At 31.7% G+C, this 230,686-nt stretch carries 107 protein-coding genes, 7 tRNA genes and 3 pseudogenes (1 of these 117 only partly in view); 73 read left to right on the forward strand and 44 right to left on the reverse strand.

What is annotated here, in order from left to right:
• Positions 1-851: 851 nt before the first annotated feature.
• The 5 genes from KTT71_RS00275 (at position 852) to KTT71_RS00295 (ending at position 7,884) form a co-directional block, all read left to right on the forward strand.
• Positions 852-1,898, forward strand: a complete 1,047-nt coding sequence (locus KTT71_RS00275) for a rod shape-determining protein (protein ID WP_216782504.1) — start codon at positions 852-854, stop codon at positions 1,896-1,898.
• Between the two features lie 147 nt (positions 1,899-2,045).
• Complete coding sequence (gene mreC / locus KTT71_RS00280; protein ID WP_216782716.1) at positions 2,046-3,050, forward strand: rod shape-determining protein MreC; 1,005 nt, start codon at positions 2,046-2,048, stop codon at positions 3,048-3,050.
• A 33-nt stretch (positions 3,051-3,083) separates the two neighbouring features.
• Positions 3,084-3,578, forward strand: coding sequence for a rod shape-determining protein MreD (gene mreD, locus KTT71_RS00285; RefSeq protein WP_216782505.1), 495 nt, complete (start codon positions 3,084-3,086; stop codon positions 3,576-3,578).
• Positions 3,579-5,222: 1,644 nt separating this feature from the next.
• Complete coding sequence (cadB, locus tag KTT71_RS00290; RefSeq protein WP_216782506.1) at positions 5,223-6,551, forward strand: cadaverine/lysine antiporter; 1,329 nt, start codon at positions 5,223-5,225, stop codon at positions 6,549-6,551.
• Between the two features lie 1,257 nt (positions 6,552-7,808).
• Positions 7,809-7,884: transfer RNA gene (locus tag KTT71_RS00295), tRNA-Ala, on the forward strand.
• Positions 7,885-8,817: 933 nt separating this feature from the next.
• Here the strand turns inward: KTT71_RS00295 and cysS are convergent.
• Complete coding sequence (gene cysS, locus KTT71_RS00300; RefSeq protein WP_216782507.1) at positions 8,818-10,203, reverse strand: cysteine--tRNA ligase; 1,386 nt, start codon at positions 10,201-10,203, stop codon at positions 8,818-8,820.
• Between the two features lie 4,234 nt (positions 10,204-14,437).
• On the opposite strand from cysS, the gene prfB reads away from it, so the two are divergent.
• A protein-coding gene (gene prfB / locus KTT71_RS00305; protein ID WP_216782508.1) for a peptide chain release factor 2 occupies positions 14,438-15,539 on the forward strand; the annotation gives its coding sequence in 2 pieces (ribosomal slippage) (positions 14,438-14,512 and positions 14,514-15,539; 1,101 coding nt in all).
• Between the two features lie 10 nt (positions 15,540-15,549).
• Complete coding sequence (gene lysS, locus KTT71_RS00310) at positions 15,550-17,067, forward strand: lysine--tRNA ligase (RefSeq protein WP_216782509.1); 1,518 nt, start codon at positions 15,550-15,552, stop codon at positions 17,065-17,067.
• A 1,638-nt stretch (positions 17,068-18,705) separates the two neighbouring features.
• On the opposite strand, the gene epmA is transcribed toward lysS, so the two are convergent.
• The 3 genes from epmA to dsbC form a co-directional block, all read right to left on the reverse strand.
• Positions 18,706-19,683 (reverse strand): elongation factor P--(R)-beta-lysine ligase, encoded by a 978-nt coding sequence (gene epmA / locus KTT71_RS00315; RefSeq protein ID WP_216782510.1) that lies wholly within the window; start codon positions 19,681-19,683, stop codon positions 18,706-18,708.
• Between the two features lie 783 nt (positions 19,684-20,466).
• A complete protein-coding gene (locus KTT71_RS00320) occupies positions 20,467-22,185 on the reverse strand; it encodes a proline--tRNA ligase (RefSeq protein WP_216782717.1) in 1,719 nt (572 codons plus the stop codon).
• 1,226 nt (positions 22,186-23,411) lie between these two features.
• Entirely contained in the window at positions 23,412-24,116 is a 705-nt protein-coding gene (gene dsbC / locus KTT71_RS00325; protein ID WP_216782718.1) for a bifunctional protein-disulfide isomerase/oxidoreductase DsbC, read from the reverse strand.
• Between the two features lie 953 nt (positions 24,117-25,069).
• Here dsbC and mutM point away from each other — a divergent pair.
• Positions 25,070-25,885, forward strand: a complete 816-nt coding sequence (mutM, locus tag KTT71_RS00330) for a bifunctional DNA-formamidopyrimidine glycosylase/DNA-(apurinic or apyrimidinic site) lyase (protein ID WP_216782511.1) — start codon at positions 25,070-25,072, stop codon at positions 25,883-25,885.
• A gap of 640 nt (positions 25,886-26,525) precedes the next feature.
• Here the strand turns inward: mutM and gyrA are convergent.
• Complete coding sequence (gene gyrA / locus KTT71_RS00335) at positions 26,526-29,063, reverse strand: DNA topoisomerase (ATP-hydrolyzing) subunit A (protein WP_216782512.1); 2,538 nt, start codon at positions 29,061-29,063, stop codon at positions 26,526-26,528.
• Between the two features lie 1,356 nt (positions 29,064-30,419).
• Here gyrA and ubiG point away from each other — a divergent pair.
• From ubiG to birA, 3 genes and pseudogenes are all read left to right on the forward strand, one after another.
• The gene (gene ubiG / locus KTT71_RS00340) at positions 30,420-31,100 is read left to right on the forward strand and encodes a bifunctional 2-polyprenyl-6-hydroxyphenol methylase/3-demethylubiquinol 3-O-methyltransferase UbiG (RefSeq protein ID WP_216782719.1); all 681 of its coding nucleotides are present in this window, start codon (positions 30,420-30,422) and stop codon (positions 31,098-31,100) included.
• A gap of 255 nt (positions 31,101-31,355) precedes the next feature.
• The gene (gene murB, locus KTT71_RS00345) at positions 31,356-32,393 is read left to right on the forward strand and encodes a UDP-N-acetylmuramate dehydrogenase (RefSeq protein WP_216782513.1); all 1,038 of its coding nucleotides are present in this window, start codon (positions 31,356-31,358) and stop codon (positions 32,391-32,393) included.
• Positions 32,390-33,347, forward strand: a pseudogene (gene birA, locus KTT71_RS00350) (bifunctional biotin--[acetyl-CoA-carboxylase] ligase/biotin operon repressor BirA). Before murB ends, birA begins: the two are co-directional and overlap by 4 nt.
• Before the next feature lie 925 nt (positions 33,348-34,272).
• On the opposite strand, the gene coaA reads toward birA, so the two are convergent.
• The 3 genes from coaA to guaB form a co-directional block, all read right to left on the reverse strand.
• Entirely contained in the window at positions 34,273-35,220 is a 948-nt protein-coding gene (gene coaA, locus KTT71_RS00355) for a type I pantothenate kinase (protein ID WP_216782514.1), read from the reverse strand.
• 968 nt (positions 35,221-36,188) lie between these two features.
• Positions 36,189-37,766, reverse strand: a complete 1,578-nt coding sequence (guaA, locus tag KTT71_RS00360) for a glutamine-hydrolyzing GMP synthase (RefSeq protein WP_216782515.1) — start codon at positions 37,764-37,766, stop codon at positions 36,189-36,191.
• A 100-nt stretch (positions 37,767-37,866) separates the two neighbouring features.
• Entirely contained in the window at positions 37,867-39,318 is a 1,452-nt protein-coding gene (gene guaB, locus KTT71_RS00365) for an IMP dehydrogenase (protein WP_216782516.1), read from the reverse strand.
• A gap of 777 nt (positions 39,319-40,095) precedes the next feature.
• On the opposite strand from guaB, the gene yjgA reads away from it, so the two are divergent.
• Entirely contained in the window at positions 40,096-40,629 is a 534-nt protein-coding gene (gene yjgA / locus KTT71_RS00370; RefSeq protein WP_216782517.1) for a ribosome biogenesis factor YjgA, read from the forward strand.
• A gap of 1,723 nt (positions 40,630-42,352) precedes the next feature.
• Here the strand turns inward: yjgA and queE are convergent.
• Entirely contained in the window at positions 42,353-43,024 is a 672-nt protein-coding gene (queE, locus tag KTT71_RS00375; protein WP_216782518.1) for a 7-carboxy-7-deazaguanine synthase QueE, read from the reverse strand.
• A 2,393-nt stretch (positions 43,025-45,417) separates the two neighbouring features.
• On the opposite strand from queE, the gene grxD reads away from it, so the two are divergent.
• Both grxD and pdxY read left to right on the forward strand, forming a co-directional pair.
• Positions 45,418-45,768, forward strand: coding sequence for a Grx4 family monothiol glutaredoxin (grxD, locus tag KTT71_RS00380; RefSeq protein ID WP_216782519.1), 351 nt, complete (start codon positions 45,418-45,420; stop codon positions 45,766-45,768).
• A 1,118-nt stretch (positions 45,769-46,886) separates the two neighbouring features.
• The gene (pdxY, locus tag KTT71_RS00385; RefSeq protein WP_216782520.1) at positions 46,887-47,747 is read left to right on the forward strand and encodes a pyridoxal kinase PdxY; all 861 of its coding nucleotides are present in this window, start codon (positions 46,887-46,889) and stop codon (positions 47,745-47,747) included.
• A gap of 1,011 nt (positions 47,748-48,758) precedes the next feature.
• Here the strand turns inward: pdxY and lnt are convergent.
• From lnt to ydiK, 5 genes are all read right to left on the reverse strand, one after another.
• Positions 48,759-50,297, reverse strand: coding sequence for an apolipoprotein N-acyltransferase (lnt, locus tag KTT71_RS00390; protein ID WP_216782521.1), 1,539 nt, complete (start codon positions 50,295-50,297; stop codon positions 48,759-48,761).
• A gap of 5 nt (positions 50,298-50,302) precedes the next feature.
• On the reverse strand, positions 50,303-51,190 hold the full coding sequence (gene corC, locus KTT71_RS00395) for a CNNM family magnesium/cobalt transport protein CorC (protein WP_216782522.1): 888 nt from the start codon (positions 51,188-51,190) through the stop codon (positions 50,303-50,305).
• Positions 51,191-51,285: 95 nt separating this feature from the next.
• Positions 51,286-51,744: an rRNA maturation RNase YbeY gene (ybeY, locus tag KTT71_RS00400; RefSeq protein WP_216782523.1), complete on the reverse strand. Its 459-nt coding sequence runs from the start codon at positions 51,742-51,744 to the stop codon at positions 51,286-51,288.
• 1,345 nt (positions 51,745-53,089) lie between these two features.
• Positions 53,090-53,434, reverse strand: a complete 345-nt coding sequence (gene erpA / locus KTT71_RS00405) for an iron-sulfur cluster insertion protein ErpA (protein ID WP_216782524.1) — start codon at positions 53,432-53,434, stop codon at positions 53,090-53,092.
• Positions 53,435-54,422: 988 nt separating this feature from the next.
• A complete protein-coding gene (ydiK, locus tag KTT71_RS00410; protein ID WP_216782525.1) occupies positions 54,423-55,526 on the reverse strand; it encodes an AI-2E family transporter YdiK in 1,104 nt (367 codons plus the stop codon).
• A 1,921-nt stretch (positions 55,527-57,447) separates the two neighbouring features.
• Here ydiK and zwf point away from each other — a divergent pair.
• The 4 genes from zwf (at position 57,448) to kdsA (ending at position 67,957) form a co-directional block, all read left to right on the forward strand.
• Positions 57,448-58,899 carry a glucose-6-phosphate dehydrogenase gene (gene zwf / locus KTT71_RS00415; RefSeq protein ID WP_216782526.1) on the forward strand — a complete coding sequence of 484 codons (1,452 nt, stop codon included), beginning with the start codon at positions 57,448-57,450 and terminating at the stop codon, positions 58,897-58,899.
• A gap of 91 nt (positions 58,900-58,990) precedes the next feature.
• Positions 58,991-59,686, forward strand: a complete 696-nt coding sequence (gene pgl, locus KTT71_RS00420) for a 6-phosphogluconolactonase (protein ID WP_216782527.1) — start codon at positions 58,991-58,993, stop codon at positions 59,684-59,686.
• Between the two features lie 2,727 nt (positions 59,687-62,413).
• The gene (gene metK / locus KTT71_RS00425) at positions 62,414-63,559 is read left to right on the forward strand and encodes a methionine adenosyltransferase (RefSeq protein ID WP_216782528.1); all 1,146 of its coding nucleotides are present in this window, start codon (positions 62,414-62,416) and stop codon (positions 63,557-63,559) included.
• 3,546 nt (positions 63,560-67,105) lie between these two features.
• Positions 67,106-67,957, forward strand: a complete 852-nt coding sequence (gene kdsA / locus KTT71_RS00430) for a 3-deoxy-8-phosphooctulonate synthase (protein WP_216782529.1) — start codon at positions 67,106-67,108, stop codon at positions 67,955-67,957.
• A 688-nt stretch (positions 67,958-68,645) separates the two neighbouring features.
• Here kdsA and lapB read toward each other — a convergent pair.
• Complete coding sequence (lapB, locus tag KTT71_RS00435; RefSeq protein WP_216782530.1) at positions 68,646-69,815, reverse strand: lipopolysaccharide assembly protein LapB; 1,170 nt, start codon at positions 69,813-69,815, stop codon at positions 68,646-68,648.
• A 5-nt stretch (positions 69,816-69,820) separates the two neighbouring features.
• Positions 69,821-70,126 carry a LapA family protein gene (locus KTT71_RS00440; protein WP_216782531.1) on the reverse strand — a complete coding sequence of 102 codons (306 nt, stop codon included), beginning with the start codon at positions 70,124-70,126 and terminating at the stop codon, positions 69,821-69,823.
• A 1,364-nt stretch (positions 70,127-71,490) separates the two neighbouring features.
• Between KTT71_RS00440 and KTT71_RS00445 the strand changes: the two genes are divergently transcribed.
• From KTT71_RS00445 to typA, 14 genes are all read left to right on the forward strand, one after another.
• Positions 71,491-71,566, forward strand: a tRNA-Thr gene (locus KTT71_RS00445).
• Between the two features lie 5 nt (positions 71,567-71,571).
• Positions 71,572-71,652, forward strand: a tRNA-Tyr gene (locus KTT71_RS00450).
• Between the two features lie 112 nt (positions 71,653-71,764).
• Positions 71,765-71,839: transfer RNA gene (locus KTT71_RS00455), tRNA-Gly, on the forward strand.
• 7 nt (positions 71,840-71,846) lie between these two features.
• A tRNA-Thr gene (locus tag KTT71_RS00460) sits at positions 71,847-71,922 on the forward strand.
• A gap of 1,541 nt (positions 71,923-73,463) precedes the next feature.
• Entirely contained in the window at positions 73,464-73,847 is a 384-nt protein-coding gene (gene secE, locus KTT71_RS00465; RefSeq protein WP_216782532.1) for a preprotein translocase subunit SecE, read from the forward strand.
• Between the two features lies 1 nt (position 73,848).
• Positions 73,849-74,397: a transcription termination/antitermination protein NusG gene (nusG, locus tag KTT71_RS00470; RefSeq protein WP_216782533.1), complete on the forward strand. Its 549-nt coding sequence runs from the start codon at positions 73,849-73,851 to the stop codon at positions 74,395-74,397.
• A 169-nt stretch (positions 74,398-74,566) separates the two neighbouring features.
• Entirely contained in the window at positions 74,567-74,995 is a 429-nt protein-coding gene (gene rplK, locus KTT71_RS00475; RefSeq protein ID WP_216782534.1) for a 50S ribosomal protein L11, read from the forward strand.
• 3 nt (positions 74,996-74,998) lie between these two features.
• Complete coding sequence (gene rplA / locus KTT71_RS00480) at positions 74,999-75,691, forward strand: 50S ribosomal protein L1 (RefSeq protein WP_216782535.1); 693 nt, start codon at positions 74,999-75,001, stop codon at positions 75,689-75,691.
• A gap of 311 nt (positions 75,692-76,002) precedes the next feature.
• The gene (gene rplJ / locus KTT71_RS00485) at positions 76,003-76,500 is read left to right on the forward strand and encodes a 50S ribosomal protein L10 (protein WP_216782536.1); all 498 of its coding nucleotides are present in this window, start codon (positions 76,003-76,005) and stop codon (positions 76,498-76,500) included.
• A 66-nt stretch (positions 76,501-76,566) separates the two neighbouring features.
• On the forward strand, positions 76,567-76,932 hold the full coding sequence (rplL, locus tag KTT71_RS00490; protein WP_216782537.1) for a 50S ribosomal protein L7/L12: 366 nt from the start codon (positions 76,567-76,569) through the stop codon (positions 76,930-76,932).
• Between the two features lie 333 nt (positions 76,933-77,265).
• Entirely contained in the window at positions 77,266-81,300 is a 4,035-nt protein-coding gene (gene rpoB / locus KTT71_RS00495) for a DNA-directed RNA polymerase subunit beta (protein WP_216782538.1), read from the forward strand.
• 195 nt (positions 81,301-81,495) lie between these two features.
• The gene (gene rpoC, locus KTT71_RS00500) at positions 81,496-85,716 is read left to right on the forward strand and encodes a DNA-directed RNA polymerase subunit beta' (RefSeq protein WP_216782539.1); all 4,221 of its coding nucleotides are present in this window, start codon (positions 81,496-81,498) and stop codon (positions 85,714-85,716) included.
• A 2,290-nt stretch (positions 85,717-88,006) separates the two neighbouring features.
• Complete coding sequence (pfkA, locus tag KTT71_RS00505; protein WP_216782540.1) at positions 88,007-88,969, forward strand: 6-phosphofructokinase; 963 nt, start codon at positions 88,007-88,009, stop codon at positions 88,967-88,969.
• 1,105 nt (positions 88,970-90,074) lie between these two features.
• Complete coding sequence (gene typA / locus KTT71_RS00510; protein ID WP_216782541.1) at positions 90,075-91,892, forward strand: translational GTPase TypA; 1,818 nt, start codon at positions 90,075-90,077, stop codon at positions 91,890-91,892.
• Between the two features lie 2,590 nt (positions 91,893-94,482).
• On the opposite strand, the gene KTT71_RS00515 is transcribed toward typA, so the two are convergent.
• From KTT71_RS00515 to hldE, 15 genes and pseudogenes are all read right to left on the reverse strand, one after another.
• Positions 94,483-95,253 (reverse strand): ABC transporter permease, encoded by a 771-nt coding sequence (locus tag KTT71_RS00515; protein ID WP_216782542.1) that lies wholly within the window; start codon positions 95,251-95,253, stop codon positions 94,483-94,485.
• 15 nt (positions 95,254-95,268) lie between these two features.
• Positions 95,269-96,192, reverse strand: coding sequence for an ABC transporter ATP-binding protein (locus KTT71_RS00520; protein WP_216782543.1), 924 nt, complete (start codon positions 96,190-96,192; stop codon positions 95,269-95,271).
• Positions 96,193-97,761: 1,569 nt separating this feature from the next.
• A complete protein-coding gene (gene eno, locus KTT71_RS00525) occupies positions 97,762-99,075 on the reverse strand; it encodes a phosphopyruvate hydratase (protein ID WP_216782544.1) in 1,314 nt (437 codons plus the stop codon).
• A gap of 81 nt (positions 99,076-99,156) precedes the next feature.
• On the reverse strand, positions 99,157-100,797 hold the full coding sequence (locus KTT71_RS00530; RefSeq protein ID WP_216782545.1) for a CTP synthase: 1,641 nt from the start codon (positions 100,795-100,797) through the stop codon (positions 99,157-99,159).
• A gap of 332 nt (positions 100,798-101,129) precedes the next feature.
• A pseudogene (trhO, locus tag KTT71_RS00535) lies at positions 101,130-102,083 on the reverse strand (oxygen-dependent tRNA uridine(34) hydroxylase TrhO); the annotation flags it as partial.
• A gap of 1,266 nt (positions 102,084-103,349) precedes the next feature.
• Complete coding sequence (locus KTT71_RS00540; RefSeq protein ID WP_216782720.1) at positions 103,350-104,546, reverse strand: aromatic amino acid transporter; 1,197 nt, start codon at positions 104,544-104,546, stop codon at positions 103,350-103,352.
• Between the two features lie 1,173 nt (positions 104,547-105,719).
• Entirely contained in the window at positions 105,720-106,925 is a 1,206-nt protein-coding gene (locus KTT71_RS00545; protein WP_216782547.1) for an amino acid aminotransferase, read from the reverse strand.
• Between the two features lie 310 nt (positions 106,926-107,235).
• Complete coding sequence (locus KTT71_RS00550; RefSeq protein ID WP_216782548.1) at positions 107,236-108,390, reverse strand: porin; 1,155 nt, start codon at positions 108,388-108,390, stop codon at positions 107,236-107,238.
• Positions 108,391-108,671: 281 nt separating this feature from the next.
• On the reverse strand, positions 108,672-110,072 hold the full coding sequence (asnS, locus tag KTT71_RS00555; RefSeq protein ID WP_216782549.1) for an asparagine--tRNA ligase: 1,401 nt from the start codon (positions 110,070-110,072) through the stop codon (positions 108,672-108,674).
• Positions 110,073-110,785: 713 nt separating this feature from the next.
• Positions 110,786-111,514 (reverse strand): LPS export ABC transporter ATP-binding protein, encoded by a 729-nt coding sequence (gene lptB, locus KTT71_RS00560; protein ID WP_216782550.1) that lies wholly within the window; start codon positions 111,512-111,514, stop codon positions 110,786-110,788.
• 6 nt (positions 111,515-111,520) lie between these two features.
• A complete protein-coding gene (lptA, locus tag KTT71_RS00565) occupies positions 111,521-112,147 on the reverse strand; it encodes a lipopolysaccharide ABC transporter substrate-binding protein LptA (RefSeq protein ID WP_216782551.1) in 627 nt (208 codons plus the stop codon).
• The gene (gene lptC / locus KTT71_RS00570) at positions 112,116-112,694 is read right to left on the reverse strand and encodes an LPS export ABC transporter periplasmic protein LptC (protein ID WP_216782552.1); all 579 of its coding nucleotides are present in this window, start codon (positions 112,692-112,694) and stop codon (positions 112,116-112,118) included. Before lptC ends, lptA begins: the two co-directional genes overlap by 32 nt.
• A gap of 577 nt (positions 112,695-113,271) precedes the next feature.
• Positions 113,272-114,258 carry an arabinose-5-phosphate isomerase KdsD gene (gene kdsD, locus KTT71_RS00575; RefSeq protein WP_216782553.1) on the reverse strand — a complete coding sequence of 329 codons (987 nt, stop codon included), beginning with the start codon at positions 114,256-114,258 and terminating at the stop codon, positions 113,272-113,274.
• 782 nt (positions 114,259-115,040) lie between these two features.
• Positions 115,041-115,619: a D-sedoheptulose 7-phosphate isomerase gene (lpcA, locus tag KTT71_RS00580; protein WP_216782554.1), complete on the reverse strand. Its 579-nt coding sequence runs from the start codon at positions 115,617-115,619 to the stop codon at positions 115,041-115,043.
• 476 nt (positions 115,620-116,095) lie between these two features.
• Entirely contained in the window at positions 116,096-117,526 is a 1,431-nt protein-coding gene (gene hldE, locus KTT71_RS00585; protein ID WP_216782555.1) for a bifunctional D-glycero-beta-D-manno-heptose-7-phosphate kinase/D-glycero-beta-D-manno-heptose 1-phosphate adenylyltransferase HldE, read from the reverse strand.
• Between the two features lie 105 nt (positions 117,527-117,631).
• Here hldE and KTT71_RS00590 point away from each other — a divergent pair, with 105 nt between their 5' ends.
• Entirely contained in the window at positions 117,632-118,561 is a 930-nt protein-coding gene (locus KTT71_RS00590; RefSeq protein ID WP_216782721.1) for a Kdo(2)-lipid IV(A) acyltransferase, read from the forward strand.
• 1,170 nt (positions 118,562-119,731) lie between these two features.
• The gene (gene pncB / locus KTT71_RS00595; protein WP_420885580.1) at positions 119,732-120,940 is read left to right on the forward strand and encodes a nicotinate phosphoribosyltransferase; all 1,209 of its coding nucleotides are present in this window, start codon (positions 119,732-119,734) and stop codon (positions 120,938-120,940) included.
• Positions 120,941-121,716: 776 nt separating this feature from the next.
• Here pncB and surA read toward each other — a convergent pair.
• A complete protein-coding gene (surA, locus tag KTT71_RS00600; RefSeq protein ID WP_216782556.1) occupies positions 121,717-123,018 on the reverse strand; it encodes a peptidylprolyl isomerase SurA in 1,302 nt (433 codons plus the stop codon).
• 101 nt (positions 123,019-123,119) lie between these two features.
• Positions 123,120-125,525, reverse strand: a complete 2,406-nt coding sequence (gene lptD / locus KTT71_RS00605) for an LPS assembly protein LptD (RefSeq protein ID WP_216782557.1) — start codon at positions 125,523-125,525, stop codon at positions 123,120-123,122.
• Between the two features lie 1,113 nt (positions 125,526-126,638).
• Here lptD and djlA point away from each other — a divergent pair.
• On the forward strand, positions 126,639-127,451 hold the full coding sequence (djlA, locus tag KTT71_RS00610; RefSeq protein WP_216782558.1) for a co-chaperone DjlA: 813 nt from the start codon (positions 126,639-126,641) through the stop codon (positions 127,449-127,451).
• 1,609 nt (positions 127,452-129,060) lie between these two features.
• Here djlA and prlC read toward each other — a convergent pair.
• Positions 129,061-131,100 (reverse strand): oligopeptidase A, encoded by a 2,040-nt coding sequence (prlC, locus tag KTT71_RS00615; protein WP_216782559.1) that lies wholly within the window; start codon positions 131,098-131,100, stop codon positions 129,061-129,063.
• Positions 131,101-131,638: 538 nt separating this feature from the next.
• Between prlC and waaA the strand changes: the two genes are divergently transcribed.
• Positions 131,639-132,913 carry a lipid IV(A) 3-deoxy-D-manno-octulosonic acid transferase gene (waaA, locus tag KTT71_RS00620; protein WP_216782723.1) on the forward strand — a complete coding sequence of 425 codons (1,275 nt, stop codon included), beginning with the start codon at positions 131,639-131,641 and terminating at the stop codon, positions 132,911-132,913.
• A gap of 11 nt (positions 132,914-132,924) precedes the next feature.
• Positions 132,925-133,416, forward strand: a complete 492-nt coding sequence (coaD, locus tag KTT71_RS00625) for a pantetheine-phosphate adenylyltransferase (protein WP_216782560.1) — start codon at positions 132,925-132,927, stop codon at positions 133,414-133,416.
• A 690-nt stretch (positions 133,417-134,106) separates the two neighbouring features.
• Here coaD and nrdB read toward each other — a convergent pair.
• The gene (gene nrdB / locus KTT71_RS00630; protein WP_216782724.1) at positions 134,107-135,237 is read right to left on the reverse strand and encodes a class Ia ribonucleoside-diphosphate reductase subunit beta; all 1,131 of its coding nucleotides are present in this window, start codon (positions 135,235-135,237) and stop codon (positions 134,107-134,109) included.
• An 89-nt stretch (positions 135,238-135,326) separates the two neighbouring features.
• Positions 135,327-137,612: a class 1a ribonucleoside-diphosphate reductase subunit alpha gene (gene nrdA, locus KTT71_RS00635; protein ID WP_216782561.1), complete on the reverse strand. Its 2,286-nt coding sequence runs from the start codon at positions 137,610-137,612 to the stop codon at positions 135,327-135,329.
• Positions 137,613-139,679: 2,067 nt separating this feature from the next.
• On the opposite strand from nrdA, the gene dnaQ reads away from it, so the two are divergent.
• The 4 genes from dnaQ to sbcB all read left to right on the forward strand — a co-directional run bounded on the left by dnaQ (position 139,680) and on the right by sbcB (position 149,169).
• Complete coding sequence (gene dnaQ / locus KTT71_RS00640; protein WP_216782725.1) at positions 139,680-140,405, forward strand: DNA polymerase III subunit epsilon; 726 nt, start codon at positions 139,680-139,682, stop codon at positions 140,403-140,405.
• A 976-nt stretch (positions 140,406-141,381) separates the two neighbouring features.
• Entirely contained in the window at positions 141,382-142,005 is a 624-nt protein-coding gene (gmk, locus tag KTT71_RS00645; protein WP_216782562.1) for a guanylate kinase, read from the forward strand.
• Positions 142,006-142,051: 46 nt separating this feature from the next.
• On the forward strand, positions 142,052-142,294 hold the full coding sequence (rpoZ, locus tag KTT71_RS00650) for a DNA-directed RNA polymerase subunit omega (protein ID WP_216782563.1): 243 nt from the start codon (positions 142,052-142,054) through the stop codon (positions 142,292-142,294).
• 5,441 nt (positions 142,295-147,735) lie between these two features.
• Positions 147,736-149,169, forward strand: a complete 1,434-nt coding sequence (gene sbcB / locus KTT71_RS00655; RefSeq protein WP_216782564.1) for an exodeoxyribonuclease I — start codon at positions 147,736-147,738, stop codon at positions 149,167-149,169.
• 837 nt (positions 149,170-150,006) lie between these two features.
• Here sbcB and KTT71_RS03475 read toward each other — a convergent pair.
• On the reverse strand, positions 150,007-150,159 hold the full coding sequence (locus tag KTT71_RS03475) for a hypothetical protein (protein ID WP_420885581.1): 153 nt from the start codon (positions 150,157-150,159) through the stop codon (positions 150,007-150,009).
• A 1,275-nt stretch (positions 150,160-151,434) separates the two neighbouring features.
• On the opposite strand from KTT71_RS03475, the gene folA reads away from it, so the two are divergent.
• Complete coding sequence (folA, locus tag KTT71_RS00660) at positions 151,435-151,917, forward strand: type 3 dihydrofolate reductase (RefSeq protein ID WP_216782565.1); 483 nt, start codon at positions 151,435-151,437, stop codon at positions 151,915-151,917.
• A 2,369-nt stretch (positions 151,918-154,286) separates the two neighbouring features.
• Here the strand turns inward: folA and apaH are convergent.
• From apaH to KTT71_RS00685, 5 genes and pseudogenes are all read right to left on the reverse strand, one after another.
• Positions 154,287-155,117, reverse strand: coding sequence for a bis(5'-nucleosyl)-tetraphosphatase (symmetrical) ApaH (apaH, locus tag KTT71_RS00665; RefSeq protein WP_216782566.1), 831 nt, complete (start codon positions 155,115-155,117; stop codon positions 154,287-154,289).
• A 672-nt stretch (positions 155,118-155,789) separates the two neighbouring features.
• Positions 155,790-156,596 (reverse strand): 16S rRNA (adenine(1518)-N(6)/adenine(1519)-N(6))-dimethyltransferase RsmA, encoded by an 807-nt coding sequence (gene rsmA / locus KTT71_RS00670; protein ID WP_216782567.1) that lies wholly within the window; start codon positions 156,594-156,596, stop codon positions 155,790-155,792.
• A gap of 430 nt (positions 156,597-157,026) precedes the next feature.
• A pseudogene (gene uvrD, locus KTT71_RS00675) lies at positions 157,027-158,970 on the reverse strand (DNA helicase II); the annotation flags it as partial.
• A 1,332-nt stretch (positions 158,971-160,302) separates the two neighbouring features.
• Positions 160,303-161,058: a 3-deoxy-manno-octulosonate cytidylyltransferase gene (kdsB, locus tag KTT71_RS00680; RefSeq protein WP_216782569.1), complete on the reverse strand. Its 756-nt coding sequence runs from the start codon at positions 161,056-161,058 to the stop codon at positions 160,303-160,305.
• Positions 161,059-161,238, reverse strand: a complete 180-nt coding sequence (locus KTT71_RS00685) for a Trm112 family protein (protein ID WP_216782726.1) — start codon at positions 161,236-161,238, stop codon at positions 161,059-161,061. It lies immediately after the preceding gene.
• A 2,761-nt stretch (positions 161,239-163,999) separates the two neighbouring features.
• On the opposite strand from KTT71_RS00685, the gene aroK reads away from it, so the two are divergent.
• The 21 genes from aroK to hemE all read left to right on the forward strand — a co-directional run bounded on the left by aroK (position 164,000) and on the right by hemE (position 203,796).
• Positions 164,000-164,518 carry a shikimate kinase AroK gene (gene aroK, locus KTT71_RS00690; protein ID WP_216782570.1) on the forward strand — a complete coding sequence of 173 codons (519 nt, stop codon included), beginning with the start codon at positions 164,000-164,002 and terminating at the stop codon, positions 164,516-164,518.
• A gap of 38 nt (positions 164,519-164,556) precedes the next feature.
• Complete coding sequence (gene aroB / locus KTT71_RS00695; RefSeq protein ID WP_216782571.1) at positions 164,557-165,642, forward strand: 3-dehydroquinate synthase; 1,086 nt, start codon at positions 164,557-164,559, stop codon at positions 165,640-165,642.
• 2,013 nt (positions 165,643-167,655) lie between these two features.
• The gene (gene rpe / locus KTT71_RS00700) at positions 167,656-168,333 is read left to right on the forward strand and encodes a ribulose-phosphate 3-epimerase (RefSeq protein ID WP_216782572.1); all 678 of its coding nucleotides are present in this window, start codon (positions 167,656-167,658) and stop codon (positions 168,331-168,333) included.
• Positions 168,334-169,437: 1,104 nt separating this feature from the next.
• Positions 169,438-170,436: a tryptophan--tRNA ligase gene (gene trpS, locus KTT71_RS00705; RefSeq protein WP_216782573.1), complete on the forward strand. Its 999-nt coding sequence runs from the start codon at positions 169,438-169,440 to the stop codon at positions 170,434-170,436.
• A 2,101-nt stretch (positions 170,437-172,537) separates the two neighbouring features.
• Positions 172,538-173,260, forward strand: a complete 723-nt coding sequence (gene ompR, locus KTT71_RS00710; RefSeq protein WP_216782574.1) for an osmolarity response regulator transcription factor OmpR — start codon at positions 172,538-172,540, stop codon at positions 173,258-173,260.
• Positions 173,257-174,597 carry a two-component system sensor histidine kinase EnvZ gene (gene envZ, locus KTT71_RS00715; RefSeq protein ID WP_216782575.1) on the forward strand — a complete coding sequence of 447 codons (1,341 nt, stop codon included), beginning with the start codon at positions 173,257-173,259 and terminating at the stop codon, positions 174,595-174,597. The genes ompR and envZ overlap by 4 nt, the downstream gene beginning before the upstream one ends.
• A gap of 4,435 nt (positions 174,598-179,032) precedes the next feature.
• Complete coding sequence (zapB, locus tag KTT71_RS00720) at positions 179,033-179,263, forward strand: cell division protein ZapB (RefSeq protein WP_216782576.1); 231 nt, start codon at positions 179,033-179,035, stop codon at positions 179,261-179,263.
• A 377-nt stretch (positions 179,264-179,640) separates the two neighbouring features.
• Positions 179,641-179,735: transfer RNA gene (locus KTT71_RS00725), tRNA-Ser, on the forward strand.
• A 3-nt stretch (positions 179,736-179,738) separates the two neighbouring features.
• Positions 179,739-179,815: transfer RNA gene (locus KTT71_RS00730), tRNA-Arg, on the forward strand.
• A gap of 1,609 nt (positions 179,816-181,424) precedes the next feature.
• Positions 181,425-183,005: a glutamate--cysteine ligase gene (gshA, locus tag KTT71_RS00735; protein WP_216782577.1), complete on the forward strand. Its 1,581-nt coding sequence runs from the start codon at positions 181,425-181,427 to the stop codon at positions 183,003-183,005.
• A 2,109-nt stretch (positions 183,006-185,114) separates the two neighbouring features.
• Positions 185,115-185,501, forward strand: a complete 387-nt coding sequence (gene rpsF / locus KTT71_RS00740; protein WP_216782578.1) for a 30S ribosomal protein S6 — start codon at positions 185,115-185,117, stop codon at positions 185,499-185,501.
• Positions 185,502-185,859: 358 nt separating this feature from the next.
• Positions 185,860-186,087 (forward strand): 30S ribosomal protein S18, encoded by a 228-nt coding sequence (gene rpsR / locus KTT71_RS00745; RefSeq protein ID WP_216782579.1) that lies wholly within the window; start codon positions 185,860-185,862, stop codon positions 186,085-186,087.
• A 47-nt stretch (positions 186,088-186,134) separates the two neighbouring features.
• On the forward strand, positions 186,135-186,584 hold the full coding sequence (rplI, locus tag KTT71_RS00750) for a 50S ribosomal protein L9 (protein WP_216782580.1): 450 nt from the start codon (positions 186,135-186,137) through the stop codon (positions 186,582-186,584).
• 1,251 nt (positions 186,585-187,835) lie between these two features.
• The gene (gene alaS / locus KTT71_RS00755) at positions 187,836-190,490 is read left to right on the forward strand and encodes an alanine--tRNA ligase (RefSeq protein WP_216782581.1); all 2,655 of its coding nucleotides are present in this window, start codon (positions 187,836-187,838) and stop codon (positions 190,488-190,490) included.
• 960 nt (positions 190,491-191,450) lie between these two features.
• Positions 191,451-191,624, forward strand: a complete 174-nt coding sequence (gene csrA, locus KTT71_RS00760) for a carbon storage regulator CsrA (protein ID WP_216782582.1) — start codon at positions 191,451-191,453, stop codon at positions 191,622-191,624.
• A 1,366-nt stretch (positions 191,625-192,990) separates the two neighbouring features.
• Positions 192,991-194,322, forward strand: coding sequence for a threonine/serine transporter TdcC (gene tdcC / locus KTT71_RS00765; RefSeq protein WP_216782583.1), 1,332 nt, complete (start codon positions 192,991-192,993; stop codon positions 194,320-194,322).
• A 1,235-nt stretch (positions 194,323-195,557) separates the two neighbouring features.
• The gene (gene aceE, locus KTT71_RS00770) at positions 195,558-198,221 is read left to right on the forward strand and encodes a pyruvate dehydrogenase (acetyl-transferring), homodimeric type (RefSeq protein WP_216782584.1); all 2,664 of its coding nucleotides are present in this window, start codon (positions 195,558-195,560) and stop codon (positions 198,219-198,221) included.
• A gap of 13 nt (positions 198,222-198,234) precedes the next feature.
• Positions 198,235-198,399, forward strand: coding sequence for a hypothetical protein (locus tag KTT71_RS00775; RefSeq protein WP_216782585.1), 165 nt, complete (start codon positions 198,235-198,237; stop codon positions 198,397-198,399).
• A gap of 48 nt (positions 198,400-198,447) precedes the next feature.
• On the forward strand, positions 198,448-199,947 hold the full coding sequence (locus KTT71_RS00780; protein WP_216782586.1) for a 2-oxo acid dehydrogenase subunit E2: 1,500 nt from the start codon (positions 198,448-198,450) through the stop codon (positions 199,945-199,947).
• 296 nt (positions 199,948-200,243) lie between these two features.
• The gene (lpdA, locus tag KTT71_RS00785; protein ID WP_216782587.1) at positions 200,244-201,668 is read left to right on the forward strand and encodes a dihydrolipoyl dehydrogenase; all 1,425 of its coding nucleotides are present in this window, start codon (positions 200,244-200,246) and stop codon (positions 201,666-201,668) included.
• A gap of 1,063 nt (positions 201,669-202,731) precedes the next feature.
• Entirely contained in the window at positions 202,732-203,796 is a 1,065-nt protein-coding gene (gene hemE / locus KTT71_RS00790) for a uroporphyrinogen decarboxylase (protein WP_216782588.1), read from the forward strand.
• A gap of 466 nt (positions 203,797-204,262) precedes the next feature.
• On the opposite strand, the gene KTT71_RS00795 is transcribed toward hemE, so the two are convergent.
• Positions 204,263-205,426, reverse strand: coding sequence for a serine hydrolase (locus KTT71_RS00795; protein WP_246543844.1), 1,164 nt, complete (start codon positions 205,424-205,426; stop codon positions 204,263-204,265).
• 1,441 nt (positions 205,427-206,867) lie between these two features.
• Between KTT71_RS00795 and glmU the strand changes: the two genes are divergently transcribed.
• Both glmU and glmS read left to right on the forward strand, forming a co-directional pair.
• On the forward strand, positions 206,868-208,235 hold the full coding sequence (glmU, locus tag KTT71_RS00800) for a bifunctional UDP-N-acetylglucosamine diphosphorylase/glucosamine-1-phosphate N-acetyltransferase GlmU (RefSeq protein ID WP_216782590.1): 1,368 nt from the start codon (positions 206,868-206,870) through the stop codon (positions 208,233-208,235).
• A 274-nt stretch (positions 208,236-208,509) separates the two neighbouring features.
• On the forward strand, positions 208,510-210,342 hold the full coding sequence (glmS, locus tag KTT71_RS00805; protein ID WP_216782591.1) for a glutamine--fructose-6-phosphate transaminase (isomerizing): 1,833 nt from the start codon (positions 208,510-208,512) through the stop codon (positions 210,340-210,342).
• A gap of 107 nt (positions 210,343-210,449) precedes the next feature.
• Here the strand turns inward: glmS and efp are convergent, their stop codons facing one another.
• The gene (efp, locus tag KTT71_RS00810) at positions 210,450-211,016 is read right to left on the reverse strand and encodes an elongation factor P (protein ID WP_216782592.1); all 567 of its coding nucleotides are present in this window, start codon (positions 211,014-211,016) and stop codon (positions 210,450-210,452) included.
• A gap of 41 nt (positions 211,017-211,057) precedes the next feature.
• Here efp and epmB point away from each other — a divergent pair, with 41 nt between their 5' ends.
• From epmB to rsmH, 8 genes are all read left to right on the forward strand, one after another.
• Positions 211,058-212,092 carry an EF-P beta-lysylation protein EpmB gene (gene epmB / locus KTT71_RS00815; protein WP_216782593.1) on the forward strand — a complete coding sequence of 345 codons (1,035 nt, stop codon included), beginning with the start codon at positions 211,058-211,060 and terminating at the stop codon, positions 212,090-212,092.
• 1,523 nt (positions 212,093-213,615) lie between these two features.
• Positions 213,616-215,511, forward strand: a complete 1,896-nt coding sequence (gene parE, locus KTT71_RS00820) for a DNA topoisomerase IV subunit B (protein WP_216782594.1) — start codon at positions 213,616-213,618, stop codon at positions 215,509-215,511.
• Positions 215,512-215,713: 202 nt separating this feature from the next.
• Entirely contained in the window at positions 215,714-217,987 is a 2,274-nt protein-coding gene (gene parC, locus KTT71_RS00825; RefSeq protein ID WP_216782595.1) for a DNA topoisomerase IV subunit A, read from the forward strand.
• Between the two features lie 637 nt (positions 217,988-218,624).
• Positions 218,625-219,362: a 1-acylglycerol-3-phosphate O-acyltransferase gene (locus tag KTT71_RS00830; RefSeq protein WP_216782596.1), complete on the forward strand. Its 738-nt coding sequence runs from the start codon at positions 218,625-218,627 to the stop codon at positions 219,360-219,362.
• Between the two features lie 1,571 nt (positions 219,363-220,933).
• Complete coding sequence (locus tag KTT71_RS00835) at positions 220,934-221,488, forward strand: phospholipase D family nuclease (RefSeq protein ID WP_246543832.1); 555 nt, start codon at positions 220,934-220,936, stop codon at positions 221,486-221,488.
• Between the two features lie 1,903 nt (positions 221,489-223,391).
• Positions 223,392-224,609, forward strand: coding sequence for an acetate kinase (locus KTT71_RS00840; RefSeq protein ID WP_216782597.1), 1,218 nt, complete (start codon positions 223,392-223,394; stop codon positions 224,607-224,609).
• A 162-nt stretch (positions 224,610-224,771) separates the two neighbouring features.
• The gene (pta, locus tag KTT71_RS00845) at positions 224,772-226,925 is read left to right on the forward strand and encodes a phosphate acetyltransferase (RefSeq protein WP_216782598.1); all 2,154 of its coding nucleotides are present in this window, start codon (positions 224,772-224,774) and stop codon (positions 226,923-226,925) included.
• Positions 226,926-230,306: 3,381 nt separating this feature from the next.
• A protein-coding gene (gene rsmH, locus KTT71_RS00850) for a 16S rRNA (cytosine(1402)-N(4))-methyltransferase RsmH (protein WP_216782599.1) crosses the window boundary here: on the forward strand, positions 230,307-230,686 show its beginning. 559 nt of this gene lie beyond the right edge of the window; the window shows 380 of its 939 coding nt (coding positions 1-380); the start codon lies at positions 230,307-230,309; its stop codon lies beyond the right edge, outside the window.

A 230,686-nucleotide genomic window follows, 5' to 3' on the forward strand; every position in this document is an offset into this window, starting at 1 on the left:
ATATCTTATCTAAAATCATATTATCACTAGATTTTTTTTATAAAAAAATGATATAAAATAATTACATTACTATGAGATCTCTCTTTAGAGAATAATTTTCTTGTGTTACTAGATCTTCTGATCCAGGATATTTCTTGATAATCTTTAGATTCTTTAGTATTAATTGAGTGATATAGATTTATGCCAGATCACTTACTCTAATTTAGCAAGTAATATATCATGATTAAATAAATTTTTAAGAGGATCGTTTAATTTTCATAATTATTTATAAGGAATATATAAAGTAATGATTAATATAGATCAAAGTAAATGTAAATCTTTAGATAAACTAGTAGGTTTAGTCTAATTATATAGGTATTAGTTGTTTATTAGTGGTATTTATTTTTATTTTACTAAAGACTATACTAAAATCATTATAACAGAAATATTCTCATAAGAGATATATTTAGTCAATACAGCTAATCCTACGTAATAGTGTTTGGTGGACTACACATGACACTAATTGTATAAGATTTTATCTATCGCTGTTTAGTAGAAAAATCAAAAATTGTTCTTAAATATATTTAAAATAATCACGTTTCCCTGTGAATAGCTATCTTGTCTAGTTAGATGCTAAAGGTTACTTATATTTGTTATACTATTCTGCAAATAATTACTCTATTTTTATTTTGATATCTATTAAATTGAGATTATTTTGTTCTTCTCCTGATATTTATACTGAATTTTTGAATATCAAAATATATCAACTTCAGCGAAGTAGGAGTGCTTTGTGTACCTTATAGCTGCTTTTCATAGTTATTAAAGTTTATTAATTTTATTGTTAGACCAGATTTCAGGATTATCTTTTATTTATGTTTAAGAAATTTCGTGGTATTTTTTCAAATGATTTATCCATCGATTTGGGTACAGCTAATACTCTGATTTATGTGAAAGGACAAGGCATTGTATTAAATGAACCATCAGTAGTAGCTATTCGTCAGGATCGTGCTGGTTCTCCGCAAAAAAGTGTAGCTGCAGTAGGATATGAAGCTAAGCAAATGCTAGGTCGTACGCCTGGTAATATTGCTGCAATTCGTCCTATGAAAGATGGTGTAATAGCTGATTTCTTCGTTACTGAAAAGATGTTGCAGTACTTTATTAGACAAGTTCACAGTAATAGTTTAATACGACCAAGTCCGCGCGTTCTAGTCTGTGTTCCCGTTGGTGCAACTCAGGTTGAACGTCGTGCAATTCGTGAATCTGCGCAAGGAGCCGGTGCTAGAGAAGTATTTTTGATTGAAGAACCAATGGCTGCAGCAATAGGCGCGGGATTGCCTGTTTCTGAAGCAACAGGATCAATGGTTGTAGATATTGGTGGCGGCACAACAGAAGTAGCGGTGATTTCTTTGAACGGAGTAGTTTACTCTTCTTCTGTTCGTATTGGGGGTGATCGTTTTGATGAATCTATAATTAATTATGTGCGCCGCAACTACGGCTCACTGATTGGTGAAGCAACTGCTGAGCGAATTAAGCATGGTATTGGTTCTGCCTACCCAGGTGATGCTCTGAGCGAGATTGAAGTTCGTGGGCGTAACCTAGCTGAAGGTGTGCCGCGTGCCTTTACCTTAAACTCTAAAGAAATTCTTGAAGCACTGCAAGAGCCTTTGACTGGGATCGTCAGTGCAGTTATGGTGGCTTTAGAACAGTGTCCACCAGAGCTGGCTTCTGACATATCTGAGCGTGGCATGGTTCTGACCGGCGGTGGTGCACTCTTACGTAATTTTGAATGTTTGCTGATGGAAGAGACAGGGATTCCAGTTGTGGTTGCAGAAGACCCCTTAACTTGCGTAGCACATGGTGGCGGTAAAGCACTAGAAATGATAGATATGCATGGCGGAGATCTATTTAGTGAGGACTAAAATTGTTGTGATTTATATTTCGCATGCTTTCCGGTAATTCTAGCTGTTGTTATGTGATTTTTAATTTTTAATTAGGCTATAATAACCTGAATGCTTAATATTATTCTCTAAATTGCTTGCCTTCTGCGATCCATGATAGTTTATTTTATGAACCCACTTTTTTCTAGAGGTCCTGCTGTGCATTTGCGATTTTTTATAGCCATCATTTTTTCTATACTATTAGTTATTGCAGATAGTAGCTTTAGCATGTTCACAAGCATTAGAAGCTATCTGGATACCTTTGTTAGCCCATTGTACTATCTATCTAATGGACCTCGTAAAATTATAGAAAATGTAGCTAATTCCTTAGCCACTCGAGAGCAGTTGAAGTTAGAAAACAAAGCATTACGTCAAGAACTCTTATTTAAAAATAGTGATATTTTGTTACTGGGTCATTTTAAACAAGAGAATGCTCGCTTACGTGCACTATTAGATTCATCATTACGTTCGGATGAGCATAAAATGCTTACACAGGTTATTGCAAAGTTACCCGATCCTTATAGCGATCAGGTGATCATAGATAAAGGTAGTAACAGTGGGGTATATTTAGGGCAGCCAATTATCAGTGACAAAGGAGTTGTTGGTCAGGTAGTTTCAGTTGCTAAGATGACCAGTAGAGTGCTGCTTATTTGTAATGCATCGCATGCCCTGCCTATTCAGGTCTTACGTAATGAGATCCGTCTCCTAGCTATGGGCAGAAGTTGTATGGATGATCTCGAGCTTGAACATATGCCGCTCGATACGGATATCCTCGTCGGTGATGTTCTGGTAACCTCCGGATTAGGAGGACGATTTCCAGAAGGTTATCCTGTTGCCATTGTTTCTTCAGTAAAAGTTGATAATCAGCGTGCTTATACTATTATAAAAGCGCGTCCAACTGCGGGATTACATCGTTTGCGTTATGTGCTATTGCTATGGGCATGTAAGCATAAAGATACTATGTCTCCAAATGAAGTACATCATGTTGCTAATGAACGTATAATGCAGCAATCCTTAAATAAAGATCGTATACAAGCATCATTTTTTATGGAATATAATAGTGATGAGAACCGACTGGCTATTTTAAATACAGCACAAACAAGCAATTTAAGCAGTTCAATGCTTGTAGTATAGATTTCTCCAAGCATATGAAAGGAGATGTTATTCATGTGCAGATATAATGATCACAGTTGCTGGGGTATTTGGTTATTTTTTGTTTTAGCTTTTGTTTTACAGATTATGCCATGGCCTGATAAATTGATGATGTTACGTCCAAATTGGTTAGCTTTATTTCTTATTTATTGGGTTATGGCAGCACCTAAACAGGTTAACATTGGTACTGGTTTTATTCTGGGTATAATATGGGATGTGATTGTAGGTTCAACGCTTGGTATTCGTGGATTGGCGTTAAGTCTACTATCCTATTTTGTTGCATTCGAGTGTCATCGTTTTCGCAATATGCAACTTTGGAAACACGGATGTATGGTTGTCTTACTTACGGCTGCAATGGACATTATTATTTCTTGGGGAGAATTTATTATTGGAAATGCTTCTTTTCATCCTGAACTATTTTGGAGTAGCTTTGTTAATGGTATGCTATGGCCGTGGTTATTCTTGCTAATAAGTAAGCTGAGGCAGCGCTACTTATTTAACAGACAATAGGGTGCATATAGCAAGAATTTTTAAAACTATATGTTAAAAACATCTTTTGGTGATTTGCAATTATACATCAGCTTTAATATCATGATTAGTAATTAAAACAATAAGATTAGATCTTATTGTTTTAAAATGATGTATAGACGATTTATTCAAGTATCCTGCACTTACAAATTGATATTTGAAGCGTTATTGAATAACCTTTAATATTCAGGGAATACCTGTTTTTTTATTATAGCACTTTTAGATATCATAAATGAATAAAATATTCACATTTGAACTAGCAGTTCGCATAATAGCTCTTTTCTGCATAATATTATTTCTTTAATAAATCTGATTCTAAAAATAAAGATTAATATATTATTCTAAGTATTTAATAATATATCCTGCTATGATCTATGTCTAATAAAGTATCGATTAATTGATACTGTTTGAAAATATTATTGAATATTTTTAAATATTTTATCAACCCAGCCTATTTATACTTCTAGTTACTGTATCGCAGCTGCATAACAAAGATATACCCGATAGACATATCTATCATGGTATATATTTTTTAATTTTTTCTTGTGAAAATTTATATGTTTTTTGCTTTCTGAATTCTTTGTTAGAAATTAGTAGCTCAGGAAATTAGCATAAATTTAAACACTACTTCATTTAATAACGTTGCAAATATATAGATTGATTCATAATGCTACTTAAAAGTTATGATAAGTATCGAATAGCCAAGGAAATCTACATGATATAAAATAGTAACAAGATTTTCTACACACAATATCTAGCATATGTACAGTGCTATAAATGGAATGCTCTTGCATTGCGATATCATCCTTTCTGATTAGATCTAATGTATGATGCTTATTCGATCAAAATTTAAATGTACTATAGCGTACAAATAAAATATACTTTTTATCAAAATTTATTTATTTTATAATTTTCATAATAACTCAATTAGTAAAAGTAAAATGCTATAACCTTATTAATAAATTGCGCAATTGATTAGTAATAACTAAGAAATTATAAATAATAACTACTTTACAGAGATTAAGGTTGAGGTTGAGGTTGAGATTAAGTAAAGTCATTAAGTATCGATATATAACATGAGTATATCATTGCATATGATAATAATTTATATATAGTAAAATACTTTTTTACTACCTGCATCTACATTATTAATAATCATAGTTCCATGTGATATAGCTCAATTGCAGTCATCATCTGGTGATTTATTAACTTAATTTATGCTGTAACCTGCTCTTTTATAGAGTTGTGATCAAGAGAATATAGCCATTTAAAAATGGAGGCTTCTAAAGCTGCATTTTTATTCAATTATAAATATTGTATATCAAATGATAATGCAAATATTGATTGATTTGATCAAGATAATAGACTTATAAAATATTTTATTAATATCTAAATAAATATTAATGATTTAGATATTTATATTTATGAATATAGCTCTATAATTAATCATCTTTTAATTATATACACCATGTTTTATGAATTAAGAAATAAATTATTTTTTACAATCACCGCTTTAAAAATATTTTAAATACCTATGTTAATCTCTCTATATACATCAGGATTAGCGCAATAATTGTATATCTATCTAGCGGTCGCACTAAAAATGATTACTGGAGTGTTAAGCTTATGGGATCTGTAAAAAAAATTGGACTCATTGCTTGTACTGGTCTTGTTGCTGGTAATATGATGGGGAGCGGAATCGCGTTGTTACCAACTAATCTTGCTAAATTAGGTTCTATCGCTATTATTGGTTGGATAGTTGCACTGGTAGGTGCAATTTCATGGGCTTATGTCTATTCTAGATTATCGACCATAAATCCTCAACAAGGTGGTCCTATTGCCTATGCCGGCGAAATTAGCCCCGTTTTAGGCTTCCAAACCGGGGTGCTATATTATCATGCAAACTGGATAGGTAATCTCGCGATCTGTATTACTTCTGTATCTTATCTCTCGACCTTCTATACAATTTTTCATAACCCGATTACTTCAGGTATTATCTGTATCTCTATTATCTGGATGTTGACCCTTTTTAACATTCTCGGTGGTACATGGATAAGCTATTTAACAACTTTTGGCCTTAGTTTAGTACTAATTCCTGTGATAGGTACTGGTATTTTTGGATGGTATTGGTTTAATATGGAGACCTATAAAACAAATTGGAATATTTCTGGATATACTGATTATCATACCATCATAAAAAGTATTTTATTATGTTTATGGGCTTTTATTGGCGTTGAGTCTGCCTCAGTAACAAGTAACATGGTAGAAAATCCTAATCGTAATGTTCCTATAGCTACTATGTTAGGTACTTTTCTTGTAGGCATAATCTATATAGCTGCTACGCAAGTTATTGCTGGCATGTACCCAGCTGCTCAAATGTCTTCATGCAGCGCTCCATTTGCTATGAGTGCTTCTACGATAGTAGGTAATAACTGGGCTGGTCCAGTCGTGTCTGCATCTATTATTTTTGCCTGTTTAACCTCACTAGGTTCTTGGATGATGTTAGTCGGTCAAGCCGGAGCTCGTGCTGCATACGATGGTTACTTCCCGAAAGTATATGGTGAAACAGATAAAAATGGCATTCCACGTAAGGGTCTTATTTTATCTGCCATAAAAATGACATTTCTGATGCTTGTGATTCTTTTTATAAACGTTAGCGGAGTTAAATTATCAGATCTTTTTGGTCATTTAATTGGGATTGCCGTGCTATTATTGATGTTGCCGTACTTCTACTCTTGTATAAATTTGATATACTTTGAAGGTCCTTATTTTAAAAATATTCAAAGCTTTATTGCTTCGATATTAGGCTGTATTTTTTGCTTTATCGCTCTGATAGGGGCAAATAGATTTGAATTAGCATTTACCTTTATAATTAGCCTCGTAATCTTAATTTTTTATTCAATGAAACCTGGTCGTTGCCAGGTACAAAACGAGACTAATAGTGGAGATTTCTGATGTATTGTACATATAATTTTTTGCATAAATAATGTTAAAAATCTCACGGTATTTCTTTATACAAAAACATGATCTGGTAGTTATTTTTATCGTATTGATTACTTAAGCAAATACTATTTAAAACTTATTTAAAGTAAAGATCTCTGTAAATGTGTATGATAGTGCGGGCATATTAATATTCCATACATATCTTGCTACTCAATAGTATCTTTTAATGAAAAATAATTTTATTTTTTTCTTTATACCTGAAGAAGTTTGATAGTTATCGTATCTTATGTATATTTCGGCTAAGTACACTGCCATAACATGCAAGATTTTTATCGTGAATGTTTATGGCAGATTATAACGCGTTGTTCTTATCTGTATTTGTTATCTCGCTAATGAGCTAATGCACACGAAAAGTGGTAATTAGAATATTCGCTCGGATAAGGATGCTCATTAGTAGCTCACATGTCTATAAAATTACAAATTAGCATTTATTAGCTTAGGAGTGAACTTTAGAATATTTAATGATTGATATATGTTTTAGCACAGCAAGTATGATGAGAATGAATCTTTTGTTTTGAATCCAAAATACATAGCGTTATATAATATTTAGGTAAAATAAATAAATTATGACCTACTAGGTAGGTTTTAATTTTTAGCTATAATTTTTATAAATATTTAAGTAGGCACTGCCTTGTCGTTAAATAATATACTAAGTGTACTATATTTATCACTGCATTTAGCGTTGATTGAGATTTCTAATGATGATTTTATTTCATATTTGACATATGACTATCCTGTGATTATTTATCATGCCTATATTAACTGATTTATACGAAAAGATAGTATGAGTATCATAGATAACTTATATTTGCCTGTTTGATATTAAAACGAGCATGCATACTAGCCTTATGCATAGTTTTTAGAAAATCTTGATACAATATTTGCACAAGTGCTACCGAGAGCACTTATCTTCTTTATATAATAATTCTAATAATTAAGACAATTGTCTTATAAGGTTAGCTACTATATATTAAATAATTATTTTTACTGATATATCTTAAAGCTAGTGCTCATTAATGCAATAGTATTAATTCTCTTTATTTGTTAAATGGCGCTTATTTACTAGATCTACTACTTTTCTTTATTGAAATGAAGAGTAAAATTATTGTTATATATTTCATATTTATCCCAAGAAAATAGTTTTTTAGTATTTTATGTTACTATCTTATCATTAAGGATATCTTAAATAAGTACTAAAAACCTGATCAAGGGGCTATAGCTCAGCCGGAAGAGCACTTGCATGGCATGCAAGAGGTCAGCGGTTCGATCCCGCTTAGCTCCACCAAAATTATAGCTGTTTCATCAGAATATTGTAGTCATTATCAACGGTATTACCTCATTTACCCTTCATGAATATGGCATGTATCCCTGAACTTATCTGAAATATTCATTCAGTGAATGTAGATTTATTCTCAGTGCATAATTTATTCGTATAGCACACTTTACCCGTATTATGTATTCTATCTCAGATAGTTATGTTCTATATCGGATTTTATTTTAGTTGTATTTCCGCGGCTAACTGTTTTATTTTCTAAGCATGCAGGATGGGTTGCTATATTTTACTGTTTATTTGGTAAATATATGCGTGAATAAATTTTATAAACGGAAAAAATAGGATGCTTAGATCTGAGTTTATAAGGCTTGATAAACGGATCTAATAGAAGTATATTTAGTACTTTTATCTCTTAAAAAGAGATATATTATGTTATATCTCCTAGAGCAGTAATATTCCATTTTGATGTTTGACACTATCTTATTTATAAACTCAGTAAAATAAAAATAGACTGTCCTTATAATTTTTTGGTTCATTTCAATGCTGGTATTATAAAGAATAAATAATAAATTTAATACCATATCTCTATCTTAAAATACTTTTCGCTACCGTAAAATGAACTAAAATGATGGAATCATATGAAGTACTTTTAGCTATAGATTCTTCATGGGCTTTAAAAAAAAGCAATAAGAATCTTTTAGTGTATTGTTTATCTAGACTATAAAAATTATGCTCTTTATGAGTTATGGCATTAAACATAAGCTATATTCATATATTCAATATGAGATCATAATAGATATATGAACTTAGATCGATTCAATATTCATCGCATATTAGATAAATTGTCATAAAATCAAGAGACAGTTATAATTCTTAGTTAGTATTACAATATATTATATAATCTTCTTATTTTCATTTGTTGTGATTTTGAGTTAACATTAAGCGTTATCTGAGACGCCAGATCGTTTCTTGAGGAGCATCCTCGAGTACTACGCCCAATCTATTTAGTTGATCTCGTATAGAATCGGCCATTGCCCAATTTTTGCTTGTACGTGCATCTTGACGCTTTTTAATAAGCGATTCTATACGATATATTCGCTTGTGATCAGCTCGAAGAATTTTTTTTAAGAAATCTTCTGGTTCTTGTTCCAATAATCCCAAGATCTTTGCCAGTCTACGCAATTCAGCCGCCATCGCATTTGCATGAGCCATATCTTTCAACTTCAATCTGTTTACTTCTCGAGCTAAATCAAATAGCGTAGAATAAGCTATTGGTGTATTAAAGTCATCATCCATGGCTTTGATAAAACGTTTGGTAAAAGAACTATTTTTTTGTGGATCCGTACTAGGGTCTGTGTTTCTTAGTGTTGTATACAGACGTTCTAGCGCTGCACGAGCTTGCTGCAAATTTTTTTCGCTGTAGTTTAATTGGCTACGGTAGTGACTAGACATCAGAAAATAACGAACTGTTTCTCCATCGTATTGCTCTAACACTTTCCGGATAGTCAAGAAGTTTCCTATTGATTTAGACATCTTCTCACGATCTATTAGCATCATGCCGGTGTGCATCCAGTATTTTACATGTGGACCATTTTGGCTGCACTTAGATTGAGTAATTTCATTGTCATGATGCGGAAAAATTAAATCTGAACCACCTCCATGAATATCGATATTTGCCCCAAATTGTTTGTTGCTCATAGCTGAACATTCAATATGCCAACCAGGACGTCCTGAGCCCCATGGAGATCCCCAACTAGGCTCATCTGGCATCGCAATTTTCCATAGTGCGAAATCCATTGGATTTCGTTTGAGACTACTAATCTCTACGCGCGCGCCTGCCTGTAACTTCCTAAGATTCTGACGAGAGAGAATCCCGTAATTAGGATCAGTATCTACGGCAAAAAACACGTCTCCAATTCTTGTAACGTATGCGTGCCCTCGTTCAAGCAGTCTTTCTATCATTCTAATTATTTCAGGAATATGTTCTGTTGCACGTGGCTCGATATCTAGGCGTAAAATATTTAAAGAATCAAAGTCTGTATGCATTTCATGCAGCATGCGTTTTGTTAGCTGATCACAGCTTTCGTTATTCTCTATTGCACGTTTGATGACTTTATTATCTATATCAGTGATGTTGCGCACATATTTTAAATTATACCCTAAAAAGTGCAAGTAACGTGCAACCATGTCAAAAGCAACAAATGTACGCCCGTGTCCTATATGACACAAATCGTAAACAGTAACTCCGCACACATACATGCCTACTTCACTGGAAAGTATGGGTTTGAATTCCTCTTTCTTGCGACTTAGTGTATTAAAAATTTCTAACATCCGGCACATCCAAGGTTTTAAATAAAATTAATTATAATAGATTGTGAATAAAAATAGTTTACAATAATAAATTCTTTGTAATACTTTAAATATAGTGACTATTATTCATTAATATATTTAAAGATTGTAATATCTTTTCTTGTATTGAGGGATAATTTGAGAGTCATGCATAATATAATTTACTTATTTAATGATTTATTTGGTAAGATGCTATCTTAATCTTACAGGGAGATATTATATATGACAGATAATTTTATCCGCAGTGATTAGATCAAATAATCTGCCGGAAAGATATGGCTATATGTTAATGATCATGGCTTGCAATACTGAATAACGTTTATAATATATTGTTACTATTATTAATAATCTCTTAGCGGCTCAATTACTGCTTTATTTTTTCTTTTGTAGGGCTCTTTTGTAAACTTTGTCATATCCTTGTCTCCATCTCAATAATTTTACCTTTGAAAGATCTATCAAGAATCCTGCTAGTTAAGAGCTAGAAGTTAGTTGCATAATAAATAAAATAACATATTTAATATTTTATATTAAGACCTTCAGGAAGCTATGATGATTAATTCGATCGATTCATGCCTGACTTCCTTCTATAGATAGATAAAATGATTTTTGAACGGTATAAAAGTCTAATATACCCATGTTCTTAACTAAAATTCGGATTGAATAGATCATATTAAAGATTGCATAATAATAGTTCTACAATTTTAGCTAGTTTCTGTATTACTGATCTAATCATCATTACACTAGCATATTCAGTTATCAAGTATTTCTCTTATATGAAAAAATTAAATATGTACTCTTAGTATTTGGAATTTTATGCTCCTAGTGTTTATTCATAACATAATATTATGCAGAACTCAAAGAGAGTATCCCTATTATATTAACCTACTGGATTAAGAATAATATTCTGAAATAATCTTTAAATTGTTATGATTGAAAGAGAAGATTTATTATGATTCTATTTCAATAGTCATTGATCTTCTTTCTTACATAAAAGACATCTATATTATTTTTTATAATATTATAGCGGATAAAATATTTCCTATATAGCGTGGGTTTCTTATGTAGTGTGATCATAAGAGTAGAGAGGTAGATAAATGAATGGATATGCTACATAAATTTTTCAGTTGCATGATAAGTACATATAGGTTTTTAGTTTAGCCCGTGAATGTTTAACTATGTATTTCTTACGAGCTTATTCTTATAGGTTGTACTAATTTCCGCAAGATTCTTAGGATACTTCAGGATTTAGCAGTATTAATACATTATATGTATGATTTCTTTTGTTGTACATTATCTATTAACGTAATTTATTGATAAAACTTTTTATTCTATTGATCTTCTTTAAAGAAGATGTAACAAAATAACATATCTAACTGTAAATTATAGCAAATTGTATGTATGAACCGGAGAGTTAATAAATTGGATTAGTGCAACCTATTATTATATTCTCCTGTATTATCCTATTGATCGTTTTGTGTACTCTCTTGCTGAGAATCTCAAGATATAAAAATATTGAACAATAATAAACCTTTTCTGGGTTAGAAAAGTGTGATCAATAGTGCTCAAAATCAAAGTATTTTATATGTTCTAAGAATATAATTTACATAGTTATAATTTTATTACTGATAAGTAATAGCAGCATTTTATATGTTAAATATTTTTAAGTACTAGCCTCTTTGCATAAAATTTGCGCCCATTTTGCATTTCCTTCATGCTTGCATTTTAATATAAAAGAAAGTATGTCTCTGCTGAGATTATAGTGGTGAATTTTATTGAGCTGAGAAAGTTATATTCTAATTTAGGTATGGTTGTATTATTGGATTTTTAGCTATTGTAATATTTTTATGAATTATTTTTGATACAAATCAAGTTTTGCATTGTTGCAACACACCTCGTTTAATATGTAAGTAGAGAGCATTCTCTCCTGCATCATTACTCAGATCCTTAAGTATTTATGACTATATTTTATGATTAGATATTATACCAAGATATTCATATAAATTTTAATTGATTTAAACAGTCTGTACAAATAACTTTTTTTCTAAAAAATGCAGTAATGCTATCTTATGTAAAGATTTTGATATTTCTTCTTTTAATTAGTTCCATATCTTCCTGAAATATCTTAAACCATAGATCGTGCAATAAATAGTTTAAATGATGCGGTTGCGTGATGAGAGGTCTTGGTATTTCTTATCTCACTTAAAATATCGTATAATACAATTATAATATAGGGGGTAATTTTATGATATTAATATTTCTTGATCTTTTAATATAGCGTGCTAATTGATGCATCTTTTATTATATTCTATTAATCAGTATTATAGCGATTTTTTAGTTAAATAATTTCATTGTTCTTTTATGTTAGGCATTGCACCTATAAATGTTTTTAGATGAAGTATCTTTTATTTATTTTTGTATTTTTACATTTTGTTTAGGCTCTTGTCACTAAGTTCACTTGCACTTTTTATTTAAGATTTTCTAAGTTTTACCTATAGCAAAATGCTATATCAGATCTTTGATTACTAATTTCATTACTATATATCAATTATTTTTTAAATTTATGATATTAAGTAACTATCAGCAAGACTTAATTATTTCTATCTAGTCTAAAAACAGTGCAGATATGATAGCTGTTGAGTAGCATTTATTTAAAAATTTATAACTTGTCATTAACTCTTTACTTCTCTTAAAATGGAGTGCATCTTCCGCTATTCTTGATCACACAAAGACTTTTCTAAAATACCTAAATGATCAATAATAATATCGTGTATTGAGAAATATACCTTAATCTTATCTAAGATATGCTTGTTCTAATTGTGATATACTTATAATTAGCAATAATATTCTTTATCTAATTTAAGAAATTATAAAATTATAATTGAATTTTTATACTAAAATTGCATCTATATTTTAGATGTGCATTTATAGATCTTAAAAGGTTTTATGGTGGAAGATATACATATAAAACAGTAAGAACTGAGTTCTAGATCAATAATAAAAAAGTTTAAACATGCTTCAAGGTTGATGCAGCTAGCTTTGTTATATTTGTATCAAATACAAAACCTATAGATAATATTATAAAGATAGTATGAGCCATAACACGACTAAAAAAGCATACTTTTTAAAGCTAGCAAATCTCCTGGGTAAATAAATTAAGTTTTATCAAATGTTCGCTATCATTTTAAAAGATTTTTGTTAAAACTAAAATCATCAGATTGCTATATATTTAAAGTCGCTAGGAAATTATATTGGATTTTAGTTATGCCTTGATTATTCATGCATAATGCTATTCTCTAAAAAATTTGTAAGTAGTGTACTGTTGTTTATGATACTGATATACTCAATCAGTCATATTTATGATATATACTTTATTATATTTTTAGAACTCAACATATATTTTCTGTAGTTCTATTTATTTTGCAAGGTTTAACCTCATCCCTGTCTAACAAAACAAAACAAAACAAAACATAGTTAATATAAGAATACAAAAATGATAGCATGAATAAATCACTAATTAGATGAACTGTTATGCATTGATTTATAGTATTTTGCTAATGGTACGATATATGATATCTGTCATGATTCTTAATATAGTAGCAGTATTAAGGCAGATATTATGCACGAAAGATGATCGATTAACATGACAATCCAATCAAGATAACCTAGTTGCAATACTTGATATATATCTTTATGTTGACTAAAGTGCACTCATTATCATCCTAGTATATGCATGGTGTATAAATATATTATGTTAAATAATAAAGTTAGCAGAATACACTAAGTTTATTATTAATTTGCTGATTAATAATATTAGGATTATAACCAACTAAGATGAATAACTAACTCTCTATATTATAATTTTAAGTATATAATTATAACATAAAATAGATTCATTTGCTGAATGATGTTTTGTAGAATGCTGATAGAGCATAAGGATGATATGAGGACATTATTACTGGAGCATCCTACAACAGATTACTAAGGAATATTTATACATAATAGCACAAAAAACTTTTTAAGATAAATACAACTAATTTTTTGATATATAAGTTGCTATCTTATACAAAGATCTCTCGCTATAATACAATATAACCCAATCAATTATCTTAATTTAGTTTTTATATCGCTTCTATAGGTCTTTTATGAAAGATCTCTACTTGCTTAAAGGTAATTTATTGAGTTCCTTGATTCACACTTAAAAAACGATATAAATAATATGTTTGAAATTCATCCATTAAAAAAACGCATGCACGATTTGTTTAAACGGGCACTAGCACTTAGAGACTATCTTTGACTATGATACTAACAAAGAACGTCTAGAAGAAGTGCAAACTAAGCTAAAACAGCCAAATATCTGGAGTATATCCCAATACGCCCAAGGTCTAAGCAGAGAGTGCTGTTCGCTACAAGAAATTGTTGATAATATTAGTCAAATTGATCAGTCTATGGCTGATGTCTCTGGTTTGATGGAACTTGCTAACGAATCTGAAGATAAAGAGACTATTGATGAAGCTGTATTTGAACTAGAACAATTAGAGGAAGTAATTATTCAGTTAGAATTGCGTCGTATGTTCTCTGGAGATAATGATGCTGATGATTGCTATATTGATATTCAAGCAGGATCTGGTGGGATAGACGCCCAAGATTGGGCTAGCATGTTATTGCGTATGTTCTTACGTTGGGCAGAAAATAAAGGATGTAAAACTGAAATTATTGAAGAGACGGAAGGTGAAGTTGCTGGTCTTAGATCTGTTAGTTTTAAAGTATCTGGAAAATATGCATATGGTTGGTTTCGCACTGAAACTGGTGTACACCGTTTAGTACGTAAAAGTCCTTTTGATTCTTGTGGTCGCCGTCATACGTCATTTAGCTCCGCCTTTGTCTACCCAGCAACAGCAACCGAAGATATTGAAATTCATATTCATCCATCTGATTTACGTATTGATGTATACCGCGCATCAGGAGCTGGGGGACAGCATGTTAATCGCACTGAATCAGCTGTACGTATCACCCATATACCAAGCAATACTGTAACTCAGTGTCAGAATAATCGTTCTCAGCACAAGAATAAAGATCAAGCAATGCGTCAACTGAAAGCTAAGCTATACCAATACTCAATGCAGAAGAGAAATTCTGAAAAAGAAGTTATAGAAAATAACAAATCTAATATCGGATGGGGAAGCCAAATTCGTTCTTATATACTCGACGATTCCCGCATAAAAGATTTACGTACTGGCGTTGAAACACGAAATACACAGTCCATTTTAGATGGTAATTTAGATATATTCATTGAGTCCAGCTTGAAATCTGGGTTTTGAGGTAACAAGTATGTCTGAACACCAAGAAAAAGATGCTATAAAAACTCTTGACATAAAAAACGAAATGCAATCACGCCGTAACAAGCTATCAGCTCTACGTAAAGCAGGATCAGTATTTCCTAATGATTTCCGCCGTGATGCTATTTCAGATAATTTGCATCGTCTATACAATGACAAAGATAAAAAAAAACTAGAAGAACTTAAGATCAATGTATCAGTTGCTGGTCGTATGATGACGCGCCGTATTATGGGACAAGCTTCTTTTGTGACTTTGCAAGATATGGGTGGGCGTATTCAGCTTTATGTTTCTTCTGATAACCTGCAAGAAGATCTGTATAACAACCAATTTAAAATATGGGATTTGGGTGATATCATTGGTGCACGTGGTCAAGTTTTCCGTACTCATACTGGAGAGTTATCTATCCGCTGCACCGAAATACGTTTATTGACTAAGGCCTTGAGACCGCTGCCGGATAAATTTCACGGTTTGGTAGACCAAGAGACGCGTTACCGCCAACGCTACCTAGATCTAATTGCTAATGAGGAATCTCGCAAGATCTTTCGTACTCGTTCTAAAACTTTAGCTGCAATCCGCAGTTTTATGTTTCATAAAGGTTTCATGGAAGTAGAAACTCCCATGATGCAAGTAATACCTGGAGGTGCTTCTGCACGTCCATTCATCACTCATCATAATGCACTAAATATTGATATGTACTTGCGCATTGCACCAGAACTATATCTAAAGCGTCTTGTTGTCGGTGGTTTTGAGCGTATCTTCGAAATTAATCGTAATTTTCGTAATGAAGGAGTGTCTTCGCGACATAACCCAGAGTTTACAATGATGGAAATCTATAAAGCTTACGGAGATCACCAAGACCTCATGATTCTTACTGAAGAGATGTTTCGCACTATCAGCGAGGAAGTACTAGGTAGCAGCATTATTAAGTATGGTGATCAAAAATTTGATTTTAGCAAACCTTTTATCAAAATGACCATGAAAGAGTCAATTCATCACTATTGTCCTAGCATTTCGATTAAATATTTAGATGATTTTATTAAAATCAATGAAATAGCAAAATATCTTAACATCAAGATAGAAAACACCTGGGGTCTGGGACGTATTCAATGTGAAATATTTGATAATATTGCAGAAAAAAAATTGGTTCAACCAACTTTTATCACTGAATATCCGTTAGAAGTATCTCCTCTGGCGCGCCGTAATGATAATAATCCGCTAATAACAGATCGCTTTGAATTATTTATTGGCGGACGTGAAATAGGTAATGGGTTTTCCGAGCTAAACGATGCAGAAGATCAAGCTGAACGATTTAAAAATCAGGTGTATGCAAAAGATAGAGGTGATGATGAAGCGATGTTCTATGATGAAGATTATGTTATTTCTCTGGAGCATGGCTTACCGCCAACTGCTGGTCTAGGAATCGGCATAGACCGTATGGTTATGTTATTTACTGATAGTCATACGATTCGTGATGTTATTCTATTCCCTACTATGAGTACAGTTAAATAAATATAAGATATTTAACTGCATATGAACTCTTCTCTAAAATATAAATATAGACTTTAAGTAATATTCTTTCTGGATTCAATTTACTAAGATAAGTACTAATATTCTTACGCTGTAATAATGAAATAAATATTTCAATTTGATATGATTAACTTTTATGACTAATGTTTAAAGGTTTATTTAAAATATCATATGATGATAGCAATTTAATATTAAACATGCGTTATCTCTATAATAGATAACCACGACTTAATCTTGAATCAGTAGCTCCAAGATTGTATTTTAGTGTGTGCTTTTATTGTAAAAATACTGCCTGATAAAAAGCTAATATATTAGCAAGTGATTTTTTAAAATTAAAAATAATTTTGATCTGAATGAACATATCAATTTTAAGATGCTTGGTCATAGAGAATTACTATTCTACTAAATAAGAATAAATTAATTGCTTGATTTTAAAGGTATGAGTCGCAGTAATCCTACACAAATTATTTTATATTAATATAGTACACAAAAAATTATTTGACAAAAATATTTCATAAATTAAATACAAATATTGTGATTATACAACTGTTCTGTTTACTAACATATGATTCTTGTTCAAGTAATAAACTGATATATGGAGTCTTGAAATTTTTACAGAAAACACGCTTTAAATAAGTATTGGTTTTATATTAATATTACCTCCTTAAACGTCATTAAGTTACTTGAACATTAATTACATTATAAATATATTCTTTTATATGTACTAAAGTTTTAAAATTTTTTGTATTCTGCTGACAACATAGTAATTATTATATCAGATATATGTGCGATTATTGATCTAGAATAGATAAGCCTTACCATCTTAATAATTTCACTCTATTTATGCTTAGGATAATAAATATCAATAAATATTTCAGAAAATATCATTTCAAGCCTTTTCAATAAAATTATGTTGCAAAAAAAAGACATTGATTTTATATGTGATAAGATCACACATGCACAGAACTTCTTATCACGAAGTGTGATTACAACTTGAAATACTTTAACACTATCTTAATTAGATATACGATATAATAGTTATACTAATTATAGAACGTATCTTTTATTTAAAAATAGATGATTTATGCTGCAAAATATTATTTAATTGCGATTAACGATGACCCTTCACTTTGATTGAATTTGCTTGATCCTGACTCAAAGATAAATTAATGTTTATATTGTTTAACGTAAATAATGTTAAGATTGTGCATAAAAAACGATTTTTCTGAACATTATATATTTTAGTAGTCATAAGAATTACTATAACTAAATTATATCAAATTGCTGCTAATTTTTATATAAAATAATCTCAGATAAAACTTATTTAATACTGGACAACATTAAATTTGCAGATTATTTCATGTTATTTAATAAATTGATACTGCGGCAAACTACTCCTTGGAATTCCAGAAGTTATCTTATATAGGTGTAAGCTCTGGTTTTACTGAATATATATTTATTTTTAATATCTTAGCACTAAAATATTAGACTATGAACAATTAGCATTTTTCTCCTCTTCATCTAAGGGAATAAAACATTTATCCTGCTGCGGAAACCTGATATCCTTGAGATATAAGTATTGCAAAATTTCTGATTTATTAACTATAATATATACAACAATTATGCACGATCTATAGGAAATGTCATTACAGCGCTTAACCGCTCTTCCCCAAGCCCTAACATAACTAAGCGATCTACTCCTAGAGCTACTCCTGAGCAGTCTGGTAAACCGTGCTCTAATGCCGCTAGTAACTTTTCGTCTATAGCATGTTGTGGTAATCCTAACACAGCACGTTTATAATTATCCTGTTGAAATCTTACGCGCTGCTCGCACGCGCAATTTAGCTCATGAAAACCGTTAGCAAGCTCAACATTTTTGTAGTAAACCTCAAAACGTTCTGCGACACGATGATCTTTATTGCTGATCTGTGCTAAAGATGCCTGAGAGGCCGGATAATTGTATATAAATATAGGTTTATCATGGCCTATATGGGGTTCTACCCCGAATGTGAATAATAGTTGTATTAAGCTCTCCCGATCTTCTGGATCATTGACTAGATTTTTTAGATCTAATGCAGCCGCTACTGCATATAGCTGTGTGTGCTCGGCAGCAAGAGGGTCTATATTTAAATGGTGCATAAAAGCTTGCTGATAAGAAAGTATTTCAGCACGATCACAATCAATTACTTCCTGTATAAAATTATCTACTTCATTCATTAAACTATACATATTATAGTGTGGGCGATACCACTCCAGTATGCTAAATTCAGGGTTATGGTATCTTCCATATTCTGCATTACGGAAACTTTTTCCTATCTGATAAATGGGACCACTCCCTGCAGCTAACAGGCGCTTCATATGATATTCTGGGCTTGTTATCATATATAGTTTTACGTCCTGTTGAGGTCTGACTCCCTGAAAATCTGTTTGGAATGGTACAAGATAAATATCAGTTACGGTTGTTTGGCTCATCGATGGAGTATCAACTTCTAAAATACCTCGGTCTGAAAAGAATGTGCGGATCTTAGATATGATTGCAGCACGTTTCAATAAATTAGTGATTGGAGCACTAGGTTGCCACTTTTCTGTGTCGCTCATAAAATAACTCCGTTATAAATATGATTTCTAGCTATCATAATATGACTTATACTCAATAAAGTAATGTGTCGTTTTACCGTGACTGATCTTCCTATAAAATATTACAATAAGAAGATCTCTCAACATGAGATAGTGGTAAGGAAGTGTCTAATTTATGTGTATTTCTACCAACTTTGCTTACTCAATAAAGGTAATATCCTGATTTATAGTAAATATGAAATCATGTTTTTAAGTTGGTGTCTTATTGATACATATACTGAAAAATGATGTGATCTAGGATATTTATAATCCATATCTTTGCAAGATCTAATGATATAGTATACAGATCAATATATCTTGCTAACTAATTTGCATGATATATTCCAGCCAATTAATATGAAGAAATTTGCCGCTATATATAATGAATTGATCAAATTATTATGCTACGTTTTTCGAGCTATAAGATATACATGCATAAAATTTAAATATTTTAAGAAGGAGGTATATTATATTCTTTTAAGAAAAGAGCTTTTTTAAAAAATTACTCATGATAGCTGATTTCTTGACAGTATTATCCGTTTCATCGCAGCAAACTTGTTATGAAATATTATTGTCTTTGCATCTACAGACTATTATTAGCTCTTGCTCTAAAGCAAGCTGGACGAAGATTAATGCATACAAGAGCTACTTCAATTAGATCTGTTATCTTATTGCTTTTTGTTTTTCTAGATACCAGAATCATTTCCTAATTTTTGTTTATTTAATAAATGCTCATGTAATTATCAGAATAATATATCATATAACTTATCGCTTAAGTTGTGAGCTTAAAAAGTTTTCTATTGCGTTAATTTTAATCATTCTCTTATCTTTGCTGAGACGATGCTTGTATTCTATTTCATCGTTATCAAGGTGCTCGTTGCTAATAATGATGCTATGCGGTACACCTATTACATCCATATCTGCAAACATAACGCCAGGGCGCTCTTTGCGATCATCTATAATAACGTCAATTCCTTGGGAATCAAGCCTTTTGTAAAGCGACTCAGCTAAATTATTGACACGAAGATATTTATGCATATTTATTGGTATAATAGCGACTTGGAATGGTGCAATATTACAAGGCCAGATAATACCGCGTTCGTCATGATTCTGCTCAATATAAGCAGCAACAAGACGACTAACACCTATTCCATAGCAGCCCATAGTTATAATTTGGTGATAATCATTTCGGCTCTGTACTGTAGCTTTTAGTGCTTTAGTGTATTTTGTGCCTAACTGAAATGTGTGCCCAACTTCTATACCTCTTTTAAATAATAAAGTTCCCTTACCATCCGGGCTTGGATCTCCTGCAACGACATAACGAATATCTGCCACTATTGGAAGAGGTAGATCCCGTACCCAATTAATACCAAAATAGTGTTTACCATCGATATTAGCACCAGCAATAAAATCACTCATCATAGCAACGGTACGATCAATAATAATAGGTACTATCATTTTGATAGGCCCTAAAAAGTTTGGTCCTGCATTGATCACTGTGCGAATCTCATTTTTGGTTGCAAAAGTTAGAGGACTTTTAATAATTGATAGTTTTTCAGCTTTTGTTTTTGCAATTTCGTGATCGCCACGCACTATCAGAGCAACTAGTTTATGGCTGCTTTTTTTGTTAGCATGAACTAATATAGTTTTAACGGTTTTCTCGACCGGTATATCAAACTGCTCACCCAGTTCTTTGAGAGTTCTTGTATTTGGGGTATTGATAATGCGTAACTCTTCAGTTGGGGAAAAGCGGTTATTTATATGTGGAACAGACTCTGCTCGCTCAAGATTTGCTGCGTAGTTAGATCCGCTAGATAAAACAATGATATCTTCCCCGCTATTTGCGAGAACTTGGAATTCATGAGAAATATTACCACCAATAGAACCGTTATCTGCTTGTACTGGACGGACATCTAAATGAATGCGTTGAAATATTTTATTATATGTATGAAACATCTGATCGTAGGTCTCTTGGAGAGATGCTTGTGAAGCATGGAACGAGTAAGCGTCTTTCATTATGAATTCTCGTGAACGCATAATACCAGAGCGTGGTCGAAGTTCATCACGGAATTTTGTTTGTATCTGAAAAAAGTTTAAAGGTAGCTGCTTGTATGAGTGAATCTCATGACGCACTATGTAAGTTATTACTTCTTCGTGAGTTGGTCCCAAGACAAATACGCGTTTGCCTCGATCGAGAAAGCGCAGTAGTTCTGGACCATACTGTTCCAAGCGACCACTTGCTTGCCATAGATCAGCTGGCTGAACTAAAGGCATTAAAACTTCTAGTGCGCCCGTGTTTTCCATTTCTTCACGTATGATATTTTCAATTTTTTTTAAAACACGTAGGCCAGTAGGCATCCAAGTATATAGACCTGATGCTAGTTTGCGTATCATACCAGCACGTAACATCAGTTTATGGCTGATTGATTCGGCTTCGCATGGTGTCTCCTTCATAGTAGAGAGCACATATTTGCTTGTAAGCATTTGTATTTTTCCATGATAACACAATTTTGTTAAGACTATCATTGTACATGAAGCCGCTAAATAAAGAAAAATAGATTAGTCGCTATTCATAATTAGCAAATCTTAATAATTCGCAAATAAATCTTATAATATAAAGATTTGCAGATTTTATTGCATCCCATGCTTACATGTTATATTTATTTTATAAAATATAATTTCTTTAAAAATAAAGATATTTTTTAGTACCACGATAAATAAAGGAGATTATCTTAATAGAAATAATAGTGTGAATCCTTACTTAATTTAAGTATTATGCAGTCTTATTTTAGATGATTTTTCTATTAATCAGGTTAGTAGTTTTTAAATTTATTGATGAATAGTAAAGTCTGGCTTATTCTTATCATCTCTCTAAACTAGTAAGTAAGTTTAAATAATTAATTATATGTAATGAATCATAATTTTGGGTATGAACTGTTTCCAAGCCTGATAAGTCTGATCAGTTTATTAGTGTAGAAAAAATTTTTTTAGACATTTGAGAAATTGCATTATCAGAAAATAAGAAATTATTAGAAGTAGATGTTTGTAAGGAATGTAAGGATTTAAAATGCTATATGATATTAATTTCTAATGCATGCATATTTAGATAAAATTTAGTATCCATTTAACACCTATGGAATAGGTATTTATAATTAATTTTCTAGGTTTTGGGTTAATATTTTACATGATAAAAAGTATGCGGATGTTAATTAAGGCTTTTATGCCCAGAAAAAATCTTAGATATATCTGATATTAGACGTTATATACAGGAATTAAAGTATAAATAAGTAATTATTTTTCAGACAAAATATCGTCTTACTTGCAGTCTATCTTTTTTAATTGAGACATTTTATAATTACTATTACATTTAAGAAATTCTTAAATTACTCAATAATTTATTGAGAATATTGGCTTGGTGATCCTACTATTTTAGTATCTAGTATAACCTTAAAGATGCAACTTAATTTTAAGTGATCAATATCTCATAGAAATCAAATTACTAGTGATTATGATAAAAAATCATATTTTGTAGCCCAAAATTATTAATATAACACTGTGTATAGCAAAACATTATATCTTATTCAAGTATGCTTTTAAGATGTAAGAGTTAAGAAAATATTATGTTAATGGATGACGTTTTTCCTAGATACTTTGACATCAATCATTTTTTAGCCGATTTATTATTAAGTATATAAAATTAATTAATATTTTTATTTTGCATTATCATCTTCTAGTATTGCTAACATCTCGGTGGGTCTACGATAACCAGGAATAACAGTTCCATTATTTAGTATTATAGCCGGTGTGCCCTGTACTCCAAATTGCACTCCTAGCTCGTAGTGTTTCTTAATGTTAATATTACAGGTTACCGGATTTATTCTATTGCCACTTTGGGCTTTATGAGGAGTTCTCCTACAATCTTTTATACACCATATTGACTGTATATCTTTTTCTGTCTGAGAACTTAATCCCTCACGCGGAAAAGCTAGATAACGCACAGTAATTCCTAGATCGTTGTATTTTTTTATCTGTGAATGCAACTTACGACAATATTTGCAATTGATATCCATAAATACAGTAATGATATATTTTTCTTGCGAAGCCTTGTATATAAGCATTTCAGGTACGAGCTGCTGCAAGCGGTTAATTACTAACATTTGGTTAGTTACATTAATCGGCACCTTATTGCTTAAATCATATATTGGTCCTTGCATAATATATTTACCATCTCTAGTAATATACATTATACCTTTTTCTGTGAACACTGTTTGCAATTCTGCTATCGGAGATGACTGTGTTTCTGCTTGTTGTACACCTATTGCTTTAAGTGATCTTTGAATTTTTCTATCATTTGCTTGCGCAGTATTAGCTACTAGAGCTGCTAGCAGCCCTAGATACATTAAGTAGTGCTGCATTACATTTTCCTTATAACTCTCCATATTTTTAGGTGCTATGGATTATGTATGGATATAATTTATTCAGTTATTAAAGTTGCGAGATTTAATCATTTGATTGTGATATAGATAATTGTACTGCTATATCTCTCCGTTCATATAAAAATTAGTCCATGTTTGAGCAGATATCCAGCGAAATATCATGCACTTTTAATAAATTAACTTTATAAGGAATAGCTCATACTTATAGCAGGATTTATTTATTTTAACGTATACTAAAATTTAGTAATATTTTTAAGGAAATTCCGTTGAAATAGTGCATTCTATAGTTTATAGCTTAGGTGAGCATAGAGATGATTACTACATATAATAATTAATATATTACAACAGACTCCTAACTAATAATCCTGACGTATGAGATAATAGAATATCTTATTCTCAAGATAATTTTGTTATGATAGATTTTAATCTATATACATTCTGTGTATAACCTTGATATATAAATTTAATAAAATTCAGATATCTTATTGCTATTATAACTATAATTTTTCATCTTATTTCTTGTTATTATCCGGATAATATATCCTATATAAAAAATACCTATACGGTATAAAGAAAAATTTATAGGGTTTGAAGATCTAGTGATAAATTAAATTGAGCGGGAAAATGGGGTTGGGATAAATAGTAAATTTGCTGCTTTAAAATCCCCTCATGTTTAGCATCAATATTATAGATTGTAAATGATAAGATAGTTAAGTGACAACTTTGATAATATTAAGTTCTTTCGTGAATATATACTAATACTTTTATAGATAAGATGTATAGTACTATCAGTATAATATTATAAAGATGAATTTATCCTAACATGATTAATATACTATAAAAGATGAAGAATTATGCCTAATAAGAAGCCAGTCCTCACCAAGGAGTACGTGATGGATCAAGCAAAATTAATTTAATGTTTAGGGTATAAAATGCCAGAATTACCAGAAGTAGAAACTATTTGTCGTGGAATTACACCCTTTTTAGTTGGTAATGTCATTGAATATTTGATAGTTCGTCAATTCAAGCTGCGGTGGCCAGTCTCTGATGAGTTAGTTATAATAAGAGAGAAATTAGTGCTGAGCGTAAGGCGATGCGCTAAGTATCTTTTAATTGAATTAACAGATGGATGGATCATTGTCCATTTTGGTATGTCTGGCAGCATACGTATTTTGCCATTTCAAAAATCTGCTCAGAAGCATGATCATATTGATGTGATCTTGTCTAACGGTACTGTGCTGCGCTATACAGATCCTCGCCGCTTTGGAGCTTGGATTTGGTGTAAAGAACTAAATTCATTAAAGATAATTGCTGCTCTAGGACCTGATCCTCTTACTGATCAGTTTGATGGTGACTATATATTTCGTAAGTCTCGTAACAAGAAGACTCTTATTAAGTCTTGGCTGATGGATCATAAAGTTGTTGTTGGAATAGGTAATATCTATGCTAGTGAGTCGTTATTTACCGCTCGTATCAGCCCAATTAGAGCAGTTGGATTGCTGACTGAAGCAGATGCAGAATTGTTGGTTATATCAATTAAATCTGTACTAATGCGTTCAATTGAGCTCGGAGGCACAACTCTAAGAAATTTCTCTCAGGTAGATGGCAAGCCAGGATCTTTCGTAAAAGAACTACAAGTATATGGCCGAGCAGGAAAAAATTGTCTTGTGTGTGGTCAAAAAATATTAAGCCGGAAGCAGGGTCATCAGCGTACGACATTTTTTTGCCCTGTTTGCCAGAAATATTAGCTATAATATTTCTAGTTCTGAAAATAAAATCAATATCCGTTTATCATGCAAGTCCATATCTGCGCTTTTAAAAACGATTGAATAATAAAAGAGCATAATTTCATTTAAAAGCTGTAAATGTTTTTATGAATTATAATAATATTATTAAATATTTTCTTTTACATAACATGGCAAGTGATAGCACTTGCCAGTATAATTTATCATGTCTTAATTAAATTAAGATATTTCTGTATATCAGGTATCTTGTTGACATTTCTTTTAATTTTATAAGATCTTTCTTTCTCATAAGAACGCAATCTGAGATTTCTAAAATTAATAGATAAGCGAAAGTTTTAACAAAATAATCAGCAGCATATAATTAATAAGCAAATAAATAGTTTTTGATTTTTAATATTTTGCAAATGGGCTATTTGAAGAATTTAGCATATTATTTGTATAATTTATCTTAGTTGCATTTATAGAGATTTAAAAAACTACAAAAGAATATATAAAGCTAAGTTTTTATATTTCCCTGTTTAACACTATGTTAAGGTTATTTAGTTGTCTACTTAATTATTTTTGGGTGTATTTTTACAGATATCTATTTTGGGGCAAGTATTGCACTTATTTTTTAACTGCGCTCTATTAATACGAAAACTTATTAATCTTCTTCAGGGTCTGCAATTCGCTGAAGACCAACGAGGTGTTCGTTAGCTGCAGTACGTATAAGCGTCACACCCTGAGTATTACGGCCAACTAAGCTTACCTCGGAAACACGTGTACGCACTAGTGTACCAGCATCGGTGATCATCATTATTTGATCGCAGGTATCAACTTGGACTGCACCAATTACATGGCCGTTACGTTCGTTGACTTTAATAGATATTACCCCTTTGGTTGCACGTGACTTAGTTGGGTATTCTTCTATTATCGTACGTTTTCCATAGCCGTTTTTTGTAACAGTGAGAATGTTTGTGTCATTGCATGGTATAATCAGGGATACCACTCTATCCTGAGCATTTAGTTGTATTCCACGAATGCCCCTTGCCGTGCGTCCCATAGAACGTACCTGGCTTTCAGGGAAGCGAATAACTTTGCCTGCCGCAGAGAATAACATGACTTCATTATAGCCATCGGTTAGATCTACGCCAATAAGCTCATCTCCGTCGTTTAGTTTAACTGCAATAATTCCAGTGCTGCGTGGGCGACTGAGATTGATCAGTGAAATTTTTTTTACAATACCCTGCGCGGTGGCCATGAAGACATTCTGGCCCTCTTTATATGATCTAATAGGCAGAATTGCTGTGATGCGTTCACTGAATTCTAGCGGTAGTAGATTGATGATTGGCCTACCACGTGCAGTACTGCTTGCTTCAGGTAACTGATAGACTTTAATCCAGTAGAGACGACCACGACTAGAGAAACATAGAATAGTATCATGTGTGTGAGTTACCAGTAGTCGATCAATAAAATCTTCTTCTTTAATGCGTGCAGCTGATTTACCTTTGCCACCGCGGCGCTGTGCATGGTAGTCAGTAAGGGGCTGATATTTGATATATCCCTGATGTGACAAGGTCACAACAACGTCTTCTTTGGAAATCAAATCTTCTATCTTTATATCAGCAGTATTTTCAGTAATTCTTGTACGGCGCGCATCTCCAAACTGGTTTCGAACTGCAACTAATTCTTCTCTTATAACTTCCATGAGTCGAGCAGGTTTTTGTACAATTAAGTTTAAGGCAGTAATTTGTTCTGATAGAACTTTGTATTCATTGAGTAGTTTTGAATGTTCAAGGGCATTTAATTTCTGTAAACGTAGATCTAGAATAGCTTGGGCTTGTTTTTGAGTTAAGTAGTAATGATTATTAAGAATGCCGCATTTTACCCCTGGCAACTCTCGATAATTTGCTTGATCATCTGTACGGCACAACATAGATTGCACTATACCCAATCTCCAGGCACCTGCAACTAGTTGTGCCTTAGCTTCGACAGCGTTTGGTGCATGACGAATAAGCTGAATAATAGGCTCAATATTAGATAGTGCAATGGCTAGACCTTCTAAAATATGCACGCGTTCTCGAGCATTACGCATCTCAAATATTGTGCGTCTTGTAACTATTTCACGACGGTGACGAATAAAAGATTGCAGCAAATCCTTCAGAGTAAGCAGCTTAGGTTGGCCATGATGTAGAGCTACCATGTTTATACCAAACGTTATTTGCATTTGTGTTAATGTATACAACTGGTTTAGCACTACTTCACCAACGGCGTCTCGTTTTATTTCAATTACAATACGCATACCTTCTTTGTCAGATTCATCCCGCAGAGCAGTAATTCCTTCAAGACGTTTTTCTTTGACTAATTCAGCAATTTTTTCTATCAGGCGAGCTTTATTGACCTGATAAGGAATTTGATGCACGATGATCGTTTCGCGCCCTGACTTTTTATTTGTTTCTACCTCTGCTTTAGCACGTATATAAATCTTGCCACGTCCAGTGCGGTAAGCTTCTTCAATGCCAGATCTACCATTAATAATTGCTGCAGTTGGGAAGTCTGGACCGGGAATATACTGTATTAATCCCTCAATAGAAATATTTTCATTCTCAATAATGGCTATGCAGCCATTTATTACTTCATTGAGGTTGTGCGGAGGAATATTAGTAGCCATTCCCACAGCAATACCGGAAGAACCGTTTACCAGTATATTTGGAATTTTAGTTGGTAATACTGTCGGTATGTTTTCAGTGCCGTCGTAGTTAGGCACGAAGTCTACTGTCTCTTTTCCAAGATCTGCTAAAAGTTCATGCGCAATCTTGGACATACGAATTTCTGTATAACGCATTGCCGCTGCTGAGTCACCATCTACAGAACCAAAGTTGCCTTGTCCATCTATTAACATGTAACGCATTGAAAATGTCTGAGCCATGCGAACGATAGTATCGTATACCGCACTATCACCATGTGGGTGATATTTACCGATGACGTCACCAACTATGCGGGCTGATTTTTTATATGATTTATTCCAATCGTTACCTAGTATATTCATCGCGAATAATACACGACGGTGCACTGGTTTTAGTCCATCACGAACATCTGGTAGCGCACGTCCTATGATAACAGACATGGCATAATCTAGATATGAAGTTTTTAACTCTTCTTCAATATTTATTTGTGTAATATTTGTAGCAAGATTGTTCATGGAGCTATTTTCCCTCTACGAACTTTTAATAACAAGCATCCTGCCTCTGTTACAACAGAGGCACTCTTTCTAGTATATCTATAACATCAATAAACATACTATATTATAGAAGTACATACATAATGAGCAATCTTATCATAAATATTAATTTATTACGAGATGTTGTGTCCTAAAATAATTGATAGAATTAATACATATAATATATTATAGAATATACTTAATCTGAATGAAGTATTTTAGGTAAGAGTTATAAATAAAATTTTAATAAATAATATAAAGCTAGCGCACTACTAATAATAGATTAAAATTTTACAGACATTTATCTCTCATAGAGATGTGGACGCATTCCACTAGAAACCAATGATGGTATGAAGTAACCAGATAATGAATTTATATCTGATCAAGTGGCTTATTGTCTCTTATATTAAATATATTAATTATCCTATAATTAGCAATCCTGAATATTTATTAAGAGTGAATTTTAATTTTGTATTATCCTTATATATTTAGTTCTATATTTTAAAATTATAGTAATAGTATCTTTAAGCTATCTGGAATACTAATGTGATCATGAAGATTTAGCTACTCATAGAAATATGAGTAAATTAAGATTAACAATCCATTAGAAATGATTGATCATCTTATGATCATTTAATATCCTTAAAATTTTTATGATAGTCTTTCCTCAGTTCTGACAAATGAGAAATATAATATATCTTATTCATTCTTGTTAAAAGGCATCCTGATTTATTTAATAATATTAATATTACTTTGTTGTTTAAAAATCATGGTAAAATAAATTTTACTTAGCTAAGAATTAAAATTAACTCAAGAATTAAGAATAAGAAAGAGCTATTTTCATTACTTTAATATGATTTTATAGCATAATATTTTAAAAATATAATTGCCTTCACATATAGTAAGTAATACTTATTAATAACAATATTTCGTTAGAAAAGCCCAATTTCATGAACTAATAATAACTTGCTTAATATCTAAATAGTTGATCACTGTATATATCAAGATTGACTACGCTATGATTATTTATACCTTAAAATATCATTTGTATTATAGAAATATGTCTTTTGTATTATAATCCAATGTAATGTCTATAGACATATGATTCTTGCAAGGTTAGTAGGTGTAAGATAAATCCTGCATATAGTACATACTAAATGATATTTAATGACATATTAATCACATAATAGCAGGTGATAGAAGTATTTTAATTACTGCGTAATTAATTATCACAATTATATTTTATTGAAAAATATTTCAAATTAGTCATGAATTCAGCTGGTAATAATCTGAAAGAGGAGCTTGATATTGTCTGGAAAAAATGTAGATCCAGAGGAGATGGCTAAGTTTAAAGATATGGCTTCACGTTGGTGGGACTTGGAAGGTGATTGTCGAGCATTACACCGCATTAATCCTTTACGTTTAACCTATATTCAGGATCGTTCTGAGGGAATTTTTGGTAAGAAGATCCTTGACGTTGGTGTTGGGGGTGGCATATTAGCTGAAAGTATGGCACTTGAAGGTGCTGACGTGACAGGTTTAGATATGTGTGAGGAGCCATTGCGAGTTGCATATTTGCACTCTCTGGAAACTGGTGTCAAAGTGAATTACCTTCAATCCACTGTTGAACAGCATGCAAAAGAAACAGAACATCTTTACGATGTAGTAACTTGTATGGAAATGTTGGAGCATGTCCCTGATCCACGTTCTATTGTGTTGGCGTGCGCTAAACTAGTTAAGCCAAGTGGACACGTATTTTTTTCAACCATTAATCGCAAAAAATTTTCCTGGCTTCTTGTTGTTCTTGGCGGGGAATATATACTCAAATTGGTGCCAAAAGGTACTCATAATATCAAAAAATTGATACGTCCTTCTGAATTGATAAACTGGATTGATGAGACTTCATTGCGTGAATGCAATGTCATTGGCGTGTGCTACAATCCATTTACTGATCATTTTCAATTGGGGTTAAATTTAGATGTAAATTACATGATGCATACGGTTAGGCATGTGACCTAAAAAGTAATGTTCATAATATGATATTGAGTTATTTAAAAATTCTATTTTGTATAAGTAAATTCGTAAAAAATATAATTTATAATCCACTTTATTGAACACATATTATTTTGTTAAACCTTCATATTAAGTGTCAATACTAAGAGTATATACGTATTTACTAAGTTTCTGAATAATAAATGCTTTTCTTGATTCAAGAATCTAATATAGCATAAGTTAGAAAAGGATTATTTTATTTATGATAAGATATTATTTTTCATGTCTACGAAATTGAAGTCTCTTGATAGGTTAACAACATTTAGGATTCATGCAAAAGCAAAAAATATTATCACTGTTACTTCGTCTAATACTTTAGCAAAAGAATGGCGCCAGGCTGTTGATCGCAAAGAACCTGTAGTGATCTTAGGTGAAGGTAGTAATGTTTTATTTCTAGAAGATTTTAATGGAACTATAATCCTTAACAGAATAAAGGGAATATCAGTAACAGAAGATAGCAGCACTTGGAAGCTTCATGTGGGTGCAGGTGAGAAATGGCACGAGTTAGTACAATATTCACTAGCAAATGGGATGTCAGGTCTCGAGAATCTTGCGCTAATTTTTGGGTGTGTAGGGTCTGCACCGATTCAAAATATTGGCGCTTATGGCATAGAATTTGCAAGAGTTTGCGAATACGTAGATGTATTAAATTTGCATAAAAATGAACAATTTCGCTTAACGGCGGATCAGTGTCAATTTGGTTATCGAGAGAGTATATTCACACATGATTATCGACATGGTTACGCGGTTGTTTCTGTTGGGATATGCCTAGATAAGCATTGGCAACCCGTTCTTGAATATGGTGATTTAAAGAAACTTTCTTTGCATAACGTAACTCCTAAACAGGTTTTTGACTCCGTTTGTCATATGCGAACGACCAACCTTCCCAATCCTTGGCATCATGGTAATGCAGGTAGTTTCTTTAAAAATCCCATTGTAAAAACAGTCCTTGCATCTCAGATTAAAGAAAAATATCCTGAAGTTCCTATGTATCTACAAGTTTCAGGTGATGTAAAATTAGCCGCAGCTTGGTTGATTGAACGTTGTGAGCTAAAAGGATTCCAGATAGGTGGTGCAGCGGTTGATAAAACACATGCCTTGGTGCTCATCAACATAGATCATGCTACGAGCAGTGATGTAGTCAAGTTAGCAAGAAATGTTAGAACATGCGTTGCCAGGAAATTTGGTATATGGCTTGAACCTGAAGTTCGTTTTATATCTTCGGTTAGCGAAGTCAATTTTATTGAGGTGTTAGAATGAAAGATATTCGTGTCTCCCTGCATCTAATTAATATCCTCGCTGACGGAGAGTATTACTCAGATGCAGTGCTTAGCAGAGAACTGGGAATAAAAGGTACAGCCATTAAGAATCATATGCAGACAATACGTGACTGGGGAATAGATATTCTGATCTTTCCCTGCAGGATGTAGGTTATTTAAGCCTATAAAACTTTTGCATGAAAATGAGATCACCGCGGAGTTAACGCAAAGTAGAGTCAAAGTGCTGCCAGTAGTACATTCTACAAACCAGTATTTACTTGATTTAATACATACTCTGCATTCTGGAGATACTTGCGTAGCAGAGTATCAAAAAGCAGGGCGTGGCCGTCGCGGTAGTAATTGGGTTTCTCCGTTCGGTGTTAATATTTGCCTCTCCATGTTTTGGAGATTGAATAGCAGCTCTGTTAAAATCATTGGGATCAGTTTAGTTATTGGGATCGCGATTGCTGAATTATTGCGTGATCTTGGTGCAGTTAACGTTAAATTAAAATGGCCAAATGACATTTATCTTAATAATAAAAAGCTTGCAGGGATTCTCATTGAAATAAGAAGTGGCAAGGGTCATGCTACTAATATTGTGATTGGCGTAGGTATCAACATGTCTATGCGTACTTCAGGTGATTTTGCTTTAAATCATCCGTGGATTAACCTGCAAGAAGCAGGAGTGACAATTAATAGAAATCAATTAGTTGCTTATTTGCTTAATCGCCTTCATCATACTTTAGTTGATTTTGAGGAAAATGGTTTAGCACCTTTTATTGAGCGATGGAATAAGCTAGATCATTTTATGCATAAGCCTGTTAGTCTAATGATCGGGAATAATATAATTTATGGTATTGCTTGTGGCATTGATTCTAATGGCGCATTATTGCTATACAGAGAAGGTATAATCGTGCCATTTTTGGGCTATGATATTTCACTACGTAGAACATAATCATAATAATAAGAGCACAGGATACATATCCTTTGATATATTCAGACTCTGATCCTTTATGATTTGTGCAGCATTTATTAATAATCAGTACTTCAGTTTTTAAATTGTCATAGATTTTATAAGTAAACAATTAATATATCGTTTTAACTAAATACTCGTTTTAGGTATACTAATTTTAGATCAATAAACCTCTATGATAGAGTGTTTATTAGTTCGATATATTATGATAGTTAATAATTGTCTTGATACCATTATTTTAGCTTATTACGCACGATACTAATAAGTTTCTCCTTGTAAATAAATGACGCTTTATTTTTGCGTTTTTCTTATCTATTGAGCATATGTTACATATGTAGATGATTTATGAAGAAAAACAGTAAATTTTATAAATTTTCTCTCTGCTATTAGATAAAATTTTGTAGATATAACTATGCATTTTACTTACAAAATTTGGCTGTGGTTTTTTATATGCTGCTTGAGTAAAGATTTGCAGTACTGCTATTCATAATCAATACTTCATTTAATGATATATTGCTTTTTATATAGATATTTTAGTCATCTCTTTCCAAAGATTTATAACCCCCTTCACTTTCTGCGCAACAGAGCTATACTGCTATAATTGATAATAATAACAGCGAATTAGAAATGGCCGCTAATACATCTAGTCAAATATTATAAGATATTTTTAGGATTAAAATAATATGATTTAATATGAATGCATAGTAATATATAAAATAATTTTTAATAGGTTATACCTCTTGTTGAGCATATTCAAAGTGAGATCCACTTGCTACTGCAGAAATTTATTATGAATAATATAGATGATAATTCTATTATCATGTCCCTAGTTCCTATACTTTAAAAATATTATATACTTTTTATGGATCAATTATCTGAATTCCTGGTGAAGGATTTATAATATCTATCATCTACGTAAACGCACTTGCTCAATAACATGATTTTTACCTTTAGTAATAATTAAGCTTGCTCTTTTACGAGTTGGCAAAATATTTTGTTTTAGGTTTAATCCGTTAATTTTTTTCCATATATTTATTGCTATTTCAATGGCTTTAGCTTCTGGAATCTGAGAGTAGTAATTAAAATAAGAATTAGGATGAGAAAATTCCCTTGCTCTAAATTTTAAAAAACGTTTTATATACCAGCCTTGTAATAGCTCTTCAGATGCATCTATATATATAGAAAAATCTAGAAAGTCAGAAGCGAATACAGGATATGAAGTATGCAGATCATGAATGCTGCTTTGTAAGATATTTAATCCTTCTAGAATGAGAATATCTGGTTTCTGAATAATCTTATAACTATTTGGCACTATATCATAAATAAAATGTGAATATAGAGGCGCTATTACTTCTGGAGTACCTGATTTAATCTCTGATAAAAATCTAATCATATTATGGGTATCGTAAGATTGTGGAAAACCTTTCTTGTGCATTAGTCCACGATGTTGTAATACTTTATTCGTATGTAAAAAACAATCAGTAGTTAAAATTTGCACTTTACTATGCTCAGTCCAATGACTTAAGAGTACTTGCAATACTTGCGCAGCTGTACTTTTACCTACCGCTACGCTACCGGCGATACCGATAATATAAGGTACATGAGAATTATGAATTCCTAAAAAATTTTGTACTACAACTTGACGTTTTACGTCAGAGTTAAAATAGATATTTAACAAAAGTGAAATAGGTATATATATTTTCGCTACTTCTTCTAGGGAAAAATCTTTATTCATACTCTTGAGATTAGCAATCTGTTCTTCTGTTAAGGTAAAGGGTATAGAGTGACTTAATTCATACCATTGTTGGCGATTAAACTGTACATACTGTTCAGTAAATAATTTATCTTGCTTCATATGTCCCATGCTGCCTATGAGAAATAGTTTATAACGGCGGGAGACGCCAAAACTCGAGATGGATTAACGCACTACATATTATCATTGGATGAGTCTTAATTTCATAGTTTGTAGAAATGACTTAATACATACTATGAATATTCTTCTCTTGACAAACAACAGAAATAAAAACTATCGCTAGTATCGATTAACAAATTTTATACCATTTGGCTAGATTCAGGAGAATTATATAAATATTTTACTGAATATTATTACGTATCAGTGTTAGAGGAGTGTATTAAATAAAACAAAATTTTCGCGGATAGGTTGTCATTAGACCTGATTGAATTCTTTTTAAATATTATCTTTTTAGTAAATAACATTTTGAATTATAAAATAACTAATATGACAAATACTTAATGAAAATAAGATGCATAAGATATTAATCAATTAGTTATTTTATAGGTGCATGGATAGATATATTCCTCTTAATACCTTACTCAACTATTTAAAGATAATAATATAAGCTATAATGATTACAATATTTATTGTTTTACTAGTATAAAGCTATATTTAAATATATCTTTATAAATCGATACAATAATATTAAGTATGAGTGCAACGTGGTTAAATTTCATCATTTAAATTACAGGTTTTATTATTAAGATGAATATTTTCATATTTTATAGTACTCTAATACTATAGTGCTCCTCAATCCTATTTTAGCAAGACATTTTTATTTATTTTCGTTTATCTTTATATGTTTAAAGGGCATTATAAGATTTACTAAAGCAAGATTTTTAAGTATATATCAGTATGATAATAGGATTAAATATGATCAGGATGATAATCAGGCAGAACATTTACTTATTGATTAATAAAGACATAAAGTTGTATTTTACATCATAAAATATGAAATATCATATTAATAAATATAAAATTTAAAAATCAGGTGTTATTAGTTATGTAACAATCGTTTGAAGAGTATATTACTCCCACTCAATGGTCGCTGGTGGTTTACTGGAGATGTCATACACTACACGTGAAATGCCCGTTACTTCGTTGATTATGCGGTTGGATACGCATCCGAGGAAATCATATGGGAGGCGTGCCCAATGAGCAGTCATAAAATCTGTAGTTTCTACTGCACGCAAAGAAACGACCCAATCATATGTACGATTATCACCCATCACACCGACAGAGCGAATTGGAAGGAAGACGGTAAATGCCTGACTTACTGTATTATATAAGTTAGCTTTATGCAATTCTTCTATAAAGATAGCATCTGCATGACGCAGAATATTGCAGTATTCTTCCTTGATTTCACCAAGTATGCGTACTCCCAATCCTGGTCCTGGAAACGGGTGGAGATTTTGCATATTATATGGCTGACCTAGTTCTATATCTAGCTTGCGTACTTCATCTTTAAACAGGTTTTTTAGAGGCTCTATTAGACCCAATTTCATTTTTTTAGGTAATCCACCTACGTTGTGGTGCGATTTTATTACCCTTGCTTTCCCGGTTTTTGATGTAGCAGACTCAATGACATCTGAATATATAGTGCCTTGTGCCAACCATTTCACTTGTGGTATTTTAGAAGCTTCCTCATTAAATATTTCAATAAATACTCGCCCAATAGTTTGACGTTTATCTTCAGGATTTGTAATGCCTGCTAGCGCTTTTAGAAAACGTTTCGCAGCTTTAACATGTATTATGTTAAGACCTAGTTTTTCCCCAAACATTTCTGTCACTTGTTGGCCTTCATTTAGGCGAAGCAGGCCGTTATCAACGAATACACAAATTAGGCGTTTTCCTATAGCTAGATCAAGCAATAATGCAGTAACAGCAGAATCTATGCCGCCAGATAAGCCTAGTATTACTGAGTCTGTGCCGACTTGTTTGCGAAGGCTCCAGATAGCATCATCTATGATATTAGCAGGATTCCACAGTGCTTTACATCCGCAGATTTCTAAAATAAAACGTTTTAATATGCGCTGTCCCTGCCTGGTATGTGTGACTTCTGGGTGAAATTGAATACCATAAAATTTTTTTTCTTCGTTAGCTATGATTGCATAAGGACAATTGTCTGTGCTAGCTATAACAATAAAATCAGAAGGTATCTCAGTAACTATATCGTTGTGACTCATCCAGACATCTAAGACTGGAGTTCCGTCTTTTTTTTCAGAATCTCTTATGTCATGAAACATCTTGCTTTTTGCAATGATATTGACTTGTGCGTATCCAAATTCACTTTTTTCAGACTTCTTAACATAACCACCTAATTGCATCGCCATAGTTTGCATGCCATAACAGACTCCTAATACAGGCACCCCGGCGGTAAAGACATATTCTGGCGCGCGTGGGCTTTTTTTCTGTATTGTGCTTTCTGGGCCACCAGAAAGAATAATACCGTTTGGATTAAATTCTTGGATCTGTTCTACAGTAATATTCCAATCCCATAGTTTGCAGTATACTCCTATTTCACGTATGCGACGAGCGAGGAGTTGACTGTATTGAGAGCCGAAATCTAAAATCAGAATGCGATAATTATCAATATTTCTATTCATTTTACTCCTTATTATAAGATATTGCAGACAGGATAAGCAATTAGATATTGAGATTAGATACCAAGGTGAGTTCCCTATTTGATTGCTAGAAGTATGTATATCAACCCATAGGATAGTTGGGTGATTCTTTTGTTATTATTACATCATGAACATGGCTTTCCCTAATACCTGCGCTACTAATGCGTACGAATTCTGCTCTAGTACGTAACTGATCAATTGTAGGGCAACCAGTTAGCCCCATACATGCACGGAGACCACCCATTTGTTGTTGTATAATTGTTTTCAGATAACCTTTATATGCTACGCGGCCTTCTATACCCTCAGGAACTAGTTTATCTGCTGCATTATTATTCTGGAAGTAACGCTCGCAAGAACCTTTAGACATTGCTCCCATTGAGCCCATGCCTCGGTAAGATTTGAATGAACGGCCTTGATATAACTCTATTTCACCAGGAGATTCTTCAGTTCCTGCTAGCATACTGCCGACCATAACGCAGCTCGCACCAGCCGCTAAAGCTTTCGCAATATCTCCAGAAAATCTAATACCACCGTCGGCGATCACGGGAATACCTGTACCTTCTAGTGCATCAACTGCATCAGAAATAGCAGTGAGCTGTGGTACACCCACACCAGTTACAATGCGAGTTGTACATATAGAGCCAGGTCCAATACCAACTTTAACTGAATTTACTCCAGCTTTGACAAGAGCCTTTGCACCGTCCGCGGTTGCAATATTTCCTCCAATTATTTGTAAATAAGGGAATTTGGCGCGAGTTTCACGGATACGCTGCAGTACTCCTTCGGAGTGACCGTGCGAGGAGTCTATCAGCAGAACATCAATATCTGCCTCTACTAGAGCAGATATACGCTCTTCGTCGCTGGCACCAGCACCAACACGTAGACGACCATGCTCATCTTTGCATGCATTTGGTTTTCGCTCAGCTTTTTGGAAATCTTTAACTGTGATCATGCCACATAAGTGAAAACAATCATCTACTACTAGTGCTTTCTCAACTCTCTTTTCATGCATGCGCTCCAAAACTGCTGCACGTGACTCGCCAGCTTTAACAGTAACTAGACGTTCTTTGGGTGTCATAACTGCAGTTACTGGCTGTTCTAAATTGGTAACAAAGCGAACGTCACGTCCAGTAATTATACCAACAAGTTCTAGCGTGTTAGTGACTACAGGGTAACCAGCAAAACCATTGCTTTCAGTCATGCTTTTTACTTCACGTAAAGTAGTAGTTGGAGTCACAGTTTTAGGATCTTTTACAACTCCACTTTCATATTTCTTCACACGACGAACTTCATCAACCTGACGTTCGATCGACATGTTTTTGTGTATGAACCCAATTCCACCTTCTTGTGCTATAGCTATTGCTAGACGAGCTTCAGTAACCGTATCCATAGCTGCAGAGAGGATTGGAATATTCATGCGAATAGACGAAGTAAGATGAGTGCTTAAATCTGCAGTATTTGGCAGAACGGTAGAGTGTGCCGGAACCAAGAGGACTTCGTCAAATGTTAGCGCTTCTTTAATCATACGTATCATGGGCAATATCTCAGCATAGTAGTCAATCAGATAGATTTAATATTGCCGCGGCAATATACAGGCCGAAAAATAATTGCATCTACTACTTTTACATAAAATCGTAAATACAATTAAATCATATTAGTTATATTCTATTAATAATTTTGTTGGTAATAAATCTATCCTACATATTACTTTTCTTTTCCTAAAAATTTTACCGTTAGGTTATGACAGATCATCAGGAGATAAATATGATTGAATATCATATAGAAAAGAATTTGATTATTATGTGTAATAACCATTCACCTCATGCTTTTTTCTATAGAGAATATCATTGAACTCTGCAAAATAAGAATATATGCTCAAGTGCTCAACTTAATATTACCTAAAGTAGTAGTTAGTCTAGTATACCCCGCAAATATATTATGAATATAAGATATTGATTGGTTCGATCATCATATTATACTATTTCTATTAGTATTAGTGAATGATAGAAAGTATTTTAACCTACTTTAGATATATTACTGCTTACAGAATGAATTCGCATTAATCAATGATAATCTTATAGTATTATAATAATGTTATTTAAGGTGTAGATCCTATTAATTTTTAGAATTGTTATGTGATGACCTTCTTGAAAGATTAGATCAGGTTAATATGCATGCTATACAGTGCATTTATATGAAAAATATAAATTTATTACCCTTCTTGAATATATAAAAATCCATACACCATAAATCACTTAATTGAAAAATTATTTGAAATTAATCTTATATTCATAAGATTCAAGGAAAAGATATGTTAAAAGAAGTGTTAAAAAAAGATACAGACCAAGAGAAAGATAAAGATATTATATGGGTTAGCAAAAGCGAAATGAAACGTGATGCAGAATCACTGAAGTATTTTGGTGCAGAACTAGTAAGCATAGGGACAAAGATGCTAGATAAACTCCCTTTAGATGATGACCTTCGTTCCGCTGTTGAATTTGCTAAAGGTATTAAAAAAGAAGGGCGTCGTCGTCAACTGCAGCTCATTGGCAAGATGCTCCGTAAGAATTATGAGCTAGAACTAATCAAAACGGCATTGCATAAACTTAAAAAACAGAATAAACAAGATAATCCTATCGTTCATAAATTAGAACATATTCGTGATAGTTTAATTAATGAAGGGGATTCGGCTATTGCTAGTGCTTTGTTAATATACCCCCAATTAGATCGTCAGAAAATGCGCACGCTGATTCGTAATTTTAAAAAAGAGAAGACTACCAATAAAATATCTAAATCATCAAGACAAATTTTCCAGTATTTATGTCAACTGTCTGAAGATAAGTAAGATTACTATTATCTTTTTATTTAATCTGCTCTACAGCAAATAATTCTTATATTTTTATACTGAATGTAGTCAGATACATCCTAGGAACACCCTAGGCAATAAAATTTGCTATATATTAAATCTTCTGATGATAACTGTATAGTTCTCTTGAAACTAAGGAGTCTTTATAAGGAGTCTTTATGTAATAAAATATACTTATTAACTGATCTGAATATGAAAAATATTTGATTAAGCAGGAGTTACTAGCGTTATATTTTTATAAGGAAGCTATAAAACTATCTTCTACCAGAAGAATTATTATTCTTCCTTACTCTCTGCTATTATAGCAGAAGATAATCATGCAGGAATTATTCACGAATACTGTTGATTAAAAATAGATTATGTTTACTTTCATTTTTCTGTCGAGAACAGAGTATGGGAAAGGCATTAAAGTAAATATTCTTAATCCATATAAATACAACAATATTATGACAATAATGTAAACATTCTATTCGGTATGCGCTGATAAATGATATTTTTATTGCATATAGTGCTAAAATACCATCATAGTTGAAATAATATACTCCAAGTATGCACTATATCACTGATATTTGTCTTCCACAAGATGTATCAAAATAATCTTTATACGAATTTGTCTATTAACATTACTACTTACATTTTTTTACTAAATTTAATCTAATATACTAGCGTATCCTAAGGTAGAGTAAAAAAGCCTCTGCTCTATATAATGATATCTATGTTATTACTAGACTTATTTGCTATGATTGATAAGATATCATATTAAACATTTGAATAATCTTTACTCTAAGAACATCTCTAATATAATCACTATAACCTAAATTAGTATTTTAAAAGCATACAGGTTTTGCGAGAATCATAAGAAGATTGGATAAACAGATTAATATTTTGTTATAGATTAACATTATGTCCGAAAACTAAGATGTTATATAAATTAGTGTTTATTATGCTAGCATACGCAAGTATAAAAAAATTTTTATTAAGAATTATATTATATGGTATGATTCTATTCAGTTAAGATCTCAGGTATATTATCTATCTAAGCCATATTCTCTATATTGTATTACAGCAAGGCTTATAATACTGGTTCTGCTATCTAATCTTTTTAATCAACCCTGGTAATTTAGGCTATCATAGAAGTTATTAAATATCGTGTTACTTTTAGCTATTTTTAGAGTGTGCATACTTATCAATTTTTAGTAGGATATAAAAAAATTAAGTATTTTATAGCTATAATAAGCAAGAAATAATCTGTTTATTTTATCTGTGCCTTATATAGCATATAGATAATTACTGTTTTATATGAAAATTGTAAATTTTTGAGTTATTTTGAATATGATACTATAATTATAATCAACTTTTGATACAAAAATCTAATACTCATATAAGTTTAATAAAAGCAATTAGAGATAAGATAATCTGATTTAATTTTACTAGAACCTGTAAAAAATAAAAGTTCCTTATTGACTTAAATATGCTTTCCTGCATAGTCTTCAGTTATTACCATCTATAGTAATAAAGATATTATTCTTAATATAAGTGTACTTTAGCAAGTATCTAATTGCTATATCTGTATACAGATACAAATAGTAACTAAGGAAGATAAGCAGTAAATTACGTATTTTATTAAGTTTTTTAATTATAAAAAGGTATTAATTTCTTCTTGTTAGAAGATAAAATTTTAATTAAAAATTAAGGTTTTATATTATGCAATGTTTAAATATTTATGCATCTGGATCGATAAACGCCAATTTCTAGCAATGCATGTTTTTATACAAAGTTTGGTAGAGGTTTCCTTTTGGCTAATCGGCTGAAGTGATATTAATCTTTGCTTTTTGTCATTTAGTAGACCTAGCAATTTATCTAAATTTTCTATATCACTATTGCGGGATACCGGGTGCTTTAACTCATCAGAACGCATAAGTGAAGATTCTAGTACATTCATTTTACCCTTCATATTAATTTTGGGAGATACTGTAACCCAAGTTTCCTCAGAGCAAAGAATTTCATGAGTTCCGCTAGTTTCAATTTGGCAAGATAAACTCTCCGTACTCATTAATTTTGTGAGGGGTCTTAAATCATGTATGCAGGGCTCACCTCCAGTAATAACCACATGGCGAGCTGTATAGTTACTATTACGCATAATTGTTAATATTTGTTCGGAAGCTGCCCAGCACCATTCATCGTTTTCTTCGCTTTTCATCATAATGTCGTTTATGCTGACTTCATATTTAGGTGAGTGTTCCCATGTATATTTAGTATCGCACCAGCTACACCCTACCGGACAGCCCTGCAATCTAATAAAAATAGCTGGGACACCGGCGTATACGCCTTCTCCTTGAATGGTTTCTACAAATTGATTAACAGGATAAAACATTAGATACTCATAATTATAGTTTAAGAATTTGATGTTCATTACAACATTTAGAGTAAGAACACGTATTCTATGCTTTATAGCATACTTTTTTACTCTTTCTTTTGTCAATTTTATATCAAGGTAATTTTTGATGATAAATATCTAGTTCAATGTATCTGCTAGATACATTCTATAAATAATATGCATATATTAATCATTCCTTTCTAGTAACAGTTTTATATTATTATCATAATACTGTAATATCTTCTTATTATGATAACAGTATTTTTCTATTATAGAATATAATATTGATATTATTGAAGTAGAAGAATGCTAGGATAGTTTTTATCTGACAAACTCTATAAATGCTCTTAATTATATTCCTATCATTAATCTTTTACAATTATACGAATAACATATTAACTATTATTTAGTAATAGCAGTTAGTTATATAAGCGTATCTTTTAGAAAAACAGGCCCATAATAATAATATTACTGCATTTATAATTGACTGACTCTATAATGCATTGTACATGTTTCATTGAGTTGCTGCATTGTAATTGTCTTTTAAGATCATAAAAGAATGATTTTATATCTTGTATGATTTTATTAATTTATTTTAACTCTATCATGATTAAATAGTGATGCCTAAACTTATATGTTATATTGATTTTTCTTTTAGTATAAAACAAGATGACCTAAGATATACTTGAATTGATAAAAGAGTCAAATTGATTTTAACGTATTGTAGTAGGTTTATTTTGTTAAATACTATGATTAATATGAGCAAGAAGATCTAAATTATATAATTGGTTTACGGCAATGATGAGAGTCATTCCGTACTTCATTTATTTTAATGCTTATTAGTTAAGCATTAATCCTGTTCAACAGTAAATACAATATTTTAACATACATAATTTGCTTTAATTATGATCTTCTAAGAGCATATATGAAAGTAGCATTACTTGTCCTAGTATCAGTATAAAAATACTGATACTAAATTTATTGAGCCTAAAACAATAACTTACGCAAATCTTTTGATTTATACACTTTCTATTAACATTGGTTTCTGATTTTAAAAAATAAATTCTATCATCTTTTAATCAATTAGAAGTACTTGAATAATTTTATCTAATGTTAAGTTTAATAGCCCATTACAATATTTCTAATCCTCTTGCATGAGCTGCTTGCAGTATGGAGTACTCTATATTTATTAGATAATAACATTGAGGATGTCTCAAAATATTTTCCGAAAATGATTAATTATTTTGCAAAACTCAAGTGATTGTTTTCCCTTAAATTAAAGAACAATATATCTACATATTGCTTAAGTATGAGTAGTTTTATAAATTCATCTATCAATTTAATTTTATTATATATTTGTATTGTATATTAATAATATAATCTAAATGAAGAGCACTTATCTATATCACATGTATCAATTCTTTGTTAGATATATTATGCATTCCATAACTTGTTTGTATTTATTGTATGTTGATGCAATTATGGTCTTCTTTATTTATAAAGTGATGATCTCACTAAGTATCTGATTATTTATCGCAGTTTGCCCAATCTGCTTTATACTATCGTGCAAGAAAACTTCTAATAGCCTATTTTAAGTTTTTGCTCAAGAAATTTTTATATAAATTGGTAATCAAATATAAAAAATTTCTTTTGATCCAAAGTAATAATTTAGTACTTTCCTGATCAAGCATTCTGTTATCTAGTAAAAGTAGATATTTTATATATCATCCATAAAGATTTAAAGCTAATAGTATTAACAATTGATGTATGAATTAAACTTCTGAGGAATAAACTAGTATAGATAACTTACATGATATCCTTTGTACTCTAACGTAATGCATAACGATATTATGCTGTATCTGATATATTGTATGAATAATAAACCTTAAGGTATAGTTCAATTCATGAACTATACCTTAATCTTGCTGCCTGACAAATAAAGTGCATATTAGTATTGCTATATGTTATATTTAATACTTTCTGTATAATATAGGAATAATAGGGTTAATCCAAAAGTATTATTTTGGACAAATTTTATTTTTTCAAATGAGGAGGTAATAATGAGAAGGATCTTAAAGAAAATTCGGCTATTTGATAAATTATCTATCATATTTTATAGCATAAAGTTCTGATTATGTTTATGGATAATCAGCGGATAAATTTAATTGGTTTTATGCAAAATTTAACGCAGAAATATTGCTTATTAAAAATATATATCTTAATATTCGTTGTGTTTATTCTAATAGATTTTTATGATTATTATATTTATCCCTCTATTTACATGGATCTTCTGAGTCTGCCTCTTTACTCAAAAGAGTAGAGTTTAATCATTAAAGATGCAACTTGCATGATATATTAAGCCATAATTTTGGCAGAGGAAAGAAAGCGCTATGACTACTCTTGAAAAAATTACACAACAACTTTCGCAAAACCCTATTATTTTATACATGAAAGGCTCCCCACAATCACCTCTCTGTGGTTTTTCTGCTCGAGCCGTCAAGGTATTATCTGCTTGTGCTTGCGGGCAAAATTTTTCTTATATAGACATACTACAGCATCCTGATATTCGCACCGAGTTACCAAATTATTCTAATTGGCCAACTTTTCCCCAGTTATGGATTGAAAATGAGCTTATTGGTGGTTGTGATATAATGGTAGAAATGTATCGTTCTGGAGAGATCCAGCAGCTAATTAAAGAAATTTCAGCTAAATATTATATTAATCATATAGAAGCGCAATGATCAAAAAATTGCTATCACATTAAAATATAGTAAATATATTGGGGCCAGAGCACCCATTAAATAACGTACTATGCTTATCATAATATTTATATTGAAGTGACAATATAAATATTATGATATATTTTGTTTATTGCGTATAAAAATGATTAGGTCATACTAAGTATTTTAAGAATTTATCTTTTAGGTCAATGCAGTTTAAGCGATAGCTTAATAATATGCAAAATAAATTAATTCAATATTATTAGCATATGCAGTGTGAGTTTTATAAAAGTTCACTTAATTGTATTAACTGATCTATTCAAATAGATGTTATTAGCATAATTACTTCCTCGTTTGAAAATATGAACATTTTTCTAAAATAATATTTTTTGGATTAATCCTGCTATTTCCATTTATATAGAAAGAATCAGATATAAGGATCAATCAATAATTACAATGATTCTTATTAATGATCTTCTGAAAGAATTATCAAAATAATTTTAAGAACCTTTAAAGTTAAAATATTTTTATTCTGCATTATCTTTACAATTTCTTTTAAAGAAAAACTATATTTTGTCATTTGGTAGAAAGTCCAAAAATAATGTGCAAAATAAGAACAAACGCAAAATAAGATCAAATATCTTTTGATAAACGATCATGGTCCTTGTGAATCTCTCCACCAGTTCTTATGCTTTATAATCGAAGAGTAATCTTATTATGAGATAAATATTACCCAATACAGATAAGGTAGAATTATTTATTTCTGTAACGTTACAATTAAGTAGATATTAAAATGTTTATTATGTGATACAGTTTAACTACTATCTTTTCAGATATAATCTGATTGAAAAAATAATTTTTTATTCTATAGTAAATAATTAAAATATTATTTTTCCCATTTATTCTGAGTCACATACATTATCTGAACATAGTCCAGCTAGATAATTTATTAATAATTAAATATCTTATTTTTAAGATATAAAGCATATGATTATGCGCACTTACTACGCTTAAGACATAGAGAGCGAGTAATCAACAGAAATATTTAATATATTTATATAAATTTAGACTGATAATATTTTGTTTTAAGTACTCATAAAAAGAGCAAGTGTATAGTGTAAGTGATGCAGGTCTCATCTATGAAAAATATCCTATCTATACAATCTCATGTAGTTTTTGGTCACGCAGGAAATAGCTCTGCTGTGTTCCCTATGCGTCGCATGGGTGTTAATGTTTGGCCACTGAATACTGTTCAATTTTCAAATCATACTCAGTATGGCAGGTGGACTGGGTGTTTGATGCCTGATAATCATTTAAATGAAATTGTTCAAGGAATTATAAATATTGAGCAGCTTAAAAATTGCGATGCTGTATTGAGTGGATATATTGGTTCACCAGAACAGGGCAGACATATTCTCGATATTGTGCGCAAAGTAAAATCTGCAAATCCTAATGCTTGGTATTTCTGTGATCCGGTCATGGGTCATCCAGAAAAAGGTTGTATAGTTGCTCCCGGAGTCGCTGATTTTTTAGCTTGTGATGCTATAAAAAACAGCGATATTATAGCTCCTAATTTGCTGGAGTTAGTGAAACTTACTGGACATAATATCAAGTGCGTAGAAGACGCACTTACTGCTGCTCGTAGTATTATAAATCATAGTAATAGAATAGTTTTAGTTAAGCATTTATCTTATGCTGGTTATTATAAAAATTGTTTTGAAATGATTTTAGTAACAGCTGATGAAGCATGGCATATCAGTCGTCCTTTAATAGATTTTGGTGATCGTCAGCCCGTTGGTGTTGGCGATTTAACTAGTGGTTTACTATTAGTAGGAATGCTTCAAGGTAAATCACTAAAAAAAGCATTTGAACATATGACTGCAGCAGTTTACGAAGTTATTTTAACCACTAAAGAGATGGGTTCTTATGAACTACAGCTAGTAGCTGTGCAAGATCGTATAGTTCAACCAGTTCATCAGTTTTTCGCAGTAGCACTGTAATTACCTATCTTATAAATTAATTTATGTAATAATTAATTAACAATAACTCAATCATATAATCAGATATTGTTTTACATAATATCTATAAGTAAATATTACTTGATTTAATAGAATAAATTCTGGTGTATTCTATGATATAATTATGCAATCTTTTATGCAATTGCTATTTAATGGCTTTATATAGTTTTAATAATTTTTTAAAAAATTTTGGAGATATATACTAAAATATAATAATTATTATTCTCTAACTCAGGAGGAAGCATATTGAATAGTAATCTACTATAAAAAGGAAGCCATGCATCCATGACTATTATTTTATTTTATCTTTTACGCACGAAATTTTGTGCAGTAACAAATTTATCGCATCACTTGATAATTTAATGACAATATGAATAAATATGAGCAAATTTGTATTTGGCGTCTAAAGGCGCGCTCTATCATATGTAATATTCTTATTTATTGCTTTTGCTATAATTCCTGATATTTAAGCCCTGAATCTTTTGAAAGACAAAGACAACTAATTGTAAAATCAACAGTAGGTTACTATCTCATAAGATTTCCAGATGTGTATTGATTCTATGCTCTTACATAAATAAGAAAGCAAACTTGCTACTCAATTATCTCATATATTTTGAATAACGCTAGTTATATGCATGCTATAAGCTCGTAATCTTACTCTTAATGCAGAACATCTACGATATCATATTAACGTATGCCGAAAAAGGTATGATAATCGGAGAAGATAATACTATTGATATAATGCAATTTCTTAATGCAAAAGTATTAATCTTAAAATTGAGGATAAGTCTCCAGATAAGATAGGATATTAAATGATAATTATTCTGATGATTAATATGAAATTAAAGTCCTCACATGATTTAAGATATAATATGTATAGCATATAGATTAAATCATAGTTTTTTTCTCATCTTCAGTATTATATAACTCTTAAAATCCTAAGTATTATAGAAATATGATTTTATTCAATATGAATTATGTAAAATAATATATTTATTTAAAGAAAAAATTAATATTTTTTCGCCCTACAAATAGTGCTATGATAGACATCATAAAGGTCAATAGCCATAATGGAACATAACCAAATCGAGAATAAGGTGTTAAGCAAGTGGTTGGAACCATAGTAACATCTAAAATTTGACGTTCAAATTGAGGTATTTTAGAAATAATGTTTCCTGAAGCATCTACAGCTGCTGTAATACCGTTATTAGTGCTATTTAATAACGGTCGACCTAGTTCTAAGGCGCGCATGCGCGCCATCTGGAAATGTTGCCACGGACCTATGGAATGACCAAACCAAGCATCATTAGATACCGTTAGGAGTAAATCAGTGTTAGATAAGAAATTAGCACGAACCTGTTCTCCAAACACTATTTCATAGCAAATAGCAGCCGTTATTTTATAGCCTTGTACACTAAGTTGTGGTTGAATATAATCACCGCGACTCAAGGACGACATAGGTAAGTTGAACAATGGAGCAAGATATCGTAGTAGATGTTTGCATGGCAAGAACTCACCAAATGGTACTAGATGGTGTTTATTGTAGCGATTTTTATTTTCATATAAATAATCTTCTTGATCTCCTAGAACAATCACAGTGTTGTAATATTTTGTTCCAAATGCAGATTCGCGATCATGAATAATTCCTGTAATCAGACTGCTATGATGTGAGCGAAATAATCTATCAAGTATTACAAGAAAATTATTCTGATTCCTCTCAGTATCTGAGATACTGGACTCAGGCCAGATAATTATAGTATTCTGATTTAGACAAGAAAATGATTTCTCAAGATAAGACTGTAGCGTAGTCATCAAGAATTTCGGATCCCACTTAATTGATTGATCAATATTTCCCTGTACCATTCTAACATTAACAGATTTATAATCCTGATTCTGATACCATTGAATTTTGCGTAGCGGTAAAGAGAATAGCAATAAAGAGATAGCTGTAATGGCTGGTATTACTTTGCGGTTTGATGCTGAAAGAAGCAATAAGCCGCTGATTGTGATCAAGAGATAGGTGACTGTCTCTACACCTAAGATTGGTGCTAGACCTTTAAGAGGACCATCTATTTGGCTGTAACCAAATTGCAGCCAAGGAAATCCTGTAAAAATGTAACTTCGGAAGTATTCAGTAAGATGCCACACCGCCGGAGCTGCAACTACTAAACGCCAAACGTTAGAATGGGGCCAAAAATAATTCAGTAACCCACTAAATAACATAGGATAAATTGAAAGATATGATACAAGGATTATTACTAGTAATATATTAATAGTAGTTGGCATACCGCCAAATTTCTCTATACTAAGATAAACCCATTGAATTCCAGTACCAAAGAACCCCATACCCCATAAAAATCCTAATATCATAGTATTTTTGGTATCTCGATTTAGCGTGATTGCAAGTAACCCAAATACCGAAACAATTGCTGCCGGCCAAAAATCATATGGAGAAAAAGAAAGAGTGCCAACTGCACCTAATATTAAAGCTAGGCAACTAATCACCCAATTATATTGAAATAATAATAACATTTGTTCTATGAATCTTCTAAATTTAAGATAGGATCAGGAGATTCATCGGGGATTTTTATATGAACCTGTATAATACGACGGCTATCAACTATAGCTGCTTTAAATTGATAGTTTTCTATTACAATGCTTTCACCACGTGCTGGCAAGTGTCCAAATGCCTGCATTATCAAACCACCTAGGGTATCTACTTCATCATATCTGAAATGAGTTCCAAAGGACGCGTTAAAATCTTTAATCTGAATAAGAGCGCGTACTGTATATATTTTACGACTTATCTGGCGTATATCGCGATCTTCTACTTCATCATATTCATCGTCTATTTCACCTACTATTAACTCGAGAATATCTTCAATAGTTACTAAGCCTGAAACTCCACCAAACTCATCTATAACAATAGCCATATGATAACGTTGTGATCGAAATTCTTTGAGCATTCTGTCAACACGTTTACTTTCTGGAACAACTACAGCAGCGCGCAATACTTTATTTATGCTAAATGGTTCCGCAGAACTTTGCATAAACTGAAGAAGATCTTTTGCCATCAAAATCCCTTCAATGTGATCTTTATCTTCGCTAATCACTGGAAAACGAGAGTGAGCAGATTCTACTATGACATCTAAACATTTTTCTAGCTTTTGATGACTTTTCAGCGTGATCATTTGGCTGCGTGGGATCATAATATCTCGAACACGCTGCTCGGCAATATCCATAACGCCTTCTAGCATATCACGAGTATCAGGATCGATCAGTGAATTCTGTTCAGAATCACGGATCAGTTCAACTAAATCTCTACGATTTTTAGGTTCGCTATGAAAAAGTAGATTGAGAATAAGAGAAAAAAAACCTTTTCTGGGACTAGGGGTATCGTTGTTTTGCGAATGATCGTCGCTCATATTATTAGTTTGTATTTACCTATAATTCGTGCTTCATTGATAATGGTCATCTAGTTTTTGCGGGCAGTTAAAACAAATATGTTAACGTGACTATTTTAATATGCGTAAGGATTAGGATATCCCAATGCCTGCATTATTTCAGCTTCTAAAGATTCCATCTCTTCTGCTTCTTTATTTAGTATGTGGTCATATCCTAGTAGATGTAGAGCGCCATGGACTACCATGTGTGCCCAATGTGATATGGGTGTAATGTTTTGCTCTTTTGCTTCTCTTTCAACTATTTGACGACAGATGATGATATCTCCTAATAGATCAAGGTTAACGTCTTCAGGACCTTTAAATGAAAATGATAACACGTTCGTTGGTTTATTCTCGCCGCGGTAGGTCATATTCAGTGCATGGCTTTCATGGCAGTCAACCAAGCGCACAGTGACTTCTATTTTTTTCTGACACTGCCTGAGGCTAGCTTCTAGCCAGTGATGAAAATAATCTTTATTAGGTAACCCATCATTATTTTTGCAGGCGACTTGTAGATCTAGTGTTATATTACTCATCTTAATCTTTTAAAATAAAATCATGTCAGAAAATTTGATGATATTATATTCTTTGTTGTTATAACTGCTATTTATTCAGAACTTCAGAATTTTATGAATTAAAATTTTTCTGATATTTATCATATAACTTTGTGAAGATTAGTATTATGTAGAATAAGGCACGAACTAAGAAGATCCCAATCCGGAATTTCTGTTTCAGAGAAAACTCGAGGGGATTTTTTTATATTTTATAGAATAATCTTTGCTCATATTATGTCTAATAAAAGCTCAATGATAGGCTTGCAGTAATTCTGAAAAGTATTACGATCTAGTTTAATTAAAAGAATACTCATATGCCTCTTATTAAGGCATAATATCGATGTCAAACGATATTGTAAATATTAGATCGCAACAGAAGAGGATTTATTTGATCATAGGCATCTAGTTTATCTCTATGTTCTATAAATTTTTTATAGTTTGATTTATAATTTACATAAGTGTAAATAAGTTCATTTTTACAATCTTAGTCGTTATAAATACTTTATGCAATATACTACATTTACTTAGTATAACATAATGTTTCTTTTAAATATCCCTAATACTATAAACCTTTTAAGATTGGTATTATACATAATTTATTAACTGAGTATCTTCTTTAATGGGTTTTAATGTTTAAGTATATCATTGATTACTTCTTCAATAAAATTCTAGATGATATCATGACGGTGCAGCATAGATATTGCAATAAATTTTAAATTTATATCGGCAGACTTTTATGGAGTGCTCAGAGAAGGGTAAAAATAATAAATTTATTCATTTAATAGATCCATTATCATTTTTGAATATTGCTTAAAAGTACTATTAAGATGGATAATGCTCATTTTCTATCGATAGACTAACGTCTAAATAATCACGAATAATATTGTCAGCAGATGTATTTGCCTAGATGTTCTCCTATTGTCAATAGATTAATAGTTACGTGAAATTTAATGATAGAAACTAAATTCTAAAAAATATTTGTTTATAATATTATTAGTCAACCTAATATATTGATCTATTTAATAAATTTTTAGATATATTATTATCAATAACGAGCACTTACTTGCTTAATAGTATTTAGATAGTTAAATCCGTAATAAGATTCTAAAAAATTTATTATTTTCCAATTTATTTGATGATCCATGTATGCCAATGAATATTATGCTTTTTCTTATAAAACAGAGAATAATTTTCTAGAAAAATAATCGTACTTTATATAATAATAACCCATAAAATTTCTATAATTTAAGCTATATACTTAAGTATATAGATATTGCTGAAGTTCGTTCTCATAAAAACTTTGATCTAATAAAAATACTCTTAAATGTTAGACGCTAAAGGATAATCCACAGCTGCATGTAGTCTTGGCATTAGGGTTTGTAACAATAAATTGTGATCCTTCTAGTGTTTCAATATAGTCAACAGATCCATCAAATAGATATTGTACACTAATCGGATCAATAATCATCATAACACCATATTGCTCAATAACTATATCTTCCTCATGAACTTTATCGTCTAACGTAAAACAGTACTTGAATCCACTACATCCACCACCGTTAATGTAGACTCGCAGCTTAATATTAGATCTTTCTTTGTCTGGAATGAGTACCTTTAATTTATTAGCTGCAGCTTCAGTGCAATGTAATGGCAAAGTAATATCTTTATTCATTTGTTACTCCAAGAACTGTTGGTAAAGAAAGTATTCTATATTTAATAGTTATTCAAATGTAGAGAAATATATTGAAATAATGCTGATTCTCATAGTTATTATTTAGTGATCGATAATATGTCTGTAAAAGTCTATCTTGTCAGTAATGGTGTCTTTTGAAGTTGTTAATGATCATCATATTAATGATCCATTGTTAATACTAAAGCATCTTTTATGATCTCTACAATAAATAATTTTTTTAATTATAATGGTAATTTGTCTGATCCTATCTGTATCTAAAGTTATATATAACAAAAAATAATTATATTAATTGCTCATATCATTGTATTTGCATTTTTACTGTTTATAACACGCAGAGTATAGGATCTAGATCAAATAAGACAGATACTTAAATTTATTTTTGTTATTTTGTTAGATTGTTGCATTAATTTCTCTTGTTATTCTAAGGAATATTTTTAATTATAATATTTTGTATTAGCAGCATAGCTTAGAAATAGATCTCATAAACATATATAATGCATTGCAATATACAAAATATGGAGTTAGAATAAATATTGCAGTTTATATAGTCCAGACCATAGAGTAATTTTGTTCACTTATTATCATTTCTATAGAGAGGTTAACTCTCTAGATTTGATGCTCTTGATATTTTTGTTAAAATTTTATCACTATGGTTGATTAGACAAATACAGGATATGATGGTATTTAACCTATGGTAGACTAGCTTTGTATTAGTGTTTTTATATATACTCCTGATGATTGCATCAGATATTTATGGCTATTTATTTTATGATTTTTATTTGTAAAATAAAAATATATTTTAAGAGAATGATCTATATTCATCAATAAATGATGAATAGGATTTTTATTTTATAAAAAATTATATCTTACATTAAAGTTATACATATTAGTCTGACCATCACATGCAAGATATGTTACATGTTCATATAATTATGATGGTCCTCACTTCATAAAAAGATGTATGATATTACTTATTATTTAGTTTTTGAACAACTGGCTTTTCCTCTAAGTCTAGCTTGGGAATTTCATACATCCATGAAGATATTAAAAGATAAGAAACTGCAAGTACAACAGGGCCTATAAAAAGTCCTATCATACCGAACGCCAGTAAACCACCTATCACTCCTGATAGGATAAGGATCGTCGGTAAAGTTGCACCCATTCGGATCATCAATGCTGGCCGTACAAAATTGTCCAATGTACCAACTATACAACTCCATACTATAAGGAGAGAGCCTCGGGTGCTCTCTCCAATCCAGTAAAGCCATAAGATAGCAGGAATTAGTACTAATAACGGACCAAGTTGTGCAAGACAGCAAATAAACATGAATACTGTCAGTAGCATTGCGTAGTCGATACCGCTGATAGTGAGTCCAATACCGCCTAGAATTGACTGTACTAGGGCTGTCACGACAACGCCTAGTGCAACTGCACGAATAGCTTTCGTTGCTAGAGTGACAGCATCTGCTCCACTTTGAGCAGCTAAACGTATTGCAAATTTACGGACACCTAATGCTACTTCTTCTCCTCTACTGTATAACAAGGCGCTAAATAATAGCATTAGCGAGCAATGCAGTAAAAAAGATCCAACGTGAGCCACTTGTGCCACAAACCAGGTAATTGTTTGGCCAATGTATGGCTGAATCTTAGATATAATGATACTACTTCCACTCGTTAAAATAGAATGCCAACTCTTATATATTCTATGACCAATGGCAGGAATTTTTTCAAGAAAAAGTAGATCGGGCATCGACCAGTGTTTAGCTGAGGATGCCCATACTAAAATAGGATGACTATTATCGATTAAGCTACAAATAATTAAAGCAATGGGGAGAATTAAAAACAGAAGCAGTAAGATCGTCATAATGCAGACTGCTATCCAGCGCTTACCGCAAAATATATTTTGTAGCTTTATCAGTATAGGCCAAGTCGCAATGACTATCATGCTAGCCCATGTAAATTCAAAAATAAACGGCCTGACCACCCATAAACAGGAAAATATCATGAGCGATATAAATAAAACCCCAAAGATTATTCGGGGTAAATCGTATTGTTTAATATTGTTATGCATTTTCGATTCATTCCTACAAAAATTTTTAGTCCTTCATTCTTATAATAATCTATCGTATATCAAAACTTGATTATATCATGTATAATCATTGCTAATATTTTTTGGAATATACATTTAAAGATCAGGCATAAATTATAAGAAATATAAATAGGTTATCTTCTATTTACATGCATAGGAATTGGCAATTCCTATCTAATATTAGGGAATATAAATACTATTTTCTGTTTAACTTGATATAGGTGGGTTGTATACTTTAATCTTATAGAAAATTTGCACCTGCATTCTATTTCTAACACTTATTCAAAAACCTTTCAAAAATATTGCGAGGTAGGATGTAGAATGAATAATATTATGATCTGAGAGATAAGAATTTTTTAGAGATCTGATAATCACCGAAGGCTCTTATAATAAAAGATATAAGCTAATAACTGTAAAGAATATTAATTATAAGATATGATCATATTTCTATATTTATATCATCAAGCTTTACCAAACATCTTGCTGTGACTCTGTAATTAATATTTTCATAGTGTTTATAAATAACCTGCTGTATGTTCTTATACGCAAGGTTAATATTGAAATATTTTAATACATATTGCTACAACATTCTTTTCGGTTCCTTTAAATGTTACACAAAGAAATAGCATACTCTTGTTTGAGAAATAGCAATACTATTTTAGAGTATACTCTGCAACAGTTAAGTAACAAAATTTATTATATAGAGATGGTACATGGTGACAACAACCTGATTGGATTGATCTCATCCCATGAATTATTGGGATGTTTTATGTATACATGTGGAAAACAATTAATAGTTTCTGTATATTAATGTATGCTATAAAAATCCTATGTAGAGGATCTCAAGACTTAGAATTTGCGATTACTCTATATATCAAGAATCCTTTAAGAAATATATTGATATTGAAAAATAAGTTAGTGCCAAGTAGATAAAAATTGTATAGTGCCATTAAGTATATAGTTGAATGATCTATTTTATCTGTGTGCTTTGACTAATTTATATACAAATTTAATTTATTATTGGGTTTATCTCGTTATAATAAGCACCCTCAATTTTTCTTTATATTCCTTGTATTAAACTGAGATATTCTCTTAATTATAATATTATTTAGCACATTATAGTTTTTATATTTATTCCTATAAATATGGGTTGTATTCATGAAATCATATACCTTAGTTTTGTCGAAAGGAGATTCAATATTTTATCTAAAAGACTATTTCTTCTATTTTTGTACTATAAAATTTAAGCAGTCTATCCGCTATAATAAGACATCATGCATTCAGACAGATAGCTAGAAATATCAGATTCGATTGATTTATTTTATTTTGGTCTCATTTATTTTGCGTGCAGATAGATATTAATTGGCCAATAATGCAAAGAGATGAAATAACAGAGATCCATTGCGTTTATCCCTTTTATCTTATCAAGATCATTTTATGGATATCATCTATTTGTTTTTAATTTTTATTAAAAATATTCTATTTCGATAAATTATATAAATCTATTAATTAAATGAACAAAATACTCATCGATTAATAATCTTTTAAATATTTTTAGTATTATCATACTAATATTAGTATATATCTCTATATGATAGTAGTTATTAATTGCATTAATAAAACGTTTTCTCTGCTTGGTAAGCTATGATTTTATTAATTATTATAATCCAGTAAATTATAAGTGCTGAGAATAAATATAATATTTCATTAGATTAAAAGAGACAGTTATTTTAATTACTTTATTATAGGTAAATACCATATGTTCTTCGGTTCCAGATATACTATTTTGATTAGAGAATATCTGATATAAGATTGATTTAATAAGCCAATTTTATTGATATAAATATTTCATTATATAAGAGAAGCAATAATATTGCGAGTATCCTGCAATAAGGAGATTAATATGGAACTGACGTTAACAGCGCATGCCTGTGACGTAGTCATTTTCGGCGCAAAGGGCGATCTATCCTGCCGTAAACTATTACCTGCCCTCTACAAATTAGAAAAAGCTGGTCACATCCATTTGGATACTCGTATTATTGGCGTTGGTAGAGCAGCATGGGATAAAGATATATATAAAACTGTTGTTCGTAAATCCCTGGATACTTTTCTTGAAGAAAAAGTTGATGACATCCTTTGGCTTAGGTTAAGTACACGCCTGTATTTTTGTGACCTTGATGTGCATGATACTCATAATTTCATAAATCTAGCTAAAATAATAGATCAGAAAAAAAATATTAATATTTATTATTTAGCAATGCCACCAACCACTTTCGGTGCGATTTTCAAAGGTTTATATACATCAGGATTAAATAAAAAAACAAGTCGTATTGTCATGGAAAAACCTCTTGGTACAGATTTACAATCTTCACGACTCATAAATAATGAGCTGGCTAAATTTTTCGATGAATCTCAAGTGTACCGCATTGATCACTACCTTGGTAAAGAAACAGTTCTAAATTTAATGGCATTGCGTTTTGCTAATTCCTTATTTGCTAATAACTGGGACAACAGCATTATTGATTACGTGCAGATCACCGTAGCTGAAGAGGTGGGAATAGAAGGACGTTGGGGATACTTTGATTCAGTTGGTCAGATGCGTGACATGGTCCAAAATCATCTACTACAGATCCTTACTATTATTGCTATGTCACCACCCTCTGATCTCTCTAGTGATCGTATTCGTGACGAAAAAGTAAAAGTATTACGTGCTATGCGTCGTATCGATTCTTCTAACGTTCGTGATACTACAGTGCGTGGTCAGTACACTTCGGGAATTATTCAAGGCAAGAAAGTGCCGGGCTATCTAGAAGAAAAAGGTGCTAACAAAAACAGTCATACCGAAACCTTTGTATCTATTCGAGTAGATATTGATAATTGTCGGTGGACCGGTGTTCCCTTTTATTTGTGTACCGGTAAGCGTATGTCATACAAATATTCTGAAGTAGTTCTTTTTTTTAAGAACCCACTGATCAATTTGTTCACTGAGTCTTGTAAAAATCTGCCGCGTAATAAACTGAGGATCCGTTTGCATTCTGATGCAGGTATTCAAATTGAAATCCTGCATAAAATGCCAGGTATAGAAAACAAGTACCGGTTGCAAACAACCACATTAGATCTTAAGATTTTAGATATCTGTCATCAAGCAAATTTACCGGATGCTTATGAGCGTTTATTGCTAGAAATAATGCGCGGTATCCAAGTACTATTCGTTCGTCGTGACGAAGTTGAAGAAGCATGGAAATGGGTTGATTCTATTGAGGAAGCTTGGTCTACCGATAATGAATATCCCCAGCCATACGAAGCGGGAACTTGGGGGCCACGAGCTTCTTACAGAATGATCCCAAAAGAGTAAATCATAAAAATATAACATAAGTTAAGAATTTTAGAGTATACTATAATAGTACGCTTATATTGAATGAGTATTTCAAGTTAGGAGTATATACATGATTAGTTTTCAGGAATTTCCTAACGTAGATAAAATCAACAAATATTTTTCTGAAAAAATTGCTGTAGCCTTGAGCAACATGGTGTCACGTCATGGAAAAGCTAGCTTAGTAGTTTCTGGTGGCAGTACGCCATTGGAATTGTTTAAATCTTTAGCTAAAATAAACATTCAGTGGTCTAAAGTTATAATAACTTTAGCAGATGAGCGTTGGGTCGATCCAATTGATGATTCTAGCAACGAAAAGCTAGTGCGCGAATACTTACTAAAAGATTATGCGTCAGATGCTGAATTTATTAGTTTAAAAAATAATTGCGCGAATCCTTTTACTGGATCCTTATATACTGAACATGCGCTAGATGCTATTGCGCGTCCGTTCGATATTGTAGTTCTAGGTATGGGTGATGATGGACATACTGCGTCTTTATTTCCTGGTGTAGATAATTTAGATACGGCTCTTTCGATGAATTCTGGGAGAATTTGCATTGGGATAAGACCAATTACTGCAAGGTTCGATCGTATTACCTTAACACTGCCAGCGCTACTTAATAGCCGCAATATTTACCTATATTTTACAGGAAATACTAAGCTTGATATTTATCAGCGTGCGACCCAAGGAACAGATCTGAGTGAGCTGCCAATCCGTGCTATTTTACAACAAAATACAACACCGGTGCACGTATATTGGACATCATAAATCAGCAGGGATGAATATTGCTAGCATGTACGTAAGTCTTCACATTTTTATTTATTGCTATTTTATTTTTTATATAAAGAAGTTTATCATGCTCAAAATATAATATATTTTTAGATATCCCACATATCAACTATGGATGATATTTTTCTTATTTTAAAGAAACAATAAAAATATTTTTGCCTTTATAGTCAAATTTAACATAGATGCATTGATTCAATAACATATATAATTTAGCAGGTATCTAAAAAATAATAATTATCTGACTTTAGTCGATAATGCAATAAGTTATCTCACGTTAGTTATCGCAAGCGCTTAAATGGCAGTGCTTTAGAGTGATGAATGGCATGGGAATATATTAATAAAATGTTAACTATGCTATTTTATATATTATATCTAAAAGATAGATATTTTTTGCTGCAGTCTTATGCAGTGACTACATTTGATAATTATCATTTTCTGAATTGACTCTAATCAAGTTCCTAAATGGTAATTAGTCTGATTAAGTTTTCAACTTAATATTACTTATCTATTATTATTTATTAGAAATAGATCTAATAGAATTTTTGCGTTTCTTAGAACTGTTTTAAATTTAGTGTTATTTAGCATGAGCTAGCTCTAGGTTATGTTATTGATATTAGTTACATCAAGGCAGCGGCATTCATATGCAATCTCCTCGGTACTGCTTAATGATAGCTATTACCAGCCCAAGGAATTAATATAGAATAAATTTATTACATAAATATAAAATAGTTTACAGTATAATGGAAGAGTAAGCGTATATTACAAGATCTTTCCTTTTATGGAAGCGTATCTTATTCTTAATATGTCGCCTGTAGTTAAAAATAAATATTAATAGCAAGAAACTTCATTGTAATTTGATTTACCACTTGATATTGATATCTTATTATATTTTTGAGCTTTAATCTATATTATTGATCTATAATGCAAAGAAATATATGGATATAACAAAGCTTATTTTATCAATTATTAAAAAAGTTCTGTTTCAGAATGCTAGTGTTTTAATGTGCTCTTGAATCACTACATAAAATAAATTAAGAAATTAGATAAAATTTATATCTTTTTAAAAGAAACAAAGAACTTCTTTAATGGACTAGCTAACATGCATTACTGCAGTATCTTATAAGTATCAGATACATTAAAATCTAATAAGGATCTCTTGATATTATTCGTTACTATAAAGCTGTCGTACTGATAATATCTTCCAGGTATTTGCCTATTATAACATGCATTGACTTATTAAGTATATGCTAACTTATTAGAAGTTTGATTTGTTATCATCGCATATCCTTAAATTTATATTTTTATTTATCAGTATTTTGTGAACTAGTGCTACTTAGGAGTTAAATTTAAATATAAATAGTTTAAATATAAAAGATACAACCTCTCTAGACTCCATAATAACTCAGTTTTACTGTTGTCAACAGGTAATACCTGTAATCTTATTTTATAATGTCTGATACATTCAAAACATAGATATATCTATATAATATTCCATGAATATCATGAAAAGTATGAACTGATATGTACTAGCTTGCATGTTCAGTGGTACCATAAAGATAAAATCTGATATAGCAGATAAACTGAAGTTATTAAAAGGAAAGATTTTATGTATCCGCTTTTAAGTTGGGATATAAGTAATATATATGATATTAATATTCTCTAGGAGCAGAATTAATCAAATTTATACAAGATAATATTATCCCTAAATAAAGGAGGTATTTATCAGTCATAGTTATCAATTTAGATATTATAGAGGATCTAGGAATTATTATATTATTATTTGATATTATTTCAGATATAATAGTATTTGATAAATACCATATATCCAAAGATGTTTTATGGAGTAATGAATTATATAAATGTATTTATAGATATATATAGTCTTATACATGCAAGATGCAGAATATAATTTGTATAATTTATAATACAGGATATTATGAATATTCATTAATACAATCAACCTATCTAAACATTAATTATTTTTAATGTGACGAATGAAACAAAGATATGCTGAGTTGTGCAGATAAAGATATCTTTTCAAGAGTTCTCTTAAAATAGGAGCTTTACTATTATAAGTATATGTATCATATCATGATACTAGTATCATCAAATATATTTTCTGCTGATCTGAAATATGTTGATGTATCAAGTTTAATTAATAATAAATAGAATGATATTTTTAAGAGATACAAACTACAATAATAAGCATAATACTTGACTAAAGAATTAAGTTTATTAAAGATCTTTGCCTCATTATAGCTGAGCTATTAGATATTTTTCGTAACTTAATAGATCTTATCATTGTAAATATTAATATCGTCTTTTGCATGAATATTGATAAATATCAATCTTTTCTACGCGTTTTAAATACTATTTTACATATCTCTCGCTAAGGGTTATCCATCTTTTTATAAGTTTTGATGCTATTACTAAATATTCATAGTGCTTAATTAGGTAGGTGTAGATATCAGTTAATGCTGATAGAGGTTATAAATAAAATTGATTAAAATAATAAAAGCATTTGTAGCAATCTAAATAAGATTAAGAAGAATATTTTCTTAATCAAATACCTGCTTTATTTAAATAATTATTTCTCCTATGATTAGGATCATCATATTTTGATTAATATATAAATCTTTAGAAAATCATTTATATATTAATCATTATATATTCATAAGAACCTTATTATATGAAGGTAATAACATAATGGGTAAGTATCTTTTTACTTCCGAATCAGTTTCTGAAGGGCATCCTGATAAGATTGCTGACCAAATTTCTGATACTGTACTTGATGCAATTCTAGAACAGGATCCTAAGGCGCGTGTAGCATGTGAAACTTACGTAAAAACGGGCATGGTACTTGTCGGTGGTGAAATCACAACTAATGCATGGGTAGATATTGAGGAATTAACGCGTAAGACAGTTGCTGAAATTGGTTATATCAGCTCTGATATGGGATTTGACGCCAATTCTTGTGCTGTACTAAGCGCTATCGGTAAGCAGTCTCTAGACATTAATCAAGGGGTTGATCGCATCGATCCATGGGAACAGGGAGCTGGTGACCAAGGAATTGTATTTGGTTATGCAACTAATGAAACTGAAGTCCTGATGCCCGCACCAATAATATATGCCCATCGTTTAATGGAACGTCAGGCTACAGTACGTAAGAATGGCACTCTGCCGTGGTTACGCCCAGATGCTAAAAGCCAAGTTACTTGCTTGTATGACAATGGTAAAATTTTAGGTATTGATGCAGTAGTTTTTTCAACTCAACATTCTGCTTATATTAGCTTATCAAAGTTAAAAGAAGCGGTAATGGAAGAGATTATTAAGCCAGTATTACCAGCAGAATTATTATCTGATAAGACTAAATATTTTATAAACCCTACTGGTCGTTTCGTTATAGGTGGTCCAATGGGCGACTGTGGGCTTACTGGTCGCAAAATAATAGTTGATACATACGGTGGAGCAGCTCGCCATGGTGGTGGAGCATTTTCTGGGAAAGATCCTTCTAAAATTGATCGTTCAGCCGCTTATGCAGCACGTTACGTTGCGAAAAACATAGTTGCTGCAGGTTTGGCAGATCGTTGTGAAATTCAGTTTTCTTATGCCATAGGTATTGCAGAACCTACATCAATCATGGTAGAAACTTTTGGTACAGAAAAAATACCTGCTAGGCGTCTAATTTTTTTGATTCGCGAATTCTTCGATCTACGTCCATATGGTCTGATTCAAATGTTAGACCTGATTCAGCCTATCTATCGCAAAACTGCAGTTTACGGTCATTTTGGTCGTGCATCTTTCCCTTGGGAAAGAACTGATAAATCTATCTTATTAAGTCAAGGATCCTAATGTGTCATAGGATTTCATATTTTATTTAAAATAATTATTATTTTAAATAAAATATAGCACGATATTAATAATGCATGATCTTGAAATAAAGTTTATAATAAAATAATAAATCAAGAATTATTGAATATCTGCTATCTTTCGTAAAAGAATTATATCTTTTCTATTTGCTAATATGATGCAGTAGGATAAATAATATTTTTAATTTTAAAATATTTTAATCGAAAAATATACTAGATTAGTAGTCAATTACTACTAAGAGTTTTATTAAATAAAAATCTCAGCAAGAGATAAGATATTATATTATCTAGAATAGATACACTAATATCTCTATAAGAGTACTTATTATACAAAGCTATTGTTCATTCAAATCTTGATTGGTAAAATAAATGAGATTAATAATCTACTATAGATTATTTATTCGCAGCATTTATTTTGTTAATAAATAATCTTCTTATAATTAAATTTCTTAGTCTTTGCAGTTAATATCTTCAAGTTATAATCAATGCAGTAAAGATATTATTAATGCATAATAATAATAGATTCAAGATTCTATTATTTAACTGTCGTTATCTTGTAAGATGATATTTATATCTAGGATGTTCATGACTGATGCAGTTCGAGAAAGATAATCTCAGGAGTCTTATATCAATTTAATCGTGCACCTGTCTACGTAATTAAACATGCATGTTTAATATCAACTTCTGTTTCGTCTTGCATGATAAACGGTACGCTAATAGCATAATTTATAGAAAAAATGCTTGGACAGAGAAGGTTTTTTAGAATTGAGCATGATGTCTATCATATCCAATTCATAAATAGTTTGTACATTTTTCAGGTACCTACTATTGCAATACTAGAGAATATACTTGAATCAAGCATTTTGGAAGACAATAAAATATTGCATCACTGTAATTATTAAATATCCATGCTGTCAGATTATTCTAGTATTTTCATAATGTTTCATTGTCCTCTGTATAGTTTATCTAGATTATTGTATAAGACTATATTATTATCAGTTCTTATAATAACAGTCTGAGTAGTTTATTGAATGTATGCATGTTATCTTAACACAGGATTTCTCTACCTACGACATACAAGATCTGCCATATCTTATATTTTTATGTTTTGTTGCCCCCTTATCTTAAATTGATTTATTCATTGAATACAAAATTTTAAATAAAATTTATTATATTAGCATGTGTATTTAGTTTTGCCGGTTTTAGAGATGTATATTGACGACTACAGATAAAATACATGTGTAGCAAGTAGTGAGATGTTAAGTGGAGTATACATACATACTCTATATGTATCTTAATTATATCAGATGATGGTTCTCTTATTTTGTTATCTACTTAAATAATTTGATAGTGTTTTCATCATAGATGCAATTAATTATGTGCTTGATATTTGTTCATTATCTGAAATATCAGTCTTTTCAGGAGCTACGAATGAGTTATTAGATTATGTGAACATTTACGTAATAATAAGCTTATAAAAAGACTTCTTGCTAATCTTTTAAGGTTAACAGCTTTACCTGTATCAGAAGTGCTCAGTACCTAGTTTATAAAATTTGTTCATCAAAATGTACTGAATTATTCAATAATCTTAAGTTTCATCAAAAAACATAATAGATATATTTACTAAATTAACGCCATATATTAGTTCTAGACAATATTTTGACACTCTAATAATTATGATATAAGAAATTATTACTATTTTACATAGTAGAAATACTTCTGAGCTTAATAAGTTATGCAATATATTAAAACTCTTTGTTTTTAACGCAAGCAGAAAGTATCTTGTTAAAACAAGATATAAAATGATATCTACTAATGATATCATTTGAATTAAGCATGTAGAATTAATTTTTAGAATAACTCTAGCATATAGAAGGTCTATTATTTTATTTATAATTAGGATTATAAAGTGAATTCTGCAGCTTAATCTACTACGTATGGAGAGATCTAAGATAGATTATATAATCCTTATATTTAATTATTTATATCATTTTGACTCATCATATGATAGTAATATTTATTGTATCTATATAGCCAATGGCTCCCTCAGATATCTCTTAAATAGGTAGTAATTATAATTTACCAAAGATATATATGTATTATTAAGCGGAATAATATTACGTCTGCTAGATTGATGAATCTTTAACCATGTTGTTATAATACATAATTATTTTTATATATAGCATTTATTAATATTAATGATTACTCCAAACCTAAACTTATTTTAGTTTATTATATATATTACAATAAACAATGTTATTGTTTATTGTATCAATAGACGCTTCTCAATTGAAGTTATAAGGCTGCTCATGCAAGAGTGCACTGCTGCTATATTGATGTATTTTGAATACTATCTTGTTACGAGTAGTTAGAAATATAAAAATTATTGCTATTAAAATTAAGTTTTATTTATCTTAAGTTGATTCTGTTATCTAGTTTATTCTATCTTGAATATGTTCCGTCAACAAGAAATTAATTATTATATAATATGGCTTAAGGTTTGTATTTAATAAATAAAACTTGTATGAAATATTTAATGATTTTACTGAGCTATTTTATCATTTGTCTGCTAGTAGAGTAACTGGAAAAGGCTATCATGCATATTATAGATCTGATAACAAATAATTCAGGAAAAAATCTATTTTGCTAAATAATTTTAATTAGCTGAGAGATCTTTAGAGTATGCAATATGACTCTATTCTATCCTTATTATCCTTTGTCTTAATCTAAAGAATCATATCGATATGTTTAAGAACTTCTATGATAATAGAAATGCTGTATATCAGATCTTCTAGTCTATTATTAACAGCAGTTCGCAAACCTATGTTATTTCAATAATTAAACTTATATGGGCTCTGGATGTTCTATGCTTATCATCAATGAGTCTTAAAAAGACTCTAAGCAGATAGGGTATAATAATTAGGATAAAGGACTATAATATTGATTATGAACAATGCTTAATTTATACTACCACCTTCAAAATAAGTACAATGCATTAGAGATCATTAAGTAATATAGTATTGCAATAATATAAAATTACATAATATTCTGTAGATTTAGAGCATTCTGTGTCTGCACTTATATCTATATTTCTTGTGATTTAATAATACTAATGCATAACAATTTTTTATTTATGGAGGTTCTAAGTAAACTTTAGTGTATTTTTAAATTAACAAACTGGCCTGCTAATGCTAGTAACAGTTTCTACGTGTGATGAACCATAAGAAATATAATATCTAATACTATTAATTAATTAGAATTAAACCATTTTTGCATAAATTCCTACGGCCTAATTATAATTATACAAGTTATACTATAAAAGAGATACCAAGTCTAAAAATTCTAATTTTACTAATCAAAATAATGATATTTAGCATTTTAATCTTTTATTAGTTCTTAAGTTATATTATATCTTTATTATAGAGAAAGATTATGAATCTATAACATCAGAACTATAATACGCTAATTACTCTTTATTATTTTAACTTTTAAGTAATTCTACAATTTATTCAAAGATTGAGGTATACACATGAAACAAAAAGTTGTCAGTATTGGCAGTATCAAAGTTTCGAATGATTTGCCGTTTGTTCTTTTCGGTGGCATGAACGTCTTGGAATCTCGTGATTTAGCAATGCGCATCTGTGAAAAGTACGTGACCGTTACTAAAAAACTTAATATACCTTACGTTTTTAAAGCTTCTTTTGACAAAGCTAACCGTTCCTCTATTCATTCATATCGTGGCCCAGGTCTAGAAAAAGGTCTGAGTATTTTCCAGGATATTAAGCGGCAATTTGGCGTGAATATTATTACAGATGTGCATACTCCAGAACAAGCGCAGTCTGTATCTGATGTAGTTGATGTTATACAACTGCCAGCATTTTTGGCTCGTCAGACTGATTTAATTAAAGCAATTGCTAAAACTGGCTCCGTTATTAATGTAAAAAAACCACAGTTCTTGAGCCCAAATCAGATCGTTCACATAGTCGATAAGTTTAGAGAATTAGGCAACAGTAAAATTATTTTATGTGAGCGAGGTGCTAACTTTGGTTATGATAACTTAGTTGTTGATATGTTGGGTTTCGAAATCATGAAAAAGGTATCTAAAGGTAGTCCAGTTATTTTTGATGTTACGCATTCTTTGCAGTGTCGTGATCCTTTTAGCTTAATATCTTGTGGTCGCCGAGCACAAGTCACTGAATTAGCTCGTTCAGGAATTGCAGTAGGATTGGCCGGGCTTTTTGTTGAAGCTCATCCGGAGCCTATAAATGCTTATTGTGATGGTTCATCAGCATTACCTCTGGATAAGTTAGAACCTTTCTTGTGTCAAATAAAAATAATCGACGATTTAGTCAAAAGTTTTCCAGAATTAAATACTTATTAGCATAGTATTCATATAGTGATATCTAAGTGGTTCTTCGTAAAATATTGCGATGAGATCTTGCTATTTATTATTCAATAGCAATGTAATTACATATTAATAAATATAAATATATCTGCCTGATTTGTCAATGATTATTATTAATGCTTAAGGCATGCAGTGAGAGTTAAAGGCAATCTACTTTTGCTTTTATTTTTTTACCTTTATAAAACAGTGAAATTTTTAGAGATGATAATATTAGCAAATTATTTCATCAAATTATTTAATTTATTTTAATTTTCTTGTTCAGTTCATTGAAAATATTACAATATATCTCTACATACTACATCAATTGAATTGCTGTTTATAAATAAGTGTGTAATACATGCAAAAATTATGTACTTTTATATGCAAGAGATATTTGATGACATCATTATATATAGCAGTAATGCTGCTTTTATAAGAGCAATAGATCTTACTAAAAATTATTTTTATAGGAAGATAGGTTAATTTTAAAACCTTTTTGTCATTTATAATGAACTAAGTATATTTAAGCTATCTTAAGTATTCCTTATGACTAATTAGGCAAGAGTATAGTAAAAGATATTTTTATTAAGTAAAATCAATCTTTTCTGAATATATTGCTCATAAAACTCAGCATCTTGCTTATAACAAAGAGATGCTTGTTATATATAAAAGGATATTATTACAATTATTGTCCATCCAGTCCACGGATTGGTTTTATAGTTGACCATACACGGCATGATGGACAGTGCCAGTATATTGCATGCGCGGTAAAACCGCATTTCATGCAGCGATAACTAGGTTTGGTACGAATTTGCTCGCTTACCATATCTCGCAGTAGTTGCAAACTTTCTTTGGCTCTGCCGTCCTCGGCTTCAGTAAGATGGTAATCCATTAAACGATGAAAGGTACGCATGGTTGGGTGTCGCTGTAATTGTCGTGCGACATATACCTGAGCAGCTTCGATACCTTCATTTTTTTCCATGAATTCAGCTAGCATAAGTTCAGCTGTTGCACCGGTGTTTTCTTCAACACAAAGCCGCAAAAACGAAATCCATTGATCTGGCTTATTTATTTTATTATAGCAATCATGCATCATCGGTAATACTTCGCTGACTAAATCTTTATCTTGCTCTAATACCTTAGCTAGCGACTCTACAGCCTTATCTAGTTGATTTTTTAAAATATAAATTCTAGCTAGCATTACAGATACGCGCGCACAGTTTTTATCTGCTAAAGCTGCTTTTCTTAGCAAGGCCATACCTTGATCTAGGTCATCTCTTTCTATTGCCTGCAACGAAAGTTCGCAATAAAAATGTGCAATTTCATTGCGTTGCTGATTTTTCCCTAAATTTATTAGTTTTTCGGCTACATCTATTGCTTTTTGCCAGTCACTAGTGGCTTGATAAATAATTAGTAATTGCTGCAGCGCAGACACTTTGAAATCTTGTTCATCAACTAATTGATTAAACATCTCCTCAGCACGATCATATAAACCAGCTGCCATATAATCGCGACCTAGTTGCTGAATGGCTAAGAGACGTTGATCAAAATTTAAGGATGAATTTTCCATCAAAGATTGATGTATTCTAATAGCTCGGTCAACTTCTCCGCGCGAACGAAATAAGTTACCCAATGTAAGATGTGCTTCGACTGTATTGCTGTCCTCTTTAATCATTTCAAAGAACAAGTCTACCACCTTATCCTTTTGGTTAGAAAGAAGGAAATTCACCCCAGCGACATATTCACGCGATAGGCGACTAGCTTCCCGCTGCCTATCCTGCTTATTGCTTCTGCGTCCCATATACCATCCATATACAGCAGCAACTGGAAGCAGTAGGAACAGCAGTTCTAACATATTATCTATTTTTTCGACCTTAAGGAGTTTTTCTCTTCTCCTGGAGCTATAGGTTTCGGTTTCTGCTCTAGAAGACGAATTTTACGCTCAGCACGAGACAATCTTAAATGAACGCGTAAATAAAATAAGCCACAGATAATCCAACATAAAAGAAAACCACTTGCAAAGAGTGTAGCAAGCAATGTGGATAGACAGTATTCACCTTTAGCTATTAAATAGTTAAAGGAAACTAGTTGGTCGTTATGTGCACCTAATGTAACGGAAAGAACAAAAAATGCTAAAACAATTAAAAAAATCAAGAGATATTTCATATTTCCCCCCTATAAATGAAATTAATCTGAGCAAGTACAAGCAAGTCAAGTTCATATTTAATTGTTATTTAGTTATAGCACAATAGGGGGAACCATACATCACTAAACTTATTTTATTATTGTCTTGATATGATCATATATCATGTAGCTTATTTCTAAGGTCTTAGAATATCTAAGTAGCACTAATAATATATAGATATCAAAAAAATTATATACAGATTAGTTATTAATGGAAATTGCAAACTTCTTACAATTATACTGCATTTTGTATATTTAATTAATTTTCGATATTTAGGGCCGTATATTTTCTATACAGTCACTTCATCAGGATTTACTGAATAAGAATTAAGTTCTTTTATTTTATCTCTATATTTTGCTTTTGTTTAATGAGGATAATAGATGACGAATATGCAATGAATTAGATACCATATATATCATACATAGTTTATTTGGTTTGATTGACCTTATGAAAGGCTTTATGTTTCTATTCTTTATAGAAAGGCATGACAGGGAGTTCGTGAATTAATAATAAAAAATATCTTTTTACATTGATAATGTATAATACTAAATATTATAATGTGCATTAATAATTTTTTATTATACTTTTGTACTGTGTATATGTCCTGTTTAGGGTAATAAGATATTATCTTTTATGTTTTTCTAGCATTGAGTTTTTTCGATCTTTCATTCAGAATGACGTACATTTAAAAATATTTTCTTAAAGTTCGTTATAGCTTAATAAAGATCACCTAGATATATCACCCCCTAGTGGCGCACTGCTTATTTTATGAGAGAGTTAGGAAAAATTTACATATCTTAGATTATTAGCCAACAAATTTTAATAAATTAAAGTAAACATAATAACATTATATATTATTAATGTAGAGGTGCATAGTATATTAAATGAATTTAATAGATAATTGTGATTCTCTGTTTATATTTAATAAAATTTCTGGAGCTTTTCTGTCGTCATGAAATAACGTACTAATATATTTTAATTGTTAATACCTACTTCCTAAAATAATTCCTTTCTAATACACGTTAGTATGAAAAAGGAATGAAATTATTTTTGCTAATTTATTACATATTATTCTTATTTTATGATATTTATCTATTTAGAGGCCATTTAAACGCAGTAAGTCTAATAAGATTTAGGCCTGGAAAGTTATATATAATAGATAAACTTAAACTAATCAAGTCCTGTCAGGAAATTTTGCATAAAGTATCTAATAAACAAGCAATAAGCAGTCTTCTATTCTCGGACTCAGTTTACGAGTAAACAATCAGGTTGACCTTTCCTGTAAAATTTATTAAATTTTTATTGCATAGAGCACATTCACTGATTAAAATAAAAGATACTTGATGCCGGCTTAGCTCAGTTGGTAGAGCAACTGACTTGTAATCAGTAGGTCACCAGTTCAATTCCGGTAGCCGGCACCATCAAGGGTGGGGTTCCCGAGCGGTCAAAGGGAGCAGACTGTAAATCTGCCGTTTATACTTCGAAGGTTCGAATCCTTCCCCCACCACAATTAAAACACCTCAGGTCAGGCTATAAGCATAGCCTGATTTCAACATTGCACTATTGCACAATTTTATTAATCGATATAAATGTAAAAATAATAAGACTCTTTATACAATGCGGGCATTGTATAATGGTTATTACCTTAGCCTTCCAAGCTAATGATGCGGGTTCGATTCCCGCTGCCCGCTCCAATGATGTGCTGATATAGCTCAGTCGGTAGAGCACACCCTTGGTAAGGGTGAGGTCCCCAGTTCAACCCTGGGTATCAGCACCATTTTCGATATGTTTTTATCTTATCAAGAATTTCAAAAAGATACATAGTTACAGCAAGTCCACGAAATAAATCATACAGTTATTATTATTCTTAGATTTATAACTGTTTTATAACGTTTATTATATAGATAATTATTTTATTCTAATTTATGTATCAAATTTATACCTGATATGCTATCAACAGAAATACTAATCATTTATGACTGTTTCATGCCCCAGCAAAAACTAAAATAATCATTAAGCTAATCCACAATATTCATTACTGATCTTAATCATTTTGGATTTTATTTTGAACAATTATATTTGAAAAAATATAATATGAAAAATATTAATATATTTTATTTAAAAATTACCACTAACAGTTTAAAGCTAATAAAATTATTTACTTATTTAATTCTTTCATGCTTTAATTTGCTGTATTTGATCTGTTTTTTATAATATTATTCTGTCTCAGATTTTGTAGTAGTAATATAAACTGACTAGCTTTTATAACAGCATACTAGTTTATAGAAAATTATCTTCTAGATAAATGAAATGCAAATTAAAATACTTATACCTCTGCGATATATCAAGTAAGGATGCTTAATGAGAATCCTACCTGACAAAATTTTGCTAAAAGTAAAATCTATAAAAAGACTCTTTATAAATATTTTAGTGATCTAGTGTATTATGATAGTCATTATAATTTTCCTAGTATCATTTTATAATACAATATATTTACTTGGCGGTTATATAGATTAATTTATAATCTTTATGCAGAATTAAAAGATTTTTTATTTTAAAAAATAGAGTTCAACGAATGTTTACTTATGTGTCCATGTTTTATAATATTAATGATAAGCAAAGTCTATCTAGGTGATAATATCGTGGATATCTCAGCAGTATTCAGCAGAAAAAGATTCAAGATTTCCGGCTCTATTTAATCATATATGTTATTAAATTACATAATAATTTTGGTCTACAATTATTAAAATTTAAGAAAAACACAAATACAAAGAATAATATGATGAATCTATTTGCTCAAGGTAATAAATACATATTTACATCTCATAATAGTATATACTTATTTAGTACTCTTTAATAGTATACTGTGATCGTAAGTTCGAGGAAGCATATTTTGATAAACTGTATCCCTATCTACTTTCTTAATCGAAGATTATATTTATTTTAGTATAGATGTAGTTGCAATTATGCTTATCCAAATTGCTATTTTTGATAAATTTGTCAATAATATTTGACGTGATAGGCACTAAAAGTGCATTATTTGATTCTCTTATAAACTACCGATACAAGAATTTAGCAAATTCAGTGTTTTAGCATGAATGACATCTGATATTAGCTGCTGTATATGATTGACAGTCAAATATATTGAATTAGTAATTAGTAAATTACTTAATCAATATATTTATATTGTTCTTTAACTGTGACATTTAACCCCCGCTAATTGCGTTATTTTCTTGCACGATAATGACTTCTGTTGATTTTTCCACGCATTGCGGACTTAGTTGTTTCTTACAATCTATTGAAACAGAGGTTTAGTATATGAGTAGAAATATAGATGCTAAAAGTAGTCGGTGTGCTTTACAAGCTATTAAATGGCTAGTTGTCATCATGCTTTTGTTTATTGCCATCGTAGGTAATTTCATTTATCGTGACTTGAGTATCCCACTGCGCGCTATAGCTGTAGTTTTGATTATTGCAATTGCGGGTATAGTAGCATTATTGACTAATCAGGGTAAAGATGCGATAACATTTGCGAGCGGGGCGCGTACTGAAATGCGCAAAGTCATCTGGCCAACGCTTCAAGAAACGTTTCACACAACATTAATCGTAGCTGTATTCACCGCTATTATGTCGCTAATTCTGTGGGGTCTGGATGGTATTCTTGTCTATCTAGTTTCGTTTATTACTGACCTAAGGTTTTAAAATGTCTGAAGTTCCTAAAAAACGTTGGTACGTTATTCAGGTCTTTTCTGGTTTTGAAAGCCGTGTAGTGCAATCTCTGTCTGAACACATTAAATTACATAGAATGGAAGAGTTATTCGGTAAAATTATGGTGCCAACCGAAGAAGTAGTTGAAATGCGTGGTGGTCAACGCCGAAAAAGTGAGCGCAAATTTTTTCCTAGTTATGTCTTAATTCAGATGGTTATGGAAGATATTAGTTGGCACTTAGTGCGTAGTGTACCACGCGTGATGGGTTTTATTGGTGGCACTTCTGACCGACCAGCTCCAATAAGTGATAAAGAGGTTAATGCAATCACCAACCGTCTTCAACAAGCCGGAGACAAGCCTCGCCCAAAAACTATGTTTGAACCAGGAGAAATGGTGCGTGTTAGTGATGGTCCATTTGCAGACTTCAATGGGGTAGTTGAGGAAGCTGATTATGAAAAAAGCCGCCTAAAGGTTTCTGTGTCTATTTTTGGTCGTGGCACTCCATTAGAACTGGACTTTAGCCAAGTAGAAAAAGTTAATTAAAAAATTAGAAAACTCGATGATCTATTATTGCCGAATAGGAGAAAGTAAAATATAATTACTAGCATTTTGTTTTTATGGATTCTAGATTTGCATTTAATAGATTTCATATGATTACAAATAACTGGGGAGCCTATTAACAGGCGATATTACCCGATCGAGGATATTTAGAATGGCGAAAAAAATACAAGCTTACGTTAAGCTTCAAGTTGCAGCCGGCATGGCTAATCCAAGCCCACCAGTTGGTCCTGCGTTAGGTCAGAAAGGTGTGAATATCATGGAATTCTGTAAGGCTTTTAATGCTAAGACTGATACCCTGGAAAAGGGTATACCAATTCCTGTTATTATTACTGTTTATTCAGATCGTTCTTTCACATTTATAACTAAAAGTCCTCCAGCAGCAGTATTATTGAAGAAAGCTGCTGGTATTAAGTCCGGTTCTAGCAATGCGAATAAAAATAAAGTAGGCCAAGTTACTGGTTCTCAAGTTCGTGAAATAGCAGAAACTAAAGCTATGGATATGACTGGTTCTGATATAGAAGCCATGATGCGTTCTATAGAAGGTACTGCTCGTTCCATTGGACTAGTGTTGGAGAACTAATCAATGCCTAAACTGACTAAGCGCATGCGTATAATTAGAGAAAAAATTAATGTTACCAAACAATATGACATCATAGAAGCCATCAATTTGTTAAAATATTTGGCCAATGTTAAATTTATTGAAAGCTTTGATGTTGCTATAAATCTTGGAATAGATGCGCGTAAATCTGATCAAAATATACGCGGAGCAATAGTATTACCAAACGGCACTGGTAGGTCAGTACGAATTGCTGTATTCGCGCAAGGCTCTAACGCTGAAGCCGCTAAGTCTGCTGGCGCGGAGTTAGTAGGAATGGAAGATCTAGCAGAGCACATTAGAAAAGGTCCAATTAATTTCGATGTAGTTATAGCATCTCCTGATGCGATGCGTGTAGTTGGTCAGTTAGGTCAGGTGCTTGGTCCTCGTGGTTTAATGCCTAATCCTAAAGTTGGTACAGTAACTTATAATATTACTGAAGCTATTCAAAATATTAAGTCTGGTCAAGTTTGTTATCGCAATGATAAAAATGGCATCATTCATAGCACTATCGGTAAAGTTAACTTTGATGCTAACAAGTTAAAAGAAAATTTAGAAGCTCTGCTAACTGCTCTAAAAAAGGCTAAACCAACTAATGCCAAAGGTATTTTTATTCAGAAAATTAGTCTATCTACTACCATGGGTGCCGGATTATCAATTGAACAGAATAGCCTACTCTAGTGGCTCACTAGTTTGATTAGAGAATCATAGCTTATTACGTTTTGACCATAAGCAGGATTATATTTCTATAAAATAAAAATTGAGCACATAGATAACATATTATAGTTTAGACTATAACTTAATTTAGGAACCTGTCCAGACCCTAATTTGATAACATGAAATATGCTCTCTTATGTCTTAATAGATTAATAAAACTTAAAAATATTTTATAACGTATATTCATCACTTTATTTAACATTTATAAATATTGTTGTTAGTCAATTTTAGTTTCGGTAAATTATAAACAGCTTACAATCCAGGAGCTAAAGCTAATGGCATTAAATATTCAGGACAAAAAGGCAATTATTTCTGACGTCATAGCATTAACCAAAAGATCTTGCTCTATTGTTATTGCTGACTATCGTGGTATTACTGTAGATAAAATGACTCACTTGCGTAAAGCAGGACGTGAATCTGGTGTGTATATGCGTATCGTTCGCAATACTTTAATGCGTCGTATCGTGGAAGGCACTTCTTTTGAATGTCTAAAAGATAGCTTCATCGGTCCAACTCTGGTTGCATTTTCTGTGGAGCATCCGGGATCTGCGGCTCGTCTGTTCAAAAATTTTATGAAAGTCAATGCAAAATTTCAGGTTAAAGCTGCAGTCTTTGAAGACGAGTTTATTCCAGGGGAGCATATCGATAGATTAGCAACTTTGCCAACTCACAAAGAAGCAATTGCACACCTGATTGCAGTAATACAGGAAGCTTCTGCAGGGAAATTAGTTCGCACTATCGCTGCTCTGCGCGATGAGAAAAAAGCTGCTTAATCAGCTCTTCTTTTCTAACGCATTTGCTTATTTATAATATATTTCTGAATTTTAGGAACAATTATTATGTCTATCTCGAAAGAGGATATCTTGAATGCGGTTTCCGAAATGTCTGTAATAGACGTTGTTGAATTGGTAGCCATGATGGAAAAAAAATTTGGTGTTGTTGCTGCTGTTTCTGCTGTTGCTGCTGTAACTACACCTGAAGATGTTGAGGAAAAAACTGAGTTTGATGTTCTTTTGAAGTCTATTGGAGCAAATAAAATTTCTGTAATTAAAGCAGTGCGTAGTGCAACTGGTTTGGGTTTAAAAGAAGCAAAAGATTTAGTTGAATCTGCCCCGGCTTCTGTAAAAGAAGGTATTAGTAAAGAAGATGCTGAAAATATGAAAAAATCTCTAGAAGAAGCGGGGGCTGAAGTTGAAATTAAATAATATAGCTATTCTAGCTGCATCTTAAACAACTAACTGATGGCTGGTGATTAAAAGTCACCAGCCATTTATGCTGTACAGAATACCCATGTAATTTCACACTGTGTCGCCACTGGTATTGTCCCTCAATGCTTCTTTCTATTTTCGACTTAATATATTAGCCTATTTTGCTTTAAAGGATTCAAACCAAAAGAGCGAAGAAATGTTTTAACAGTAAGATAGACAAATATTGCTAAAAAAATTATTTCTACCTTTCGGTCATATAATAGTGTTGTATGATATGAACTACCCTTACTAAGACAGAGCGGATCACTGATCAGCGAGCTGAGGAAACTTATGGTTGTTTACTCCTATACTGAAAAAAAACGTATTCGTAAGGATTTCGGTAAGCGTCCACAAGTACTGGACATACCTTATTTACTTTCTATCCAACTTGACTCATTCCGAAAATTTATTAAGCAAGACCCAGATGGTCAACATGGATTAGAGGCAGCATTTCGCTCTGTATTCCCGATTCAGAGTTACAGTGGTAATGCAGAATTGCAGTATGTTAGTTACCGTATTGGTGATCCTGGATTTGATGTTAAAGAATGCCAGATCCGAGGAATCACTTACTCTGCTGCTCTTCGTGTTAAATTACGCATGGTGATTTATGAGCGTGATACCCTGGATGGAACTATTAAAGATATTAAGGAACAAGAAGTATACATGGGTGAAATTCCACTGATGACTAGCAATGGTACTTTTATTATTAATGGTACTGAGCGAGTCATAGTGTCTCAATTACATCGTAGCCCAGGAGTATTTTTTGATAGTGATAAAGGAAAAACGCATTCATCGGGTAAAGTATTATATAACGCACGCATTATACCTTACCGTGGTTCATGGTTAGACTTTGAATTCGATCCTAAAGATCATCTGTTTGTGCGTATTGATCGTCGTCGTAAATTACCAGCAACTATTATTCTCCGAGCATTAAATTTTACTACTGAACAAATACTTGATTTGTTCTTCGATAAAGTTACATGTGATATGCAGGATAATAATAAAGTGCAGATAGATCTTGTTCCAGAACGTCTGCGCGGAGAAACTACTTCTTTTGATATAGTGGTTAATGGAAAAATATATGTCGAAAAAGGACGTCGTATCACAGCACGCCATATTCGTCAATTAGAAAAAGACTGTATTACCTCGATAAAAGTTCCAGTAGAGCATCTTTCTGGTAAAATAGTTGCTAAAGACTATATCGACAAAAAGACAGGTGATTTAATTTGTAGCGCAAACACGGAGCTGTCAATAGATTTAATCTCTAAACTTATCCAAGTGGGGCATAATCGTATCCAGATACTCTTTACGAACGATCTGGACCATGGTTCTTATATCTCTGAGACACTTAGGATTGATCCAACTAGTGATCGCTTGAGCGCGTTAGTTGAAATTTATCGCATGATGCGTCCCGGAGAGCCACCAACACGTGAAGCAGCTGAACATTTATTCGGAAATCTTATGTTCTCCGAAGATCGGTACGATCTTTCAGCAGTAGGTCGCATGAAGTTTAATCGTTCACTGCTTCGCAAAGATATTGAGGGATCCGGTATCCTTAGCAAAGAAGATATCATTGATGTTATGCGTAAATTAATTGATATTCGTAACGGTAGAGGAGAAGTAGACGATATTGACCATTTAGGTAACCGCCGCATTCGTTCTGTGGGGGAAATGGCTGAAAACCAGTTTCGTGTAGGGTTGGTACGTGTAGAACGTGCAGTAAAAGAGCGTCTCTCCCTAGGTGATTTAGATATGCTGATGCCTCAAGATATGATTAATGCCAAACCAATTTCAGCAGCAGTTAAAGAGTTCTTTGGCTCTAGTCAGCTATCTCAATTTATGGATCAGAACAATCCACTTTCAGAAATTACACATAAGCGCCGCATCTCTGCTTTAGGTCCGGGTGGTTTAACTCGTGAGCGCGCAGGATTCGAAGTGCGAGATGTTCACCCCACTCACTACGGTCGTGTATGTCCAATAGAAACTCCCGAAGGACCAAATATAGGTCTGATTAACTCCCTTTCTGTCTATGCACAGACTAACGAATATGGTTTTTTAGAAACTCCGTACCGTCAAGTGCGTGATGGAATTGTAACTGATAAAATTCATTACCTATCCGCCATTGAAGAGGGTAACTACGTCATCGCTCAGGCGAACTCCAATTTGAACGATAAAGGCAGATTCATTGAAGATCTGGTAACCTGCCGTAACAAAGGAGAATCAAGCTTGTTCCATAGCTATCAGGTTGACTACATGGATGTTTCTACCCAACAGATAGTTTCTGTCGGAGCTTCTCTCATTCCATTTCTGGAACATGATGACGCTAACCGTGCATTAATGGGTGCTAATATGCAACGTCAGGCTGTTCCAACTTTGCGCGCTGATAAGCCTCTAGTTGGTACTGGCATGGAAGGTGCGGTAGCTGTTGATTCCGGAGTTACTGTTGTTGCTAAACGTGGTGGTGTCATACAGTACGTTGATGCTTCTAGAATTGTCATTAAAGTTAACGAAGATGAAATGTATTCTGGCGAAGCAGGAATTGATATTTACAACTTAACTAAATATACAAGATCTAACCAGAACACCTGTATTACCCAGACACCATGTGTCAATCTAGGTGAACTTATCAAGAGTGGCGATGTTCTTGCTGATGGTCCATCCACCGATCTAGGTGAATTGGCTTTAGGTCAAAATATGCGCGTTGCATTTATGCCATGGAACGGTTACAACTTTGAAGATTCTATATTAGTATCTGAGCGTGTAGTCCATGAAGATCGTTTTACTTCTATACACATTCAGGAGCTAGCTTGCATATCTCGTGATACTAAATTAGGCCCTGAGGAGATCACGGCTGATATTCCTAACGTGGGTGAAGCTGCTCTATCTAAATTAGATCAATCTGGTATTGCTTATATTGGGGCTGAAGTAAAAGGAGGTGATATTCTAGTCGGTAAGGTTACACCAAAGGGTGAAACCCAGCTGACTCCAGAGGAGAAATTGTTGCGTGCTATCTTCGGTGAGAAAGCATCAGATGTTAAAGATTCTTCTCTACGCGTACCAAATAGTGTTTCTGGCACCGTCATCGATGTACAGGTCTTTACTCGTGATGGCTTAGAAAAAGATAAGCGTGCACTTGAAATAGAGGAAATGCAACTCAAACAGGCCAAAAAAGACTTAACTGAAGAATTGCAAATCTTGGAATCAGGTTTATTTGCTCGTATCTATGATGTACTGCTATCTGCTGGTATTGAAACTAATAAGATTAGTCAGATGCCAAGACATCGCTGGCTAGAAATAAGTCTAGTTAATGAAGATAAGCAGAATCAGTTGGAGCAATTAGGTGAACAGTACGACGAGTTAAAATCTGATTTTGAAAAGAAACTAGACTCTAAGCGTCGAAAGATAACTCAGGGTGATGATTTAGCACCAGGAGTATTAAAAGTTGTTAAGGTATATCTAGCCGTTAAACGTCATATCCAGCCCGGTGATAAGATGGCAGGACGGCATGGTAACAAAGGCGTGATTTCTAAGATTAATCCAGTAGAAGATATGCCTTATGATAAACACGGTATTCCTGTAGATATTGTATTGAACCCGCTTGGGGTGCCGTCACGCATGAATATTGGTCAGATTTTAGAAACCCACTTAGGTATGGCTGCAAAAGGTATTGGTGATAAAATCAATGCTATGCTTAAGCAGAAAGAAAAAGTAAATAATTTGCGTGAATTTATCCAGAAAGCCTACAATCTAGGAGATAATACGCGTCAGACTGTTGACCTGAATACATTCACTGATGAAGAAGTGCTTTGTTTGGCTGAACATCTTAAGAAAGGCTTGCCCATTGCAACACCAGTATTTGATGGTGCGCAAGAGAAAGAAATTAAAGAAATGCTAACATTAGCTGGTATACCTACTTCTGGTCAGATTACACTCTTTGATGGGTGCACCGGTGAGCAGTTTGAGCGACCAGTCACTATTGGTTATATGTATATGTTAAAATTAAACCATTTAGTTGATGATAAAATGCATGCGCGATCTACTGGATCTTACAGTTTAGTTACCCAGCAACCCCTTGGTGGTAAAGCACAATTCGGTGGTCAGAGATTTGGCGAGATGGAGGTATGGGCATTGCAGGCTTATGGGGCGGCCTACACGCTGCAAGAAATGCTTACCGTCAAGTCCGATGATGTAAATGGACGCACAAAGATGTATAAGAATATTGTGGATGGTGATCACCGTATGGAACCAAGTATGCCAGAATCATTTAATGTATTATTAAAAGAAATATGCTCTCTCGGTATTAACATTGAGCTTGAAGACAACTAATTCCTTTTATTTAAATGACTTAAAAAACCAAGTTACTTTGGAGTTACTGTAAGTATTAATGGTGATCAAACTAGCCGTTGAGTATCCTATTATAGTTTGTATGGGGTTTGTAATTAGTGTTTACGCTGCTTCCCTCAAGGATATTTTATGGTATCCGAATACCTAATAGGTCTTAACTCCGACAGGAGCCAATCTGTGAAAGACTTACTGAAGTTTCTGAAAGTTCAAACTATGCCCGAAGAGTTTGATGCAATAAAGATCGCTCTAGCCTCGCCAGAGATGATCCGTGCTTGGTCTTTCGGTGAAGTGAAAAAGCCGGAAACCATTAACTACCGTACGTTCAAACCAGAGCGTGACGGCCTTTTTTGTGCTCGTATCTTTGGTCCAGTCAAAGATTATGAATGTCTGTGTGGTAAGTATAAGCGTTTAAAGCATCGTGGTGTTATCTGCGAAAAATGTGGCGTTGAAGTAACGCAGACCAAAGTACGTCGTGAGCGCATGGGTCATATAGAACTAGCTTCTCCTACTGCACATATTTGGTTTTTAAAATCACTGCCATCCCGTATTGGCCTTCTGTTAGATATGCCGCTTCGTGATATTGAGCGAGTACTCTACTTCGAATCATATGTTGTAGTAGAAGCTGGTATGACCAATTTAGAACGGCGTCAGATTTTGACTGAAGAACAGTATCTGGATGCTTTGGAAGAGTTTGGCGACGAATTTGATGCAAAGATGGGAGCTGAAGCTATTCAATATTTGCTGAAAACCATGGTTATGGCATCTGACTGCGAAGAATTATATGAGGAATTAAATGTAACTCATTCTGAAACTAAACGCAAAAAAATGACTAAGCGCATCAAATTACTTGAAGCATTTATTCATTCTGGTAACAATCCAGAGTGGATGATATTAACTGTTCTACCGGTGCTGCCACCAGATCTACGCCCATTGGTACCACTAGATGGTGGTCGTTTTGCAACTTCTGACCTTAACGATCTATATCGTCGTGTTATTAATCGTAATAACCGCCTAAAAAGGCTGCTCGATTTAGCTGCTCCTGATATTATCGTGCGCAATGAGAAACGCATGCTTCAGGAGGCAGTTGATGCTCTCTTAGATAATGGCCGCCGAGGTCGGGCAATTACTGGTGCAAATAAACGTCCTCTAAAATCTTTAGCCGATATGATAAAAGGTAAACAAGGTCGTTTTCGCCAAAACCTATTGGGTAAACGTGTTGACTACTCCGGTAGATCCGTGATTACCGTAGGTCCATATCTGCGATTACACCAGTGCGGATTGCCTAAAAAAATGGCGTTAGAGTTATTCAAACCTTTTATCTACGGTAAATTAGAATTGCATGGTTTAGCAACTACGATTAAAGCTGCAAAAAAAATGGTTGAGCGAGAAGAAGCTGTTGTTTGGGACATTTTAGACGAAGTTATCCGCGAACATCCGGTGATGCTAAACCGAGCACCAACATTGCATCGTTTAGGTATTCAAGCCTTTGAACCGTTATTAATTGAAGGTAAAGCTATTCAGCTGCACCCTTTAGTCTGTGCAGCTTATAATGCTGACTTCGATGGTGACCAAATGGCTGTCCATGTACCTTTGACCTTGGAAGCCCAGTTAGAAGCTCGTGCGCTGATGATGTCAACCAATAATATTCTATCTCCTGCTAATGGTGAACCAATTATTGTTCCTTCTCAGGACGTTGTGCTAGGTCTGTACTATATGACTCGTGATTGTGTTAACGCCAAAGGCGAAGGAATGGTCTTAAGCAGCCCTAAAGAAGCAGAGCGTATTTATCGTGCGGGTTTGGCCTCTTTGCATGCTCGTGTTAAAGTGCGTATAACTCAAACAGAAAAAAATACAGAAGAGCAATTTATTACAACTACTAATGTGGTAGATACTACTATCGGTCGTGCTATCTTATGGATGATTGTGCCTCAGGGTTTGCCATATACCATTGTTAATCAACTGTTAGGTAAAAAAGAAATTTCCAAGATGCTTAATACTTGTTATCGTATATTGGGATTAAAACCTACTGTTATCTTTGCTGATCAGATCATGTATACTGGTTTTGCCTATGCTGCGCGTTCAGGTGCTTCTGTTGGTATTGATGATATGGTTATTCCGGAGAAAAAAGTAGAGATAATTTCTGAAGCTGAGACAGAAGTAGCAGAAATTCAAGAACAGTTCCAATCTGGTCTTGTTACAGCAGGAGAGCGTTATAATAAAGTGATTGACATTTGGGCCGCCGCTAACGAACGTGTCGCCAAAGCAATGATGGAAAACTTTTCCACCGAGTTGGTTCTTAATAGCAAAGGAGAAGAAGAACGCCAGGTATCCTTTAATAGTATATTTATGATGGCTGACTCTGGCGCGCGTGGTTCTGCTGCGCAGATTCGTCAGTTGGCTGGTATGCGCGGTCTTATGGCTAAGCCTGATGGCTCGATTATTGAAACTCCCATTACTGCAAATTTTCGTGAAGGTTTAAATGTACTACAATACTTTATCTCTACACATGGTGCTCGTAAAGGATTAGCAGATACTGCGCTTAAAACTGCTAATTCAGGCTATCTGACTCGTCGTTTAGTGGATGTAGCTCAAGATCTAGTTGTTATTGAAGATGACTGTGGAACTCATAATGGTATCGTTATGACTCCTGTAATTGAAGGTGGTGATGTTAAAGAACCTCTACGAGATCGCGTATTGGGTCGTATAACTGCAGAAGAAGTTATAAAACCAGGAACTGAAGATATTCTTGTTGCACGTAATACTTTATTGAATGAAAAATGGTGCGATACCTTAGAAGAGCATTCTGTTGATATCATAAAAGTACGTTCAGTTGTAACCTGCGAAACAGATTTTGGTGTTTGCGCGCACTGTTATGGACGTGATTTAGCTCGTGGGCACCTCATTAATAAAGGAGAAGCAATAGGTGTAATCGCAGCACAGTCTATTGGAGAGCCTGGTACACAGTTAACAATGCGTACATTCCATATTGGTGGTGCTGCATCTCGCGCTGCTGCAGAGTCTAGCATTCAGGTAAAAAACCAAGGTCACTTAAGGTTGAACAACGCTAAATTTGTTTTAAACACTGAGAACAAATTGGTAATTACTTCTAGAAATACTGAGTTAAGACTAATAGATAAATTTGGCCGCACTAAAGAAAGTTATAAAATTCCCTACGGATCTGTTATGGCTAAAGGCAATGGAGCAGAAGTTGATGCTGGAGATATCGTAGCTAACTGGGACCCGCATACTATGCCCGTTGTCTCAGAAGTTAGTGGTTTTATCCGTTTTATTGATATTATTGATACTCAGACCATAACGCGTCAGACAGATGAACTGACTGGTTTATCGTCTCTAGTAGTTCTAGATTCTGCAGAGCGTACTGGTAGTGGTAAAGATCTACGTCCAGCACTAAAAATAGTTGATAGCAAAGGTATAGATGTATTGATTCCGGGCACTGATATGGCAGCTCAATATTTTTTGCCCGGCAAAGCAATTGTTCAACTTGAAGATTATGCGCAGATTTATACAGGTGATACTTTGGCTCGTATTCCTCAGGAGTCGGGTGGTACAAAAGATATTACAGGTGGTTTACCACGTGTTGCTGACTTATTCGAAGCACGTCGTCCGAAAGAACCAGCTATCTTAGCAGAAATTACGGGTATTATTTCTTTTGGTAAGGAGACCAAAGGTAAACGCCGTCTGTTAATTACTCCAATAGATGGTAGTGAACCTTACGAAGAAATGATTCCTAAATGGCGCCAGCTAAACGTATTTGAAGGTGAACGTGTAGAACGTGGTGATGTAGTATCTGATGGTCCAGAGTCTCCTCATGATATCTTACGGCTTCGTGGTGTTCATGCTGTAACCAGCTATATTACAAATGAAGTACAGGATGTTTACCGATTGCAAGGAGTTAAGATTAATGATAAGCATATAGAAGTAATTGTGCGTCAGATGCTACGAAAAGCCACGATTAAAACTGCTGGTAGCTGCCCATTTCTAGAAGGCGAGCAGGTCGAGTTTTCTCGCGTGAAAATAGCTAATCGTGAGCTGAAAGATGAGAACGATACTCTTGCAACCTATAGTCGTGATCTGCTTGGTATTACTAAAGCCTCACTAGCTACTGAGTCCTTTATATCGGCAGCTTCTTTCCAGGAAACTACTCGTGTTCTTACTGAAGCCGCCGTTGGAGGCAAGGAAGATGAATTGCGTGGTCTAAAAGAAAATGTAATTGTAGGGCGCCTGATACCGGCTGGAACTGGTTACGCTTATCATACAGCTCGTGCACTGCGTAAAGCTGCAGGAGAAACGTCTGCACTTCCACAAGTAAGCGCTGAAGAAGCAACTGCTAATCTAGCAGAATTGCTAAATGCAAGTATAAACAGTGATGAACAGTAATACAGTTTGCTTCCAAGGAATAGAAGAAGCCTTTAAAGGCTTCTTCTATTCCTTGGATTCTATCATTAAGCGATATTTCATACCATGTTATAAGATTTCTTAGCTTTCATGATTTAATATGGTCTTATTAAATGCAGGAAGTAATTAAAGCGGTATTTATATGATTTCTATATTTATTCAATAAGTATTATCTGTTTAGATATTGTTATTGTCTCTATTTTATTACCTGTATTATTTACTCATCTTGATACTGATACTATCTTCGATTGAAATCATAGCGTATTTTATGAGTTAAAACACTACGATAATACTTGGTATTATATAATATGATGATCTTTATAAAAAATCGCATTATATTTATTATATTTAGATAAATTTATCTATTTATGAAGAGATAAGTCTATTAAGTCATACATGTGATCATATATCAATTTTTAACATAAATATTTTTTACCTTAAATATTAGAAGCTTCCACTACCGCAATTCCTAATTGATATATCAGAATATTACAGGAATAAAAAATATCTTATACACATATAACTTCTAAATTTTTTATTATTTCATAGCATTATTTAGTATATATTATAAGGCACATTCAAGCATCAATGTTCTATGCTCACGCCTAACGCTACCAGCAATGCATTATGAATGCATTCAGATATTGTGAATTGAAAACCATAGATACTAATAATAAATATTATCTCTTTAAGATTCTATTAATTTAAAAATACAAAAGCAGCTAAGAAAAATTTTATTAAGCTCTTTTATTATCAGAAAATGATAATGAGTTCTCAAGCAATATCTGTCGGTGTTAGAAATATAAAATATCTAGAATAATTTTACTTAAAATAATATATTTAAATGATACAAAGATTGTATAGAAGAATTTTACATGGTGTATTATTAATACAGACGTATTATTCTATACTAGTATTAATTTATAGCTTTACCCTAGCTTGATATGAGATCAAATACGATAAGATTCATTTAATTTTTGTATTTTTCTAAAAACTAATTGTGTTATGGGTAAGAGTGATTATGCAGCATGATATGTATAATAGTATTTATTTACTTAATTCTAGAAAAAAGTTCTATAAAAGTATTTTGTGTCAAACTCGTAACCACTAATGCTTCTTATTTAAAGCAAACAAATTTCTTTAAAAGTATTATATTGATATTATTCCTTTAGTGGCTATTCCACATGAACAACATTAATCTTACTAACTGATTATCTGATAACTACTGTATCTCATATCTTCTGCTTATGTTATCCCCTTTTTATTGCTTATATTATTTAAATAAGGTATCGATCCTGATAGTGTAAATAGAAAGATAAAAAACTTCTAAATACTTTAATTATCATATTAATATATTATGATATTACTTCTTTATTCTAGTATGTTTTTAACATGTTTCACACTTCATCTGGTTTTGTCTTTTAACTCTATGCATCACTCTTTTTTTGCAGTCACTAGGGAAGATGGTTAATATGATATTAATAAACCAAGAATACAGGAGGAAATAAAAATGTTAGTTTTACATTGCATAATCGCGCTATTTTTTAATAGTACACTTTATAGAAGTGTAGAAAAGCACTGCTAATTGTACCGATTGATACATAAATAATCTCTAGTATTTTATGTATTTCTTAGTAGGATAATACTAATTTATTCTAAAATAATAAATTTAGATCCATGCAAAAATTGCAGGGATTTATCTTCTTATTTTTCAATAATAGCTTTATGATTTTGATATCTTGAAAATATATTTAGTAGTGTCTCGAATTTTATGACGCATTATACGTAGAAATAATTGCTAAACAAAATTTAAGCTTTTCATCAAGAACCCTCACAGAAGAAATAAAAGATGGCAAATAACACTCAAAAGATAAACTATAGTATGATTGATTATGTGCGATAAATATGAGAAACATTGAGGATGAAAACTTTGAAATGGAATTGAATAGATTTATGTGGTAATGTGTATAAATATCTTATTTAAAACAGATGATTATACGGGGTATTCCTTTTTTATACGTCGATATAAGATACTATGTTTAAATGTCGTCTTCAATATATTTTACTGTATTAAATAAACCTATCAGATATAGTCATATTCTCAGTATTGTTTAAAAATAAAAGTAATCTAGCAAAAAGTAAGATATCTGTTGCGATACAGATACTATATTCTCAGTCTATATTTTGTGATCAAGATTAATCCTAGTAGGCTTTACACCTAATTTAAAGGTGAAAAATATTAATAATATCAGCTACACGCTGAGAGGTAGTCATGATAAAAAAAATAGGTGTATTAACTAGCGGTGGCGATGCTCCTGGCATGAATGCTGCGATCCGTGGTGTTGTGCGAGCATCCTTGGCCAAAGGTTTAGAAGTATATGGCATTGAAGAGGGCTATCTAGGGTTGTACGAAGGTCGTATAAAGAAGCTAGATCGCTCAAGTGTTTCAGATATGATCAATCGTGGTGGCACTTTTTTGGGTTCTGCACGTTTCCCAGAATTTCGGAACGATAAAATTCGTGAGCAAGCGGTGAAAAACATGCGTAAAATTGAGCTTAATGCACTAGTAGTGATCGGCGGTGATGGTTCCTATATGGGTGCAAAGAGTATAACTGAAATGGGCTTTCCTTGTATTGGGTTGCCCGGTACTATCGATAATGACGTTGCGGGCACCGATTATACCATTGGTTACTTCACTGCTCTAGAAACTGTGGTTGAAGCAATTGATCGCTTGCGTGACACATCTTCTTCTCATCAGCGTATTTCTATCGTTGAAGTAATGGGCCGCTATTGTGGTGATTTAACTTTAGCTGCTGCAATTGCTGGGGGTTGCGAATTTATCGTACTGCCAGAAGTAAAATTTAAACGTGAAGATTTAGTCAATGAAATTAAGGAAGGTATCATAAAGGGGAAAAAACATGCTATTGTTGCAATTACTGAGCATATTTGTAATATTAATCAATTAGCAAAATGTATAGAGCAAGAAACAGGTCGTGAGACCCGTGCAACTGTTTTAGGTCATATACAGCGTGGAGGTGCTCCGGTGGCTTATGATCGTATTCTGGCTTCTCGTATGGGTGCGTATTCTATCGAATTACTATTGTTCGGATACGGTGGCCGTTGTGTTGGCATACAAAATCAGAAACTAGTTCATCATGACTTTATCGATGCAGTAGAAAATATGAAGCGTCCATTTAAAAGAGATTGGTTGCAGACAGCTAAAATGCTGTACTAGTATATTAATCTTGCAACTATACGCCGCGGTATATAATCTAGAATAGATTATAAATATTTTTCTTTTGAATGATTTTTCTATAAAATCATCTCAATATATGCCCTACATTGTGTTAATAAATGGTTAAAGTTTAAACCCTATTTGTTTAGCAAGATAGTCTTTAGATCAAAAACAAGCATCTTAAGATATTTGTCTTTAATTTTAGTAATATTAAAAATTAGCTAGTTTTTATTCGTATATTTTTATTTTATACTGGTTCAGAAATAGTATTCTATTAATTTTGCATGTTTAGATATGGTTTAAACAAAAATTATCTTAGAAATAATGGGTAATAACACTTCATCAACTAAGGTTTTGTAAGCGCTTCTCTCGTATTTATTTAATTTAACTTTTTAAGTGTTATCGTTCTTTTAAATCAGAAATGTTATGAAGTCACTATAATTATATAGATATCGCTATTAACATAATTTATTAGAATTTATATGAAGATAAACCTAGAAATATTATTTTAGCCATTATTTCTGAATATTATGAAAATGATAAATAACAAGGATATTTTAAAGATTATTAAACACTGTATTATCTAATTGATTCATATAATAGAGATTATGAACGCTTTCCTCGATTTAATAAATAATTATTCATTCTTGAAGAGAATTGTGATTGCTTATGCACAGCAATTGTATTTTGCTTTTCTTTGTTATTTATATTATTACATATTGTATTTATAAAATTAATCTGATGTAAGATGTAAGATATTAATAAGATATCTTGATTTTATTTTTTGCAATTGTGTAAGTAATGAATTTAGTTATTATAATGCCTTTATCTCTTGCAAAGAGATAAAGGTAAAGATTTAAGAAAATTATAAATTACAGGATTTTATTTAATTGAGTTTTTATATGAGAAATGCGCATAAATAATACAATAATTCATGATAAAAATATTTTTAGTATAGATTCTATGCACGCTGTTCCTATTCATATGTTATTTTAAATAAAATTATAAAATTTTGCGGTCTTTTTATAAGATATTTTAGTATCTTATTATCCTTTTCGAAAGTAAGTGTAAAATATTTTTACTTTTATAATTCTGAGGCAAAGTTGTGATCGAAAATCTACGTAACATCGCTATAATCGCGCATGTTGACCATGGGAAAACTACTCTGGTTGATAAGTTACTACAACAATCCGGAACATTGGATAAACATACAGAATTTATTGAGAGAGTCATGGATTCCAATGATTTAGAAAAAGAGCGTGGTATTACCATACTTGCAAAAAATACTGCTATTAATTGGAAAGAATACCGCATCAACATTGTGGATACCCCAGGGCATGCTGACTTTGGTGGTGAAGTTGAACGCGTTATGTCTATGGTTGATTCAGTTGTTTTAGTTGTTGACTCAATAGATGGGCCTATGCCGCAAACCCGTTTTGTCACTCAAAAGGCATTTGCTAATGGTCTTAATCCAATTGTAGTTATCAATAAAGTAGATCGTCTAGGGGCTCGTCCTGATTGGGTAGTAGATCAGATATTCGATCTTTTTGTGAATTTAGAGGCAACTGATGAACAGTTGGACTTCCCAATTATCTATACTTCTGCTTTGAAGGGTATCGCTGGTTTAGACTATAAAGATATGGCTGAAGATATGACTCCCATGTATCAAGCGATCATTGATTACGTATCTCCACCACATGTTGAATCCGAGGCGCCTTTTCAGATGCAGATATCTCAGTTAGATTATAATAACTATTTAGGTGTTATCGGTATCGGTCGTATTAAACGAGGTAGAATTAGTCCTAATCAGCAAGTAATACTGATTGATGTTACGGGTAAAACCCGTAACGTCAAAGTAGGTAAAGTGCTCACCCATATGGGTCTAGAACGTATAGAAACTAATTTTGCTGAAGCAGGAGATATTATCGCAATTACTGGCTTGGGAGAGCTAAATATTTCTGATACTATCTGTGCAGTAGGTCATCCTGAAGCTTTGCCTGCGCTAAGAGTAGATAAACCAACCGTTACTATGTGCTTTTGTGTTAACACTTCTCCTTTCTGCGGCAAAGAAGGAAAATATGTGACATCCCGTCAGATACTAGAGCGTTTGCAGAAAGAACTGGCTCATAATGTTGCTTTATGCGTTGAAGAAACGCAAGATGCGGATGTATTCCGGGTTTCAGGACGTGGTGAACTGCATTTGTCGGTTCTTATAGAAAATATGCGTCGTGAAGGATTTGAACTAGCAGTCTCTCGTCCTAAAGTTATCAATTGTAATATTGATGGTCGCATACAAGAACCATTTGAAAATGTTACTATAGATATCGAGGAACAGCACCAGGGTTTAGTCATGCAATCTATGGGTGAACGTAAAGGCGACGTAAAAAACATGGTGCCTGATGGAAAAGGCCGTATTCGTTTAGATTATATAATTCCTGCAAGAGGGCTAATCGGATTTAGAGCTCAATTTATGACGATGACATCTGGGACAGGTCTTCTATACTCTACTTTTAGCCATTACAATGATGTTATTCCTGGCTATATAGGGCAGCGCCAGAATGGCGTACTGATCTCTAACGGTCAGGGTAAAGCTGTTTCTTTTGCTCTGTTTAATTTACAGGATCGAGGTAAGTTATTCCTGGGCCATGGCGCTGAAGTTTATGAAGGGCAAATTATTGGTATGCATAAACGTTCTAATGATCTGACAGTAAACTGTTTAACTGGCAAAAAATTGACTAATATGCGCGCTTCTGGTACTGATGAGGCAACTACTTTAGTTCCTACGGTCAAATTGTCTCTAGAGCAAGCTCTAGAGTTTATTGATGATGACGAACTTGTAGAAGTTACTCCATTTTCACTACGCATTCGCAAACGTTATCTTATCGAAAATGATCGCCGCCGAGCAGCTCGTGCCTGTAAGTAATGACAATATTTTTATCAAAACTACAAGTTTCTTATAATAATATTGAGTCTGAAGTTATTAGTTTACTACATTTTATATATTTGCAACATTTCTAGAAATGTTCATCAGACTTATCTTTTGAAGATGAGTATTCATGTGTTTGTTATATTTTATAGAGTCAGGGCATTTGACATTGCTAAAATGAGCGATCTTATATTTTCTGGTTATGTTTATTTATGATATTATAATATTGTAAGAATATGAGGTGTATCCAAATCTTACTTTTCAACTGATTATAGAAATAGTAAAATTGATATCTCAGGAGATGATTCTGCTTCAAATATATTACCATAATAAGAATGTATTTTATTTCTTGCATTAATTGACAAGTAATAGCAATCTGTTATTGCAGATCATATATATTGTTATTTTTAATATAAAGATCATATCATATAAGTAGAGTCATGTATTACATTATGCTAATAAAAAATTTTTAGCACGCTTGTTATATTTGTCCAGAGAATAGAAAAAAGTGTTTCATCATATGCCATGAGTAATGTTTTATGCAAAATGCAGAGTTTTCTAATAATATTTTTTGCTTTTTGCTGATCGGAGAAATCTCCATGGTCTCTGATATTAATTACCGGAAATAATTATAAGAGATTTATAGTGCTGAATAATATAAGAATATTGTTTATTTAGGTTATTTTTTGAGTTGTGAATATTGTGCTATAGTGAGATGAACATATTTATTTTCTAGTTAATACTGAACTATAGTGCAGATATAAAAAATAACTTCTTATAGTTAAAAATTTTTTTAGAGTTACTAGGAAACAATATTCTAATAAGTTAGTACATATATTTGCTATAATTAACAGCATTTTTATGCTTTTAACATAAAAGGCATATATAGAAATATTAGTAGATAAGTATAAATAACATAATAGCGTGCATCAGAGTACCACTATACTAATAGTAATATCATTATTAAAAAACTTTAATACTACGATTGTTAATAGGTATTATTAATAATAATTATCTTAATATAGATTGATAAATATATTATTTTATCATTCAATAAGTTTTATAGTAAATTGTTTTATAGATATAGAGAATCTATAAAAAGATTGAAGAGCAACGCAGCATGCTGTTTGATAAGAATAATGTTTTGAATATAAAAGATAAAATAGATGAAAGCTTAAAGATATTTTTAAAAATATCTTTAATAAAATCAAGTAGTAAGATTATATCTAGGTAAAAGATTTAGTTATTAAGGATTATTTAGTACATCACGTTATTACATTAGGTCTGATGTAAAAATTATTATAGATTTATGAAGAATAATAAATAATATTTAGCATCATAATATTAGTATATTACTATGCTATATTTCTTGCTGTTCTTACTAGAGAGAAGAAACTTGATTTTAATAGTGAAAATAATCATTAGTAATAGATAATAATAAAAATATATTTATCTTCTGCTTGAGACTAATGCATTAGTCTTATAATGCATGGATAATTGCTATAGATTAGTTCTTATAGAATTTTAGTATTCTATAAATCTTAGTTTTTTAAATGATTTAATACTAGAACTCTCTTGTTTTATGAGAAAAATATATAATAATCTCTTGTTTTATTTCATAAATCTATATGTATTTTTTTAAAATATCAATTAGCTGCACAGTTAATATTTCCTAGGACATCTTTAGGATGTATAAATCAATAAATAAATCCCTAATTTCTTATTTATTAGTATATCATTGCAATATTAAGATATATTTGAGTAATCTTATAATATATTAATTCAATTTATGATGGCTATTTTGGTAGATCTTTTAAAAAATTGTGTGTCAGCAGTACTATCCTATGAATATTAAGGTGCATGTAATTTTATATCTGTATCAGGATACATCTATGAATATATATTTTTTAGATATTTTTATATAATGTTCAGAGGTAATATTTATATGCTGACAGCATATATCTTATCACTTTTTAAACACAAAATTTTAAGAGATTCAGGTAATATAATTATTTTTAAATAAATATTTTTTCTTTTATAATTTAATATGCCACTCGCATTCTATTTTGCTTTCTTGTTTGATATTTAGTGAGTTCAAGTAAAAATTTATTGATGGTCTCTCACGATGCACATACTAAACTTTAAGAACTTTATTAATCGCTCATTAATTAGCTTTTCAAAAAATTTTTTAGCATATTACGTAAAACTTATGAAATATTCATTTAATAGTATAGTGGTATTCTTATGTAAGAGATTGATATACTTTTGGATGTCTTGTTTAGATAGCAAGATATATTTTATGGAGATTAAAACTATTTATTCAAAATCAAGTATCAATTAAATATATTAAAGAAATTTAATCTTGTACTAAATTAAATATATAAATAGTTAAGATAGCTAAATAATGAATGAAATGATAAATCGCAGATTCACTATAGTTAAACTCCAGTGAGATATCTAGAAGTAAACGCTTGAAATATAAAATAAATCTGTTATTGTTTATGTTGCTATCTACTTATTTAGATTAGTTTTTGATAAAATATTATATTTATATAATATTACTGTAAATTATCTCGATAGATAATCATCAAGTGCGTAAACCGTATCCGTGTTCTATTAAATGCCAAAGAATAAGGTAGAACAGCATAATAAAAGCCAGCAGCACTATAAATGTAAATACCAGTGGAACATCTTGAATGCCAAGGAAACCAAAGCGGAATCCGCTAATCATATAAATGATAGGATTTATCTTTGATACGTCTTGCCAGAAAGTAGGTAAAACTGTTAGCGTGTAGAACACACCTCCTAAGTATATTAGTGGAGTTAAAACGAAGGTTGGGGCAAGACTGATATCATCGAAGGTCCTAGCAAATACTGCATTCAGCAGTCCTCCAAGTGAGAATAAAATAGCTGTACATAGTAGAGTTGTAGCTATAATTATCCAATTATGTACATGTAACGGGACAAAGAGTAAAGATACCAGAGTCACTAAGATACCCACGCATAAACCTCGAGCAGTACCTCCCCCAACAAAACCAGCAATAATAATATGTGTTGGTACAGGGGCTACGAGCAGTTCTTCAATATTGCGCTGAAATTTAGCACTGAAAAATGATGAAGCCACATTAGCGTAGGAGTTCGTCATAACAGACATCATTATTAAGCCGGGGACAATAAACTGCATATAATGAAAGCCCTGTATCTCTCCAACACGAGGACCAATAAGGTTACCGAAAATAATGAAATATAGTGTCATAGTCATCACTGGCGGCATGAGTGTTTGTATCCAAATGCGGGCAAAACGATTAATTTCTTTGCTCCAGATGCTTTTTAGCGCAATCCAATATATTGCAGTCATTTGTTATCTCCATATTTATAAGCATTTTTCATTCTGGTTGTTTACCATGCTAAAAAACAACTCTTCTAGACGATTCCTTTTATTGCGCATACTTAATACCTGCACACCCTGTGCGCTAAGTTGGCTAAAAACACCGTTTAGTCCTTGATTTCGTCGTACTTCAACTTCTAGAGTTGAAGTATTTATGGTGTTTTTATAACCTTCTAGTTTTATTGCAGGCTTTGTAGGAGCAAGATCTAGAATAAATGTTTCTGCTGTTATTCTTGAAAGAAACTCCTTTATTGAAGTGTTTTCTACCATTCTACCATTCTGGATAATCCCTATATTTCTGCATAGCATTTCTGCTTCTTCCAAATAATGGGTTGTGAGAATAATAGTCATGCCCTGTGCATTGAGTGCTTCTAATAATTTCCACATGGAGTGGCGCAGTTCTATATCAACTCCTGAGGTAGGTTCATCTAAGATTAGTAGTTTTGGCTCGTGCATTAACGCCCGAGCAATCATTAACCGACGCTTCATGCCACCTGACAGCATACGGGCAGGTTCATTACGCTTCTCCCAGATATACAGAAGTTCAAGGTATTTCCTTGCACGCAACATGGCTTCTGAATAAGGCACTCCATAGTATCCTGCTTGATGAACTAGAATCTGCATAACAGTTTCAAATTGATTAAAGTTAAATTCCTGGGGTACCAAGCCCAATTGTCGTTTAGCATTTACAGTATCACGATCTATGTCATAATTAAACACTTTTACTTTACCAGAAGATTTATTTACTAATGAGCTGATAATGCCAATAATACTTGATTTTCCTGCCCCATTAGGTCCCAGGAGAGCATAAAAATCCCCCGTTCTTATTTTAAGATCAATGCCTTGTAATACCTTGATACAACCATCATAAGTTTTTGTAATTTGCGAGAGCTGCAATGCGTATCTCATTATTTTCACGTGCCTTTATATTCATATAGCCAGAATTGAAGATATTTATAGATGTTACATTCTGGTTAATAATATCGATGCTGTGTAAATTTCTCTAAGTCATGCTATTTTAGCATGTAAATAAAAAAATATTGATCATATTTATCTAGTACTCGTATAAGTTCTTCACTAAGAACGAACTAATTATTTTCTTTCTTGGCATGATCAGAGGTATTCTATTTTTATTAAAGAAATAGATATTTTAGCAGGATTTTAATATTAATTATTTCTAATAACTTCTTTGTTTTAGAGTAACATGAAACTTACTCAGTTTTCTCATTTAAAATATAAGAGGATATCTAGGTTTATTAAGAATCTATATTTATAAATGAAGTAATTATTTTATGAATCTAATAATATTACTGTGTATTACTTATTTTCTTGTCTTAAGATTCTTACTTTAAAATTAATTGCAATGAAGAAAGAATAGTTTTCAATTAGGGCTAGGTCTTGTATTATTAAAATTAATATACTAAATTCATATATTTGTTGTTCTGTTATTGTCTTGATATCTTATTATAGATTCATTATGGTATACTTGCAAAATGAGGATTAGAAAACAACTGCTGCAGGTTATGATACGTCTGAGTCTTAAAAAGACCTGAGATCTATAGATTATAGTATTTTAGTCTTGCGTTATTTTCTCCTATAAATATAGATTCATATCATTATACTCTCAACATAGCATTCTAGAAATCTTATTTATTTGATTATATGTAATTATAGTCTTTAATACTACAAGAAAAATAATTATTTGCTTTATCAGGTTAATAAAATAGAGAAATTTATATCATAATAAAATTAATCATATACTAAGATTAAAGTATCTGATGTTAATATTAACTATTAACAATATATTCTCTATAGAAAAACATAAGAAGTGTAATAACAAGTTAATAATCAGCATGTTAATATAATAGATACATCTTGAGTTAAAATTTTATAATCTATTATCAATGTTAAAATTGTAGCAGTAAAAGATATACTAAAAAGCTCTATATATTACCCCTCTAATCGACTGTGCTTGATTATTCTAAGAATATTAAAATTATATATGTATAATACATACCAATTAATCATTGTTCTTAAGAAAATTTTTATTTAAGAAATACTTATCCCATTTCTTCTGATTTTTAATGCCTTGTCATTATTGTCTGCTATATTAAATACAATGTACTTTATTTAACAAGATCTTTAGTACGTGGAATACGCAGTCAAATTAACCTTAACATCAAGGGTATTGCATTAATCTTATATATTTTTAAAGGATATTACTAATAGTTAAAAATAGAATCACTATCTTGCCAATATCGATTTACTAGCTATTGGCATATCCTTTTTTAAAATTTTAAATAGGATATGCCTACTCTAGGAGAATAATCAATCAATAATACCAATATTATCATGGCATGAAAAATAATAATAATCTGATAAGTGCCTCTCTTATTAAATTATAAAATAGTCTAAAATTCATCAACATATTGGTGTTGCCCGTACTTTGCATGTTAAAATTTTTAGACTGATACTGTATTACACATTTGATATCTTAATGCTTTTATTAGAACCTGATAAAGGAGCTGGCCAGCCATGTGCAGTTAAAGCTTCTTCTATCCGAATAAGCTGATTGTATTTAGCAACACGCTCAGAACGGCTCATGGAGCCAGTCTTGATTTGTCCTGCAGCAGTACCAACAGCCAAATCAGCTATGGTTGCATCTTCAGTTTCACCTGAACGATGGGAAATAATTGTGCCATAACCAGCTGTTTGAGCTATTTTTATTGCATTTAAAGTTTCACTCAGAGAACCAATCTGGTTAAATTTAATAAGTATGCAGTTAGCAATTCCTTGTTTGATTCCTTCCTTGAGGATCCCGCTATTTGTTACAAATAGGTCATCTCCAACCAGTTGAATTTTATCTCCCAATACTTTTGTCTGATATTTGAATCCACTCCAATCAGATTCATCTAAACCATCTTCGATGGAAACGATCGGATATTTTTTGGTCAAGTCTTCTAAGAAGTGTGTAAATTCTTCAGACGTGAAAACTTTATTACCTTCGCTAGATAGGACATATTGACCTTTTTTATAGAATTCAGAGGCAGCACAGTCTATAGCAAGAGTAACGTCTTGACCCAGCTTATAACCTGCAGCTTCAACTGCTTCAGAAATAACAGCTAAAGCTTCTGCATTAGAACTTAAGTTTGGAGCATAACCGCCTTCGTCACCAACTGCAGTATGCATGCCTTTAGATTTAAGCACTTTGCCTAAAGTATGAAACACTTCAGAACCTATGCGAACTGCTTCTCTAAAGGTTTTAGCTATAATAGGTTGAATCATAAACTCCTGTATATCAACGTTGTTGTCCGCATGGGCACCACCGTTTATGATGTTCATCATAGGCATAGGCATAGAATATTTTCCCAAAATACCATGCAGTTCAGAAATATGTGCGTACAGTGGTAATCCTTTAGCAGCAGCTGCTGCTTTAGCCGCAGCCAGAGATACAGCTAAAATAGCGTTAGCGCCGAAATTACATTTGTTTTCTGTACCATCAGCATCAATCATAATTTGATCTATATATGATTGATTTTTAGCATCTCTACCTAGAATGGCTTGCGCTATTGGGCCGTTTACAGCGTCCACAGCTTTCAGGACACCTCTACCCATAAAACGAGATTTGTCATTATCACGTAGTTCTAGTGCTTCACGCGAACCAGTGGAAGCACCAGATGGAGCGGCAGCCATACCTAAAAAACCACCTTCTAGATGCACTTCAGCTTCTACAGTCGGGTTTCCTCTTGAGTCTATTATTTCACGGCCAAGCACTTTAATAATTTTGGACATTAGATATCTCCCTAATATAAGTTAAATCAAAATGACTAGGATAGATTACGTATCCTTAAGTTCTATACATATATAATTTATTTATTTGTTTTGTTTATGTTTTTGATGCTCGAGAGCTGCTTTAATAAAGCCTTTGAACAATGGATGTCCATCACGGGGTGTAGATGTAAATTCTGGATGGAATTGAGATGCAAGAAACCATGGATGATTTGGTAGCTCAATAATTTCCACAAGCTTATTATCAGCAGAGCGGCCAGTTATAGACAAGCCTGCATCCTGAATTTTTTTTAATAGCATATTATTTACTTCATATCGATGACGATGACGTTCGAATATTTTCGATGCACCGTAAAGTTGATGAGCTAAACTGCCCTCAATAAGATTGCACTCTTGTACACCTAAGCGCATCGTACCGCCTAAGTCATGTTCTTTTGTGTACATTTTTATGCTGCCTTTTTTATCACTCCATTCTGATATGCGCGCAATAATTGGATATTTGCAATTTGGAACAAACTCTGTAGAGTTTGCGTCAGGAATTCCCGCTACGTTACGGGCAAACTCTATTATAGCAATTTGCATGCCCAAACAAATTCCTAAGTACGGAATTTTATTTTCACGTGCATATTGTGCAGTAGCAATTTTACCTGCTATGCCGCGATAGCCAAAACCTCCAGGTACTAAAATAGCATCAAGACCTTTCAGTATTGAAGCTCCTTTGGTTTCAATATCCTGCGAATCAATTAACTGAATGTTAACAGTTACGCTATTTTTAAAGCCACCGTGCTTTAAAGCTTCAATGATAGATTTATAGGCATCTGGCAATTTGATGTATTTTCCTACTATAACAATGCTAACTTTGCCAACAATATTATTCTCTTCATAATTTACTCTATCCCATTCTATCATATTTGCTTCAGGACAATTTAAATTGAACTGTTTACAAATGTAAGTATCCAGCTTCTGGTATTTTAATAATCCTGGTATTTTATAAATAGAATCAACATTCTCTAAAGAAATAACTGCTTTCTCGGGAACATTACAGAATAAAGCAATTTTTGCTCGCTCATCTGCAGGAACAGTAAGATTTGAACGACAAATAAGTACATCCGGCTGAATACCGATTGATAGCAGTTCTTTTACTGAATGTTGTGTAGGTTTGGTTTTCATTTCTCCAGCAGCAGTCATATAGGGCACGAGGGTTAGATGAACATACATCGTGTGTTTGCGACCTAGTTGTATCGCCATTTGACGAATAGCTTCTAGAAATGGCAAGGATTCTATATCACCCACAGTACCTCCGATCTCAACCAGAACCACATCTTTACCTTCTCCTCCTTCAAGGATTCGTTCTTTTATTGCATTAGTAATATGAGGAACAACCTGAACGGTAGCGCCTAGATAGTCACCACGACGTTCTTTTAGAATTACATCGGAATATATGCGACCAGTGGTAAAATTATTTTTGCGGGACATTTTAGTTCGGACAAATCGTTCATAATGCCCTAAGTCTAAGTCGGTTTCTGCGCCATCTTCGGTAACGAAAACTTCTCCGTGTTGAGTTGGATTGATAGTACCTGGATCAACATTTATATAAGGGTCTAGCTTCATTATGCTGACGTTTAGTCTGCGAGCCTCAAGAATAGCTCCAAGAGATGCTGTAGCAATACCTTTACCCAGAGATGATACGACTCCTCCGGTCACAAAAATATAATTAGTTATCATGCTAAACCTGAATTTTAGGTGTAAAGACGATCGACGCAATATAAGGGCACGCCAATATAATCTAGTCCTTGATTTTATACAAAATATCTATGCTCTGATTAAAGGTTATTTGCTAAAAATTAAATTGATTCTTTAAGCGAAGAGTTTAATAGCAGTACTCTTGCTATAAACTGAAGATATCTTGCGAATTATAACTATTTTTGGAAATCATTATTAAAAATTAGTGTCAGAATATAACATTATTATTGCTTATTATGCTCTTATGCGAGCAGCCTATTTTAGCTGATCTCACTAGATATTATCTTGCTATTTTGTGTCTTTTGTATCTACTATTGTTGCCTGTTAATAGTATTTAATTTTTCCCTACACTCTGAATTACAGCAGCCTTTATATTTCTCAGAACAGGATGAGCACTGTATAAATAGTAAATGACAACTATTATGCAGGCAGTTAGTATGTCTGTCACAAGATATACCACATTGATGACATTTAGATATTACGTCATTGGTAACAGGTTCACCCATACGTTCATCAAAAACAAAATTCTTGCCAATAAACATTAAAGGCAATCCATGCTCACGCGCATAACGAGTATACTCAATAATTCCACCTTCTAAATGGTAAACATTTTTAAAGCCGTGATAAAGCATATATGCGCTGGCTTTTTCACAGCGTATACCGCCTGTGCAATACATAACAATTTTCTTCTCTTTATATTTCTGTAGAATATCTACCGCCATAGGAAGCTGATCACGGAAAGTATGAGATGGCACTTCGATGGCATTATTAAAGTGCCCAACTTCATATTCATAGTAATTCCTCATATCCACAAATACTACATCTGGATCTTGCAGCATGCTGTTTACTTCTTTTGCTTGTAGGTAGTGCCCTACATTAGACGGATTAAAATTACGATCTTTAATACCATCAGCCACAATACGATTACGCACTTTTATACGGAGTACCCAGAATGATTGTCTGGTATTATCAAGCGCTATATTCATACGCAAACCATAAAAATCTGTACGAGCTTGATATAATAATTGTGTCATTGTTTTATATAGTCTGGTCGGCACAGAGATCTGCGCGTTTATCCCTTCTGGAGCTATATAAATTCGTCCCAAAACTTTCAGTTTACTAAATGCGATATATAAATGATCACGAAAGGTTTGTGGATTATTTATTAAGCAATATTTATAAAATGAAACTGTGGTACGTGGTTCGGTTGATTTTCGCATGAGTGTTTTCAGTTGCTGATTTGAGGTCTTATTGTGTAACACGAGCATAGGTCATATCTCTTATATTAATCTGTGAAATATTTGAAGGTAAATCTAAGTAATGAATATGAAGCAGGAACAACATAGGCAGATATTATGGTTACTTATTAATCATTTCTCGATTAATAAGTAATATTATGAAAATTCAGATAATGCAGTCTAATAACAGTAAAATAGGCTGATTATCTAAATATCACTATATTTATAGCATACTACAACCTGATTTCGCAAAGTTGATCTAAGCAGAGTGTTATGCTATAGAAATGATTGATACATTAAAATAAGTAAGATGTAATAATCCTGATTGTTATTCTCATATCTTGTCATTTGTCCAAATATGATAATTTATAATAATATGGCACGTGATGGGATGTCTTTGGCTAAAATATATTTTTTATCCTCTTTGTTTGTAAGAAGTGTAAAGATTTTTTATTGTTTATCAATATACTAGAATAAAACTGTGACTAACCTTACATTAAAGAGTTAATTTTAGTTGCTGTATAGGCCTGATGTATTCTATATTTTTGTATTTCTTCTTTTACCATGTGTAATCTTTAGAATAAGATTTGATGCAAAACATCCTATTTCTTATATGGTTGTCATATCAGAGACGTTTAGGAAATCCTGTGAGTTGATTTTTTATGATGTCTCTTATAGAGATTCTGTATTTCAGTAAATTTGAAAGGTAGTGAGTTTTTGTATTGCTCAATATATGATATAATTTATATTGTATGTTTATTATTCTTTTGAATCTTTCCGTATGAAAAAGGAAGTGGTGTATTATGAATACAAATGATTCTATCAATGATAGAATAGGGTTATAAAGAGGGTTTTTAGTATAGAATAAAGCACGCTAATAAATATACTTATGTTATAAAGAATTAGTATTAATTAAAAATATAATTATATTATATATCATACTTTTTCAAATTGGCTAGGCATTACTTCCTCTCTAGTTGCTTGGATGGATATATCTGAAATATATGAACTCATTAAATTATAGAGCATTATTACCTTGTGTAATTAATATATAAAGTCATTAAAAATTTCTTATTTCAGAGAAACCATTCTTGATCTCTCTTAGTTTGTATTGCACTAATAGATAAATTTATTATAGCATTTTAAATAGATCTGACTGGGCATTAAAATTTATTCATAAGTTTATTAATACATCATTTAGCTAGTAGATAATATGCACTAAAAATACATATTTTATCGTAATATCTAGCTACAGTATAAAGTTAACTAAAATTAGCAGGTAATATCTTTGATTAATTATTGATAAACAGGCAAGAAATGAAGTAGCGATAAAATATAAGCAGCAGCATTAATCAGACCAAAAGAAATAATAAATATGATCATTACCGATCCTCCTGGTGCTCGGTAATTAGCTTCAGGGAATTTCTTGCGGCTAGCACGCGCCATCATTGCCGGCATAATAACAGCCCAAATTGTTGCGGCTAAACCCGCAAATCCAATAGCATATAGAAAACTATTTGGAAAGAACAAAGCTCCTATTGTCGGCGGTACAAAGGTAACTAAAATTGCTTTAGTTCGACCAGAGATATTATCATTGAAACGAAAGACGTCAGATATAAAATGAAACAGGCCAAGTGAAACTCCGAGAAAGGAGCTAGCGAGAGCCATGTAAGAAAAGGAGGTTAGCAATTTATTAACAATGCTATTGCTGGACATATTATTGACCCGCTTGAGCAAGCTGCTTATATTTCCTCCTTCAGCAATTATTGCTTTAAATGTTTGACGGCTAATGTTCCCTTGGATTACATACTGCCAAAATATGTAAATCGTCAATGCAATTAATGTTCCTATAAAAAGACTCAAAACCACAGATTTAGCATCTTTGTTATAGTACTTAACTAGACTAGGAACATTACCATGATAGCCGAATGATGTTAATAGATAAGGTAATGAAGCCATTGCGTAAGGTAGGTAGTTAGCATGACTATCACTGCAATTAAAAAGTACCGATGCATGTACATGGGTAAACATATCGGCAGTAGACAATAAAAATGTAATGATCATACCACTAATAAGAATCGTGTTTAAACGGTCAACAGCTTGCGTTGAAAGCCAAACGGCAAGAGCAACTAGTATAGTGCAAGATAGACTTGTAGCAGTTTGTCCTATATTTAAATAGGACGAACCTGTATTTTCTATTATAATAGACTTTCCTGCAGAAATAATATAAGCGTAGTTGAGTGCATAAAGTACGAATGCGATAGAAATACCATTCAGCGAGTTCCATGCTGATCCCATTAAATCTCCTACTATAGTGTAAAAACTCGCTCCACTTGGATAGTTTAGGCTAGCTTCTAGAATCATTAGTCCAGACATGTACATGCAAATCCATGTATATAGCATTAACAAGACAGAGCCAGTAAACCAGACTCCTGCAGTGACTATCGGAATAGAAAACATGCCAGCTCCTACTGCTGTTCCAGCAATAATCATGGCTCCTCCGAGGACTGAGGAGCGGTTTATTATTTGCGTCAAGTTATGCTCCTTTATGTTCTTTTTGTCTATTAAATAATAGAATAATAATTCTTATATATTATTATCTTTTGAGCATCTTTCCAAAAGGTTTTATGTATTAATCTTCTTTTAGCATGTGTTGTATCTACAAGATAATCCTAAGCTTATACTACAAAATAGTGGATAAGAACTCATTAAACTATTCTTTATTGTAAGTATTGATAATATAAAATTGCAAATTTTAATGTTTTTAGATTATTTATGATAATCTGCAAGATGAAATGAGAAAATGAGATGATATTGTTATTAAATCTGACCAGTAAATAAATTAGTACAGAATAAAAGGAAGTATCATTTTTAAGTATTCTATTAAAAATAGAAGATTCTTTTTCTAGAAAAAGATTATTGTGTTTAATTTTTAAACATCGTAATCAGTAAGTGTTTTTATGTTGTTATCTTAGTGCAAATCTCCTTATCAAGTTCGTATAAGAATAGGGATATATATCTCAAGTAATGTATGTATTTCTTGGTCTTATTCTCAGGATATTTCATTGTGTGGCTATAATTTATTACACTAATTTAGTGGTATTATTAAAAAGCAGCAATACTGCTTTACTTTATTTATATGGTAATCAAAGATTACCTGCATACCTAAGATAATCTAATTTTAAAATACTTTCACTAACTTAATCATTACAGCATTAAGTTAGTGAAAGTATTTTAAAAACAGGATCTCAAGTATAATTAATACTTGATCATTGCAATTAATTAGAGGGGAATAGAAAACTTTATTGTCTAGATTTTATTTTACTCTTCCCTATTACTAATATATTCTTGCTATTAACTATTTAGAACTTAACTTTCAATCATTCTGTATCTCTATCTTAAAAGTTATTGAGTGCTTATCTATAGATCAAGAGATAATTTAATATAGCTTTGTTATTGTAATCAGGTTGCCTATATTTACCAGTAACATCATATTAAAACGCATATTTTGAATATTTATTTCATTACTTTTGATATTTCAAACACCTTAACTTAGAAAGTTATTTATAAATATAGTTTATATTTACTATTATAAATCATGAATTTGATTAATACGATGGGTATTTATGGTCGTAGAATTTTAATGGCATTTCTATATTTTTACCATTATGTGCTACTATTTAGTATAGCAATAATAGCTTCACATATTGAATCCATATTATCTATCGTCATTCCTGCCATATTAACTCGGCCAGAATTCAACGCATATATACCAAAATCATCACGAAGACGGATCACTTGTTCATTGCTTAATCTGCTTAGTGAAAACATACCTTTTTGTTCTCTGATGAAACCGAATTCTTGTGCTGCACCTTTATCTTGTATAGTCTTTATAAACAGCTCACGCATACTTTGAATGCGCCGACGCATATCGGCAAGTTCTTCTTCCCAAATAGTCCGCAGTTTTTTATTGCACAGGATTCTAGCCACTACTGCGCCTCCGTGCGCTGGTGGGTTAGAGTAGTTAGCACGAATAGCCGCTTTGATCTGGCTAAATGTGTTGTCTGTAGTTTTTCTGTCAGATGCTACTAATGTGCAAACTCCTACGCGCTCATTATATAAACTAAAGTTTTTAGAATAAGAGCTAGCAATAAGAAGTTCATTATGTTTAGCAGCGAAGATGCGCAGACCCTTTGCATCTTCTTCTAAACTTTCAGCGAATCCCTGATAGGCAAAGTCAAATAGTTGTAGCCAACCTTTTGCTAGTGACATTTCAGCCATTATTTCCCATTGTTCTGGCGTGGGATCAATACCAGTTGGGTTGTGACAGCATCCTTGGAATAACACAACATCACCTGGTTCAGCCTGTTCTAGGCTTCTTTGAAGAGCTGAAAAGTCTAGTCTATGATTTATGTCTTCATAGTAGTCATATTCACGAACTTCAAGTCCTGCAGCGTTGAATAAGCTTTTATGGTTAGGCCAGCTTGGATTACTTATCCAAATACGTTTGTTAGCTGAAGTTTGCTTAGCAATAAAATCAGCAGCTACACGGAGGGCTGCAGTTCCACCTGGAGTTTGGGCAGCATGAGCGCGTTTTTCCTTAATTATTGAGCTATCCCGGCCAAAGAGCAATTCTAGTGTACAGGCTGCTAAAGCAGGAATTCCATCTATGCTGAGATAATTTTTTGTGGTTTCGTTTTCTAGTAGATACTCCTCAGCTTTTTTAACGCTGTTTAGTATTGGTGTTTTACCTGACTCATTTTTATAGACACCGATGCCTAAGTTAATTTTATTAATACGAGTATCAGCAAGGAATAGCTCGGTAAGACTTAAAATTGAATCCTCTGGAGCAGCTGGAATATTTTCAAACATTTGAGCGTTTGTTTTCCTTTCTATATATAGAGTGAGATATAAAATTCTAATCATTACTCATTAGAGACTGAATGCCTAAACTTTGATCATAGAAATAGCATTAGTTCATCCGTATAGCGCATGCCATCAATAAAGTGCGAGAAGAATACTTTAAAATAAAGGATAACTATAATACTGTATTATCTGTTAATTAAATAAATAAACTAAAATTTTTTAATATCAATATCTATGTGATGACAAATAGAAGAAGGCAGAACCGAAGCTCTGCCTTTTATTTCTTTTTTTACAACTTAAAGACTGCAGTCAGATATTAGAATCGGTATACTAGACCAACTGCTACAACATCGTCAGTGCTGATATTGTTAGATTTGGTGAAGTTATTATTATGCAGTAGATTTATTTTGTAATCTACATATGTAGATAGGTTTTGCTTGAAATCGTAAGTTGCGCCCACATCAACGAATTTAACTAAATCGTTGTAGTTTGAATAAGAATTATTGAATTTTGGGGCTTTACTTTTAGAGTGCATATAAGACAGGGATGGACGCAGACCAAAATCTAACTGGTATTGTGCAACAACCTCTAAGTTCTGCGTTTTTTCTGCAATGCTCTCGTGATATGGAGTCATGTTGCGAGTTTCTGCATATGTACTTGCCAGATAAACGTTATTAGCGTTGTATTTCACACCAGCTGTCCATGACTCAGCTGTGTTACCATTAGCTATGTTACTATTATTCATCGAGCCACGGGACCTTTGTTCTTCAGTACGATCAGAAGACGCATATGCTGCACCAGCGCTTACACCAGTACCGAAGTCATAAGTGCTTGCAAGCCCCCAACCACTGCCGTTCTGGTTTTGTAATGCACGAGAGTTTTTAGGAGAACCACTGCTTTCCCATCTGTTGTTATTCTTGTTGAAGAAGTTATGACCATTATTTTTTGCCTGATGTTGAACAGCAAAGTTCCAGCCATCCACCAGGCCAAAGAAGTTTTTATTACGATAGGTTGCAACGCCGTCAGCAGTTCCGGTCATGTAGTTATCAGTGATAGTATATGTATTACCACCGAATTCTGGCATAATATCAGTCCATCCTTCTACATCACGCATGATTCCGTAGTTACGACCGTAGTCGAGAGAACCAGCATCACCGAATTTTAAGCCAGCAAAAATTAGAGAAGTTGGTTTTGTAGAAACCCCTTCTTCTTGAGGATTATTAACCTTGATTTTATACTCCCATTGACCATAACCAGATAATTGCTCAGATATCTGACTTTCTCCTTTAAGCCCTAGACGTGCATAAGATTGATCTCCATCTATAAGTTTAGCATCAGAAAAATAATGTAAACCATCAACTTTACCGTATAGATCGAGTTTTTTACCCTCTTTATTATATACTTCAGCAGCGTTTGCTGCACCAGCTGCTAATAGCGCTGGGACTACTACTGCAAGAATATCGCGTTTCATAATTGTTATCCCTCTAAAGAGTTATTTTTGACATTTAGTACTATCTCAATTAATTCTGCATGGAGATAATACATTATTTACAGAGTTAAAAAGAAAGTATGATACCTTTCCGTATCTATATGACAGTGTTTCATTCACTAGACAGATAATCCACATCGAAAATGATACAAAAGTATAATTCACGTAACAAAACGCAAGTATATATTACAACTTGTAAAGTTACACCTATGTTGCAAGAGTTAAGTTTACAAAAAGAATCTAAATTTATTTTATTCCTCAATTTATATTTTTGCATTTCGTGGAGTACGCGGGAATGGAATGATATCCCGGACGTTTTGAACGCCAGTTACATAGGTCATTAAACGTTCAAATCCAAGACCGAAACCAGAATGTGGTACAGTTCCATAACGACGCAAATCACAATACCACCAGTAGTTTTCTTTTTTTAAGTTCATCTCCTCTAAACGCGCATCTAACATGTCAATTCTTTCTTCACGCTGAGAACCACCAATAATTTCACCAATACCTGGCACTAATACGTCTATTGCAGCTACGGTTTTCCCATCCGTGTTCATGCGCATATAAAAAGCTTTTGTATCTTTCGGGTAGTTTTGCACAATTACTTGTGTTTCAAAGTGCTGTTCTGTTAGATAGCGCTCATGCTCGGAAGCAAGATCTATACCCCAGTATACAGGGTTTTTAAAGATCTTGCCGCAGTTTAGCAAAATATCAATAGCTTCTGTATACTCTATTTTTATAAAATCGGAGTGTAAAAATATTTTTAGTCGATTTATCACATCCTTATCAATTTTCTGAGCAAAGAATGCCATATCGTTGGAACGTTCATCAAGTACTACCCCAATAACATATTTAAGCATATCTTCAGCAATATATGAAATATCGTTGATATCGGCAAATGCAACTTCAGGTTCAACCATCCAGAATTCAGCAAGATGTCGGCTGGTATTAGAATTTTCAGCACGAAAAGTTGGGCCAAAAGTATATACCTTAGATAATGCACATGCGTAAGTTTCACCATTCAATTGTCCGGATACTGTTAAGAATGCTTCTCGCCCAAAAAAATCTTCTCGAAAATCTATCCCCCCTTCTCTGGTGCGCGGCAAGTTTTCCATGTCTAATGTTGAAACGCGGAACATTTTACCTGTACCTTCCGTGTTTGAAGTTGTAATAATTGGGGTAGAAACCCATAAGTATCCATTTTTATGAAAGTAGTTATGGATTGCCTGTGCTAGTGTGTGACGAACACGAGCTACAGCACCTATCAAGTTCGTACGAGGACGCAGGTGAGAAACTTCACGCAGGTACTCGATGGTATGAGATTTTGCTGCTACAGGATAAGTATCAGGATCTTCTACCCAACCTATGATTTTAAATTCTATTGCTTGTAGCTCTAATTTTTGCCTTTTACCTAAAGATTCAGCTACTTTTCCAGTGACTGTAAGAGAGCATCCAGTAGTTAATCGCAAAATATCATTTTCATAATTAAAAAGAGAATGGTGCGCTACAACTTGTAGCGCATCGAAACAGGATCCATCATAAACTAATAGAAATGAGACTCCAGCTTTAGAATCTCTCCTAGTACGCACCCACCCGCGTACAGTAACTTCAGTATCGATCTCTATGCGACCCTTTAGTAGATCGACTACGGGAACTATAGTCATAACAGATTCTCTCTTTTCTGAATCTTAATCATAAATAACTGAGACATACTCTAATAATACAATTATCTTGCTATGTTACTTGTCATATCAATGGATATAAGAAAATAGTGATTAAACTTTAAGATATCATTAGAAGACAAGGTCTTATTCAATCAATTACAAATTTAACAGATTTTTTAATAAATTCTTGTGCTTACTGTAGAACATAAGTGCTCTTCGAAAAAATAATTAATATTTAATCACGAACGAGAATATCTATAATAACTCATATGACACAAAAAACTAATTATTTTATTATATAAAAGATAATTGATGTAAATATAGAACGATAGTTGCTTCTAGATAACGTTATTCTGACCTAATATAAATTTAATAGGATGCTTATGACTAGTGGGATACAACATATTATAGCTATTAAGTATGTTGCAGTTGTCTAGGTTTATTGGGTGTTTTAGTTCAGGTGTTCAACTATTATATCGATTGCGTATCATTTGATGAATGTTTGTTGTTGAATACTCTTGGTTATCTTGATTTAATTTTTTAAGATAGATTATTATAGACAATGTTATTGTACTTATTACTTCATTAGTAATTACTAATTCGTCTGCTCTATTAACCTTACTTAATAATCGCGTTATTTTTTGTATAAGTGTAGGGAATATAGTCTACTAAAATATAAATAGATTCTAGGATATAGGCTAAGACAAGATTCATCACAGGCGAAATGCTTGACCCAGATAGACTCGTTTAACCTGCTCATCACATAAGATTTGAGATGGTGTTCCATGGGCAATTATAGTACCCTCGCTAACAATATAAGCACGTTCACAAACATCTAGTGTTTCTCGTACGTTATGGTCAGTAATTAATATGCCTAAACCACGATCTCTCAAGTGTTCAATAATTTTTTTAATATCTATTACTGAGATCGGATCAACGCCGGCAAAAGGCTCATCTAATAGAATGAACTTAGGTTGTGCAGCTAGTGCTCGTGCAATTTCTACACGTCTACGTTCACCACCGGATAGTGATCGGCCTAATTTAACGCGCAGATGAGCAACATGAAATTCTTCCATAAGCTTGTTAGCGCGATCTGATCGTTGTTCTCTAGTGATGAGATCATCACGAATTTCTAGTACGGCCATGAGATTATTATAGACACTAAGACGGCGAAATATTGAAGATTCTTGTGGTAAGTAACCTATTCCACGGCGTGCGCGAGCGTGCAATGGCAAAAGACTTATGTCTTCATCGTCTATAGCTATATGTCCAGAGTCACGCTGTATAATGCCAACAACCATATAAAATGTAGTGGTTTTACCAGCACCATTTGGCCCAAGAAGGCCAACAATCTCACCAGAGTTGACAATCAGGCTAACGCTCTTAACTACTAGACGTCCTTTGTAGGCTTTCGCTAGATTTGTAGCAATTAAACTTGCCATAACAAATTAGTAACCCAGCATCTTTGAAGATGCGCTAAATGAATTATTAACTTTTTTCTTTTCTTTACCCACCGAGAGCTGTTCTTGCGATTTCTGAATTTCATCTGAGGGTATGTTTTTATCTTTCCATTTAGTGGGAAATAAAATAGCAGTTACGTGTTTTCCTTTATCGCTTAATGCTTCCATTCTCTGCTGTTTAATCAGATAAGTAATTTTATCTCCCTGGATGCTACTATCAACCTGTTTTAGGAAGGCATTTCCCGTAAGAATAACTAAATCTTTATCTAGCTCATAGCGTAATCTATTTCCATGACAACTGATAGGTTTGCCATTTTCTTGTATTTGGTAGAAGGTCACAGGGCGGCCATATCCATCAACTATTTCTTTCCCTTGTCTGCCACTAGGGCGTGTCACAATAATTTTATCTGCATGTATCTTGATAGTACCCTGCTTAACTAATACATCACCGATAAAGGTAACAGAATTTCCTTGTATATTTAAAAACTGCTGCACTGATTCGATATGAATTGGCTGCTGTATATCTAAAAGCACCGCTATTACTGAAAAGCTTGCTGTTATCAGTGGGATCGTTAATATCAATCTAATTATTTTTTGTTTTATTTTGAATCTCATAATAGGTTTTCACGTTATTCATCAGCCGTGCGGTTTTCTCTTGCATATTTCCGCGCATTTTTAGACCACTAGATGTAAAATTTGATCCATAAACAGTTACTGCATGATCAGCACTAATATCCTGAGTGACCAGATTTAGGTGCACATTATCGGCAGTAATTTTTTTTAATTGAGATATCTGGAGTAAACTATTCGCTTCTACACTTCCATGTAGATAAAGCATATGATTATCAATAATCTTTGCCTTATCTGCTCGAATAGACCAAGTTGGCTGTGTGTCTTGATCATAGGTTATTAGGATCGGTTGACTGAACCAGCTGGTTTTATCATCTGAATAATGATACATATTTTTTGCTATTATCTTATAACTTATTTTTCCAGTAGGATCGTAAACTATAGTTATGATATTTTGACTACGATATGTAGGTGCCTTGTTTTTTACATAAGACTCAGTGATATCAGAATGATTTTCCGTAAGATTCCAAGCGATTATTATTGATGAAAGTACTGTTAATAGCAAAACAAACCCGGTCTTAGTTTGACACATACCTATAGTCCCATGGCTTAAATATAGTTGATCTTACGACTTGTAGTGTAAGGTGACGCAATTTACCCACTTATACTAATTTCACCTGCAATAGTTGTCACATATTTAAGTGCTTCATAAGAAATTTGGAGGAGTGTAAACTGCTATTAAAAATTCTATTTTTCCTATTGTTTACCAATTGAGATATTTTAGCCTTATGAAAGCAATCTAATAAAAAAGTTTAGATTGCGAATATTTTAAGCTGGATGAATTTATAATATTTTAAAAGTATCTAAATATTCCATGAAGTTTTTGCTACTTTTGTGTATTAACATAAGTTTATATTCGCATCTCAGTGACAAATACTTTGCACTAGTAATCTATAATTTTTATGCATTCAAGCATTTGTTTTTAGTTATACTAAAATAGCTGAACTTATCGCTAAAATACTGCATATATCAATAGTTTATGTCTGCTGAGTTATTTTGCATCTTAGTTAGTTTATGATACTTATCTCATGCTTTATGAGTAAGATCAGATGAATCGATACCAAATTAAAAGCTTGTTTATATATTGAATTTTGTTTAAGACATAACTATTAAACTACACCAGCTCGCAGCATATCATGCATATGAACTACTCCAATCAGTTGATCATCATTAGCAACTAGAAGCGAAGTGATATGACGAACCTGCATTAGGTTTAATGCATCTACTGCTAAAGCATTTGGGTGAATTCTTATACCGCCGTATGTCATTACATCAGCAATTTTCGCATTATTTAAGTCAATGCCTAGATCAAAAATTCGTCTCAGATCTCCATCAGTAAATATACCTTCTATTTTCATTAGGTCATCACATATTACCGTTAATCCCAGTTTTTTCCTAGTAATCTCTAGAAGAGCATCACGTAATGAAGCATTGCGGCTAACATTTGGTAGTTCATTTCCGGTGTGCATAATATCTCTTACGTGTAACAGCAGTTTTCTGCCTAATGCACCACCCGGATGAGATAGAGCAAAATCTTTTGCAGTAAAACCACGAGCCTTTAGAAGTGCAACGGCTAGTGCATCCCCCATGGCCAGTATTGCCGTTGTGCTTGCTGTTGGGGCTAGTCCTAATGGACATGCTTCATGTGATACTTTGACACACAAATGAATATCGGTAACTTTGCCAATAGAACTATCCGCTTTATTAGTCATACAGATCATTTTTATTGCTTGACGTTTTAGTACAGGTATCAATGTTTTAATTTCGTGTGATTCTCCAGAGTTAGAAATTGCTAAAACAATATCATGTGAAGTAACCATGCCGAGGTCACCATGATTTGCTTCAGCGGGATGCACAAAGAACGCAGGAGTCCCTGTGCTAGCAAATGTTGCGGCAATTTTGCGACCGATATGACCAGATTTTCCCATCCCCATAACTACTACTTTACCCATACAGTTCAAGATTGCTTCGCAAGATTTACTAAAGTCTTCATTAATGTACTGTTCTAGTTGCGCGAGTCCTTCACGTTCAGTTTTAATAACTTGCTTACCTATTCTCCGGAAGTCAAATCTTTTATTTAAGCCTAAATATGACATAATTTTCTCACTTGATTCAGTGTTGTTTTATTGGTTGTGCACGCAATTTAACTCTAGGTACTCTTTTATATTCATTTAATATGCTTATGGACTCATAAAATGCATTTTAAATATATAAATATAGCAAAGCGACTCGCTGTTTATTGAACTACTCGCATATAAACCATAAATTTTATTTCTGGATTAATATGAATTATTACTCAAACTCACTCGTATGAAGTTACTTGAATACAGTAAAGAGCAGTTATTATTATAAAATTACAATGATTTTTCCTAAATATTCCCGATCTTATAGAGTACTAGTCATCACTTTAAATTAAGCGCTATAAATTGTAAAAGCTGATACTGTTATTTTATATTACAATTTTAATCAGATTGATATCGATCATCATAATCTATAAATAGATAATGCTATTACTTCAACAAGTAGTGAATCACTATTACATAGTTCACTAGAGAGTGATAAAATATTTTTATGAATAGGTGGTTTGACTTGGATGACTTTTCTTGCGTTAATTTTCGCCATATCAAGTAAGAGTTTTATTGAAATATCAATATAAGAAATATTCAATGTGCTACCTTTAGAGTTTTTACAATCAAGGTAATACTTTTGGTATCAAAATAAATTAGAATATAACCTTACTTATAAAATAATATTTATGTAATGCTTTTATGCATATAATATACTTGATTTGATAGCATCAAATGATTAAATATCCATCACATATCTGTTATGTATAATAGATATTATCGTTTATCAGAAACTATTTTAGTGAAATAACTTATTTAGCCATCTCTTGTTCTATTAATTGAATCAGTATATGTATGACTTTGATGTGGATCTCCTGGATACGGTCAATATAACCGAAGTGTGATACACGTATTTCAACATCTGTTATACTTGCAATCTTACCTCCGTCTTTACCGCTCAATACAATCACTTTTATGTCTTTATTGCGAGCCATTTCAATGGCTTTTATGATATTGTTCGAGTTTCCTGAAGTAGAAATCCCAAGAAGCACATCTCCTGCACATCCTACAGCTTGAACGTATCGAGAAAAAATGTAGTCGTATCCCAGATCGTTGCTAACACAGGATATATAGCTTGGATCTGAAATTGCAATGGCTGCATATCCAGGCCGATTTTCACGATAACGACCTGTCAATTCTTCAGCAAAATGCATTGCGTCGCAATGTGAACCACCGTTGCCGCATGATAAAACTTTACCACCTTTTTTCAAAGAATCCACTATTAGTAATGCAGCACGTTGAATAGAATAAATATTTGAATCATCACTAATAAAATCTTGCAGTTTGATTACTGCTTCGCCCAGTTCACTCCGAATGAGATCAATATACATAGTATCCTCTGATGACATAGAAAATGGTCTTTGAATAATTACATTATCATAATGTAAAATACATACTTGATTAGAACAACGTCTTAGTTTTAAATGATTCTATATCTTTTGTTGCATAATAAACCTATGAAAGCATCTTTATCTTAAACATAGTTTAAAGCATGAGAAATCGTACAAAGAGATAAAATATATATCAAAATATACTTATATATTATTTTTTAATATTTCTATAAATCAGTATCTCGGGTTATACTGGTTACGGCTAATATAAATGAGGAAAAGTATCCAGCGCACAATTAGTAATAATCGCACTATCAAAAGTAAATATTGGGTAGATAAACAGTGAAATTCAATGAGAGTCGTAGTAGATATATTTATGATTTATAAATAATTTAGTATAATAACTCTTATAACATGCTAAGACTGTGCTTGTTTATGCTATCTCTAAATTGTGCTGTATTTTGTATTTAATTATTTTACTGGCAACTTTGAAGAATATTTTTAATTATATTGCTGCTTGAGCAACCTTCTTCAAAGTTTATTGTGCAAACTTTACCACCTGCTGCAATAACTTCTTTGCTACCAACAATGTCTTCCGTATGATAATCTCCCCCTTTTACCAGGAAGTCAGGAAGAATTTCAGAGATGATGAGTTGTGGTGTATCCTCTTCAAACGATATAACCCAATCTACCGCTTTTAATGCAGATAGCATAATCATGCGATGTGCAAGCTTATTTACAGGGCGCCCTGGACCTTTGAGACGCCTGGCTGATGCATCGCTATTTACAGCTACTATCAGTCGATCTCCTAACTTTCGTGCTTTAGCAAGATAAGAAACGTGGCCTGCATGCAGAATATCAAAAACTCCATTAGTCATAACTACTTTTTCACCTCTTTTCTTCGCATTGACAACTGAATCTTTTAGTGCACATTCTCTCATGACACCAGAATCTTGTTCTCTGAACTTATGAATAGAGTTTCCAAGTTCCAACGGAGAAATCGTAGAAGTACCTAGCTTACCTATTACTAAACTAGCCCCAGAGTTAGCTAATAAACAGGCTTCTTCTAGAGATGATCCAGCAGCAATACAAGATGAGAGCACTCCGATAACAGTATCTCCTGCACCGGTAACATCATAAACTTCCTTTGCTTGCGTTGCCATATGCAATGGAGGTCTTTTGTGTTGCAGTAAGGTCATTCCCTGCTCGGCTCGTGTCACCAAAAGTGCTGTCAATTCTAATCTGCGCATCATTTGCAAACCACGCGTAATCAACTCGTTATCGTTTTTACACTGTCCAACAACTGCTTCAAATTCACATAAATTGGGCGTTATCAGAGTAGCTCCACGGTAACGTTCAAAATTTATACCTTTAGGATCAATTAGCACAGGCACTTTTGCTGTTCGAGCTAATTGAATAATATTTTGAACTGATCCTAAAGCACCTTTAGCATAATCAGATAGAATTAATGCTCCTAATTCTGGTAATGCTTTTTGAATTTTTTTGAAGATTGATTGAGCTGTCATACCATCAAAAACTTTCTCAAAATCTAGACGGATTAACTGTTGGTTGCGTGATAAAACACGCAGTTTTGTAATAGTTGGATATTCTGGTACAGATATCAAATCATATTTAATGTTAACTTCACTTAGCTTTGATTTCAGTATTCTCGCCGCATCATCAATACCGCTTAAACCGACCAAGTGTACGTTTGCACCAAGATAGGCAGCGTTTAACGCCACGTTAGCAGCACCTCCAGGGCGATCTTCAATAGCATGTACCGTCACTATAGGAACTGGTGCTTCTGGAGAGATCCGATTGGTAGTTCCATGCCAGTAACGATCTAGCATGACGTCACCTGCAACCAATATTTTAGCTTTACGGAAATCAGGTAGGTTTAATTTCATGCTCAGACTCCAAATAGACTAAGATAAAGTAATATTATCACATGAGCTGTTATTTCTATTACAATATGGTATTGCTTAATTAAGTGAGGTCCTAGTTTTTCTGTGATTACTGACAATAATATTTACCCAAAATTCGATTGTGCACTACTATATCCAAAATACTGGTTAACCTGGTTAGGGCTATTAATTTTATATATTGTAGTTCTTATACCATACCCTGCTCTTTTTAAATTGGGAACAAATTTTGGTAGAATTATCATGAAGTTTATGCAATACCGAGTAAAAATTTCTTTACGTAATCTAGAACTCTGTTTTCCTGAAATGTCATTGGCTGAGCGTCAAGATATAGTTGATAGAAATTTTGAGTCTGTTGGTATGGGTCTTATTGAAACCGGGATGGCTTGGTTTTGGCCTACATGGAGAATTAAGCGTTGGTGTCGCACTAAAGGTTTAGAGCACATAATTCACGCAAAACAGGAAGCGCGAGGAGTGATGCTAATAGGTTTGCATTTTTTAACACTAGAGTTAGGTGCACGTATTTTCGGAGTTCATAATCCCGGCGTGGGCGTTTATCGACCTAACAATAATAAAGTGATTAACTGGATTCAAACTTGGGGGCGTTTGCGTTCCAATAAATACATGTTAGATCGCAAAAATCTGAAGGGTATGATTCGGGCATTAAAAGAAAGTGAAATTGTCTGGTATGCTCCAGACCATGATTATGGCCCACGTAATAGCGTATTTGTTCCCTTGTTTGCGGTGGAACAGACAGCTACTACCATTGGTACCTATATTTTAGCGCGCATGAGCAAACCAGTAATGATACCGTTTAATACTGTTAGATCTGCAGATGGCAGTGGCTATACCATGCTGATTCAGCCGCGTGTGGAGAATTTTCCGCTAGATAATGAAACAGTAGCAGCTGCAGCTATGAATAAAGTAATCGAGCAAGAAATTTTGCGATCTGCGGATCAGTATATGTGGATGCATCGTCGTTTTAAGACACGCCCAAAAGGAAGCCCTGCGCTCTATTAAGATATTTTGATTATTTATTTTGCTAAAAGATTCATAGAAAAAAGCATGAATATTAAATATTCATAAATGTATATTTTGAATACAATATAATATGTCAGAATTATAACACACCATGCTTTCCTGTACTGAGTAATATGTTCTTATCTACTACCATTGTTTTATTTATTAAATAGCTGCATGCTTTTATGTTAATATCAATCACAGTATAGTATTTTTATGAAAAGATACTATACTGTGATTGTACTCTCCAAGAGGAGAATATTCTGTATTTAGAGATTACAGCGCACATGGTTTTATCTTGCTCATTCTCATATCTCTAATTCATGAATTAATAATAAAGATATTATATATTTTATGCCTTAAAAGATCATTTTGGTTATGCCTTAAGTTTAGATAATAATATTTCTGCTATTTTATGGATATCTCTGTATAAGTACTAATAGATATTCTTAAGAGGGATAATTACGTATAAAAACTCTATTATTGTCTATTGTCTTCTCTGAATATACTACTTGAATATATGATCTAATTTACTCGTTGAGTGCTTACTCAAGATAATATCTTTTGATATCCTAAAACTTTTTTAAAAATATTTTTTACTAGATCTTGTAATAAAAATATTTAAAGATTTTAAATGCTATCTATTAAAAATCAAATAAAATAAGATTAAAAATATATGGTTTCACAAGAAAATATTGAGTAGCTATATTTACTGCAATGATAACTTTATGCCGAATCAATGAAGTAGATATAATATGAGCAATATTTCTTAACAGTTATATTGACGGCTATTTAAATCATAGATATTCAATTATATTGCTATCATGTGTTTTATGACCGATAGCATAACTTATCTATCACTAATACATGACTGAGATATTTATTAAGTGTATATTTAGATTTATTATATATTTCATATGTATATCGCTATATTTATGCACTTTATAAATGCATATATTAGTTATTAAACAGATAAAAATAAATTGTTTATAGATTGATTAATATCAATATATTTATTTACTAGTAAATCCTTAATTTTATAAAATTATTTTTATTAAAATTAATCTACTGTAATTAAGATTCATTATCAGAATATATTCATTATAATTTATAAATTTATTTAATAATATAGAGTGTGAAATATACCTAACTAGAATATAAGAACACATAATGATTCAAAAATATCACTCCCCAATATTAACTTCATTATTGGATACAGATGCTTACAAATTGTATATGCAGCAAGCTGTCTATCATAATTATCCTAACCTTGCGGTAGTAGCAGAATTTCAGTGCCGTAACCAGGACCTACTAGGTATTTATGCTGATGATATTTTCCAGCAGATTCTTTTTATGAGTAATATTGTTCTGAGTAAAGCAGAATATACTTACCTAAGTTCTTTGTCTTTTTTTAGGAAAGATTATCTAGATTGGCTATATAACTTTCGCTTTAACTCAGAGCATATTGATCTTTGTAATGCAGATGGTCATTTAAGTATACGTATTGCCGGTCCTTGGAGTGAAGTGATTATGTGGGAAGTACCACTGCTAGCTGTGATTAGCGAATTGGTTCATCATAATCGCACTCCATCAGCAACTCCTGAAATGGCAGTAGTTCAACTTCGCAAAAAACTTGTAGATTTAAAAAAACTCAGTAGTGATATTGATCTTTCGGGATTTAATCTTATTGATTTTGGTACACGTCGTCGTTTCTCTTATAATGTACAACGCGCTATTATTGAAACTTTGAAGATAGATTGTCCACATTTAGTCGGGACCAGCAACTACAAATTTGCCAGGGAGCTGCATCTTACACCGATGGGCACTCAAGCTCATGAATGGTTCCAAGCTCATCAACAAATTTGCCCAGTGTTAGCGAATAGTCAATGTGCTGCTCTTGAAGCATGGCTGGTTGAATATCCAGATCAACTTAGTATTGCTTTAACAGATTGCATTACAATGGATGCATTCCTGCGTGATTTTAACTTTCATTTTGCAAATACTTACCAAGGATTACGACACGACTCTGGCGACCCAGTAGCATGGGGTGAGAAAGCGATAGCTCATTATCAGAAACTAGGTATTGATCCAATTACTAAGACTCTAGTCTTCTCTGATAATCTTAACCTAAAGAAGGCTTTGGAGTTGTACTGTTATTTTCACAATCGCATTAATCTATCTTTTGGCATCGGTACATGTTTGACCTGTGATATTCCTAATGTACAACCTTTAAATATTGTAATAAAACTCGTTGAGTGTAATGGCAAACCTGTAGCTAAGATATCTGATAGCCCAGGAAAAACTATTTGCTACGATAAAGATTTTGCAAAAGAACTATGTAAAGCTTATGATATAATTCTCTTCGAGAAATACATGTAGTATTCCAAAAATTTTTATAATATAATTGATCATAAGTAAAGTTATTACATAATGATCTTTTAAAAAAATTGTCAAGATCTGTCTATCTTTGCCATATTTCATTTAGAATAAAATTCTAAGTTCTTTTTAAGAAAAAGTATAAAATTATTTACCAGAAAGTTATTTCAGTCTTTTTTATAATGTATCCGCTCATACACTATTCTTTAACCTGTGTTGTTAATATCTTTGAAAGATATATTCAAAATCCTGCTGTAATAAATAAAAAATTTTCATAAGATACACAGAAAATATTATATATTTGGTATATTACGAATTTATTATTTAAATATTTAGAGTATGATTTATTAAATAAGATATACATAATATAGAAAGCATACAATTCGATCTAAGATTTAATATAATAAAGATATTTAATAATACTAAATATCTAACAAATGTTTATTCAATTTTAGTGATAAAATTAAGTAAGTTAATAAATAAATGATACTACATTTGCATCAAAAATATTGTATAATACAAGTTTTTGGTATTTATTGTAATTATTTATAGACTAGGAGCATAATCAGAATATGAGAGATGCTGTTTTGTTGAGTCACTGAGTAACTAACCTACGCTCTATTCTATATATAATTTTGGTAGCATTACAATAGTTGTTGCATTGCGAGCAATATTTAAATAAAAAATCAATCATAATCTATCAAATTATCATGAAATAAACCTATCATCACTTTTTCTATAAAACATGCTTTTAAAGATTAGAAAGAGATATTAATATTTTAATTAAGTATATTATAATTATCCATAATTTTTACGTAAGAACTAGCTCTATTTTCCTGCAACCAAGATTGCTCTTCTTGATTAAATTTACGGTTAAACAATATGCGGTATGCTTGATCTTTTTCAGCATCTTCGGTGCGCTTAACTGTTCTAGTATCTAGTACTTGAATTAAATGCCATCCAGAAAAAGCGGTATAGATCGGTACGCTGATTTCGCCTTTTTTAAGTTTTATTAAAGCATCACGGAAGACTGGATTGTAAGAAGTTGGTATTACCCAGCCTAAGTTCCCACCTTTGAACGCGGAAAAGGAGTCCTCAGAGATCTCTTTTGCAGCTTTATCAAAAGTAATTGTCTTATTTTTAATTTGTTGAGCAAGTTTTTCTAATCTAAGTCGTGCTTGATCATTAGTCATAACCGGAGATGGACACAATAGAATATGGCGTGCATTGACTTCTGTGATATATACATCTTTTGGTTTGCTGCGTATATCATTAATTTTAAAAATATATAAACTAACACCTAAACGTATTGGACCAATGATATCATTTTTTTCAGCTGTTCTTAATGCATTTGCTAAGACTAATGGTAATCTCTGGATTTTAATCCATCCTATTTGACCTATTTTGGTATTATAAGATTCTGCTGAATATTTAAGTACCATTTTACCGAATTCTTCACCTTTTCTAAGTTTACTAACTAAGCAAACAGCATCTTGGTAAGGATTATTCAAGGAGCTATAAGTTGGGCTTGTAGCTGGCAAAATAATTTGACTAAGATTTAGCTCGATATTATCCTTATTCTCTGCGCTTATCTGTTTTGCTAAGTCTTCCACTTCTTGCGGAAGGATGATGAATCGACGACTAACTTCTTTATTGCGTACTGTAGAAATCAACATTTCTTCACGGATCTGATCACTATATTTTTTATAGCTAATGCCACGGGCAGCTAAACGACTGCTCATTTGATGCACTGACATATTATTTTGCTGAGTAATATTTATAATAGTCTGCTTAATATCGGAATCAGTGATATCAATACCCATCTTTTGTGCTATTTGTAGTTGGATCTTATTCATAATAAGATGTTCTAGAATCTGGTATCGTAAGATTTTATCATCATATAATCTACTTTTATTTTGAGATAGGTTTATTTTTACTGAGTGCAATAGACCACTAACGTCACTTTCTAGCACAATACCATTGTTAATGATGGCTACTATTTTATCAACGACTTGAGGGGTTGCAGAAGCAGTATGACCAAATAATGTCATACTTAGTATCAGAATGCTCCATTTTTTCATGACTTTCCTATTTTTAATATGAATTGATTCCAGTAAATACAGCTCTGGTTTACTCAATTATTTTCAACTGAGCAATTTTTAGAACGCAAAATTTCATAATATTAGAAAAATCTTTGATAAGGAAGAATACCTCTTTCCAGTATTTTATTAGCATCTATGTCATATTTATTTCCAAATCCATTTAGTCTAAAATTAAAGGATAATTTATTATCAAACTTACTGGTTGGCTCAGATATACCACAGTCCCACGAGGTAATTTTACGTTCATAGTTCATGCTAGCAGACCAGCAGCAGGTATTATACTGCAGACCAACTAAAGTATTAACTGTCTGCTTAGCTTTTGTATCGTAGTAGCACCCTCCAAACAATGCAAGTTTTTTAGTAGCTGGAAAACTGCCTACAGCACCAACTTGACTAATACCTTGATTATATAGATCGTTAGATCGATACTGTGGGATTATTGCTATTAAGTATTCAGGACTAGCATAACGATAGTTCAATTGAATCATAGTTTTAGCATCGTTTCTACATTCAATTGATACATCCCCCAGCGCTATATTATTGAAATGAGTATCATATTGCAGGCTATCACGTATATCCCATAAGTCACTGATTTTCCAGTATGCATCACTTGCCCATACTAAGTTACCAGTCTTCTTATCTTTATCCGTAAATATAGAATCACCGCCTCCATGTGGTCCGTGTTTGAAAGAGTAAATCTGCCCAAGAGATGCATTAAAGCGTTCAATTAGCTTATCATCATAAATCCTAGTTGTAAGCCCAGTAGATATTTGATTAGCAGACGCTATGCGATCAAGACCGCTATATATACGATCTCTGAATAGGCCCGTATAATCCATTTGTAGCAGCGTGGAATCGTAAATTCCGATATTGCTTTGATCTCGATAAGGAATGTACAAGTATTGAACATGTGGCTCCAGGGTTTGAATACAACTAGAATTCCAATCTGTATTTCGGTTTAAGATAATTTTACTATCTATTTTAAATTCAGGTATTACCCTGTTAATAGAACTACTGAGATGAACGGCTCTTGGGTGATTTATATAATAATTTTTGGGTATAATTTGTTCATATCGTGTTACCATGAACTTAGTTTCAGTATTTAAATCAATCCAACTTTTATGCCAATTTATATCTACAGTTGGTTCAAAATGATAACGATTAGCCTCTATTTGATTAATGCTTTTATTTTTAAATTTAACTGTTTGAGCGTATAAATTTATTTGAAAGGGACCGAGATTATTTGTTTGGTAATTAAGATCTACCTGAGGCTCTACCAGATATGAATTAGAATGACCCGCATCAGTAAAAATTTGAAATTGTTTAGTCGACAAGCTAGCGCTCCAATTTTGATTCGCGTATCCCAGGAAAAATTTTTGTGTAGAATAGCCATCGGCGCTAGATCCATGGGTAGAATATACATCATTAAAGTAATGAGGATCGCTAACTTTAGTATAGTCGACATTGAAATGCCATACATGATCCATGACACCTTTATGATTCCAGTAGAATAGCCAACGTTTTTTATTATCCTCTTTATGGGTATTTATGTTATTTTTTTCTAACTTATTGTTTGTGTACTGCTTATCATTGTTTAACCAATCAAACTCTATTAAACCTGCACCAACAAAGCTCAAGTAACGTAATTCATTCTGCACTTGTAAACCACGTTCTACTATGTAGCGAGGTGTGATTGTTGCATCTATATATGATCCTATACTCCAGTACCACGGTAGGCTAACCTCAAGCCCACCAGTACTAGAGTATTTGCTACTGGGTATCAGAAAACCTGAGCGACGTTTATTGCCAACAGGCAACCGAAGATATGGGCTATAAAATATTGGTACTGGGCCAATCTTAAATTGTGCATCCCAAATTTCAGCTACTTCTTCTTTATGATCCTGAATAATTTTAGCACCAGATACGCTCCAACTATTATCACCTGGCAAACATGAGGTAAAAGTCCCATTTTCCAGAATAGCATATCGGTTTCTAGGGCAGGTTTGTATGATATCAGTTGTTCCACGACCTTGACGCCCTAAAAACTGATAAGTACTTTCCCATACCTTGGTGTTTTTATTATTTAAATTAGACCAAGAATGAGAACCTTTTATTTGCACATTATTATCTGAGTAATTCACGCTACCAGTAGCGGTTAGCGTGCGTACTGGATTGTATTTATCTTCGAGAAATTCCTGTTCGAGCTTGACCTGATCTGCTGTAAGAGTAAGACTGCCCTGATCTATGCGCACATTACCGCTAAAAACGATATTATCAGGGTAGTTGATATTAATTTTATCAGCCTGTACATATATTGGTAAATGACTTGGATTGTCTGACACCAGCGGTTTGTCATGGATAGGTAGTTCATTTAAGCATTGTTCAGAAAGATCCGCTAGAACGCTTGTATTGTACAGTAGCAAAAAAAATAGCGCCGCGACCAATTTTGGAATATTCTTTTTATATATAGTTTTATTAATTTCCATTATTAGCAGAATCATGTAGTAAATATTTTATTATATCATTCTTTAAATAGCTTTGTTTAATAAATAAACTTTATCAGACTCCATAACTAGATTGAAATATAATTTTTTAATATATTATCTCAATTTTACTCATAAACAGAATTAATTTTCTTATAAAGTAGTATGTAGGCAATAAAAAATTATTGAGTTTATATCTCCTGAATTCGTCTTTATAAGAATATGAGAGTATAATATTTTTCTGCAGAATATATTTTCTTACCATTGAAGATAACTATGTAATAAATTAATATAATATTAATTATGAATATGATTGTAATTCTTTTTTAATCGTTTAGTAATAACTTTAATCTTTTAAAGATTTTAAAAGTTTTAATATTAAATTTCTGCACTGTTTTAATAAACTGTTTTTGGTAGTAATTCAAATATCGCAAATATGAGAATAAAATCACAACATATTTCGACAAAAAATATTTGGCAGTTATGTGCAGATAATACAGTTTTTTACAAAGATAATTAAACATTAATTAGTATGATTCTAACGAAAAGATACTATAGTAACATTAATTACATATTAAACTTAATAGTGATATGTATAAAATTATCTGAATCGGTAAAATTACCGAGCTTGTATTAAGAATAATATACGTACTGAATTAGTAGGATATTAATTTATAATTCAAGGGTCATGGTGTTCTAAGTTTATCTGTAAGTTTATGGCTATAATCCTTTATGAAAAAATCTTGTTGCTCATTTATTATGAAACATATTATAAGTCTAGAAAGATAAATGTCTCATGATGTAATATCTTACTAGTACATTAATATCTGGAGATAACTATAATATTTTGAAGAATACATAAAGGCTGTGTTGCACTTATAATGCAACAATATTTTATATCATACTTATCCTAGTGATACTGCTAGGATTCGGCATCACTAAATAAGAATTGTTGTGATTATTTTGCGTATTTGAATGATAAGATAAGTGAGGATCATCTGTATGAAATTGAAATCCTACCCATATGTCATTCAATTTTTATCTCTTCAAAAATTCCTCATTTTATTGTATTATGAATAAAAATTCTGTCCCACGGCATGATCAATTGAGGACAATATGCATTGTTGGGGTAAATTCATCGGAGTAGTTATTAGTATGATATTAGGCACTGGTTTTTGGGGTGCTTTATTAGGTTTTATTATTGGAAATATAATTGATGAATCTCGTCAAGCGAAAAATAGAGATTTCTTCTCTACGAGGGATCATAGACAAGCTCTTTTCTTTGACACCACATTTCAGGTTATGGGACACCTTACCAAGTCCAAAGGGCGAGTGACTGAAGCTGATATTCACGTTGCTAGTGATCTAATGGAACAGATGCATCTGCATGGCGCCGCTAGAACATCTGCGCAGCAAGCGTTTCGTGAAGGTAAGCAATCTGATTTTATACTTCGTAAAAAAATTCAAGAATTACGTAGTATATGTTTTAATAGTATAGATTTGATTAGTATATTTTTAGAAATTCAGCTACAAGCAGCATTTGCTGATGGATCACTACATCCTAATGAACGAGCAGTTTTATATGTGATTGCTGAAGAGCTCGGGTTTTCACGTATTAAGTTCGATCAGTTCATCAGTATGATGGAAGGTGGAAAACAGTTTAGTAGCCGGCAAAAGAGGTATGGATACGGCGGCGCTCAAGATCGGGGAACTCCTACGGTATTAGATGCCTATAAAGTTCTAGGTTTAAATCCTGATGACAACGTTATGACGATAAAAAAGGCATATCGTAAGCTGATGAATGAGCATCATCCAGATAAGCTGGTTGCAAAAGGTTTACCATCTGAAATGATGGAAATGGCCAAGCAAAAAGTCCAAGATATTCAGGCTGCTTATGATTTTATTAAGAAAGATAAAGGATTTAAGTAACAACTTCTCCTGTATAAATTTGATGATGAATTTCCATGCCTGTATTTAAAGTAAGTATGATCATCTAGTATTGAGTAGTCCAGAATAAGAGAAGTATTTTTCAGATAATACTTTTAAATAAAAAGTATTCTCATATAAGCACAAATTTAGCTAGCACTACATTCGTGCTTATAATTCATAATATATATAGCAGTCAATAGTTATTTCTAAAACAATCAGATATTATCTGATTGTTAAGAACTATCTAATTATAAATTAATTGGCTATATTTATTTAACAAAATCATCAACTATGAGAATAAAGAATAGAATGTTGTTTTATCAAATTTGATTGTATAAGAAAACTGTTTAGTTACAGACATTTATATAATTTTAAGATTATTTTGCTCAAATAATTATGTTTAGAATCATAAAATTATTCTAGTAATCTTACTAAGATTGGTCGATCAAAAACATTTGATCTTATCATATAAGTAATTTTGATTACAAAATCATCTTTGTTATGCACAATAATATATAGTATTTCTTTTTATTTTTTTGAGATCAAAATCATTTGAAAATAGCGTATATCAAAATGATAAAATAAATTAGCTGCTATTCAAGTCTAATGACTATTGTAGAAAATTCTGCTAAAATATACATTCCTTCAGTATATATACAAAGATCTTTAGATTAAGATATAGGTCATAAATTGCTGTGCATAAATATTTTTAATATTTGAAATAATTTCAAGTACTTGATATTTTATATTTAACTTTAATATTTTCTGTAAATGTTAGTTCGTTAAGGATAAATATTTTATTCTATTAGAAATTAACTGCAAGCATAAAAAATACATCCTTTGAATAGTTCTATTTATAAAATTTATTAACTTCTGGAATATCATATAAAATAATTAATATGCAAATAATATAGGATTATCCTAATATTAGGAGCTGATTATCTAAACAATAGTTTTAGTCATGGTATATGAAAATTAAAATAATTTTGATAATGATTAAACAACTTATTTTCAGTAACTTGCGCAGTACTTGTTTTTTATTTACTTAATATAATCTAGACTAATAACTTTTATTTTAATTTAGTAATGCTAAAGTATGTATAGAATGAATCTATGTATACCTTTTCAAGGTATCTTCAAACTATTTTTAGATAAAAACACTACTTATGTAAGTAGCACAATAAACTTTGTTATAAATAATAGTAAATTACTAAAACTTACATAATTTCTCGTTTAAGCATGATACTTGTGCATTTCAACTGCGCTTACATTTATTTCTGCAGTTTTATCTAGAATACCATCATTTTCTATATAAGTTTGGTTATATACTATTACATTTAATTTTTTCTATAGCTTTTGTTCCTATGCATCAGCTCTTCAGAATCTTTTAATATATTTTGACGTAATGCTATAGTATAGATACTAGATACTGTATAATTTATCTTATCTTGAATCTATTTATTGGATTACATCCTAGATCGTTCTGATATCAATATCAGAAAGTCGTAATTTCTTCAATAATATGCAATAATTACCATTTTCTTCCTTAATTCAATCGTATAGGTATTATTTATATTTTTTCTTCTCTAGTATGAAGATTAAATTACTACTATTTCATACTATAATGAGTCAACATTACATCAATTCTAGGCTCACGACCACGAAATTTCTTAAATAAATTCATTGGATCATCAGATCCGCCTTGCGATAGGATCTCATCGAGAAATAAACGACCAGTATCTGGGTTAAAAATACCTTCTTCTTTAAAACGTGAAAAGGCATCTGCAGAGAGTACTTCTGCCCAAAGATAGCTATAATAACCTGCTGCATATCCACCAGAAAAGATATGGTTAAAAGTATGAAGAGGTCGCTCCCAATCTTTTGAGGGTATTACAGCGATCATTTCTTTAACCTCTTTGGTAATTTCTACAATACGCGGACCTTTTGCAGGATCAAATTCTTTATGCAGACGGAAGTCAAGCATCCCAAGTTCTATTTGACGCAGAATAAAAAGTGCTTTCTGATAATTTTTAGATATGAGTATTTTATTTAAAATTTCTTTTGGGATTGGCTCATCAGTCTCGTAATGACCTGATATAAATGCTAAAGCTTTTGGCTCCCAGCACCAGTTTTCCATAAATTGGCTTGATAGTTCCACGGCATCCCACGGTACTCCATTAATGCCAGATACATCAGATATTTCGATCGTAGTAAGGATATGGTGTAAACAGTGGCCAAATTCGTGGAATAATGTAGTGACTTCTCTGTGAGTCAATAAAGAAGGTATATCTCCTATTGGAGGATTAAAATTACAAGTTAAATAAGCAACTGGATTTTGCACGCTACCATCGGCACGGCGCATCCGCCCGACGCAGTTATCCATCCACGCACCACCACATTTATTTTCACGTGTATATAGGTCAAGATAAAAACTACCGCATAATTCATTCTTAGCATTATAAAGATCGAAGAATCGGATATGAGGGTCCCATACTTCTACATTATAGCGTTCTTTTGTGGTGATACCATAAATCAGGTGAGTTATCTTAAACAATCCATTTAATACTCTATTTCCGGGGAAATAGGGACGTATTTGTTCTTCGCTAATGGAATAAAGCTGTGCTTTATGTTTATTGCTGTAGTATATGATATCCCATGGTTTAAGCGTTTTTAGATTGTAGTACTTTTTTGTATATGAAAGTAGTTTAGCTAATTCCTTTGTCCCCTGATAGTACATTCTCTGTGTCAAATCATTAAGGAATCTAAGTACTTGCTGTGGATTTTTAGCCATTTTTTTCACTAATGATTTATCAGCATAAGACTTAAAGCATAGAATCTGGGCCATTTCATGGCGTAAATGTAGAGTTTCGTCTATAATATTACTATTGTCCCACTTACCTGCATGAGGACCTTGATCAGATGCGCGCGTGTTAAATGCTTGATATATCTCATGACGCAGTAGCTGGTTATCCGCATGAGTCATAATATTTAGATAACTAGGTGCGTCCAAAGTAATTAGCCAGCCCTTTTTTGACTTAGATTCTGCTAGTATTTTTGCTATATTCTTATAGCTCTCTGTGAGACCTGCAAGATCCTCCTCATTGGTAATAAGCTTATTCCAGCCCATGGTAGCATCAAGCACGTTATTGCTAAATATTGAATCAAGTTCGGAGAGCCTAATCATAATTTTAGCAAGGCGCTGTTTTTTTTCTGTTAGCAGACCGACACCAGATAGTTTAAAATTTTGCAGTGAAAGTTCTACTGCTTTTTTCTGTGCTTTAGTTAATCTTGTAAATATCTCGCTGTTTTTGAGGTTGATATAGGCTTTATATAAATCCTCGTGTTGCCCTGACCAAGCCTTATATTCTGAAAGCAAATGTAAACACTGCTCGTAGGCTTCTCGTATTTCTGAGGTTTTTTTTACAGAATTTAGATGATTTACTAGAGAAAATATACGGTTTAAACGGTCCTCTTTTTCATTAAGTGGTTGGCATAGGTTGTCCCAAGTAAATGGTTCTGTTTGTGCAACTATCTTTTCTATTACATCACGACAATCTGCTAGCAAGATGCTTACTGCCGGCACTATTTCTGTATATTTAATATTAGAGAACGGTGGAAGTCTAAAGGGCATGAGTAAGGAATTGCTCATAATGAAGATCCTAATATGATTTTTTATATATTAATCAAATGGTGTTTGGATTTCCTAGTGTTATGCTTTTATTTTTAGATATATAGAATGCATTATAATACACATTATATTCAGAAATAGGTTATTAACACTTATTGTTAATTCTCCATTTATAATTATGGACGCTATTATTAGTAGATCTTTATGAGATCTTATAAAAATTTTACATATTAAAAAAGTATTGGTATTTAATTACTAAGAATTAATGATTAATTAAATCTCAAGTTTTAATATAACTAATATGAGGAATTCTTACTTCTGCAGAGCATATCTAACAAGACATAGATGATTTTATCCATAAATTACGCATTAAGATATGTAATTGATAATAATACTGTATTAATAGATCTTAAATATTAACCATTCCAGTAGTTTTCTACTATATTGAATAACTAAAAATATCTTTATTGATGTTTGTTAGGATTATTTTGTATCATATCTCTATATTTTTAAATATTTGGAATCTTTTACTAAAGTGCCTTTACTATATAAACCCCGTATTCTACAGAGACTGTATACTATACTGTTTTACATAATACAGCCACTAATTTGGATTAAATTATGGATGCGTGGTTCCAAGGATCCTGCTTATAGAAAGCGTTGGGCGGAGCGTTATGGCTTCTGTTCAAAAAAAATGTTATCAGGCGGAATTATGCTACATTTGGTTTCTGTAGGAGAAATATTCGCTGCTATACCTTTAGTGAAGGAATTGCTCTGTCGCTATCCAACATTTCCTCTAACTATTACAACTATGACTCCAACTGGTTCTGAGCGTATACAATCTTTGTTTAATCAAGAAGTGCAACATGTCTATCTACCTTATGATTTACCCGGCTCCATAAACCGTTTCCTGGAGCAATTTAATCCCAGATTAGTTCTAATTATGGAAACTGAAATTTGGCCTAATCTCATTATAGAGCTTAGCAAACGTCAAATTCCTCTAGTAATTGTAAATGCTCGCTTATCAGCATTATCTGCTAAAAGATACTCTAGAATTTACAGCTTAATTAGTGATACGGTCCGCCGTATTACTTTAATTTGTGCTCAGAATGAAGCCGATGCCGAGCGTTTTCTCTCTCTGGGTGTATTACGTTCACAATTATCTATCACTGGTAATTTAAAATTCGAGATTTCTGTTACCCCTGATCTTGCCGCTAAGGCAGTCAGGTTGCGACATAAGTGGGGATTGAATTGTCCAGTATGGATAGCAACTAGCACTCATAAAGGCGAAGAAAAAATTTTAATAGAAGCTCATAAACAACTTTTAAATCGCTTTACTGATCTATTGCTTATTCTAGTTCCCCGCCATCCTGAACGTTTTGACGATGTTATCGAACTAACAAGGGGTGCTGGCCTCTCCTATGTAACTCGGTCATCAGGTAATAGACCATCCCCTAAAACTCAAGTAATAATTGGAAATACTATGGGTGAATTGATGTTACTCTATGGAGTAGCTGACCTTGCATTTGTAGGCGGTAGTCTTGTTGAACAAGGAGGACATAATCCATTAGAGCCATCTGCATATGCTATTCCTGTCTTAATGGGCCCACATACCATTAATTTTAGAGAAATATGTTCAAAGCTAGAGCAGGCTAATGGTTTAATTATTATCAGGGATACAGCATCTTTAGTAAAAGAAGTGACTACTTTACTTCTAGATAAGGAATGCAGACGTCAACATGGGCGCTATGCTATAGAGGTGCTGAACAGGAATAAAGGTTCCCTGCAAAATATTCTATACTTTCTTGAGCCCATCTTACAAAAAATAAAATGAGAAGATAAGATATGGGGAAAAGCGCTATCTATCCCGGAACGTTCGATCCTATCACAAATGGCCATTTAGACCTAGTAACTCGTGCAGCAAGCATGTTTGAACGTTTAATATTAGCTGTTGCAGCTAGCCCCAGCAAAAAAAATCTATTTAGATTGGAAGAGCGTGTAGCTTTGGCAACAAATATCACTACGCATTTACCTAACGTAGAAGTTTTAGGGTTTAGTAATTTAATCGTGCATTTTGCTCATGATCAAAATGTTCATATCTTGGTAAGAGGGTTAAGAGCAGTATCGGATTTTGAGCATGAAATGCAGCTTGCTCATATGAATCGAGATTTAATGCCTAATCTTGAAACACTCTTTATGATCTCATCAAAAGAATGGTCTTTTGTCTCTTCATCTTTGGTAAAACAAGTAGCTCTTTATGGTGGGGATATATTGCCGTTTGTACCCGAGCAAATTGCTCAGGCCGTAAGATTCTCAATAATGTCCAAAACAATATAGATTAATATTAGTTGCTGCAACTAATCATGAAAAATGTTAGAGTTTTTATATTATAACACTTTATAATTCTATTTATTAATATTCTTTATTCTAAAAATTAATTTTATATTGTTTTTCCTGAATTAATAAAAGTTTAGAAAAATCTAATCATCATACTGCTATACATATGATACCACTAAATAGCAAGCATAGAATATAAAACATTAAATAGCTTATCCAATAAAGAGATTAGTTCTGTACTCTCAATTATAATATACTTTATAAGTATGTCTTCAATTAGAGTAGTGACCTTCCATTTATTTAATCAAAGCATGCTGTCTCTTCTGTGCAGAGATGCATGTGTTGCTAGATGAAAGATGATCATAGCTAATATATCAGTAGATTAAATTAATAAATAGTATCCCTTACTATATAGGATATTTATGATAATAAAAGAAACATTACAGAACAATGTATATAATTATCTATTAATATCAAAAGATTTTAAGCATTTATTGATAAAGGTATCATAATTTTGATTACATAGTTTTGTACAGATACATTATAGTTCTCTAGAACTATTCATGATTAGTATCTGTGATATTATTTCTATTTTAATTAGGTTATACTAATTTTTATATTATATTTTCCTATCTGGATACCAGAGAACGGTTATCGATGTTATCTTTTACGAATATATAATAATCTTATTTATAGTTTAAAATAGCTCAGATCAGCAACGTTGATTTCAGAGTCAATTTGACCAACTAGATAAGAGCTTACTTCAGATTCTTGTGGCGCTACCTGAACGTTATCAGATACTAGCCATGCGTTGATCCAGGGTATTGGGTTGGAACATGATGGAAATGGAAGATCCAAGCCAACTGAATGCATACGGATATTTGTGATATACTCAACGTATTGACATAGAATGTCTTCGTTTAAGCCAATCATTGATCCATCACGGAAGAGGTAAGCTGCCCATTCTTTTTCTTGCTCCGCAGCTAATACAAACAGGTCATAACATTGTTGTTCGCATTCAACAGCCACTACAGCCATCTCGGGATCATCTAGACCTGAGCGCATCAGAGCTAGAATATGTTGAGTACCTGTTAGGTGTAATGCTTCATCACGCGCGATAAGTTTAATTATTTTTGCATTACCTTCCATTAGTTCGCGTTCTGCAAAAGCAAAAGAACATGCAAAGCTTACGTAGAAACGAATCGCTTCCAGCGCATTAACACTCATTAGACACAAATAAAGCTGTCTCTTTAAAGAATGTAGGTTAATACTGATATTTTTGCCATTAACCTGATGATTGCCTTCGCCTAATATATGCCAGTAACTACTCATTTTGATCAGGTCATCGTAGTAGCGGGAAATATCTGTTGCACGTTTGACGATCTCTGTATTAATAACAATATCGTCAAATATTGTAGCCGGATTATTGACAATATTACGGATAATATGTGTGTAGGATCGTGAGTGAATAGTTTCGTAAAATGACCAGGTTTCAATCCAAGTCTCCAACTCAGGAATCGAGTTAAGGGGGAGTAATGCCACATTAGGGCTGCGGCCTTGAATAGAATCTAGTAACGTCTGGTATTTAAGGTTGCTTATAAAAATATGTTTTTCGTGTTCTGGTAGCGACTGATAGTCAATACGATCACGAGAAACGTCAATTTCTTCAGGACGCCAAAAGAATGAGAGCTGTTTTTCGATTAGTTTCTCAAATATTTCATGTTTTTGCTGATCATAACGAGATACGTTAACCGACTGACCGAAGAACATAGGTTCAAGCAATTGATTATTTCTATTTTGTGAAAATGTAGTATAAGCCATAAAACGTAATCCCATTTCCCTGTATCTTTTAATCTAAAAGCTATAGGTATTAATGTCTATTTTTTATAGACCAAGATGTATTAGTTGTGTTAAATCTTGCAAGCACCACTTTCGCAGTTATCGTCTTTTTTGCCAATCCTAGAGTCATCTTGTATATCTCCTGCACCATCACGTGTGTTATGATAATATAGTGTCTTAACTCCAAATTTATAGGCTGTGAGCAAGTCTGTTAATAGCTGTTTCATAGGAATTTTCCCATATGGAAAACGAGAGGGATCGTAGTTAGTGTTCGCCGATATAGATTGATCAATGAACTTTTGCATCAGACCGATTAGTTGTAAATAACCATTGTTATTTGGTATCTCCCACAGCAGTTCATATTTATTTTTCAAATTTTCATATTCAGGTACTACTTGACGCAGGATACCATCCTTTGAAGCTTTAATGCTAACATAACCGCGTGGCGGCTCAATACCGTTTGTTGCATTAGAAATCTGTGAAGAGGTTTCAGAAGGCATAAGGGCAGAGAGAGTTGAGTTACGAAGGCCATAACGTTTTATATCTATACGTAAAGTTTCCCAATCATAATGTAGAGGTTCCTTGCAAATAGTGTCTAAATCTTTTTTGTACGTGTCTATTGGTAATATACCTTGCGCATATGTGGTTTCATTAAACCATGGGCAAGCGCCTTTTTCTTTAGCAATATCATTAGATGCTTTTAGCAGGTAATACTGCATAGCTTCAAATGTTTTATGAGTCAGATTGTTAGCACTCCCATCCGAATACCGCATATCGTTTTTTGCCAAATAGTAAGCGTAGTTAATCACTCCGATGCCTAAGGTACGACGACCCATTGCACCATTCTTAGCTGCTATAGTAGGATAGTCTTGATAATCTAGCAAAGCATCAAGTGCGCGAACTGCAAGGATTGAAAGTTCCTCCAAATCTTCAATTGAATTGATTGCGCCAAGATTAAAAGCCGATAATGTACATAAAGCTATTTCTCCATTTTTATCATTAATATCTTGCAATGGATTAGTAGGTAATACGATTTCTAGGCATAGATTTGATTGACGCACTGGTGCTATGGTTGAATCAAACGGGCTGTGGGTATTACAGTGATCAACGTGTTGTATGTAGATACGACCGGTTGATGCTCGTTCTTGCATCATAAGTGAGAACAGTTCTACTGCTTTCACTGTTTTCTTACGGATATTTATATCTGCTTCATATCCTATATACAGACGTTCGAATTTATCCTGATCTGCGAAGAAGGAATCATACAATCCTGGAACATCAGATGGACTAAACAGAGTAATATATCCACCCTTTATTAAGCGCTGATACATTAGCCTGTTTAGTTGAACGCCGTAGTCTATATGACGTACACGGTTTCCTTCAATGCCACGGTTATTTTTAAGTACGAGAAGACTTTCGATTTCTAGATGCCAAAATGGATAAAATAATGTTGCTGCACCACCGCGCACACCGCCTTGGGAGCATGATTTTACCGCAGTTTGGAAATGTTTGTAGAACGGAATACATCCAGTATGGAAGGCTTCACCACATCGTATTGGACTACCTAAAGCACGTATGCGACCAGCGTTTATTCCGATCCCTGCTCTTTGCGAAACATATTTTACAATAGTGCTGGCGGTCGCATTGATAGAATTTAAACTATCTCCACACTCAATAAGCACACAAGAGCTAAATTGACGAGTTGGGGTGCGAACGCCAGACATAATAGGTGTTGGTAGTGATATCTTAAATGTAGATACTGCATCATAGAAGCGTTGTATGTAATCTAAACGAGTGTCATGTGAATATTTATAAAACAGGCATGCAGCAATTAGAATATACAAAAATTGTGCGCTCTCATATATCTCTCCAGAGACTCTATTTTGGACCAGATATTTTCCTTCCAACTGTTTCACGGCAGCATATGAAAAATTCATATCACGCCAATGATTTATCATATTATCCATTTGCTCAAAATCTTTTGGAGAGTAATACTCGAGAAGATTTTTATCATATTTTTCCATTTTGACCATTTTTGATACATGATCATATAATTTAGGCGGTGTAAACTGACCGTATGCTTTTTTACGTAGATGGAAAATAGCTAAACGAGCTGATAGGTATTGATAGTCTGGTACTTTATCCGAAATCAGGTCTGCGGAGGCCTTGATAATAGTTTCATGTATATCAGAAGTACGGATTCCGTCATACAATTGAATTTGAGAACGCAATTCTACCTGAGAAATTGAGATATTATGAAGACCTGCCGCTGCCCAATCTAGAACACGATGAATCTTATCAATATTTATCCGTTCTTTGCTTCCGTTACGCTTAGTGACTAGCAGATTTTGATTCATAAGATATACCTGTCCTAGTGAGCTCTCATGATTCATATCATGGCAATGTTTTTATAACCATTTTATCTTTTATAAAATATTGTGATATGAATTTGAGTAGTGGTTTTGCATGCATGCTGTCAATGGAAAATATGATTTATTAACTAATTTATAATAACAAAATAGTATTCTTATTGTGATCTTGCAAGTATCCGCAATTTTATATAATTATAGATTGCTTAGGATTTAATGTTTATGGTGATTCTCTTGCATTTTTAATATGAGCAATAGCATATGTTGAGAATTACAGGATATAAAATTCAATGTAAAATAAAAATAAATTGATGAATTCCTGATTTATTATTGCTATAGAAAGAACTGCATTGAATAAGGCATACTCGTGTCATCCTTTTAGGTATTCTCGTGACGAGATATCGATATAGAATTTTTAAAACTTGCATCTTATCATTGTATGAACAGCTGTGATAAAACTAGCATTTTATCTATCTAAGATTTATCAGATCCTATAAATCAATCTGATTAATAGAAAATATTAATTCGAGATATCACTATTATTTAGTATGAATACTGGATATAGGATTATTTTTTATCTAAATATTGCCGATATTTAATATGATTATTTTTACTGTTTTTTTATTTTAATATTGACCAGCAATTATAGTGCTAAACTTTCTGGCAAAATGAATGATCGCATGACCTAATAAACTGATTGAGTTGATAGATGATATTATCATCTCGATTAGAGATGGATCATTCTTTTAAAGTAATATCTGTTTTATAATTTCCTGCAACAACCAGTGCTCTATAATTCATCTCAAATGATAAATAGGTGTAGTACATTTCACGTGCTATACCGTAATTTCATGTTTATCTTAGCTAAGAATATAGTGTGAATAGTCAATGTTAACGACTAATCTATAATTTTTAGCTTAGATTTACTACACTATTTTTAGATTCATTAAGTGTTGGCTTGGACCACATAAATAATCAGCTTTGTGTGCATATTCAGATATAATTGGTAAGAAGCAAAAGAATGTTATGGTGTTTATTACAGTATATGCTTCATTTATTTATTTATGTATTTTTTATATATTATTCATTCTTGTTGCCTCCTCTTTAAGTGATAATATTTTAGTTAATACATGAAGCATCCTGCACTGCCTTAGTGGCACGAATACTAAAAATATTCTATCTATGATTATTACACTCTTCTTGATATTTAGTATTTATTCAAGAAAAGAGTTAAAAACATCTTTTATGTTATTAAAATAAACAATACCTTGACCTTATATAGAGTACAAGATGATGAATAAAAATTCATATTTTTCTTAATTTTTTGTTCCTCTTATTAAGTGCTCTATTAGTTTTTAAGTCGAGGATTATCTTTACAGAGTTATTCGAATATTTGCAGAGATATTTAATATATTTTAAAAGGCAAAAATGATTTTTATTTATCAATAATACTTGATTAAAAGTGCATGCATAAGAAGTAATTTGTCAATTTTTTTATCAATATTTGTTCATAACCTATCTATATCTTACCAAAGAAATACAAAATATATATTTAAAAGGAATAGCCTGGTCTTGTTTCTGAAATATGACTACTTATTGCTTAATATACATATTACTTTTATAAACAAGTATAATGAATCCAAAATAGATATGTGATATAATTAGATGATTTCTATCTCTAGGTTAGAAATGGCAACAGTTGTTATTGTGCAGATCAACTCTTATTTTTAATATTTATCTGGATACTGTTTCTGATAAACAAAGCACTATGCAAAACTTTGATAGAATACTTCCTATAATTAGACGATACCACGAAATTATGGGTATGTTAACTTTACTAGGTCAATAATTATTTCTATTCAGTGTATCCTCTTGCTTGTGTTATAGTAGTACCGTTATCATTGTATTCTTATGTTGTGTATGGCAGCATAGCACGTTATATCCCTGCTTAATTTAGATGAACAACCCAATAAACATAGATAAAATATTAATATTTTTGGCACTTCTTATATACTGATCGTTAGTCAAGATTATAAGATATCAGATAATGGTATTATAGATATGATAAAGACTAGACAGATTATCCTTGATACCGAAACTACTGGTATAAATAAAAATGGATGTCATTATGAAGGGCATCAGATAATTGAAATTGGTGCTGTAGAGTTAATTAATAGACGTTTAACCAAAAGCAATTTTCATGTTTATATTAAGCCGGATCGCCTTGTTACCCCTGAAGCATATAGCATTCACGGGATTAGTAATGAATTTTTGTTAGATAAACCTAACTTTTCTAAGATTGCCAATAAATTACTAGAGTTTATAAGTGGTTCTGAGCTTATTATTCATAATGCACCATTTGATATTGGTTTTTTAAACTATGAGCTACGCAACCTCAATAGGTATGCACCTACGATAGAAGAGTGCTGTCAAATAACCGATAGCCTGGTTATAGCACGCCAGCTATTTCCAGGTAAACGCAATAGTTTAGATGCTCTATGCAATCGATATGAAATAGATAATACTAAACGTAAACTGCATGGGGCTTTACTAGATTCCAAAATTCTGGCTGAAGTTTATTTAAGGATGACAGGAGGGCAAACCTCTTTAAATTTCTCGATAGAACTTGAAGAGAAAATGCCATCTATAAACGGCGAATTACAAAAAATAGTCCGTACATCTCAGAGATTAAAAGTTGTTAGAGCAAATAAGCAAGAATTATCCAAACATGATCACTGCCTTGATCTATTAAAAGGAAGCAGGTGTTTATGGAGAGATTAATATCGTTTTATATTTAACTATAGAAAATAGTTGAATAGATAAGATCTATGTAGTTAAAAATATCTTTATTAATATTATTAAAATCGTTTAAGACAGAGTAATACTGTTCATTTTCTATCAATAAAGAGGATGTGATATAATTCATATAATACCGTCTTGTAAATAGGGAGAGTACTAGATACTTCTGAATGTGAATATAGATTCCAAGCGATAATAATGAACTCGAAATGTCTCAGTCATTACAGCTAAACTATATTCTTACTATTGTGATTAGTATTTATTCTGATTATGATTATTTGATGCTATTACGTCATATATTAATGTCGTCTATTATAGAAATATTTTGATAATTGACAGATATTATCATGCTAATGTATATATTAATCAAAATAAGAAAGGCATAGTGATAAAATAGAAGATCATACAAAAAATAATAAAAAATTCAATAGTTTATAGTATATAAAATTATGAAATGTACTTCAGTTTCTTTATGCTATACAATATTGTATAGCTCACAAAACTTTAAGTATTATACTGAAGTTTATGTATTTCAGTTTATGAAATGCAAGATATCAATTTTTCTAGATGATAATTTTTTAGATTGCGTCGTATGACCTTAGAATTCAGTATTTTTAATCTTGAATGCTGAAAGAAGTTTAATATCTTATTATTATATATGATATTGCTACTTAGCATAATTCTAGAGCAAGGTTAAAAATACGATAACAATAATATCATACTATTACTTTAACTTAATATATGCGAATATTCTATAAATGCTATTACTTTGAGTATTGTAGTAAAAAATATTTTTTAGATATTTATAAAGGTTTTCACAATGATTACACAAGACATTTCATTTAATCCTTGCATTGAAAATATATGCAGTAACATGTTAAACATGTAATCTACTATACGATAGATAGTTATCTTTTCTGTATTTTCTAAAACCAGCACAAGTTTCATAATATTTAATATGGCTTCAGGAACTATTTATATCTTTTCCGCGCCTAGTGGAGCGGGAAAAACCAGTCTAATTCAAGCATTGCTAAGAACTCCGATACTGCACGATACTCAGGTATCTATTTCACATACCACGCGTACTAAAAGACCAGGCGAAAACAATGCTGAGCATTATTATTTTGTTTCTACTGATACATTCCGCCAGATGATTAAGCAGGATGCTTTTATAGAGTATGTAAAAGTATTTGATAATTATTATGGAACATCACGTAAAGAAATACAAAATATCTTATCTAATGGGATCGATGTTTTCCTTGATATTGACTGGCAAGGCGCACAACAGATTCGTCATAAAAATATTCGGACACGGAGCATTTTTATTTTACCGCCCTCAAAAGATGAATTAAATTTTCGTCTTCGCAGTCGTGGTCAAGACAGTGATGAAGTCATAGCAAAACGAATGGTGCAAGCTATTCCCGAGATGATGCACTATATAGAATATGACTACCTAATTGTTAATGAGAATTTCGATGTAGCTTTATTCGATCTTCAGACTATTATTTATGCTGAACGTCTTCGGTTAGGTCGTCAGATTATGCGATATAAACCTTTAATTACTAAATTATTAGCAGATTAAGATAATTTTAGTATCATTTTACTCTCCTTATGGAGCAGGAAATTTCATGGCAAATGTAACTTTTCAAGAAGCTGTAGAGAAAATTGGTAACCGCTTTGACTTAGTGTTGGTTGCTGCTCGTCGGGCTCGTGAAATGCAGTTTGGAGCTAAAAATAATTCGGCGCAAGAAGAATATCATAAGTATACTGTGATTGCTCTGCGTGAAATAGAAAAGGATCTTGTCAATAGAAATACCCTAGATCTATGTGATTACCAAGCAGAAAACGATAAAAGATTAATAGAGATTTAAATAGTTAATACAATAATCAAAGATTATCTTTAATCAATAGAAGCAGTGTTCTATTTCTCCCCTAAATATTATGATTAACAATGCTTACTAGAAAGGCACTTGGTGTCTGTTAATAGTCTTAGACTTTAATAGTGACGAGCATCATCAAATATTTAACAAACAAGTATTAAGCAAGTAATACAGATATTGATATAATATTAAGTTCACTGATTATTGTAGAAATAACTCCTATCTACAAAGTAGATATTTATCAAAAGATATTAGGAGATACTCGTGGTAGTAAAAGGATATGTAGGTTACATTGATTTGATAATGGAAAAGATTGAGGCAATAATCATATAACAGTGCAATATCTTTTAGCAAATAATTTCGTTAATATTAATACAATGTCTGATTGTATTAATATTGCACCTTATTTAAAATATATCTGGATGATACTGATTTTCTGACTGCTCTGGCTCCACTTTTATATGCGTTGATACATGACTTAAGAAAAAATCCAGCAAGCAGTTAGTGCTTTACATCACTTGATGTTAATAGCTATATCATTAGCTAAAATAGAGTAAATATCTTTGTGGTCACTATAATATATAATTTAGAAATTCTTAAATGATATCATCATATGATCTTGAGATAGTATAATTAATCTCTATCTTGATGGCTTCTATTATCATTTTTGAATGAAATTTTATAATTTAAAATTTATCTGAAAGAACAGCATTGTACTTGGTTATAAATTTTAATTTTGTTATTCTTAGTAATGTTTACTTCTTATAGCGCATTCTAGAGCGCATGGATATTCTAATATTAGAACTCTCGTCCTGCATTCATATAAAAGTATTTCATGAAATCTGCTAGATCTAATAGAAATATGATATCTATTTTAATTTCATATATAGGTGATAGGTATATTAAATACATGTTTAATATAGTTTCTGTGGCCACTTTCTTTATAAAGATTAGATTTCGTTCTAAGCCGTAAAAAGTTATTTAATAACGATGAAATGCTATGTGTGCCACAATAGTGAAAAGATTATGTAAGATGTATATGAGTATTAAAATTGATCTATTTCTAGATAAAATCTATGCATTTACTTCTCAGACATGCATTCATAGCAGATCTAATATAAGACATATCACTTTTATCCTGCCTATGTATTTATTTAAGAATATCTCAAACGATACTGACAATTCTTATGTGTTATGATTTTTTGATAATCATTACTATATGTTTTTACTAAATAAGTATACGTTAGTGAATATTTATTCATATGATTACTATCCTGATCATACCCTAACATGTAGGATAAGTTAGTTTATCTTTAACACTAAAGTGCGATAAGTAATACTGCAAATGCTGAAAATATTAGATTATATATCTATATGAGATTTATTGTCTGTTAATTTGTCAATCAGATCGGGTATTGAATTGATATGTTGAATGTGCATCCTAAAATAATATTGTGTACACAAGAAATTTCATATAATAGGATACTCTATGTACTTATTTAGATAAAAAAGGCGTATATAATGCTGCTCTAATAGTAATAAGACAATATTATCTTCATCTCATCATTCGCACTAGTATTGTTCCTATAATATTTTTAAAATTCTTACAGGATGCTTCTTGACTTTCCTTATTCTTAATCCATCTTGAATTATTAGATAATCAATACATGAGTACTAAACAAGAAAGTGGTCCTCTATAAATAATATTACTCAACATACATATCTTTCCGAAAGATATTCCTAAATTTCTACAAGGTATATTAAAACATATCAATTAGGAGTTTATTGTTGAAAGCATGGTTAATCTATTAACAAACATGGTTATATATTAAAGGATAAGATAAATATAGTTTATATGGCTGAGTTAAATATTTAAAATACATAAATACCAAATATATAAAAAATTTATACTAAACTTATTAAGTTAAATATGATGATATTTTTAGATTTACTGATATCATTAATATAATTAGTACTATATCATATATATGATAATATTGTAGTCTAGTTACATGAATTATATTTTATGTCTGTTGAATTACTATATAATTTTTATGATAATTTTATGATATTTGCATATAAGGAAAATATTTGATAGCATAAATGTAATATTTTAATATCTTTAAAATATAGAAAGATAATTATTACTAATAACTTTACTACTTTGATATTGCTTACTCTTATACAATCAATAATAAACTTGAAAATATCTTTTTATAAAATTTATATTTTAAATAATTTTTTATTAATGTACTTTTATAAATCAATAAGATTCATAAATTAACTAATAAAAGAGATAAATTTTATAGTTATTAATTATAATATATCTTATATGTTTTAGTTATAAAAATTATTTTCTATAATATAATTCTATTAATTAATGAATCTGATGAATATTTTTTAGTAAAAAGAGGTGTATTCTCTAATATATACTATATTAAAGTGTTTTTATAAATATTGATGGAAAACGTGATATTGATGGACTGCATTAATAGATATTATTAACTATATGCTATCTATCTTTATATTAATTACTTTCGTTTTATGTCTGTTGTTTCTATTATTTTAAGTAGTATCTTGGGTTTTTAGTGTTAATTCTAGATGTTCATGATGCTATCATGTCAACGAAGATTAATGAATTGCTATTGATTAAAAAATCAATATTTATAAATTAAAATGATGCTATATATCTTTCCATGAGTAAATCATATTTTTTTGATATTATAATGTATGATAATATGCTAGAGCGCTATATATAAAATATATATTTTATCAGAATGGATTGTTATAGCATAAACTGTTTTTGTAATTGCAGTGCTAAGACGTGAAAAGACAAATGATATTAATAATGATAGATAATCATTGGCTACATATATCTAGAATATAATATAAATTAAAATTAGGGATCATCATCCCCCTGTATCTTCTGATAAACAATAAAATTATTAATGAACTACATTGACATCTTATACTAAGATTTTTCCTGATTATACAAGGACGGGAGAAGATTTTTGGTGAAAGAGAATCAAGCCTGTTATCATGATTTTTATAAAACTGCAAATCTTTGAGAGAGATCTGTATTGAGTATAAAATTCAATACTAAGTTAGATATAAGATCTTTGATATACTTTAAGCAATGAATCATCTTAATTCAACATGAATACCTCAGTATTCATGTTGTTATTGGCTTGCACTTGTAGATTTAATAGCATTAATATTACAGACCGCGCTATATCTTATAATCCATAGTTAAAATATATATTTTGCCTCTTTTGCAAAATATTTATATGAAAAACTTTGGGTTTTTAAAGAGATATAATAATCCCTAATATTAGAAACTAAATCAATATGCTTCTATACTTTCCTAGCGAATCACACCTGCTAACATCAATGCTTCAAATTTAGTATTAGTCAAGAGACATTCTTCTGGCATATTATCATTCTTCTTACTCTAGTAAGATCTTCATTCTATCTTAAGTCATCTACTATATTTTATTTAAAATACTAAGAATTATTTTGATATCACGAATAAAGTTAACACAGTTCTGTAAAATAATTGAGCTGGAAATAATGTATATTATGGCGCTAAGGAAAGAATATATCTGGTATATTGATGATCTGATAGCTCTTATATAACTCTTTGAAGACTCATTACTATTCGATATCTTCCTATAGATACTAAACTTCCTAATTTATTTCTATTTTTGATTCTATTTTATCTCAAAATATATATAAGATTAAAAATTAATTTATGTATTTGTTTAATGCATCTTATATGACACTATCATTTTTATTTTATTTATATGCTGTAAGAATTTTAAAGATATTAATAAAGAATTATAGTTAAAAAATGACATTATTTACATTACCATTATTAAGATTTGGGTCACTCCTCTTTTTGATCTTATCCTAATAATAATTTATTATTTTAGGTATCGTAATTATGATCATCTTTAGGTGATTAATTTTTTGATTATCCTAGTATATTTGATATGCTTAATTTTAGATATAATATTAAAAATATAAAAAAGCAGATCATCCTATAAAGGATAATAATTTATCTCTTGGGGATTCTAATTAATAGATATTCCTAATTATCTATCAGATAAATTTATTTTTAACAGTATTAAACAGTTTATTGTACACAGAAATTACTTATTAGATTAGAAATAAGTTGTAAATAACAAGTTAAGATCCTAATAACATATTATTAAGTTATGTTTTATAAATATCTATACTCTATTATAATAATAATATAAGCTTATTTACCGATATTATAATAACCTCTTAAGTCATTTATAACATCACAGTCATAACATAAATGTTTGAACTGCTAAACTTATATTATTATATATCCTACTTCAAAAAAGTACAAAAACCATAAAGCTTTTATTTTATATTCCTGTAATGCTTACCCTTTAGTTTGATATCTACTGATCTTCTTGTAAATACTTAAGATCTTGTATTATGAAAGAACAATAGTCTTTAATCTTGTTATTATTTGCAGAAGTACTACAGAGATAACATGAGAAAATAAACAAATGATAGCAAATAAACTTTGGCTATACATGGCTATATTGCTTTTTAACTAATAGTAGATAAAGATCTCTTCCTAATAGGAAAGGATCTCTGAGAACAGACCCCTTTTTCTTATAAGATATGCATAGAAATATAAAGATATTTATTCTTGCATGCTGATATCATTGTGAATATTTCATCAGAAATGAACTACTAACCATCTATTCTCTAAATTAGGATAATGATCTAATTTAGTAGCCTTGTACATCAACCTAGCAGACAAATAAATCTTTATGAGGGATTCTATTCACAAAATATAGTATATTTTTGTTAGATCCTTTTATTTTTACTATAAATGCTTAAAATTTTATATGTCTATAAAGAAAATAAAAACTGAAAAGTTCTATGTTTTAATAAACAATTTGCTTTAATAATTGTGAATATATTAAGAATATATTATATCTAATTGTAATTAGTTTTTCTTCCCTGGTCGTGGGATAATGTAATGCACAAAAACTATTTATTGAGGAATATATTAATATTAATAGTGCTTAAGACTTTTTTGTTCTCTGGAGAGAGCACGAGATATGCGCAACATTTTTCGTAATAGGCCGGGTATGTAATAACATATTACTTTAGAATAAAGTAGACACTACTTCTAATAGTAGAAATATGCTTGATTTCTGGGAAATTTATCAAATAATAGGATTAAATTATAATGATATATAATATATTTATATTTTCGATAAATTTATTTGTTGTTTTAAGTCATACTCAAGTATATTCATACTTAAAATTTTCTAGGCTAAATTATTCAACAGATTTATTAAAAAATTTAATTTATATATAAATAAAATGAATAAAAATATTATAAGATCAGGAGAGCATTTAACAATAAGAGATATTCTATTATTATGAATAACAAAAAACAACAGAATACTTTCCTTATTCATGATTACGAAACTTTTGGTAAAAATCCTGCTCTAGATCTACCTGCACAGTTTGCCGGTGTTAGAACTGACTCTAATTTCAATATTATTGAAGAACCGTTAGTGATCTACTGTCGTCCTTCGGATGACTATCTACCAGATCCAGAGGCTGTGATGATTACTGGTATTACGCCTCAATTTGCTTTAGCTCGTGGTCTTAGTGAAGCTAAATTTGCTAAGCAAATACACCAGATGTTTAGTGTGCCAGGCACCTGTATCATGGGTTACAACAATATTCGTTTTGATGACGAAGTTACTAGAAATATTTTTTATCGCAATTTTTATGATCCTTATGATTATATCTGGAAAAATGGTAATTCGCGATGGGACTTACTAGATGTGATACGCGCCTGCTATGCTTTACGTCCTGAAGGCATTAATTGGCCATGTAATGCAGAAGGGTTACCGAGCTTTAAGCTTGATCATTTATCTAAATCTAACGGCATTAAGCATGAACATGCTCATGATGCTATGGCTGACGTATACGCCACTATCGAGCTTGCAAAGTTAGTAAGACAGGCTCAGCCAAATTTATTCAAATTTTTGCTTGAGTTAAGAAATAAAGATAAGGTTTCTGAATTAATTAATATTGCTAACATGAAGCCTTTAGTGCATATTTCCAGCCTATTTGGTAGAGCTAGATATAATACAAGTTTAGTCACTGCTCTTGAATGGCATCCTAAATATAAAAATACCGTTATCACGTGTGATCTTGCCGGCGATGTATCTCAGCTATTGACACTTGACGAGGATTCCATGCGTGAGCGCTTTTACAGAAATAGAATCGATTTAAATGATCATCAACTATTGCCTTCTCCCCTGAAACTAATTCATATCAATAAATGCCCAGTGCTGGCTCCATATAGGACTGTGTCTTATGAAGGCTACTTACGCCTTGGTTTAGATCTTAAATCTTGTATGTATAATTTACAATTATTATGTTCTTATCCAGAGTTGCGTAAAAAAGTTATTAGAGTTTTCTCCAGCCCTAAACCATCAAAAGCAACAGATAATGTATATGACCAACTTTATGATGGATTGTTCAGTGATTCTGATCGAATAGCAATGCAGATTATTCGAGAAACGTTACCTCGGGATCTTTCAAGGCTATCTATCAGATTTGAAGATAAACGCATTGTATCTCTGTTGTTTCGCTATCGTGCGCGTAATTTTCCCGAAACTCTTAGTGATGATGAAGAGTATCGCTGGCAGTTACATCGCCAGCGAGCACTAAAACCTGAGCAGTTAAAAATTTATATCTCCCGCCTGAATAAATTATCTCTTCATTATAAAAATGACCATCAAAAAAATATTCAGCTTAAAGAGTTACTTGAATATGTGCAACAGTTAGTTGATTAATATTTCTAAAATATGTTTAACAGAACATTATATTTACTTTGCAAAAGTTCGGTTAAATGGGGATTTATGAGGCTATATGAAAAATTATTATTGAATATCATATAAATTTTAAAATAAACTTCTTTAGATATTATCGATATAAATTTATATTAATTGTTTTAACTATCATTTTCAGTCTAGTGATATAATTACAAGAAATATCGTATATTCATTTACTTCATTAATCTTGCTCTACAATTGTCAAGTTATATTTTACTCAAAATTTCTATTAGATTATGTAAAACCATAGAAGAGATGATACTTCTCTTTAAGAGTATTAAATCTATAATTATAGATGCAATCTAGTCATGATCAATTGAGACATGAACAAGTTAGAACATGTATCCTATATTAGCTTGCATATTGACCATGGAGTGTACTTGATAATTTTTCATAAAGAGCAAATGTCTTATCAGACACAAGACACTTATCTAGATAATATTTAAAAAGATTCTTTGTTATAATACCATTTCTCAATTAATCTATTTTAGAACCCTTGAAAATCTAACAGACTGTGTTTTTTAAAAAACGTCTTGCATCCATTAGGTATGATAGCAGTAGATTAGATCTTTGTGTTGTAATTAAGAGAATACAATTTGCATCACCCTAAATATAGATAAGATGCGAATCTAGGAATATAGTTATCAAGAATACGGCTAGTGGTTCAATTATTTTTAGTTAAGGATGCGCAATTTCTGCTATCTCCATGTACCAATGAGAATATCTATAATTAAAAATTAATGCGCTAATGAATATTAGATACAAGTATCTATGAATATTGCTTGTGTTTGACTGGAATCATAGACTCCATACAACCATATCTACATGAATATGGAATTTCATAAAAACTTCATAGTCTATTAATAAAATATTAAATCTGTTGTAGCTAATATTGCGGAAAAAAAGCAACTGTTGTGATATAACTACAAACATTAGTGGAAAAATTATCATTATATATAAAGAAGATAATAAAGCTAAAATGCTTTATCAGATCATTATAGTATAAATATTTCTAAAAATGAAGCAAGGTATTCTGCAGCAAATAAATATCTACTGCTGAAGATCAGATTTAGCAAAATATTCAATAGAGTAAATCAATATCTTCAGCTAATAATACGGGAAACTTGTTCACAGTATAATTTATGATTTATCACCATAAATATTATATATCCTGTCAAAATTACGGTTTTATATATTACCGAATGCAAGCCCCGATCAATATTTAGAAAAGAGATCGCTGTCATATATAATGGTATTTCAAAGCTCTAGTATGAATGCGGCATTTAGTGACATCAGCTAAATTCATCAAAGAAAAAATTTTTTTCATACTTTTATTCTTAATAATTTTGGTTAATAATGAAGTTCTCGATAATTACCTATATAAGATTATTTTTTGATTATAATGAATATTCTACGTCTAAAATATACTTATTTTGCTATAGCAAAATGCTATTTCAGATCTTTTATAAATCTCAATAACCTTATAATAATACTCTATTATAGTATGCTTTTAGGTAGAATTTCACCTACTTTCAATCATTATAAAATATAATCTATAAAATTTTATAATATTTAGAAAAAGTTTCTTTATAGCTATTCGTATTATGTTCTTTTGGTTTAATGCAAGAATGAATTACAGAATTTATGTTGAATAGCACTTATTTAGATTTAAGTTATTACTTAATAGTAATATTTTTCTAAGAAATAAGTTTAAACACGATAGTACTATTAGCTATCCTATTCTTGCAATATAGCCACTATTTTCTTACAACTATTTTAGTTTATCAGGATATATACTAGATCAACTTATTTTGAAGTGCATTAGGATTATGTATACTCTTGCCATATATCTACTTAAAAAGTGTATTATAATTTAGCATCATATAAAAATATTTCGTCAATATTTAATAAACCGTGATTTCTCTAGGAAATTACATTGACATTGCATAGTAAATATTTTTAATATTTTTTGATTTGTGATTTTTACAATCATTCTTAGTAATCTCTTGAAAGCATGCATGTCTTATTAAATAAATATAAATTGATCTCCATATGCAGTCATATGTGATCCTGATATCACACATCTTAATGTAGATATATAATAAATCATGCCATTTCTATATGATAGTGATATCACCGTATATACAAGGACTGCATATTGTCAACTAATATAGTTTATAATTCTCTTATGTAATGCACGTATTTCTATTAAATAGGAGTTTAGAAATGAATATTAGTCTAATTGCTGCTCTTTCTACAAATCGTGTGATCGGTGTTAATAATTCCATGCCCTGGTATTTGCCTGCCGATCTAGTGTGGTTTAAAAATCATACTTTAGATAGATCAGTAATTATGGGGCGCAAAACTTTTGAATCAATTGGTCGTCCTTTACGGAGACGACATAATATTGTGTTAAGCAATAAGCCAGGCAACGATAAACGCGTTACTTGGGTTTCTTCGCCAGAGGCGGCTATTCTTGCAGCGGTAGAGAAGGAAGAGATACTAGTTATTGGTGGTGGCAGTGTTTATCTTCAGTTTATGCCGTTTGCTAAAAATATGTATTTGACTCATATTGATTTGGAAGTACACGGGGATACACACTTCCCAAGATATGAGATAGATTTATGGAAAACAAAATATATTGAATTACATAATAAAAAAGGAAAGAATGGTCATAGCTATTATTTTGAGATTTTACATAAGATATAAATATTGAGTCTATTAGCAATATATAAGAAATACCTCTTTCTTTTTGCTGCAGATGGCTAATGATATAATTTCTTGTTAAATAAATAATATAAGTGAGCTCTATTTTGCGTCTCTTATTAATATTATGATAAAAATACATTATTTTTAATAAAAAGGGATTAATTACTGTAATTATTGAATAAAGTATATCTAAAGCCTAGATTTATTCTTTAAATGTATCATTTCATCTAAAACTTTCATATGTTATGTTGTATTATTTGTTTGCAGCATTTCCTGACATGAGAGCCATGCTAATATATAGTTATAGAGCATATGATTAACAGTATCTTTTAACCTTATGGTATGAGGGCTTATCTTAAGCTATTTTAGCAAATTTCTTTTTCTTTGTTGTTGCTTCTCTGCTGATAAATGTCTAATAATATATTATACTAAATAATAGTTATCCTACGCTAAAAATAACAATATAAGTACTATCATATCCTTATGAGCCATTCTCTATCTTTATTTATACTTAAGATGTTCTATATAGTGCAGTAGTATATTATTGATTGTAAATTAATTAGTCACTAAATATGTACTATTCTGAAAGAGTATTTATTGGTATTAGGATCAATAGATCCTAATTAATACAAGTAGTGTTCGTTTCCTATATATCTCAAATACCTGTTAATATTATGAATAATATTATATATTTAAAGAGAATATTTTGTAGTAGCTTATTAAAATCAAAATAACATTTAATCTGATGCATTATTAATATTGAGCAGTTTATCATGCGGAGTTTTAGACTAGTATGATATGCAATACTTTTCTGGTTATTAACTAACTAAAATATTTAGCAAGGGGTTAAAGAGCTTTTAGAATAAAATTCTACTCTACCAACTGAGGGTTGCTATGCGGAGCATAGGATTATATTTTATATATAAAATATTAAGGGGTCAACTGAGTTGATCAGTTTTTATAAGTACTATGTGTTATTTTATCTCGCAATATTTTAGTATTTTACTCCAAAAACCATATTAGATTAATTTTTCTTTCTTTGATTAAGCAGGGTATATAAATACATGTTAGTACGTTTCTTTCACATTATTAGGAAGTAATAATCCTTAATTGACTATTAAGCTATAATAAGAGTTTTGCTACCATAGCATTACCACTTGCACTCCCTAATTACCAATAGTTTTCCAAAACCTATCAGCTAAAATTAGCTGTAAAATAAAATTAATATATTATTCAAGTTAAAGTAGCTATTATCTCATTGTTGTCTAAAATTAATCACTATTGAATGTTTCTAGTTATCGAAAGATATTATATTTCTAGTATTATAATTTATATAATCTACTATATTTGTGTAGCACAATTAATAGTTGATATTCAGCTACATCAAGTTCAATCTATAAAATCAATACTTTGACTATTTTAGTTTCAGATTCGGGATGATTCTTATAAGTCAGTTGTTAGAATATAATCTACTTTCAGTGTCTACTTTACTTGTACTAAGCACGAGTAATTTCAATATATTGACTTCTTATATTGTATGTTTTATTATTTTAAATAACTTTTTAAAAGACGAAATAATGCTGATACTTATTAAAAAAAGTGCTGTATATATTTGTAGAATACGTGATTATCAGTAATACTTAATGATACTATAAAATAATCTCAGTTATTCCGGATAAGTTTATACGCTAGAATAACGATATCTTTTATTCTATTTAAACCTGGATAAAGCAGATATTCTGATTTAACCAGGTTTTTCTATTGTTGAATTTTTAAACAGAGTTAGGTAATCTTATATCAGGATGAGAGAAGTACAAAACGTTTTCTATGCCAGACATTAATATAAACAGAATAGACTTTTATTTATTTTATTATTTGTACGCTCAATAATTTTAGAATTAATGCAAGAGATAGTATCGTGCAGAAAATAGTTTTATTCATCTCAAAGAGATCCGCTAAATCTCTTTATATTTCTTAAGAAGAATTAATTATTTTTTCTTTTATTATTAAATTAAGTAAATTATCTACATATCAGTATATTAAAACCATATGCATAATGAACTGCAGAAGTTATTTGTTAATTCTAGCATTCTAGGGTATTAATTAATCCATAAAGTATGACACTTAGCACTGTGATTCTTAATCTCATCATAAGGGCTTTTAATTATTTGTAAATGTTCAATTTTATAGCATACTGGATTTTAATGATACTATAGAGATGATAATGTCAGGGATGAGTAAGGTACATGTTGATTAATCAGGACTGCTTGTCTCTGCATAAATTAAGGTATTCTATGCTTCATTTCATGAATTAACTTTATATTTTAAAATATTCATAATTAATAAGAGTAATATATCACTATAATATACTACTTTACATCTTTGATATGTAAACAGGAATGTGTAAAGTACTTTTTATCTTCCCAACGCAGCATGGTTAATTTACCTCCCCAACAACAACCAGTATCAAGAGGATAAATTAGCGGCGGAGTGCCTTGACCTTCTAAGGATGCCCAGTGACCAAATGTTATAGAGTATCCTGTATTTATTATCTTGTTCGGGAAATTAAACCATGGTTTTAGCTCTGAGGGAGCCATTCTAGGAGAATCTTTAAAAATCATATCTAAGTCTCCACCTGAGAAGCAGTAGCGCATTCGGGTTAAAGTATTGATAAAAAACCTTAGGCGACTCAACCCAGTTAGATCTTGAGCCCATTTGTTAGGCAAATCGCCGTACATAGTCTTTAAGACTATAAAATATCTGTCGCTAACAAGAGCAGCTTCTACTTCTTTGGCACAAAGATGTGCCGTCTCAAGATCCCATTGAGGATTGATACCCGCGTGTGTCATGACTAGCTTAAGTGCGCTATCAATCTGAATAAGTGGCTGGCAACGCAACCAGTTGAGTAGAATGTCAACATCAGGAGCTTCTAGTATTTTGGCAGTTTTATCTCTTATTTGATTAGAGATGACTCCTGAGTGAACTGCTAAAAGATGCAAATCATGATTACCCAGTACTATCCGAACGCTATTACCTAGTGATTTTACGTATCGTAACACCTCTATAGAGTCTGGTCCTCGCGCTACCAAGTCTCCAGTTAACCATAAAGTATCATGAAGAGGGTTAAACTCTGCCTGTCTTAATAGAGCACGAAATTCCTTATAACATCCATGGATATCGCCAATCAATAATGTAGACATTTATATTTTGCTCTCTGCTGTTATTTTGACTATAATATCCTATTGATACAATACTAGAATTTATTTATAGGGCAGGTCAATAAATATCATGCCTATAGACTTAGAGAGATATTCCTTAGTTTGTCTAAGTTAAATGATATATAAGGAACACCTGTGCCCTAATTATAATGTAGCTGTAATGATGTATCTGCTTGTGTGATCTCCTTAAGTTTATCTTTATTTAAAAGATAAGACCTTTTCTTTTGAAATTCAGCTTGATTATTCTTAATTTACAATTTATTTAAACGTCTTCTACAAGCTTAAAAATAAAATGATCATTTTTTGTACTGCAAAGTTCACTATATCTTAAATATACTATGTCACAGTAGCTACTACTGATCAGTAGGATCTTCATACATTAAAAGAGACAAATACCTGTTTTCATCATTTATCAATACTATTAAGCACTCATTGTCTTTTTCCTGAGGGTTATACTTCTAACAATCCTCTGCTCTCTTAAGCATTTATCATAAATAATAATTAATTGTATATTATTGATTTATCATAGGATGATATTTTGCCGAATAGTCTAATTTTGATACATGAATAAATACATGCAGTCTTATTTTAATTTTTAAAGAGCAAGAGATATATTGCAACTCATAAAATGATAAGTGCTTAATAAAATTCAATTTATTTTTGTTCACACAACCAATTTGTAAGTTTACAGTAGCTCTCGATAGATATGTTCTCTGCGCGTTGGTCAGGATCTATGCCTATCAAGGTTAGTTGTTTAGTGGTGAACATGTGACCTAAACTATTACGCACTTTTTTGCGGCGCTGATTTAGCGCTGATTTAGTAATATTGCGTAGCAGAAGTATATCTTTGACCGGATATGGAATTATTTTGTGTGGAATCAATCTAACCAGAGAAGAGTTAACGTTTGGTACCGGACGGAACGCCTTTGGAGGCACCTCCATGAGTGGAATAACCTGACAGTAATATTGCGTCATAATAGTTAAGCGACCGTAGTTCTTGTTGTTTGGAGTAGCTACTAGACGATTTACTACCTCTTTTTGCAACATTAAATGCAGATCTATAATAACAGGAATGTAATTAAAAAGATGGAATATCAAGGGTGTCGAAATGTTGTAAGGCAAGTTTCCAAATATGCGTAACATTTGCCCTAATCTACAAGATAACTTGTAAAAGTCTACGGTCATAGCATCTTGCTTAAGAATGTTTACCTTTTTTTTTATCAAAGGATTCCTGGCTAGTTGATCAGCCAGATCACGATCAATTTCTATAACTGTTATTGGACTGATTTGGTTTACAATATTTTTAGTTAATGCTCCTAAGCCTGGTCCTATCTCTACCATAGCCTGATTCTGCATTGGATTAATAGCAGATACGATTCTATCAATTATATATTGATTGATAAGAAAATTCTGTCCGTAACGTTTACGAGGTATATGGTATTGACGGATTATTTTATTCATTACTTTATTGATATTTTATATAAATACTTTGTGCTATTGACAATTTATTAACATAAATTAAGTGAATATCTTACGGATATTTCTAGTAATTATTGTCTCTCTTGGCATTCATGAATAATAACTGCATATTCTAATCTAGTGATTTCACTTAATAAGGTAAAGTTCTATAAATTATTTCATTTTACATAAAAACTTTTGTATCTGTACAATGTTTCTTGACTATAGTATTAGTGCAATGAATCATTTTTGGTCAATATTGTTAAAGCATCATATCATGTAATCTTCTGAGTCGGATTTTTATTTAGTATGATAAATTTCTTTTTCAGCACTCAGTGAAATTGCATATTACATCTAAACACAAAAATATAATATTGATTATTTTGATGTTTTTAGGTTACACATGCTGGTTACTATGTTCCAAGAAATTTTATAATTGCATCCTTGGATATACTTCCTCTACGTACCCTGCCGGTATTTCTCCAATAAAACGCGAAGGACGATAGCACACTATTTTGCCATATAAGTTACGATTTTCCGCATAAGTTATTGTAAGTTTGCGCATAGCTCTAGTGAGACCTACATAAGCTAAACGGCGCTCTCCCTCTACACATTTATCTTTCTTTAAGTACGTCTGGTTTGGGATTAATCCCTCTTCCATACCTACAAGAAAAACTAGAGGAAATTCAAGCCCTTTAGATGAATGCAAGGTCATGAGTTGAACAGCATCTTGAGTTTTTTTTATCTGTTTTTCGTTAGCGTAAAAGGTTGAATTTGCTATAAAAGATTGCAATGGAAGTAGATTTTCGTTGTCGTTTTTGTATTGATGCATTGCTATAAAAAGCTCTTCTAGGCTATTTATACATTCCTGGTTTTTATCGTTATTTTCCTGCTCATAAATTTGACGTAAACCAGAATACTGCACTACACGATCTATTTGTATATGTAGCGGCATATCAGAAATCTTATTAGCCATTTTTTGAATCAGATCAACAAAATCTTTGAGAGCTTGAGACGTTCGTTTATTTAAAATTTTTTCTTGAATAATTGCATGTGTGGCTTGCCAGAGCGTCAATTGCCGATCGCTCGCTGTTTGGCGAATTATATCAATCGTACGACCTCCTATACCGCGGGATGGCGTATTGATTATGCATTCGTAAGCATCGTCATCATTACTATTAGAAATTAGCCGTAAATAAGCTAACGTATTTTTGATTTCCTTGCGTTCGCACAATCTTTGCTTACCATAAATATGGTATGGCATTTCCATCTGTAACATAGCTTCTTCGAATGCATGTGATTGAATATTTTTTCTATATAGAATAGCACAGTCTTTCAGAGATCCGCCCATATCTTGCCAGGACTTTATACTATTAACGACAAAGATGGACTCATCTAGTTCATTTAATGCTCGGTAAAGAGAAATTTTTTCCCCACTGTTGTCTGCCGTCCATATTTTTTTAGTAAAACGTTTATCATTATTTTTTATCAGGGCGTTTGCTGCTTGTATAATATTATTAGTTGAGCGGTAATTTTGTTCTAAACGAATAGTTTCAGAGCTAGGAAAATCATTCATAAATCGCTGGATATTCTCTATTTTTGCTCCTCGCCAACCATAGATTGATTGATCATCATCTCCTACTATCATTATTCTGCCTGTCTGACCAGCTAACATTTGAATCCAGGAATACTGCATACAGTTAGTATCCTGGAATTCGTCTACTAAGATATTGGTAAAACGTTTGCGATAATCATGAATAATTTGCGGCTTATTAAGACATAGTTCATAAGTTCGCAGGAGAAGTTCTGAGAAATCTACTAAACCAGCACGATCACAAGCTGCTTGATAAGCATAATATAGATTAAGCCATTTTTCTTCTACCGGATTTCCATGGGTTTTTACATATTGTGGGCGTAATCCATCATCTTTTTTATTATTTATGTAATACATGCCCTGATGCGTAGGGTACTCTTTTTCTTGCATATGTAGCATGTTAACAATGCGTTTTATTAAGAGCAATTGATCATTACTGTTAATAACTTGAAAATTATATGGCAAATTCGCATCTGCATGGTGAGCCCGCAGTAGGCGATTAGCCAAACTATGGAAAGTACCAATCCACATTCCGCTTTGTTTAGTGCCAATTAAGTTAGTAAGACGATTGCGCATTTCATTAGCAGCTTTGTGGGTAAAAGTAACCGCCATAATAGAATACGGAGAACATTTTTCTACTGAAAGTAACCATGCTATTCGATGCACTAGTACCCGAGTCTTTCCGCTTCCTGCCCCAGCAAGTACTAAAATATTGCTACGCGTAGCTACAACGGCTTCCCGCTGTTTATTGTTAAGATTATTAAGCAAATAATGAAATTCCATAAGCACCGCGTCAAAATAGAATATGCTTAATCAACATGAACGTATCTTTTGTTAGAATACATATTATATTGCTATAATATCAGCAAGGTCCTTGAATCGAATCATAAAATATCTATATAAGAAAATACATTACTGCACTAGGATATTATAAGATCGGTTTCTAGTAGTACTGAGCCGATCATATATTAATGGCAAATTATATTATGTAATATGCTTTTTATAAATTTATATGTAATAATTATAAAATCTCTATCATGAGATGACGTTTATATTCATTAAGTACTATCTTGGTATTATTTTTTCTATCTTTGCCTGATTTTAGTCTCTTGATTTATACTATTAACATTAAGAGTAGGGTCTGTAAACTGATGAGAATTATACGTTTTATTTTTTATTTTTATTTGATTATTTACCCTTAATGATGTATTGGGGTATGGCAGGTAAAGAGAACCCTTTAAACCGCAACTTGTAATACAAAAAAAAGCACAAGTTAATAAGGGTATATTATTTTTTTTCACACTCATTCCAGTAGAATTATATTATTTTATGTTAATTAGCTGATCATATCCTTTGTAATCGCTACTTGACTTACAAAGTAATTGAGTCAAAGTCAAAACAAAGCATATCCGTAATTTTTCTGATGCAACATAACTTTGGTATACTAGCAAAGCATTAGAAATACTCTAATTCGTAGGTATCTTTATACAATGTCTGCTAACGATAAAAAGTATCTAATCCATAAAATGCTCTTATCATATAGGATTTATAAAATATATTTAACACTGAGCTCTCTAATCTCACAAAGCTACTAGGGTTTTAAAGTATGATATTTATAGGACAGAAAGAAATAAATCACCAACTATTCCCCCTTGCAAAAAATATTTTTATTAGGTTAGCTTACTAAGAAACATGAAGTTATGATTGAATTATTAGTCATTTAGAGGGATATACCATTTTAAAATATCAAAAAATCATCTTTTTATTACAAGAATATTTGATACTTGGATACTGATTAATAAGAGTCTGGATACTAATATTTTCTTTATATTTATAAGAGTACATTAATGATTTTCTACAATAAATACATTTGTTAGCATTTCCTTACAGTTATTAGGTAAATCGATAGATGGTACACATATAAGGATTGCTAGTAGTTATTTGTATTACTCGTATGTAACTGATTGCTTTTTTGCTAGATATTTCTTTAATTTCATAATACATTTAACAGAATTTGTAAGAAAAATTCAACACCTTTTCTCTGTATTATTATATCTCAATACATAGCACTCTAACATATTATAATTATAAATTATATTACTGATGATAATAAGGCTAATGATGATCGGCAAAAATTCGACGTACTTGTTCTAAATCTTCTATAGTATCTACGCTTGATTTAGGTGTAGATGATGTGATATCAACGTGGATTTTTTCACCATTCCATAAAACACGCAGCTGCTCTAACATCTCAATGCGCTCAAGTGGGCTTGTCTTCCAATTCATGTATTGTCTAATAAAACCGGCACGATATGCATATATGCCCACATGTCGCAGTAAATTATTACCAATCTTCTCTCTAGCAAAAGTAAAAGGATCACGATACCAAGGGATTACTGAGCGTGAAAAATATAGTGCGTATCCATCCTTATCACATACCACTTTTACAGTATTAGGGTTAAAAGCTTCTTCAGTATTATTGATCGGCGCTCCTAAAGTAGCTATCGCTGCTTGATTATTAGCTAAGCCATGCACTACTTGATGTATCATGTCTGGCAATAGTAGTGGTTCATCTCCCTGAATATTAACTATAATTTCATTCTCGGGAAATTTGCACTTCTCAACAATTTCTGCTAAACGCTCTGTCCCTGAATTATGATCGCTGCGTGTCATGTGCGCTTCTCCCCCGACCTCCTCAACTGCGCGTTTAACTTCTAAATGATCAGTGGCAATAATAACCCGAGAAGCACCAGATTCTAATGCTCTTTCCATAACATGTATAATCATCGGTTTTCCAGCGATATCAACTAATGGTTTACCTGGTAAACGCTTTGAAGAATTTCGGGCAGGGATAATAGCAATAAAATTCATTTAATTATTCTCATTGGTAGTAATTAGACGAGCTTGTTTCTCCAACAATACCGGGATTCCGTAACGCACTGGATATCCTAAACGATCTAGTGTGCATATTAGTTCTTTATTGCTTTCATTGAAATAGAGTGCTCCCTTACATTTTGGGCAAACAATAATTTCTAGCAACCTACTATCCATACGAATCCCTATATATTGATCATTTATTAGCAGATGTTGCATGATAAAGAAAATCATGTCAAACGCATAAAGCTTATATATTGAAAGGGCTCTATATTTTAATTGATAGCATAAATTTTAATTATGCGTTAATAAGAACATATTTATTCTTGAATGTGTTAAACTTTAGCGAAATTTAAAATTATATTTTTTATTTATTTAAAAAATTTTTTAACATTAAGTGATTAACTTCTCCTGGTTCTAAGTGATTAACTTCTCCTGGTTCTAATATATACTGCAGGTTATCACTAAAGATAAAATATTAGGCGTTATAGTATACATCTGATGAATTATAGGATTACTTAAATTATTTAATATCAGTGTTACTCTACAGATAACGCGAGACCATCTATAGGTATTTTAGAGTATGTACTTATCATGAAATAGTTCTTTACATTTATATTTAATATTTTTATAGCATATGCTGTGTTCTCTTTTTTATCCGTGATACTCAACAAAAGATTAACAAAAGGATTTGCATAATAAATATCAATATAAAATAAGTGAGATATCTGCAATGTAATTTATTATTCATAATATCTAAGCAAAATATTCTGGGAATTATGGGGACATAAAATATCTCATTCAAGAGTCTACATATTTATGCATTATACAAATTATCTGGTTATTTATCTTTGCGATAGTTAGCTACTTGCATGAAAAAATCTGTTTTTGGAGGGTATTTAGGAAAATATTTTAGAAAATGCATTATAAAATAAAAGATATGTATTAAAGGTCGTGATCATGTTGCATGCTATCTCGGTATTTTATAAAATATCTTTTTAGTCGTTATCTTTGCTCAAGGTAATCACTAAAAAGTTAGAAAGTACCATACGATTGCAAGAGTTTCCTGATAAATCAAGACCTGAGAATTGTTTAAAGGTAATTTTCAAAATCAGGAAACAATATTCGTTAAGAGAGCAATTTTTTGGGTTAAAAGTAGCATATAGTTCTATACTAAACTAGCTAAAGTCATTTAAAAAATAAGCTTTTATTATATTATAATCATTGATAATGTTGCAAGTTATTTCATGAAATTTCCTTCTAATAAGAAGGCATTCATTTTTTCTTAATGTATTTAATAAATTTGTCGAGAGCAGTAAGCAGTAAATTGGTAATAATATCACTCCTTTATTAATTCTTATGGATGTAAAATAAATAATTTAATTAATATAGAGTAAATTTTGAGTAATGCAAATATTATAAGGAAAAATCATTTCTATACATATTATATGTATTTATATATCTTATATATTTGTGTGATTTTATTTATAATCTTATTGTGTTAGATAAAATGTATTTATAATTTCATGCCATATTTAAAATGATTTATCAATCAATTTATTTTAAACGCTAACTAGGTATTGCACTTATTTTTGGTAACCACAGATAGTTTTAACTTTGCTTTATCACAATCATTCTGTTGCATTTGATATCTGCTTTTTGTGTTTTATAGTTTGCTCTTAACATGGCTTATCTAAAATTATAGAGCAGTTAGTGAATACACAACCATCTTTTAGAAGATCTCACTTACATTAATCAAACGTAATGAAATGTCTCCTTTGATAACAAATACTTTAGAGCTATTTAATTAACAGAGCATTATCATATTTTCTGCAAAATATACTCTTCTATGCTATAGCATAGAGGTAGAGGCAAGTAAAATAAAAGACCAACCTTATTCACTGCTATATTATACAGAACGCATCCTATTAAAAAGAGCGATAGATTATATTATGCAATTCAGTATTTTCTTGCTTTCTGTTTTAGATATACTATATAAATATATCATAACTACAAAATAAATATTATTAATATCTAAACCGAATCATACAGCAGTTTTATTAAAGCTTATTTTACTTGATGAACTTATCTGGATTTCTCTATATTTTATTAAAAAAAATATATTTATAGATAAAAGATAAAAAACAAGGATCCGGATGAAATAATATTATGTGAAAAAAAATATCTTTATTAATTAATATAACTAGTTTTCAGGGCTATTGTGTTTAATAAAAAACTTGTATCTATGCCATTTATATATGCAAGTTTTCATGAAATCTACATTGTTAATAGTTTATTGGTAGTCAGCATGATCCGTGCTCATTCATTACGCAGTACATCTAACTTTGATAGAGTTCTATGAGAATTGACAACATAGATCCTCTCATAGGATCAAGGAAATTATTTGGTGATAGTATATATATTGTGCATTAAGTTATAATAATTATGACTAGATAAATAATTTAGAAGATCTAGATCCTTACGGGTATACATCCAGTTGGTAATATCAGCCTTGAACAAATAAATTACGTTTATAATTATTATTTAATTAATTATGGCAATTTAACATTTTTAAATCAAAATCCTTGAACATTACTATGATTCATAGCATATTTATAATATATATAGATAACTTTCTCTAAATTCTGCAAATCTTATTATATGAATTAGTAATGTGTTTGAAATTATGCTGAATTTCACATACAAGGATATAGAATAAATTATAGAGCTTTTATTCTACCACCAGATAAGTTCTTTTAATTATTTAACCATTGAAATTCGTATGATTTATATCTTTGCTAAAATAGCAAAAGTATTTAGATAATTTCATATTATCTCATATTATCTCTTATGCAGTTTCAGCCTAGGTATTGTAGCATATTTAATTATCTGGGCTGGATATCACTCACAAATTTTAATTACTAGTAGTACAGAAAACATGACAGATAAACATAATATTTTTCTGATTGGTCCTATGGGTGCCGGTAAAAGTACCATTGGTCGTTACTTAGCTCAACAACTGAATATGGAATTTTTCGATTCTGATCAAGAAATTGAAAGACGCACTGGAGCTGATATTAGCTGGGTATTCGACTTGGAAGGTGAACAAGGATTCCGCGATCGTGAAGAAAAAATTATAAATGATCTTACAGAAAAAAAAGGCATTGTTCTTGCAACTGGTGGGGGTAGTATTCAATCGCTCGAGACCCGTCATCGATTATCCGCTCGAGGTTTTGTTGTTTATCTTAGAACGAGCATTGAAAAACAGTTGGCTCGCACTCAGCATGATAAAAAACGTCCGCTATTGCAAGTAGATACACCACATGCAGTGCTGGCAGATCTTGCAAAAATACGTAACCCTTTGTACGAAGAAATTGCTGATATGACAATCAGTACTGACGATGGAAGCGCTAAAGTTACTGCAAACCATATTATTAATGTAATAGAAAGTAATTGATCACATCTAATTTTAATTTAAAAAGGTTTTAAAACGTCATGGAAAAGATTACTGTTACTCTTGGGAAGCGCAGCTACCAGATAACTATAGCGTCTGGTTTGTTTGAGGATCCCCTTTCATTCCTACCTTTAAAGGCAGGGAATACCGCTATGTTAGTGACCAATAAAACATTGGCTCGACTATACCTTAATAAAGTTAGACATACTCTCGAGAGAGTTGATATTCATGTAGATCAAGTAATTCTACCAGACGGAGAACAATATAAAAATTTATCTGTTCTGGAACAAATATTTACTGCTTTACTTGAAAATTCTCATGGTCGTGATACAACACTTATTGCTCTAGGTGGCGGTGTTATTGGAGATTTAACTGGTTTTGCAGCAGCTTCTTATCAGCGTGGTGTGCGCTTTATTCAATTGCCAACAACATTGCTTGCTCAGGTTGACTCATCAGTTGGAGGAAAAACAGCCGTAAATCATCAATTAGGCAAGAACATGATTGGTGCTTTTTATCAACCATTATCTGTAGTTGTGGATCTGACATGTTTACAAACTTTGCCAATACGTGAACTTTCTTCGGGATTAGCCGAGGTTATTAAATATGGAATTATATTAGATGCTGAATTCTTTGTCTGGTTAGAAACACATATTAATGAACTAATAGATATTAATCCTGTCGCTATGGCTTACTGTATTCGTCGTTGTTGCGAGCTTAAAGCTGGAGTGGTTGCTGCAGATGAGACAGAGCAAGGGGTGCGTTCATTGCTTAATTTAGGTCATACATATGGTCATGCAATTGAAGCAGAAATGGGATATGGCAATTGGCTGCATGGTGAAGCTATAGCTGCCGGTATGATGATGGCAGCACACACCGCTCTTCGTCTTAATCAGTTGAGCAAACTAGATGTCTCTCGAATAAGAACGTTGCTTATCCGAGCAGGACTACCAGTTACTGGACCAAAAATCATGACTCCTGATTCTTATTTACCACACATCATGCGCGATAAAAAGGTTTTAGCCGGTGAGCTTCGTCTAGTACTACCAACTGCAATTGGTCATGCAGAAATATATACAGGATTGACTAAAGAAACTATTATGTCTGCAGTTTTAGATTGCCAAGATTGATATGATTTATAATCTAATATTAATTAGATCTCTAAAAAACTAAAAACTAGTTCTTGTGGTTATGCCTGCTAAAAATATAAAAAAAGGAGTAAAAACTATATGAATATCTAAATCTATGATGATGTATTGATATATACAAATATTCTTTTTTGAATATTTCAAGAAATTGTATTGAGTATGTGATTGATAAGATCTAAGATCTTTATACTGATAATTATAATTAGCTGTTATCTCCTATAGTGATTTTCTTAAAATAGCTCTTTATTTATCAGAATAATAGTAGTACAATCAGTAAGGATTTAATAAATACTTATTGTATAAATATCTGTTGATAGATCTTATCTATCTTGCTTAATAACCGATTATAATTCCATACTATCTATCTCAGAGATCTCAGTGAATGCGAAGTGTTCGTTTTAAAATCTCATTAAGAACGAGAGTAGTTATCTAGTATCATATACTGGTCTATTAATAACGCATATCTTCATGTATTACTAACTCCCTACTAAAATAGTATATAATGATATTAAAAATGCATATTAAAAATATGATACTTTAAAAATTTATTAAATTTTTAGTTATTTTAGAATAATCAATAGATTGTTATAATCTATTGATTTTAATATCAGGGCTTTAAAAAATATTTTTACTGCGGATTCAATCTGTCATCAAGACAAAGAATATGATTCAGTGTTAACAGAGCGAGCTAACTAATAAAAACATACATAGATTGATATATTAAAAATAAAAATAAATAGAGAAATAAGCGAAAAACTAAAAGTATACGTATCTTGTAGTAAACGTCATTAGTATCAAATAATATTTATTACATCAGATCATTGTTATTATTGTAATTGAATATTAAATTAAATTTAAAATTCATATAATTTTTATTTAAAATATTATCATATTTCTTCTTTGATAAAATTCTGTCTGCAATTGAAGTGCATGATTCTTTCTAGGTTATGCGTGTTATGGTTTAATCGTATATCAATACAAAATTACTTATATGCTTTCTTTTATGATAATTACCAAATAATATTGCATGTAACTACAAAAATACCTAAAAACTAAAAATTAATATTTAGAAAATATATTTCATCAGTTATTTATATTTTTAATATTGTTTTCTATCAGAAAAGCATTAAAGCTAAATATAGCTAATTTTAAAAAAAATTGAGACATTCTATAAAATGAAGAAATATTTTAACAACCTCATGAAGGAAAAAAATTTTTAAGGAATTTTCATGAAAAATTTTGTACAGCAGAAAATATTTTTCATCTAATTATAGATAGTAGAGTTCATTGAGTGATGTATTATTGCAAGTTATACATATCTTAAATATTCATTAAGAATGAATACTTCTCAAATAAGATGAATGCTAATTTGAAAATCTATATATTTTTTAAAATACCTTAGAAAAAATTTTATACTGGGAAAGAAATTCTTAACAGTAGATCAAGTGATCGTACGATCATCTATAGTCTAAGACTTAAACTTAACTAAATTTATTGATTCATTTCTTGTAGAATAACTGTTTTTATCTTTAAAACCTTATTACTCTATAATAGCTTGTCTCGTTATAATTTATCTTATTATGTGAACGTATATTTAGTTTTTCTATAAAATTATTTTCCTGAAGATAAATTTTGTGCAGTCTAAGATATAGTCTTCAGAAGGAACTCTTATCTATTTCGATCATATCTTGTGCCCTACTGCCCCTGAAGAGAATATTTTGCGTTTTATTATATTAAAATTTAGCATAATAAATCATCTAAAATTATTAGATATTGTTTTAAACTTATTTGAGATTATAAAATACAGATTTTGATTTTAATAGTTATGATAAACTGACATATTTGTAGTATGTGTAGAAAAATATTTTTAGTAATATCTTTCATAACAATCAGTGGCTAGGTGGTAGGAGCATGGAATATATGGCAAAACTAATTATTGATGTTCTATTCCTTAGAAATAGGTATATTATTTAAATTAATTATAAGTAAAAATAGATGAAAGAGTATTTGATTGTCCCCTCAATTTTATCAGCAAATTTTGCTCGTTTAGGAGAGGATATTTCTCGTGTTTTGGCATCAGGAGCAGATGCTATTCATTTTGACGTCATGGATAACCATTATGTTCCTAATTTAAGTATTGGTCCTATGGTTTGCAAGTCAATACGTGATTATGGCATTACTGCACTTATTGATGTCCATTTAATGGTAAAACCAGTAGATCGGATAATCCCTGATTTCGTTAAAGCTGGTGCAAGCATTATTTCCTTTCATCCTGAAGCCTCTGAGCACGTCTATCGTTCATTGCAATTGATTCAATCACTAGGATGTCAAGCAGGCTTAGCGTTAAATCCATCAACATCACTTAGCTATTTAGAGCACGTTATGGATCAAGTAGATTTGATCCTTGTAATGTCAGTTAACCCAGGATTTAGTGGTCAGTCTTTTATTACATCTACTCTCGATAAATTGCGACAGTTACGTAAGATAATTGATAATAGCGGTCGTGATGTGCGCCTAGAAGTTGATGGCGGCATTAAGGTAGATAATATTGGGATCATTGCAGCAGCTGGTGCTGACATGTTTGTGGCAGGTTCCGGGATCTTTGGCCACTCAAATTATGAATCTATTATTACTCAGATGAGGTTAAAAATTTCTGAAGCAAAAAACTTATGAGTTAGTATTAGCGTCTCTATATTTTAATTTATTAATAAGATGCTATTATCTTAAAGTTCTACAAAATGCTAGTTCTAATTAAAAATCTAATTGATGATATTTCTAAAATATTTATATATTATTTTGCCTTTATGGCGATTATATAGCTCCATAGTTTATGGTTAGCTATGTCCTAACATTAAATAATGTTCGCTAATTTATAAAATAAAAATTCATATCCTTACTTATCATTACAAGGGATAGAGTCATCAATAATTTTTTTAAATCCTGTTTTGAGATATCTGCAGCAGCCTGGATACTCATAATTCATACTATTAACGCATACAGATAATCTGTATTATTTAGCTTTTTGTTATAAGCAATGCATGAAAAGAAGTATTCTTAATTTATTTCAATTCGTAATACTAAGTAATAAAAACCATATGACTGGTAATGATAGAATTATTTTCAGATCAAGAATACTGTACTTGAGATAGGCCTAACAAGAGTTACTGACTAACGCGACACCTGAGTAAATAGCAGTAAAATATATTGTATTACTCTATTGTAAAAATAGGAATCGCAGTGAGATAAGGACCTATAATTTTAATTATATCCTATTAAAATTACGTGTTAATATTAAGTAATAAAAAATTCTTCAGAATGAATCGATCATTCATTTATTTTTTGCGGTATTCATAGAATATTTTGTAGATATAACTTGACTTAAGATTTCCTGAAGTGAAAAAAGATTAGTAATATTTCACTATGTCTACGACTATTAGCTATCTTATAAGATATATTCTTATCTATACTTTATTTATCAATACGTATTTATTAGATACTTATCTATTAAAAATTATTTTGTGAAGTAAAAAACTATATCTTGCTAATTTACCTAATTTTAACGAGAAATAATATATATCAGTAGTTCTTACATATACATTTCTTTTATACTCATACCTAAAGCGGCAGATAAGGGTGCATAAGATTGAACGGGACTTATTTTGTAACTATTTCTAAGCAATTAAGCAATAGCAGCAAAATTTTTCAAACTAAGTGTCTTACTTTGGCTCCTAATAGTGTTGATTATATCTGAGAATAAGATTTATAGGCATCTTAACCATGAATAAGCCAATTGTTTTTAGTGGGGCACAGCCGTCCGGAGAACTTACTATTGGCAACTATATAGGATCTTTGAGTCAGTGGGAAAGCCTGCAAAATGATTATGAGTGCATTTATTGTATTGTTGACCAGCATGCTATTACGATGCGTCAGAATATACAGCAGCTACGCAAAGCTACTTTAGATATATTAGCCTTGTATCTTGCTTGCGGTATTAATCCAGAGAAAAGCATCATCTTTGTGCAGTCTCATGTGCCTGAACATGCTCAATTATGCTGGGTGCTTAACTGTTATACCTCTTTTGGTGAGCTGAGCCGTATGACTCAATTCAAAGATAAATCGGCAAGCTATCCTAAAAATATTAATGTGGGGTTATTTGACTATCCTGTGCTAATGGCTGCTGATATATTGCTGTATCAGACTACTAAAGTACCGGTTGGTCGGGATCAAAAACAGCATTTAGAACTAAGCCGCATTATTGCTTCTCGTTTTAATGCGGCACATGGAAACATATTTACGATTCCAGAACCTTTTATGCTAAAAAATGGTGCTCGCATTATGTCTCTGCTGGAGCCAACCAAAAAAATGTCTAAATCTGACGATAACCGTAATAATGTAATTGGTCTTTTAGAGGACCATAATTCAATCATCAAGAAGATTAAACGTGCGGTAACTGATTCAGATGAACCAGCTGTTATTTATTATGATTTGATAAATAAACCAGGTATATCTAACTTATTGAATATATTATCTGGTGTTACAGGGAAAACAATTTTACAAATAGAACAAGAGTTTAACGGAAAAATTTATTCTGATTTAAAAGATGAAGTGATTGATGTAGTATCCGTTATATTAAGTGGGTTACAGAAAAGGTATTACTGTTTTCGTAATGATGAAACCTTCTTGAAGAAGATTATTAAAAATGGTGCAGAGGAAGCGCGTTCTCGTGCACAAAAAACTTTAAAACAAGTCTATGAGACTGTTGGGTTTATTCCATGAAAAATCAAATAAATAGGCTTGATCAGTGAACTTTTAGTTTTTTATATGGTCTATATAGAGAAATAAGTGATGACAAGATCGTGTGATACTCACAGGTTAAACTCTTTTATGATTTAAATATATCTATAATACATACTGCTCATCTGTTTTCTTGCCTATATTTGATATCTTAATTGCAAATATAAGTTTAAATTTTTACCATGATCTTTTATAAGATTTACAGGTATAAAATATGACCCTCCCTATTATTTCTATAGTTTATTTTATTGCATTTTAACTAAGGCATGTTATAAAATCATTAATATGATAATCAGAAATATCTATGGAATATACTTGCTATACTGAATCAGTATTAATGATATATCAAATCATGATAATAATTATCATATTTATATATTTAAAATACCTATTATAAATAATAATAGTTATAACTTAAATATTTTAGGTTATGATAACGCTCATCCTCTAGTTAGAGCACTAAATAGACAAGCTAATCATGATGTATGATCATGATCTTTATTTATTTAATAAAATTTATAAAACTTGTATTCTCATTACAAAGAACTAACCGTTTTTGAGAATAGATATAATACCTAACCTAAAAAGGTTTTTGATATATAGATATAATGCAATTGGACAATATAAATTATATTTTCTGATTCATATCAAATAATAATGTTTTATTACCTCTATTCTTACAATAATATTCTTATTTGGATTATCATGAGCTCAATGTTTTATTTTAAATACTACTTATTATCAATAAAAATATTTTTTAATTTTAAAAGAAGTAGCTATATTATATTTTCTTGATGATGTTTTTAACGATAATGTTTCAGTTTATGGAAATGAATCATGATTTATATTAACTTTCTTAAGCTGCTAAATTAAGTGTAGCCATTGAATATATGATATTGTTTTGGGATTATAAGTTGATTAGTAATCCTAAGGATAACAATCCATATTGTCTATTATTTCAATATTTATGTATTCATAATAGTAGCGCACTTCCATATAAATTGAGATTTAATAACAAAGATAGTGATAAATAATCTCTTTCATATTAATCATAATTTAATAGAGATCTAATCAATCGTTATACTTTTACATGGATTATAGTATAATTGATGATATATGAATGAATCATTTGTGTATATCTTTTTATTATGGGGCAAGATATAGCTGAAAATTTAGTAAAATTATTGACTACAATAGCAATAATAATTACCAAATAAAGCAATGATAAACAGCTGCTATCATATACCACGATGCATGTTTATAAAATTTTTAAAACATAATATCTTTAAAAGATTAATTGCTAATTTGAGAAATATCAAAATAACGGCTAAAGTATACAAGTGTTAAATACACAATAGTACTTACTTGAAAAGCGTAATATATTTGTCTAATGTAATTAGCATTGGGTTAGTTATCGTAAAAATATAATTTTTTTATTCTACCTGAAATGATTAGATAGAAATCATTACTAATTCGAGTAATACAGTTTTGTCAAGATCTGATTGATATTAGCAGTATAATGAATCACTGGAATAGCAGGCAATAGTACTAACAGCAGTTCTAGAATGAATTTTATACATTTTACCTCATACTATGAGTCTTAACGGTTAGAGATAGCGCTCTTTTGATACGCAATATCTAATAAATATGGGTAAAAGAATAAATATTGAGAATCCAGAAGATCAGCTTACTTTCGAGGAATATTCGAAATGATAATAACCCTGTGACTCCTATCCATAGCATAGTAAAAGCAAATATTTGAAGCTGCTCTAAGAAAATCACATTAAATTTTATCCTATCCTATCTCCCAAGAACATATATTATCAAGAAAGATATACACGGAACGTTATTTATTTAAAATAAAAATATATAAAATAGCTTGCTTATTTTTTTTAATTAGGATGTATCCTAACTTAATAATTATTAAAATATTCGCTGAACCGTTTTTTGGATAATCAAGTTCGTCTAGAATAGACAGTATTATATACTATACCAATGATCTAATCTCCAAGAGATAATTTTTACAATATTTCTTGATTTTAGAACTTCTTAGTGTCTTGAGGATTTATCCCGTGGGGAACACATGATGCAAGAAAACTACAAAATTTTAGTTGTTGATGATGATATGAGACTGCGTGCGTTGCTAGAGCGTTATCTAACTGAACAAGGCTTTCAGGTACGCAGTGTTGCTAATGCCGAACAGATGGATCGATTATTAACCCGTGAATCATTCCATTTGATGGTATTAGATTTAATGCTGCCTGGTGAAGATGGTCTTTCTATATGTCGGCATTTACGTAGTCAAAGTAACTCTATGCCAATTATTATGGTGACCGCAAAAGGAGAAGAGGTTGATCGAATAGTTGGTTTAGAAATTGGCGCGGATGATTATATTACAAAGCCTTTTAACCCACGAGAACTGCTTGCTCGCATCAGAGCGGTACTTCGTCGTCAATCTAACGAATTGCCGGGGGCACCTTCGCAAGAAGATGCAGTGATCTTTTTTGGTAAGTTTAAACTCAATCTAGGTACTCGTGAAATGTTTCGCGAAGGTGAGCCTATGCCGTTAACTAGTGGTGAGTTTGCTGTACTTAAAGCTTTAGTTAGCCATCCTCGTGAACCACTGTCCCGTGATAAGTTAATGAATTTAGCACGTGGTAGAGAGTATAGCGCTATGGAACGTTCTATAGATGTGCAAATCTCTAGACTGCGTCGCATGGTAGAAGAAGATCCTGCTCATCCTCGTTATATCCAGACTGTTTGGGGTCTAGGATATGTTTTCGTACCTGATGGTATTAAAGAATGAAACTGATACGCTGCTTTTTAGGCCGCTCATTAGTTCGCACTTTATTTCTCATTATCAGTTTTTTTTCAGTTATTGCAGTGACTACATATCTCATAGTTCTACATTTTGTAGTTTTGCTAAGTTTTGATCTTTTTAATAAAGTATTAGCCCATGAAGTTAGTATATTGATGACAAAAAAATGGCCAATGCAAGATAGAATAAATATCGAAGTTCCTTTGATTTTGCAATCTGATATTTACTATAAGTGGGGAATTTCCCTACATACCAATCTTTCCGCAGAGGATGGTGGTCTGCGCTGGGCTAAGACCTATAATTGCTTAGCCCAAAAGATGGCCCGTGAGATTGGGGGTTGGGCTGATGTTCGTGTTGCAATAAGTCAGAACACTCCGGTAATATGGATACAAACTTGGTTATCTCCTAAGATCTGGTGTCGAGTGCCTTTAACTCAAATTAATCATGCAGAATTGTCTCTTTTAGTACTATACACCTTAGGTATTGTTTCTTTGGCGATAGGCGGATTATTGCTATTTATTCGTATACAAAATCAACCTTTAGAGAAACTAGAATCTGCTGCTATTAAACTTGAGCAGGGCTATATACCTCAACCGTTGGAAGAATATGGTGTATCTCAGGTTCGATCAGTTATTCGCTCTTTTAACCAGATGGCATCTGGAGTCAAGAAACTTATTGATGATAAAATCCTTTTTATAGCAGGTATTAGCCACGATCTGCGTGCACCTCTTACACGCATCCGTTTAGCTACAGAGATGATTAAAACTGTAGATGAATACGCAGTAAAATCGATCAATAAAGATACTGAAGAGTGTAATGCTATTATTGAACAGTTAATTTATTACTTGCGCACTGGAGAGGAGATGCATTTTGAAATTTGTGATCTAAATAGTATTCTTGCCGAGGTTGTAGAGAACGAGATTAGTTATAAGATATTAATTAATACCGATTTTACTGAGGGAGAACTTTTAGTTTATGCTCATCCTGTTTCTATTAAACGTACTGCTATAAATATACTTGTGAATGCCATCCGTTATGGTAATGGTTGGATTAAGTTTAGTAGTGGAACTGATGGCAAAAAAGCATGGTTTCAAGTAGAAGATGACGGACCTGGTATCGAGCCGGCTGAAGTAACTAATTTATTTCAGCCATTTATCCAAGGTAATAACAGCATGGCAAACACTGGTACTGGTCTAGGTCTGGCGGTTTTGCGCCGTATTATTGATGGTCATTCAGGAAGTATAGATGTTGGCACTAGCGAACGAGGAGGCTTACGTATCCGTATTTTTTTGTTGATGTCTTCATCGTGTTATATGAATAACTAATCTGTAAAATATAGCATCATTGAATACAGTTAAAACGTCTATGACTAGTAAAATTATTAAAATATACCCTATCTCTTGATAAAAAAATTTTTTATACAGTTCAAAAGTTTCTTTTAACCATTAAATATCTCATAAAATTAGCTATCTATATAGCAATATATTTCTTTTTCTAATGTTGTTTGTTCATTTTATGATATAAGAATATATAAATAATATTAATTTAATATTTATTAAATAAGTTTATTTATTATATTTTTTATTAAATAAACAGCATTTTAGTTAATCTAATAACTTAATATATATTTCTAGAGCGAGCCAAATATAAACTTCTATAACAAGAAACTAAAATATAACTATTTTGTTTTATGAAAATGTCCTCCGTGTCCCATGAAACTATCTAATGATAATATTATAAGATTGATCTATATGGGGTATTTTACTATTTTGCTCTATTTATATTAGATCAATAATCTTGTGTAACATTGCTATTGATTCTGTAGGTTTTATCTTACTTATTTTAATTTAAATATTATCCATAAAATTTGTATGATTATTTTCTAGAAAATAATCTTTTATTGACGATGGGTATATAATTTTATTGTACAGAACTTCACGTACGTATAAGATCATCTCTATATTTATATAATTTTTATATATTTATTATAAAATTATGTGTAATAAAATTTAGTTTATTGATAAACCTTTAATCAAAGCTATGTTTATTAATTGTGATTATGTAGAAACCTAGATGATGAAGTATCTATACTAATTTTGATTAGTAAAACTGGTAATATATATTTTAGATATATAATAAGCTAAGTGAATAAAAATATCATAATACATATTATGAAAATATTTTAAGTTATTCAAGAATATAGAACGGATAAATTAATTTACTGAACATTTAATGCATTACTCTTATTTCATTAAAACTTAGCATTTTAGTATATTACGTAGAGATATTATCTTAATATATCTTGACTGTATACACATAGATAACACATATCCTTTGTAATATCATAAAATATAACTAAGAAGTATATATTTTTCTATTAATTGGGAGATGATCTTGAGATATCTTTAGATGCATTATTGTATTAAAAATATGATTATTTATTTCTACCAGAAAATCTTTAGTAGTCTATATAATTAGAATCGCGTTACTTGGTAGCTTATATTTGCTGAGGTATCAAAGATAAGAACATATGATCCCTAGAAGGATCAGGGTACGATATCTTATGCACTCTTTTAATATGATAATACTGTTTTGCTACTCTAAATAATAATTTTAAAATTTTCTTAAGATGCACTATATAGAAGGTGATTAACTAGTTCTTGTATGAGTAGAACCTTTACTAATATCAGATCTTTTAGTGAGGCATTTTTAGCTAGGATTTTCCTATATACGAGAAACTTTTAAGTTTATTTGTCTTATTTTGTTTGTTGTATAGGTTAAGTTCAGTAAAATTAGGTACATATTAAGAAATATTTTCTGAAGAATATTTTAGAAAACTATATAAATATGTAAATTACATAGGTCTTATCGCTTTTACGAAATAATTTTATACTGCTTACTTTTATAGCATTTCTCTATCATAGTAGATTTTTATCTATATAACGTTGTATATCAGTTTTTATCTAGCTGCTTTAATACTATGATTAGTATATCTCTAGTTCTGCGCAATCTTAAAATCCTAAAATTTACAATGGATTCAGATATTTAGTGGTTAGAATGTTTCGTTTTCTTATAAAACAAATCTTTTTAAAAAAATTTTTGTGATTATAAGATCTATTGACATCTCTTTTCTATTGAAAATACATTAGTATATAAAGCATGATTTTACTTATAAGATTCTATAATTTCTTGGTATTAATTGATATATAACTTATATCTTTATGAAAATAATTTTATATCCATATGTTAGGTTAATAATATTACAAAAAATAAAACTATGAGAAATTTATGTTGTTATAAATATTAATCATTTTCAATGAAAGTAACAGATGCATTATAATTATCTTCTGGAGATCCTACTGAGGATGTAGTTATCAATTTACTGGAATATATTTTAATGCTTTCCCTCTTTCTAGTCTATGTTGCTCAATTTTTCCATGAGTGACAGATAACTATTTGCAGTTCTTCTTAAAAAGAATTACTCCTAATATATCTCATACTATGAGTGAGGTCAAATGGTAAAGCACGCACTGCAGATAACTTAGCAATTCTTGACTTGAAGGTTATATAAGAATGAATTTTGAATTAGTTCTAGGTATTTTCTGAGCCGTTCAACGAAGTACAAGAGTACTTAGTTTTCACCTATTAAAATTTAGAAAGAATTATAAACACTACATTATCTGTTTAGTACTGTTCGCCGCAGCTAATCAATTCTCACCTGTAATTATTGAAAGTTATGCCATAAATATTTAGATGAGGAGGACATCTAAAGTAGATCCATATATTTTCCACTCTTAATCTCAAGAGTAATGCAGATAGCAGCTAAACTACTGCATTGTGATATGCAATAAATATAGTTGATTCATCAATCAACTTATAAGTTTACATTCATGAAGAGTAGGATATTTAAAATATTGTGCTATGTAATCTCCGATATTTTGCACGTGATTAATTATTTTTATCGATAGATAATATCGCTAGGATAGTCTCAAAATATATTATAACTTTATATTTAAAAATATTATGTAAATTTAAGCACAAACTATCATGATAGTTGATAGATCTAGATAAATCTTAATTAACACAAAATTGGCTTCTGCATTATTGGTTCTGTCAAGAAGTTATTAAGTAAAACTACTACTCTTATAGCTTATTAAGCCTGTTTGATTATTTATAAATATGCTAACAGTATCCATAATTTCAGCTAAAATATTTATATATCTTAATGTTTAACTGCAAACATACTCTGCTTAAATAGATATTAACATCGATGCATTGCATTGATTAGTATAAATATTTTTAGCTGCACTTAGAATGTTGCATAAGTGCTAATAAATCTTCTGAAGTATGAAGTAATTTCTATATACTGATAATTTTTCAAAATCATAGAAATATAAATTTTCTGCAGTTTAGACGTTGCGGTATGCAAATACTTTTACCGAATTTTGCTTGTAGTATAGTGTCTTGAATAGTGTATACAATGAATTGCGCAGATCTTTAAAGTGTTTTCAGGATCTGTTAATTGATAATCTTAAATAACTGTTATATAACCATTACCGTAAAAAATGTAATTTTTATGCGACTATTCTTATGCGATGCTTGATGATATTATGCGGGTCAAGCTCTTTTGATATCTTTATTCAATATCAGTGTTTATTTAAAGAGTTTCATGTTATTGCATAGAGTTCGATGTAACTATTATGCGCTCCGTGGCTCATTGATACAATTTTTAAAAGTAACTCAGTTTATTTTTGTGATTAAAAAATATTAATTACTATTTGTTCTAAGAGTTGCTTTAACTTAGTATTTTCTTTACGGTTATTGATGTATATGTAATGGTCTGTTAGGACTATAACAAATTAGCTTAAGATATTGATAAATATTATATTTTTTATAATTTTTATTTAGAGAAAAAGTTAACACTTCTGTTGAAGTGTTAACTTTTTCTCTAAATAGTCTCTTATCTATTACTTTATCTTTGTTATATAAACTAAAAATATCTTATGCACTGGATAACTGATGGAAATTTGAAGATTATCATTCTCTCAATGCCTGTGTACGTAGATCATACTTATTAGGATCTTTAATAAAAATATTATACTGATCTATACTTATCCTAGCAGGATGCAATAATTTTAATGTATTACCGATATTGTAACGAGATTAGATGCATGATAAATAAGTTTTAAATGTTAGTTCAATTCAAATCCAGTGGTCATGCTTGTTAAGATAAGCATCTTATAAATCTTTATATAGGATTTATTTATACATATAAATGATAATAATTCAGCTGATATTTGATTGGATATAAATCATAAAATAATGTTTTATTTGTTTTCATCCTTACGTTTGAGTTGAATAAAATTCGTTTTTCAATAATTATTTTTATGCAAACTAGTATTATTGAAAAGATGCATAGCATAATATGCAAAGCAAGATTGCTGTGTTATAGAAGGATAAAATCCTTTCTAGATATTGATCTATTGTATATATTATTTATATAAATTATTTTAGTAATATTAATATACATTGATAATATAGGTGTTCATTGATAATAGATCATACTATTTCTTAGTATTGGTAATGAAATAATATCACAATGTATATGTGATACAGTTCTAGAACGAATGAATACTAAAATATTTTTCTATATTAAGTGTAAGTAATCTATGTTTATTTATGAGACAGCATTATTCCAATGCTAACAAAATACGCATACTAACATTAGATGTAATCATGGATATCAAAAGGGAAATAAATATGTCATTTGATAAATTAGAAGAAAAAGTTCAGCGGGCTATTGATACAATTACGCTCTTGCAGATGGAAATAGAAGTTCTCAAAGAACAGAATAATAAACTAACTGAGAAAGGACAGCAAGACGCTGTCTATCATGAAACACTAATACGCGAAAACGAAGAATTAAAAGCAGAAAAAACTTCCCGACAGGAGCGGCTGCGATCTTTGTTGGATCGTATGGATGAGGTTTAATTAATTGACTTTATTTTGAAATGTGAATATTTTATATCATACTCATCAGTATAAGCTAAGTACTACATTTAAATTTTATAAATATTTTAAAGATTTATTATTTTTATATTTCTCTTATCATGCTTTAAGAACATACTTGCCTATAATATTGTTTTATGTATTGCGCGATATAAAAATTTATTTTCTGAAAATATTTGACTTGTATACCAAAAAAGTAATATTGTGCGCCACACCTTGCTAAGAGATAGAATTACAGTAGCAGAGATTATCCTGCAATAAAAGAATATTGTATACAGACATTCATAGAAAATGTATTTTAATACATTTAAAGATGTTTTACTCTTTCTAAGTTATCGCATATATAAAAATATAAGCAAGGTGAGGTGGCCGAGAGGCTGAAGGCGCTCCCCTGCTAAGGGAGTATGTGGTGTCAAAAACTGCATCCGGGGTTCGAATCCCCGTCTCACCGCCATTTGCACCCATAGCTCAGCTGGATAGAGTACTCGGCTACGAACCGAGCGGTCGGAAGTTCGAATCTTCCTGGGTGCACCATATCTATTATCCTATATTTTACATATCCTCAACATAAGTATTACAAATAGTAATTTTGTTATGCTTATATAATTTAATTTTCTGCTTTTATTGATATGCTATGAATACATAAGAGTCTTACTAAAAATATGAGATAGGTTGGCTGAGAATAATCTAATCTTAATTAAAGAATTACTTTATGATTAAACATTTTTATGTTGATACTGATATAATAATTATATTACTTTTTCTCTATTAGTATCTTTAAATGTACCAGCATATTTCTAAACAGAAATTCTAATAAAAAGAGATCTAATTGTGGTAATCATATTTATTTTGAAATCTACTGATTCGCTAATTAGCTCTAAATTATGCATCTAATAAACCTGTAATGGGCGTTAGTTGTGGTGCGGCTAGTATTATCTCTTCTATTCATATGCTTTATCACTACATTACAAGCTTTATCAGTTATTAGAATGCTAATTCTTTTTGCACAGAATTTTTATTTATTAATCCGTTGTGCTATTTATTGTTTAATAATATTTTGATGCATTATAACCAAAGTGATGCGATAGAACATCATAGATGTTGTCATCTAAAATACCATTTTTACTGTAAAACATTTGTTTAGAAACAATCTTGAGTCGAATTTTCATGGCTATTTAAGAGATAATTAATCCCGCTATACTCATCATAAAATTATCATATTATTTAACGAAAAGTTTATTACTTATAATAATTCTTTTATCTTTTCCTAATGCTTTGACTTATCCTCCAAAAGGATATCTGTATTACACTAATATACTGCCTCAAGGGTTATGAGTTGCTTTATATGATTTATTATATACGCATAATTTATTATTCTTATTAATCATCGAGATATTAGATGTTCATAAGCATTATCTTATGATACAGAATCATTCTAGATCGCATAAGTCTGTTATTTCATGTACTTTGTATTTAATATCAAAATAAAATGTATACATCTAAGTGCACAGTGGCTACCAACTAATATTCAATTACTAATTCTGCTATATTGATATCGCAAATATGAATGTATGTAAGGTTTAACGGATATGTTATGAGGTTTATATTAGAGAATTTTTATTATTCTAATATTATGCCGTAATTGAGAATAATAATCTCAGTATTTCAATTATAGTTATTTTGATAAAGATTCTATCTGATACTAGATGCAAGATTTAAATGTAGTGTTTTTTGAATCAGTATCAGATTATTTTTTAAAATCAAGAAATCATTTTGGTCGCTTTCTCTTTTGCATGAGACAGAGACATGCTCTGTAAGACTTATTATCGAAAATACTCTTAAACTGTATTATATCGCTGTTATTACTCATCTAATAATAGCATTATAAAGTTATAATACAGCAACAGAAATCGTCCATATTTTTTGATTTTTGTCATTAGCTCTGATTCTTATCGATAAAACCATAAGTACCGGAATCTAAAGATGCCGGTACTTATGGTTTTATATGAGCATCAGGGAGCTATCGCACATAGTTATTGCTATGACTAAAGATATAGATATATGATGATATTAATGGATTCACCCAAAAATCAAGTTGTATAATATAAATGTAGCAGTTCTTATTTATTATTTGGAGGTCTATGTGATCCCAGACTTCTCTGAAGGACTTTTGTGGTTAGAAGAGCACCCCAACGCTATTAGCATGATTCTACGCGGCATTGAACGTGAAACTCTTAGAGTAACTCCGGAGGGTACATTAGCTACTTCTGGTCATCCATTGATGTTAGGTAAAGCACTAACTCATCCCTGGATTACTACTGATTTTTCTGAGTCATTGTTAGAGTTTATCACGCCCGTATATTCTAGTGTGGATCACATGCTTTGCTTTCTAAAAGATATTCACGCTTATGTTGCCCATAATTTGGGATCAGAGCGTATGTGGTCTATGAGTATGCCCTGTTTTATCAAGAATGAAGATGATATTGTTTTAGCACAGTATGGTACATCTAACATTGGAAAATTCAAAACTTTGTACCGTGAAGGATTAAAAAATCGTTATGGTGCTATCATGCAAATGATCTCTGGGGTTCATTACAACTTCTCATTGCCGATTGAATTTTGGCAAGAGTGGGTTGGTATAGAAGATAAAAAAAGCGGTAAATCACAAATATCTGCAGGATACATGAGATTAATTCGTAACTATTATCGCCTGGGATGGGTCGTTCCATATCTTTTTGGGGCCTCACCCGCAATATGTTCTTCGTTCCTTGGCGGTCGTAAAACTAATATTCCACTCGAACAGAAAGATCATATATTCTATTTGCCATATGCTACTTCTTTACGCTTAAGCGGCTTGGGTTATACTAATAAAGTCCAAGATGATTTATCCATTACTGTTAATAATCTTCCAGATTATATTAAATGGCTTAAAAAAGCCATATCTACACCATCTGCTGAATTTGCAAGACTTGGAGTAAAAGTAGGAGGGCATTACCGTCAACTAAATGCTAATATATTTCAGATTGAAAATGAACTCTATTCGCCTATTAGACCTAAATGTGTAGCTAAATTAAATGAGTCACCTTTAGATGCTCTATTGAGGGGTGGAATAGAATATATTGAAGTGCGTTCGTTGGATATTAATCCTTTTTCCGCTCTTGGCGTGAATGCAGATCAGTCTCGTTTTTTGGATATGTTTCTCATCTGGTGCTTATTGGCTGATTCTCCAGAGATAAATAGTGATGAAGCACTTTACACGCGTGAGAACTGGAATCGCGTAATCCTTGAAGGCCGAAAGCCTGGACAAACTATTATTGACTGCAATTATCGACGCCAATCTCTAGCAAAAATAGGTAGAGATTTATTTGCTAATTTGCGTCGTATTGCGGAAATATTAGACAGTATCAACGGAAATAATGAATATAATCACGTATGCACTATTCTAGTCACTGGATTTGATGATACTTCTTTAACATATTCTGCCAAGGTATTAGAAGAGATTATGGCAAAAGGTTTTATTCAATTTGGTTTAGAATTATCAGATCTTTACTATCAGGAACTGAGCTCAAAGGTATTATCGGTACACCGTACTAATCAATTTCAACAGAAGAAGGAAGAGTCAATTAAGCTTCAGGAGCAAATAGAGAATCAGTGTGCTATGTCAAGATCGATAGAATTTGCAGAGTATTTAGAGATGCATATTAGGCCTTATATCGGTAAATAAGTATTAATTTAATGATACATTACTTGCTGATCTATGAAGTCTTTGTGTTCAAAGTAATAAGAATAATTTTTATAGCACATATCAAGGCATTACACTCAAATTAAAGAATTCTATTTTTTTAGAGAATCAGGTATACAAATTCATCTCCAATCCTTATTACACAACAGAGAGGATAATAAAATGCATTAAGAATATGCAAGATTCTATATTTTTGTAATGTTCTAGTTTATGAGATATTTTATATAGTGAACGCGCCTAAAGATTAGAAGTATTATAAAAGATATTTGATATACCGCCTGCATATTAACAAGGTGATCAGATCTCTTTTAAAAGCATATTTTTTCAGAGATTGATAAGTTAACTATAAAAGATCATAGAAATATGCTAGGTAGTTTAAGATGTTTTAATTAAACAAAACTAATAATAAGGTATTTGCATATTGCAAGAAGTGAATCATATGGTTTGTATAATGTTATATGCACAAAGTATTTATTAACTATAATCATAACCCGATAATCATTTCCATGTTAAATATCTAACCTACATTTTATACTTGTTCTTGTGCGATCAAGCAGTCATGAAAGATGCGTTGCTGTACAAGAAATTACCTTAAAATACTATTTTTGAAGTAGTATGAAAGCTAGTTCTTACTTTAATATTATCTTAATTGCACTCAGAAGATATCCTACCGATTAGTTTGATTAGCTTGTAGTCCATGATATTATTAATACTTTTACATATTTTCCTTATTAGTAGGTATCTTGGAGGATTAGATATAAACTAATTTTTTAAAAAGTTATATATCTTTAGCTAAAAATATATCACATTTTTAATAATTTAGATACTAGCTAAAGTATGAATGTATTTATTTATTAATAGTAAGATCTTATGAGTATTTATCTTATGAATGAGGATAGTTTATTAATCCTTAATCAGTTTTTTATTATCGATGTTAATCTCTTATATATCTTCTAGCTATTATTTAGTGCTGTAGTATATAGCGAAACAGCTATACATTAGCTCTTTCGCTGAAGAGATTACGATAGTCATTTATTGTTATAATTGCTCTCTATATTCTATAGATCTCTTTGAAATTTTGTAATGGTCTATATAAATAGTATTTATCATATTATGTAACAATAGTAATCATAGTTACGATAAACTTGATTAAAGATAACTTGATATTATACGCAATACTCAGATTATCATGCATCTCAGTGTACACTTTTAGTGACACAATTTTATATGCTTAAGGACTTTTAATGTCTTTAAGAAAAGAATATAATTATGCGTAATCAACTACTTAATTTATAATATCTTATATTTTGATTGTTATGGTTTTATTAGAGAAGTTCAGTTAATTTCCTACTATTTTTGTCGCTACAATAGTTTTAGATATTCCTTATATATTAAAATTATGATAAATATCATTAATATACATTAACTGTTGCGCAGCCAATAATTCATACTACTAAATAATATCTCTATGCTATTAGTCTTATTGGATCTTCTTTTTTAAGGTTTTGTTATGAAATTTTATTTATTTATTTAAAATTTTGATTTTCTATTAGTGTACTCCTATCTAAGGAAATACCGGGAATCTTGATGAAATATATCAAAATTAATATTTATTAAAAGCTATTAATGCTATAATAATAGCTTAAAAGTATTCTACCGATCACTCTGTTCAAGTTAATATTATCATGTTTTTAAGATATTAAATTTTGTATTCCCAAAATAATGTATACCTTTTCTATATTTTAATGATTCCTTCAGGAAGGTTATCTATTATTTTATTCTGCTGATTAACTAATTTATAAGATCTGATGCTTCATTAAAAGGTAATTTCATCAAATGAATGGCTATATTTTGTCTTTATAAAAAATTAATACCTATTTATATTAATTTTATCTCCTCAATTAATATAAATGCGAAGAACATATCTCATGAACTAAGTCATCTGGATAATAATTTTACCAATTATCTTGAGTTTGCTAGCTCAGACAAGTATGATCATTAGTGACTTGCAGCCGTACAAAAACATTCTTTGCCTCTATGGGCTGCTGCTGTCTTTATTAAGAGGCTGAATAATCCGTAGGGAGGAATGCGATGCGTCATTATGAAATAGTTCTTATGCTTCATCCTGATCAGAGTAGCGAACAAGTTTTAAGTATGATTGAATCTTATAGTGCAATGATTACCAAATCTTCTGGACAAATTCATCGTCTAGAGGACTGGGGACGACGTCAGTTGGCTTACCCAATCAATAAGTTATATAAAGCTCATTACATTCTGCTGAATGTTAAGGCTCCTCAGCAGATCATAGATGAGTTAGAAAATAATTTTCGTTTTAACGATAATGTTATCCGCAGTATTGTTATGCGCACTAAAAACCCTGTAAATGAGGTTTCAGCTATGCTAAAGCCCAAAGATGAACGTCATAGCGATCGTCGCCGCGATGATTTCTCTCATGAAAGCGCTACAGGTGATTACTAGTGTATTACTAGTATTACTAGATAGTAATTCTTGAAGTTACTCTAAATTTTCTAGTGTTACATGGTATAGTGCAAAAAAGATCCTCTTCAAAAAAAGTGAGACCTTCCGGAATTCCCCGTTTTATTTATTATCGCGCATAGCTAGATAATACCAGAAGGACGGATTTAGCAGGAAAGCATAGTGTACTATGACTACAATTTTCACTGGACAATTACCTGAAATAACTAATTTTTAAGTAAAGATTAGGAAGTATGCTAACGGTTCAGGTTTTATTAGTATTTATCAAGGATACGATTGTTTGAAACGTTATTTTTATACGCTAAAAAGATTGAATTTATAGGTTTTGGAGACTAGCTATATGGCACGTTATTTTCGTCGTCGCAAGTTCTGCCGTTTTACCGCGGAGGATGTTCAAGAGATTGATTATAAGGATATCTCTACTCTAAGAAACTACATTAATGAAAGTGGTAAGATTGTCCCAAGGCGTATTACTGGTACTCGAGCTAAATACCAGCGTCAACTTGCTCGTGCTGTAAAGCGCGCACGTTACCTTGCTTTACTACCATATACTGATGGTTATCAATGATTAGCTATTGTGTATTTATTAATAATTAGTTTAATAGGATAAAGAAAATGCAAGTCATTCTACTTGATAAAATAGCAAATTTAGGTAGTTTAGGTGATAAGGTTAATGTCAAGTCGGGCTATGCGCGAAATTTATTAGTGCCTCAAGGTAAAGCCGTGCCTGCAACAAAGAAAAATATCGAGTTATTCGACTCACGCCGCGCTAAGTTAGAAGCTAAATTAGCTGAGGTTACTGCTGTTGCTGAAGCTCGTGCTGCTATTATTAATAAATTAGATACTATAAGTATTACCTCTAAAGCTGGTAATGAAGGAAAACTATTTGGTTCAATCGGTACGCGTGATATTGTTAATGCAATGATTGCTCTAGGTATTCAAATAGCTAAAAGTGAAGTTCGTATGCCAAATGGTGTTCTGCGTACTACTGGTAATCATCAAGTTAATTTTCAGTTAGAAAGTAACGTATCAGCAAAGTTAAATATAGTTGTAGTTTCAGAATAACAAGCAGAAACCTTAATTAATTATATTATTATCAGAATAATTTCTATATTGTTTTTTAGTACACTACAATAGTAGTGTTATAGTTCTTATCAAACAAGTTCGGTTTTTATATCTTATGCCCAATATTATTTTTAATAATCTGTTTAAGATCAGTTCCTCTATGACAAAAATCATTATGACCTATTACTATATAATAAATACTTAAACCGTAAAAGTATAATAGTGATAATTGATAAATCAGTTATGGGAATCTATTAAGAGGAACTGATGTTGCAGGAGGTCTTCCGCAAGCGCATTGTTTCTAAATATTTATGTTATGCTACTGATTATAATAGTATTACTCAGCTCACACTAGTATTTAAATACTATTAATCTGTATATACAATAAATCTCTATCAAATACTTAATATGTTCAGTTATATTATTAATTTTCAATACTTTTTAAAGGCATTTAAAGTTCGTGCTAGTCCATAATTCTACTAATAAATTAACTATATCGTTAGATATACTTAGTACAGATTAAGAATCTTCATTAAATAAGATCTTACACATTATTGATAGCTACTAATATTAATAAATTGCTCTCGTTATTATCAGAATTTTTAAAAAACCTATAAACTATTTATATTTCCGTGTTATTATCTCACTATCAGCACTTTTAAGGAAACCAGAACATCCAGTTTTAGCATAAAAATGAGGTGCTATAAAATATTTTGCCCGCAGAATATTCTATGCAAGGTAGACACTCAGTAGCAATTAAGAATTTAAAGAACAGGCGTGAATATTATAGAGATCTAAATCTACCTTTATTATTTATAGCGCTAAGCGCTCATTATTTCTAACTATAATTAGAAATATCTATTAGCTGGTCTATATTTATAAATAATAAAGCTATCTCTAATTATACTTCTAGCTATATTTTAAGTAGCATACTTATTGGGATTACAACTGATATAAATATCAGTATCCCTAGTTTATATATTTAAATAATTATTTTATAATCAATAATTTTCTGCACTATCATGCTGATGTAAAGATAGATATATGATAATATCAAGTCTTCCTTTAGAAATCAATTTATACTACTTTATAACAATGCTTCGTACTGGGTATATCCCCCCCCTCAGGATTTTATTTTTAATGACAAACCGCATCTCTTCTTTATGAATATTAATATCAGAGCAACTATTAGTTAAATTAGAGATAGTCTAGTAAATTAATATAATTTTGGCCTAACTTTCGGAAATAATTATGAGAAATAGTAGCGCTGATATCCGTCAATCCTTTCTTGACTTCTATCATAGTAAAGGACATCAGATCTTGGATAGTAGTTCTCTAGTGCCTGATAATGACTCAACTTTGTTATTTACTAATGCCGGTATGAATCAATTTAAAGATGTATTTCTTGGCATTGATCAACCCAAATATTTTCGCGCAACCACTTGTCAACGCTGTATTCGTGCTGGTGGTAAACATAACGATTTAGAAAATGTTGGTTATACTGCTCGTCACCATACGTTTTTCGAAATGCTAGGTAACTTTAGCTTTGGAGATTATTTTAAGCGCGATGCTATTAAGTTTGCATGGGAGTTATTGACTAGCAAAAATTGGTTTGGCATACCTAAAGAAAAGCTCTGGATTACTGTTTACGAGACTGACGAAGAATCTTTTAATATCTGGGCCCACGAAATCAACATTCCTTGTAACAGGATTATTCGTATTGGCGATGACAAAGGTTTTCCTTTTGTTTCAGATAACTTCTGGCAGATGGGTGATACTGGTCCTTGTGGTCCATGCACTGAGATTTTTTATGATCATGGAGATCATCTTAGCGGTGGACTTCCTGGAAGTACTGAAGCAAATGGCGATCGTTATATTGAGATTTGGAACATTGTATTCATACAGTTTAATCGCCAGTCAGATGGTTTGATGATACCATTATCTACGCCCTCCGTTGATACAGGTATGGGTCTAGAACGCATTGCAGCTGTTCTGCAATGCGTTCATTCAAACTACGATATTGATATCTTCCGTGCTCTTATTAACGCAACTGCAGTAGTGATTGGCAGTTCTAATGTGTCTGGCATCTATATTAAATCTCTTCGTGTAATATCCGATCACATCCGGTCCTGCGCATTCTTGATTGCTGATGGCGTTCTCCCTTCTAATGAAGGACGTGGTTATACTTTGAGACGTATTATCCGTCGTGCGTTACGTCATGGTAATATTATAGGAACAAAAGATACTTTCTTCTATAAGCTAGTGAGACCGCTCATAGATATTATGGGCTTGACTGCTAATCATTTACGAAACAAAAAGTCAATGATTGAACGGATTATTAAGACTGAAGAGGAGCAGTTTGAACGAACTTTAGAGCGTGGTTTATTATTGTTAGATAAAGAGTTATCGAGACTTACTGGAGATACATTAGATGGTGGAGTAGCTTTCTGTTTATATGATACTTATGGATTTCCTTTGGATCTAACTATTGAAGTTTGCTATGAGCGTAATATAAAAGTGGATCAAATAGAATTCGAAAGATTAATAGAAGAACAACGTTATCGTGCGCGTACATATAGCAGTTTCAACGTTGACTACAGCAGAATAATTTGCGTTAATCATCAATCTATTTTTTCTGGTTATGAGTATATTAAGCAAAGCTCTACTGTCACTGCACTTTTTCGTAATGGTCAGTCAACTGAGGTTATAAATTCTGGAGAAGAGGGAATTGTTTTTTTAAACGAAACTCCTTTCTATGCAGAGTCTGGCGGTCAGATTGGTGATCAAGGTGAGCTGATTGCATACAATATGCGTTTCCTTGTTACTGATACTCAAAAATATGGTCCGGCAATCGGTCATCATGGAAATATTAGTGAAGGCTTACTGAGGGTGGGTGATATCGTTGACGCTAACATTAACAAATTTCGTCGTCTATGTATTAGTTTGAACCATTCGGCAACTCATTTGTTGCATGCTGCATTACTTCAAGTTCTAGGAGATCATGTGTCTCAGAAAGGCTCTTTGGTAAGCGATTCTAGCTTGCGTTTTGATTTCTTTCATTTTGAACCTATTAAATGTAATGACATTTATCAGGTAGAAGATATTGTAAATTCGCAAATTCGTCTTAATTTACCAATTACGGCTCAGATGATGGATCTAGAAACCGCAAAAACAAAGCACTCAAAATTTTTTTTGAATAAGCAGTATGACAAAATAGTTCGTGTCTTAAGCATAGGAGATGTCTCGAGTGAGCTTTGTTGTGGTACTCATGCAAATCAGACGGGTGATATCGGTTTATTCCGTATCATGTCTGAAACTGGTATTTCTTCTGGTGTACGTCGTATTGCAGCAGTAACTGGAGAGTATGCAATAGATATTATGCATCAAGATGTTAAGATTATTCGTGAATCAGCGTCCTTACTCAAGAGTGATAGATATCGTATATTAGACAAAATAATAGCATTGATTAAGAATAATAGTCAGTTAGAGAAAGAATTGCAACAGTTTAAAGAACAGAAAGCTATCCAGGATAGTGCTGTACTATGCAGGTATATTGTTGATGTAGGTGGTGTGAAGATGTTAGTGAAACATTTAGATAACGTAGAAGCAAAAATACTACGATCGATGGTTGATGAACTTAAGAATAAGCTCGGTTCTGTTGTCGTAGTTTTATCTGCGTCTTTCAAAGGAAAGATTAGCTTGGTAGTAGGTGTTAGCAAAGATCTTACAGATAAAGTGCATGCTTGTTCAATAATATCTATGCTTATTAATAAAATTGGCGGTAAGGGCGGCGGACGTGATGATATTGCGATGGCTTCTGGTAGCAATGCCGCTTCATTGCCGCAAGCTTTGAATGATTTAAGCTCATGGATAGCAACCAAGTTATCATTTAAAATTATTGAATAATAAATTCATATTGTATTATGATTTATATATTTTCTTTAAAACTGTCATTACAACAAATATTATTCACTACACAATTAAGTTCATAAATTATCTAATATTTTAAGTAATAATGGCAATAAATATTTGCTATGAATAATTACTTATTCAGTGCTATGCTTGTTTTATATTATTTGCTTGTATTGCCTTTGATGATTATTAAATAAATTTAATTTTTAATGATCTTTCTATTTAGTAATTACTATTTTATCTTTAAATTTTAGACTAAAAATATTGTAATAAATTATAGGAAAATCGAGATATATTTAAAATAAAGCTCTGGTTTATAATAGTGATTTTAATATATCCTATTATAATAATATATAGAAAGCTTCTCAAGGATTGAGGAGTAGTTGCGTCCATCATTATAATTATATAATCTAATATTAGCATTATTTTGAGTTGTAGTTCATATTTTATTCAGCACATCAAAATCTATGGATGTCTGATCATTGCGAATGATTATTGCTCGTTTAATAAAGTGCTAGGAGAGATCATGAGATCTTAAACAGGATAATCATCCTATTTTTTGGTTTAGCATGTAAATTGCCTCATAAATATTTTTTGCATTATTATTTATTGAGATGAGTTATGGTGTATAGTTTATTTTTATTCGTACTATCTATTCAATTTAATTCAATATCGATATATTTAATAAGGAACTATCGTATTATTTCTCAGCAATTTTAGTCTTCTCTCGTATTTTGATAACTGTTAGATTCAAGAAAATTGAATATATTCATCACATATACTTCATAAATATCTCTATCTTGGACAAGAAGTTTTCTAAAACATATTTGCTAGCGCAAGAAGCAATTGATTATATCTTACTAAAATTATTATAGTTAAGTCTTAAAATAAAGAGTAGATAATGTAAGAATACTCAGATCCCTGATCTATAATTGATATCTCAAGGAGCAAAAAATGCTAATTTTGACTCGTCGAGTAGGTGAGACACTCATGCTTGGTGATGAGGTAACGGTTACTGTATTAGGTGTTAAAGGAAATCAAGTTCGTATCGGTATAAATGCCCCGAAAGATATTTCGATCCATCGTGAAGAGATTTATCAACGCATTCAAGCTGAAAAGTCTCAATAGATGGATGATAAATTATTTAAGATACACTGCACAAGTGTATCTTGGCACTAACGTCAGATTGCTATCTCTGCTGAAATTATATTTCTCATCTGATTTTTATTTTATATTTCCTGCCTATTTTATTGTGTTTTCGTATCTATGATATTATGGTATTGTTATTATATGAGCATGATATTATGTGTTTTGTAAACATAGTTTTAACTTAGTTTCTCCTCATAATAGGTAATTTCGCTTTAAAGTTAGCCAACTCTAAAAGAGCTTAATGAAGCCAGATAACTAAGACCCTTGTTAGGGTCTGGTTATTTTTTCTTGGGTTAAGTAATATTACATTATTCCTTCTAAAGGCTGTAATTCTTTAGTTAAATATCACTATATGCATGATTGCGAATCATACTAATGATTATAAATATTATAATTATATTAAATAATTAATATTATTAGCAATTTTTATTAATGATATTTGAACATACAAAAATAGTTGTATACTGCCTTTATAATTATGTGATGGATAAGTAAAAGATATGATAAATCTAATTATAAAATAATAATTTTTCTAGAAATCAATTAATATAAATTATTGACACAATTTTTGAGATCTTTGTGAAGATCATGCCAAGTTTAATAGTACAAATATAATAATCAAATATCAATAATATTAGACATCACATATATCCTATTCCAGGATGGTTTAGGAAGTTACGCATAACTTATGATATATCTTTTACCCCTTAGCAATAAAAAGAAAGACATTTCTAAACAATTACCTGCGAAAGCACTTATTCACTATAATACAAATTATAATATGAAGCAGTAGCAAAGATATTTCAGTAAAACAATCAGGATATTACTAATTTATTTGTTAAAAATAGTATTCTATGGTTTGCAATTTTTATTGCGTCTACATAGCAGATAGACATAAGGTTAAGGCATATTTAGTAATGTCGGTTATCAAAGTAATTAATATATCATAACACTATCTGTAAGTAATGATCGTTATAGAGCTTGCATATGTGGAATATACTAGTTTTGTTAATATAAAAAACACGCAGATTCTGAAAGGTTCAAATATCTTGTGTTGTTATTGGAGTTCACCTAAACATTACTGTTTATTGATTGCTCTTTTGATAGAAGATATCTTAAATTAAAATACTAGTATGTCGGTATGTGAGGCAAGATTTATATGTAATTTTAAGCTTTAAAACTTAACAAGAAGATTCTTGTCCTCGCACTCTCAATAGAAATCTTGAATTATTCGTAATATCTGAGATAACAGTATTACATTATGCGCACTAAAAATCTGATAGGACCTGGTTGACTCTTAGCGATATCAATATAAATATAGAGAAAATCGGTAAGGAATTACATTATGAGTATAAATACTATCACTTGTGCTAAGAAAAACTCCAAATGGAGAAAATCAGATACTACGTGGACACTAGGTTTATTTGGTACAGCAATAGGAGCAGGTGTTTTGTTTTTCCCCATACGTGCTGGTTTTGGAGGTTTAATCCCAATTCTGATCATGTTTCTTATGGCTTATCCTATTGCTTTTTTATGCCATCGTGCATTAGCGCGTTTATGCCTTTCTGGTAGTAATATTTCAGGAAATATTACCGATATTATTGAAGAACATTTCGGTAAAATAGGTGGGGTAATTATTAATTTCTTATACTTTTTTGCAATTTGTCCACTTTTATGGATTTACGGTGTTACCATAACCAATACCTTTATGACGTTCTGTGAACATCAGCTGCAAATAATGCCATTACACCGTGGTTTTGTTGCATTGTTTCTATTGATGGCGATGGCTATTATTATATTTTTTGGTAGAGATTTAATGGTGAAGGTAATAAGCTTTTTAGTCTTTCCCTTTATTACTAGTTTAGTTTTAATTTCTTTATCTTTAATTCCTTACTGGAATACTTCTGTATTTGATCAGATCAGTATCAATAGGGTCTCTTTGCTGGGTCCTAACGGCATCCTAATTAATATCTGGCTAGGTATTTCGATTATGGTTTTTTCTTTTAATTTTTCTCCTATTGTTTCTTCTTTTGTAGAGTCAAAACGTCAAGAATACGAGTCTGAGTTTGGTCCTAAATTTACTGAAGAGAATTGCTCTAAAATTATCTCTCGTGCCAGTATACTGATGGTTGCTGTGGTAATGTTTTTTGCTTTTAGTTGTTTGTTTACTATGTCTCCAGACATGATTGCTGATGCGAAAAAGCAAAATATTACGGTTCTTTCTTATCTAGCTAACCACTTTTCTTCTATGTCTGGTGGAAAATCAATATTCTCAACTGTGTTAGAATGCAGTGCTTCACTGATTGCTCTAGTTGCTATCTTTAAATCTTTTTTCGGTCACTATCTGGGAACATTAGAAAGTATGAATGGCCTGATTCTTAAGTTTGCTTATAAAGGAGATAAAGAGCATTTAACTAACAAGATAAACCTTATCAGCATGTTCTTCATAATGGGATCGACTTGGGTAGTTTCTTATATCAATCCTAATATCCTGAACTTGATTGAATCCATGGGTGCTCCTATCATATCATCCTTATTGTGTTTGTTGCCCATGTATGCAATTCGTAAAGTACCTGCTTTATCTAAATATAAAAATAAACCAGAAAATTATTTTATAAGTATAGTTGGTATTCTTACTCTCCTAAATTTTTTCTATAAAATTATTTATTTTTTTTAAAAAATGTAAATCATAGAGTGACTGAGCATAACAAAACCACTTCATATCATACATGATGATCCATAATTACTTGGAAGTTTTTAGTCACATTCTCTTGGGAATAAATTACAGTTATTATGTGATATGCTTTTTGCTTTTAATAGATACAAGAGATGGTCAGAAATCATAATATATTGTTTGGATAATCAAGTATTTTAACTGTTAAGTTTTTCGGACGTGATAATCAAGATATGATCATCTAAAATATCTAGGTAAATGTCTAATAAGAAATCTATTTAATTAATTTAGTGAAAATCAATATAATGATGGGTGTGTATCTCATTATCAAAACCTTATGGGGTAATAAAATATAATGTTATGATAAACAAAAAGATATGTTATGCCTATAGAAAATGTGCTGATTAATTATTATATATATTCAAGATCTTTAGAGTTTTTGTCTCTAATATATTGCAATTGTATTCTCAAAGAATTGATTTGTCTTTTTGCAAGATTGAACGATACTTCAGATGCGTGTGTGAAAGTATGATCTAAGCATGACAATATAAAAATTTATTTTAAATACTTATAACAATAATTTCGTTTTTAAAAAACGAATGATTTTATTTATATAAGCAAAATAATAGGGGAGGCAAAGTGAGTAAATAAATACGTATCATAGAAAAAAATATCTCTGCATCTGTTCCCCTATTGTCATTTTTGTCAATAAATTATTTTTTATATAGTATTTTACTAAAATATTAAACAGAATCTTGAATTTATTAACTTACATTTCAACATGTAATAAACACACATATATACAAACTAACAGTGCTATGATTTAGAGATTATATTAGTAAAATAATGCAAAATATAACGCTGATCGCTTTTGTTAGCTGTCATTAGATTAGAGGTTATTATTCTATATGTTAATTGTATAATCAGGTTGTTACTGAAACCAGTTAATATATTAATTTCAGAACATTTAAGTCTCTGCAAACTATTGTAAGAGTTTATTCCTCTGATATACTATTTTATAGTAACTCTGCTAGTAAGCAAAAGTTTATGTTCATCTATTTAAAATAAAAAATAATATATTCAAACTAAATTCTATTATTCAGGAGTCTTCATGCACTAAATCACTATAGGTTGTATATAATTGATAGGTTTTAGAGAATAGACGTACTTTAGCGCTCGAAGTGATTTAGCTGCAGAGGAAGATAAAGCGATTCTCATACTAAAATAAGGAATGTACCATGTCAGCATATTTCAAAAATGACGTGGACCCAATCGAAACCTGTGATTGGGTGCTGGCAATTGAATCTGTTCTCCGCAAGGAAGGTGTGGATCGTGCTCAGTATTTGATTAATAAGTTGTTAGCTGAGGTCCATAAAACAGGTGTAAACATACCTACTGAAGATATGAGTCGCAATTACGTTAACACTATACCTCTAGAGGATGAACCTACATATCCAGGTAATATAGATCTAGAATATCGCATCTGTACAGCAATTCGCTGGAATGCAATTATCACCGTCTTACGTGCATCGAAAAAAAATCTAGAACTAGGCGGTCATATTGCTTCTTTTCAATCTTCCGCTACTTTATATGAAGTGTGTTTTAATCATTTTTTTCGAGCCCGCAATCAGATAGACGGTGGAGATTTAGTGTACTTTCAAGGTCATATTTCTCCTGGTATTTATGCTCGTGCCTTTCTTGAAGGTCGTCTTACAGAAGAACAGCTAAATAACTTCCGTCAGGAAGTCCACGGCAAAGGATTATCTTCTTACCCGCATCCTAAATTGATGCCTGAATTCTGGCAGTTCCCGACTGTATCGATGGGTTTAGGACCAATTAGTGCAATCTATCAAGCTAAGTTTTTAAAATACTTAGAGCACAGGGGTCTAAAAGATACCTCTGAACAAAGAGTGTATGCTTTCTTGGGTGATGGTGAGATGGATGAGCCGGAATCTAAGGGCGCTATTACTATAGCAACCCGGGAAAAACTAAATAACCTATGTTTTATTGTAAACTGTAATCTGCAGCGTTTGGATGGACCAGTAACCGGAAATGGTAAAATATCTAATGAATTAGAAGATATATTTATAGGTGCTGGCTGGAATGTCATCAAGGTTATATGGGGAGGGCGCTGGGATGCACTCCTGCGTAAAGACACCACCGGTAAACTAATAAAATTGATGAATGAAACCCCGGATGGGGACTACCAGAATTTTAAATCTAAAGATGGTGCTTATGTTCGTAAACATTTCTTTGGTCGTTACCCTGAAACAGCTGCTTTGGTCAAAGATATGAGCAATGAAGATATATGGCTATTAAACCGTGGTGGTCATGATCCTAAAAAAATTTATGCTGCACTAAAACAAGCAAGACAAAATAAGGATCAAGCAACTATCATTCTAGCACACACGATCAAAGGTTACGGGATGGGTGAGAGTGCTGAAGGTAAGAATATTGCACACCAAGTTAAAAAAATGAATATGAGTAGCTTGCGTCAATTTCGTGATCGTTTTAACGTACCCGTAGATGACTATGATATAGAAACATTACCATATGTTACCTTCGATAAAGATTCCGAAGAGTTACGCTACATACATAAACGTCGTCAAGAGCTGCACGGCTACTTACCAACGCGACTGAGCCACCTCTCTAAAAAACTAGAGATACCACCTCTATCAGAATTCAGCTCTCTATTGCAAGAACAAAAGAAAGAAATTTCTACTACAATAGCGTTTGTTCGTTCTCTAAATATTATCTTGAAAAATAAGTTAATTAAAGATTATATAGTTCCAATTATAGCCGACGAAGCGCGCACTTTTGGTATGGAAGGCCTATTCCGTCAGATTGGTATCTACAATCCAAATGGCCAACAGTATATTCCTCAGGATCGAGAACAAATTACTTACTACAAAGAAGATCAGAAAGGTCAAATTCTGCAGGAAGGTATAAATGAATTAGGAGCAGCATGTTCTTGGTTAGCGGCCGCTACTTCATATAGTACCAATGATCTACCAATGATTCCGTTTTACATTTATTATTCTATCTTTGGTTTTCAACGTATTGGTGACTTATGCTGGGCAGCTGGTGATCAGCAAGCTCGTGGATTCCTGATAGGTGCCACTGCAGGCCGTACTACATTGAACGGCGAAGGTCTTCAGCACGAAGATGGTCATAGCCATATTCAATCTCTAACCATTCCCAACTGCATTTCTTACGATCCAGCATACACTTACGAAGTTGCAGTAATTATTCATAATGGCTTAGAGCGCATGTATGGCGAACAGCAAGAAAATGTTTATTATTATATTACTACCATGAATGAGAATTACCACATGCCCGCGATGCCGCAGGGTGCAGAAGAAGGTATACGTAAAGGTATATATAAACTAAAAACTATCAAAGGTAGTATAGGTAAGGTACAGCTACTAGGATCAGGAGCTATCCTACGTCAGGTTCTTGAAGCTGCTAAGATTTTAACTGAAGAATATAACATAGGTTCTGATATATACAGCGTAACTTCCTTCACTGAGTTAGCACGTGATGGCCAGGATTGTGAGCGATGGAATATGCTGCACCCAAAAGAAGCCCCAATGGTACCCTATATTGCTCAAGTGATGAACGATACTCCAGCAGTTGCCTCTACTGACTATATGAAACTATTCGCAGAACAGGTTTGTAAGTACATTCCAGCTAGTTATTATCAAATACTAGGTACTGATGGTTTTGGTCGTTCAGATAGTCGTGTAAATTTGCGTCATCACTTTGAGGTGAATGCTGATTACATTGTTGTGGCTGCATTGAGTGCATTAGCTAAATGTAGGAAAATAGACCCTTCTTTAGTCATTGATGCAATTAAAAAGTTTAATATTAACCCAGAAAAAATTAGCCCACGTTTAGCGTAATAAATAGAAAATTATGCCTATGCAAATTACTTTATCTGATATTGCTGCTAAAACACTTGAAGTGACTAAAGTTATGTTAAAATTAGGTGATAGCATAAATCTAGAGTATTCTTTAATTATTATTACAGGCACGGATTATGCAAGAGAAATCCCTCATCACTACGACTGCTATAGTTAATACAATAAAGTTTCAGTAAGTAATTAGATGAAAACTGGTAAATAGATTATGATATTAAAAGACGAGGTCTTAAGACATCATGTCCTTAAGAATATTGAATTGCCGGACATTGGTGCCGATGAAGTTGAAGTTACTGAAGTGATGGTAAAGGTTGGTGATATTCTTGAACTAGAGCAATCTATCTTAACTGTAGAAGGTGATAAAGCCTCTATTGAAATTCCATCCCCGTTTTCAGGGATGGTTAAAACAATTGAGGTTGAGATAGGTGATAAAGTCAGTACTGGTTCTCTTCTCATTATTTTAGTGCTTTCTTCTGAGGTGCCAAATGATATTACCTGTGATTCTTCCATAGACTCCGCAGGGATTAAAGATATTGAAGCTTTACAGAATACTGATCTAGTTGAAGCTACCGAAATGATGGTAAAATTTATCGATAACCCTGTATTTGAACAAAAAATAAATATTTTAGAAGACAAAAAATTAAAAACTGATAGTTCTCGTATGAGATCATACGAACAAGACCGTAAAGTATTAAGTAATAATACTAACGTTGAAGAGGAACCAGAATATCTGCCTGAGTCATCTGTATCAACTAATTCTAAAATTGATTGTGTTCAAGACAACACTGATATTCACGCAACCCCAATAATACGGCGTTTAGCCCGTGAATTAGGCGTTAACCTGGTAAATATTAAAGGTTCTGGCCGTAAAGGTCGCATCATTCGGGAAGATGTTTATGGTTATTTAAAAGACGCCTTAAGACGCGTGGAATCTACTAAAAAAGTCTTTGGTATTAGTGCCCTGCAAGAAATTTTACCTTGGCCGAAACTAGATTTTCATAAGTTCGGTGAAACAGAAGAAGTTGCGCTCTCTCGTGTCCAGCAAATTTCTGCTGCTAATTTAAGTCGTAACTGGTTAATCATTCCACATGTTACGCAGTTCGAAGAAGTAGATATAACGGATCTTGAAAAATTCCGTAAACAACAGAATACTGAAGCTAAAACTAAAAAACAAGATTTGAAACTAACTCCTTTGGTGTTTGTTATGAAGGCTGTCGCTAAGGCTTTAGAAAAATTTCCACATTTCAACAGCTATCTGTCTGAGGATAGAAAAAAGATTCTCTTAAGGAAATATATTAATATTGGTATAGCTGTCGATACACCAAACGGTCTAGTTGTTCCGGTCTTTCGTCAAGTCAACAAAAAAGGCTTAATTGAGCTGTCTTACCAATTATCGTTGACTTTTAAAAAAGCACGTGATGGTAAGCTATCTTTATCTGATATGCAAGGTGGCTGTTTTACTATCTCTAGCCTTGGTAGTATAGGGGGTACTGCATTTACACCAATAATAAATGCGCCAGAAGTAGCAATTTTAGGGTTATCAAGATCATCAATGAAACCGGTATGGAATGGTACAGAATTTGTTCCACGACTGATATTACCTCTATCTATGTCCTTCGACCATCGTGTTATAGATGGCGCTTCAGGTGCTCGTTTTATGGTGTACATTGCGAACATTATGTCTGATATTCGCCGCTTGATTCTTTAAGCGGAATAAGAAATGAACAAATTGGTTTTTACAAAACATTTGAATTTATTTATAATATAGTTCAGCATAATTTAATCACGTTTTTGCTGTATACACTAAACTTTTATAAAATTGTTAACAATTTTTAAACCATAATGCAAGCGATATCCTTCTGGTATTTCCAGAGCGATAAGTTATTATCCATGTCTATCGCTATAATCTAATAGTGTAAGAGTGCTTTACTCAATCATGACGCCGGCATTTATGTTATACATATTAATTATGTCTTACTATCTGTATATATCACAGGAGTCATAATGAGTAATACAATTAATACTCAGGTCGTAGTGTTGGGCGGGGGGCCAGCAGGTTACTCTGCTGCTTTTCGTTGCGCTGATTTAGGTTTAGAAACTATTATTGTAGAACGTTATTCCACTTTAGGTGGAGTATGTTTAAATATTGGGTGTATCCCCTCTAAAGCCTTACTGCATATAGCTAGAGTGATCGAGGAAACCAAAAAAATATCTAAACATGGCATCTTTTTTGGCAAACCACAAATTGATATAAACAAAGTTAGGAGTTGGAAAGAGAATATTATTAGATACTTGAATAACAGTTTATCTAGTATGGCTAAAGGCCGTCAGGTTAAAGTGGTTAATGGGATAGGTAAATTTATCAGTGCTAATACCTTACGCGTTGAATGTGAACATAGTGAAACTTTAATTAACTTCGATTACGCCATTATAGCCGCTGGTTCTCATGCAATGCAGTTGCCATTTATTCCACGCGAAGATCCACGGGTGTGGAATTCTACTGATGCATTAGCTCTTAAATCAATCCCAAAACGTTTACTTGTTATGGGAGGCGGCATTATAGGTTTAGAAATGAGCACTGTGTATCATTCGTTAGGTTCTCATATTGACCTAGTAGAAGTTTGTGATCAGATTATTCCTGCTGCTGACAAAGATGTTGCAAGAGTACTGCATAAGCATATTAGTAAGCGGTTTAACTTGATGTTAGAAACAAAAATTACTGCTGTAGAACCAAAAGAAGATGGTATATATGTCACGATGGAAGGTAAAACAGCACCTAATGAACCGCAGCAGTATAATGCACTTTTAATTGCTATAGGTCGTCTCCCTAATGGTAAATTGATAGACGCGTGCAAAGCATCGGTTCAAGTTGATTCGATTGGTTTTATCCATGTGGACAAACAGTTACGTACTAATGTACCACATATATTTGCTATCGGGGATATTGTTGGCCAGCCAATGTTGGCTCATAAAGCAATTCACGCTGGTCACATAGCCGCTGAAGTTATTGCCGGTATGAATCATACTTTTGATCCTCAGGCGATTCCTTCAATATCTTATACAAACCCGGAAGTTGCTTGGGTCGGTATAACAGAGAAAGAAGCAAAAGAATCGGGGATCAGTTTTGATACTGTAATATTTCCTTGGTCTGCTTCTGGCCGTGCTATTGCATCTGATAGTGCTGAAGGCATTACTAAACTAATATTTGATAAAAGATCAAAACGCATAATAGGCGGTGCGATTGTTGGCGCTCATGGTAGCGAACTTTTGGGTGAAATAGGCCTAGCTATAGAAATGGGCTGTGAATCTGAAGATATTGCTTTGACTATCCATGCACACCCAACTTTGTATGAGTCTGTTGGTTTAGCTGCAGAAATATACGAGGGTAGTATTACTGATTTGCCTAAGTCTTATTATTTTAAGATATAGAGAATATAAATATAATAGAAATGATTGATATTAAAGATATTAAAATAATTAAAAATGATATCATGCTTTATCTATTTTAATTGATATTATCGTGTGTGTTTTACCTTATAATTTTTGTTTTTTGAGTAATATAGTTAAATAATTTCTAACGGATTATAGAAGTTAATTATAATTTTTAATTATTTCCCTTCTTTTGGTATTATGGATTTATTTTAATTATAAATTTTTAAACAGTTTTCATATTAGTATACACCTCTATAATTTATTATTTTAGATAAACTTAATATTATTAAGTATGTTAAATAACTTCATTATATTACATTTGCTCTTTTTTGTATTTTATGATTTAGATTGTATCTAGCATTTAATCTAAAATTTTGCATATGCAGAGCATATATAGGTCACTACCTTGTATTTATTCTATAGCTGCTAATACTTATTTTCGCGATATGTGATTGCAATTATTTATTTTATTAAATAAAAATATGATAAAATCAAGCAATTATTATATTATAATAGCAAAAAGCTCATGTATTATTATTTTGTTTTATATTTATTTCAGCAGTAAACAATCTTCTAGAGCTCATATCTCTCTTATATAAGTATTTAATATCTCTAATTTTGTATAACTCAACAACCTATCTTTAGTCTACAATCTGTTTCCGTAAAATGTACCTGTATTATTATATTTCATCAAAATAGACTGCACGATTCACTCTTGTAAAAAATATAAAATATAATTTTACTATTTTAGCTCTGAATATATTAAATAATATTGCTTATGTCCTCATTAATCTATGTACATTTAGCAGATATCATTAAATATTCAACCTATATTTATAGAACGAATATTATTAAAGAGAATATCCACTAGATACTTGTAGATTGTATCATTCAGAAAATCTTATTTGGTAAGCATCATGAAGATTATTATAGGTGATTGAATATAACTCTATAATTGCTAATTATGTATTTTCTTTTATTCAAGTAAGAAGCGGGTTATGAATTATACATCTCATACTTAATTATACAATTTTTAAGAGACTCTTTAGAGGCCCACAAGATGATTGAATTGAAGAATGATCGCTATCTGCGAGCACTACTGCGTCAGCCAGTAGATGTAACACCAGTATGGATGATGCGTCAGGCCGGACGTTATTTACCAGAATATAAAGCTATTAAAATTCAAGCTGGTAATTTTATGTCTCTTTGCAAGAATGCAGAGCTAGCCTGTGAAGTAACATTGCAACCATTACGCCGTTATGATCTGGATGCCGCGATTCTTTTTTCGGATATTCTGACTATTCCTGATGCAATGGGCTTGGGGTTATTTTTTGCAGAGGGAGAAGGTCCCGGCTTCTTATCTCCAATTCAGTGCAGAGCAGATGTTGAAAAGCTGTGTATCCCTGATCCTGAAGATGATCTAGGTTATGTTATGAATGCCGTACGCACCATCCGAAAAAATCTGGATGGTCAAGTACCTCTGATTGGATTCTCAGGAAGTCCTTGGACACTTGCAACTTATATGGTAGAATCTGGGAGCAGCAAAGCCTTCACAAAAATTAAAAAGATGATGTATGCTGAACCTGCAACTTTTCATTTACTTCTGGATAAACTAGCAGATAGTATTATTCTCTATCTTAATTCCCAAATTCTCTCGGGAGTTCAGTCGGTTATGCTTTTTGATACCTGGGGAGGGGTACTTAATCACTATGATTATCGTCTTTTCTCTCTGTATTACATTCAAAAGATCATAGATAGTTTAATCCGTAAAAATAATGGGCGTCGTGTACCTATAACACTTTTTGTGAAAAGTGCTTTTCAGTTATTAGAAGATATGGCAGAAACTGGCTGTGATGCTTTGGGATTAGACTGGAGTATAGACATCGCTGATGCTCGTCGTCGTGTTGGTCATAAAGTTGCGCTGCAGGGTAATATGGATCCGTCAGTTTTATATGCTCCAGTCAAGAGGATAGAGCATGAAGTATCGACTATTCTAGAAGGATTTGGTTATGGAACAGGACATGTTTTTAACCTTGGTCATGGCATTCATCAAGATGTATCACCAAATCATGTAGGAGTTTTTGTAGAAACTGTACACCGGTTATCGGGCAAATATCATCAGTAATATGGTTTGTCTATCGTGATTATTACGCTGCTAATATGTGTTATTTTTTAAAAATAGCTCAGTTATCCTGCATACTATAAATAATCTTTTTATGAAATGTATAACTTTTTTCTTGGTAGTGTTAGAAATCAAGCAATGCGTCTAAAATTAATTTTTAATAATAACTCAACATTATCAGAAAAATAGTAATAATCTGATATTTAATAAAATATATCAAAAAAAGATCTTGTCTATAATTTTAATTTTTTCATTCTACCTGCCACTAAAATAGCAGGTAGAATGAAAAATAAATAGTTACTTTTAGTCAATACATATCCCTTGAATTAATAAAAATTATTTTATTATCTATTCAGGATTTATTGATTCACCACAAATTCTCATTTCCTTCCTATAAGTTGACAAGAACTTGCATTACTTATCTTTTAAAGCAATATTAATTATTAGTTATTTTGTATGGTTTTGATTTTTAGTTTTCAATAAAACGCACTATTTTTTTAAAAAATATTTTGATATAATCAGCTATTATAATAAAGCAGTTACCTTTTTGAATCTGATTTAATACTACTAATGGAGTTTCTTTAATATTATAACCATCAAGCAGGAAGTGAATAGTACCTACGACTTCACTCTTTTTTAGAGGAGCATAAAGCTTGTCTGTATTCAGCTGATAGCTTGCTTTTAGATATTTTGTGCGGCCACGGGGAATTGTTATATAAACATCTTTGTTTACTCCAAGTTTCGAGTTATGGTTTTTACCAAACCATACTGGTTCTAAAGCAAATGTACATCCTTCGTGAAGTGGTCTAATAGTTTCAAATACATGAAAACCCCAAGTGAGTAATTTTTTGCTTTCTGTTTCCCGTTCTTTTGCGTTTTTTCCTCCAAGTACTGCAGATATCAAGCGCATCTTCCCTTGGGTTGCAGAAGCCACCAGATTGAATCCTGCAGATTTGGTATGACCTGTTTTTATCCCATCAATATTTATATCTATGTCCCATAATAGACCATTGCGATTTATTTGGTGAATATTATTAAACGTAAATTCTTTCTCTTTATATATAGAATATTCTTTAGGAACGTCACGAATAAGAGCCTGGCCAAGCAGGGCCATATCTCTAGCAGAAGTGTACTGTCCTTTACAGTCAAGACCATGAACATTTCTAAAATGAGTATTATACAAATGTAGGGACATAGCGTAGTTATTCATTAAATCAATAAATGCTTCTTGGCTACCGGAAACGTAATCAGCCATAGCAACGCATGCATCATTACCAGATTGTAGATTTATACCACGCATTAGTAGAGATACCGGAACATGATCTATTGGTTTTAAGAACATAAGAGACGAACCTTTAAATATTGGATTATTAGTTCCCCAGGCATCTTTTCCAATAGTAACTACATCTTGCTCTGTAATTTTTTTAGCTTTTATAGCTTTTCCAATAACATAACTAGTCATCATTTTTGTCAGGCTAGCGGGACTGCGTCGAGAATCAGCATGATATTCCGCAAGAACTTTGCCTGAATTGTAATCAATAAGTATATAGGCTGCAGCATTGATCTGGGGCACATCTAAAATCATGGGATTAGGACTCATTTTATGAGCATGAAGTAAATTAAGTATAACAATCTCTACAAGGCTGATAAGTGTAATATTTTTTGATCAAAAATAAATTGGTATGTTCTGATAAAAAGACATTAAATATCGACGGATAAAGTCAATAATAACTATACTATAACAGAATTAATGATTTATTATTTTATCACTAAGAAACTATATAATACTTTTCTTTTCGCAGAGATATCACTAAGTGATAGATATAAGTTCTTTTACTAAATTGCTATATCTTTTAAATAGTCTTTATAAATTATAAAATTTATAAAGAGCTCACAGTTATTAGATTTAACAGCAAAACATTATGGCATATAAATATCTTCAAGTTTTCGGCAAAATGATAGATACTAAGAACACTGGATATTCTTACTTGATTTATTTCTCAGTGGGAGTCATTGAATAAATAATACTTAACTAATCGTATCAGGTGAAGCAATATTTGATGCGATAATAATCTGTTGCGCGGTGTCTTAGGCAGAGTACCTTATATAAGCACTAATTAATATTAATATTATTTAAGAATCTAATCTTATATAGTCTCTAAAATTATTAGATTACTCAGCTAATATTTTAGCTGAGTAATCTCTTTTGCAGTAAAAAAAATTTTTGCCATATTTTGATTTATATCGCAGCTATAATAGCTCATACTTTAATATTAGTTTATAAGCATCTTGCTATATTGTTATATTAATTAGTTATTTTCTCTATTACCTTTCAGAGGTATTGAAGTCCTAATAAATAAATAAAAGCATTAAGGTAGTAAAATGATTTAGATGTATTAGTCTAATAATAGACATTTATGATAGGGTTAAATTGCGGAATTAACTCATGTAGATATTATAGATGAGTGTAAATGCCAAGTATAGAGAAGCGGTGATAATTGCATATGTCGTATTATTCATTTATATTTAAATGATATTATATTATAGATTATATTAATTTTGCTTTTTTGTTATATAATTAAATCAATATTTTTCTATAGTGCTTCATGAGAGATCAAGGTACCTGTAAGCAGCATATTATTGTATATCTATATTGATATAATGCATCTCATAAACATAAATTCCTTGAATGAATCACGAGTTATTTTAAATTGCGGGATACCAAGAACATTATAAGACAATTATTCTGTCTCCCTGAACTGTGATGACTTAGCAACAATTTTTTGATAGTAATTCTATTCTTCTACTTTCCATGTGCGACTATTTTAAATCCATTATCTGAACCTTATGAGACGATTTCATAAAAAAGTATTTGATAGATAGCTCAGTTCATAAGATTTAGGTTGTATCTATTATTTCTTTATTAATAGGTATTCTCCATCTAGCCAGATTAGAAGTATGATATATACATAATCAAGATTAATACGGCTTGCTGTAATTCTTCCTAGAAAATATTTGTTAATCATTTACTAAATAAAGTTATTTGCTTTTTAATTTTAATGAACAGGTTGCTTATGGCTCATACTAATTTAAGCGTTGTTATTCTTGCTGCCGGTCAGGGCACTAGAATATCTTCCGAGATTCCTAAGGTACTACATCATTTAGCAGGGAAGCCAATGGTTCAATATGTAATAGAAACTGCTTTGCAGTTGAATGCATATAAAATACATTTGGTCTATGGACACCGTGGAAATATTCTTAAAGAAAGACTATTTAAACAGCCTCTAAACTGGGTATTGCAAGAGGAACAGCTAGGTACTGGTCATGCAATGCAACAAGCTGCTCCATTTTTTTCCGATGATGAAGATGTTTTAATGCTTTATGGAGATGTACCTCTTATTTCAGAAGAAACTCTACAACGTTTATTAGCTATTAAGCCACATGGTGGAATTGGTCTGCTCACTATTAAGCGCTTAGACCCTGCCGGTTATGGGCGTATTCTTCGTAAGAAAGATCAGGTAATTGGAATTGTTGAAGATAAAGATGCAACTCCAGAAGAACAAAAAATCAATGAAGTTAATACCGGAATATTAGTTTCTAATAGCAAAGACTTAAAGCGTTGGCTGGGAAAACTAAATAATCATAATGCACAAGGAGAATATTATATTACAGATATAATTTCCTTAGCACATAAAGAAGGATGCCGGATTGATACTATTCATCCCGTGCGATCAATTGAAGTGCAGAATGTAAATAATTTTTTACAGCTATCCTCCTTAGAGCGCGAATATCAGTATCAACAAGCAAAAAAACTACTCTTGTCTGGAGTAATGATCTCTGATCCATCTCGTTTTGATCTTCGAGGTGAGTTGGTCTATGGTAGTGGTATCTATATTGATAATAATGTGACTTTTGAGGGGTGCGTTAAACTAGGTAATCGCGTACGTATTGATACAGGTAGTTTATTAAAAGACTGCATTATAGGTGATGATTGTATCATATTTCCTTATACTATTATTGAAAACTCAATTCTTGCACCAGAATGTACTATTGGTCCGTTTGCCCGCTTACGTCCAGGTTCTTATCTAGGTAAGAAGGCAAATGTTGGTAATTTTGTGGAAATAAAAAAAGTACATTTGGGTCAGTCATCAAAAGTTGGCCATCTCTCTTACTTGGGAGATGCTGAAATTGGTGATAATGTCAATATTGGCGCTGGTACTATTACTTGTAATTACGATGGTGTAAACAAACTGAAGACTATTATAGGTAATGATGTGTTCGTTGGATCTAACACACAATTAGTAGCTCCAGTAAATATCAGTAATAACGTTACCATTGGTGCTGGTACTACGGTAACTGAAAATATTGCTGAAAATGAATTGGTGATTAGTCGAGTCAAACAAAAACATATCCAAGGATGGAAACGTCCAGAAAAAATATAGGTAAGTAATAAAATAATGCATATTTTATAGAGATAAAGAGCTCTAGTTTATTATAGTATCTGTGTCTAAATTAAATATCCAAGTCTATATAATTATATAGGTATTATTTTAAATAAACGTTATGTATCACAAATAATTCAAGACAGAAAAATTTTAACATAAAACTAAGGAGAATAAATTGTAACTTCTACATCTTAAGGCAAAAATGAGAATTTATGGATAGAGAAATATAATAGCAAACTAATTGCTGTTCTTGTGATAGGGATCAAACACTATGTGTGGAATTGTTGGTGCAGTAGCTCTGCATGATATTTCAGAAATTCTCTTAGAAGGCATTAATCGGTTAGAATACCGTGGTTATGACTCTGCTGGACTAGCAGTAGTAGGAAGTCGAGGACATATACAACGTATCCGTTGTGTTGGAAAGGTAAAGACATTAATTGATGCTATTGCCAAGAATCCAATAAGCGGTGGAACTGGTATTGCCCATACTCGTTGGGCAACTCACGGGGAACCAACCGAACAAAATGCTCACCCACATATTTCTAAATATATTGCTGTAGTGCATAACGGTATTATCGAAAACCATCAATCACTTCGCTCTTTATTAATTGATCGCGGTTATGAATTTACATCTGAAACAGATAGTGAGGTAATTGCTCATCTAACTCACTGGGAACAAGAGCAATTTGGTGGATCGTTATTAGAAGTTGTTCAGCGTGTTATTGTGCAGCTTAAAGGTACATATGGTGCTGTAGTGATGGATAGTATTCACCCTGAACTCTTGGTTACTGCACGTTCTGGTAGTCCGCTAGTTATTGGCTGCGGTATTAATGCAAATTTTATTGCATCAGATCAGCTAGCACTTTTGCCAGTTACTCGTCATTTTATTTGTTTGGAAGAAGGTGATATTGCTACAGTTACTCATCATCAGGTAAAGATATTTGATAGAGATGGTACTATTGTTGATCGTGCTCGCATAAAAGTCAACATGAACTACGATGCTGGCGATAAAGGCGGATATTCCCATTATATGAAAAAAGAGATCTACGAACAGCCTTTAGCAATTAAAAGAACTCTTGAAGGTCGTTTTAGATACGGAAAAATTAATTTTAGCGAATTAGATAAAAAAGCTAATGCGTTATTAAGTAAAGTTGAGCACATCCAGATTCTTGCCTGTGGCACTTCATACCATGCAGGGATGGTAGCACGTTACTGGTTTGAATCTTTAAGCGGTTTGTCTTGTGATGTTGAGAGCGCCTCTGAATTCCGCTATCGCAAATCTGCGTCACGTAAAAATAGTTTGGTAATAACACTGTCTCAGTCTGGTGAAACTGCAGATACCTTAGCTGCGCTGCGCTTATCTAAAAAAAATGGTTATTTAGGTTCTTTAGCTATTTGCAATGTAATGAGCTCATCGCTGTTGCGTGATTCGGATTTAGCTCTAATAACTAAAGCTGGCACTGAGATTTGTGTTGCTTCAACAAAAGCCTTTACTACGCAATTAACAATGCTATTAATGTTAGTTGCTAGTATGGGTCGTTTGCACGATATGCCCATTAAATTAGAGCAAGAGATCATGCAAGCACTACAAGTACTACCTGCACGTATTGAACAGATGCTATTGATGGATTTAGATATTAAAAATATTGCCAAAGATTTTATAGATAAGCAACATGTACTATTTTTAGGACGTGGAGAGTTCTATCCTATTGCAATGGAAGGGTCGTTAAAGCTAAAAGAGATATCTTATATTCATGCAGAAGCCTATGCTGCAGGTGAATTAAAACATGGTCCGTTAGCTCTTATTGATCCTGATATTCCCGTGGTAGTCATGGCGCCTAAGAATAATTTATTAGAAAAATTGAAATCAAATATTGAAGAAGTTCGAGCTCGTAGTGGATTGCTTTATATCTTTTCTGATAAAGATGCTGGGTTCACTGATACTGCAGGGATGAAAATAATACCTCTACCCCATGCAGAAGAAATTATTGCCCCAATACTATATACTGTGCCGTTACAGTTACTCGCCTATCATGTTGCTCTAATCAAAGGTACCGATGTTGATCAGCCGCGTAATCTAGCTAAATCAGTAACTGTTGACTAAATAAAACTCGAGCAATATTGATCAAAGGTATTCTATGCAGTTTGAGTTATTCTTTGAACTGAAAATTATTTTATAGATTTTTAAAAGGAGATAAGTCGATTTTATAATTATTTTACGCGAGAGATATATTCGTTAGAACGGGTATCCACTTTGATCACTTCTCCTATCTGTGCAAATAAAGGAACTTTGACTACTGCTCCAGTAATTAAAGTTGCATGCTTACTCATAGTACCAGTGCTATCTCCTTTCACGCCTGGATCAGTTTGAATTATTTCTAGCTCTACAAAATTAGGAGGAATTACATGAATTGGTCGACCATTCCATAGGGTTACAATGCACTTCTCTTGATTGAGAAGCCATTTATAGCTATCGCCAACAGCTTTCTTGTCGGCAGCTAACTGCTCAAAGTTTTCGTCATTCATGAAGTAATATAATAATTTATCCTTGTAGAGATAAGTGAGGTCCAGATTTATAATATCTGCACTTTCTACGGAATCGGTGGATTTAAAAGTTTTTTCAACACGAGCTCCGGTTAGAAGGCGTCGCATTTTGACGCGCGCAAAGGCTTGACCTTTGCCTGGTTTAACGAACTCACTGCTTTCTATAGCATAAGGTTCGCCTCCGAACATTATTTTAAGACCAGGGCGGAAATTGTTGCTATAATAAATCACCATTACAGTCCTTTAGAAGTATTTATAATTGGAGTGCCGATAGAATGGCACATTTTTTAGAATACAATAAACAGCATAAAGAAGATTGGCTGAGACAACTTTCCGATGTTATTGTTGAACCATCAAAGTTACTTGAATATTTATTACTTTCTGATAGTGCTAGATGGAAAAAATACCACGATGTAAGAAACTCTTTTCCCCTGCGTGTGCCTCACGCTTTTGCTCGTCGCATGAAAAAAGGAGATCCTAATGATCCTTTGCTCCTACAGGTAATGATTGCTACCGATGAATTCATCTCTACTCTTGGATATTCTAAAGACCCACTGAAAGAGCAAGAAGATTCTATTGTCGTTCCAGGACTACTGCATAAGTATGCAGACCGAGCCTTGTTATTAGTAAAAACTAACTGTGCGGTTAACTGTCGTTATTGTTTTCGCCGTTACTTTCCTTACCGCTATCATCAAGGAAATAAAGTTAATTGGCTGCAGGCACTGGATTATATTCGCAAGCAACCAGCAATAGATGAAATTATCTTATCAGGTGGCGACCCATTGATGGCAAAAGATCATGAGATATCTTGGTTGTTAAAAGAAACTGAGACTATCTCTCACATCAAACGATTTCGCATTCATAGTCGTTTGCCAGTTGTCATTCCTAAGAGAGTTACCTTTAATTTAATAGAGTGTTTATCCAGATCACGTCTCCATATCCTTCTAGTTACGCATATTAATCATGCTAACGAGATTGATGAAGAATTATTGGATGCTATGAAACGTCTAAAGCGTGCCGGTATTACGCTGCTCAATCAAGGCGTATTGCTGCGCGGTGTAAATGATAACTCAGATACCTTAGCAGATCTTAGCAGAGCGTTGTTTAATGCGGGTATTATGCCCTATTATTTACACCTTTTAGATAAAGTTCAGGGCACTGCACATTTTATGGTGTCAGATGATAGAGCTCGCATTATTATGCGCGAATTAATGACAAAGATGCCTGGATATATGGTTCCTAAACTCATGCGAGAAATAGGTGGTCAATCAAGCAAAACGTCAATTGATTTGGGTTTACAACAAAAATGATTTCAAGATATCATAAGTATCTTAAAGATACAAGTGGATTCTGAGCTATATAAAATATATACATCTAATACAGTTAAAATGCATTATTTTTATAAGAGTTCAAAAATTTTATATATCAGTTATCGATATATTGTAGTCATGTTTAATTTGTTTGATAAAGTAAACTACTATTTTCATTTATTATCTGATTAAAGCAATTTCTGAATTGCAGTACTATTAGATAAAGACTATATTTTATCTATCTTATAAGAATTAGGTATTTTAATGTAATCATCTTTATTGAGAAATAAAGTAGTATCTAATATTTTAAAACCATACTTTTTAAAAAAGCTGTAATATTCCTACTGAATAAATAAAACACCATCAATTATGTATAGTCCCATATAATAATATTATGCATGCATATGATATCAAGATATACCAGCCCATTAAGTAGTAACAGAGTATATTGATGAGGTAATTATCTTTTAATATTTAACCCTATTAAAAGATAGATAAAAAATAGCAACACGTTTTTGATGATTAACTCTTGCTAAGCTGTTTTAGTGTGCTCTCTATGCTGCTGTTTTATTGATCTATGATCATAATCATTAAGTTTTCAAGAAGAAGATATTAGTTTTATTTCAAATGTTCTGCCTCTATCCTGAAAATTCAGGAAATAATTTTATAATTCTATATTATTAGCATCTTAGATACAAATTTTTAGTACATACATAATGCAAGATACTTAAGTTTAACGTAAATTTATTTACTGTTAATATAACGATACTTCTATACATTGCGAATTGTTCTCTTTTATTACAATGTATAATTGAATAATATCCTTCATTTTTAGCTCTCTAGATACAGAATGAAAAATAGATTTAATAGTTATTCATAAGACGCCATATTTTTATATGGAAACACATTTCTAATACTTCTTTATTTCCTCTAAGGAAACTCAGGTTAATTATTAATTAATCATTAACTAATATTATTAGTTAATCAATTTTATTTCATTTCCATGTTATTGTATCTTGATCTTTCTTTGTTCTAGTGATTTTGGCTTGATTTAACTCTATTGTCATGCCTCCTTCAAGCGTATGGCACTTAACTCTAACAGAGCTAAGTAATTAAATCTATTTTAATGTTATATAATAGATAAATTATATATTATAAAAACACATCTATAAGAGCTATAGGTATTTGTTAGAATTGTATTAAAATTTAAGGTATAAAATTTATACAGTTTCACTTATTTAGTATAATTAGATATTTTCTAATTATACCTGCAAAATATTAATAATTTTATAATGCATGATTAAGGATTGTTAACCAAGGTTATGGTTACCGAATAAAGTATATTTTGAAGATATAGTAAGGTATACTCTAATATCATTTAATTTATAAATCTTTTCTCTATTGAGTTAAACGACTACTCAAATATAGATATTCAAACTGTATATAACCTTCGACGAGATCAAAAGCACCTATTGATATATCTATTGGTTGCAGAGAATGAACAACTTATAAAGATCCATTGCATGATTCAATCTAGTTATAATTCTGATTCTATTGAACTTCTTAGCGGCCTAGAATCCATACGCCTTCGCCCGGGCATGTATACCGATACCTCAAATCCTAACCATTTGGCTCAAGAAATTATAGATAATAGTTTAGATGAAGTTCTTGTTGGCTCTGCATCTCGAGTAGAGGTAATTCTGTATCCGGAACAATCGCTAGAAGTCCTTGATAACGGGCGTGGTATTCCAGTGGATATTCATACCAAAGGTCTTGTATCTACCATTGAACTGATCTTTTCTCGTTTGCATACTGGCGGAAAATTTTCTAATAAAAGTTATCAATTCTCTGGCGGTCTTCACGGTGTTGGTCTTACAGTAGTTAACGCCTTATCGAAACGTGTAGAAGTAATTGTTCGGCGTAATGGCAAGGTATATCTTATAGTATTTGAGGACGGATCTAAGATAACAGATATTCATGTAATTGGTAAATGCAGAAAACAAAACACTGGCACCAGTGTACACTTTTGGCCTGATGAAAGATTCTTTGATAGCCCAAAATTTTTAGTTTCTAGCTTAAATCATCTGCTAAGATCAAAAGCAATCTTATGTCCTGGAGTTGAAATCCTATTTAAGGATAAAATAAATAACATTGAACAGCGTTGGTGCTATCAGGGTGGTTTAAGCGACTACCTCATGAATACTGTTAAAGGTCTTAGCACGCTTCCTGAGCATGCATTTACCGGTTCTTTTTCTGGGAATAGCAAGTCTTTAGACTGGGCGTTATTATGGCTACCAGAAGGAGGGGAACTACTAACTGAAAGCTATGTTAATCTCATACCCACCATACAAGGAGGTACTCACGTTAATGGTCTACGTCAGGGATTGTTTGAAGCAATGTGCAATTTTTGTGAATTTAGCAATCTCTTGCCACGACGACTTAAGCTAACGGCAGAAGATATTTGGGGACGTTGTGCGTATGTACTCTCCGTAAAAATGCAGAATCCACAGTTTGTAGGACAAACAAAAGAACGCTTATCTTCACGTCAGTGCTCGACATTTGTTTGTGGTATTGTTAAAGATGCTTTCAGTATTTGGCTAAGCCAAAATATCCAGATGCCTAAAAAATTAGCTGATTTTATAATTGCTAATGCTCAGAATCGTACGCGTATTATTAAGAAAATTATACGCAGAAAACTTACTGGTGGTCTAGAACTGCCGGGTAAATTAGCGGATTGCACTTCTAAGGATCCTGCAAGAACAGAGCTGTTTTTAGTAGAAGGAGATTCTGCAGGTGGCTCTGCGAAGCAAGCTCGTGACCGTCAATATCAAGCAATCATGGCATTAAAAGGTAAGATATTGAATACATGGGAAGTCTCTTCTGATGAAGTTTTGCTTTCTCAGGAAGTACATAATATTTCTGTAGCTATTGGTATTAATCCAGATAGCAATGATCTTAGTCAGTTGCGCTATGGTAAGATTTGCATACTAGCAGATGCAGATTCAGATGGTTTACATATTGTAACGTTGCTTTGTGCATTGTTTGTCCGTCATTTCCAAGCCTTAATATCTAATGGACATGTTTACGTTGCAATGCCGCCACTGTTCCGTATAGATCTTGGAACAGAGGTCTTTTATGCGCGTAATGAAGAAGAAAAAAATGAATTATTAAAAGAGCTAAAGATAACAAAAAGAAAATTACATGTGCAGAGATTTAAAGGTCTAGGAGAAATGAATCCATTGCAGTTGCGTGAAACCACATTAGATCCGTATAAGCGTCGTTTAGTGCAGTTAACCATTGATAGTAGCAATTTTGCTCAAACTATGGCTATTATGGATATGCTTTTAGCTAAGAAACGTTCTGCAGATCGTCGCGATTGGCTAAAGAAAAAGGGTAATCTAGCTTATATAAGCCTATAATCCTTGTAGTGACTTCACAAGTATAAAGCTCAACCTCATAATTCCGCAAGGATAATTACAGTTATCAATTATTACAGAACACTATGTAAAGAAATATTGAGCATCGCAGGAAATTATGTAAAAATTAATTCAATAATGAAGTGCCTTGTGCACTATATCAATCAGTAATATCTAGTTATATAGATAAGCAAAAGGATTTTTAATGAGTCATCTGATACATGATAATAGTGAAAGACAAGTACTGTATAGATTTACAGAAAAAGCTTATCTAAACTATTCTATGTATGTCATCATGGATAGGGCCTTACCTTTTATTGGAGATGGTTTAAAACCTGTACAGCGTCGTATTCTCTATGCTATGTTTGAATTAGGATTAAGCAATACCGCTAAATTCAAAAAATCTGCTCGTACTATCGGCGATGTCTTAGGTAAATATCATCCTCATGGTGATAGTGCCTGTTATGAAGCCATGGTTCTCATGGCTCAGCCCTTCTCCTATCGTTACCCATTACTCGATGGTCAAGGTAACTGGGGTTCTCCGGATGATCCAAAGTCCTTTGCCGCAATGCGTTATACTGAATCACGTTTGTCTAAATATGCAGAAATACTACTAGGAGAGCTAGGACAAGGGAGCGTGAAATATAAGCCAAATTTTGACGGTACTACGCAAGAACCAGAAACATTACCTGCTCGTCTTCCTAATATTCTACTAAATGGCACTAGTGGTATCGCTGTTGGCATGGCAACTGATATCCCCCCGCACAACTTGCGTGAACTAGCTAAAGCCTTAGTTATCTTGCTGGACAATCCGCGCATGACGCTCGACAATATTCTTGAGCACGTACAAGGTCCTGATTATCCAACTGAAGCTGAGATCATAACTTCACGAGAAGATATTCGCAATATATACCATACCGGATGCGGTTCAGTGCGCATGCGTGCAATTTGGAAACAAGAAGGTGATGTAGTTATTATTAGCGCACTGCCATATCAGACTTCAGGTGCTAAAGTTTTAGAACAAATTGCTAGCCAGATACGTGATAAAAAATTATCAATGGTCGAATATTTACGTGATGAATCCGATTATGAGCATTCAACTCGTCTTGTGATCGTACCTAGTTCAACTAGCGTAGACTTGCATCAGGTCATGAGTTACCTTTTCGCAGTTACTGATCTAGAAAAAAGCTATCGCATTAACATGAATATGATTGCCTTGGACAATCGACCAGCAGTAAAAAACTTACTTGAAATATTGAATGAATGGCTAGTTTATCGTCGTGATATAGTGCGTCACCGTTTGAGTTGTAAAATTGAAAAAATTATTAAACGGCTGCATATTTTAGAGGGGTTAAAAGTAGCATTCCTTAATCTTGATAAAATGATCCACATTATTCGTAGAGAAGATGATCCAAAACAAGAGATGATCTACCTTTTTAATATTTCTCATGTACAGGCTGCATATATTTTTGAATTAAGACTGCGTGATCTTGCTAAATTAGAAGAGATAAAAATTACTAGTGAACAAGAACGTTTAACTAAAGAATATAATAATTTACTTTCATTTCTTTCATCTAAACATAAACTTAATACTTTGATTAAGGAAGAAATTCAAGCTGATGCACAGGCCTACGGTAATGAACGCCGCTCCCCGATAAAAGAGCAATTGCAAAACGATGATGTTATTACAAAGTACAATTGTATTACTCCTGAGCCTATAACCATTGTGCTCTCTAAAGCTGGATGGGTGTGCATCATAAAAGGTCATGATGTTGATCCAATTTTTCTGAGTTATAAATCCGGTGATAGTTTCCTCGCATCTGCTCGCGGCCAGAGTAATCAGTCAGCAGTATTCATTGATTCGATAGGTCGTAGTTATACTCTTAATGCAAGTACTTTTCCGTATGATCGCGGAACATGGGAGCCCCTAATAGGTAAGTTGATACCCCCAGAAGGAGCTACAATTGAGAGGGTTCTTATGGCTGCAGATAGTCAAAAATTATTGATGTATTCAGATGCAGGGTATGGTTTTCTTTGCACTTTTAATAATTTGATTACAGGAAATCGTTCTGGTAAATTAATCATCAGACTATCAAAACATGCGAACGTGTTATCACCTATTTTCATTAATAGCACTGAAGATGAAATGCTCATTGCAATTACACAGGGTGGTCGTATGTTGATGTTTCCTGTAAACGCTTTACCTTCCCTCTCAAAAGGTAAAGGTAAAAAAATTATCTCATTTACAACTGCAGAGCGCTTATCAGGTAACAATAAACTGGCTTACTCGATAGTAGTGCAGTCACAGATGTCTATTATCATCTATTCAAGAAAGAGAAAGCTAGTTATGAAGTCGCGGACACTTTCAAAATTCCGGGCTAACCGGGGATGTGAAGGTCAATTATTACCGCGTGGTTTTCAGGTTATCGAACACATCGATATTTTAAAGACAAAGCAAAAAATTAGTTCTCCTGATTGATATTTAATAGTATATTACTAAGATTTAAAAGTTATATTTTGATCAGTAACTACATGATAGTTTATAACTATATATTTTATGATTCCTTAGATACATTAATATTTAACATAATTTTATCATAATTACTATGATTCCTTAAAAATATATCGCGACAAAAGACAAGATCTAAAGTGTGAAAAATATATTTATTATAGTTAGGAAACTTACTAAATATTTAAATCGTACAGTTCAGTATATTGATAAAGCCATGGCTGCAATATTGACGTTATTTTTTTAATAAACCAGCTCCTAGTTGAATTTTTCAAAATACTAGTGCGAGCTATTATAGCAAATAATTTATAACTTTTCATAATATCTAGATTAGCTTATTTATGGATATAATATATATTAAATATTATATTGTATGATTCTTTTTAAGAACTTTGGTATATTTAGTGAATCTCACTCATATAAATATACAAGATTAATAATTAATTTATTTATAGTTTTCGGATATGAGCATTTTGTGTGCTTTATCATGAAACATATTATGCATTGATCTTATAAGCTTTTAAGGCTTGCTAGTAAATAGTATTCTCTGGATATCCATATAAATTTTAGTAGACATGTTACTAAGGATAATTCTTATAGGACTTTTATGTTATGTATCATCCGCATTGTTCTAGCTACTATATACTGCATTTTAGCCTGCGTTTTAGGTTCTATTTATTGCATATTTAGCCCACGAAATCCCCGTCATGTCGCTACTTTTAGTTATATATTTGGACTTTTGTCTCCTTTGTTTGGTCTTAAAGTAGAAACGCGTATTCCAGTAGAAGCAAAAGATTATGGCAATTCAATTTATATAGCAAACCATCAAAACAACTACGATATGGTTACGATATCTAAAACTATTCAGAGAAATGTAGTCACTGTCGGGAAGAAAAGTCTGATTTGGATTCCATTTTTTGGAACGCTATATTGGCTGACAGGAAATTTGATGATTAATCGAGCAAACCGATCTCAAGCACATCATGTTATCACAGAAGTTGTGAATCAGTTCCGTACTGCAACTATATCCTTCTGGATGTTTCCTGAAGGCACGCGTAGCCGAGGGCGCGGCTTGATGCCGTTTAAAACCGGTGCCTTCCATGCTGCTATTGCTGCTGGAGTGCCTATTGTTCCTGTATGTGCATCAGATACTAACGATAAAGTAAAACTGAATCGTTGTAATAACGGACTTGTTATTATTGAGATGCTACCTCCGATAGATGTAAAGAAATATGGTAAAAATCAGGTGCGTGAACTCTCTAACTATTGTCATGCCCTGATGAAAGCTAAAATTAATGAACTCAATGCTGAAGTAGCTGATCGCGAATCTAATTCCTATTTCTAAGGAATACTATTATGTATCTTTAGAATATCTGCAAGATCTTGTTTTAAGATAATGAATAAAATAGTTTACGCTATCTTTACTATATTAATCAGGATTGCGACTATTATAATTTTCCTATGTGCATATAATTAAATAAAATTATTTTATCATATGCACATTGTATGTTATTTTTATACTTTCCTGTATTTTTCTCATATTATTGTCTGCATGCAGCATATAGCTATCTAAATCTATTTATATTATGGGGGTATATCTTCTTAATATTATTTGCTCTATGAGGCTTACAAATTTATAATCTGATTTATTGTGATATCATGCTTTGTAATCGATCTAATTGATTAGATATCATAATATTATCATATTAGATTATTTATAGGATAATTCAATCACCAATCTTAATATCCCAAGAAATATATACTAAAAATATTTTTCTTCATGCTATGCCCTCTTTTTATTATATTCTCATATTATGGAATACATTAAACTGTAGCAAGTGCTGTGATAAGAGATCACAATTGTTACAAAAGCTAATTTTATAGCAAAATGTTAAAACAAATTATTCATTTGCTTCTTAAAATTTTAATTATGCCCTAAGAAATAACTAGCTGTGTCATTCGTGATCATCATATTACTTCCGAAACTTTAAGATTTAGATATCTTTTAGAATGGTGCTACAAGTAATTTTTCGTTGTGCTATTTTAGCCATCTCTAGGTATCTCCTAGTATGGATAACTATATTTAAAATTAACTACTCATTATTTCCTGCTTCTTTATTAAGAGCTATTAAATTTGTTAGGCATATAAAATAGTTCTCAAAGTAAGCGTTACACAGGATATGAGCATTAAAAGATTAATTTTTCAATAATGTTTTCGATTGCGCAGACACTATAAACAATTTCGATAAAAACGGTATACCTAATAATTTGTATCTTACTATTATTAAGAATTATAAATATATATATCACCCATATCAGTCAATTACTCAGAAGTACCACTAACTCATATGTGCTCTGAGATTCAATAAATAAAACTCCTAAAATAAAAAATTATCTGCTTATATTAGTATAAGTATTCATGTTATAGATCAATATATCTATAAAAGCAAATTGATCTGCGCTTTAAATCAAGGATATGTAATTAAGAAAATAGACATAATGATAAGATCTTGGGTTAGAAATAAGGAAATGAGAAAATGATTATGTAATCGAAACTTACGAAGTTTAGCAAATAATTATCATATTACTCTGATTCACTAGATTAAGTCATAATTTTCGGGATGACAAATCTTGAGTAATGTTAAAGTGTCCATCTATATTCATCATCTCAATTAAATAAAATGACATAAATTTTTGCGAGTTTGTATATCAAGAATCAATATTATAGGGAAATATGTTAAGTAAATTATTGATTAAATTATATCATATATAATATTTATATGGTGTTTGTATTATACTGTATGTGTTTACGTATTATTTTATGCTTAACTACGATATTCTTTTCTTTACTCTTCTCTCTTTTTTAACGGGGTAGAAGAATATGAATGCGTGTAACTTAGTAAGGATTATACAAGAATGAGTAATTTATTAAAATTAACTACTATGATTTTTTTTCTTTCTGTAATGATCATAAAACCCGTTTTAGCAAGTACTAGCATACAAGATATCGAAGTAGGTTTTTCGCCGGGTCAAACAGCAAAGAAGATAGTTATTGCAGCAATAGATGAAGCTAAAATATCAATTGATCTTTCGGCTTATTCTTTTACTAGTAAGCCTATTGCATTAGCTCTAGTTGATGCTCAAAAAAGAGGCGTTAATATACGGGTTGTTGCCGATAAAAGATTAAACAGCGGTAAATATACTGCTATCACCTATCTTGCTCATCAGCATATCCCAGTAAAACTAAATGACAAGTATGCAATTATGCACAATAAATTTATAATTATTGATGGTCATTCAGTTGAAACTGGATCTTTTAACTATACGCAGAGTGCAGTATCCCGTAACGCAGAAAATGTGATTTACTTGCGTAATAGACCAGATATTGCTGAAAAATATATAAGAGAATTTAATCGTTTATGGAGCGAAGCTATGCTCCATAATTATATATTAACAAACTACATAGGATAGATTTATACACTAAAATAGTTATTGTGTAATAAAGAAATATTATATTGACGTATTTTGAGTAAGCGTAATATTTATACAATATAGTGCTTAATTTATCAACAAACATACTCAAGTACTCATTATTTTATAATACAGATTATATACCCAATAATTTAATGAACAAAATATTAATTCTTGGTCAATTAGTAATTTGTATTTCAATCACCATTTTTCAATAGACTTACCTAAGTCGTAATGGCTTTCATATTATTTGGTTACCGCAAAAAATTCTATAGGATTCAGATATGTTAAATATCATGATTTAAGTAGGGAATTTAATTCTATTTACTAGATTTTATATATTTAAGAAATATTATGCATTAATAGATAATTCTTAGTAAGAAAGATATATCATATCTCTCATGGAACACATACTCTATTTTTTAGATCTGGTTATACAGTATCTTTTCTAGATTTTGTAAACAGATGGTATTAGGTACTTAATCGATAATTTCTAATCTAAATAAATATCCTGTCTATAATAAATCTTCTATGAATTCCTCCACTAGGCTTTTATATATACTATTCGTGACAAATCAGATGCATAACGATTAAATTTTAGTAACACACTCTTTTAATATGTTATGCAAATCTTTTGTGGAGAATATTTCTACTATATAAAAAAATGAGATTTATTTTTTTTAGATTGTTTCCTGGAGATTTTTGTGTTCTTGCTTTTTATTATAAAATTTCTGTCAAGGATGGTTGTTTGCATTTTGTTAATAAATATTTCTTGAGTTGTATGATTAATGCTATCACTTGATTTGTAGTATTGCGGGGTATTGATTGATAAGTTTCGATATTATATATAATTGTATATTATTATATTCTATAGAGAATTTATGATAATGAATATCACTTGATAATGATACATTATATACATTTTATTAGAATTGAATATGATAGAGACGGGCAAAAAGTAAAAAAGTTATGTTTAAATCTAACAACTAACTCAAAATCTCTAAATTTCACTTACCTTATGTCTTATCTCAACTTAGGACGCAGTACTGAGCATTTTCTCTAGCTTTATGATTTTTTTCTAAAATACTTTTCAAGAAATGATATATTGCTTTTATCTTAACAATCCTTATTGCTGACTAGATTCTAATAATTTTTGATAGATTACTCTGCATTAGATTAATCAACTTACTATTGATATAGTCAATATTTTTAGTTAGTTTCTAAAAAATTTTTAGATCTGCATAATTGTAGAAATTAAAATAATTCAGTGCAGTCGTCATTAAACCTCTATTTTGAATATCATTATCAAATAGTTCATAGTTGCATAAGCATTATGCATCAGGGAGTAATATTTTATGAAATAATTGTATTAAAATATTACTAATTGGCAGACCTGTGAGAAAATATGTCTCTATGTATTTCAAAAATATAAATTATGATATATCCTCATTTGGTATAAACATTGCAGTGCGTTAACTATGTTTATAAGAAATAAAATAGTATATATTATGATTGATATTTATTTAGAGTTATTTCTTAGCATAAGCACTAATTATTATAACTATTGCGTTATTGGAGAAGAAAATAGTTTTCATAAATTATTATATTAAATTTTATCTCTTAAGCTTATATTTTAATTGACTGACACTATATGTTATATAAAATTTAAAAAAGAATACTATTATCCATGATAATATAGTTATAAAAGATTTATTTTTAAATATCTATTTATCATACTGCATTCAGTTTTAATGAGTATGCATTCTGACTAAATAGAATATTAAGAATTAAAGGTGAATAAAATAACAGATGATATATGACACTGATAATGAATATTAAGCATATATTATTCCGATTTTTAATATATTATTATTTTTAAACTAGGCATAAAGCAGGTAGTGACATGTCTAATTTGGTATTAGTTCTCAACTGTGGTAGTTCATCAGTAAAATTTGCTATTATCAATGCAGTTAACGGCGACAAGCATTTGTCTGGATTAGCTGAGTGTTTTAAACTGCCGAAGGCGCGTATTACATGGAGAATAAACGGCGCTAAATACAAAGAAAGTCTAGGTTCTGGTGCATCCTATAATGAAGCATTTCACTTTATTCTTAATTTTATTATTTCCCAAAATAATGAACTCTCGAAATCTCTTTTAGGTGTAGGCCACCGCATAGTGCATGGTGGCGCAGATTTTACTAAGTCAGCTCTGATTACTGAGAAGGTTATAGCAGGTATTAAGAACTCAATCCCTCTTGCACCACTACACAATACTGCACATTTAATGGGTATTACTGAATCATTCAAATACTTTCCAAACCTAAAAGATAGAAATGTTGCTGTATTTGATACTTCTTTTCATAGCACAATGTCTCAAGAGTCTTATCTTTATGCTTTGCCATATCACTTATACAAGAAATATGGCATACGTCGCTACGGTGCACACGGTACCAGCCATTTATTTGTAAGCAAAGAAGCAGCGAAAATTCTGCATAAACCCCTTGAAGAACTCAATGTAATCACTTGTCATTTAGGGAACGGTGACTCTATAGCTGCAGTTCGCAATGGTAAATGTGTTGACACTTCTATGGGGATGACTCCCTTAGAAGGTCTTGTTATGGGCACTCGTTCTGGAGATATTGACCCATCTATTATATTTTACTTGCATGATATATTAGGGATGAGTATTGAACGGATCAAGAGGCTGCTAACCCAAGAATCTGGACTTTTAGGATTAACGGAAGTCACTAGTGACTTCCGTTACGTTGAAGAGAACTACGAAAAAAGAACTGATGCCAAACGTGGCATGGACGTATTTTGCCATCGCTTAGCCAAATATATTGCTGCTTATACTACGCTTATGGAAGGTCGACTAGACGCTGTTGTATTTACAGGAGGTATTGGTGAAAATTCAGTAATATTACGACGACTAACTTTAAATAAACTCTCTTTGCTGGGTTTTAAAATTGATCATAAGCAAAACTCTATAACATGTTATGGCGAATCAGGTATTATTACTAAAGATGGTAGCCCTATAGCTCTTGTCATTCCTACCAACGAAGAATGGATTATCGCAGAAGATACATATCATCTTGTTTTAACTAAGAACCTATTAAAGTGAATATCAAATAATGAAATTAATAATGATTATGCTTGTATAATTCACTAATTCAGTTGGGTAATAATAGCTAACATTAATATATTTTAAGAGATTATACAAAATGTCGCTGATTATTCAGATAAAATGAGTTATGCTAGTTTTTAACTCTAAAGAGGTGCTGTCGTGTCACGCACAATTATGCTCATTCCCACTAGTGCTAGCTTTAATTTGAATAGTATTACCTTGGGCGTCATACGCTCTATAGAGAGGAAAAATATTCGTCCAGGTTTTTACAAACTAATAGCTGAATCACTAATACAGACCAATTCTCTTAAACAAACTACTAATCTTTTTCAAGATCACCCTTCTATTCTTACAGCAGCATCATTGTGTAATTTTAACGATGAAAACATGCTTAATCTTAAACAACAGGACTTGTTAATAGAAGAAATACTATATGGTTATCACCAAAAAACTAAAAATGCAGAAGTCGTTCTAGTGGAAGGCTTAGTATTTCATCAAAATCAGAATTTTGCTAACAAAATAAATTATGAAATCTCAAAAATTCTGAATGCTGAAATCGTGTTTGTTATGGCTTTAGGCAATGAGACGTCTTCTCAGATAGTGGCACGCATCGAACTTGCTCGTTCTAAATTTGGCGGTGACAAAAACAGAAATATTAGTGGTGTGATCATGAATATCCTGCACATGATAACTCATGATCAGCTTTATACTACCTCTAATCTATCTAAGATGTCTCTTAATTTTAATGAAGCTAGCTTGGTAAGCTCCGATGTTGCACAATTATTAGAAAATAGTCCAGTACCCGTTTTAGGGGTTTTTTTATGGAATACTGAACTATTTCCTCTGCGAGCAATAGATATCGCTAATAACTTGAAAGCACGTATTGTTCATGCAGGAGATATAAAAAATCGTCAAATCGAATCTATTATTTTTTGCGCAAGAAGTATGCCTTATATATTAGATGAATTACGCCAAGGCTCTTTAGTGGTCACCTCTGCTGACCGTACTGACGTTCTGGTAGCTGCATGTCTAGCTGCAATGAACGGTATAAAAATAGGATCAATCCTCCTAACTGATAGTTCTAACATGGATTCCCGTACCTTTAAGTTATGTAAAAGTGCATTACATACTGGTTTACCAGTATTTGTTGTTGACACTAACATCAGGGAGACTTCTTTAATGCTAGAGCGCTGTTTCAATCTTACAGCCCCTACAGATGATCAGAATCACTCAGAAAAGATATGCAATCACATTGCAAATCATATTAATAGTAAGTGGATTGACTCGCTAACTTTAACATATACATCTCCATTTCGTTTATTACCTGCTGCTTTCTGCTGTAACCTAACTGATCTAGCACGTAAAGCCTGCAAACGTATTATATTACCAGAAGGTGATGAACCGCGCACTGTGAAAGCTGCGGTTATGTGCTCTGAACGCGGGATTGCAGAATGTGTTCTTCTAGGGATCCCAGAAAAGATTAAGCATGTAGCTGAGGATCAGGGAGTAGTTCTTGGTAAATCTATTTATATTATTGATCCTGAATCTATTAGAGAAAAGTATTTAGATCGTCTGCTTGAATTGCGTAAAAGCAAAGGCATGACCGAAATAATTGCTCGTGAACAGCTTAAAGATAACGTAGTGCTGGGCACTCTAATGTTGGAACAGAATGAAGTAGACGGTTTAGTTTCTGGTGCAGTTCACACTACAGCAAATACTATCAGACCATCTTTGCAGCTTATTAAAACTGCACCAGGTATTTCTCTAGTTTCTTCTGTCTTCTTTATGTTATTGCCTGATCAGGTCTTAGTTTATGCAGATTGCGCGATCAATTCGGATCCAACTGCTGAGCAATTATCTGAAATAGCAATCCAGTCTGCAGACTCTGCATCTTCCTTCGGTATAAAACCATATGTTGCAATGCTTTCTTACTCTACTGGTAACTCTGGTACAGGGATTAAGGTTGATAAGGTTCGCCAAGCTACTTGTTTAGCTCAGATGAAACGTCCTGATCTTATTATCGATGGTCCTCTGCAGTACGATGCGGCAATTATAGCAGACGTAGCTAAATTGAAAGCCCCTAATTCTCCAGTGGCAGGCAAAGCCACTGTGTGCATTTTCCCTGACCTCAATACGGGTAATACGACATATAAAGCTGTGCAGCATTCTGGTGATTTACTGTCTATTGGTCCGATGCTGCAAGGTATGCGTAAGCCAGTAAACGACCTATCTCGCGGAGCACGGGTTAACGATATAGTATATACCGTTGCTCTTACTGCTGTTCAGGCTGCACACTTAGATCATCTTAAGTAAATGTGTTATCATTACCGTTTGAAAGTCGTTAAAGTAATTCCACTATGGATATATACTAAATTTGTCTATTTATAGCATTTTCTGCGATAGTTTTTAGAGTGAAGACATATTATTTTTAATAACAGTGACATTCTAGGCTTTTATGTATTAGCATATTTTATACATTATCCTAGATCTTCATATGAGACGATGAATTAATCTTAAAGAACAAAATATATTAATATTATGCGTTATGTTTATAATTAATTTAATTATTTTTTAACTATATGATTTATGTGATTTTATTGAATTAATTGCGCATTATCTTATTTGGCATCATATTTTAAGGTTTAATTCAAAAGATATTTATTTTTTAACCATCGACTTCCGAAAAAATAAAAACTAGTTATTATCTTCTGCCTTTTTAAAGTCCGAAGTTAATCATTCTGATGATGGATGATATATGCTTGATTTTAGTGCAGTCACAGATGAATAGGAAAACATCTGCTTTTGCTAGACACCCCTCTCTTCTGTTTTATTATATTATTTTGCTGTCACTATTATTCATCTTATTGATAAATATATCTTGAATATTTGTGAAAACAATTCACAGGTTTTAGCAATATTTTGATCTAACGTAGATAGGCACTTGCCCAGATTATTAATTATCTGATTAACCGCTCTTTATAAGTCATGTACTGAATATAATGCTATAGGATCTATTTTAGAAAATCCTTCTAGTTTTATGCGATCATCAAACTTACTGTATTACTAAACTTTGAAGTATTATATATTATTGAGGCAGATAATAATGATATAATAAATTATTATTAATTAATACACTTTATTCATAACCTCCTAATTTATTCCTTAGATCTATTTACTTTATTTCGGATATATATTATTAGGTACTTTTCTTATCTTCTGTTGATCTGTTGATAATTATATTAACCCAGGCTGTCATAGTTTATCCCTGAACTTGAAATATAAATAATAAATTTACATCACAGCTTACTATATATAAGATACATTTTCATCTTTATAAATCTCTTGATTAGTCTATATAAAATATATTTATTGATATTATTTTGGAGCAAAAATTTGCACATAACAATTTTATATATCTAGTCGTATTTTCTTAAAAATGCATTAAAATATATAAAATATTTATATCAGTTTTATATTTTTACTTCTTAGACAATTCTTATCCAAAGTCCTATGAAGAAGAACTTGGTCTTGCTCTGATATTATTTTTGAGCATTTCGGAAAACCTAACTAGCTCACTAATACAATCATATTTTAGAGAGTATGTTGCTCGTTCTATGAGTTACGAGCATAATTAATTCAATTGATATGAAAATCTTAAAGAGCCAGTAATTTGATAAGGAAGATGACCTAATCTGTTTATCGGAATTTAATAATAAATTTTTAAAGTATTTAGATGATATTTTATTAGCGATATAAAAATATTTTTATATAATTATATGTTTCGAAACATAATTTGCGATACATCTAATGTATGTGATCAAAATAAAAAATATTTTAAATATTATTTAGGATATTATTTATGACCTGGTACACCCTACGCGCTATTAATCTATTCTGGTATATAGCTTAACTAAATCAAGGTAAGTATGATTCACGATCATATTCAATCAAAAGTACTTCCAAAATACTACTAAGTCACTTAAGATTTATAACAGTAGTATGTATATCAAGATTCTTATCTTTATAATATTATCTTCTCTTTCTTAACTAGATGCATATTACTTGATTATAAGGCATATGTGGAACACTAAGTTTATGATTTATATAATTTCATATTGTAAGATTTTATACTTTATTCTGCTTTACCCATAAAGTATTGGTATTAAGTTTGAATAAAAATTTTTTAGATCATAACTTTGTATTAGTCTGTATACATATTCCTTCTGATCAAGACGCTATAAGGTAGTATCGTATCCTATAAAACTCGGTAAGATTATGAGCATTTATCTTATTTATGTTTATGGTACAACTAACTGAAGATGATACTTATTATTTCAAGTAAATATTATTTAGATGTCCTAGTTATCCGCTTTACTATGTATTTATCTGTCTCAACATTTATACATCAGATTATCAGGAATGTATGTTGAAAGATCTATTAGGTTTATTTAGGGTTTTACTGTATTTTAATCCCCTTAGAAGATTATACCTATTTCTTACTTAATAAATAACTTAAGCCTAACTGTTATTATAAATAATAATATATAAAACGGTATTATGATGTCATTCATAGGAACTATTATGCATAAATTTGGAAAAATTATTGTAAATATTTTGATATGGTGCTAATTAATCAATAATCATAAATTATATAAAGGTAATACGCATACAATAAAATTTACGTGTTATCTCTTCTGATAGATAGCCTGATTCACAGCTTCTGTAAAATAAATGCGCTAGTTCTAGAAAATATCAAATATGTGCATACTTGAACAGTATCCGCAATCCGCAATTGCTATAATGAGAACGATAAACAAGTAACTTTTCTATAAGCACTTAGCTGGTTCATTGAATGTCTAAGAAAAATATCTAAGTTATAACTTTGATTTCGAGAGTCTTGATTCATGAGGTTGCTAATAAATTAGAAAGTATTTTACTGATTAGCTTAGACATCCCCTATTTCAGGCAAAATACTTTATAATATTGTCCTCTTTTCGGCTGTTAAAAAGTTTTGATACTCTCATGGGTATTAGAGTTAGATTTGTAACATTGCGTTGATTTAAGAACATCGTCGGAGATTGCTAAATAGTTATTAGTATTTAATTTTGATCCGGAGGTAAAAGATCTTTGCGGATCTTAAATTCATCGTATAAATATTATAGCCCAATAAATAGTACTAAACTAAAGTATCCCTGTCTTGACAAGTTTTTCCACCTTTTGTGAAATTTATTATTTTATCATCTTACAAAATTCACATGTATGTAGAATACATAAAGGATTACAGTTTATTTTGAGATATTACTGATAAAATTTGGCTGTAAATTATAATTATTAGTTGATATCTATTATCGAGATTATCTCTATACAAGTAAGATGTAAATAGTTTACATGACGGTTTTAAATCATACATGCTATTATAGTGCTCTGAGTTAAAAGCAAGACGATAACATTTCTCTCAGTTTTCTAGGAATGATTTTATGTATTACTTACCTTAAAGTATTATTAGTTAGTATCGTATAGAAGAGTCTATAATTAATATTATACAATAATATTGTTTCAGTATAAATTTAGAGAAATTAATTAGAGGTTTCTAAAAAATTGAGTATGAACATTGTAATAAATATAATGTTTGATAATATCATATAATAGATAAAAAATCTGATTTTAGCCGCTAAAGGATTAATCATTATAGCTATGCTAGAAAAAAAGTACCTACATAAGAGTGTATTACTAGATGAGTCAATAAATTGCCTTAATCCACGCAGTGATGGCATTTATATAGATGGCACTTTTGGTGGTGGCGGTCATTCACGTTTACTGTTATCGCACTTGGGGCCAAAAGGCAAAGTATTTGCTATTGATCGTGACCCTCAAGCTATTGAAGTTGCATCAGAAATAATGGACCCACGATTTTCTAGCATTCATGGAGTATTTTCTAATATAGAGACCTATGCCAGATCATTAGGTCTGGCAGGTCAAATAAATGGCATTTTATTTGACCTGGGTGTCTCCACAACACAACTTGAGGATAATGCACGTGGTTTTTCCTTTATGCGAGATGGACCACTGGATAT

Source organism: Candidatus Profftia tarda (genome assembly GCF_904848675.1).
GTDB lineage: Bacteria > Pseudomonadota > Gammaproteobacteria > Enterobacterales > Enterobacteriaceae > Profftia > Profftia tarda.

Bases quoted from the DNA above. Each gene is read 5' to 3' on its own strand.
- cadB (WP_216782506.1), top strand. From the start codon at position 5,223: ATGGGATCTGTAAAAAAAATTGGACTCATTGCTTGTACTGGTCTTGTT.
- yjgA (WP_216782517.1), top strand. From the start codon at position 40,096: ATGTTAAAAGAAGTGTTAAAAAAAGATACAGACCAAGAGAAAGATAAA.
- rpsF (WP_216782578.1), top strand. From the start codon at position 185,115: ATGCGTCATTATGAAATAGTTCTTATGCTTCATCCTGATCAGAGTAGC.
- erpA (WP_216782524.1), bottom strand. From the start codon at position 53,434: ATGAATAAAGATATTACTTTGCCATTACATTGCACTGAAGCTGCAGCT.
- zwf (WP_216782526.1), top strand. From the start codon at position 57,448: ATGGAACTGACGTTAACAGCGCATGCCTGTGACGTAGTCATTTTCGGC.
- rplJ (WP_216782536.1), top strand. From the start codon at position 76,003: ATGGCATTAAATATTCAGGACAAAAAGGCAATTATTTCTGACGTCATA.
- KTT71_RS00540 (WP_216782720.1), bottom strand. From the start codon at position 104,546: ATGATTATTGCTGGAACAGCAGTAGGAGCTGGCATGTTTTCTATTCCG.
- metK (WP_216782528.1), top strand. From the start codon at position 62,414: ATGGGTAAGTATCTTTTTACTTCCGAATCAGTTTCTGAAGGGCATCCT.
- zapB (WP_216782576.1), top strand. From the start codon at position 179,033: ATGTCATTTGATAAATTAGAAGAAAAAGTTCAGCGGGCTATTGATACA.
- rplI (WP_216782580.1), top strand. From the start codon at position 186,135: ATGCAAGTCATTCTACTTGATAAAATAGCAAATTTAGGTAGTTTAGGT.
- ompR (WP_216782574.1), top strand. From the start codon at position 172,538: ATGATGCAAGAAAACTACAAAATTTTAGTTGTTGATGATGATATGAGA.
- ubiG (WP_216782719.1), top strand. From the start codon at position 30,420: ATGGCTAAGTTTAAAGATATGGCTTCACGTTGGTGGGACTTGGAAGGT.
- KTT71_RS00440 (WP_216782531.1), bottom strand. From the start codon at position 70,126: ATGAAATATCTCTTGATTTTTTTAATTGTTTTAGCATTTTTTGTTCTT.
- eno (WP_216782544.1), bottom strand. From the start codon at position 99,075: ATGTCCAAAATTATTAAAGTGCTTGGCCGTGAAATAATAGACTCAAGA.
- nrdA (WP_216782561.1), bottom strand. From the start codon at position 137,612: ATGAATCAAAATCTGCTAGTCACTAAGCGTAACGGAAGCAAAGAACGG.
- KTT71_RS00545 (WP_216782547.1), bottom strand. From the start codon at position 106,925: ATGTTTGAAAATATTCCAGCTGCTCCAGAGGATTCAATTTTAAGTCTT.
- tdcC (WP_216782583.1), top strand. From the start codon at position 192,991: ATGAGTATAAATACTATCACTTGTGCTAAGAAAAACTCCAAATGGAGA.
- pgl (WP_216782527.1), top strand. From the start codon at position 58,991: ATGATTAGTTTTCAGGAATTTCCTAACGTAGATAAAATCAACAAATAT.
- pdxY (WP_216782520.1), top strand. From the start codon at position 46,887: ATGAAAAATATCCTATCTATACAATCTCATGTAGTTTTTGGTCACGCA.
- gmk (WP_216782562.1), top strand. From the start codon at position 141,382: ATGGCTTCAGGAACTATTTATATCTTTTCCGCGCCTAGTGGAGCGGGA.
- kdsB (WP_216782569.1), bottom strand. From the start codon at position 161,058: ATGAATTTTATTGCTATTATCCCTGCCCGAAATTCTTCAAAGCGTTTA.
- rsmA (WP_216782567.1), bottom strand. From the start codon at position 156,596: ATGAATAAAATAATCCGTCAATACCATATACCTCGTAAACGTTACGGA.
- cysS (WP_216782507.1), bottom strand. From the start codon at position 10,203: ATGTTAGAAATTTTTAATACACTAAGTCGCAAGAAAGAGGAATTCAAA.
- KTT71_RS00515 (WP_216782542.1), bottom strand. From the start codon at position 95,253: ATGACTGCAATATATTGGATTGCGCTAAAAAGCATCTGGAGCAAAGAA.
- rpe (WP_216782572.1), top strand. From the start codon at position 167,656: ATGAAAGAGTATTTGATTGTCCCCTCAATTTTATCAGCAAATTTTGCT.
- KTT71_RS00830 (WP_216782596.1), top strand. From the start codon at position 218,625: ATGTTATGTATCATCCGCATTGTTCTAGCTACTATATACTGCATTTTA.
- lptA (WP_216782551.1), bottom strand. From the start codon at position 112,147: ATGAGATTCAAAATAAAACAAAAAATAATTAGATTGATATTAACGATC.
- prlC (WP_216782559.1), bottom strand. From the start codon at position 131,100: ATGAGCAATTCCTTACTCATGCCCTTTAGACTTCCACCGTTCTCTAAT.
- aroK (WP_216782570.1), top strand. From the start codon at position 164,000: ATGACAGATAAACATAATATTTTTCTGATTGGTCCTATGGGTGCCGGT.
- pncB (WP_420885580.1), top strand. From the start codon at position 119,732: ATGATTCAAAAATATCACTCCCCAATATTAACTTCATTATTGGATACA.
- rplK (WP_216782534.1), top strand. From the start codon at position 74,567: ATGGCGAAAAAAATACAAGCTTACGTTAAGCTTCAAGTTGCAGCCGGC.
- grxD (WP_216782519.1), top strand. From the start codon at position 45,418: ATGACTACTCTTGAAAAAATTACACAACAACTTTCGCAAAACCCTATT.
- envZ (WP_216782575.1), top strand. From the start codon at position 173,257: ATGAAACTGATACGCTGCTTTTTAGGCCGCTCATTAGTTCGCACTTTA.
- alaS (WP_216782581.1), top strand. From the start codon at position 187,836: ATGAGAAATAGTAGCGCTGATATCCGTCAATCCTTTCTTGACTTCTAT.
- KTT71_RS00780 (WP_216782586.1), top strand. From the start codon at position 198,448: ATGATATTAAAAGACGAGGTCTTAAGACATCATGTCCTTAAGAATATT.
- aceE (WP_216782584.1), top strand. From the start codon at position 195,558: ATGTCAGCATATTTCAAAAATGACGTGGACCCAATCGAAACCTGTGAT.
- KTT71_RS00530 (WP_216782545.1), bottom strand. From the start codon at position 100,797: ATGATAACTAATTATATTTTTGTGACCGGAGGAGTCGTATCATCTCTG.
- rplL (WP_216782537.1), top strand. From the start codon at position 76,567: ATGTCTATCTCGAAAGAGGATATCTTGAATGCGGTTTCCGAAATGTCT.
- KTT71_RS00320 (WP_216782717.1), bottom strand. From the start codon at position 22,185: ATGCTTACAAGCAAATATGTGCTCTCTACTATGAAGGAGACACCATGC.
- KTT71_RS00775 (WP_216782585.1), top strand. From the start codon at position 198,235: ATGCCTATGCAAATTACTTTATCTGATATTGCTGCTAAAACACTTGAA.
- lpdA (WP_216782587.1), top strand. From the start codon at position 200,244: ATGAGTAATACAATTAATACTCAGGTCGTAGTGTTGGGCGGGGGGCCA.
- rplA (WP_216782535.1), top strand. From the start codon at position 74,999: ATGCCTAAACTGACTAAGCGCATGCGTATAATTAGAGAAAAAATTAAT.
- guaA (WP_216782515.1), bottom strand. From the start codon at position 37,766: ATGAATAGAAATATTGATAATTATCGCATTCTGATTTTAGATTTCGGC.
- lptD (WP_216782557.1), bottom strand. From the start codon at position 125,525: ATGGAAATTAATAAAACTATATATAAAAAGAATATTCCAAAATTGGTC.
- hldE (WP_216782555.1), bottom strand. From the start codon at position 117,526: ATGAAATTAAACCTACCTGATTTCCGTAAAGCTAAAATATTGGTTGCA.
- coaD (WP_216782560.1), top strand. From the start codon at position 132,925: ATGGGGAAAAGCGCTATCTATCCCGGAACGTTCGATCCTATCACAAAT.
- ydiK (WP_216782525.1), bottom strand. From the start codon at position 55,526: ATGCATAACAATATTAAACAATACGATTTACCCCGAATAATCTTTGGG.
- KTT71_RS00835 (WP_246543832.1), top strand. From the start codon at position 220,934: ATGAGTAATTTATTAAAATTAACTACTATGATTTTTTTTCTTTCTGTA.
- glmU (WP_216782590.1), top strand. From the start codon at position 206,868: ATGGCTCATACTAATTTAAGCGTTGTTATTCTTGCTGCCGGTCAGGGC.
- KTT71_RS00275 (WP_216782504.1), top strand. From the start codon at position 852: ATGTTTAAGAAATTTCGTGGTATTTTTTCAAATGATTTATCCATCGAT.
- sbcB (WP_216782564.1), top strand. From the start codon at position 147,736: ATGAATAACAAAAAACAACAGAATACTTTCCTTATTCATGATTACGAA.
- kdsD (WP_216782553.1), bottom strand. From the start codon at position 114,258: ATGTCATATTTAGGCTTAAATAAAAGATTTGACTTCCGGAGAATAGGT.
- efp (WP_216782592.1), bottom strand. From the start codon at position 211,016: ATGGTGATTTATTATAGCAACAATTTCCGCCCTGGTCTTAAAATAATG.
- lnt (WP_216782521.1), bottom strand. From the start codon at position 50,297: ATGTTATTATTATTTCAATATAATTGGGTGATTAGTTGCCTAGCTTTA.
- epmA (WP_216782510.1), bottom strand. From the start codon at position 19,683: ATGAGCGACACAGAAAAGTGGCAACCTAGTGCTCCAATCACTAATTTA.
- queE (WP_216782518.1), bottom strand. From the start codon at position 43,024: ATGTTTTATCCTGTTAATCAATTTGTAGAAACCATTCAAGGAGAAGGC.
- KTT71_RS00685 (WP_216782726.1), bottom strand. From the start codon at position 161,238: ATGGATAGTAGGTTGCTAGAAATTATTGTTTGCCCAAAATGTAAGGGA.
- lptC (WP_216782552.1), bottom strand. From the start codon at position 112,694: ATGTGTCAAACTAAGACCGGGTTTGTTTTGCTATTAACAGTACTTTCA.
- aroB (WP_216782571.1), top strand. From the start codon at position 164,557: ATGGAAAAGATTACTGTTACTCTTGGGAAGCGCAGCTACCAGATAACT.
- mreC (WP_216782716.1), top strand. From the start codon at position 2,046: ATGAACCCACTTTTTTCTAGAGGTCCTGCTGTGCATTTGCGATTTTTT.
- nrdB (WP_216782724.1), bottom strand. From the start codon at position 135,237: ATGGCTTATACTACATTTTCACAAAATAGAAATAATCAATTGCTTGAA.
- lpcA (WP_216782554.1), bottom strand. From the start codon at position 115,619: ATGTATATTGATCTCATTCGGAGTGAACTGGGCGAAGCAGTAATCAAA.
- rpsR (WP_216782579.1), top strand. From the start codon at position 185,860: ATGGCACGTTATTTTCGTCGTCGCAAGTTCTGCCGTTTTACCGCGGAG.
- KTT71_RS03475 (WP_420885581.1), bottom strand. From the start codon at position 150,159: ATGATAATTTTTCCACTAATGTTTGTAGTTATATCACAACAGTTGCTT.
- lptB (WP_216782550.1), bottom strand. From the start codon at position 111,514: ATGGCAAGTTTAATTGCTACAAATCTAGCGAAAGCCTACAAAGGACGT.
- secE (WP_216782532.1), top strand. From the start codon at position 73,464: ATGAGTAGAAATATAGATGCTAAAAGTAGTCGGTGTGCTTTACAAGCT.
- pfkA (WP_216782540.1), top strand. From the start codon at position 88,007: ATGATAAAAAAAATAGGTGTATTAACTAGCGGTGGCGATGCTCCTGGC.
- rpoZ (WP_216782563.1), top strand. From the start codon at position 142,052: ATGGCAAATGTAACTTTTCAAGAAGCTGTAGAGAAAATTGGTAACCGC.
- rpoB (WP_216782538.1), top strand. From the start codon at position 77,266: ATGGTTGTTTACTCCTATACTGAAAAAAAACGTATTCGTAAGGATTTC.
- epmB (WP_216782593.1), top strand. From the start codon at position 211,058: ATGGCACATTTTTTAGAATACAATAAACAGCATAAAGAAGATTGGCTG.
- guaB (WP_216782516.1), bottom strand. From the start codon at position 39,318: ATGATACGTATGATTAAAGAAGCGCTAACATTTGACGAAGTCCTCTTG.
- csrA (WP_216782582.1), top strand. From the start codon at position 191,451: ATGCTAATTTTGACTCGTCGAGTAGGTGAGACACTCATGCTTGGTGAT.
- nusG (WP_216782533.1), top strand. From the start codon at position 73,849: ATGTCTGAAGTTCCTAAAAAACGTTGGTACGTTATTCAGGTCTTTTCT.
- KTT71_RS00520 (WP_216782543.1), bottom strand. From the start codon at position 96,192: ATGAGATACGCATTGCAGCTCTCGCAAATTACAAAAACTTATGATGGT.
- asnS (WP_216782549.1), bottom strand. From the start codon at position 110,072: ATGACTATAGTTCCCGTAGTCGATCTACTAAAGGGTCGCATAGAGATC.
- parE (WP_216782594.1), top strand. From the start codon at position 213,616: ATGATTCAATCTAGTTATAATTCTGATTCTATTGAACTTCTTAGCGGC.
- parC (WP_216782595.1), top strand. From the start codon at position 215,714: ATGAGTCATCTGATACATGATAATAGTGAAAGACAAGTACTGTATAGA.
- corC (WP_216782522.1), bottom strand. From the start codon at position 51,190: ATGAGCGACGATCATTCGCAAAACAACGATACCCCTAGTCCCAGAAAA.
- mutM (WP_216782511.1), top strand. From the start codon at position 25,070: ATGCCAGAATTACCAGAAGTAGAAACTATTTGTCGTGGAATTACACCC.
- glmS (WP_216782591.1), top strand. From the start codon at position 208,510: ATGTGTGGAATTGTTGGTGCAGTAGCTCTGCATGATATTTCAGAAATT.
- kdsA (WP_216782529.1), top strand. From the start codon at position 67,106: ATGAAACAAAAAGTTGTCAGTATTGGCAGTATCAAAGTTTCGAATGAT.
- surA (WP_216782556.1), bottom strand. From the start codon at position 123,018: ATGAAAAAATGGAGCATTCTGATACTAAGTATGACATTATTTGGTCAT.
- hemE (WP_216782588.1), top strand. From the start codon at position 202,732: ATGATTGAATTGAAGAATGATCGCTATCTGCGAGCACTACTGCGTCAG.
- dsbC (WP_216782718.1), bottom strand. From the start codon at position 24,116: ATGCAGCACTACTTAATGTATCTAGGGCTGCTAGCAGCTCTAGTAGCT.
- folA (WP_216782565.1), top strand. From the start codon at position 151,435: ATGAATATTAGTCTAATTGCTGCTCTTTCTACAAATCGTGTGATCGGT.
- coaA (WP_216782514.1), bottom strand. From the start codon at position 35,220: ATGAAGCAAGATAAATTATTTACTGAACAGTATGTACAGTTTAATCGC.
- KTT71_RS00550 (WP_216782548.1), bottom strand. From the start codon at position 108,390: ATGAAACGCGATATTCTTGCAGTAGTAGTCCCAGCGCTATTAGCAGCT.
- gyrA (WP_216782512.1), bottom strand. From the start codon at position 29,063: ATGAACAATCTTGCTACAAATATTACACAAATAAATATTGAAGAAGAG.
- murB (WP_216782513.1), top strand. From the start codon at position 31,356: ATGTCTACGAAATTGAAGTCTCTTGATAGGTTAACAACATTTAGGATT.
- lapB (WP_216782530.1), bottom strand. From the start codon at position 69,815: ATGTTAGAACTGCTGTTCCTACTGCTTCCAGTTGCTGCTGTATATGGA.
- ybeY (WP_216782523.1), bottom strand. From the start codon at position 51,744: ATGAGTAATATAACACTAGATCTACAAGTCGCCTGCAAAAATAATGAT.
- apaH (WP_216782566.1), bottom strand. From the start codon at position 155,117: ATGTCTACATTATTGATTGGCGATATCCATGGATGTTATAAGGAATTT.
- trpS (WP_216782573.1), top strand. From the start codon at position 169,438: ATGAATAAGCCAATTGTTTTTAGTGGGGCACAGCCGTCCGGAGAACTT.
- mreD (WP_216782505.1), top strand. From the start codon at position 3,084: ATGTGCAGATATAATGATCACAGTTGCTGGGGTATTTGGTTATTTTTT.
- lysS (WP_216782509.1), top strand. From the start codon at position 15,550: ATGTCTGAACACCAAGAAAAAGATGCTATAAAAACTCTTGACATAAAA.
- KTT71_RS00840 (WP_216782597.1), top strand. From the start codon at position 223,392: ATGTCTAATTTGGTATTAGTTCTCAACTGTGGTAGTTCATCAGTAAAA.
- djlA (WP_216782558.1), top strand. From the start codon at position 126,639: ATGCATTGTTGGGGTAAATTCATCGGAGTAGTTATTAGTATGATATTA.